176 protein-coding genes, 9 pseudogenes, 3 CRISPR repeat arrays and 1 riboswitch are annotated in these 222,610 nt (G+C 71.7%); of the genes and pseudogenes, 118 read left to right on the top strand and 67 right to left on the bottom strand.

Annotated elements, in window-relative coordinates; genetic code table 11:
• Window positions 1-151 precede the first annotated feature (151 nt).
• Window positions 152-1,798 carry a hypothetical protein gene (locus tag ACIPRD_RS24970; RefSeq protein WP_356400346.1) on the bottom strand — a complete coding sequence of 549 codons (1,647 nt, stop codon included), beginning with the start codon at window positions 1,796-1,798 and terminating at the stop codon, window positions 152-154.
• Between the two features lie 209 nt (window positions 1,799-2,007).
• Window positions 2,008-4,206, bottom strand: a complete 2,199-nt coding sequence (locus ACIPRD_RS24965) for an elongation factor G-like protein EF-G2 (protein WP_401566070.1) — start codon at window positions 4,204-4,206, stop codon at window positions 2,008-2,010.
• A 280-nt stretch (window positions 4,207-4,486) separates the two neighbouring features.
• Here ACIPRD_RS24965 and pgsA point away from each other — a divergent pair, with 280 nt between their 5' ends.
• The 15 genes from pgsA (at window position 4,487) to ACIPRD_RS24890 (ending at window position 20,022) form a co-directional block, all read left to right on the top strand.
• Window positions 4,487-5,158, top strand: coding sequence for a phosphatidylinositol phosphate synthase (gene pgsA / locus ACIPRD_RS24960; RefSeq protein WP_356400350.1), 672 nt, complete (start codon window positions 4,487-4,489; stop codon window positions 5,156-5,158).
• Window positions 5,155-6,063 carry a phosphatidylinositol mannoside acyltransferase gene (locus ACIPRD_RS24955; RefSeq protein ID WP_356400352.1) on the top strand — a complete coding sequence of 303 codons (909 nt, stop codon included), beginning with the start codon at window positions 5,155-5,157 and terminating at the stop codon, window positions 6,061-6,063. Before pgsA ends, ACIPRD_RS24955 begins: the two co-directional genes overlap by 4 nt.
• Window positions 6,060-7,220 (top strand): glycosyltransferase family 4 protein, encoded by a 1,161-nt coding sequence (locus ACIPRD_RS24950; protein WP_401566068.1) that lies wholly within the window; start codon window positions 6,060-6,062, stop codon window positions 7,218-7,220. Before ACIPRD_RS24955 ends, ACIPRD_RS24950 begins: the two co-directional genes overlap by 4 nt.
• Before the next feature lie 136 nt (window positions 7,221-7,356).
• On the top strand, window positions 7,357-7,899 hold the full coding sequence (locus tag ACIPRD_RS24945; RefSeq protein ID WP_401566065.1) for a hypothetical protein: 543 nt from the start codon (window positions 7,357-7,359) through the stop codon (window positions 7,897-7,899).
• A gap of 173 nt (window positions 7,900-8,072) precedes the next feature.
• Window positions 8,073-8,978, top strand: coding sequence for a pyridoxal 5'-phosphate synthase lyase subunit PdxS (gene pdxS / locus ACIPRD_RS24940; protein WP_356400358.1), 906 nt, complete (start codon window positions 8,073-8,075; stop codon window positions 8,976-8,978).
• A gap of 13 nt (window positions 8,979-8,991) precedes the next feature.
• Complete coding sequence (pdxT, locus tag ACIPRD_RS24935) at window positions 8,992-9,594, top strand: pyridoxal 5'-phosphate synthase glutaminase subunit PdxT (protein ID WP_401566062.1); 603 nt, start codon at window positions 8,992-8,994, stop codon at window positions 9,592-9,594.
• Between the two features lie 51 nt (window positions 9,595-9,645).
• Window positions 9,646-10,398, top strand: coding sequence for a YebC/PmpR family DNA-binding transcriptional regulator (locus tag ACIPRD_RS24930; RefSeq protein WP_356400362.1), 753 nt, complete (start codon window positions 9,646-9,648; stop codon window positions 10,396-10,398).
• Window positions 10,399-10,533: 135 nt separating this feature from the next.
• Window positions 10,534-11,100, top strand: coding sequence for a crossover junction endodeoxyribonuclease RuvC (gene ruvC / locus ACIPRD_RS24925; protein ID WP_356400364.1), 567 nt, complete (start codon window positions 10,534-10,536; stop codon window positions 11,098-11,100).
• Window positions 11,097-11,702, top strand: a complete 606-nt coding sequence (gene ruvA / locus ACIPRD_RS24920; RefSeq protein ID WP_401566058.1) for a Holliday junction branch migration protein RuvA — start codon at window positions 11,097-11,099, stop codon at window positions 11,700-11,702. The genes ruvC and ruvA overlap by 4 nt, the downstream gene beginning before the upstream one ends.
• A 28-nt stretch (window positions 11,703-11,730) precedes the next feature.
• Window positions 11,731-12,825 (top strand): Holliday junction branch migration DNA helicase RuvB, encoded by a 1,095-nt coding sequence (gene ruvB, locus ACIPRD_RS24915; RefSeq protein ID WP_356400368.1) that lies wholly within the window; start codon window positions 11,731-11,733, stop codon window positions 12,823-12,825.
• A gap of 166 nt (window positions 12,826-12,991) precedes the next feature.
• Window positions 12,992-13,546, top strand: coding sequence for a preprotein translocase subunit YajC (gene yajC / locus ACIPRD_RS24910; protein WP_356400370.1), 555 nt, complete (start codon window positions 12,992-12,994; stop codon window positions 13,544-13,546).
• 144 nt (window positions 13,547-13,690) lie between these two features.
• Window positions 13,691-15,526 carry a protein translocase subunit SecD gene (gene secD / locus ACIPRD_RS24905; RefSeq protein WP_401566053.1) on the top strand — a complete coding sequence of 612 codons (1,836 nt, stop codon included), beginning with the start codon at window positions 13,691-13,693 and terminating at the stop codon, window positions 15,524-15,526.
• Window positions 15,527-15,530: 4 nt separating this feature from the next.
• A complete protein-coding gene (gene secF / locus ACIPRD_RS24900; RefSeq protein WP_356400374.1) occupies window positions 15,531-16,640 on the top strand; it encodes a protein translocase subunit SecF in 1,110 nt (369 codons plus the stop codon).
• On the top strand, window positions 16,637-17,176 hold the full coding sequence (locus ACIPRD_RS24895) for an adenine phosphoribosyltransferase (RefSeq protein ID WP_356400376.1): 540 nt from the start codon (window positions 16,637-16,639) through the stop codon (window positions 17,174-17,176). Before secF ends, ACIPRD_RS24895 begins: the two co-directional genes overlap by 4 nt.
• Before the next feature lie 335 nt (window positions 17,177-17,511).
• Window positions 17,512-20,022 (top strand): RelA/SpoT family protein, encoded by a 2,511-nt coding sequence (locus ACIPRD_RS24890; RefSeq protein WP_356400377.1) that lies wholly within the window; start codon window positions 17,512-17,514, stop codon window positions 20,020-20,022.
• 112 nt (window positions 20,023-20,134) lie between these two features.
• Here the strand turns inward: ACIPRD_RS24890 and ACIPRD_RS24885 are convergent, their stop codons facing one another.
• Together ACIPRD_RS24885 and ACIPRD_RS24880 are read right to left on the bottom strand one after the other, a co-directional pair.
• Window positions 20,135-21,364 (bottom strand): DUF349 domain-containing protein, encoded by a 1,230-nt coding sequence (locus tag ACIPRD_RS24885; protein ID WP_356400379.1) that lies wholly within the window; start codon window positions 21,362-21,364, stop codon window positions 20,135-20,137.
• A gap of 178 nt (window positions 21,365-21,542) precedes the next feature.
• Entirely contained in the window at window positions 21,543-22,361 is an 819-nt protein-coding gene (locus ACIPRD_RS24880) for a peptidylprolyl isomerase (protein ID WP_356400381.1), read from the bottom strand.
• 179 nt (window positions 22,362-22,540) lie between these two features.
• Here ACIPRD_RS24880 and ACIPRD_RS24875 point away from each other — a divergent pair, with 179 nt between their 5' ends.
• The 19 genes and pseudogenes from ACIPRD_RS24875 to nusB all read left to right on the top strand — a co-directional run bounded on the left by ACIPRD_RS24875 (window position 22,541) and on the right by nusB (window position 41,919).
• Window positions 22,541-23,248: an MBL fold metallo-hydrolase gene (locus ACIPRD_RS24875; protein WP_356400383.1), complete on the top strand. Its 708-nt coding sequence runs from the start codon at window positions 22,541-22,543 to the stop codon at window positions 23,246-23,248.
• A 15-nt stretch (window positions 23,249-23,263) separates the two neighbouring features.
• Window positions 23,264-24,526 carry a histidine--tRNA ligase gene (gene hisS / locus ACIPRD_RS24870; RefSeq protein WP_356400385.1) on the top strand — a complete coding sequence of 421 codons (1,263 nt, stop codon included), beginning with the start codon at window positions 23,264-23,266 and terminating at the stop codon, window positions 24,524-24,526.
• A 249-nt stretch (window positions 24,527-24,775) separates the two neighbouring features.
• Complete coding sequence (locus ACIPRD_RS24865) at window positions 24,776-25,426, top strand: vitamin K epoxide reductase family protein (RefSeq protein ID WP_356400387.1); 651 nt, start codon at window positions 24,776-24,778, stop codon at window positions 25,424-25,426.
• Between the two features lie 91 nt (window positions 25,427-25,517).
• The gene (locus ACIPRD_RS24860) at window positions 25,518-26,873 is read left to right on the top strand and encodes a replication-associated recombination protein A (RefSeq protein WP_356400389.1); all 1,356 of its coding nucleotides are present in this window, start codon (window positions 25,518-25,520) and stop codon (window positions 26,871-26,873) included.
• Between the two features lie 345 nt (window positions 26,874-27,218).
• Window positions 27,219-27,833, top strand: a complete 615-nt coding sequence (gene rpsD, locus ACIPRD_RS24855) for a 30S ribosomal protein S4 (RefSeq protein WP_356400391.1) — start codon at window positions 27,219-27,221, stop codon at window positions 27,831-27,833.
• A gap of 203 nt (window positions 27,834-28,036) precedes the next feature.
• Window positions 28,037-28,483, top strand: a complete 447-nt coding sequence (locus ACIPRD_RS24850; protein WP_356400557.1) for a DUF948 domain-containing protein — start codon at window positions 28,037-28,039, stop codon at window positions 28,481-28,483.
• Window positions 28,484-28,490: 7 nt separating this feature from the next.
• On the top strand, window positions 28,491-28,838 hold the full coding sequence (locus tag ACIPRD_RS24845) for a hypothetical protein (RefSeq protein WP_356400392.1): 348 nt from the start codon (window positions 28,491-28,493) through the stop codon (window positions 28,836-28,838).
• Entirely contained in the window at window positions 28,838-31,510 is a 2,673-nt protein-coding gene (alaS, locus tag ACIPRD_RS24840; protein WP_356400394.1) for an alanine--tRNA ligase, read from the top strand. Before ACIPRD_RS24845 ends, alaS begins: the two co-directional genes overlap by 1 nt.
• Window positions 31,511-31,551: 41 nt before the next feature.
• Entirely contained in the window at window positions 31,552-32,016 is a 465-nt protein-coding gene (ruvX, locus tag ACIPRD_RS24835) for a Holliday junction resolvase RuvX (protein ID WP_356400396.1), read from the top strand.
• A gap of 123 nt (window positions 32,017-32,139) precedes the next feature.
• On the top strand, window positions 32,140-33,972 hold the full coding sequence (gene mltG / locus ACIPRD_RS24830) for an endolytic transglycosylase MltG (protein ID WP_401566043.1): 1,833 nt from the start codon (window positions 32,140-32,142) through the stop codon (window positions 33,970-33,972).
• Window positions 33,973-34,060: 88 nt separating this feature from the next.
• Window positions 34,061-34,900, top strand: a complete 840-nt coding sequence (locus tag ACIPRD_RS24825; protein WP_401566040.1) for a shikimate dehydrogenase — start codon at window positions 34,061-34,063, stop codon at window positions 34,898-34,900.
• A 178-nt stretch (window positions 34,901-35,078) separates the two neighbouring features.
• Window positions 35,079-36,263 (top strand): chorismate synthase, encoded by a 1,185-nt coding sequence (gene aroC / locus ACIPRD_RS24820; RefSeq protein WP_356400402.1) that lies wholly within the window; start codon window positions 35,079-35,081, stop codon window positions 36,261-36,263.
• Window positions 36,260-36,778, top strand: a complete 519-nt coding sequence (locus ACIPRD_RS24815) for a shikimate kinase (protein WP_401566037.1) — start codon at window positions 36,260-36,262, stop codon at window positions 36,776-36,778. Before aroC ends, ACIPRD_RS24815 begins: the two co-directional genes overlap by 4 nt.
• The gene (gene aroB, locus ACIPRD_RS24810) at window positions 36,775-37,866 is read left to right on the top strand and encodes a 3-dehydroquinate synthase (RefSeq protein ID WP_356400406.1); all 1,092 of its coding nucleotides are present in this window, start codon (window positions 36,775-36,777) and stop codon (window positions 37,864-37,866) included. Before ACIPRD_RS24815 ends, aroB begins: the two co-directional genes overlap by 4 nt.
• A gap of 149 nt (window positions 37,867-38,015) precedes the next feature.
• A pseudogene (locus ACIPRD_RS24805) lies at window positions 38,016-38,282 on the top strand (Pro-rich N-terminal domain-containing protein); the annotation flags it as partial.
• Window positions 38,283-38,393: 111 nt separating this feature from the next.
• Window positions 38,394-39,374 (top strand): AAA family ATPase, encoded by a 981-nt coding sequence (locus tag ACIPRD_RS24800; RefSeq protein WP_401566459.1) that lies wholly within the window; start codon window positions 38,394-38,396, stop codon window positions 39,372-39,374.
• 382 nt (window positions 39,375-39,756) lie between these two features.
• Window positions 39,757-40,866 (top strand): aminopeptidase P family protein, encoded by a 1,110-nt coding sequence (locus ACIPRD_RS24795; protein WP_356400408.1) that lies wholly within the window; start codon window positions 39,757-39,759, stop codon window positions 40,864-40,866.
• A 49-nt stretch (window positions 40,867-40,915) separates the two neighbouring features.
• Window positions 40,916-41,482, top strand: coding sequence for an elongation factor P (efp, locus tag ACIPRD_RS24790; RefSeq protein ID WP_356400411.1), 567 nt, complete (start codon window positions 40,916-40,918; stop codon window positions 41,480-41,482).
• A 2-nt stretch (window positions 41,483-41,484) separates the two neighbouring features.
• Complete coding sequence (nusB, locus tag ACIPRD_RS24785) at window positions 41,485-41,919, top strand: transcription antitermination factor NusB (RefSeq protein ID WP_356400413.1); 435 nt, start codon at window positions 41,485-41,487, stop codon at window positions 41,917-41,919.
• Window positions 41,920-42,188: 269 nt separating this feature from the next.
• Here nusB and bldD read toward each other — a convergent pair whose 3' ends face one another.
• Complete coding sequence (bldD, locus tag ACIPRD_RS24780; protein WP_356400414.1) at window positions 42,189-42,692, bottom strand: transcriptional regulator BldD; 504 nt, start codon at window positions 42,690-42,692, stop codon at window positions 42,189-42,191.
• Between the two features lie 285 nt (window positions 42,693-42,977).
• Between bldD and pyrR the strand changes: the two genes are divergently transcribed.
• The 14 genes from pyrR (at window position 42,978) to ACIPRD_RS24710 (ending at window position 59,818) form a co-directional block, all read left to right on the top strand.
• A complete protein-coding gene (pyrR, locus tag ACIPRD_RS24775) occupies window positions 42,978-43,550 on the top strand; it encodes a bifunctional pyr operon transcriptional regulator/uracil phosphoribosyltransferase PyrR (protein ID WP_401566032.1) in 573 nt (190 codons plus the stop codon).
• A gap of 92 nt (window positions 43,551-43,642) precedes the next feature.
• Entirely contained in the window at window positions 43,643-44,623 is a 981-nt protein-coding gene (locus ACIPRD_RS24770) for an aspartate carbamoyltransferase catalytic subunit (RefSeq protein ID WP_356400418.1), read from the top strand.
• 5 nt (window positions 44,624-44,628) lie between these two features.
• On the top strand, window positions 44,629-45,915 hold the full coding sequence (locus ACIPRD_RS24765; RefSeq protein WP_356400420.1) for a dihydroorotase: 1,287 nt from the start codon (window positions 44,629-44,631) through the stop codon (window positions 45,913-45,915).
• Window positions 45,912-46,496, top strand: coding sequence for a hypothetical protein (locus ACIPRD_RS24760; RefSeq protein ID WP_356400422.1), 585 nt, complete (start codon window positions 45,912-45,914; stop codon window positions 46,494-46,496). Before ACIPRD_RS24765 ends, ACIPRD_RS24760 begins: the two co-directional genes overlap by 4 nt.
• Complete coding sequence (gene carA / locus ACIPRD_RS24755) at window positions 46,493-47,635, top strand: glutamine-hydrolyzing carbamoyl-phosphate synthase small subunit (protein ID WP_401566027.1); 1,143 nt, start codon at window positions 46,493-46,495, stop codon at window positions 47,633-47,635. The genes ACIPRD_RS24760 and carA overlap by 4 nt, the downstream gene beginning before the upstream one ends.
• On the top strand, window positions 47,628-50,936 hold the full coding sequence (gene carB, locus ACIPRD_RS24750; protein WP_401566025.1) for a carbamoyl-phosphate synthase large subunit: 3,309 nt from the start codon (window positions 47,628-47,630) through the stop codon (window positions 50,934-50,936). Before carA ends, carB begins: the two co-directional genes overlap by 8 nt.
• A gap of 156 nt (window positions 50,937-51,092) precedes the next feature.
• The gene (locus tag ACIPRD_RS24745) at window positions 51,093-52,199 is read left to right on the top strand and encodes a quinone-dependent dihydroorotate dehydrogenase (protein ID WP_401566023.1); all 1,107 of its coding nucleotides are present in this window, start codon (window positions 51,093-51,095) and stop codon (window positions 52,197-52,199) included.
• Entirely contained in the window at window positions 52,196-53,041 is an 846-nt protein-coding gene (gene pyrF, locus ACIPRD_RS24740; RefSeq protein ID WP_356400431.1) for an orotidine-5'-phosphate decarboxylase, read from the top strand. The genes ACIPRD_RS24745 and pyrF overlap by 4 nt, the downstream gene beginning before the upstream one ends.
• A gap of 299 nt (window positions 53,042-53,340) precedes the next feature.
• Window positions 53,341-53,664, top strand: a complete 324-nt coding sequence (locus tag ACIPRD_RS24735; RefSeq protein ID WP_330456687.1) for an integration host factor — start codon at window positions 53,341-53,343, stop codon at window positions 53,662-53,664.
• Window positions 53,665-53,724: 60 nt separating this feature from the next.
• Window positions 53,725-54,318 (top strand): guanylate kinase, encoded by a 594-nt coding sequence (gene gmk, locus ACIPRD_RS24730; protein ID WP_356400434.1) that lies wholly within the window; start codon window positions 53,725-53,727, stop codon window positions 54,316-54,318.
• 75 nt (window positions 54,319-54,393) lie between these two features.
• Window positions 54,394-54,663 carry a DNA-directed RNA polymerase subunit omega gene (gene rpoZ / locus ACIPRD_RS24725; RefSeq protein ID WP_028803682.1) on the top strand — a complete coding sequence of 90 codons (270 nt, stop codon included), beginning with the start codon at window positions 54,394-54,396 and terminating at the stop codon, window positions 54,661-54,663.
• A gap of 104 nt (window positions 54,664-54,767) precedes the next feature.
• A complete protein-coding gene (coaBC, locus tag ACIPRD_RS24720; RefSeq protein ID WP_356400436.1) occupies window positions 54,768-55,985 on the top strand; it encodes a bifunctional phosphopantothenoylcysteine decarboxylase/phosphopantothenate--cysteine ligase CoaBC in 1,218 nt (405 codons plus the stop codon).
• 262 nt (window positions 55,986-56,247) lie between these two features.
• Window positions 56,248-57,456, top strand: a complete 1,209-nt coding sequence (gene metK, locus ACIPRD_RS24715) for a methionine adenosyltransferase (RefSeq protein WP_356400437.1) — start codon at window positions 56,248-56,250, stop codon at window positions 57,454-57,456.
• Window positions 57,457-57,670: 214 nt separating this feature from the next.
• Window positions 57,671-59,818, top strand: a complete 2,148-nt coding sequence (locus ACIPRD_RS24710; protein WP_401566019.1) for a primosomal protein N' — start codon at window positions 57,671-57,673, stop codon at window positions 59,816-59,818.
• 410 nt (window positions 59,819-60,228) lie between these two features.
• Here the strand turns inward: ACIPRD_RS24710 and ACIPRD_RS24705 are convergent, their stop codons facing one another.
• Window positions 60,229-60,771 (bottom strand): hypothetical protein, encoded by a 543-nt coding sequence (locus ACIPRD_RS24705; protein ID WP_356400441.1) that lies wholly within the window; start codon window positions 60,769-60,771, stop codon window positions 60,229-60,231.
• A 396-nt stretch (window positions 60,772-61,167) separates the two neighbouring features.
• Here ACIPRD_RS24705 and fmt point away from each other — a divergent pair, with 396 nt between their 5' ends.
• From fmt to ACIPRD_RS24640, 13 genes are all read left to right on the top strand, one after another.
• Window positions 61,168-62,100, top strand: coding sequence for a methionyl-tRNA formyltransferase (gene fmt, locus ACIPRD_RS24700; protein ID WP_356400443.1), 933 nt, complete (start codon window positions 61,168-61,170; stop codon window positions 62,098-62,100).
• A gap of 80 nt (window positions 62,101-62,180) precedes the next feature.
• The gene (locus tag ACIPRD_RS24695; protein ID WP_356400445.1) at window positions 62,181-63,599 is read left to right on the top strand and encodes a transcription antitermination factor NusB; all 1,419 of its coding nucleotides are present in this window, start codon (window positions 62,181-62,183) and stop codon (window positions 63,597-63,599) included.
• 176 nt (window positions 63,600-63,775) lie between these two features.
• Window positions 63,776-64,462 carry a ribulose-phosphate 3-epimerase gene (rpe, locus tag ACIPRD_RS24690; RefSeq protein ID WP_356400447.1) on the top strand — a complete coding sequence of 229 codons (687 nt, stop codon included), beginning with the start codon at window positions 63,776-63,778 and terminating at the stop codon, window positions 64,460-64,462.
• A 90-nt stretch (window positions 64,463-64,552) separates the two neighbouring features.
• Entirely contained in the window at window positions 64,553-65,596 is a 1,044-nt protein-coding gene (locus tag ACIPRD_RS24685) for a sugar-binding domain-containing protein (protein WP_356400449.1), read from the top strand.
• A gap of 85 nt (window positions 65,597-65,681) precedes the next feature.
• The gene (locus ACIPRD_RS24680; protein WP_401566014.1) at window positions 65,682-66,212 is read left to right on the top strand and encodes a ribonuclease domain-containing protein; all 531 of its coding nucleotides are present in this window, start codon (window positions 65,682-65,684) and stop codon (window positions 66,210-66,212) included.
• Window positions 66,209-66,577 carry a barstar family protein gene (locus ACIPRD_RS24675; protein ID WP_401566012.1) on the top strand — a complete coding sequence of 123 codons (369 nt, stop codon included), beginning with the start codon at window positions 66,209-66,211 and terminating at the stop codon, window positions 66,575-66,577. The genes ACIPRD_RS24680 and ACIPRD_RS24675 overlap by 4 nt, the downstream gene beginning before the upstream one ends.
• 94 nt (window positions 66,578-66,671) lie before the next feature.
• Window positions 66,672-68,114 (top strand): GuaB1 family IMP dehydrogenase-related protein, encoded by a 1,443-nt coding sequence (locus tag ACIPRD_RS24670; RefSeq protein WP_401566009.1) that lies wholly within the window; start codon window positions 66,672-66,674, stop codon window positions 68,112-68,114.
• Window positions 68,115-68,333: 219 nt separating this feature from the next.
• Window positions 68,334-68,786, top strand: coding sequence for an Lrp/AsnC family transcriptional regulator (locus ACIPRD_RS24665; RefSeq protein WP_401566006.1), 453 nt, complete (start codon window positions 68,334-68,336; stop codon window positions 68,784-68,786).
• A 112-nt stretch (window positions 68,787-68,898) separates the two neighbouring features.
• Window positions 68,899-71,457: a nitrate- and nitrite sensing domain-containing protein gene (locus tag ACIPRD_RS24660; RefSeq protein ID WP_401566004.1), complete on the top strand. Its 2,559-nt coding sequence runs from the start codon at window positions 68,899-68,901 to the stop codon at window positions 71,455-71,457.
• Complete coding sequence (locus tag ACIPRD_RS24655) at window positions 71,447-71,884, top strand: roadblock/LC7 domain-containing protein (RefSeq protein ID WP_356400461.1); 438 nt, start codon at window positions 71,447-71,449, stop codon at window positions 71,882-71,884. The genes ACIPRD_RS24660 and ACIPRD_RS24655 overlap by 11 nt, the downstream gene beginning before the upstream one ends.
• 15 nt (window positions 71,885-71,899) lie before the next feature.
• Complete coding sequence (locus tag ACIPRD_RS24650) at window positions 71,900-72,280, top strand: DUF742 domain-containing protein (protein ID WP_356400463.1); 381 nt, start codon at window positions 71,900-71,902, stop codon at window positions 72,278-72,280.
• A 254-nt stretch (window positions 72,281-72,534) separates the two neighbouring features.
• Complete coding sequence (locus ACIPRD_RS24645; RefSeq protein WP_356400465.1) at window positions 72,535-73,332, top strand: carbon-nitrogen hydrolase family protein; 798 nt, start codon at window positions 72,535-72,537, stop codon at window positions 73,330-73,332.
• A 41-nt stretch (window positions 73,333-73,373) separates the two neighbouring features.
• On the top strand, window positions 73,374-75,086 hold the full coding sequence (locus ACIPRD_RS24640; RefSeq protein ID WP_401566001.1) for a flavin monoamine oxidase family protein: 1,713 nt from the start codon (window positions 73,374-73,376) through the stop codon (window positions 75,084-75,086).
• Window positions 75,087-75,176: 90 nt separating this feature from the next.
• On the opposite strand, the gene ACIPRD_RS24635 is transcribed toward ACIPRD_RS24640, so the two are convergent.
• The 4 genes from ACIPRD_RS24635 to ACIPRD_RS24620 form a co-directional block, all read right to left on the bottom strand.
• Entirely contained in the window at window positions 75,177-76,106 is a 930-nt protein-coding gene (locus ACIPRD_RS24635) for an LLM class F420-dependent oxidoreductase (protein ID WP_356400469.1), read from the bottom strand.
• Window positions 76,107-76,203: 97 nt separating this feature from the next.
• Window positions 76,204-76,890, bottom strand: coding sequence for a DUF5995 family protein (locus ACIPRD_RS24630; protein ID WP_356400471.1), 687 nt, complete (start codon window positions 76,888-76,890; stop codon window positions 76,204-76,206).
• 301 nt (window positions 76,891-77,191) lie between these two features.
• On the bottom strand, window positions 77,192-78,598 hold the full coding sequence (locus ACIPRD_RS24625; protein WP_356400473.1) for a solute carrier family 23 protein: 1,407 nt from the start codon (window positions 78,596-78,598) through the stop codon (window positions 77,192-77,194).
• Window positions 78,599-78,845: 247 nt separating this feature from the next.
• A complete protein-coding gene (locus tag ACIPRD_RS24620; RefSeq protein WP_401565998.1) occupies window positions 78,846-80,051 on the bottom strand; it encodes an MFS transporter in 1,206 nt (401 codons plus the stop codon).
• A 128-nt stretch (window positions 80,052-80,179) separates the two neighbouring features.
• Here ACIPRD_RS24620 and ACIPRD_RS24615 point away from each other — a divergent pair, with 128 nt between their 5' ends.
• The gene (locus ACIPRD_RS24615; protein ID WP_401565996.1) at window positions 80,180-81,538 is read left to right on the top strand and encodes an ROK family transcriptional regulator; all 1,359 of its coding nucleotides are present in this window, start codon (window positions 80,180-80,182) and stop codon (window positions 81,536-81,538) included.
• Window positions 81,539-81,763: 225 nt separating this feature from the next.
• Here the strand turns inward: ACIPRD_RS24615 and ACIPRD_RS24610 are convergent, their stop codons facing one another.
• Window positions 81,764-82,507 carry an SDR family oxidoreductase gene (locus ACIPRD_RS24610; protein WP_401565993.1) on the bottom strand — a complete coding sequence of 248 codons (744 nt, stop codon included), beginning with the start codon at window positions 82,505-82,507 and terminating at the stop codon, window positions 81,764-81,766.
• A gap of 422 nt (window positions 82,508-82,929) precedes the next feature.
• Window positions 82,930-83,060, top strand: a riboswitch (FMN riboswitch).
• Window positions 83,061-83,218: 158 nt separating this feature from the next.
• Between ACIPRD_RS24610 and ACIPRD_RS24605 the strand changes: the two genes are divergently transcribed.
• The 9 genes from ACIPRD_RS24605 to ACIPRD_RS24565 all read left to right on the top strand — a co-directional run bounded on the left by ACIPRD_RS24605 (window position 83,219) and on the right by ACIPRD_RS24565 (window position 90,778).
• A complete protein-coding gene (locus ACIPRD_RS24605; protein WP_356400481.1) occupies window positions 83,219-83,824 on the top strand; it encodes a riboflavin synthase in 606 nt (201 codons plus the stop codon).
• Window positions 83,821-84,462, top strand: a complete 642-nt coding sequence (locus ACIPRD_RS24600) for a nicotinamide mononucleotide transporter family protein (protein ID WP_356400483.1) — start codon at window positions 83,821-83,823, stop codon at window positions 84,460-84,462. The genes ACIPRD_RS24605 and ACIPRD_RS24600 overlap by 4 nt, the downstream gene beginning before the upstream one ends.
• Window positions 84,459-85,850, top strand: coding sequence for a GTP cyclohydrolase II (gene ribA / locus ACIPRD_RS24595; protein WP_401565989.1), 1,392 nt, complete (start codon window positions 84,459-84,461; stop codon window positions 85,848-85,850). The genes ACIPRD_RS24600 and ribA overlap by 4 nt, the downstream gene beginning before the upstream one ends.
• Window positions 85,851-85,899: 49 nt before the next feature.
• On the top strand, window positions 85,900-86,382 hold the full coding sequence (gene ribH / locus ACIPRD_RS24590; protein ID WP_401565986.1) for a 6,7-dimethyl-8-ribityllumazine synthase: 483 nt from the start codon (window positions 85,900-85,902) through the stop codon (window positions 86,380-86,382).
• A gap of 33 nt (window positions 86,383-86,415) precedes the next feature.
• Complete coding sequence (locus tag ACIPRD_RS24585) at window positions 86,416-86,688, top strand: phosphoribosyl-ATP diphosphatase (protein WP_401565984.1); 273 nt, start codon at window positions 86,416-86,418, stop codon at window positions 86,686-86,688.
• A 59-nt stretch (window positions 86,689-86,747) separates the two neighbouring features.
• A complete protein-coding gene (gene hisG / locus ACIPRD_RS24580) occupies window positions 86,748-87,605 on the top strand; it encodes an ATP phosphoribosyltransferase (RefSeq protein ID WP_356400489.1) in 858 nt (285 codons plus the stop codon).
• Window positions 87,606-87,620: 15 nt separating this feature from the next.
• On the top strand, window positions 87,621-88,088 hold the full coding sequence (locus ACIPRD_RS24575; protein WP_356400491.1) for a PH domain-containing protein: 468 nt from the start codon (window positions 87,621-87,623) through the stop codon (window positions 88,086-88,088).
• A 273-nt stretch (window positions 88,089-88,361) separates the two neighbouring features.
• A complete protein-coding gene (locus ACIPRD_RS24570) occupies window positions 88,362-89,696 on the top strand; it encodes a hemolysin family protein (RefSeq protein WP_356400493.1) in 1,335 nt (444 codons plus the stop codon).
• Entirely contained in the window at window positions 89,693-90,778 is a 1,086-nt protein-coding gene (locus tag ACIPRD_RS24565) for a hemolysin family protein (protein WP_356400495.1), read from the top strand. Before ACIPRD_RS24570 ends, ACIPRD_RS24565 begins: the two co-directional genes overlap by 4 nt.
• A 69-nt stretch (window positions 90,779-90,847) precedes the next feature.
• On the opposite strand, the gene ACIPRD_RS24560 is transcribed toward ACIPRD_RS24565, so the two are convergent.
• Both ACIPRD_RS24560 and ACIPRD_RS24555 read right to left on the bottom strand, forming a co-directional pair.
• On the bottom strand, window positions 90,848-92,716 hold the full coding sequence (locus ACIPRD_RS24560) for an AAA family ATPase (protein ID WP_356400497.1): 1,869 nt from the start codon (window positions 92,714-92,716) through the stop codon (window positions 90,848-90,850).
• 433 nt (window positions 92,717-93,149) lie between these two features.
• A complete protein-coding gene (locus ACIPRD_RS24555; protein ID WP_401566456.1) occupies window positions 93,150-93,818 on the bottom strand; it encodes a uridine kinase in 669 nt (222 codons plus the stop codon).
• A 203-nt stretch (window positions 93,819-94,021) separates the two neighbouring features.
• On the opposite strand from ACIPRD_RS24555, the gene ACIPRD_RS24550 reads away from it, so the two are divergent.
• The 3 genes from ACIPRD_RS24550 (at window position 94,022) to ACIPRD_RS24540 (ending at window position 98,252) form a co-directional block, all read left to right on the top strand.
• On the top strand, window positions 94,022-94,978 hold the full coding sequence (locus ACIPRD_RS24550; RefSeq protein ID WP_356400499.1) for a hypothetical protein: 957 nt from the start codon (window positions 94,022-94,024) through the stop codon (window positions 94,976-94,978).
• A 40-nt stretch (window positions 94,979-95,018) separates the two neighbouring features.
• Window positions 95,019-96,560: an amino acid permease gene (locus ACIPRD_RS24545; RefSeq protein ID WP_356400501.1), complete on the top strand. Its 1,542-nt coding sequence runs from the start codon at window positions 95,019-95,021 to the stop codon at window positions 96,558-96,560.
• A gap of 324 nt (window positions 96,561-96,884) precedes the next feature.
• A complete protein-coding gene (locus tag ACIPRD_RS24540) occupies window positions 96,885-98,252 on the top strand; it encodes a peptidase C39 family protein (protein ID WP_401565980.1) in 1,368 nt (455 codons plus the stop codon).
• On the opposite strand, the gene ACIPRD_RS24535 is transcribed toward ACIPRD_RS24540, so the two are convergent.
• Window positions 98,233-99,330: a tyrosine-type recombinase/integrase gene (locus ACIPRD_RS24535; RefSeq protein ID WP_401565978.1), complete on the bottom strand. Its 1,098-nt coding sequence runs from the start codon at window positions 99,328-99,330 to the stop codon at window positions 98,233-98,235. The two genes, ACIPRD_RS24540 and ACIPRD_RS24535, sit on opposite strands and share 20 nt — an antisense overlap.
• A 94-nt stretch (window positions 99,331-99,424) precedes the next feature.
• Between ACIPRD_RS24535 and ACIPRD_RS24530 the strand changes: the two are divergent.
• The 3 genes and pseudogenes from ACIPRD_RS24530 to ACIPRD_RS24520 form a co-directional block, all read left to right on the top strand.
• Window positions 99,425-99,532: pseudogene (locus ACIPRD_RS24530) on the top strand (IS5/IS1182 family transposase); the annotation flags it as partial.
• 65 nt (window positions 99,533-99,597) lie between these two features.
• Window positions 99,598-100,554, top strand: a complete 957-nt coding sequence (locus ACIPRD_RS24525; protein ID WP_401565976.1) for a transposase family protein — start codon at window positions 99,598-99,600, stop codon at window positions 100,552-100,554.
• A gap of 61 nt (window positions 100,555-100,615) precedes the next feature.
• A pseudogene (locus ACIPRD_RS24520) lies at window positions 100,616-100,824 on the top strand (IS5/IS1182 family transposase); the annotation flags it as partial.
• 10 nt (window positions 100,825-100,834) lie between these two features.
• A CRISPR array of direct repeats spans window positions 100,835-102,085; the repeat unit is 29 nt; unit sequence GGGGCCACCCCCGCAGGCGCGGGGACCAC.
• Between the two features lie 100 nt (window positions 102,086-102,185).
• Here the strand turns inward: ACIPRD_RS24520 and cas2e (ACIPRD_RS24515) are convergent.
• The 4 genes and pseudogenes from cas2e (ACIPRD_RS24515) to ACIPRD_RS24500 form a co-directional block, all read right to left on the bottom strand.
• On the bottom strand, window positions 102,186-102,539 hold the full coding sequence (gene cas2e, locus ACIPRD_RS24515; protein WP_401565974.1) for a type I-E CRISPR-associated endoribonuclease Cas2e: 354 nt from the start codon (window positions 102,537-102,539) through the stop codon (window positions 102,186-102,188).
• Window positions 102,536-103,480, bottom strand: coding sequence for a type I-E CRISPR-associated endonuclease Cas1e (gene cas1e / locus ACIPRD_RS24510; protein ID WP_401565971.1), 945 nt, complete (start codon window positions 103,478-103,480; stop codon window positions 102,536-102,538). The genes cas2e (ACIPRD_RS24515) and cas1e (ACIPRD_RS24510) overlap by 4 nt, the downstream gene beginning before the upstream one ends.
• A 4-nt stretch (window positions 103,481-103,484) precedes the next feature.
• A pseudogene (locus tag ACIPRD_RS24505) lies at window positions 103,485-103,877 on the bottom strand (type I-E CRISPR-associated protein Cas6/Cse3/CasE); the annotation flags it as partial.
• Between the two features lie 30 nt (window positions 103,878-103,907).
• Window positions 103,908-104,700, bottom strand: a pseudogene (locus tag ACIPRD_RS24500) (IS5 family transposase); the annotation flags it as partial.
• Between the two features lie 309 nt (window positions 104,701-105,009).
• On the opposite strand from ACIPRD_RS24500, the gene ACIPRD_RS24495 reads away from it, so the two are divergent.
• Complete coding sequence (locus ACIPRD_RS24495; protein ID WP_401565968.1) at window positions 105,010-105,273, top strand: hypothetical protein; 264 nt, start codon at window positions 105,010-105,012, stop codon at window positions 105,271-105,273.
• 348 nt (window positions 105,274-105,621) lie between these two features.
• On the opposite strand, the gene ACIPRD_RS24490 is transcribed toward ACIPRD_RS24495, so the two are convergent.
• From ACIPRD_RS24490 to ACIPRD_RS24475, 4 genes are all read right to left on the bottom strand, one after another.
• Window positions 105,622-105,969, bottom strand: coding sequence for a hypothetical protein (locus ACIPRD_RS24490; RefSeq protein ID WP_401565965.1), 348 nt, complete (start codon window positions 105,967-105,969; stop codon window positions 105,622-105,624).
• A 425-nt stretch (window positions 105,970-106,394) separates the two neighbouring features.
• Entirely contained in the window at window positions 106,395-106,781 is a 387-nt protein-coding gene (locus tag ACIPRD_RS24485) for an excalibur calcium-binding domain-containing protein (protein ID WP_401565964.1), read from the bottom strand.
• Between the two features lie 4 nt (window positions 106,782-106,785).
• A complete protein-coding gene (locus tag ACIPRD_RS24480) occupies window positions 106,786-108,354 on the bottom strand; it encodes a prepilin-type N-terminal cleavage/methylation domain-containing protein (RefSeq protein WP_401565962.1) in 1,569 nt (522 codons plus the stop codon).
• 68 nt (window positions 108,355-108,422) lie between these two features.
• Window positions 108,423-109,067 carry a hypothetical protein gene (locus ACIPRD_RS24475; RefSeq protein ID WP_356411630.1) on the bottom strand — a complete coding sequence of 215 codons (645 nt, stop codon included), beginning with the start codon at window positions 109,065-109,067 and terminating at the stop codon, window positions 108,423-108,425.
• 369 nt (window positions 109,068-109,436) lie between these two features.
• Between ACIPRD_RS24475 and ACIPRD_RS24470 the strand changes: the two genes are divergently transcribed.
• Together ACIPRD_RS24470 and ACIPRD_RS24465 are read left to right on the top strand one after the other, a co-directional pair.
• Window positions 109,437-110,585 carry a hypothetical protein gene (locus tag ACIPRD_RS24470; protein WP_401565959.1) on the top strand — a complete coding sequence of 383 codons (1,149 nt, stop codon included), beginning with the start codon at window positions 109,437-109,439 and terminating at the stop codon, window positions 110,583-110,585.
• Between the two features lie 544 nt (window positions 110,586-111,129).
• Window positions 111,130-113,022, top strand: a complete 1,893-nt coding sequence (locus ACIPRD_RS24465) for an FG-GAP-like repeat-containing protein (protein WP_401565956.1) — start codon at window positions 111,130-111,132, stop codon at window positions 113,020-113,022.
• Window positions 113,023-113,206: 184 nt separating this feature from the next.
• On the opposite strand, the gene ACIPRD_RS24460 is transcribed toward ACIPRD_RS24465, so the two are convergent.
• The 3 genes from ACIPRD_RS24460 to ACIPRD_RS24450 all read right to left on the bottom strand — a co-directional run bounded on the left by ACIPRD_RS24460 (window position 113,207) and on the right by ACIPRD_RS24450 (window position 115,431).
• The gene (locus ACIPRD_RS24460) at window positions 113,207-113,755 is read right to left on the bottom strand and encodes a PadR family transcriptional regulator (RefSeq protein ID WP_356411639.1); all 549 of its coding nucleotides are present in this window, start codon (window positions 113,753-113,755) and stop codon (window positions 113,207-113,209) included.
• Window positions 113,756-113,971: 216 nt separating this feature from the next.
• Window positions 113,972-114,796 carry a prepilin peptidase gene (locus ACIPRD_RS24455; RefSeq protein WP_401565953.1) on the bottom strand — a complete coding sequence of 275 codons (825 nt, stop codon included), beginning with the start codon at window positions 114,794-114,796 and terminating at the stop codon, window positions 113,972-113,974.
• A 251-nt stretch (window positions 114,797-115,047) separates the two neighbouring features.
• Window positions 115,048-115,431: a prepilin-type N-terminal cleavage/methylation domain-containing protein gene (locus ACIPRD_RS24450; protein ID WP_356411646.1), complete on the bottom strand. Its 384-nt coding sequence runs from the start codon at window positions 115,429-115,431 to the stop codon at window positions 115,048-115,050.
• Between the two features lie 519 nt (window positions 115,432-115,950).
• Between ACIPRD_RS24450 and ACIPRD_RS24445 the strand changes: the two genes are divergently transcribed.
• The 6 genes from ACIPRD_RS24445 (at window position 115,951) to ACIPRD_RS24420 (ending at window position 124,806) form a co-directional block, all read left to right on the top strand.
• On the top strand, window positions 115,951-117,567 hold the full coding sequence (locus ACIPRD_RS24445) for a GspE/PulE family protein (RefSeq protein ID WP_356411649.1): 1,617 nt from the start codon (window positions 115,951-115,953) through the stop codon (window positions 117,565-117,567).
• Between the two features lie 73 nt (window positions 117,568-117,640).
• A complete protein-coding gene (locus tag ACIPRD_RS24440; protein ID WP_356411652.1) occupies window positions 117,641-118,852 on the top strand; it encodes a type II secretion system F family protein in 1,212 nt (403 codons plus the stop codon).
• Between the two features lie 20 nt (window positions 118,853-118,872).
• On the top strand, window positions 118,873-119,307 hold the full coding sequence (locus ACIPRD_RS24435) for a type II secretion system protein (protein ID WP_356411655.1): 435 nt from the start codon (window positions 118,873-118,875) through the stop codon (window positions 119,305-119,307).
• Entirely contained in the window at window positions 119,304-119,828 is a 525-nt protein-coding gene (locus ACIPRD_RS24430; RefSeq protein ID WP_401565949.1) for a type II secretion system protein, read from the top strand. Before ACIPRD_RS24435 ends, ACIPRD_RS24430 begins: the two co-directional genes overlap by 4 nt.
• The gene (locus tag ACIPRD_RS24425) at window positions 119,825-123,697 is read left to right on the top strand and encodes a hypothetical protein (protein ID WP_401565947.1); all 3,873 of its coding nucleotides are present in this window, start codon (window positions 119,825-119,827) and stop codon (window positions 123,695-123,697) included. The genes ACIPRD_RS24430 and ACIPRD_RS24425 overlap by 4 nt, the downstream gene beginning before the upstream one ends.
• Window positions 123,694-124,806, top strand: coding sequence for a type IV pilus twitching motility protein PilT (locus tag ACIPRD_RS24420; protein WP_356411664.1), 1,113 nt, complete (start codon window positions 123,694-123,696; stop codon window positions 124,804-124,806). Before ACIPRD_RS24425 ends, ACIPRD_RS24420 begins: the two co-directional genes overlap by 4 nt.
• Window positions 124,807-124,901: 95 nt before the next feature.
• Here the strand turns inward: ACIPRD_RS24420 and ACIPRD_RS24415 are convergent, their stop codons facing one another.
• From ACIPRD_RS24415 to cas3, 17 genes and pseudogenes are all read right to left on the bottom strand, one after another.
• Window positions 124,902-126,266, bottom strand: coding sequence for an NAD(P)/FAD-dependent oxidoreductase (locus tag ACIPRD_RS24415; protein ID WP_401565945.1), 1,365 nt, complete (start codon window positions 126,264-126,266; stop codon window positions 124,902-124,904).
• Between the two features lie 47 nt (window positions 126,267-126,313).
• The gene (locus ACIPRD_RS24410; RefSeq protein ID WP_356411670.1) at window positions 126,314-127,138 is read right to left on the bottom strand and encodes a formate/nitrite transporter family protein; all 825 of its coding nucleotides are present in this window, start codon (window positions 127,136-127,138) and stop codon (window positions 126,314-126,316) included.
• Window positions 127,139-127,502: 364 nt separating this feature from the next.
• Entirely contained in the window at window positions 127,503-128,669 is a 1,167-nt protein-coding gene (locus ACIPRD_RS24405; RefSeq protein WP_401565942.1) for an NAD-dependent formate dehydrogenase, read from the bottom strand.
• A gap of 742 nt (window positions 128,670-129,411) precedes the next feature.
• Window positions 129,412-130,223, bottom strand: a pseudogene (locus ACIPRD_RS24400) (IS5 family transposase).
• 197 nt (window positions 130,224-130,420) lie between these two features.
• A complete protein-coding gene (locus tag ACIPRD_RS24395) occupies window positions 130,421-131,662 on the bottom strand; it encodes an MFS transporter (protein WP_401565940.1) in 1,242 nt (413 codons plus the stop codon).
• Window positions 131,659-133,269, bottom strand: coding sequence for an NUDIX hydrolase (locus tag ACIPRD_RS24390; RefSeq protein WP_401565938.1), 1,611 nt, complete (start codon window positions 133,267-133,269; stop codon window positions 131,659-131,661). The genes ACIPRD_RS24395 and ACIPRD_RS24390 overlap by 4 nt, the downstream gene beginning before the upstream one ends.
• An 83-nt stretch (window positions 133,270-133,352) precedes the next feature.
• Complete coding sequence (gene fxlM / locus ACIPRD_RS24385) at window positions 133,353-135,431, bottom strand: methyltransferase, FxLD system (protein ID WP_401565936.1); 2,079 nt, start codon at window positions 135,429-135,431, stop codon at window positions 133,353-133,355.
• 16 nt (window positions 135,432-135,447) lie between these two features.
• Window positions 135,448-136,716, bottom strand: coding sequence for a lanthionine synthetase C family protein (locus tag ACIPRD_RS24380; RefSeq protein ID WP_401565933.1), 1,269 nt, complete (start codon window positions 136,714-136,716; stop codon window positions 135,448-135,450).
• Window positions 136,713-137,960, bottom strand: a pseudogene (locus ACIPRD_RS24375) (thiopeptide-type bacteriocin biosynthesis protein); the annotation flags it as partial. The pseudogene ACIPRD_RS24375 and the gene ACIPRD_RS24380, both read right to left, overlap by 4 nt.
• A gap of 10 nt (window positions 137,961-137,970) precedes the next feature.
• A CRISPR array of direct repeats spans window positions 137,971-139,524; the repeat unit is 28 nt; unit sequence GAGCAACCCCCGCGGGCGCGGGGACGAC.
• Between the two features lie 44 nt (window positions 139,525-139,568).
• Window positions 139,569-139,892 carry a type I-E CRISPR-associated endoribonuclease Cas2e gene (cas2e, locus tag ACIPRD_RS24370; protein WP_401565931.1) on the bottom strand — a complete coding sequence of 108 codons (324 nt, stop codon included), beginning with the start codon at window positions 139,890-139,892 and terminating at the stop codon, window positions 139,569-139,571.
• Window positions 139,889-140,893, bottom strand: coding sequence for a type I-E CRISPR-associated endonuclease Cas1e (gene cas1e, locus ACIPRD_RS24365; protein WP_401565928.1), 1,005 nt, complete (start codon window positions 140,891-140,893; stop codon window positions 139,889-139,891). The genes cas2e (ACIPRD_RS24370) and cas1e (ACIPRD_RS24365) overlap by 4 nt, the downstream gene beginning before the upstream one ends.
• Window positions 140,886-141,671, bottom strand: a complete 786-nt coding sequence (cas6e, locus tag ACIPRD_RS24360; RefSeq protein WP_401566454.1) for a type I-E CRISPR-associated protein Cas6/Cse3/CasE — start codon at window positions 141,669-141,671, stop codon at window positions 140,886-140,888. Before cas6e ends, cas1e (ACIPRD_RS24365) begins: the two co-directional genes overlap by 8 nt.
• Before the next feature lie 4 nt (window positions 141,672-141,675).
• Window positions 141,676-142,467, bottom strand: a complete 792-nt coding sequence (gene cas5e / locus ACIPRD_RS24355) for a type I-E CRISPR-associated protein Cas5/CasD (protein WP_401565925.1) — start codon at window positions 142,465-142,467, stop codon at window positions 141,676-141,678.
• Complete coding sequence (cas7e, locus tag ACIPRD_RS24350) at window positions 142,464-143,648, bottom strand: type I-E CRISPR-associated protein Cas7/Cse4/CasC (protein ID WP_401565923.1); 1,185 nt, start codon at window positions 143,646-143,648, stop codon at window positions 142,464-142,466. Before cas7e ends, cas5e begins: the two co-directional genes overlap by 4 nt.
• A 149-nt stretch (window positions 143,649-143,797) precedes the next feature.
• Entirely contained in the window at window positions 143,798-145,009 is a 1,212-nt protein-coding gene (gene casB / locus ACIPRD_RS24345; protein WP_401565920.1) for a type I-E CRISPR-associated protein Cse2/CasB, read from the bottom strand.
• Window positions 145,006-146,682: a type I-E CRISPR-associated protein Cse1/CasA gene (gene casA, locus ACIPRD_RS24340; protein WP_401565918.1), complete on the bottom strand. Its 1,677-nt coding sequence runs from the start codon at window positions 146,680-146,682 to the stop codon at window positions 145,006-145,008. The genes casB and casA overlap by 4 nt, the downstream gene beginning before the upstream one ends.
• Before the next feature lie 330 nt (window positions 146,683-147,012).
• Complete coding sequence (gene cas3, locus ACIPRD_RS24335) at window positions 147,013-149,898, bottom strand: CRISPR-associated helicase Cas3' (RefSeq protein ID WP_401565916.1); 2,886 nt, start codon at window positions 149,896-149,898, stop codon at window positions 147,013-147,015.
• A gap of 146 nt (window positions 149,899-150,044) precedes the next feature.
• Window positions 150,045-151,111: a CRISPR direct-repeat array (repeat unit 28 nt; unit sequence GTCGTCCCCGCGCCCGCGGGGGTTGCTC).
• Window positions 151,112-151,665: 554 nt separating this feature from the next.
• On the opposite strand from cas3, the pseudogene ACIPRD_RS24330 reads away from it, so the two are divergent.
• Window positions 151,666-151,812: pseudogene (locus tag ACIPRD_RS24330) on the top strand (peptidase C39 family protein); the annotation flags it as partial.
• A 137-nt stretch (window positions 151,813-151,949) separates the two neighbouring features.
• Here ACIPRD_RS24330 and ACIPRD_RS24325 read toward each other — a convergent pair.
• Window positions 151,950-152,720, bottom strand: a complete 771-nt coding sequence (locus ACIPRD_RS24325) for an SDR family oxidoreductase (protein WP_401565913.1) — start codon at window positions 152,718-152,720, stop codon at window positions 151,950-151,952.
• A 174-nt stretch (window positions 152,721-152,894) separates the two neighbouring features.
• Between ACIPRD_RS24325 and ACIPRD_RS24320 the strand changes: the two genes are divergently transcribed.
• From ACIPRD_RS24320 to ACIPRD_RS24280, 9 genes are all read left to right on the top strand, one after another.
• A complete protein-coding gene (locus ACIPRD_RS24320) occupies window positions 152,895-153,800 on the top strand; it encodes a helix-turn-helix transcriptional regulator (RefSeq protein WP_401565911.1) in 906 nt (301 codons plus the stop codon).
• 380 nt (window positions 153,801-154,180) lie between these two features.
• Window positions 154,181-154,708 carry a YbhB/YbcL family Raf kinase inhibitor-like protein gene (locus tag ACIPRD_RS24315; RefSeq protein ID WP_401565909.1) on the top strand — a complete coding sequence of 176 codons (528 nt, stop codon included), beginning with the start codon at window positions 154,181-154,183 and terminating at the stop codon, window positions 154,706-154,708.
• A 126-nt stretch (window positions 154,709-154,834) separates the two neighbouring features.
• Window positions 154,835-156,211 carry an NADP-dependent succinic semialdehyde dehydrogenase gene (locus tag ACIPRD_RS24310; RefSeq protein WP_401565908.1) on the top strand — a complete coding sequence of 459 codons (1,377 nt, stop codon included), beginning with the start codon at window positions 154,835-154,837 and terminating at the stop codon, window positions 156,209-156,211.
• Between the two features lie 107 nt (window positions 156,212-156,318).
• On the top strand, window positions 156,319-157,104 hold the full coding sequence (locus ACIPRD_RS24305) for an SDR family oxidoreductase (RefSeq protein ID WP_401565906.1): 786 nt from the start codon (window positions 156,319-156,321) through the stop codon (window positions 157,102-157,104).
• 248 nt (window positions 157,105-157,352) lie between these two features.
• On the top strand, window positions 157,353-157,643 hold the full coding sequence (locus ACIPRD_RS24300; protein ID WP_401565903.1) for a chaplin: 291 nt from the start codon (window positions 157,353-157,355) through the stop codon (window positions 157,641-157,643).
• 292 nt (window positions 157,644-157,935) lie between these two features.
• Entirely contained in the window at window positions 157,936-158,706 is a 771-nt protein-coding gene (locus ACIPRD_RS24295) for a GNAT family N-acetyltransferase (protein ID WP_401565900.1), read from the top strand.
• Window positions 158,706-159,575, top strand: coding sequence for a lysophospholipid acyltransferase family protein (locus ACIPRD_RS24290; protein ID WP_401565897.1), 870 nt, complete (start codon window positions 158,706-158,708; stop codon window positions 159,573-159,575). Before ACIPRD_RS24295 ends, ACIPRD_RS24290 begins: the two co-directional genes overlap by 1 nt.
• Before the next feature lie 242 nt (window positions 159,576-159,817).
• On the top strand, window positions 159,818-160,468 hold the full coding sequence (locus tag ACIPRD_RS24285; RefSeq protein ID WP_401565895.1) for a TetR/AcrR family transcriptional regulator: 651 nt from the start codon (window positions 159,818-159,820) through the stop codon (window positions 160,466-160,468).
• A 368-nt stretch (window positions 160,469-160,836) separates the two neighbouring features.
• Entirely contained in the window at window positions 160,837-162,009 is a 1,173-nt protein-coding gene (locus ACIPRD_RS24280; protein ID WP_356400522.1) for an acyl-CoA dehydrogenase family protein, read from the top strand.
• A gap of 429 nt (window positions 162,010-162,438) precedes the next feature.
• On the opposite strand, the gene ACIPRD_RS24275 is transcribed toward ACIPRD_RS24280, so the two are convergent.
• On the bottom strand, window positions 162,439-162,888 hold the full coding sequence (locus tag ACIPRD_RS24275) for a hypothetical protein (RefSeq protein ID WP_401565891.1): 450 nt from the start codon (window positions 162,886-162,888) through the stop codon (window positions 162,439-162,441).
• A 337-nt stretch (window positions 162,889-163,225) separates the two neighbouring features.
• Here ACIPRD_RS24275 and ACIPRD_RS24270 point away from each other — a divergent pair, with 337 nt between their 5' ends.
• The 4 genes from ACIPRD_RS24270 (at window position 163,226) to fxsA (ending at window position 167,405) form a co-directional block, all read left to right on the top strand.
• Window positions 163,226-163,666: an Lrp/AsnC family transcriptional regulator gene (locus ACIPRD_RS24270; protein ID WP_356400525.1), complete on the top strand. Its 441-nt coding sequence runs from the start codon at window positions 163,226-163,228 to the stop codon at window positions 163,664-163,666.
• A 122-nt stretch (window positions 163,667-163,788) separates the two neighbouring features.
• Window positions 163,789-165,402: an amidohydrolase gene (locus ACIPRD_RS24265; RefSeq protein WP_356400527.1), complete on the top strand. Its 1,614-nt coding sequence runs from the start codon at window positions 163,789-163,791 to the stop codon at window positions 165,400-165,402.
• A 549-nt stretch (window positions 165,403-165,951) separates the two neighbouring features.
• The gene (locus ACIPRD_RS24260) at window positions 165,952-166,764 is read left to right on the top strand and encodes a polyprenol monophosphomannose synthase (RefSeq protein ID WP_356400529.1); all 813 of its coding nucleotides are present in this window, start codon (window positions 165,952-165,954) and stop codon (window positions 166,762-166,764) included.
• 65 nt (window positions 166,765-166,829) lie between these two features.
• Complete coding sequence (gene fxsA, locus ACIPRD_RS24255) at window positions 166,830-167,405, top strand: FxsA family membrane protein (protein ID WP_356400531.1); 576 nt, start codon at window positions 166,830-166,832, stop codon at window positions 167,403-167,405.
• A 280-nt stretch (window positions 167,406-167,685) separates the two neighbouring features.
• Here fxsA and ACIPRD_RS24250 read toward each other — a convergent pair whose 3' ends face one another.
• The 4 genes from ACIPRD_RS24250 to ACIPRD_RS24235 form a co-directional block, all read right to left on the bottom strand.
• The gene (locus ACIPRD_RS24250; RefSeq protein WP_009187548.1) at window positions 167,686-168,060 is read right to left on the bottom strand and encodes an RNA polymerase-binding protein RbpA; all 375 of its coding nucleotides are present in this window, start codon (window positions 168,058-168,060) and stop codon (window positions 167,686-167,688) included.
• Window positions 168,061-168,315: 255 nt separating this feature from the next.
• On the bottom strand, window positions 168,316-169,662 hold the full coding sequence (locus ACIPRD_RS24245; RefSeq protein ID WP_401565890.1) for an MFS transporter: 1,347 nt from the start codon (window positions 169,660-169,662) through the stop codon (window positions 168,316-168,318).
• A 62-nt stretch (window positions 169,663-169,724) separates the two neighbouring features.
• Window positions 169,725-170,492 carry a glycerophosphodiester phosphodiesterase gene (locus ACIPRD_RS24240; RefSeq protein WP_356411134.1) on the bottom strand — a complete coding sequence of 256 codons (768 nt, stop codon included), beginning with the start codon at window positions 170,490-170,492 and terminating at the stop codon, window positions 169,725-169,727.
• Window positions 170,493-170,497: 5 nt separating this feature from the next.
• Window positions 170,498-171,151 carry a hypothetical protein gene (locus tag ACIPRD_RS24235; protein WP_356411131.1) on the bottom strand — a complete coding sequence of 218 codons (654 nt, stop codon included), beginning with the start codon at window positions 171,149-171,151 and terminating at the stop codon, window positions 170,498-170,500.
• 101 nt (window positions 171,152-171,252) lie between these two features.
• Between ACIPRD_RS24235 and ACIPRD_RS24230 the strand changes: the two genes are divergently transcribed.
• Window positions 171,253-172,761 (top strand): PLP-dependent aminotransferase family protein, encoded by a 1,509-nt coding sequence (locus ACIPRD_RS24230; RefSeq protein ID WP_356411128.1) that lies wholly within the window; start codon window positions 171,253-171,255, stop codon window positions 172,759-172,761.
• 114 nt (window positions 172,762-172,875) lie between these two features.
• Here ACIPRD_RS24230 and ACIPRD_RS24225 read toward each other — a convergent pair whose 3' ends face one another.
• Both ACIPRD_RS24225 and ACIPRD_RS24220 read right to left on the bottom strand, forming a co-directional pair.
• Window positions 172,876-174,690, bottom strand: coding sequence for a hypothetical protein (locus ACIPRD_RS24225; RefSeq protein WP_401565886.1), 1,815 nt, complete (start codon window positions 174,688-174,690; stop codon window positions 172,876-172,878).
• 37 nt (window positions 174,691-174,727) lie between these two features.
• Entirely contained in the window at window positions 174,728-174,922 is a 195-nt protein-coding gene (locus ACIPRD_RS24220; RefSeq protein WP_100825097.1) for a hypothetical protein, read from the bottom strand.
• Window positions 174,923-175,197: 275 nt separating this feature from the next.
• Between ACIPRD_RS24220 and ACIPRD_RS24215 the strand changes: the two genes are divergently transcribed.
• From ACIPRD_RS24215 to ACIPRD_RS24205, 3 genes and pseudogenes are all read left to right on the top strand, one after another.
• On the top strand, window positions 175,198-175,590 hold the full coding sequence (locus ACIPRD_RS24215; protein ID WP_401565882.1) for an ankyrin repeat domain-containing protein: 393 nt from the start codon (window positions 175,198-175,200) through the stop codon (window positions 175,588-175,590).
• Between the two features lie 322 nt (window positions 175,591-175,912).
• Complete coding sequence (locus ACIPRD_RS24210) at window positions 175,913-177,331, top strand: HEAT repeat domain-containing protein (RefSeq protein ID WP_356411119.1); 1,419 nt, start codon at window positions 175,913-175,915, stop codon at window positions 177,329-177,331.
• Between the two features lie 50 nt (window positions 177,332-177,381).
• Window positions 177,382-177,748, top strand: a pseudogene (locus ACIPRD_RS24205) (hypothetical protein); the annotation flags it as partial.
• On the opposite strand, the gene ACIPRD_RS24200 reads toward ACIPRD_RS24205, so the two are convergent.
• The 5 genes from ACIPRD_RS24200 to ACIPRD_RS24180 form a co-directional block, all read right to left on the bottom strand.
• Window positions 177,649-178,518, bottom strand: coding sequence for a biotin-dependent carboxyltransferase family protein (locus ACIPRD_RS24200; RefSeq protein ID WP_401565879.1), 870 nt, complete (start codon window positions 178,516-178,518; stop codon window positions 177,649-177,651). The pseudogene ACIPRD_RS24205 and the gene ACIPRD_RS24200 sit on opposite strands and share 100 nt — an antisense overlap.
• A gap of 154 nt (window positions 178,519-178,672) precedes the next feature.
• On the bottom strand, window positions 178,673-179,290 hold the full coding sequence (locus tag ACIPRD_RS24195) for an allophanate hydrolase subunit 1 (RefSeq protein ID WP_401565876.1): 618 nt from the start codon (window positions 179,288-179,290) through the stop codon (window positions 178,673-178,675).
• Window positions 179,287-180,045 (bottom strand): LamB/YcsF family protein, encoded by a 759-nt coding sequence (locus tag ACIPRD_RS24190; RefSeq protein WP_401565873.1) that lies wholly within the window; start codon window positions 180,043-180,045, stop codon window positions 179,287-179,289. Before ACIPRD_RS24190 ends, ACIPRD_RS24195 begins: the two co-directional genes overlap by 4 nt.
• 175 nt (window positions 180,046-180,220) lie before the next feature.
• Entirely contained in the window at window positions 180,221-181,060 is an 840-nt protein-coding gene (locus ACIPRD_RS24185; protein ID WP_401565871.1) for a putative hydro-lyase, read from the bottom strand.
• Entirely contained in the window at window positions 181,057-182,376 is a 1,320-nt protein-coding gene (locus tag ACIPRD_RS24180; protein WP_401565870.1) for an MFS transporter, read from the bottom strand. Before ACIPRD_RS24180 ends, ACIPRD_RS24185 begins: the two co-directional genes overlap by 4 nt.
• A gap of 135 nt (window positions 182,377-182,511) precedes the next feature.
• Between ACIPRD_RS24180 and ACIPRD_RS24175 the strand changes: the two genes are divergently transcribed.
• The 4 genes from ACIPRD_RS24175 to ACIPRD_RS24160 all read left to right on the top strand — a co-directional run bounded on the left by ACIPRD_RS24175 (window position 182,512) and on the right by ACIPRD_RS24160 (window position 190,769).
• Entirely contained in the window at window positions 182,512-183,219 is a 708-nt protein-coding gene (locus tag ACIPRD_RS24175; protein WP_401565868.1) for a GntR family transcriptional regulator, read from the top strand.
• 244 nt (window positions 183,220-183,463) lie between these two features.
• On the top strand, window positions 183,464-184,990 hold the full coding sequence (locus ACIPRD_RS24170) for a hypothetical protein (protein WP_401565866.1): 1,527 nt from the start codon (window positions 183,464-183,466) through the stop codon (window positions 184,988-184,990).
• Between the two features lie 109 nt (window positions 184,991-185,099).
• Window positions 185,100-185,978 (top strand): hypothetical protein, encoded by an 879-nt coding sequence (locus tag ACIPRD_RS24165; RefSeq protein WP_356411096.1) that lies wholly within the window; start codon window positions 185,100-185,102, stop codon window positions 185,976-185,978.
• 69 nt (window positions 185,979-186,047) lie between these two features.
• Complete coding sequence (locus ACIPRD_RS24160; protein WP_401565864.1) at window positions 186,048-190,769, top strand: hypothetical protein; 4,722 nt, start codon at window positions 186,048-186,050, stop codon at window positions 190,767-190,769.
• A 66-nt stretch (window positions 190,770-190,835) separates the two neighbouring features.
• On the opposite strand, the gene ACIPRD_RS24155 is transcribed toward ACIPRD_RS24160, so the two are convergent.
• The 7 genes from ACIPRD_RS24155 to ACIPRD_RS24125 all read right to left on the bottom strand — a co-directional run bounded on the left by ACIPRD_RS24155 (window position 190,836) and on the right by ACIPRD_RS24125 (window position 201,845).
• Window positions 190,836-192,464 carry a GMC family oxidoreductase gene (locus ACIPRD_RS24155; RefSeq protein WP_401565861.1) on the bottom strand — a complete coding sequence of 543 codons (1,629 nt, stop codon included), beginning with the start codon at window positions 192,462-192,464 and terminating at the stop codon, window positions 190,836-190,838.
• A 35-nt stretch (window positions 192,465-192,499) separates the two neighbouring features.
• On the bottom strand, window positions 192,500-194,092 hold the full coding sequence (locus tag ACIPRD_RS24150) for an amino acid permease (protein ID WP_356411087.1): 1,593 nt from the start codon (window positions 194,090-194,092) through the stop codon (window positions 192,500-192,502).
• Between the two features lie 118 nt (window positions 194,093-194,210).
• Window positions 194,211-195,677: an aldehyde dehydrogenase family protein gene (locus ACIPRD_RS24145; RefSeq protein ID WP_401565857.1), complete on the bottom strand. Its 1,467-nt coding sequence runs from the start codon at window positions 195,675-195,677 to the stop codon at window positions 194,211-194,213.
• Window positions 195,670-196,872, bottom strand: coding sequence for an aromatic ring-hydroxylating dioxygenase subunit alpha (locus tag ACIPRD_RS24140; protein ID WP_401565855.1), 1,203 nt, complete (start codon window positions 196,870-196,872; stop codon window positions 195,670-195,672). The genes ACIPRD_RS24145 and ACIPRD_RS24140 overlap by 8 nt, the downstream gene beginning before the upstream one ends.
• 42 nt (window positions 196,873-196,914) lie before the next feature.
• Window positions 196,915-198,072 (bottom strand): N-methyl-L-tryptophan oxidase, encoded by a 1,158-nt coding sequence (solA, locus tag ACIPRD_RS24135; protein WP_401565852.1) that lies wholly within the window; start codon window positions 198,070-198,072, stop codon window positions 196,915-196,917.
• Window positions 198,073-198,094: 22 nt separating this feature from the next.
• Window positions 198,095-200,629, bottom strand: coding sequence for an FAD-dependent oxidoreductase (locus ACIPRD_RS24130; RefSeq protein WP_401565850.1), 2,535 nt, complete (start codon window positions 200,627-200,629; stop codon window positions 198,095-198,097).
• Between the two features lie 472 nt (window positions 200,630-201,101).
• Complete coding sequence (locus ACIPRD_RS24125) at window positions 201,102-201,845, bottom strand: IclR family transcriptional regulator (RefSeq protein ID WP_401566451.1); 744 nt, start codon at window positions 201,843-201,845, stop codon at window positions 201,102-201,104.
• Window positions 201,846-202,298: 453 nt separating this feature from the next.
• Here ACIPRD_RS24125 and ACIPRD_RS24120 point away from each other — a divergent pair, with 453 nt between their 5' ends.
• Both ACIPRD_RS24120 and ACIPRD_RS24115 read left to right on the top strand, forming a co-directional pair.
• A complete protein-coding gene (locus ACIPRD_RS24120; protein WP_356411073.1) occupies window positions 202,299-202,622 on the top strand; it encodes a bifunctional 3-phenylpropionate/cinnamic acid dioxygenase ferredoxin subunit in 324 nt (107 codons plus the stop codon).
• A gap of 238 nt (window positions 202,623-202,860) precedes the next feature.
• Complete coding sequence (locus ACIPRD_RS24115; protein WP_401565846.1) at window positions 202,861-204,045, top strand: NAD(P)/FAD-dependent oxidoreductase; 1,185 nt, start codon at window positions 202,861-202,863, stop codon at window positions 204,043-204,045.
• Between the two features lie 191 nt (window positions 204,046-204,236).
• Here the strand turns inward: ACIPRD_RS24115 and ACIPRD_RS24110 are convergent, their stop codons facing one another.
• Entirely contained in the window at window positions 204,237-204,770 is a 534-nt protein-coding gene (locus ACIPRD_RS24110) for a hypothetical protein (protein WP_356411067.1), read from the bottom strand.
• A gap of 421 nt (window positions 204,771-205,191) precedes the next feature.
• Between ACIPRD_RS24110 and ACIPRD_RS24105 the strand changes: the two genes are divergently transcribed.
• Genes ACIPRD_RS24105 through ACIPRD_RS24080 form a run of 6 tightly spaced genes read left to right on the top strand, consistent with a single transcriptional unit; the run spans window position 205,192 to window position 213,757 of the window.
• On the top strand, window positions 205,192-208,101 hold the full coding sequence (locus tag ACIPRD_RS24105) for a nitrate- and nitrite sensing domain-containing protein (protein ID WP_401565843.1): 2,910 nt from the start codon (window positions 205,192-205,194) through the stop codon (window positions 208,099-208,101).
• On the top strand, window positions 208,098-208,532 hold the full coding sequence (locus ACIPRD_RS24100; RefSeq protein ID WP_356411061.1) for a roadblock/LC7 domain-containing protein: 435 nt from the start codon (window positions 208,098-208,100) through the stop codon (window positions 208,530-208,532). The genes ACIPRD_RS24105 and ACIPRD_RS24100 overlap by 4 nt, the downstream gene beginning before the upstream one ends.
• Window positions 208,533-208,541: 9 nt before the next feature.
• Entirely contained in the window at window positions 208,542-208,937 is a 396-nt protein-coding gene (locus ACIPRD_RS24095) for a DUF742 domain-containing protein (protein WP_401565841.1), read from the top strand.
• A gap of 24 nt (window positions 208,938-208,961) precedes the next feature.
• A complete protein-coding gene (locus ACIPRD_RS24090; protein ID WP_401565838.1) occupies window positions 208,962-212,597 on the top strand; it encodes a hydantoinase B/oxoprolinase family protein in 3,636 nt (1,211 codons plus the stop codon).
• Entirely contained in the window at window positions 212,578-213,183 is a 606-nt protein-coding gene (locus ACIPRD_RS24085) for an ATP/GTP-binding protein (RefSeq protein ID WP_356411055.1), read from the top strand. Before ACIPRD_RS24090 ends, ACIPRD_RS24085 begins: the two co-directional genes overlap by 20 nt.
• A gap of 37 nt (window positions 213,184-213,220) precedes the next feature.
• Complete coding sequence (locus ACIPRD_RS24080) at window positions 213,221-213,757, top strand: NUDIX domain-containing protein (RefSeq protein WP_401565834.1); 537 nt, start codon at window positions 213,221-213,223, stop codon at window positions 213,755-213,757.
• Between the two features lie 9 nt (window positions 213,758-213,766).
• On the opposite strand, the gene ACIPRD_RS24075 is transcribed toward ACIPRD_RS24080, so the two are convergent.
• Window positions 213,767-216,130, bottom strand: coding sequence for a glycoside hydrolase family 31 protein (locus tag ACIPRD_RS24075; protein WP_401565832.1), 2,364 nt, complete (start codon window positions 216,128-216,130; stop codon window positions 213,767-213,769).
• A 213-nt stretch (window positions 216,131-216,343) separates the two neighbouring features.
• On the opposite strand from ACIPRD_RS24075, the gene ACIPRD_RS24070 reads away from it, so the two are divergent.
• The gene (locus tag ACIPRD_RS24070) at window positions 216,344-218,311 is read left to right on the top strand and encodes an acetoacetate--CoA ligase (protein ID WP_401565829.1); all 1,968 of its coding nucleotides are present in this window, start codon (window positions 216,344-216,346) and stop codon (window positions 218,309-218,311) included.
• A 31-nt stretch (window positions 218,312-218,342) separates the two neighbouring features.
• On the opposite strand, the gene ACIPRD_RS24065 is transcribed toward ACIPRD_RS24070, so the two are convergent.
• The gene (locus tag ACIPRD_RS24065; RefSeq protein ID WP_401565826.1) at window positions 218,343-218,687 is read right to left on the bottom strand and encodes a hypothetical protein; all 345 of its coding nucleotides are present in this window, start codon (window positions 218,685-218,687) and stop codon (window positions 218,343-218,345) included.
• A gap of 150 nt (window positions 218,688-218,837) precedes the next feature.
• Between ACIPRD_RS24065 and ACIPRD_RS24060 the strand changes: the two genes are divergently transcribed.
• Window positions 218,838-219,731 carry a hypothetical protein gene (locus ACIPRD_RS24060; protein WP_401565825.1) on the top strand — a complete coding sequence of 298 codons (894 nt, stop codon included), beginning with the start codon at window positions 218,838-218,840 and terminating at the stop codon, window positions 219,729-219,731.
• Between the two features lie 95 nt (window positions 219,732-219,826).
• Here the strand turns inward: ACIPRD_RS24060 and ptsP are convergent, their stop codons facing one another.
• Window positions 219,827-221,497 carry a phosphoenolpyruvate--protein phosphotransferase gene (gene ptsP / locus ACIPRD_RS24055; RefSeq protein ID WP_401565822.1) on the bottom strand — a complete coding sequence of 557 codons (1,671 nt, stop codon included), beginning with the start codon at window positions 221,495-221,497 and terminating at the stop codon, window positions 219,827-219,829.
• Window positions 221,498-221,646: 149 nt separating this feature from the next.
• A complete protein-coding gene (locus ACIPRD_RS24050) occupies window positions 221,647-222,096 on the bottom strand; it encodes a PTS glucose transporter subunit IIA (RefSeq protein ID WP_356411034.1) in 450 nt (149 codons plus the stop codon).
• Window positions 222,097-222,610 lie beyond the last annotated feature (514 nt).

The raw sequence follows: 222,610 nt of genomic DNA, 5'->3' as shown, positions 1-222,610 counted from the left end.
CAGCTTGCCCCCCCCTCCCCCACACAACCGCCGCGGGCTTGTTTTAGGCCGGCCCCCCCATTGGGGCGCGGGGGGGGGGGGGGGGGCCCCCCCCCCCCCCCACCCCCGCGCCCGAGCAACCACGCACCCCTCCCACCGAACCGCCGGAGGCTCACGCGTCGTAGACGTCCGCCTTCCGCGGCGCCGGATCCTGCACCGCACCGCTCAGGAACGCCGACCGGTTGCCGAACTTCTCCGTGTCGACGCCGTTCTCCTCGAGAACCTTGATCGCCGAAGCGTGCACCACCCGCAGCACCGGCGTGGCCGCCCGCAGCGCGTCGTCGGCCATGAACCGGTGCCGCCAGGGCTGGTCCGCCCAGGCGTGCCGCAGACCGAACGGCTCGGGCAGCGCGATCGAGCCGCCGAGCCAGTTGAGCGCCGGCGGGTACCAGGTCAGCGGAGCCCGCACCGCCAGCCGCACCACCTCGTCGGTCGGGACCAGCGGCAGCTTGATCGTGCGGTTCTCCCAGGGCTTCAGGGACTTGGCGACCTCCCTGGTCGGCGCCTCGGACTTGGTGGTGAACAGCGGGTTCACCGGCCCCAGCGCGTGTCCCGTCACCTCGATGCGCAGCGTCTCGTGCAGCACCGTCACCGTGATCATCATGGTGAGGATCAGCTGACCGTCCCACAGCGTCCACTGCACGCCGAGGTAGTGCCGGTCACCGCTGCCGAACTGCTGCTTGTTGCAGATGTCCTGTATGGCGTGCGGCTTGACCTGGAAGGCCTCCACCTCCGTGCCCTCCGGACGGGCCACCGCCGAGGCGCCCTCCCCGATGGGCGTGACGATCCAGTGCCGTATCGAGGGCTTCGGGAAGCCGCCGGTGTTCAGCGGACCGCGTTCCAGCATGCGCAGCTTGTCGTGGATGGCGCGGATGACGTCCCAGCTGCGGAACGGGTGGATCTCCCGGGTCGGGTCGGCGGAGACCAGGTCCTCCGCCAGCTGCCAGGAACCCCAGCGGGTCCCCATGCCGAGTATGCCCTTGGGGCCGGCGTAGAAGACGGAGTTGGACTGCTGCTCGGCGCTGAGCCGGGCCAGCGACTGGCGCAGCTGCTCCGCCGCCGTCTCGCCGGGCGCGCGGGGCACGGCCTCGGGGACCTTGGCGCCGACGCTGCTGCCCGAGAGCAGACCGTCCCAGCGCGCCCGCAGATCCTTCGCGGTGCCCTCGCAGATCCGCTTGGCCCAGTACCAGCCCAGCACGGGGGCGATCACCGCGGCGCGCGCGTACCAGGCCCAGAAGCCGGTGAACGGCATCTTCAGCAGGAACAGCGCGGCCAGCACGCCGACCCCGGCGAGCAGCGCGGTGGACACCGCCCCGGCCCGCCTGTCGTCGCGCCTGGCGAGGAAGGTGCGCAGCTGGAAGACGAGCAGCCAGCCGACCAGGCCGGGCAGGAAGATCAGCCCGCACACCACCATGACGGTGGCCAGCTTGTTGTCGCGCTCGCGGCGGATGTTGTTCGCCGCCAGGCAGTGCTCCACGACGACCTGCGGCTCCGCGCCGAAGGACTGGATGAGCGGCTTGCGCCCGGGTGCGAGCATGCGGTCGACGACGGCCCGCGAGAAGGCCTCACCCAGGTTCGGCCGGAACAGGCGGAGCCGGCCGTCCTTGACGGTCGACTGGTGCCATTCGTTGTCGGTCTTCTTGATGTCCCCGTACTCGTTGTCCCGGTAGGCCGCCGAGGCCAGCGCGAACGTGGCCGCCTGGCCCTCGTCGCCGGAGACGGGCACCTGAGGCCCGTCCCACTCCGTTCCGACCGACATTCCCGCCCCCATCGCCGCCGGTGCCGCTCCTCGGGCCTTCCCGACTTCCGCGCTCCGCACACCTGTTGAACAGGCCGAATGTTGAACCGGCCGGATGCCGGCCGGGCTCACCCGTGATCCGGCCCTCAGCGTATCGGCCGGAACTGACACTCCGTCGGCGGACGGCCGAAACCGCCCGCCGACGGGCGAAAGGTGACGCGGACCGGCCCTCAGGGCGTCTCGCCCGCCTGCTCCCGTATGCGGTCGGCGACCTGCGGCGGCATCGGCTCGTGCCGTGCGTACACGCGGTCGAAGCGAGCCGTGCCGTGCGACAGGGAGCGCAGGTCGATCGCGTACCGGCCGATCTCGAACTCGGGCACCTCGGCCCGCACCAGAGTCCGTCCGGAACCGACCTGCTCGGTGCCGAGGACCCGGCCCCGGCGGGACGACAGGTCGCTCATCACGGGACCCACGTAGTCGTCCGCGACCAGCACGCTCACCTCGGCCACCGGCTCCAGCAGATGGATCCGGGTCTCGGCCGCGGCCTCGCGCAGGGCCAGCGCGCCCGCCGTCTGGAAGGCGGCGTCGGAGGAGTCCACCGAGTGCGCCTTGCCGTCCTTCAGCGTGATCCGCACATCGACCAGCGGATAACCGGCCGCCACCCCCTTCGCGGCCTGCGCCCGCACGCCCTTCTCCACGGACGGGATGAACTGACGGGGCACCGCGCCGCCGACCACCTTGTCCACGAACTCGACGCCCGAGCCGCCCGGCAGCGGCTCCACCTCGATCTCGCAGATGGCGTACTGCCCGTGCCCGCCGGACTGCTTCACGTGCCGGCCGCGTCCGGCGGCCTTCGTCGCGAACGTCTCGCGCAGCGAGACCTTGTGCGGCACGACGTCGACCTGGACGCCGTAGCGGCTGCGCAGCCGCTCCAGGGCCACGTCGGCGTGGGCCTCGCCCAGGCACCACAGCACCACCTGGTGGGTGTCCTGGTTCTGCTCCAGCCGCATCGTGGGGTCCTCGGCGACCAGCCGGGACAGCCCCTGGGAGAGCTTGTCCTCGTCCGCCTTGCTGTGCGCCTGGATGGCCAGGGGCAGCAGCGGGTCCGGCATCTGCCAGGGCTCCACCAGCAGCGGGTCGTCCTTCGCCGACAGCGTGTCCCCGGTCTCGGCGCGGCCCAGCTTGGCCACGCTCACCAGATCGCCCGCGACCGCGTGCGTCACCGGACGCTGCTGCTTGCCGAACGTCATCGACAGCGCGCCGACCCGCTCGTCGACGTCGTGGTCCTCGTGCCCGCGGTCGGTCAGACCGTGTCCGGAGACGTGCACGGTGTCGTCGGGACGCAGGGTGCCGGAGAAGACCCGGACCAGCGAGACCCGGCCCACGTAGGGGTCGGAGGAGGTCTTGACGACCTCGGCGACCAGCGGTCCGCCGGTGTCGCACGGCTTCAGCTCGCGCGGCCGGCCGTCGACCGTGGTCACCCCCGGCATCGGATGCTCGAAGGGGGTCGGGAAGCCCCCGGTGACCAGCTCCAGCAGCTCCACCGTGCCGAGTCCCTGCCGGGCGCCCTCGGCGGCCGGCGCCGCCGCCAGCACCGGGAAGAACGCCCCGCGCGCGACGGCCCGTTCGAGATCCTCGGTCAGTGTCCCGACGTCCACCTGCTCGCCGCCGAGATAACGGTCCATGAGGGTCTCGTCCTCGCTCTCGGCGATGATCCCCTCGATGAGCCGGTTGCGGGCCTCCTCGATCCCCGGCAGCTGCTCCTCACCGGGCTCGGACTCCTTGCGCTCCCCGGACGCGTAGTCGAACAGCTTCCCCGTCAGCAGCCCGGTCAGCCCGGTCACGGGGGCGTGCCCGTCGGGGCCCTCCGCGCCGCGCAGCGGCAGGTACAGCGGAAGGACGGCGTCGGGGTCGTCGCCGCCGAACGCCTCCGCGCACACCCGGGTCGTCTCCTCGAAGTCCGCGCGCGCGGACTCCAGGTGCGTCACGACGATCGCGCGGGGCATGCCGACGGCCTTGCACTCGTCCCACACCATCCGCGTCGAGCCGTCCACCCCGTCCGAGGCCGAGACGACGAAGAGGGCCGCGTCCGCCGCCCGCAGACCGGCCCTCAGCTCCCCGACGAAATCGGCGTACCCGGGGGTGTCGAGGAGATTGATCTTCATGCCGTCCCATTCGACCGGGACCAGCGAGAGCTGCACCGAACGCTGCTGCCGGTGCTCGATGTCGTCGTAGTCGGAGACCGTGCCGCCGTCCTCGACGCGGCCCGCCCGGTTCACCGCCCCCGCGGTGAGCGCGAGGGCCTCCACCAGCGTCGTCTTGCCCGATCCGCAGTGGCCGACCAGCACCACATTCCGTACGGACGCGGGGTGGTCGGCCGCCATTGCCCTGCCGGCGGCTCCGGGGTGTGACTGTGATTTGTCGCCCATGATCCTGCCTCCCGTGCACGGTGAGGTCACTGTGGGCGCGGACACGCGGCACCGCGTCACCGGCGGCTCCTGCGACGCCCGCGGTCCTTCGAGCTTTCCACTCCCGTCACGCTGCGTCCATACGACGGACGGCGATCACGGCGGCCGCGCCGGGCGCGCGCGGGCGCCCCCGATCGCCACGGACTGCGGGTGCCCGCCCGCCACGCGCACGCGTGCGTGGCTACGATGGGCCAGCCGGTGGCCACCAGGGTCCGCGGCGACACCGACCGTCGGGAAGGCCATGCTGAACAAGTACGCGCGTGCATTCTTCACGCGTGTCCTCACGCCGTTCGCCACGTTTCTCATCCGCATGGGCGTGAGCCCCGACACGGTCACGCTCATCGGCACGGCCGGCGTCGTCGCGGGCGCGCTGGTCTTCTTCCCCAGGGGCGAGTTCTTCTGGGGCACCATCGTGATCACCCTCTTCGTCTTCTCCGACCTGGTCGACGGCAACATGGCCCGCCAGCTGGGCCGCTCCAGCCGCTGGGGCGCCTTCCTGGACTCCACCCTCGACCGGGTCGCCGACGGCGCGATCTTCGGCGGCTTCGCCCTCTGGTACGCGGGCAACGGCGACGACAACGTCATGTGCGCGGTCTCGATCTTCTGCCTGGCCAGCGGCCAGGTGGTGTCGTACACCAAGGCGCGCGGCGAGTCGATCGGCCTGCCCGTGGCCGTCAACGGCCTCGTCGAACGCGCCGAACGGCTGGTGATCTCCCTGGTCGCCGCCGGCTTCGCCGGCCTGCACAAGTTCGGCGTACCGGGCATCCAGTGGCTGCTCCCGATCGCGCTGTGGATCGTCGCCGTGGGCAGCCTCGTCACGCTGATCCAGCGGGTCGTCACCGTGCGCCGCGAGGCCGCCGAGGCGGACGCGGAGCGGGACCACGCCTCCCGGGGGAGCGGGGCGGCCGGATGAGCAGGGCCGAACGGATCACCGACGCGCTGTACGGCCTGGGCTGGAGCACCGTGAGGAAGCTCCCCGAGCCCGTCGCCGTACGCCTGGGGCGGACCATCGCCGACCTCGCCTGGAAGAGGCGCGGCAACGGCGTCCGGCGCCTGGAGGCCAACTACGCGCGCGTGGTCCCGGACGCGACCCCCGAGCGTCTCGCCGAACTCTCCCGCGCGGGCATGCGCTCCTACCTGCGCTACTGGATGGAGTCCTTCCGGCTCCCGGCCTGGAGCCCCGAGCGGATCAAGGGCGGCTTCGACCCCAAGGGCGAGCACCACCTGGTCGACGGGCTCGCCGCGGGCAGGGGAGTGATACTGGCCCTGCCGCACCTGGCCAACTGGGACCTGGCGGGCGCCTGGGTGACCACCAAGCTGGAGACCCCCTTCACCACGGTCGCCGAGCGGCTGAAGCCCGAGACGCTCTACGACCGCTTCGTCGCCTACCGCGAGGGCCTCGGCATGGAGGTGCTGCCGCACAACGGCGCCTCCGCGTTCGGCACCCTGGCCCGGCGGCTGCGCGACGGCGGCCTGGTCTGCCTGGTCGCCGACCGCGACCTGTCCGCCTCCGGCGTCGAGGTCGACTTCTTCGGCGAGCGGACCCGGATGCCCGCCGGGCCGGCCCTGCTGGCCCAGCAGACCGGCGCCCTGCTGCTCCCGGTCACGCTCTGGTACGACGACTCGCCCGTCATGCAGGGCAAGGTGCACCCTCCGATCGAGGTGCCGGAGTCGGGCAGCCGGGCGGAGAGGACGTCCGTCATGACACAGGCGCTGGCCGACGCCTTCGCCACCGGGATCGCCGACCATCCGGAGGACTGGCACATGCTGCAGCGCCTGTGGCTCGCCGACCTCGATCCGGCGAAGGGACCGTCGTGAGAATCGGGATCGTCTGCCCGTACTCCTGGGACGTGCCCGGGGGCGTGCAGTTCCACATCCGCGACCTGGCCGAGTACTTCACCGGCCTCGGCCACGAGGTCTCCGTCCTCGCACCCGCCGACGACGACACCCCCCTGCCGCCGTACGTCGTCTCGGCCGGCCGCGCGGTCCCGGTGCCCTACAACGGTTCGGTGGCCCGGCTGAACTTCGGGTTCCTGTCCGCCGCGCGGGTGCGCCGCTGGCTGCACGAGGGCGAGTTCGACGTGGTGCACATCCACGAGCCGACCTCGCCGTCGCTCGGCCTGCTCACCTGCTGGGCGGCGCAGGGGCCCATCGTGGCCACCTTCCACACGTCCAACCCGCGTTCGCGTGCGATGATCGCCGCCTACGCGATCCTGCAGGCCGCCCTGGAGAAGATCAGCGCCCGCATCGCCGTCAGCGAGTACGCGCGCCGCACCCTGGTCGAGCACCTGGGCGGCGACGCGGTGGTCATCCCCAACGGCGTCGACGTCGGCTTCTTCGCCGAGGCCGAGCCCAAGGCCGAGTGGCAGGGCGAGACGATCGGCTTCATGGGCCGCATCGACGAGCCCCGCAAGGGCCTGCCGGTGCTCATGCGGGCCCTGCCGGCGATCATGGCGGCCCGGCCAGGAGCCCGGCTGCTGGTCGCGGGCCGGGGCGACGAGGAGGCGGCCGTCGCGGAACTGCCCGCGGAGCTGCGGTCCCGGGTGGAGTTCCTCGGCATGATCAGCGACGAGGACAAGGCGCGCTTCCTGCGCAGCGTCGACCTGTACGTGGCCCCCAACACCGGCGGCGAGAGCTTCGGCATCATCCTCGTCGAGGCCCTGTCGGCGGGCGCTCCCGTCCTCGCCTCCGACCTCGACGCGTTCGTCCAGGTCCTGGACGGCGGCGCGGCCGGGGAGGTGTTCGCCAACGAGGACGCGGACGCGCTGGCCAAGGCCGCCGTACGGCTGCTCGCGGACCCGGAACGGCGCGCCGAGCTGCGCGAACGCGGCAGCGCGCACGTGCGCCGGTTCGACTGGTCGACGGTCGGCGCGGACATCCTGTCGGTGTACGAGACGGTCACCACGGGCACGAGCGCGGTCGCCGCCGACGAGCGGAGCGGACTGCGCGCCCGGTTCGGGCTGGCCCGGGACTGACCCCGCGGGCCCGGTTCGGGCCGGCCCGGGACTGACCTCGCGGGCCCGAGCGGGCGGGTGAGCGGGACCGCGCCGGGAGCGGTCCGCCCGGCAGCGGGATGCGGGCCCACCCGCGGCCCACCGATACCCTTCGCCCGTGACCGCGACACTCATCTGGATCCTCGTCGCCCTCGTGGCGATCGGCCTTTACCTGAGCTGGACGGCCGGGCGGCTGGACCGGCTGCACGTGCGGATGGACGCCGCCCGCGCCGCGCTCGACGCGCAGCTGCTGCGCAGGGCGTCCGTGGCACAGGAACTGGCCACCTCGGGGGTGCTCGACCCGGCCGCCTCGATCGTCCTCTACGAGGCCGCGCACGCCGCCCGCCAGGCCGAGGACGACCACCGGGAGGTCGCGGAGAGCGAGCTGAGCCAGGCCCTGCGCGCGGTCTTCGAGGACCCCCGGCAGGTGGAGGACGTCCGCGCGGCCCCGGGCGGCGAGGAGGCGGCCCGCGAGCTGGCCGAGGCCGTGCGCAGGGTCCCGATGGCCCGCCGCTTCCTCAACGACGCCGTGGGGGCCGCGCGCAGGCTCCGCGAGCACCGCAAGGTGCGCTGGTTCCGGCTCGCCGGCCACGCTCCCTTCCCGCTCGCCTTCGAGATGGACGACGAGCCGCCCGCCGCTCTGGTGAAACGCCTGGAATAGCCCCGCCCACCGTCAGGCCACGCGGAGCCCACGGCGACGCCACGGACACCCCGCACAGGCACCCGGACCGGGCAAAACGATCCACCGGCTTCACATTGGCCCTTGCTGTGGCCTGCACTCTTCCCGTTTCCTCGCTGATGCAGAACTCCTCTTCACCGTCAGTGAGGTCACCCGTGTCCACCAACGAGAACCAGGCTCCCGAGACCGGCACCGCCCGCGTGAAGCGCGGCATGGCCGAGCAGCTCAAGGGCGGCGTGATCATGGACGTCGTCAACGCGGAGCAGGCGAAGATCGCCGAGGACGCGGGCGCCGTCGCCGTCATGGCCCTCGAGCGGGTCCCGGCCGACATCCGCAAGGACGGCGGCGTGGCCCGTATGTCCGACCCGGACATGATCGAGGGCATCATCGACGCCGTCTCGATCCCGGTCATGGCCAAGTCCCGCATCGGCCACTTCGTCGAGGCCCAGGTGCTGCAGTCCCTCGGTGTCGACTACATCGACGAGTCCGAGGTCCTCACCCCGGCCGACGAGATCAACCACTCCGACAAGTGGGCCTTCACCACCCCCTTCGTCTGCGGTGCCACCAACCTGGGCGAGGCCCTGCGCCGCATCGCCGAGGGCGCGGCCATGATCCGCTCCAAGGGCGAGGCCGGCACCGGCAACGTCGTCGAGGCCGTCCGCCACCTGCGCCAGATCAAGAACGAGATCGCCCGCCTGCGCGGCTTCGACAACAACGAGCTGTACGCCGCCGCCAAGGACCTGCGTGCCCCGTACGAGCTCGTCAAGGAGGTCGCCGAGCTGGGCAAGCTCCCCGTGGTCCTCTTCTCCGCCGGTGGCGTCGCCACCCCGGCCGACGCCGCCCTGATGCGCCAGCTCGGCGCCGAGGGCGTCTTCGTCGGCTCCGGCATCTTCAAGTCCGGCGACCCGGCCAAGCGCGCCGCCGCCATCGTGAAGGCCACGACCTTCTTCGACGACCCGAAGATCGTCGCGGACGCGTCCCGCAACCTCGGCGAGGCCATGGTCGGCATCAACTGCGACACCCTCCCCGAGTCCGAGCGCTACGCGAACCGCGGCTGGTAAGGCACTGGAACACATGAACACCCCCGTCATCGGCGTCCTGGCCCTCCAGGGCGACGTACGGGAGCACCTCATCGCCCTGGCCGCGGCGGACGCCGTGGCCAGGCCGGTGCGGCGCCCCGAGGAACTCGCCGAGGTGGACGGTCTCGTCCTGCCCGGCGGGGAGTCCACCACCATCTCCAAGCTGGCCGTCCTCTTCGGAGTGATGGAGCCCCTCCGCGCGCGCGTGCGCGCCGGCATGCCCGTCTACGGCACCTGCGCCGGCATGATCATGCTCGCCGACAAGATCCTCGACCCGCGTTCGGGCCAGGAGACGGTCGGCGGCATCGACATGATCGTGCGCCGCAACGCCTTCGGCCGCCAGAACGAGTCGTTCGAGGCGGGGGTCGACGTGAAGGGCGTCGAGGGCGATCCTGTGGAGGGCGTCTTCATCCGCGCCCCCTGGGTCGAGTCCGTGGGCGCGGACGTCGAGGTCCTCGCCGAACACGGTGGCCACATCGTCGCGGTGCGCCAGGGCAACGCGCTCGCCACGTCCTTCCACCCGGAACTGACCGGCGACCACCGCGTGCACGCATTGTTCGTCGACATGGTGCGCGCCAACCGGGCGCCGGAGGCCTAGTAGGATCTCTGGGGTTCGTACACAGATGGGTAACGCGAAGGAGACAGGCAGATGTCCGGCCACTCTAAATGGGCTACGACGAAGCACAAGAAGGCCGTGATCGACGCCAAGCGCGGCAAGCTCTTCGCGAAGCTGATCAAGAACATCGAGGTCGCGGCCCGCATGGGCGGCGTCGACATCGAGGGCAACCCGACGCTCTACGACGCCATCCAGAAGGCGAAGAAGCAGTCGGTCCCCAACAAGAACATCGACTCCGCGGTCAAGCGCGGCGGCGGCCTCGAGGCCGGCGGCGCCGACTACGAGACGATCATGTACGAGGGTTACGGCCCCAACGGTGTCGCCGTCCTCATCGAGTGCCTCACCGACAACCGCAACCGCGCCGCCTCCGACGTGCGCGTCGCCATGACGCGCAACGGCGGCAACATGGCCGACCCGGGTTCGGTGTCGTACCTGTTCCACCGCAAGGGCGTCATCATCGTCCCCAAGGGCGAGCTGTCCGAGGACGACGTGCTCGGCGCGGTCCTGGACGCCGGCGCCGAGGAGGTCAACGACCTCGGTGAGTCCTTCGAGGTGCTCAGCGAGGCCACCGACCTGGTCGCGGTCCGCACCGCCCTCCAGGAGGCCGGGATCGACTACGACTCCGCCGACTCCAACTTCGTCCCGACCATGCAGGTCGAGCTGGACGAGGAGGGCGCCAAGAAGATCTTCAAGCTGATCGACGCCCTGGAGGACAGCGACGACGTGCAGAACGTCTTCGCCAACTTCGACGTCAGCGACGAGGTCATGGAGAAGGTCGACGCCTGACACCGGGCGCGCTTCGCGGGTCTCACGGGCCGACGGGACATCCCGTCGGCCCGTCGCCTTGCCGGGGGCGGCTGCACCGCGTTGTCAGTGGCACCCGATAGCCTGCGCAAACAGGAGATCGAAGGAGGGGCCGGGGTGCGCGTACTGGGGGTGGACCCGGGGCTGACCCGCTGCGGTGTCGGCGTGGTCGAGGGAGTCGCCGGACGCCCGCTGACCATGATCGGCGTCGGAGTCGTCCGCACGCCCCCCGACGCCGAACTGAGCCACCGCCTGCTCGCCGTCGAGCAGGGCATAGAGCAGTGGCTGGACGAGCACCGGCCCGAATTCGTCGCCGTGGAGCGCGTCTTCAGCCAGCACAACGTGAGCACGGTCATGGGCACCGCCCAGGCGAGCGCCGTCGCCATGCTGTGCGCCGCCCGGCGCGGCATCCCGGTCGCCCTGCACACCCCCAGCGAGGTCAAGGCCGCCGTCACCGGCAGCGGCCGCGCCGACAAGGCCCAGGTCGGGGCCATGGTCACCCGCCTGCTGCGGCTGGCCGCCCCGCCCAAGCCCGCCGACGCGGCGGACGCCCTCGCGCTCGCCATCTGCCACATCTGGCGGGCCCCCGCCCAGAACCGTCTCCAGCAGGCCGTCGCCCTGCACGAGGCCAGGACGCCGGGCCGGCCTACCTCACCGACCTCACGGAAAGGCCGAACGGCATGATCGCCTTCGTCAGCGGCACGGTCGCCGCACTCGCTCCCGACGCGGCGGTCGTCGAGGTCGGCGGCGTCGGGATGTCCGTGCAGTGCACGCCCGACACGCTCTCCACGCTCCGCCTGGGACAGCCCGCCAGGCTGCACACCTCGCTCGTCGTCCGCGAGGACTCCCTCACCCTGTACGGCTTCGCCGACGACGACGCCCGCCAGGTCTTCGTCCTGCTCCAGACCGCGAGCGGGGTGGGCCCCCGCCTCGCCCAGGCCATGCTCGCCGTGCACAGCCCGGACGCCCTGCGCCGCGCGGTCGCCACCGGCGACGAGAAGGCCCTCACCGCCGTGCCCGGCATCGGCAAGAAGGGCGCCCAGAAGCTGCTCCTCGAACTGAAGGACCGCCTCGGCGCCCCCACCGGAGCCCCCGCGGTGGGCGCCCCGGTCACCCAGGGATGGCGCGACCAGCTGCACGCGGCCCTCATCGGCCTCGGCTACGCCGGCCGCGAGGCCGACGAAGCGGTGTCCGCCGTGACCCCCCAGGCCGAGGCCGCGGAGGGCACCCCGCAGGTGGGCGTGCTGCTCAGGGCCGCCCTGCAGACCCTGAACCGAGCCCGCTGACCGGCGCCACCCCGCGAGGAGTACTTCAGTGAACTGGGACGACACGTCCGACACCACCGCCGAGGAGCGGCTCGGCGACGCGGCCGCGGAGCGGCTGGTGGGCCCGGCCGCCGACCGGGAGGACCAGGCCGTCGAGGCCGCCCTGCGCCCCAAGGACCTCGGCGAGTTCATCGGCCAGGAGAAGGTCCGCGAACAGCTCGACCTCGTCCTGCGCGCCGCCCGCGCGCGCGGGGCCACCGCTGACCACGTGCTGCTCTCCGGCGCGCCCGGCCTGGGCAAGACCACCCTGTCGATGATCATCGCGGCCGAGATGGGCGCCCCCATCCGCATCACCTCCGGCCCCGCCATCCAGCACGCCGGCGACCTCGCCGCGATCCTCTCCTCCCTCCAGGAGGGCGAGGTCCTCTTCCTCGACGAGATCCACCGCATGTCCCGGCCCGCCGAGGAGATGCTGTACATGGCGATGGAGGACTTCCGGGTCGACGTCATCGTCGGCAAGGGCCCCGGCGCCACCGCCATCCCGCTGGAGCTGCCCCCGTTCACCCTGGTCGGCGCCACCACGCGGGCGGGCCTGCTGCCGCCGCCGCTGCGCGACCGCTTCGGCTTCACCGCGCACATGGAGTTCTACGAGCCCACCGAGCTGGAGCGGGTCGTGCACCGCTCCGCGAGCCTGCTCGACGTCGGGATCGACTCCGACGGCGCCGCCGAGATCGCCGGCCGGTCCCGGGGCACGCCCCGTATCGCCAACCGCCTGCTGCGCCGCGTGCGCGACTACGCCCAGGTCAAGGCCGACGGCCGGATCACCCGGGAGATCGCCGCGGCCGCCCTCGCCGTCTACGAGGTGGACCCGCGCGGACTCGACCGCCTCGACCGGGGAGTCCTGGAGGCGCTGCTCAAGCTGTTCGGCGGCGGCCCGGTCGGCCTGTCGACGCTGGCCGTCGCCGTGGGCGAGGAACGCGAGACGGTCGAGGAGGTCGCCGAGCCCTTCCTGGTGCGCGAGGGCCTTCTCGCGCGCACCCCGCGCGGCCGTGTGGCCACTCCCGCGGCATGGGCGCATCTCGGCCTCACCCCACCGCGCCCGGCCGGCACGGGAAACGGACAAGCGGACCTGTTCGGGGCGTGACGGCGGGGGATTGGCGGGGGCAGGAACCGAGGTGCCATGCTGAGCGTTGTTCCATGCACGCGGACTCGCTTAGACTCCGCCGATGCCGCCCTTGCGGGCGGCACCCACCCCACCCCCATCCATCAGGCCGCTGTCCGCCGCGGTCGTGCGAAGGAAATCCCGTCCCGTGAATACCTTGACCCTTCTCCCGTTCATCGTGCTCATCGCGGCCATGTTCCTGATGACGCGCTCGGCCAAGAAGAAGCAGCAGCAGGCCAACCAGATGCGGAACGAGATGCAGCCCGGCTCCGGCGTCCGCACGATCGGGGGGATGTACGCGACGGTCAAGGAGATCAACGAGGACACCGTCCTCCTCGACGCCGGCCCCGGTGTCGACCTCCTCTTCGCGAAGAACTCCATCGGTGCCGTCCTGACGGACGACGAGTACAACCGCATCGTCCACGGCGTCGAGCACGACCTGAAGTCCGAGGTCTCCATCGTCCCGGACGACGCCTCCTCCCTGACCGGGACCGACGAGCCCGCCGCTGCCGCCTCCGGCGACAAGGTCGACTTCGCCAAGAAGGACGCCGTCGAGGACGAGCCGGCCGCGGCCACCGAGGCCGTCGAGGACAAGGCCGCCAAGGCCGACGAGCCCGTCAAGGCCGAGGCCGAGGCGACCGAGGCCGCCGCCGCCAAGGCGGACGAAGAGCCGAAGAAGACCGACGGCGACGCCGGCAAGTAGTCACGCCCCGGGGCTCAAGGCGGCGCGGCAGGCCGGCGCCCCGGACGCCCCGGGTGCGTCTGTTTCCCGCACGGGACCCCGACACCATGTCATGGCCGACCGCGCCGACCGGGCGCGAGGCGGCCCGAGAGGGAGTACGAGAAGGTGGCAGCACCTAAGAAGGGCCGGAGCGCAAGCGCTCAGAGCAAGCCAGGGCGCTCGCTGGTCCTCATCCTGATCGCCATCGTGGCGCTCACCGGGGGAATGTTCGCCTCCGGACACACCACTCCGCGTCTCGGCATCGACCTTGCCGGTGGTACGAGCATCACGCTCAAGGCGAAGGCCGACCAGGGGTCGGCGATCAACAAGGCCAACATGGACACCGCGGTCGACATCATGAACCGCCGCGTCAACGGCCTTGGCGTCTCCGAGGCGGAGGTGCAGACCCAGGGGAACGACCACATCATCGTCAACATCCCCAAGGGCACCAACTCCAAGGAGGCCCAGCAGCAGGTCGGCACCACCGCCAAGCTGTACTTCCGCCCGGTCCTCGCCAGCGAGCCCACCGGTGCCGCCGCGGCCCCGTCGCCGAGCACCTCCTCCAGCGCCTCCCCGAACTCCAAGGGCGGCGCCTCCCCGAACCCGTCGGGCAGCGCCTCGACCAGCGGGCAGAAGGCCTCCTCGACCGGCACCGGCTCCCCGACCAGCTCCGCGAGCCCCCAGGGCCGCGCGGTCAGCGACGCGCTGAAGGCCGACACCAAGGCGACGTCCTCCCCGACCCCGGGCGCGACCTCGACGTCCTCCGCCGGTGCCGACGCCAAGTCCTCCGCGACCCCGGCCGCGACCTCGCCGGCCCCCTCCGGTGCCGCCACCGACGGTGACACCGCCAAGCTGCAGGCCCAGTACGCGGCCCTGGACTGCTCCAAGCCCGCCCAGCGCGCGAAGGCCGGCCAGAACGCCAAGCCCGGTGACCCCACCGTGGCCTGCGGCCAGGACGGCAAGATCTGGTCCAAGTACCTGCTCGGCCCGGCCGCCGTGGACGGCACCGAGGTCAAGAAGGCCCAGGCCGTGCTCGACACCCAGGGTGCCGCCGGCTGGCAGGTCCAGATGACCTTCACCTCCGCCGGCTCCAAGAAGTTCGCCGCCATCACTGGCGAGCTCGCGAAGAACCAGCCGCCGCAGAACGAGTTCGGCATCGTCCTCGACGGCAACGTCGTCTCCAGCCCCTACGTGAGCCAGGCGATCGTCGGCGGCCAGGCGGAGATCTCCGGCCGGTTCACGCAGGCCGAGGCCCAGAACCTCGGCAACATGCTGTCCTACGGCGCGCTGCCGCTGTCGTTCAAGGAAGAGACCGTCACCACGGTGACCGCCGCGCTCGGCGGTGAGCAGCTGCACGCCGGTCTGCTCGCCGGCGCCATCGGCCTCGCCCTGGTCGTGATCTACCTGGTGATCTACTACCGCGGTCTGTCCCTCGTGGCCATGGCCTCCCTGCTGGTCTCCGCGGTCCTGACCTACGTGCTCATGGCCCTGCTCGGCCCGGCCATCGGCTTCGCGCTGAACCTGCCGGCCGTCTGCGGCGCCATCGTCGCCATCGGTATCACCGCGGACTCGTTCATCGTGTACTTCGAACGCATCCGGGACGAGATCCGCGAGGGCCGCAGCCTGCGCCCCGCCGTCGAGCGTGCCTGGCCGCGCGCCCGGCGCACCATCCTGGTCTCCGACTTCGTGTCGTTCCTCGCCGCCGCCGTGCTGTTCATCGTCACCGTCGGCAAGGTGCAGGGCTTCGCGTTCACGCTCGGCCTGACCACCGTGCTCGACGTGGTCGTCGTGTTCTTCTTCACGAAGCCGCTCATGTCGCTCCTCGCGCGCCGCAAGTTCTTCGCGAACGGCCACAAGTGGTCCGGGCTCGACCCCAAGGGCCTCGGAGCCAAGCCGCCGCTGCGCCGTACCCGCCGTTCCGCCGGTCCTGCCGCCGGCCCTGTCGACCCGAAGGAGGCGTGAGCGAATGTCGAAACTCGGCAACCTCGGCGCCCGGCTGCACCGCGGCGAGATCAGCTACGACTTCATCGGCAAGCGCAAGATCTGGTACGGCATCTCGATCCTGATCACCATCACGGCCATCGTCGGCCTGGCGGTGCGCGGCCTGAACATGGGCATCGAGTTCCAGGGCGGTGCCGTCTTCACGACGCCGACCCACATGAGCACCTCGGTCGCCCAGGCGGAGGGGTTCGCGAAGGACGCCGCCGGCCACGAGGCGGTCGTGCAGAAGCTCGGCAACGGCAGCCTGCGCATCCAGATCGCGGGCATCGACACCGACAAGTCCGACCAGATCAAGCAGACGCTGGCCAAGGACCTGAACATCGACTCCGAGAAGCTGAACGCCGACCTCGTCGGCCCCAGCTGGGGTGAGCAGATCGCCAGCAAGGCCTGGCAGGGTCTGGCGATCTTCATGGTGCTGGTCGTGATCTACCTGGCCATCGCCTTCGAGTGGCGCATGGCCCTCGCGGCCCTGGTCGCCCTGATCCACGACATCACCATCACGGTCGGCATCTACGCCCTGGTGGGCTTCGAGGTCACCCCCGGTACCGTCATCGGTCTGCTGACGATCCTCGGTTACTCGCTCTACGACACGGTCGTCGTCTTCGACAGCCTCAAGGAGCAGACGAAGGACATCACCAAGCAGACCCGCTTCACCTACAGCGACATCGCCAACCAGTCGATCAACGGCACGCTGGTGCGGTCCATCAACACCACCGTGGTCGCGCTGCTGCCGGTGGCCGGTCTGCTGTTCATCGGCGGCGGCTTCCTCGGCGCCGGCACGCTGAACGACATCTCGCTGTCGCTGTTCGTCGGCCTCGCCGCCGGTGCGTACTCCTCGATCTTCATCGCCACCCCGCTGGTCGCCGACCTCAAGGAGCGCGAGCCCGCGATGAAGGCGCTGCGTAAGCGGGTCATGGCCAAGCGTGCCCAGGCGGGAGCCGGGCCCGACGCCGCCGAGGCCCGGTCCGACGCCGGTGACGAGTACGATGACGCAGCGCCCGCCATGGTGGGCCAGCGCAACCAGCCCGCGACCCGCAACCGGGGCCGCGGCCGATCCACCGGAAAGCGTCGATGACTGACATCCAGGAGCTGCTGCTCAGCCGAATCCGTGACGTCGCGGACTATCCCGAGCCGGGAGTGATGTTCAAGGACATCACCCCGCTGCTCGCGGACCCCTCCGCGTTCACGGCCCTGACCGACACGCTGGCCGAGATCGCCACCAGCACGGGATCGACCAAGGTGGTCGGCCTCGAGGCCAGGGGCTTCATCCTCGGCGCGCCGGTCGCGGTCCGGGCGGGGCTCGGCTTCATCCCCGTCCGCAAGGCGGGCAAGCTCCCCGGTGCCACCCTGCGGCAGGCCTACGACCTGGAGTACGGGTCGGCGGAGATCGAGGTCCACGCCGAGGACCTGACGGCCGGCGACCGCGTCCTGATCGTGGACGACGTGCTCGCCACCGGTGGTACGGCCGAGGCCGCGATCCAGCTGATCAAGCGCGCCGGGGCCGAGGTCTCGGGGCTCGCCGTGCTCATGGAGCTGGGCTTCCTGGGCGGCCGCGGCCGCCTGGAGTCCGCGCTCGACGGGGCTCCGCTGGAGGCGCTGCTCCAGGTCTGAGCGCGCTGACGCGATGTGACGGGCGAAGCGGCCCCCGGCCCGGCCGGAGGCCGCTTCGCCGTTCCCGCACCCGGCCCGCGGACACCCCCCGTCCCTGCCGCAACGTCCCACCACCCACCCGCAAGCCCCGGTTCGCCCCGGGTCCACGCCCGCCACGCCCCCGCTCCACCACGGGTCCACCCCAGGTCCACCTCCAGGAATCCCGTGCGCCGCCCCCGCGTTCCACCGGTAGACGGTCCTCCCGTCCGCCTGGAGGCGAGGACAGGACGCGGGATCGCTACCATGGGGTCTCCGGAGCCTGACCGGGGGACCCGGATCGCGCACGAGGAGTCCTCTTGCCAGACGAGGCCCAGCCACTGACCGCCGCAAAGCCCGAGTCCGCCTCGGCACCCGCGGTGAAGCCCGCGCCGAACGCGTCCGACGCGAAGAACGACAGCCGCGGGACGGTCGAGCACGCCCAGTCCGCGCCCGTCGAGAAGACCGCCGATGCCGCGCGCCCCAAGCCGGCCGCCCCCGTGCGTCCCGCCGCGGGCCAGCCCCGCTCCGGATCCTCCAACCGCGTCCGCGCCCGCCTCGCCCGCCTCGGCGTGCAGCGCGCGAACCCGTACAACCCGGTGCTCGAGCCGCTGCTGCGCATAGTGCGGAGCAACGACCCGAAGATCGAGACCTCGACCCTGCGGCAGATCGAGAAGGCCTACCAGGTCGCGGAGCGCTGGCACCGCGGTCAGAAGCGCAAGAGCGGCGACCCGTACATCACCCACCCGCTCGCGGTGACCACCATCCTCGCCGAGCTCGGCATGGACCCGGCCACCCTCATGGCGGGCCTGCTGCACGACACGGTCGAGGACACCGACTACGGCCTGGACGACCTGCGCCGGGAGTTCGGCGACGTCGTCGCCCTGCTCGTGGACGGCGTCACCAAGCTGGACAAGGTCAAGTTCGGCGAGGCCGCGCAGGCCGAGACCGTGCGCAAGATGGTCGTCGCCATGGCCAAGGACCCCCGCGTCCTGGTCATCAAGCTCGCCGACCGCCTGCACAACATGCGCACCATGCGCTATCTCAAGCGCGAGAAGCAGGAGAAGAAGGCGCGCGAGACCCTGGAGATCTACGCGCCGCTCGCCCACCGCCTGGGCATGAACACCATCAAGTGGGAGCTGGAGGACCTCGCCTTCGCGATCCTCTACCCCAAGATGTACGACGAGATCGTGCGCCTGGTGGCCGAGCGGGCGCCGAAGCGCGACGAGTACCTGGCCATAGTGACCGACGAGGTCCAGGCCGACCTGCGCGCCGCCCGCATCAAGGCGACCGTCACCGGGCGCCCCAAGCACTACTACAGCGTCTACCAGAAGATGATCGTCCGCGGCCGTGACTTCGCGGAGATCTACGACCTGGTGGGCATCCGCGTCCTCGTCGACACGGTCCGCGACTGCTACGCCGCCCTCGGCACGATCCACGCGCGATGGAACCCGGTCCCCGGCCGGTTCAAGGACTACATCGCGATGCCGAAGTTCAACATGTACCAGTCGCTGCACACGACGGTCATCGGCCCCAACGGCAAGCCCGTCGAGCTGCAGATCCGCACCTTCGACATGCACCGCCGGGCCGAGTACGGCATCGCCGCGCACTGGAAGTACAAGCAGGAAGCCGTCGCGGGCGCCTCCAAGATCCGGTCGGACGTCCCCAAGGGCTCCGGCAAGGACAAGGACGCCGTCAACGACATGGCGTGGCTGCGCCAGCTGCTGGACTGGCAGAAGGAGACCGAGGACCCCAGCGAGTTCCTGGAGTCCCTGCGCTTCGACCTCTCCCGCAACGAGGTCTTCGTCTTCACGCCCAAGGGCGACGTCATAGCGCTGCCGGCGGGGGCGACCCCGGTCGACTTCGCCTACGCCGTCCACACCGAGGTCGGCCACCGCACCATAGGAGCACGGGTCAACGGACGCCTCGTGCCGCTGGAGTCGACCCTCGACAACGGCGACCTGGTGGAGGTCTTCACCTCCAAGGCGGACACCGCCGCCCCCTCACGCGACTGGCTCGGCTTCGTCAAGTCGCCGCGGGCCCGCAACAAGATCCGGGCCTGGTTCTCCAAGGAACGCCGCGACGAGGCGATCGAGCAGGGCAAGGACGCCATCGTCCGCGCCATGCGCAAGCAGAACCTGCCCATCCAGCGCATCCTCACCGGCGACTCCCTCGTCACGCTCGCCCACGAGATGCGCTACCCCGACATCTCCGCGCTGTACGCGGCGATCGGCGAGGGACACGTCTCCGCGCCCAACGTCGTGCAGAAGCTCGTCCAGGCCCTCGGCGGCGAGGAGGCCGCGACCGAGGAGATCGACGAGAGCGTCCCGCCGTCGCGCGGCCGCAGCCGCAAGCGCCGCTCCAGCGCCGACCCGGGCGTCGTGGTCAAGGGCGTCGACGACGTGTGGGTCAAGCTGGCCCGCTGCTGCACGCCCGTCCCCGGTGACCCGATCATCGGGTTCGTCACCCGGGGCAGCGGGGTGTCGGTCCACCGCAGCGACTGCGTCAACGTGGAGTCGCTGTCCCGCGAACCCGAGCGCATCCTCGACGTCGAGTGGGCGCCCACCCAGTCCTCCGTCTTCCTGGTCGCCATCCAGGTCGAGGCGCTGGACCGCTCCCGCCTGCTCTCCGACGTCACCCGCGTCCTGTCCGACCAGCACGTCAACATCCTCTCCGCGGCCGTCCAGACCTCCCGCGACCGCGTCGCCACCTCCCGCTTCACCTTCGAGATGGGCGACCCCAAGCACCTCGGCCACGTCCTGAAGGCCGTACGGGGCGTGGAGGGCGTGTACGACGTCTACCGCGTGACCTCGGCCCGCAACCGGTCGTAACGAGCGGCACGCAGGGGCTCCTCGGAAGGGCCCCCGCACACGCCGAAGGGCCCCGTACGGTGCGTACGGGGCCCTTCGGCGCTGCTCGCCGGGAGCGGGGGAGGGGCGGGGATCAGCCGCCGAACTCCTCCAGGCCCTTCAGGGCCTGGTCCAGGAGCGCCTGGCGGCCCTCCAGCTCACGCTCCAGCTTGTCGGCACGGGAGTTGTTGCCCTGGGCGCGCGCCTGCGCGATCTGCGCCCCGAGCTTGTCCACGGCGGCCTGGAGCTGCCCGGTCAGACCCGCGGCACGCGCGCGTGCCTCCGGGTTCGTCCGGCGCCACTCGGCCTCCTCGGCCTCCTGGATGGCCCGCTCGACCGCGTGCATCCGGCCCTCGACCTTGGGACGCGCGTCCCGCGGAACGTGACCGATGGCCTCCCACCGCTCGTTGACCGAACGGAAGGCGGCCCGGGCGCCCTTCAGATCCGTCACCGGGAGGATCTTCTCGGCCTCTCCGGCCAGCTCCTCCTTCAGCTTCAGATTCTCCGCCTGCTCCGCGTCCCGCTCGGCGAACACCGAGCTGCGCGCGGCGAAGAACACGTCCTGGGCGCCGCGGAAGCGGTTCCACAGGTCGTCCTCGTGCTCGCGCTGGGCGCGGCCCGCCGCCTTCCAGTCCGCCATCAGCTCGCGGTACCGGGCGGCCGTCGGACCCCAGTCCGCCGACGCCGACAGCGCCTCGGCCTCGGCGACCAGCCGCTCCTTGATCCGCCGCGCGTCCTCACGCTGCGAGTCCAGCTGCGCGAAGTGCGCCTTGCGGCGCTTGGAGAACGCCGACCGCGCGTGCGAGAACCGGTGCCACAGCTCGTCGTCGGACTTGCGGTCCAGACGCGGCAGACCCTTCCAGGTGTCCACCAGCGCCCGCAGCCGCTCACCGGCCGCCCGCCACTGGTCGGACTGCGCCAGCTGCTCGGCCTCGGTGACCAGGTCCTCCTTGGCCTTGCGGGCCTCGTCGGACTGCTTGGCCCGCTGGACCTTGCGCTCCTCGCGGCGGGTCTCGACCGTCGCCACCAGCTTGTCCAGGCGGGTCCGCAGCGCGGCCAGGTCACCGACCGCGTGGTGCGCGTCCACCTGCTCGCGCAGATGGTCGATGGCGGTCTGGGCGTCCTTCGCCGACAGGTCGGTCGTCTGCACGCGCTTCTCGAGGAGGCCGATCTCGACAACCAGGCCTTCGTACTTGCGCTCGAAGTAGGCAAGCGCCTCCTCGGGGGAGCCGGCCGCCCACGAACCGACGACCTGCTCGCCATCGGCCGTACGCACGTACACGGTCCCCGTCTCGTCGACGCGGCCCCACGGGTCGCTGCTCACAGCGCCTCCTCCACATGATGCCTGCGAGGTGCCTCCCGGCCCCCGGGCATCGTCCACAGTTTCGTCACGGCCAACATAGGCGACCAGCGGGTTACCTGTCCGCATCCAGCACGACCGAAATTCCTCGACCGGTCGTGCCGGAGTGCGGAAAGCCGCTGTCCGCGCCGGGTGAAGGGCGTCAGGACTTCGTGACCGTCGCCTTGTCGATCACGACCGTCGCGTTCGGGGCACCGTCGCCGCCGCCCGTGTTCTCACCCGCGGCGGCGATCTTGTTCAGCACCTTCAGGCCCGCCGCGTCCATCGTGCCGAACGGCGCGTAGTTGGGCGGCAGGGGGCTGTCCTTGTAGACGAGGAAGAACTGGCTGCCACCCGTGTTCGGGCCGGCGTTGGCCATCGCCACCGTGCCCGTCGGGTACGTGTTCCCCTTCAGGCTCTTGTCCTTCAGGTTCTCGTCCGGGAGCTTGTAGCCCGGGTCGCCGCTGCCGGTGGCCGTCGGGTCGCCGCACTGCAGCACGTAGATGCCGTTCGTCGTCAGACGGTGGCACTTGGTGTGGTCGAAATAGCCCTTGTTCGCCAGGAAGTCGAACGAGTTCACCGTGTGCGGGGCCGCCGCCGGCTTCATCGCGACGTCGATGTCGCCGCAGGTCGTGGCGAGCTTCATCGTGTACTTCGCCGACGTGTCGATCGACATCGCCGGCTCCTTCTTCCAGCTCATCTTCTTCACCGAACCCGCGGCCGGCTTGTGGCACGGGTCCGGCGCCTTGGAGGCCGCCGAGGCGCTCGGCGTCACATCCGCGCTGGCGTTCGCCTTCTTGTCGTCATGCTTCAGCACCCCGGTCGTGTACAGCGCGACGCTGCCGATCACGACCACGCCGAGGACCGACGCGATCACGGAGTTGCGCATGTGCGCCTTGCGCCGCGCGCTGGTGCGCCGCTGCTGCTGCCGCAAGAACTTCTCCCGGGCGAGCTGACGCCGCCGCTGCTCCTGGCTGACCACCGGGTTCTCTCCTCATGCGTGTCGTGTGTCGACCGGTACGCGTGCGTTCTTCGTGCCGACAGCCGCTTGTAGCCCCGTACCGTATATGGGTTCGCTGAGGAAACGGCAGCGCCGGTAGGCTCTTGGCCACGGGCCACCCGCCCGCAAGCCCTCCCGTATCGACACAACAGAGGACGATCGTGCTCATTGCCGGGTTCCCCGCAGGTGCCTGGGGGACGAACTGTTACGTCGTCGCCCCCGCCGCCGGTGAGGAGTGCGTGATCATCGACCCGGGCCACCAGGCGGCCCAAGGCGTCGAGGACATGCTGAAGAAGCATCGGCTCAAGCCCGCCGCGGTCGTTCTCACCCATGGTCACATCGACCATGTGGCCTCGGTCGTCCCCGTGTGCGGCGCGCACGACGTGCCGGCCTGGATCCACCCCGAGGACCGCTACATGATGAGCGATCCCGAGAAGGCGCTCGGCCGGTCCATCGGCATGCCGCTGATGGGCGAGCTGACCGTGGGGGAGCCGGACGACGTCCGGGAGCTGACCGACGGCGCGCGACTGGAACTGGCCGGACTGGAGTTCTCCGTCGCGCACGCGCCGGGCCATACCAAGGGGTCGGTGACCTTCGAGATGCCCGAGAACGCCGACATCCCGCCGGTGTTCTTCTCCGGGGATCTGCTGTTCGCCGGCTCCATCGGACGCACCGACCTGCCGGGCGGATCCATGGAGGACATGCTCGGGTCGCTGGCACGCGTGTGCCTGCCGCTCGACGACTCCACCGTGGTCCTGTCCGGCCACGGCCCCCAGACGACCATCGGCCAGGAGCGCGCCACCAACCCCTACATGCGGCAGGTGGCGGCCGGCCAGGGAGCCCCCGGGGCTCCCCGACGAGGAATGTGACGAGAGAGCTTTCCGTTGAGCACCTTCAAGGCCCCCAAGGGCACCTACGACCTGATCCCGCCGGCGTCCGCCACGTACCTCGCGGTGCGTGAGGCGATCGCCGCCCCGCTGCGCAACTCCGGCTACGGCTACATCGAGACCCCCGGCTTCGAGAACGTCGAGCTCTTCGCGCGTGGTGTCGGTGAGTCCACCGACATCGTCACCAAGGAGATGTACGCCTTCGAGACCAAGGGCGGCGACAGGCTCGCCCTGCGTCCCGAGGGCACCGCCTCCGTGCTGCGCGCCGCGCTGGAGGCCAACCTGCACAAGGCGGGCAACCTCCCCGTCAAGCTCTGGTACTCGGGCTCGTACTACCGCTACGAGCGCCCCCAGAAGGGCCGTTACCGCCACTTCTCCCAGGTCGGCGCCGAGGCGATCGGTGCCGAGGACCCGGCGCTGGACGCCGAGCTGATCATCCTGGCCGACCAGGCGTACCGCTCGCTGGGCCTCAGGAACTTCCGCATCCTGCTGAACTCGCTCGGCGACCAGGAGTGCCGTCCGGTGTACCGGGCCGCGCTCCAGGACTTCCTGCGCGGCCTGGACCTGGACGAGGACACGCGCCGCCGTGTCGACATCAACCCGCTGCGGGTCCTCGACGACAAGCGCGAGGCGGTCCAGAAGCAGCTCACCGGCGCGCCCCTGCTGCGCGACTACCTGTGCGACGCCTGCAAGGCGTACCACGAGGAGGTCCGCGAGCTGATCACCGCGGCGGGCGTCGTCTTCGAGGACGACCCGAAGCTGGTCCGCGGCCTGGACTACTACACCCGCACCACCTTCGAGTTCGTCCACGACGGCCTCGGCTCCCAGTCCGCGGTGGGCGGCGGCGGCCGCTACGACGGTCTGTCCGAGATGATCGGCGGCCCCGCGCTGCCCTCGGTCGGCTGGGCCCTCGGCGTCGACCGCACGGTCCTCGCCCTGGAGGCGGAGGGCGTGGAACTGGACATCCCGTCCGCGACCAGTGTCTTCGCCGTCCCGCTCGGCGAGGAGGCCCGGCGCGTGCTGTTCGCCAAGGTCACCGAGCTGCGCAAGGCCGGTGTCGCGGCCGACTTCTCCTTCGGCGGCAAGGGCCTGAAGGGGGCCATGAAGAACGCCAACCGCTCCGGCGCGCGCTTCACGGTCGTCGCCGGTGAGCGCGACCTCGCTGAGGGCGTCGTCCAGCTCAAGGACATGGAGTCCGGCGAGCAGACGCCGGTCGGCGTGGACGAGATCGTCGCGGAGCTGCGCTCGCGGCTCGGCTAGGACCGCTGTGACGAGGAGGGCGCCGGAACACCCCGGCGCCCTCCTCGCCTTTTCCGCCCGGCCCGTCCTCTCGGCCCGGAGAAGCGTCAACGCCCGGGGTGCCGGTTAACTCGCACCGGCGATTTCCGAACGGTCCGGCGCCCGCGCACGTACCTCCTTGTGTCCATCGAACAGCGGACACACGGGCACGTGCGGCACAATGGCCCCTGCCCGAAGCAGGCCCCTTCTCCAGCAGACGGAATCGGCGTGATGAGCAAGACGACAGTCAAAGACGTCTCCACCGAGCCCGGCGACGCGGCCGCAGGGACGCGCTCCGCGGGCGGCAGCCGCGCCTTCGCGCTGCTCCTGCTGATCACCGGCGCCGCCGGCCTGCTCGCCGCGTGGGTCATCACGATCGACAAGTTCAAGCTGCTCGAGGCGAAGGTCGCGGGCAAGACCTTCACCCCCGGCTGCAGCCTCAACCCGGTCGTGTCCTGCGGCAGCGTCATGGAGAGCAAGCAGGCCGCCGCGTTCGGCTTCCCGAACCCGATGCTGGGCCTGGTCTGCTACGGCATCGTCATCTGCGTCGGCATGAGTCTGCTGGCCCGGGCCCGCTTCCCGCGCTGGTACTGGCTGACCTTCAACTTCGGCACCCTGTTCGGTGTGGGCTTCTGCACCTGGCTGCAGTTCCAGTCGCTGTACCGGATCAACGCGCTGTGCCTGTGGTGCTCCCTGGCCTGGGTCGCCACGATCGTCATGTTCTGGTACGTGACGTCGTTCAACGTCCGCAACGGCTTCCTGCCCGCCCCGCGCCCGCTGAAGTCCTTCTTCGGCGAGTTCACCTGGGTCCTGCCGGTCCTGCACGTCGGCATCATCGGCATGCTGATCCTCACCCGCTGGTGGGACTTCTGGACCAGCTGACCGCCGTCCCGCACGGACCGGCGGCGGCCTCCCCGCACCCGCCGGTGCCGCCCGGCCCCGATTGTCAGTGGCGTGACTTAGGGTTTTCAGCGTGGAAGCCGACCTGTTCACCGCCGCTGCCGAAGAGCGCCAGGAGAAGGACCCGACCAGCAGTCCCCTGGCCGCCCGGATGCGCCCGCGCACCCTCGACGAGGTCGTGGGCCAGCAGCACCTGCTGAAGCCGGGCTCCCCCCTGCGCAGACTCGTGGACGAAGGCAGCGGCGGCCCGGCCGGACCCTCCTCGGTGATCCTCTGGGGCCCGCCCGGCACCGGCAAGACCACCCTCGCGCACGTGGTGTCCAAGGCCACCGACCGGCGCTTCGTGGAACTGTCCGCGATCAGCGCGGGCGTCAAGGAGGTCCGCGCGGTCATCGACGGCGCGCGCCGCGCCGCCGGCGGCTTCGGCAAGGAGACCGTCCTCTTCCTCGACGAGATCCACCGCTTCAGCAAGGCCCAGCAGGACTCCCTCCTCCCGGCGGTCGAGAACCGCTGGGTCACGCTGATCGCGGCGACCACCGAGAACCCGTACTTCTCGGTGATCTCCCCCCTGCTCTCCCGTTCCCTGCTCCTCACCCTGGAGCCGCTCGGCGAGGACGACCTGCGCGGTCTGCTGCGCCGCACCCTCGACGACGAGCGCGGCCTGCGCGGCACCCTCACCCTTCCCGAGGACGCCGAGGAGCACCTGCTCAGGATCGCCGGCGGCGACGCCCGCCGTGCCCTGACCGCCCTGGAGGCCGCGGCCGGCGCGGCGCTCGACAAGAGCGAGAAGGAGATCACCCTCCAGACCCTGGAGGAGACGGTCGACCGGGCCGCCGTGAAGTACGACCGCGACGGCGACCAGCACTACGACGTGGCCAGCGCGCTGATCAAGTCCATCCGCGGCTCCGACGTCGACGCGGCCCTGCACTACCTCGCCCGGATGATCGAGGCCGGCGAGGACCCCCGGTTCATCGCCCGCCGCCTGATGATCTCCGCGAGCGAGGACATCGGTGTCGCCGACCCCGGCGCGCTGCCCATAGCCGTCGCGGCCGCCCAGGCCGTCGCGATGATCGGCTTCCCGGAGGCGGCTCTCACCCTCAGCCACGCCACCATCGCCCTCGCGCTCGCCCCCAAGTCCAACTCCGCGACCCGGGCGATCCAGGGAGCCATGGCCGACGTGCGCAAGGGCCACGCCGGACCGGTCCCGGCGCACCTGCGCGACGGGCACTACAAGGGCGCCGAGAAACTGGGCCACGCCAAGGGCTACGTCTACCCGCACGACCAGCCCAACGCGATCGCCGCCCAGCAGTACGCCCCGGACACCCTCAAGGACCGCGAGTACTACACCCCGACCCGCAACGGCGCCGAGGCCCGCTACGCGGACGCCGTCGAGTGGACCAGGAAGCACCTCGGTCGAAAGCGGTCCTGAGCGCCCTGTAGACTGCTCCGAAGTGCTGAGTCCCGTGTCCGGTGCCTTGCAGAAGGAACCGGCTCACCAGAGCGGGACATCCAGCCGGAGCTCCGGCCCGTGAGGACCGGAATCTCCAGGAGCGTCGCGCACCGTCGATCGGTGTCGCGGGCAGCCCACCACCACCCGGGATCCCGGGACCGGCCGGTGGGCCACTCGCGTGCTGCACGTATGTGCCCAGACCAGGGAGCGGCTGCCCACCAGGCCCGGCAACGGACCCGGAGGGTTATTTCCCCGGCTGCGGATGCGACCTCCTCTAACCCTGGTGAAGCCGTATTCGCACAGATAAAACGAGGTGTTTGGTTCATGGCGAACCAGTCCCGCCCCAAGGTCAAGAAGTCGCGTGCCCTCGGCATCGCGCTGACCCCGAAGGCCGTCAAGTACTTCGAGGCCCGCCCCTACCCGCCGGGCGAGCACGGCCGCGGCCGCAAGCAGAACTCGGACTACAAGGTCCGTCTGCTCGAGAAGCAGCGTCTGCGCGCGCAGTACGACGTGTCCGAGCGCCAGCTCGTCCGCGCCTACGAGCGTGCCGCCAAGACGCAGGGCAAGACCGGTGAGGCCCTGGTCGTCGAGCTCGAGCGCCGTCTCGACGCGCTGGTCCTGCGTTCGGGCATCGCCCGCACGATCTACCAGGCCCGCCAGATGGTCGTCCACGGCCACATCCAGGTCAACGGCCAGAAGGTCGACAAGCCGTCCTTCCGTGTCCGTCCGGACGACGTCGTGCAGGTCCGCGACCGCTCCAAGGACAAGACGCTCTTCCAGGTCGCGCGTGAGGGTGGCTTCGCCGCCGACGGTGAGACCCCGCGTTACCTCCAGGTGAACCTCAAGGCCCTGGCGTTCCGCCTGGACCGTGAGCCGAACCGCAAGGAGATCCCGGTGATCTGCGACGAGCAGCTCGTCGTCGAGTACTACGCCCGCTGATCCCAGCCCCGGCGCAGCACCCCTGCCCGCCGTCTCCCCGCCCTCCAGGGCGGGCGAGGCGGCGGGCTTGCGTTTCGTACAATCTCTTCCCGCGACTCCGGCCGGGCCGGCGGTAATCCGGTACGGAGCGCCGGCACCGGCGCGATAGGCTCGGTGCACGACTTTCAGATGCTCAGGCACGTTTCAGGGAGCGGGTGCGCACAGTGTCCGGTGGAGAGGTGGCCGGGATCCTGGTGGCCGTCTTCTGGGCGATCCTGGTCTCGTTCCTCGCCGTCGCTCTGGCGAGGCTGGCCCAGACGCTCAAGGCGACGACCAGGCTCGTGGCGGAGGTGACCGACCAGGCCGTCCCCCTGCTCGCCGACGCCTCCACGGCCGTACGGTCCGCGCAGACCCAGATCGACCGCGTCGACGCGATCGCCACCGACGTCCAGGAGGTCACGTCGAACGCGTCCGCGCTCTCGTCCACCGTCGCCTCCACCTTCGGCGGCCCGCTGGTCAAGGTCGCGGCCTTCGGCTACGGGGTGCGCCAGGCCCTCGGCGGCCGCAAGGAGGACGCCCCCGCGAAGGGGCCGAGGCGTACGGTGATCGTGGGCCGGACGCTGCCGTCCGCACGCCGTGCCAAGCGGAACAACCGCGGAAAGAGGGACTAGGTCAAGGATGTTCCGCCGTACGTTCTGGTTCACCACGGGCGTCGCAGCCGGTGTGTGGGCCACCACCAAGGTCAACCGCAAGCTGAGGCAGCTGACTCCCGAGAGCCTCGCCGCGACCGCGGCCAACAAGGCTCTGGAGACCGGTCAGCGGCTGAAGGACCGGGCCGTCGGCTTCGCGCTCGACGTCCGCGACAACATGGACCGGCGCGAGGCCGAGCTGGAGGAGGCCCTGGGCATCCAGGAGAGCCCCGAGCTCCCGGCGTCCCGGCGGTACGCCGCCATCGAGAACAACCGCAGCACACCGAAGTACATCGAGAACACGACGTACTCGTACAACCGGAATGAGGACCACTGATGGAGTCGGCCGAGATTCGCCGCCGCTGGCTGAGCTTCTTCGAGGAGCGCGGGCACACCGTCGTCCCTTCGGCGTCGCTCATCGCGGACGACCCGACTCTGCTCCTCGTCCCCGCCGGCATGGTGCCCTTCAAGCCCTACTTCCTGGGTGAGGTCAAGCCGCCCTTCGGCCGCGCCACCAGCGTGCAGAAGTGCGTGCGCACGCCCGACATCGAAGAGGTCGGCAAGACCACCCGCCACGGCACGTTCTTCCAGATGTGCGGCAACTTCTCCTTCGGCGACTACTTCAAGGAAGGCGCCGTCAAGTTCGCCTGGGAGCTGCTCACCAGCCCCCAGGACAAGGGCGGTTACGGCCTCGACCCCGAGCGCCTGTGGATCACCGTCTACAAGGACGACGACGAGGCCGAGCGCATCTGGCACGAGGTCGTCGGCGTGCCCAAGGAGCGCATCCAGCGCCTGGGCATGAAGGACAACTACTGGTCCATGGGCGTCCCCGGCCCGTGCGGCCCCTGCTCCGAGATCAACTACGACCGCGGCCCCGAGTTCGGCGTCGAGGGCGGCCCCGCCGTCAACGACGAGCGGTACGTCGAGATCTGGAACCTCGTCTTCATGCAGTACGAGCGAGGCGAGGGCATCGGCAAGGACAACTTCGAGATCCTCGGGGACCTGCCGAGCCAGAACATCGACACGGGCCTCGGCCTGGAGCGCCTCGCCATGATTCTGCAGGGCGTGCAGAACATGTACGAGATCGACACCTCGATGGCCGTCATCAGGAAGGCCACCGAGCTGACCGGCGTCGAGTACGGCGCCGCCCACGAGTCCGACGTCTCGCTGCGCGTGGTCACCGACCACATGCGCACCTCGGTGATGCTCATCGGTGACGGTGTCACCCCGGGCAACGAGGGCCGCGGTTACGTGCTGCGCCGCATCATGCGCCGCGCCATCCGCAACATGCGCCTGCTCGGTGCCACCGGTCCGGTCGTCAAGGACCTGGTCGACACCGTGATCGCGATGATGGGCCAGCAGTATCCCGAGCTCCTCACCGACCGCGAGCGGATCGAGAAGGTCGCCCTGGCCGAGGAGGCCGCCTTCCTCAAGACGCTGAAGGCCGGCACCAACATCCTCGACACCGCCGTCACCGAGACCAAGGCCGCCGGCGGCACGGTCCTCGCCGGCGACAAGGCGTTCCTGCTCCACGACACCTGGGGCTTCCCGATCGACCTCACCCTGGAGATGGCCGCCGAGCAGGGCCTCGCCGTGGACGAGGACGGCTTCCGCCGCCTGATGAAGGAGCAGCGGGAGCGCGCCAAGGCCGACGCCCAGGCCAAGAAGACCGGTCACGCCGACATGGGCGCCTACCGGGAGATCGCCGACCGCGCCGGTGCCACCGACTTCATCGGCTACGCGGACACCGAGGGCGAGACCACGGTCGTCGGCATCCTCGTCGACGGCGTCTCCTCGCCGGCCGCCACCGAGGGCGACGAGGTCGAGATCGTCCTCGACCGCACCCCGTTCTACGCCGAGGGCGGCGGTCAGATCGGCGACACCGGCCGCATCAAGGTGGACACCGGTGCCGTCATCGAGATCCGCGACACCCAGAAGCCGGTCCCGGGCGTCTACGTCCACAAGGGCGTCGTCCAGGTCGGCGAGGTGACGGTCGGCGCCAAGGCCCACGCCGCGGTCGACGGCCTGCGCCGCAAGGCCATCGCCCGCGCTCACTCGGCCACCCACCTGACCCACCAGGCCCTGCGCGACGCCCTCGGCCCGACGGCCGCCCAGGCCGGTTCCGAGAACCAGCCCGGCCGCTTCCGCTTCGACTTCGGTTCCCCGTCCGCCGTCCCGACGGCCGTGATGACCGACGTCGAGCAGAAGATCAACGAGGTGCTCGCGCGCGACCTCGACGTGCACGCCGAGGTCATGCCGATCGCCGAGGCCAAGAAGCAGGGCGCCATCGCCGAGTTCGGCGAGAAGTACGGCGAGCAGGTCCGCGTCGTGACCATCGGCGACTTCTCCAAGGAGCTGTGCGGCGGCACCCACGTGCACAACACCGCCCAGCTGGGTCTGGTGAAGCTGCTCGGCGAGTCCTCCATCGGCTCCGGTGTGCGCCGTATCGAGGCCCTCGTCGGTGTCGACGCGTACAACTTCCTCGCCCGCGAGCACACGGTCGTCAACCAGCTGACCGAGCTGCTCAAGGGCCGCTCGGAGGAGCTTCCGGAGAAGGTCTCCACGATGCTCGGCAAGCTGAAGGACGCCGAGAAGGAGATCGAGAAGTTCCGCGCGGAGAAGGTGCTCCAGGCCGCCGCCGGTCTCGCCGGGTCCGCCAAGGACGTCCGCGGTGTGGCCCTCGTCACCGGTCAGGTCCCGGACGGCACGACCGCCGACGACCTGCGCAAGCTGGTCCTCGACGTGCGCGGCCGCATCCAGGGCGGCCGGGCCGCCGTGGTCGCGCTGTTCACGGTGAACGGCGGCAAGCCGCTCACGGTCATCGCCACCAATGAGGCGGCCCGCGAGCGCGGCCTCAAGGCCGGCGACCTGGTCCGCACGGCCGCCAAGACCCTCGGCGGCGGCGGTGGCGGCAAGCCGGACGTCGCCCAGGGCGGCGGCCAGAACCCGGCCGCCGTGGGCGAGGCCGTCGAGGCCGTCGAGCGCCTGGTCGCCGAGACCGCCAAGTAGGACGAGCAGGTCGAGCAGGACGAGCAGAGAACGGTCAGGAAATGCGTAGAGGACGTCGACTCGCGATCGACGTCGGGGACGCCCGTATCGGGGTCGCCTCGTGCGACCCCGACGGGATCCTCGCCACTCCGGTGGAGACGGTCCCCGGACGTGACATCCCGGCGGCGCACCGCAGACTGCGGCAGCTCGTCGAGGAGTACGAACCGATCGAGGTCGTCGTCGGCCTCCCTCGCTCCCTCAAGGGGGGCGAGGGCCCGGCCGCGGTGAAGGTCCGCGCGTTCGTCCAGGAACTGGCCAAGGGCATCCACCCCGTGCCGGTACGCCTGGTGGACGAGCGGATGACGACCGTGACGGCCAGTCAGGGACTGCGCGCCTCGGGCGTGAAGTCCAAGAAGGGGCGTGCCGTCATCGACCAGGCGGCCGCTGTGATCATCCTTCAGCAGGCACTGGAATCCGAACGGGTGTCAGGCGCAGCACCTGGCGAGGGCGTCGAAGTGGTCATCTGATCGCGATACGGTAACGTTCCGCGCGATGCGTCGGTGTTCGAACAGCCGGGGCACAGCAAAGAGGCGGAACGGAAGCCGGTGCACCGGCCGGGCGACCGCCGGTCTCGCGGCTCTAGGGGATCGATGACTGAGTATGGCCGGGGCCCTGGCTCCGAACCGTGGCATCCGGAGGACCCGTTGTTCGGGGACGGCGGATGGGGAGGACAGCAGGCCCACCAGGGCCCGCAGTCCCCCTACGACGGCCAGCCGCAGCAGCAGTACCCGCAGCAGCCGCAGTACGGCGAGTGGACCCAGGAGCAGCAGCAGTCCGGGTACGGCCAGCAGCCGTACCCGTACGCCGACCAGCAGGGTCAGCCCCAGTTCGACCAGCACGGACAGCAGTACGCCGGCCCTCAGGGCGGTCAGTACCCGCAGGGGGAGCAGTACCCCGGCCCCCAGGGGCAGCAGCAGTTCGACCCGCAGTACGCCGGGCACGCCCCGCAGCAGTTCGACCCGCAGGCCCAGCCGCAGCACCAGGGCGGCTGGGACGCGACCGGCACGCACGGCCATGTGCCCTACGCGGCCGACCCCGGCGACCCCTACGGGCAGCAGCCCGTGGCCTACGGCGCGGAGCAGCCCGACCTCTACGGGACCGAGGACGCCTACCCGCCGCCCGTCCCGCCCGGCCGCAGGACCCCCGAGCCGTCCCCCGGACCCGACCCCGAGACCGGCTGGGACCCGGGTGAGGACGAGGGCGAGAAGGCCTTCTTCACCGGCGGTGACGACGAGGACGCCGACGGGACCGACGCCGGCGGTGACGGCGAGTCCGGGAGCCGTACCCCCCGGGGCGAGCGCCGCACCAAGGGCCGCAAGCCGGCCAAGGGCAGGAAACAGCGCACCGGCTGCGCCTGCATGGTCGTCGTCCTGGTCTTCGGCGGCGGCCTCGCGGGCGTCAGCTACTTCGGCTACCAGTTCTACAAAAATCGTTTCGCCCCGGCGCCGGACTACGCGGGCAGCGGCAACGGCGAGATGGTCCAGGTCGAGATCCCCAAGGGCTACGGCGGCTACGACATCGGCCGCAAGCTGAAGGAACTCGGTGTCGTCGAGAGCGTCGACGCCTTCGTCTCCGCCCAGCAGGCCAACCCCAACGGCAAGACCCTCCAGGACGGCGTCTACACCCTCCAGAAGCACATGTCGGCCGCCAGCGCGGTCGAGCTGATGCTCAGCCCGAAGAGCCACGACAATTTGGTCATCGCCGAGGGCCTGCGTGACGTCAAGATCTACGAGAAGATCGACCAGCGTCTGAAGCTCTCCAAGGGCACCACCGCGGCCGTGGCCAAGAAGGACTGGAAGAAGCTCGGCCTGCCGGGCTGGGCGGCCAACAAGGACGTGTCGGACCCCCTCGAAGGCTTCCTCTTCCCGTCCAGCTACCCGGTGGCCAAGGGCATGAAGCCCGAGGACGTCCTGAAGATGATGGTCGCCCAGGCCGACGAGCGGTACAAGCAGTACGGCCTCGAGAACAAGGCCCAGGCGCTGGGTCTCGACAGCCCGCAGCAGCTGCTCACGCTGGCGAGCCTGGTGCAGGTCGAGGGCAAGTACAAGCGTGACTTCGACAAGGTCGCCCGCGTCATCTACAACCGTCTCAAGCCGGACAACGAGGAGACGGCGGGCCGCCTGGAGTTCGACTCCACGATCAACTACCTGCGGGGCCAGAGCACTCTGGACGTCGGCACGGTCGCCGACCTCCGCAAGATCCACAACCCGTACAACACGTACTGGATCAAGGGACTCCCGCCCGGGCCCATCAGCAACCCGGGTGCCGAAGCCATCGAGTCCGCGCTGAACCCGACCCCGGGTCCCTGGTACTACTTCGTCTCGATCAGCGCGAACGAGACGGCGTTCGCTGTCACGCTCGACGAGCACAACCGCAACGTCGCGAGGTACGAGAAGGCGCGGAAGCAGGCGGCGGGCCAGTGACGGGCCGCCACCCGGCAGACGCCCGACGGGGCGGGACCGAGAGCGCGGCGACCCGCACGGGGGCCGCGATGCACAAGGGACGAGTTCAATGACACAAGGGGCCGCCGAACCCCGCCGGGCCGCCGTGCTCGGTTCGCCCATCGCCCATTCTCTCTCGCCGGTGCTGCACCGGGCCGCCTACGAGGCGCTCGGGCTCACCGGGTGGTCGTACGACCGGTTCGAGGTCGACGAGGCGGCCCTGCCGGGCTTCTTCGCGGACCTCGGTCCTGAGTGGGCGGGGCTGTCGCTGACCATGCCGCTGAAGCGCGCCGTGATCCCGCTGCTGGACGGGATCAGCGAGACGGCGGCCTCCGTGGACGCCGTCAACACGGTGGTGTTCACCGAGGACGGCCGCCGCGTCGGAGACAACACGGACATCCCCGGGATGGTCGCCGCGCTGCGCGAGCACGGCATCGAGGAGATCGGCTCCGCCGCGATCCTCGGCGCCGGCGCCACGGCCTCCTCGGCGCTGGCGGCCCTGGCCCGGATCTGCACCGGCGAGGTCGTCGCCTACGTCCGCAGCGAGGCCCGCGCCGCCGAGATGCGGCAGTGGGGCGAGCGGCTCGACGTCGAGGTACGGATCGCGGACTGGGCGGACGCGGCCGAGGCCCTGCACGCGCCCCTGGTGATCGCCACCACACCCGCGGGCACCACCGACGCCCTCGCCGCCGCCGTGCCCGAGCGCCCGACCACGCTCTTCGACGTGCTCTACGACCCCTGGCCCACCGAACTGGCCGCCCGCTGGTCCATGTTCGGCGGCGCCGTCGTCAGCGGCCTCGACCTCCTGGTCCACCAGGCGGTGCTCCAGGTCGAGCAGATGACCGGACGCTCTCCGGCCCCCCTGGAGGCCATGCGGCACGCGGGGGAGAGGGCTCTCGCGGCGGGCTGAGCGCCGGGGTGCGGGGCCCGCTGAGTGATCTCGCCCTGCGGACCGGGGACCGGAGGTGGTGTCCGGCATGGGAGGATCGGTGGTGGCGGGCCGGAAACGCGCACCCGGTCGGACCGTCGCCGTACGCGAGCAGATGCGTACGGCGGGCAGTACGGGGCGCGAACACGGAGGAGCACCGTTGAGCAGGCTGCGTTGGCTGACCGCGGGGGAGTCCCACGGTCCCGCACTCGTCGCGACCCTGGAGGGGCTGCCCGCCGGCGTGCCGATCACCACGGACATGGTGGCGGACCATCTCGCACGGCGACGGCTCGGTTACGGCCGCGGTGCGCGCATGAAGTTCGAGCGCGACGAGATCACCTTCCTCGGCGGCGTCCGCCACGGCCTCACCCTCGGCTCCCCGGTCGCCGTCATGGTCGGCAACACCGAGTGGCCCAAGTGGGAGCAGGTCATGTCGGCCGACCCGGTCGACCCCGAGATCCTCGACGGCCTCGCCCGCAACGCGCCGCTCACCCGGCCCCGCCCCGGCCACGCCGACCTCGCCGGCATGCAGAAGTACGGCTTCGACGAGGCCCGGCCGATCCTGGAGCGCGCCTCCGCCCGCGAGACCGCCGCGCGCGTGGCGCTCGGCGCGGTCGCCCGGTCGTACCTCAAGGAGACGGCCGGCATCGAGATCGTCTCCCACGTGGTCGAGCTCGCCTCCGCCAAGGCCCCCTACGGCGTCCTCCCGACCCCGGCCGACGTCGAGAAGCTCGACGCCGACCCGGTGCGCTGCCTGGACGCCGACGCGTCCAAGGCGATGGTCGCGGAGATCGACCAGGCCCACAAGGACGGCGACACCCTCGGCGGCGTCGTCGAGGTCCTCGCCTACGGCGTGCCCGTCGGCCTCGGCTCGCACGTGCACTGGGACCGCAGGCTGGACGCCCGCCTGGCCGCCGCCCTCATGGGCATCCAGGCGATCAAGGGCGTCGAGGTCGGCGACGGCTTCGAGCTGGCCCGGGTGCCCGGCTCCAAGGCGCACGACGAGATCCTCACCACCCCCGAGGGCATCAAGCGCGCGACGGGCCGCTCCGGCGGCACCGAAGGCGGCCTGACCACCGGCGAACTGCTGCGCGTCCGCGCCGCGATGAAGCCGATCGCGACCGTTCCGCGCGCCCTGCAGACCATCGACGTCGCCACCGGCGAGGCCGCCCAGGCCCACCACCAGCGCTCCGACGTCTGCGCCGTGCCGGCCGCCGGCATCGTCGCCGAGGCCATGGTCGCGCTCGTCCTCGCGGACGCCGTCGCGGAGAAGTTCGGCGGCGACTCCGTGGAGGAGACCCGCCGCAACGTCCGGTCGTACCTCGACAACCTCACGATCGGATGAGCACGATGCCCGCCGTCGTCCTGGTCGGCCCGATGGGCGTGGGCAAGTCCACGGTCGGACGGCTGCTCGCCGAGCGCCTCGGGACCGGCTACCGCGACACCGACGACGACATCGTCGCCACCGCGGGACGCACCATCGCCGAGATCTTCGTGGACGACGGCGAGGACGCCTTCCGGGCGATGGAGAAGGAAGCGGTGCGCACCGCCCTCGCCGAGCACGCGGGAGTCCTCGCGCTCGGCGGCGGGGCGGTCCTCGACGCGGACACCCGCGCACTGCTCGCCGGGCAGCGGGTGGTCTACCTCTCGATGGACGTCGAGGAGGCCGTCCGGCGCACCGGCCTCAACGTGGCCCGGCCGCTGCTCGCGATCAACCCGCGCAAGCAGTGGCGCGAGCTGATGGAGGCGCGGCGGCACCTGTACGAGGAGGTCGCCACCGCCGTCGTACCGACCGACGGGCTCACCCCCCAAGAGGTCACCCGAGCAGCGCTGGACGCAGTGGAGTTGAAGGAAGCATGAGCGACGCAGTCACCCGGATCCAGGTGGCCGGCACGGCCGGTACCGACCCCTACGAGGTGCTGGTGGGCCGGCAGCTCCTGGGCGAACTGGCCGGGCTGATCGGCGGCCGGGCCAAGCGGGTCGCGGTGATCCACCCCGAGGCGCTGGCCGAGACCGGCGACGCGCTCCGCGCCGACCTGGCCGGACAGGGCTACGAGGCCATCGCCATCCAGGTGCCCAACGCCGAGGAGGCCAAGACCGTCGAGGTCGCCGCCTACTGCTGGAAGGCCCTCGGGCAGTCCGGCTTCACCCGCACCGACGTCGTCGTCGGTGTCGGCGGCGGCGCGACCACGGACCTGGCCGGCTTCGTGGCCGCGACCTGGCTGCGCGGAGTGCGCTGGATCGCCGTCCCCACCACCGTGCTGGCCATGGTGGACGCGGCGGTCGGCGGCAAGACCGGCATCAACACCGCCGAGGGCAAGAACCTGGTCGGCGCCTTCCACCCGCCGGCCGGCGTCCTGTGCGACCTGGCCGCGCTGGACTCCCTCCCGGTCAACGACTACGTCTCCGGTCTCGCCGAGATCATCAAGGCCGGCTTCATCGCCGACCCGGTGATCCTCGACCTGATCGAGGCCGACCCCGAGGCCGCGCGTTCCCCCGAGGGTCCGCACGCCGCCGAGCTGATCGAGCGTTCGATCCGGGTCAAGGCCGACGTCGTCTCCTCGGACCTCAAGGAGTCGGGCCGCCGGGAGATCCTGAACTACGGTCACACGCTCGCCCACGCCATCGAGAAGAACGAGCGCTACAAGTGGCGGCACGGTGCCGCGGTCGCCGTCGGCATGCACTTCGCGGCCGAACTCGGGCGCCTCGCGGGCCGGCTGGACGACGCGACGGCCGACCGCCACCGCACGATCCTGGAAGCGGTCGGGCTGCCGCTGCACTACCGCTACGACCAGTGGCCCAAGCTGGTGGAGAACATGAAGGTCGACAAGAAGTCCCGCGGCGACCTGCTGCGCTTCATCGTCCTCGACGGTCTCGGCAAGCCGACCGTCCTGGAGGGCCCGGACCCGGCCGTCCTGCTCGCCGCCTACGGTGAAGTGGGCCAGTAGGTCCCGTACTGCTCCCTTTGTGCCCGATTCCCTTGCGGGGCCGGGCACTTCGGACCGCCCCCGGTCGTTTCACCAAACGACGGCCGGGGGCGGTACCGTTCGGTAAGGAGCGGGCTCCGCCCCGCTTTCCGGCGCCGAGTGTGTACGAGATGGAGTGGCAACGGATGCAGCACGCAGTGGGGTCTCCGCTGCCGCCGCCCCACCAGCCGGGGCAGGAACCGCAGGCCGGTTGGGCGCCGGCCGCGCACCACCCGGGCCCGCACCCGAGAGGTCCCGAGGCCCCCGCGCCCGCACCTCCGGCACCAGGATCGGCACACGCACCAGGACCGGCGCACGCACCGAGTCAGGGGTACGCAGCAGGACCGGCGCACGCATCGAGTCAGGGGCACGTATCGGGTCCGGCGGCCGCTCAGGGTTCTGCTCCGGCACCGGGCTTCCCCGGACCGGTGACGGGTCCCGGCACACCGGCCGCCCCTGTGCCCCCCGCGGCTTCCACGGCACCCCGGCATCCCGGTGCCCCGCCCGCGATGCCCCAGCCCCCCGCCGCTCCGCCCCGGCAGCACGGCGCGCCTCCGGTCCACCCCGCGTCGCCGCCCGCGCAGCATCCGGCCCCGCAACAGCACCCCGCCGCCCCGCCCGCGCGGCACCCCGCCGCTCCGCAGCATCCCGCGGCGCCATCAGCGCAGCGGCCCGCCGCTCCGCAGCATCCCGCGGCGCCGCCCGCGCAACAGCCGGCTCCGCAGCACCCTGCGGCCCCTCCCGCGCAACAGCAGGCGCCGCACCCTGCCGCCCCGCCCGCGCGGCACCAGCACCCGCAGGCCCCGCACCCGCACACCGCCGCGGCCGGCCAGACCGCGCAGGACGTCACCGGCCATGTGCCGCTGCCCCCGGGAGGGCCCGTCGGCATGCCCGCCGTGCACCCGGCCGCGTCCTCCGCGCCGGATCCGGCGGCCACCACCCTCGCGGTGCTCCTGATCGGCCCGGCGGGCGCGGGCAAGACCAGCGTGGCCAAGTACTGGGCCGACCATCGCCGGGTGCCCACCGCGCACATCAGCCTGGACGACGTGCGCGAGTGGGTCCGCGCGGGCTTCGCCGACCCCCAGTCCGGCTGGAACGACCACTCCGAGGCCCAGTACCGCCTGGCCCGCCGCACCTGCGGCTTCGCCGCCCGGAACTTCCTGGCCAACGGCATCTCGTGCATCCTCGACGACGCCGTCTTCCCGGACCGCCCGGTCGTCGGGCTCGGCGGCTGGAAGCGGCATGTGGGCCCCGGCCTGCTCCCGGTGGTGCTCCTGCCGGGCCTGGACGTCGTCTTGGAGCGCAACGCCGAGCGCAGCGGCAACCGCCGCCTCACCGACGAGGAGGTCGCCCGCATCCACGGCCGCATGGCCGGCTGGTACGGCTCCGGCCTCCCGATCATCGACAACTCCCAGCTGGACGTGCCCGGCACGGCCCGAGTCCTGGACGAGGTCCTGGCCCGAGCGATAGCGAGCCCCCCGAGCTGGTGAACGGACCCCCTGGGCGCCCCTAGGGGTGTCCAGGGGACCCGGACCCTGCGAGGGGCCCCGGCGCCACGTGCTGGGGCAGGGCGCTGGGGCAGGGCGGAGGCCCGCACTGCCGTGGCGCCCTGCCCCACCGGCCATCCCGCCCCACCGGCCGTCCCGCCCCACCGGTCGCTCCTCGCGCGGACGGCACCGAGCCCACCGGTCGCTCCTCGCGCGGACGGCACCGAGCCTGCCGGTCGCCCTTCGCGTGGACGGCACCGAGCCCACCGAGCCGCTCGGCCGGACGAGAGCCGCGAGTCCCGGGAGCGGCCGTCGGCTCACCGCCGCCACCCCACTCGGCCCTACCCAAAAAGCACAACTCGGGCAAAACTCCTACGCTCATCTCATGTCAGAGGTGTACGCGATCCGCCGAGCCCAGCTCAGGGAACGCTGCAACGCGGCCGGAACCGCGGCAGCGCTGATCTCCCGTCCCGCCAACGTGCGCTATCTCGCGGCGGCGGCCCCGCAGGGGGCCGTACTGCTGCTCGGCGGGAGCGAGGACCTGCTGGTGTGCCCAGGCCCGCTGGACGACCGGCCCGCCACCGAGGGCCGCCCCGACGAAGCGCTGAGGCTCCATGTGCTGCCCTCGCCGGGCGCCGACGCCGCGGTCGCCGCGGCCGGCCTCGCCGCGGGACAGGGCGCCGACTCGCTCGCGGTGGAGGAACACCACCTCACGGTCGCCCGCCACCGGGCCGCCGCCGCGGCGGCCCCCACCCTCCGCCTCGCCGACCTCGCGGGCGGCGTCGAGCAGCTCCGGGTGGTGAAGGACGAGGAGGAGATCTCCGCCCTGCGCATCGGCGCCGAGATCGCCGACCAGGCGCTCGGCGAGCTGCTGGAGTCCATCCTGGTCGGCCGCACCGAACGCCATCTCGCGCTGGAGCTGGAGCGTCGCCTGGTCGACCACGGCGCCGACGGCCCCGCCTTCCCGACCTCGGTCGCCACCGGGCCGAACTCCGGCCGGCACGGCCACCGCCCCACCGACCGGCGGGTGGAGGAGGGCGACTTCCTCAGCGTCTGCCTGGGCGCCACCTACCGCGGCTACCGCTGCGAGATCGGCCGTACCTTCGTCATCGGCACCTCTCCGGCCGAGTGGCAGATCGAGCTGTACGACCTCGTCTTCGCCGCCCAACGCGCCGGGCGCGAGGCCCTGGTGCCCGGCGCCGCCTACCGCGACGTGGACCACGCGGCCCGGCATGTGCTGGACTCCGCGGGCTACGCCGAAGCCCTCTCGCCGCTCACCGGACACGGTGTCGGACTCGAAATCGACGAGGACCCGCAGCTCGCCCCCTCGGCCATGGGTAAACTGGACGCTTGCGTGCCGGTCACCGTCGAACCGGGGGTTCACCTCCCGGGACGGGGCGGTGTCAGGATCGATGACACGCTCGTCGTGCGCCCCGAGGCGGACGGCGGACCCGAGCTACTCACCATCACGACCAAGGAGCTGCTCGCCCTCTAGCGAGGTGCGCGCTCCGGGGTCGTACGTCAGTCCAGGAGATTCCGCAACCGTGGCTTCCACGAACGACCTCAAGAACGGCATGGTGCTCAAGCTCGATGGCGGCCAGCTGTGGTCCGTCGTCGAGTTCCAGCACGTCAAGCCCGGCAAGGGCCCTGCCTTCGTGCGCACCAAGCTGAAGAACGTGCTGTCCGGCAAGGTCGTCGACAAGACCTTCAACGCCGGCGTCAAGGTCGAGACGGCCACTGTCGACAAGCGCGACATGCAGTTCTCGTACATGGACGGCGAGTACTTCGTGTTCATGGACATGGACACCTACGACCAGCTGCACATCGACCGGAAGACCGTCGGCGACGCCGCGAACTTCCTGATCGAGGGCTTCACGGCCGTCGTCGCCCAGCACGAGGGCGAGGTGCTCTTCGTCGAGCTGCCGGCCGCCGTCGAGCTGGTCATCGCCGAGACCGAGCCGGGTGTCCAGGGCGACCGCTCCACCGGTGGCACCAAGCCCGCCACCCTGGAGACCGGCCACCAGATCCAGGTCCCGCTCTTCATCACCACCGGTGAGAAGATCAAGGTCGACACCCGCACGAGCGACTACCTCGGCCGGGTGAACAGCTAACCGTGGCCGCCCGCAACACGGCCCGCAAGCGCGCCTTCCAGATCCTCTTCGAGGGCGACCAGCGTGGTGCCGACGTCCTGACGGTCCTCGCGGACTGGGTACGGCTGTCCCGCAGCGACACCCGGCAGCCGCCGGTGAGCGAGTACACGATGCAGCTGGTCGAGGGCTACGCCGAGAAGGCTGCCCGGATCGACGACCTGATCTCGCAGTACGCGGTCGGCTGGACCCTCGACCGGATGCCGGTCGTCGACCGCAACATCCTGCGCCTCGGCGCGTACGAGCTGATCTGGGTCGACGAGACCCCGGACGCCGTCGTGCTGGACGAGATGGTGCAGCTGGCGAAGGAGTTCTCCACGGACGACTCGCCGGCCTTCGTCAACGGCCTCCTGGGCCGTCTGAAGGAACTGAAGCCGTCTCTGCGCCGCGACCAGGCGTAAAGGCACGAGAGGTACGCCGGAGGGCCCACAGCGAGCACGCTGTGGGCCCTCCGGCGCATCGGTGTGCGGCGATGGCCGCCGCTCCGGCCCCTGCCGGCCCGCGAGAGCCTCTGGTGGGACCCGGCCGCCCGTGGGGGCCCCTTCGGTACGCCCGGGCGGCGTGAGGCCGTCCAGCGGGCGCGTACGGGCACGAAAAGGCCGTCGGGGTGGCCGGAACCGCAAAGTTCCGGCCACCCCGACGGCACGTTTCTGCTGAAGCGGAGGAGCGCTCAGCTCTCCTCGTGGGTGGCGACCGCGCGACGCGCGTCCGCGTCCAGGACGCCCCAGCCGATCAGCTGCTCGGTGAGGACCGAGGGGGACTGGTCGTAGATGACGGCGAGGGTGCGCAGGTCGTCCTGGCGGATCGAGAGCACCTTGCCGTTGTAGTCGCCGCGCTGGGACTGGATCGTCGCCGCGTAGCGCTGCAGCGGGCCCGCCTTCTCGGCCGGCACGGTGGCGAGCCGCTCCAGGTCGAGGACGAGCTTCGGCGGCGGCTCGGCGGCCCCGCCCGGCGTGGTGCCCGGCAGCAGCTCCTGCACGGGGACGCCATAGAAATCGGCCAGCTCGGCAAGGCGCTGCACGGTCACGGCGCGGTCGCCGCGCTCGTACGAACCGACCACCACGGCCTTCCAGCGCCCCTGGGACTTCTCCTCGACACCGTGGAGGGAAAGGCCCTGCTGGGTGCGGATGGCCCGGAGCTTGGCCCCGAGCTGTTTGGCGTATTCGCTGGACATATAGCTCCCCGGACACTGTGTCGACGCGGCCGGCTTTGTTTCCCGCCGCGCGGCTGGTAACTCACTGTGAGGTTACGCAGCGTGACTCTCATGCGTCAAGCCGAATGGTCCACACCGACTCTTCCGTGGTAGCGGCGAGCCGTTGCTCCGATCGGGTGATACGGGAGTGGCAGAGGGGTGCAAGGGGGTGGACAGAAGGCCTCCGCGGACCTGGTAACGTGTATGGCGCAAATCCGACGTCCTTTAAAGTCCGTCCCGTGAGGCGGAGAAGGAGGTCCGTTTCGTATGGACACGCACGCTGACCCGTCCGCGTCCGATGCCCGGCCCGTACTCGAGGGTCCCGACATCGCACGCGTCATCACCCGCATCGCCCACGAGATCGTCGAACGCGCCAAGGGCGCCGACGACGTGGTGCTCCTCGGCATTCCGACCCGCGGCGTCTTCCTCGCCCAGCGGCTCGCGGCCAAGCTGGAGCAGATCACCGACCGCAAGGTCCCCGTCGGCTCGCTCGACATCACCATGTACCGCGACGACCTGCGCATGCACCCGCCGCGTGCGCTGGCCCGCACCGATATCCCCGGTGACGGCATCGACGGCCGCCTGGTCGTCCTCGTCGACGACGTGCTCTTCTCCGGCCGCACCATCCGTGCGGCCCTCGACGCCCTGAACGACATCGGGCGCCCCCGCGCGGTCCAGCTCGCGGTCCTCGTCGACCGCGGCCACCGCGAACTGCCCATCCGCGCCGACTACGTCGGCAAGAACCTCCCCACGTCGTTGCGGGAGACGGTCAAGGTCCAGCTCTCCGAGGAGGACGGTCGCGACACCGTGCTGCTCGGTGTGGCGCAGGCCGGCCAGTAGCAGATCCAGGCGCACGGCCGCTTCGGCGTGCCCGCACGCGCCCGGATTCGCCCGGATTCTCCCTCTCTAAACCGCCTTACGGAGCCTGACAGATGCAGCGTCATCTCATCTCGGCCGCCGACCTCACCCGCGACGACGCCGTCCTGATCCTCGACACCGCCGAGGAGATGGCCCGGGTCGCCGACCGGCCGATCAAGAAACTGCCGACCCTGCGCGGCCGCACGATCTGCAACCTCTTCTTCGAGGACTCGACCCGCACCCGGATCTCCTTCGAGGCCGCCGAGAAGCGCCTCTCCGCCGACGTGATCAACTTCGCGGCCAAGGGGTCGAGCGTCTCCAAGGGCGAGTCCCTCAAGGACACCGCCCAGACCCTGGAGGCGATGGGCGTGGACGCCGTCGTCATCCGGCACGGCGCCTCCGGCGCCCCCTACCGGCTCGCCAACTCCGGCTGGATCGACGCCCCCGTCATCAACGCCGGCGACGGCACCCACCAGCACCCCACCCAGGCCCTGCTGGACGCCTTCACCATGCGCCGCCGGCTGCTCGGCCGGGACGCCGGGCTCGGCCGGGACCTCGACGGCAGGCGCATCACGATCGTCGGCGACGTCCTGCACAGCCGGGTGGCCCGCTCGAACGTCGACCTGCTGCACACCCTCGGCGCCGAGGTCACCCTCGTCGCCCCGCCCACCCTGGTGCCGGTCGGCGTGGAGAACTGGCCGTGCCAGATCTCCTACGACCTCGACAGCACCCTGCCGAAGTCCGACGCGGTGATGATGCTCCGCGTCCAGCGCGAGCGCATGAACGCCGCGTTCTTCCCGACCGAGCGCGAGTACTCGCGGCGCTACGGCCTCGACGGCGACCGCATGGCGAAGATGCCGGAGCACGCGATCGTCATGCACCCCGGCCCGATGGTCCGCGGCATGGAGATCACCGCCGAGGTCGCCGACTCCGACCGCTGCACGGTCGTCGAGCAGGTCGCCAACGGCGTCTCCATCCGGATGGCCGTCCTGTACCTGCTGCTGGGCGGCAACGAGCCCGCCCTCACCCACGCCCGCACCGACGAGGAGAAGTAACCCCCATGAGCAAGATCCTGATCCGCGGTGCGAAGATCCTCGGCGGCGAGCCCCAGGACGTCCTGATCGACGGCGAGACCGTCGAAGCGGTCGGCACCGGCCTGTCCGCCGAGGGCGCGGAGATCGTCGAGGCCGACGGCAAGGTGCTGCTGCCCGGCCTGGTCGACCTGCACACCCACCTGCGCGAGCCCGGCCGCGAGGACTCCGAGACCGTCCTCACCGGCACCCGCGCGGCCGCCTCCGGCGGCTTCACCACCGTGTTCGCCATGGCCAACACCTTCCCGGTCGCGGACACCGCGGGCGTGGTCGAGCAGGTCTGGCGGCTCGGCCGCGAGTACGGCTACTGCGACGTGCAGCCCATCGGCGCCGTCACCGTCGGCCTCCAGGGCAAGAACCTCGCCGAGCTCGGCGCCATGCACGACTCGGCCGCCGGTGTCACCGTCTTCTCCGACGACGGCAAGTGCGTCGACGACGCCGTGATCATGCGCCGCGCCCTGGAGTACGTGAAGGCCTTCGACGGCGTCGTCGCCCAGCACGCCCAGGAGCCCCGGCTCACCGAGGGCGCCCAGATGAACGAGGGCGTCGTCTCCGCCGAGCTCGGTCTCGGCGGCTGGCCCGCCGTCGCCGAGGAGTCGGTCATCGCGCGGGACGTGCTGCTCGCCGAGCACGTCGGCTCCCGCCTGCACATCTGCCACGTCTCCACGGCCGGCTCGGTCGAGATCATCCGCTGGGCCAAGTCCCGCGGCATCCAGGTCACCGCCGAGGTGTGCCCGCACCACCTGCTCCTCACCGAGGAGATGGTGCGCACCTACAACCCGGCCTACAAGGTCAACCCGCCGCTGCGCACCGAGCGCGACGTGGCGGCGCTGCGCCAGGGCCTCGCCGACGGCACGATCGACATCGTCGCCACCGACCACGCCCCGCATCCCCACGAGGACAAGGACTGCGAGTGGGCCGCGGCCGCCATGGGCATGGTCGGCCTGGAGACCGCCCTGTCGGTCGTCCAGGAGACCATGGTCGAGACCGGCCTGCTGGACTGGGCCGGCGTCGCCGACCGCATGTCCTTCGCGCCCGCACGGATCGGCCGGGCCACCGGCCAGGGACGGCCCGTCTCGCCGGGTGAGCCCGCCAACCTCACCCTCGTCGACACCGCATACCGTGGTCAGGTGGACCCCGCCGGCTTCGCCTCGCGCAGCCGCAACACCCCCTACGAGGGACGCGCGCTGCCGGGCCGTGTCACCCACACCTGGCTGCGGGGCAAGGCGACGCTCATCGACGGGAAGCTCACGTGACATCTGCAACTCTGCTGGCCACCGCTCTCACCGCCACCCTGGCGGACGAGAAGAAGTCCGCCGCGGTGACCGACTGGGGCGCCCGCGTCGGCTGGCTCGTCGGCCTCGTCCTCTTCGTCGCCCTCGTCTACTGGCTGATGCGCGAGGGCTGGAAGTGGCGGGGCACCCTCCAGGGCGACCTGCCCGAGCTGCCCAGCGCGCCGGAGGAGACCGGCCCGGCGAAACTGAGGCTGAGCGGCCGCTACCACGGCTCCACCACCGCCGGGCAGTGGCTGGACCGCGTCGTGGCCCACGGCCTCGGCACCCGCAGCCGGGCCGAGCTCACCCTGACGGACGCGGGCCTGGAGGTCGTACGCCCCGGAGCGGCCGACTTCTTCGTCCCCGCCGCGGCGCTGCGCGGCGCCCGGCTGGACAAGGGCATCGCCGGCAAGGTCCTCACCGAGGGCGGACTGCTGGTGGTGACCTGGGCGCACGGCGGCAAGGAGCTCGACTCCGGATTCCGCTCCGACCACGCGGCCGAGCACGCCGAGTGGGTCGACACCCTGAACCACATGATCAACGACACGGAAGGCGCACGATGACGACCTCCACCAGGGGAGCCGCCAGGACTCCCGCCGTACTCGTCCTGGAGGACGGCCGCATCTTCCGTGGCCGCGCCTACGGGGCCGTGGGGGAGACCTTCGGCGAGGCCGTGTTCTCCACCGGCATGACCGGCTACCAGGAGACCCTCACCGACCCGTCGTACGACCGGCAGATCGTCGTCGCGACCGCCCCGCAGATCGGCAACACCGGCTGGAACGACGAGGACGACGAGTCGAGCCGCATCTGGGTCTCCGGCTACGTCGTGCGCGACCCCGCGCGCGTGCCGTCCAACTGGCGCTCCAGGCGCTCCCTGGACGACGAGCTCACCGCCCAGAACGTGGTCGGCATCAGCGGGATCGACACCCGCGCCCTCACCCGCCACCTGCGCGAGCGCGGCTCCATGCGCGCCGGCATCTTCTCCGGCGAGGGCATCGCCCCCGAGCCGGAGCTGCTGGAGCGCGTGCAGGCCCAGCCGCAGATGAAGGGCGCGAGCCTCTACGAGGAGGTCGCCACCAAGGAGGCCTACGTCGTCCCCGCGATCGGTGAGAGGAAGTTCACCGTCGCCGCGATCGACCTCGGCATCAAGGGCATGACCCCGCACCGCATGGCCGAGCGCGGCATGGAGGTCCACGTGCTCCCGGCCACCGCCACGGCCGAGGACGTCTACGCCGTGGACCCCGACGGCGTGTTCTTCTCCAACGGCCCCGGCGACCCCGCCACGGCCGACGGCCCGGTCGCGCTGATGACCGCGGTCCTGGAGCGGAAGACCCCGCTGTTCGGCATCTGCTTCGGCAACCAGATCCTCGGCCGCGCACTCGGCTTCGGCACCTACAAGCTGAAGTACGGCCACCGCGGCATCAACCAGCCGGTCCAGGACCGCACCACCGGCAAGGTCGAGGTCACCGCGCACAACCACGGCTTCGCCGTCGACGCGCCGCTCGACAAGGTCAGCGACACGAGGTTCGGCCGCGCCGAGGTCTCCCACGTCTGCCTCAACGACGACGTCGTGGAGGGGCTGCAGCTGCTCGACCAGCCGGCCTTCTCCGTCCAGTACCACCCCGAAGCGGCAGCCGGCCCGCACGACGCCGCCTACCTGTTCGACCGCTTCGCATCCCTGATGGAGGGCCAGCGTGCCTAAGCGCACCGATATCCAGTCCGTCCTGGTCATCGGCTCCGGCCCGATCGTCATCGGCCAGGCCGCCGAGTTCGACTACTCCGGTACCCAGGCGTGCCGCGTCCTCAAGGCCGAGGGCCTGCGCGTCGTCCTGGTGAACTCCAACCCGGCGACGATCATGACCGACCCGGAGATCGCCGACGCCACCTACGTCGAGCCGATCACTCCCGAGTTCGTCGAGAAGATCATCGCCAAGGAGCGCCCCGACGCCCTCCTGCCCACCCTGGGCGGCCAGACCGCCCTGAACACCGCCATCGCGCTGCACGACAACGGCGTGCTGGAGAAGTACGGCGTCGAGCTGATCGGCGCCAAGCCCGAGGCGATCCACAAGGGCGAGGACCGCGACCTGTTCAAGGGCGTCGTGGAGGCCGTGAACGCCAAGACCGGCCACGGCGAGTCCGCCCGCTCGGTCATCTGCCACACCATGGACGACGTCATCGCGGGCGTCGAGACGCTCGGCGGCTACCCGGTCGTCGTCCGCCCGTCCTTCACCATGGGCGGCGCCGGCTCCGGCTTCGCCCACGACGAGGACGAGCTGCGCCGCATCGCCGGACAGGGCCTCACGCTCTCCCCGACCACCGAGGTGCTCCTGGAGGAGTCCATCCTCGGCTGGAAGGAGTACGAGCTGGAGCTGATGCGCGACAGGAACGACAACGTCGTGGTCGTCTGCTCCATCGAGAACTTCGACCCGATGGGCGTCCACACCGGCGACTCCATCACCGTCGCCCCCTCGATGACCCTGACCGACCGCGAGTACCAGCTCCTGCGCGACATCGGCATCGCGATCATCCGCGAGGTCGGCGTCGACACCGGCGGCTGCAACATCCAGTTCGCCGTCAACCCCGAGGACGGCCGGGTCATCGTCATCGAGATGAACCCGCGCGTCTCCCGCTCCTCCGCCCTGGCCTCCAAGGCGACCGGCTTCCCCATCGCCAAGATCGCCGCGAAGCTCGCCGTCGGCTACACCCTCGACGAGATCCCGAACGACATCACGCGGGAGACCCCGGCCTCCTTCGAGCCCACGCTCGACTACGTGGTCGTCAAGGCCCCGCGCTTCGCCTTCGAGAAGTTCCCGCAGGCCGACTCCACGCTGACCACCACCATGAAGTCGGTCGGCGAGGCCATGGCCATCGGCCGCAACTTCACCGAGGCCTTCCAGAAGGCGCTGCGCTCGCTGGAGAAGAAGGGCAGCCAGTTCACCTTCGTCGGCGACCCCGGCGACAAGACCGCCCTCCTCGAAGAGGCCGTACGCCCCACCGACGGCCGCATCAACACCGTCATGCGGGCCATCCGCGCGGGCGCCACGCCCGAGGAGATCTTCGCGTACACGAAGATCGACCCGTGGTTCGTCGACCAGCTCTTCCTGATCAAGGAGGTCGCGGACGAACTGGCCGAGGCCCCCGAGCTCACCGCCGAGCTGATCGCCGAGGCCAAGCGGCACGGCTTCTCCGACGTCCAGATCGGTGAGATCCGGGGCCTGCGCGAGGACGTCGTCCGCGAGGTCCGGCACGCGCTCGGCATCCGCCCGGTCTACAAGACGGTCGACACCTGCGCCGCCGAGTTCGCCGCGAAGACGCCGTACTTCTACTCCTCCTACGACGAGGAGACCGAGGTCGCGCCGCGCGAGAAGCCCGCGGTGATCATCCTGGGCTCCGGCCCGAACCGCATCGGCCAGGGCATCGAGTTCGACTACTCCTGCGTCCACGCCTCCTTCGCGCTGTCCGACGCCGGGTACGAGACCGTGATGGTCAACTGCAACCCCGAGACCGTCTCCACCGACTACGACACCTCCGACCGGCTCTACTTCGAGCCGCTCACGCTGGAGGACGTGCTGGAGATCGTCCACGCGGAGTCGCAGGCCGGTCCGATCGCGGGCGTCATCGTGCAGCTGGGCGGCCAGACCCCGCTCGGCCTCGCGCAGGCCCTCAAGGACAACGGCGTGCCGGTCGTCGGCACCTCGCCCGAGGCCATCCACGCCGCCGAGGACCGCGGCGCCTTCGGCCGCGTCCTCGCCGAGGCGGGGCTGCCGGCCCCCAAGCACGGCACGGCCACGACCTTCGCGGAGGCCAAGGCCATCGCCGACGAGATCGGCTACCCGGTCCTCGTCCGCCCGTCCTACGTCCTCGGCGGCCGCGGCATGGAGATCGTCTACGACGAGACCCGCCTCGCCTCCTACATCGCCGAGTCGACCGAGATCAGCCCCTCCCGGCCGGTCCTCGTCGACCGCTTCCTGGACGACGCCATCGAGATCGACGTCGACGCCCTCTACGACGGCGAGGAGCTCTACCTCGGCGGCGTCATGGAGCACATCGAGGAGGCCGGCATCCACTCCGGCGACTCGGCGTGCGCCCTGCCCCCGATCACCCTCGGCGGCCACGACATCAAGCGCCTGCGCGCCTCCACCGAGGCCATCGCCAAGGGCGTCGGCGTGCGCGGACTGATCAACATCCAGTTCGCGATGGCCGGCGACATCCTCTACGTCCTGGAGGCCAACCCGCGCGCCTCCCGCACGGTCCCCTTCACCTCCAAGGCGACCGCCGTCCCGCTCGCCAAGGCCGCCGCCCGCATCTCGCTCGGCGCGACCATCGCCGAGCTGCGCGAGGAGGGCCTGCTGCCGAGGAACGGCGACGGCGGCGAGATGCCGCTCGACGCGCCGATCTCGGTCAAGGAGGCCGTCATGCCCTGGTCGCGCTTCCGCGACATCCAGGGCCGCGGCGTGGACACGGTCCTCGGCCCGGAGATGCGCTCCACCGGCGAGGTCATGGGCATCGACTCCGTCTTCGGCACCGCCTACGCCAAGTCGCAGGCGGGCGCCTACGGCCCGCTGCCCACCAAGGGCCGCGCGTTCATCTCGGTCGCCAACCGCGACAAGCGCTCGATGATCTTCCCGGCGCGCGAGCTGGTCGCCCACGGCTTCGAGCTGATGGCCACCTCCGGCACCGCCGAGGTCCTCAAGCGCAACGGCATCAACGCCACGGTCGTCCGCAAGCAGTCCGAGGGCCCGGGCCCCGACGGCGAGCGGACCATCGTCCAGCTCATCCACGACGGCGAGGTCGACCTCATCGTCAACACCCCGTACGGCACCGGCGGCCGCCTCGACGGCTACGACATCCGTACGGCGGCCGTGGCCCGCTCGGTCCCCTGCCTCACGACCGTCCAGGCGCTCGCCGCGGCCGTGCAGGGCATCGAGGCCCTCGGCCACGGTGACGTGGGCGTCCGGTCGCTCCAGGAGCACGCCGAACACCTGACGGCATCGCGCGACTAGCGGCCCTGAACAGGGGGACACCGGAAACGGTGTCCCCCTCTTCATGAGCCCCCTCTTCATGAGCCCCCTCTTCATGAGCCCCCGGGGCCATGAGCACCGCCTTCATCAGCCCCTCTTCATGAGCCCCGCCTCCATGAGCGACTGAGGACTTCCGAGATGTACAAGTATTTCTTCCGCCTGGTCTTCCGGCGGATGGACCCCGAGCAGGCACACCACCTGGCCTTCCGCTGGATCCGCCTCGCCGCCCGCGTCCCCGTCCTGCGCACCTTCGCCGCGGCCGTGCTCGCCCCCCGCCACAAGGAACTGCGCACCGAGGCCCTTGGACTGCGCATGCACGGACCGTTCGGCCTCGCCGCCGGCTTCGACAAGAACGCCGTCGCGATCGACGGCATGGCGATGCTCGGCTTCGACCACGTGGAGATCGGCACGGTCACCGGCGAGGCCCAGCCCGGCAACCCGAAGAAGCGGCTGTTCCGGCTCGTCGCCGACCGGGCGCTGATCAACCGCATGGGCTTCAACAACGAGGGCTCCCTCGCCGTCGCGGCCCGCCTCGCCACCCGCGAGCCCGTCTTCAGGACCGTCGTGGGCGTCAACATCGGCAAGACCAAGGCCGTACCCGAGGCCGATGCGGTCGGCGACTACGTGAAGTCCGCCGAGCGCCTGGCGGCGTACGCCGACTACCTGGTCGTCAACGTCTCCTCGCCCAACACGCCCGGTCTGCGCAGCCTCCAGGCCACCGAGGCGCTGCGCCCGCTGCTGACCGCCGTGCGCGAGGCCGCCGACCGCACGGTCGCGAACCGGCACGTGCCCCTCCTGGTGAAGATCGCGCCCGACCTCGCCGACGAGGACGTCGACGCCGTCGCCGACCTGGCCGTGGAACTGGGCCTGGACGGCATCATCGCCACGAACACCACCATCGCCCGCGAGGGCCTCGGCCTGCGCTCCGACGCCGCCCTGGTGAAGGAGACCGGCGGACTGTCCGGCGCCCCCCTCAAGGCGCGCTCCCTGGAGGTGCTGCGCCGCCTCTACGCGCGCGTGGGCGACCGCATCACCCTGGTGGGCGTCGGCGGCATCGAGACCGCCGAGGACGCCTGGCAGCGCATCCTGGCCGGTGCCACGCTGGTACAGGGGTACAGCGCGTTCGTCTACGAGGGCCCCTTCTGGTCCCGCGCGATCCACAAGGGCCTCGCCGCGCGGCTGCGCACCAGCCCGTACGCCACCCTCGCCGACGCGGTCGGCGCCGATGTGAGGAAGACCGCATGACTGTTCTCGACCCCTTCGGCGCCCGGCTGCGCCGCGCCATGGACGAGCGCGGCCCGCTCTGTGTCGGCATCGACCCGCACGCCTCCCTGCTCACCGAGTGGGGCCTGAACGACGACGTGGCCGGCCTGGAGCGCTTCAGCCGCACCGTGGTCGAGGCGGTGGCCGACCGGGTCGCCGTGATGAAGCCGCAGAGCGCCTTCTTCGAGCGGTTCGGCTCGCGCGGCGTCGCCGTCCTGGAGCGGGTGGTCCAGGAGGCGCGCGCGGCCGGCACCCTCGTCGTGATGGACGCCAAGCGCGGCGACATCGGCTCGACCATGGCCGGCTACGCCGAGGCCTTCCTGCACAAGGACGCCCCGCTGTTCTCCGACGCCCTCACCGTCTCGCCCTACCTCGGCTACGGCTCGCTGAGCCCCGCCGTGGCGCTGGCCCGGGAGAGCGGCGCCGGACTGTTCGTGCTGGCCCTGACCTCGAACCCGGAGGGTCCGGAGGTCCAGCACGCGGTGCGGGCCGACGGCCGCACCGTGGGTGCGACCATGCTGGCCCACCTGGCCGCCGAGAACGCCGGCGAGGAGCCGCTCGGCTCCTTCGGCGCGGTCGTCGGCGCCACGGTCGGCGACCTCTCGTCGTACGACCTCGCCATCAACGGCCCGCTCCTCGCGCCCGGCGTCGGCGCGCAGGGGGCGACCCCGGCCGACCTGCCCGAGGTCTTCGGGCCGGCGGTGCGCAACGTGGTCCCGAACGTCAGCCGTGGTGTGCTGCGCCACGGTCCGGACACCGGCGCGCTGCGCACCGCCACGGAGCGCTTCGCGGAGGAGATCAGGACCGTTCTCGCGGCTGTCTGACCCCGCCGGGGCGGGATCGGACACCCCCGTCGGGGCGGCCCGAGTGTGAATACCACCTCAATTCCAGGGCAGTATGCGAGAAATGTACCGCCTGGCTGAGGCTGACCAGGACTTTTCCGCTGTTCTCGCTGACTCCGGCGGACTTGGCCGCTAGTCTCCGAGCAGTGGGGCTCCCTCCCACGCCTTCCAGGCTGTGGGGGAGAGCGGGCAACCGTGTTGTTCGCAGCTCCCCAGGTGTGGGGCGACTAGGTTCCTCACCGGTCCGTATCCGACAGTTCGACATCCGAGGTGACGTAGGCGTGGCTCTTCCGCCCCTTACCCCTGAACAGCGCGCAGCCGCGCTCGAAAAGGCCGCCGCGGCTCGCCGGGAGCGGGCCGAGGTCAAGAATCGACTCAAGCACTCCGGCGCCTCCCTGCACGAGGTCATCAAGCAGGGCCAGGAGAACGACGTCATCGGCAAGATGAAGGTCTCCGCACTGCTCGAGTCCCTGCCGGGCGTGGGCAAGGTCCGCGCCAAGCAGATCATGGAGCGGCTCGGCATCTCCGAGAGCCGCCGTGTGCGTGGTCTCGGCACCAACCAGATCGCTTCCCTGGAGCGTGAGTTCGGCAGCACCGGCTCCTGAGTCCGGGTCTCTCCGGGCCAGGAGTCCCGGGCATACCGGGATTGCTGGAATAATCGCTGCATGGCTGCAACACCCCGGGGGACGACCCCCGTACCCCCGGACGTACGTCCGCGGCTGACCGTGCTCTCCGGCCCCTCCGGGGTCGGCAAGAGCACGGTCGTCGCTCATATGCGCAAGGAACACCCCGACCACTGGCTCTCGGTTTCGGCTACCACCCGCAAGCCGCGCCCCGGTGAGCAGCACGGTGTCCACTACTTCTTCGTCACCGACGAGGAGATGGACAAGCTGATCGCCAACGGCGAGCTGCTGGAGTGGGCCGAGTTCGCCGGCAACCGTTACGGCACGCCCCGCGCCGCCGTCATGGAGCGGCTGGACAACGGCGAGCCCGTCCTGCTGGAGATCGACCTCCAGGGCGCCCGCCAGGTCCGCTCGTCCATGTCCGAGGCCCGGCTCGTGTTCCTGGCCCCTCCCTCCTGGGAGGAGCTGGTGCGCAGGCTGACCGGCCGCGGGACCGAGTCGCCCGAGGTCATCGAGCGCCGGCTGGAAGCGGCCAGGACCGAACTGGCGGCCGAGCCGGAGTTCGACGTGACCCTGGTCAACACCTCCGTCGAGGACGTGGCCCGTGAGCTGCTAGCCTTGATGGACGTTGTGTGATCGTGACCGCCGTCCACCAAACGGTGCCGACCGGTCACATCGACTGAATCTTTCCCACCCATCGGAAGGCAGAGCGTGTCCTCTTCCATCACCGCGCCCGAGGGCATCATCAACCCTCCGATCGACGAGCTCCTCGAGGCCACCGACTCGAAGTACAGCCTCGTGATCTACGCGGCCAAGCGTGCCCGCCAGATCAACGCGTACTACTCGCAGCTCGGTGAGGGTCTCCTCGAGTACGTCGGTCCGCTCGTCGACACCCACGTCCACGAGAAGCCGCTCTCGATCTCCCTGCGTGAGATCAACGCGGGTCTGCTCACGTCCGAGGCCATCGAGGGCCCCGCGTAAGTAGTACGGTCAGATCGCGATTGACTTATCCACAGGCCCGGCAGTCATCCTGCCGGGCCTGTGGTGTGTGATGGTCCCGTACGTTGCCGAGCCGGGGAGAGACGGTGGACAAAGAGACGGCGGAGAAGCCGAGGGTCGTTCTGGGGGTCAGCGGCGGGATCGCCGCCTACAAGGCCTGTGAGCTGCTGAGACGGTTCACGGAGTCGGGCCATGACGTGCGCGTGGTGCCGACCGCCTCCGCGCTGCACTTCGTCGGCGCCGCCACCTGGTCCGCCCTGTCCGGCAACCCGGTCTCCACCGAGGTGTGGGACGCCGTCCACGAGGTCCCGCACGTCCGGATCGGGCAGCACGCCGACCTCGTCGTCGTGGCTCCCGCCACCGCCGACATGCTGGCCAAGGCCGCCCACGGCCTCGCCGACGACCTGCTGACCAACACGCTCCTGACGGCCCGCTGCCCGGTCGTGTTCGCCCCCGCGATGCACACCGAGATGTGGGAGCACCCCGCCACCCAGGAGAACGTGGCCACCCTGCGCCGGCGCGGTGCCGTCGTGGTCGAACCCGCGGTCGGCCGTCTCACCGGCGTCGACACGGGCAAGGGGCGGCTGCCCGACCCCGGCGAGATCTTCGAGGTCTGCCGCCGTGTGCTGGCCCGCGGTGTCACCGAGCCCGACCTCAGGGGGCGCCATGTCGTCGTCTCGGCCGGCGGCACCCGTGAACCGCTCGACCCGGTGCGCTTCCTCGGCAACCGCTCCTCCGGCAAGCAGGGCTACGCCCTCGCGCGCACGGCGGCGGCACGCGGAGCCCGGGTCACCCTGATCGCCGCCAACGCGAGCCTGCCCGACCCGGCCGGCGTCGACGTCGTCCCCGTCGGCACCGCCCTCCAGCTGCGCGAGGCGGTCCTCAAGGCCGCGGCCGACGCCGACGCCGTGGTCATGGCCGCCGCCGTCGCCGACTTCCGCCCCGCCGCGTACGCCGCCGGGAAGATCAAGAAGCAGGACGGCCAGGACCCCGAGCCGATCGTCCTGGTCCGCAACCCCGACGTCCTCGCGGAGCTCTCCGCCGACCGCGCCCGCCCCGGGCAGGTCGTCGTGGGCTTCGCCGCCGAGACCGACGACGTGCTGGCCAACGGCCGCGCCAAGCTCGCCCGCAAGAGGTGCGACCTGCTCGTGGTCAACGAGGTCGGAGAGCGCAAGACCTTCGGTTCGGAGGAGAACGAGGCTCTCGTCCTGGGAGCCGATGGCAGTGAGACCCCTGTGCCGCATGGGCCGAAGGAGGCCCTCGCCGAGACGGTCTGGGACCTCGTGGTCGCACGTCTGGGATGACCTGATTCGGCCGTCCGTGCTGTGATTTCTGCCGCCATTCGACGGTTTTTCACGGCTCATGAGGAGCCCCGGAAGGTCCCGGCGGGGCCCCCGCGCCTTGATTGCGGGGGCCGTGCCGCAGGTCACAGCACCCCCGATAGGTGAGACATGGGGGTCGAACGGCACGTGCGACCGATAAACTGTTCCCGGACGCCGTCGGGCGCAGCTCCCGCGACGTCCGCCAAATGATCAGCCAGCAGCCGCTGCAAACCCAGGGAGCGTTGTGTCCCGTCGCCTGTTCACCTCGGAGTCCGTGACCGAGGGTCACCCCGACAAGATCGCTGACCAGATCAGCGACACCATTCTCGACGCGCTCCTGCGCGAGGACCCGACGTCCCGGGTCGCCGTGGAGACGCTGATCACCACCGGCCTGGTCCACGTGGCCGGCGAGGTCACCACCAAGGCCTACGCGCCTATCGCGCAGCTCGTGCGCGAGAAGATCCTCGAGATCGGTTACGACTCCTCGAAGAAGGGCTTCGACGGCGCCTCCTGCGGCGTGTCGGTGTCCATCGGCGCGCAGTCCCCGGACATCGCGCAGGGCGTCGACACGGCCTACGAGTCCCGTGTCGAGGGTGACGAGGACGAGCTGGACAAGCAGGGTGCCGGCGACCAGGGCCTGATGTTCGGCTACGCGTCCGACGAGACGCCGACGCTGATGCCGCTCCCGGTCTTCCTGGCGCACCGCCTGGCCAAGCGCCTCTCCGAGGTCCGCAAGAACGGCACCATCCCCTACCTGCGCCCCGACGGCAAGACCCAGGTCACCATCGAGTACGACGGCGACAAGGCCGTCCGCCTCGACACGGTCGTCGTCTCCTCGCAGCACGCCTCGGACATCGACCTGGAGTCCCTGCTGGCTCCCGACATCCGCGAGTTCGTCGTCGAGCCCGAGCTGAAGGCGCTCCTCGAGGACGGCATCAAGCTGGACACCGAGGGCTACCGCCTGCTGGTCAACCCGACCGGCCGCTTCGAGATCGGCGGCCCGATGGGCGACGCCGGCCTCACCGGCCGCAAGATCATCATCGACACCTACGGCGGCATGGCTCGCCACGGCGGCGGCGCCTTCTCCGGCAAGGACCCGTCCAAGGTCGACCGCTCGGCCGCCTACGCCATGCGCTGGGTCGCCAAGAACGTCGTGGCGGCGGGCCTGGCCTCCCGCTGCGAGGTCCAGGTCGCCTACGCCATCGGCAAGGCCGAGCCGGTCGGTCTGTTCGTCGAGACCTTCGGCACCAACAAGGTCGAGACCGAGAAGATCGAGAAGGCCATCGACGAGGTCTTCGACCTCCGTCCGGCCGCGATCATCCGCGACCTCGACCTGCTCCGCCCGATCTACGCCCAGACGGCCGCCTACGGCCACTTCGGCCGCGAGCTCCCCGACTTCACCTGGGAGCGCACCGACCGCGTGGACGCCCTGCGCAAGGCCGCGGGCCTGTAGGTCCCGCACGGTTCCGCACACCGGGGCCCGGCTTCCTTTCCGGAGGCCGGGCCCCGGCGCGTTTCCCCGGACACGGACAAGGTTCCCTTCCGGCCCCGACTGCTCCCTTCCCGCCCCTTCCCGGCCTCGTCCGGGCACCGCGCGGCCGGGGCGGACCGGGGGACGGCGTCGGGCGACAGGCCGTATGTCAGTGGCGTTTGGTAAGAATGCAAGCGTGAGCAGCGAGAACGTGTCGGGGGGCGGCGGCGCCGAGGGAGCGCCACCGGAGCAGCTCGCCTTCATCCGGGAGACCGTGCGGGCGGCCGACGTGCCGCGCGCCAAACCCCGGACGTGGCGCGGGTCGGCGCTCGCCAAGGAACTGCCCGTGGCCCGCGTGCTCGTCGACAAGGGCGTGCTGCATCTCGACCGCTACTTCGACTACGCCGTGCCCGAGGAGATGGACGCCGAGGCGCAGCCGGGGGTGCGGGTACGGGTCCGCTTCGGGGCCGGGCGGCACCGGGTGCGGGACGGCCGCCGTGAGGGCGGCGGGCTGATCGACGGGTTTCTCGTCGAGCGCCGGGCCGAGTCCGACTACACCGGGCCGCTGGCCGCGCTCGCGCAGGTCGTGTCCCCCGAGCCGGTCCTCGGCGAGGAGCTTCTCGGGCTCGCACGGGCCGTCGCCGACCGGTACGCGGGCAGCCTCGCCGATGTGCTCCAGCTGGCCGTCCCGCCGCGCAGCGCACGCGCCGAGAAGCGCCCCTCGCCTCCGCCCCTGCCCCCGCCCCCGGCGCCGGACGCCGGCTCCTGGTCGCGGTACGAGCACGGCCCCGCCTTCCTGGAGTCACTGGCCTCCGGAGGCACGCCGAGAGCCGCGTGGAACGCGCTGCCCGGGCCGCTGTGGAGCGAGGAACTGGCCCGTGCCGTCGCCGCCACGCTCGCCTCGGGCCGCGGCGCCCTCGTCGTCGTACCGGACGGCCGGACCGCCGCGCGGGTGGACGCCGCGCTGACCGCCCTGCTGGGCGAGGGGCGGCACGCGCTGCTCACGGCCGACGCGGGGCCCGAGAAGCGTTACGCGCAGTGGCTCGCGGTGAGCCGGGGCTCCGTCCGGGCCGTCGTGGGGACGCGGGCCGCCATGTTCGCGCCCGTGCGCGACCTCGGCCTCGTGGCCATCTGGGACGACGGCGACGACAGCCACAGCGAACCGCACGCCCCCCAGCCGCACGCCCGCGATGTGCTGCTGCTGCGCGCGGCGCTGGACAAGTGCGCCTTCCTGGTCGGCGGCTGGAGCTGCACGGTGGAGGCCGCACAGCTCGTGGAGAGCGGCTGGGCCAGGCCGCTGCCCGCCCCGCGGGAGCAGGTGCGGCGTGCCGCGCCCCTGGTGCGGACCGTGGGCGACCAGGATCTCGCGCGCGACGAGGCCGCCCGTGCCGCCCGGCTGCCCACCCTCGCCTGGCAGGTGGTCCGGGAGGGGCTGAGGAACGGGCCGGTGCTGGTGCAGGTGCCCCGGCGTGGGTACGTGCCGCGTCTGGCGTGCGCCCAGTGCCGGGCGCCCGCCCGGTGCCGGCACTGCGCGGGCCCGCTGCTCGCGCAGGACGCCGGACTGCTGCGGTGCGAGTGGTGCGGGGTCGAGGAGCATTCCTGGCACTGCCCGGACTGCGGCGGCTTCCGGCTCCGCGCCCAGGTCGTGGGGGCACGCCGGACCGCGGAGGAACTGGGCCGGGCCTTTCCCGCGGTCCCCGTGCGCACCTCCGGGCGCGAGCATGTGCTGGACACCGTGCCGGGCGCGCCCGCGCTGATCGTGAGCACACCGGGCGCCGAGCCGGTCGCCGAGGGCGGCTACGCGGCGGCGCTGCTGCTGGACGGCTGGGCCATGCTCGGGCGCCCGGATCTGCGGGCCGGGGAGGACGCGCTGCGCCGGTGGATCGCCGCTGCCGCGCTGGTGCGGCCGCAGGGGGAGGGCGGGACGGTGGCCGTCGTCGCCGAGCCGACGCTGCGGCCCGTGCAGGCACTCGTGCGCTGGGACCCCGTCGGGTTCGCCGTGCGGGAACTGGCCGAGCGCGCCGAGCTGGGGTTCCCGCCCGTGTCGCGGATGGCGGCGGTGTCGGGGACGCCCGGGGCCGTCGCGGAGTTCCTGGCGGCGGTCGAACTGCCGCCGGACGCCGAGGTGCTGGGGCCGGTGCCGCTGCCGCCCACTCTGCCCGGACGGCCGCGCAGGCCCGGGGCGCCCCCGCCGGGGGAGCAGTGGGAACGGGCGCTGGTGCGGGTCCCGCCGGGCAGCGGTGCCACGCTGGCCCGCACGCTGAAGACGGCACAGGCCGCGCGGATGGCCCGGGGGAGCGGAGAACCGGTGCGGGTGCGGATCGATCCACCGGACATCGGATGACGGACGGCCGTCCGGCTCCCGGCGGCTGTCGGACAGCCCGGCGTCCGGCCGGGGTCCGCGCGGCGGCCCGTCCGTCCCGGAAGCCCGTCTGCCCGGCGTCCGGCTGACGCCCGTCCGGCGGCGGCACCGGCGCGGGCGGACGGGCTGGTGACGGCACATCCTTCGTCGGCCGGGGGTGAAGCCCACCGGTGCACCGGCTCCACCCGCACATCGGCCTCCGCCTCGGGCTCCGGCTCGCCTGCCCGCACGGGCCGTGACAGCCGTACGCAAGAGATGGCGATCACGACGCGTGGGGTGGAGACGGCCGGGGCCCCGTACGCGCCGTTCGCCGGAGCCAGGGACGGCCGTACGGCGTGTACGCAACCGGCCGTCGAGTGACTCCGGGAGCGCGGAGCCAGGGCCGGGTGGGGTCAGCCGTTCCGCGGGCCGGGGAAGACCGTCGGGCGGATCTCCTCGCGCAGCGTCGGGCTGCCCGCGGTCGGCTGGGTGGGCATGGAGCGGGCGGCCGGGACGGTCGGCACGGGGGAGAGGCCCGCGTTCGCGTCGAGCGTGCGGGTGCCCGAGGGCTCCGTCGTCCGCTCGGCGGCAGCGGCGGCCTGGGCCGCGGCGCGACGGGCGCCGTAACGGCGGTGCACGGCCTGCTTGGTGACCCCGAGCGCCGAGCCGACCGCGTCCCACGAGAAACCGAGCGAGCGGTCGAAGTCCACGGCCGCGGTGACCAGGGTCTCGACGCTGTCCCGCAGTTCCTGCGCGAGGCGGACCGTGGGCGCGGGGGCCCGACCGTAGACGACGAAGCCCGTCGACGGACCGGAGCGGCGCGGGCGGTAGACGTTGCCCAGCTGGGCGGTGAGCGTGCGCAGTGCGTCCACCTGCCGGCGGACCCGCTCGATGTCCCGCACCAGCAAGTGCAGGCTGGCCCGGGCCTGGGCGTCGTGGGTTGCGTGGTCGGCCATGAACAAGCCTCTCGGACCGGCGTTGAAAGGAATCGGGCCGCGTGAACAGCCCGGTGTGGTCAACTCTTTCTTGACCAACGCGTCTGAGCGCCGCTGGTCACGGGCTGGGGGCGTGCGGGCATATGCGTACGCCGTCGCCCCGCCGCGCACCACCCGTCCTCCCGGACCGGTCCCGCCGTTCCGCGGTGACCGCCCCCGCCGTTCCCCGGTGACCGGCTCCGGTGTTCCACGGTGACCGCCTCCGGACGGTCGTCAGGGGGCGTCCGGAACTCCCCTCCGGGCGGGGCCCGCCCGTGCGCCCGTGGACGGCCGTCCGGCCGTGTCCGGCCGCGTGACCGGGGCCATAGACTGGTGCGTCGCTCCTGCCCACGCCGTCCGAGAGGCTCCGACCCGCTCATGAAGCTCGTCTTCGCCGGTACCCCCGAAGTCGCCGTTCCCGCCCTGGACGCCCTGATCGCCTCGGGGCGGCACGAGGTGGCGGCCGTCGTCACGCGGCCGGACGCGCCGGCCGGACGGGGACGCCGGCTGGTCGCGTCGCCCGTCGCGGAGCGGGCGGAGGAGGCCGGGATCGAGGTGCTGAAGCCGGCCAGGCCGCGCGACCCCGAGTTCCTGGAGCGGCTGAGGGAGATCGCGCCGGACTGCTGCCCCGTCGTCGCCTACGGCGCCCTCCTGCCGAAGGCCGCCCTCGACATCCCCGCCCACGGCTGGGTCAACCTGCACTTCTCGCTGCTGCCCGCCTGGCGCGGCGCGGCGCCCGTGCAGCACTCCATCATGGGCGGCGACGAGATCACCGGTGCCTCCACCTTCCTCATCGAGGAGGGCCTCGACTCCGGCCCCGTCTACGGCACCGTCACCGAGGAGATCCGCTCCACCGACACCAGCGGCGACCTCCTCACCCGGCTGGCGTTCGCCGGTTCCGGGCTGCTCGCCGCGACCATGGACGGCATCGAGGACGGCACCCTGAAGGCCGTTCCGCAGCCCGCCGACGGCATCACCCTCGCGCCGAAGATCACCGTCGAGGACGCCCGGGTGGACTGGGCGACGCCCGCGCTGCGGGTCGACCGGGTCGTGCGCGGCTGCACCCCGGCCCCCGGCGCCTGGACCACCTTCCGGGGCGAGCGGCTCAAGCTCGTCCAGGTCGCGCCCGCGCCCGAGCGCACCGACCTCGCGCCGGGCCGGATGGCCGTCGGCAAGAACAGCGTGCACGTGGGCACCGGCTCCTCCGCCGTCGAACTGCTGTGGGTGCAGGCGCAGGGCAAGAAGCCGATGCGGGCCCCCGACTGGGCGCGCGGCGTGCGGATCGCCGAGGGGGAGACGCTCGGGGGCTGAACCCCGGCAGGTGGCGGCCGGGGCGCGCCGACGTAGTCTGGGAGACGCACACCTTTCTTGACTTCCGGAGCACCTTTTTCGTGAGCGAGCAGTCCCGGCGGCAGCACAAGCCCGCCAAGCCCTACCGACGTCCCCAGCGGGACCCCGTCCGCATCCTCGCCTTCGACGCGCTGCGGGCGGTGGACGAGCGGGACGCGTACGCCAACCTCGTCCTGCCCCCGTTGCTGCGCAAGGCGCGGGAGAACGGCGACTTCGACACGCGGGACGCCGCCCTCGCCACCGAGCTGGTGTACGGCACGCTGCGCCGGCAGGGGACGTACGACGCCGTCATCGCGGCCTGCATCGACCGGCCGCTGCGCGAGGTCGACCCGCCGGTGCTCGACGTGCTGAGCCTCGGCGCGCACCAGCTGCTCGGCACCCGCATCCCGACGCACGCCGCCGTGTCGGCCTCCGTCGAGCTGGCGCGGGTCGTGCTCGGCGACGGGCGGGCCAAGTTCGTCAACGCCGTGCTGCGCAAGGTCGCCCAGCACGACCTCGACGGCTGGCTGGAGAAGGTCGCGCCGCCCTACGACCAGGATCCCGAGGACCATCTCGCCGTCGTGCACTCGCACCCCCGGTGGGTCGTCTCCGCGCTGTGGGACTCCCTGGGCGGCGGCCGTGCCGGCATCGAGGAGCTGCTGGAGGCCGACAACGAGCGTCCCGAGGTCACGCTGGTCGCGCGGCCGGGCCGGGCCACCACGGACGAGCTGCTGCGCGAGGAGGCCGCCGTCGCCGGGCGCTGGTCGCCGTACGCCGTGCGGCTCTCCGAGGGCGGTGAGCCGGGCGCCGTCGAGGCGGTGCGCGAGGGGCGGGCCGGCGTGCAGGACGAGGGCAGCCAGCTGGTCGCCCTCGCGCTCGCGAACGCGCCGCTCGACGGCCCCGACGAGAAGTGGCTCGACGGGTGCGCCGGCCCCGGCGGCAAGGCCGCGCTGCTCGCCGCCCTCGCCGCCGAGCGCGGGGCGACGCTGCTGGCCTCCGAGAAGCAGCCGCACCGGGCCGGCCTGGTGGCGAAGGCGCTGGCGGGCAACCCGGGGCCGTACCAGGTCATCGCGGCCGACGGCACGAGGCCGCCGTGGCGGCCCGGCACCTTCGACCGGGTGCTGATGGACGTGCCCTGCACCGGGCTCGGCGCGCTGCGCCGGCGCCCCGAGGCGCGCTGGCGGCGGCGCCCGGAGGACCTGGACAACTTCGCCCCGCTCCAGCGGGCCCTGCTGCGCACCGCGCTGGACTCGGTGCGGGTCGGCGGCATCGTCGGCTACGCCACCTGCTCCCCGCACCTCGCCGAGACCCGCGCGGTCGTCTCCGACGTCCTCAAGCAGTACCCGGAGGCCGAACTCGTCGACGCCCGGCCGCTGCTGCCCGGTGTCCCCGCGCTCGGCGAGGGGCCGGACGTGCAGTTGTGGCCGCATGTGCACGGCACCGACGCCATGTACCTGGCGCTGATCCGGCGCACCGGCTGACGCGGGGATGGACGCGCCGGGGCCGCCCGGGCGCGGCGCGTCCGTCCGGGGCAGGCGCCGGATCTCCGGGAACTCGTCGTCCACAGCGTTCGGCATACCGGCGTATAAGTATGACGAACGGTCCGGCCTGTGGACCGGCGCGAACATCCGTGCCCCGGACATGGCAGTCTTGGGGCATGGCCGTGCAGATCAACCCCAGCATTCTGTCCGCAGACTTCGCTCGCCTCGCGGACGAGGCGAAGGCGGTCGAGGGCGCCGACTGGCTCCACGTCGACGTCATGGACAACCATTTCGTCCCGAACCTCACGCTCGGCACGCCCGTCGTGGAGTCCCTGGCCCGCGCCACGGACATCCCGCTGGACTGCCACCTGATGATCGAGGACCCCGACCGCTGGGCGCCGCAGTACGTGGAGGCGGGCGCGCAGTCCGTCACCTTCCACGTGGAGGCGGCGGCCGCACCCATCCGGCTGGCCCGGGAGATCCGCGCCAAGGGCGCCCGCGCCTCCATGGCGCTGAAGCCCGCCACGCCGATCGAGGCGTACGAGGACATCCTGCCGGAGCTCGACATGCTGTTGATCATGACGGTCGAGCCGGGCTTCGGCGGGCAGTCGTTCCTGGACACCATGCTGCCGAAGATCCGCCGCACCCGTGAGCTGATCGCCAAGCACGGCCTGCAGATGTGGCTCCAGGTCGACGGCGGTGTCTCGGCGTCCACCATCGAGCGGTGCGCGGAAGCCGGCGCGGACGTCTTCGTCGCCGGATCCGCGGTCTACGGGGCCCAGGACCCCGCCGAGGCGGTACGGGCACTGCGTGCCCAGGCGGAGGCCGCGACCGCCCAGGCGTCCTGGGCATGCGGCCACTGAGCCAAGGCTGCGTGAACGGTTGAGAGAAGGCCGCCCATCGGGGCGGAGCAGTCGCGCCGGATCTGCAAGGATGAACGGCGAATCCAGAGTGTGAACAGCAGTGAGGAGATCGCCGTGTCGGGTATGTCGGCGGGCCGGTCAGCCATGCGGATGGGACCCGCTGAGCTGGTCCAGGCGGCGGCCATGGCCCGCCGCTTCTACCTCGAGGGCAAGTCCAAGATCCAGATCGCGGAGGAGTTCGGCGTAAGCCGCTTCAAGGTGGCCCGGGTCCTGGAGACGGCCCTCGAACGGGATCTCGTGCGTATCGAGATCCGCGTCCCGGCCGAGCTGGACGCCGAGCGCTCCGACGCGCTCCGCGCCCGCTACGGCCTGCGGCACGCCGTCGTGGTCGAATCCCCGGCCGAGGCCGAGGAGACCCCGGACCCCGAGAACCTCGGGGAGGTCGCCGCCGACCTGCTCGGCGAACTCGTCAACGAGGGCGACGTGCTCGGACTGGCCTGGGGCCGGTCCACCATCCACATGGCCGCGGCGCTCGACCGGCTGCCACCGTGCACGGTGGTGCAGCTGACGGGTGTGTACGACGCCGGGACCGCCGAGCGCGGCTCGGTCGAGGCGGTACGCCGTGCCGCCCAGGTGTCGGGCGGCGACGCGCACCCCATCTACGCGCCGATGCTGCTGCCGGACGCGGCCACGGCGGCGGCCCTGCGCAACCAGACCGGGATCGCCCGGGCCTTCGAGTACTTCGACAAGGTCACGGTCGCCTGCGTCTCCATCGGCTCCTGGGAGCCGGGGATCTCGACGGTGCACGACATGCTCAGCGACGAGGAGCGCGCGCACTACGCGTCGCTCGGTGTCGCCGCGGAGATGTCCGCGCACCTCTTCGACGCCGAGGGGCGCCGGGTCGGGCGGGACCTGCAGGAGCGGTGCATCACGGTCAGGGCCGACCAGTTGCGCCGTATCCCCGAGGTCGTCGCCATCGCGGGAGGCCAGCGCAAGGCGCCCGCCATCGACGCGGTGCTGCGTTCGGGCCTGGTCACCAGCCTGGTCACGGACACCTCGGCCGCGGACGCCCTGCTGGCGGGGGGCCCCGCCCCGAAGCCGGCGCTCGGCCGCTCGGACCCGGATGGCGTCTGACCCCGCCGCCGCGCCGGCCCGCCCGGCGCCCGACCGGCGGGTCGTGACCTCGTCCTGACGGGACGGCCGTGGCAGCATCTTCGGCATGCTGCTGCGGTCCGTCCCCCAGGCACACCCGAGGCGTGGCCCCCGTGCCCCGCTGCCACGCCTTCCCCGCGTGTTCGCGGGGCTGGTCCTCGTCCTCGCCGTGCTGCTGGCCGGCTGCTCCGGGGACGGCACGGGCACCGGCACCGGTACGCCCGCCGCCTCCCGCACCGTCTCCGGCCCGGCGCTGTCCACGTCGGCCACGTCCGTCTCCCCGGCTCCTCCGGCCGCATCCGTCCCGTCGTGGTCCCGGGGCATGGCCACCGTCCCCGCCGCCCGCCTTCCGGCGGAGGCCCGGCGGACACTGGCCCTGATCGACCGGGGCGGCCCTTTCCCGTACACCAGGGACGGCATCGTCTTCGGCAACTTCGAGCGGCTGCTGCCACGGCAGGCGCGCGGCTACTACCACGAGTACACGGTCCCGACCCCCGGATCCCGGGACCGCGGGGCGCGGCGGATCGTCACCGGACAGCACGGCGAGATCTACTACACCGATGACCACTACAACTCGTTCCGGGCGGTGCTGAGATGAGCGAAGACCTGACGGGCCGTCTCACCGTCACCCTCGACCTCGACGGCGTCACGGACAAGGCCGGGCTGATGGACCGCACGGCCGCCGCACTGGCGCTGCCCGACTGGTTCGGCCGCAACTGGGACGCGCTGGCCGACTCCCTCTCCGACCACACCCTGTGGCCCGAGGGAGCGGTCGAGCGGGGGCTGCTGATCGTCGTACGGGACTGGCGGGCGCTGGCCGAGGCGGACCCCGGCCAGTGGAGCACGGCCCAGGACGTGTTCGCCGAGGCGGTGGACCGCACCCCCGCGCTCGCGATCGTCCTCGCCCTTGGAGGATCGTCCCAGCCCCCCTCCGGCCACGCTGGACGTTCTGTGGCTGCATGACCCGGCGTCCTCCATGGGAGAATGAAGTACGTGCTCTTTTCCCCCTGGCGCACCCGTCGGGGGGTCACCTCTGATCGACTGGGATGTGCGGCACGTGCGTTTCCTCAATGACATCCAGCCCGCGTACGACCTGACGTACGACGACGTCTTCATGGTGCCGAGCCGCTCCGCGGTGGGCTCCCGTCAGGGCGTGGACCTCGGCTCGCCGGACGGCACGGGTACCACCATCCCGCTCGTCGTCGCCAACATGACCGCGATCGCCGGCCGCCGCATGGCCGAGACGGTCGCCCGGCGCGGCGGCCTGGTGGTCATACCGCAGGACATCCCGATCGACGTGGTCACCGACGTCATCTCCTGGGTCAAGAGCCGCCACCTCGTGCTGGACACCCCGATCGTGCTGGCCCCGCACCAGACCGTCGCCGACGCCCTGGCCCTGCTGTCCAAGCGGGCGCACAACGCCGGTGTCGTCGTCGACGACAAGCAGCGGCCGATCGGTGTCGTCACCGACCAGGACCTGACCGGCGTCGACCGCTTCACCCAGCTCGAAGTGGTCATGTCCAAGGACCTGCTGCTGCTCGACGCGGACATCGACCCGCGCGAGGCCTTCCACACCCTCGACGCGCACAACCGCCGCTACGCCCCGGCCATCGACAAGGACGGCCGGCTCGCCGGCATCCTCACCCGCACCGGCGCCCTGCGCGCCACGCTGTACAGCCCGGCCGTCGACGAGCGGGGTCGGATGCGCGTCGCCGCGGCCGTCGGCATCAACGGCGACGTGGCGGGCAAGGCCAAGCTGCTGCTCGACGCGGGCGTGGACACGCTCGTCATCGACACCGCGCACGGCCACCAGGAGTCGATGATCAACGCGGTCCGGGTGGTCCGCGCCCTCGACCCGCGGGTGCCGATCGTGGCCGGCAACATCGTCTCCGCCGAGGGCGTCAAGGACCTGATCGACGCGGGCGCGGACATCATCAAGGTCGGTGTCGGCCCCGGCGCGATGTGCACCACCCGCATGATGACCGGCGTGGGCCGGCCGCAGTTCTCCGCCGTCCTGGAGTGCGCCGCCGAGGCGAAGAAGCACGGCAAGCACGTGTGGGCCGACGGTGGTGTCCGGCACCCGCGCGACGTGGCGATGGCCCTCGCGGCCGGCGCGTCGAACGTGATGGTCGGCTCCTGGTTCGCGGGTACCTACGAGTCCCCCGGCGACCTCCAGCAGGACGCGAACGGCCGCCTGTACAAGGAGTCGTTCGGCATGGCGTCCGCGCGCGCGGTGCGCAACCGCACCTCCGAGGAGTCCTCCTACGACCGTGCCCGCAAGGCGCTGTTCGAAGAGGGCATCTCCACGTCCCGCATGTTCCTCGACCCGGCCCGCCCGGGCGTCGAGGACCTGATCGACTCGATCATCGCGGGCGTGCGCTCCTCCTGCACCTACGCCGGTGCCGCCTCCCTGGAGGAGTTCGCCGAGAAGGCCATCGTCGGCATCCAGAGCGCGGCCGGCTACGCCGAGGGCAAGCCGCTGCACGCCAGCTGGAGCTGACCCCGGTCCCCTTCCGTACGGCCCCCGCAGCTCCGCGCCCGGAGCCGCGGGGGCCGTACGGCGTCCGGCGCGGCGTTCCGGGCGGACGAGTGATGTCCGGATGCCGGCCGGGCTCGTGTTCTACTCGTACACGGCCGATGCCGTCCCCTCCCGTGACCACCGGGGGAGCGGGGGCGGCCGGGCAGCAAGCGACCGACCCGAAGAAGTGAACCACCCCCTGTGCTGAACGATCTCGACGAACGCATCGTGCACGCCCTCGCCGAGGACGCCCGCCGCTCCTACGCGGACATCGGGCAGCTCGTCGGACTGTCCGCCCCGGCCGTGAAGCGGCGCGTGGACCGGCTGCGCGCGACCGGAGCCATCACCGGATTCACCGTCCGGGTGGACCCGGCGGCGCTCGGCTGGGAGACCGAGGGCTACATCGAGATCTTCTGCCGCAGCAACACCTCCCCCGAGACCATCCAGCGGGGCCTGGAGCGCTACCAGGAGGTCGTGGCCGCGTCCACCGTCACCGGCGACGCGGACGCCATCGCCCAGGTCTTCACCTCCGACATGCGCCACTTCGAGCGGGTGCTGGAGCGCATCGCCGGCGAGCCGTTCGTGGAGCGCACCAAGTCGGTGCTGGTGCTGTCCCCGCTGCTGCGCCGCTTCTCGGCGGGAACCCCCGGCTGAACGACGGCTCCTGACGGGGCAAGGGGTTACCGGCGGTCACCAATTGCATACCGGATGACGATCCCGTAGGTTGTGCCGCACTCTACTGACTGGTAACCCGGGCAGGTGACAGATGCGCTGGCCCGTCGGCCGTCCCACCACCGTCCGCGCGCGGATCGTGGCCCTCGCCCTCGCCCCCGCGGTCGCGCTGATGGCTCTGTGGAGTTTCGCCATGGTGTCGGTCACCTCGGACCTGCGCGCGCTGATCCGGCTCCAGGGGGTGTACGAGGACTTCGGCACGCCCGTGGACACCGCGATCGGGCAGATCCAGATCGAGCGCCGGCTCTCCGCCGCCTACCTCGGCGCCCGCCTCGACACCACCCGGGCGAGCGACCTGCTCCGGCAGCAGCGCCGTACCGACCGTGCCGTCGAGGCGATGCGGCGGGCGGTCCGGGACGGCGGCCGTGACCGGCTCACCGCCCGTCAGCGCCATGTCCTGGACACCGCCGTCGCCGCCGCCGGAAAACTGGAGGGGCTGCGCCAGCAGGTGCTGTCCCGGCGCATCACCTGGGACCGGGCCGTCGCCGGGTACAGCACGCTGATCGAGCCCGGCTCCGACGTGCAGTCCGCGCTCACCGCGCTCCAGGCCGGACAGCTCGCCCGCGAGGCCCAGGTCGTCGTCGAACTGGTCCGGGTACGGGAGTTCGTGTCCCGGGAGGACGCCCTGGTCGCCGGGGCGCGCGCCGCGGGCACCCTGACCGACCGGCAGTACGACGCGCTGACCGCTGCCGTCGAGGACCGGCGCGTCTTCGAGCGGACGTACGTGCCGGACCTGCCCGCCGATTCCCGGCACCTGTTCGAGACCTTCCAGCACGGGGCTCTGCACCGTTCCCTCGAACGGGGCGAGGACGCGCTGCTGCGGGCCGGTCCCGCCGGGGCGGGCGAGGCCGTCTCCGCGGACACCTGGCGTTCGGTGACCGACCGCGCCGTCAAGAAGTACATGCTGCTGTGCACCCGCGCCGCCGAGAACTCCGCCGTGCGCGGCCGCGCCTTCGCCTACGGCGAGCTGACCAGGGCCGCCGTCGTGGGGGCCGCGGGGCTCGCCGCCGTGACCCTGTCGCTGTGGTTCTCGGTGCGCGGCGCCCGGCGCGTCTCGCGCCGCCTGGAGACCCTGCGCGACGCGGCCGACCTGCTCAGCTCCCGTCAGCTGCCGGACGTGATGCGCCGGCTGAGCGACGGCGAGGAGGTCGACGCGCTCGCGGAGGCACCGCCGCTGACCGCCGACGACGTCCACGACGACGAGATCGGTCAGGTCGCCCGCTCCTTCAACACCGCGCGGCTCGCCGCCGTCGAGGCCGCCGTCCGGCAGGCAGGCCTGCGCCGGGGCTTGTTCGCGGTACTGCTCAACATCGCGCGCCGCAACCAGGCGCTCGTGCACCGGCAGCTGAAGCTCGTCGACACCCTGGAACGGCGTACCGAGGACCCGGACGTGCTCCAGCAGCTCTTCCGCGTGGACCATCTCACCACCCGGATGCGCCGGCACGCGGAGAGCCTCATCATCCTCTCCGGATCGGCGCCCGGACGGCGCTGGCGGGGACCGGTGCCCGTCGCGGACGTCGTCGCCTCGGCGGTGAGCGAGATCGAGGACTACGCGCGCGTCGAGGTGCCGCCGATGCCGGACACCGGCGTGGCGGCGGACGCCGTCGCCGACGTCGTCCACCTCCTCGCCGAACTCCTGGAGAACGCCACGGTGTTCTCGCCGCCGCACACCCAGGTCACCTTCCGCACCGGCCGGGCGGGCGGCGGGTTCGTCCTGGAGATCGACGACCGGGGACTCGGTCTCGACGCCGGGCAGCGCGCCGAGGCGCAGCGCACCCTCACCGACCCCGACGCCTTCGACCCCACCCGCCACGACCGGCTCGGCCTCTACGTCGTCGGCCGCCTCGCCGCCCGGCACGGCATCGACGTACGCCTCACGGACTCGCCGTACGGCGGTACGACCGCGGTCGTCCTGCTGCCCGACGGGGTGCTCGCGGAGGTGGAACCGGGCGGTCCGCCGTCCGCCCGGGACGCTTCGCGCGGACGGCGGGAGCGGCGGGGGCAGCGGGACCTGCGGGAGCCGTCGCCGCCGCCCGGGCCGCTGCCGACACCCGAGCCGGTGCCGACGCCCGATCCCGTGCCGGTGCCGGTGCCGCTGCCGGCGCCCGATCCCGAGCCGGCGCCCGTGCGGGGCGACGGGCCGGAGGAGCCCCGGCACGACAGCCCCGGGCCGCAGGCCCCCGCGCTGCCCACCAGGACCCGGCAGGCCTCGCTCGCCCGCCAGTTGCGGGACGACCCGCCGCCCCGGGACGCGGTTCCTGAGCGCGAGGTCGGGGCAGAGGAGATGCGGGCGATCTTCGGCGCCTTCCAGCGCGGCCTGGACCGCGGCCGCAAGGGCCTGCCCGCGCAGGCCGCTCCCGCGCAGGCCGCTTCCGCGCAGGCCGCTTCCGCGCAGGCTGCTTCCGCGCACGACGAGCCCGTGCGGGCCGCTCCCGCGCACGACGGGCCCGTGCGGGAGCTGAGCGGCACCGCTGTCCACGAGCCCGCCGGCCACGCTCCGGCGGCCGCCCGGAACGCGCCCACCGGTCGCGCGTCCGCCGACGCCGACCGCCAGACCGCCCACGAAGGGACGCACACCGACGATGTACGGTGACGACCACAACCCCGAGAACCCCTCCGTGCCCGCCGGGGCGCCCGGTACGGATCTCGGCTGGCTGCTCGACGATCTCGTGGCGCGCACCGACCACGTGCGGCAGGCCGTGCTGCTCACCGCCGACGGCCTCCCGCTGAGCTGCTCGGACGGCATGCGGCGCCGGGACATCGAGCACCTGGCCGCCGTCTGCTCGGGATTCCACGGCCTGGCCCGTTCGGCCGGCGAGCGCTTCGAGGCGGGCGAGGTGCGGCAGACGATGGTCATGCTGGAGGACGCCTACCTCTTCATCACCCCGGCCGGGCAGGGCAGCCGCCTCGCCGTGCTGAGCGAGGCGAGAACCGATGTCGGGCAGCTCGCCCACGAGATGGCCCTGCTGGTCCGCCGCCTCGGCCGCCACCTGGACGCGGCCGCCCGCTCGGCCCCCTGATCCCGGACCCCTCCGGTGAGCGAAGACCACTGGTACGAGGACGAGACCGGGGCGATGGTGCGCCCGTACACCGTGACCCGGGGCCGCACCCGGCCCTCGGGACGGCACACCGTCGACCTGATGTCCTGGGTCACCGCACTGGAGGCGGATCCGGCCGGCACCGGCGTCGACCACGCGCAGGCGGCCCTGCTCGACCGGATCCGCCGCGCCCCGCGCCCGGTGGTCGAGCTGGCCGCGGGCGCCGACCTGCCGCTGACCGTCGTACGCGTCCTCCTCGGCGACCTCGCCGAGGCCGGCCTCGTCCGCATCGACGCGCCCCGCGGCCTCACGGCCACCGGTCCGACGGCCGACCCCGAGCTGCTGCGGGAGATCGTGCACCGCCTCAAGCAGCTGTAGTCCCCGCCCGCACGGCGGTGGCCTGCGGTTTCCCCCGGCAGGCGGTCCATGACGGCCCGGAGACGGGGCCGCCCGCCCGCGCCCCGGGCGTCCCCGGGAGCCAAGATCGGGCGCGCGCAACGAATCGCCGTCCGGGCCCCGGCCCACGCAACGAACCGCACACCGGCGCGCAACGGCTGCTCCTTGTCCGCCCCCGCACGGCGCCCGTACCGTCTTACCGACCCCGAACCCCCGTTCCCCGGTGAGGATCCCGCATGCGCACAGCCCTGCTCCAGAGCTCCGGCCGTCCAGGCTCCGTCGCCCGGAACCTGAAGGTGCTCGACGAGGCCGCGGGCCGGGCCGCCGACGGGGGAGCGCTGCTGCTGGCCGCGCCGGAGATGTTCCTCACCGGCTACGCGATCGGTGACGACGTCGCCCGCCTCGCCGAGCCCGCCGACGGCGACTCGGCCGACGCGGTCGCGGAGATCGCCACGCGGCACGGGCTCGCGATCGCCTACGGCTACCCGGAGCGCGACGGCGACGCCGTCCACAACTCCGCCCAGCTCGTCTCCGCCGACGGCACCCGTCTCGCCAACTACCGCAAGACCCACCTCTTCGGCGGCTTCGAGCGCGACCACTTCACCCCGGGCGGGCAGCAGGTCGTCCAGGCCGAACTGGGCGGCCTGACCGTGGGCCTGGTGATCTGCTACGACGTCGAGTTCCCGGAGATCGTCCGCGCCCACGCCCTGGCCGGCACGGACCTCCTCGTCGTACCGACCGCGAACATGCACCCGTTCGAGTTCGTCGCCGAGTCGATGGTCCCGGTGCGCGCGGTCGAGAACCAGATGTACGTGGCCTACGCCAACCGGGTCGGCCAGGAGGGCGAGTTCGAGTTCTTCGGACTGTCCGCCCTCGCCGGACCCGACGGGGTCGCCCGCGCCCGCGCCGGCCGCACCGAACAACTGGTGTTCGCCGACGCCGATCCGGCCTTCCTGGCCGCGTCCCGCGAGGCCAACCCCTATCTGAAGGACCGCCGCCAGGACCTGTACGGGTCCCCGGTCCGCACCCCCTGAGCCCCACCCCGAGCACTTCCCCCGCAAGGAGTCCGTACCCCATGACGTCCACGGTGCCCAACGCCGTCGAGCACGCCGACGCGCAGCAGCCGCCGATCACCATGTTCGGCCCGGACTTCCCCTACGCCTACGACGACTTCCTCGCCCACCCGGCGGGCCTCGGCCAGATACCGGCGACCGAGCACGGCACCGAGGTCGCGGTCATCGGCGGCGGCCTGTCCGGCATCGTGGCCGCGTACGAGCTCATGAAGATGGGCCTGAAGCCCGTCGTCTACGAGGCCGACCGGATCGGCGGCCGCCTGCGCACGGTCGGCTTCGAGGGCTGCGACCCGTCCCTGACGGCGGAGATGGGCGCGATGCGCTTCCCGCCGTCCTCCACGGCCCTCCAGCACTACATCGACCTGGTCGGTCTCGAGACCACGCCGTTCCCCAACCCGCTCGCCGAGGCGACCCCTTCGACGGTCGTCGACCTCAAGGGCGAGTCGCACTACGCCGAGACGGTCGAGGACCTGCCCCAGGTCTACCGTGACGTCGCCGAGGCCTGGAACAAGTGCCTCGAAGAGGGTGCCGACTTCTCCGACATGAACCGCGCGATGCGGACGCGCGACGTGCCGCGCATCCGCGAGATCTGGGCGAAGCTGGTCGAGAAGCTCGACAACCAGACGTTCTACGGCTTCCTCTGCGAGTCGGAGTCCTTCAAGTCCTTCCGGCACCGGGAGATCTTCGGCCAGGTCGGCTTCGGCACCGGCGGCTGGGACACCGACTTCCCCAACTCCATCCTGGAGATCCTGCGCGTCGTCTACACCGAGGCCGACGACCACCACCGCGGCATCGTCGGCGGCTCCCAGCAGCTGCCGCTGCGCCTGTGGGAGCGCGAGCCGGAGAAGATCGTCCACTGGCCCTACGGCACCTCGCTGAGCAGCCTGCACGTGAACGGCGAGCCCCGCCCGGCCGTGACCCGGCTGCACCGCACCGCGGGCAACCAGATCACCGTGACGGACGCGAACGGCGACATCCGCACCTACCGGGCGGCGATCTTCACCGCCCAGTCCTGGCTGCTGCTCTCCAAGATCGCCTGCGACGACTCGCTCTTCCCGATCGACCACTGGACGGCGATGGAGCGGACCCACTACATGGAGTCCTCCAAGCTGTTCGTGCCCGTCGACCGGCCGTTCTGGCTGGACAAGGCCGTCGACGACGAGGGCAACCCGACCGGCCGGGACGTCATGTCGATGACGCTCACCGACCGCATGACCCGCGGCACCTATCTGCTGGACGACGGGCCCGACAAGCCGGCCGTCATCTGCCTGTCGTACACCTGGTGCGACGACAGCCTGAAGTGGCTGCCGCTCTCCGGGAACGAGCGGATGGAGGTCATGCTGAAGTCGCTCGGCGAGATCTACCCGAAGGTCGACATCAGGAAGCACATCATCGGCAACCCGGTGACCGTCTCCTGGGAGAACGAGCCCTGGTTCATGGGCGCGTTCAAGGCCAACCTGCCCGGCCACTACCGCTACCAGCGCCGCCTGTTCACGCACTTCATGCAGGACCGGCTGCCCGAGGACAAGCGGGGCGTCTTCCTCGCCGGCGACGACATCTCCTGGACGGCGGGCTGGGCCGAGGGCGCGGTCCAGACCGCGCTGAACGCGGTCTGGGGCGTCATGCACCAGTTCGGCGGCGAGACCGACCGGACGAACCCGGGTCCGGGCGACGTCTTCGACGAGATCGCCCCCGTCGAGCTGCCGGAGGACTGACCCGCACCGGCCACCCGCCCCGGCCGCCCCGCCCAGGCGGGCGGCCGGGGCGGGGCGGCCAGGCGGCGGCGGGCCGTCGGGTGGCCGGGGTCAGATCCCGGCCGCCCGCGCCTTCTCGAACACCTCGGCGGCGACGTCCTTGAGTTCCTGCGCGTCCCGCGAGGCGGTCTGGGCATCGAGGAGGAACTCGCCGATGCCGGTGCGCGCGTGCTCCGCCAGGTCCTCGACGATCTGCTCCGCGCTGCCCTGGAAGGGCTTGCGGTCCGTGCCGTCGTAAGGCTTGTCCTGGCGCCGGACCACCACCCGCAGGACCGTCCGGATCGGCTCCGTGCGGCCCCGCTCCTCGGCCAGCTCCCGCAACTGCCGCCACTGGGCGGTGATCTGCTCGATCCCCATGCTTCCCGGCAGCCAGCCGTCGGCGTGGTCCACCAGGCGGCGCCGGGACCGCGCGTTGGACGCGGCCAGCATGATCGGGATCGGCCGTGCGGGCTTCGGCCCGACGGCGGCGGACGCGATCCGGGTGACGACACCGTCGTAGCTGACCGGATCCGGCCCCCACACCGCGCGGCACACCCCGATGACCTCGTCCAGGGCCGCGCCGCGTTCCGCGAACGGGCGGACGCCCGAGGCCGCGTACTCGTCGAGGGACCAGCCCGTGCCGAAGCCCGCGATCACCCGGCCGCCGCTCGCCGCGTCCAGCGTGGCCAGGGACTTGGCGAGCTGGAACGGCACGTGCAGCGGCGCCACCAGCACGCTGGAGCCGAGCTCGGCCCGCTCGGTGACCGCGGCGGCCAGGGCGAGGGTGACCAGCGGGTCGGCCACCGCCCGGTACTCGTCGGGCCAGGGCAGGCCCTCGATGTTGTACAGGCCCTGGGTGGCGGGTTCGGGGAACAGGTCCCGCTCGAACACCCACAGGCTGTCGTAGCCGATCCGTTCGGCGGTGCGCGCCACGTCGGGCACGTCCTTGCCGGGCGCGTACTGCCGCATCTGGGGGAGGCCGAGACCGAGCCGGGTCGCCATACCGCTGCTCCTCTGCGATCGGAAGTCGAAACGTCAACGACTCACGCTCGCAGGGTGGTTCCCCCTCTACGCCGGACGGGGGCGGAATCCGGCCGCGTCAGTCGCGGAGCGGGGTGAGCAGCATCCGGCCCGCGAAGCCGACCGCCGCGTCCAGGCGCTCGGTGAACTCCTCGGCCAGGTTCCCGCAGCGGCGCAGGGCCCACAGGGCGCGGGCCGCCGACCAGGTCGCGTCCCTGGCCCGCTCCAGGCTCCACGAACCCAGCAGGTGGGTGAGCGGGTCGGCGAGCTGGAGCAGATCGGGGCCGGGCATCAGCTCCTCGCGGACGTGTTCCTCCAGCGCGACGAGCAGATCGCCCACACGGTCGAACTCGTCCTCCAGGTCGGCCGGTTCACAGCCCAGGGAACGGCAGCTGTCCACCACGGCGAGTGCCAGGTCGTGCCCGATGTGGGCGTTGATGCCGGCCAGGGCGAACTGCAGCGGCGCCACCCCGGGATGGCGGCGCAGCTGGAACAGGGGCCGCCAGCAGGCGGGCGGCCGGCGGTCCCGGGCGGCGGTGTCGACCGCCGACAGATAGCGCGCGGCGAACCGGACGTCCAGCGTGACCGCCGCTCCCGGATCCGTGAACGCCCCGGCGTCCAGCCGCCGTCCGACCTCCTCGGTGACGGTCAGATAGACGCGGTTGAACACGGCGACCCCGTCCCGTTCCGGCAGCTCGGCATCGAGCGCGCGCATGCGGGACAGGACGGCGTCGAGAGGTGTGGTGAGGTGCTCCGGCTGCGCCATGGGGGAAGGTTCGCAGCCCCGGACCCGCCCGCGCGCCGACCGGCCCGCCGCTTCCCCGGAACGGGGGAACCGGGGCGAGCGGCGCGGGGGCGCGGAGGCGCGGGGAACAGGGCGAGGAGAACGGGGCCAGGGGCGCCAGGAGGCAGGGGGGAGCGGGGCCAGGGGAGCCTGGAGGCAAGGGGCAGCGGGGCCAGGGGAGCGGGGGCCAGGGGGCTGGGCAAACGGCACGGGGCCGGGCCGCCGGGGCATCCGTACAAGGACGCTCCCGGCCGCCCGGCCCCGTGGCCGGATGACTGTCCCGCTACTGCCGCTCGGGCGACGACGTGCCGCCCTCCTCGGAGTCGTCGTACGACGACGTGCCCTCGTCCAGCAGCGGTTCCTGCTGCTTGAGGTGGGCCGGGGCGAAGGCGCGCAGGGCGTGGTAGCCGGTGATGACGACCAGGGTGCCCAGCGCGATGCCGCTCAGGGAGAAGTTGTCGGAGAACTTCATGGTGACGTTGCCGACGCCGATGATGATGCCCGCGGCGGCCGGCACCAGGTTCAGGGGGTTGCGCAGGTCGACCTTGCCGTGCAGCCAGATCTGGGCGCCCAGCAGGCCGATCATGCCGTACAGGATGACGGTGATGCCGCCGAGGACACCGCCCGGGATCGCGGCGACGACCGCGCCGAACTTCGGGCAGACGCCGAAGAGCAGGGCGAAGAAGGCGGCGGCCCAGTACGCGGCCGTGGAGTAGACCCGGGTCGCGGCCATCACGCCGATGTTCTCGGAGTAGGTGGTGTTCGGCGGACCGCCGACCGCGGTCGACAGCACGGAGGCGATGCCGTCCGCCGAGATCGCCGTGCCCAGCTTGTCGTCCAGCGGGTCGCCGGTCATCTCGCCGACCGCCTTGACGTGGCCCGCGTTCTCCGCGACCAGGGCGATCACGACCGGCAGCGCGACGAGGATCGCCGACCAGTGGAAGGCCGGACCGTGGAAGTGGGGCAGACCGATCCAGTCGGCCTTGCCCACGCCGGAGAGGTTCAGCCGCCAGTGGTCGGTGACCTTGCCGCTGCCGTCGTTCGAGTGGATCTTGCCGAAGACCCGGTCGAAGAGCCAGGAGATGCCGTACCCGAACACCAGGCCGAGGAAGATCGCGATGCGCGACCAGAAACCGCGCAGGCAGACGACGGCCAGACCGGTGAAGAGCATGACCAGCAGCGCCGTCCACTGGTCCTGCGGCCAGTAGGTCGAGGCGGTCACCGGAGCCAGGTTGAAACCGATCAGCATGACGACCGCGCCGGTGACGATCGGCGGCATCGCGGCATGGATGATCCGCGCGCCGAAGCGCTGCACCGCGAGCCCGACCAGGAACAGCACGACACCGACCACCAGGATGGCGCCGGTCACGGTCGCGCTGGTGCCGCCCTGCGCGCGGATCACGGCGGCCACGCCCACGAAGGACAGCGAGCAGCCGAGGTAGCTGGGCACCCGGCCGCGCGTGGCGAGCAGGAAGATGACGGTCGCCACGCCCGACATCATGATGGCCAGGTTGGGGTCCAGGCCCATGAGCACGGGGGCGACGAAGGAGGCTCCGAACATCGCCACGACGTGCTGGGCGCCCAGGCCCACCGTGCGTGGCCAGGTGAGCCTCTCGTCGGGGCGTACCACCGCTCCGGGTGCGGGAGTCTTCCCGTCACCGTGCAGCTTCCAGCGCACGCCGAGGTCCATGGTGGGGTTTCGCTTTCTCTGTACATGAAGACGGTCCGCACCATTGTCAGGGGTATCCGACGTCACTTTGTCCGCACGGTCCCCCTGGTGAGCCGCTTTCACGGCCGGTTTCCCCCGCCGCGGCCGCGCGGCGGAGCCCCTTCCGGTGCCGGGTGCGCCCGAGGCGGGTGCGTCCGGCGGCGGGGCCTGCGACGCCGGTGCGTCCGGGTGCGCCCGGCACCGTCCCGGCCGCAGCCGGGACGCGGAGTCAGGCCCGCGGGTCCGGTACGGCCGCGGCCCGCGCACCGGAATCGGCCCGCGCGCCACCCCCCGCGGTACGCAGCACGCCCGCGAACACGGCGAGCCCGCCGGCCAGCACGGTCACCACGCAGAACGAGACCGTCAGACTGGTCGCCTGCGCCACCCCGCCGATCAGGCCGGGCGCGATCAGACCCGAGGTGTACGTGATGGTCGCCACACCCGCGATCGCGAGACTGGGGTTCGGCCCGGCGTGTCCGGCCGCCGCGAAGCACAGCGGGACGACCACGGCGATGCCCAGCCCCATCAGCGCGAAGCCGGTCATGGCCACCGCCGGATGCCCCGCGACGACGACCAGCACGCCGCCCAGCCCGGCCAGCACCCCGCCGGCCCGCACGGTGCGCACCGCGCCGAAGCGGTTCACCACCGCGTCCCCGGCGATCCTGGCCACGGCCATGGTCAGCATGAACCCGGTCGTCGAGGCCGCCGCGAGCCCGGCCGAGGTATCCAGCCGGTCCCGCAGGAACACCGCCGACCAGTCCAGGCTCGCTCCTTCCGCGAACACCGCGCAGAAGCCGACCGCGCCGATCAGCAGCGCCGAACGGGGCGGCGGCGCGAACCGCGGCGGCGGCTCCTCGTCCTCGGCCGGCTGCACGTCGAGCACCCAGGCACAGGCCACCGTGCCGAGCAGGGTGAGCACGGCGGCGGCGAACGCGAAGTGCGTGCGCGCGTCGGCGCCGAGGTGGGCCGCGAGCGTGCCGCCGGCCGAACCGATCAGCGCGCCCGCGCTCCACATGCCGTGCAGCCCGGACATGATCGACCTGCCGAGCCGCTGCTCGATCTCGACACCGAGCGCGTTCATCGCGACGTCCGCCATGCCGGCGGTCGCGCCGTAGACGAACATCGCCAGGCAGAGCGTGTACAGGTTCGGCGCCAGCGAGGGCAGGACCAGGGACAGCGTCCACAGGGCGAGCAGTCCGCGCAGCGCCGTGCGGCTGCCGAAACGGTGGCTGATCCGGCCCGCCAGCGGCATCGCGCAGGAGGCGCCGAACGCCGTGAAGGCCAGTGCGAACCCCAGCCGGCCGGTGCCGAGCGAGGCGTGCTCCCGGACCCAGGGCACGCGGGTCGCGAAGGAGCCGGTCACGGCCCCGTGCACGGCGAACACGGCCGCCACGGCCCACCGTGCGCGCCTCACCTCGTCCCGCGTGCGGCCCATGTCACCCATGTTCCGGTCCCCTCCCGGGAGTTGCCGTGCTGCCCGTGCCGTACCGGGCGTAAATTATCAGGGACCCTGCCTGATAGAAAGAGGACCTGACGGCCGTCCCCTGCTGGAAGAATCCCGCCATGCCCGCATCACCGAGCACCGCCCGGGCCATCAACGACCGGCTCGCCCTGGGACTGCTGCAACAGGAAGGCCCGCTGACGGCGGGGCGGCTGAAGCAGCTGACCGGGCTGTCCCGGCCGACGGTCGCCGACCTCGTCGAACGGCTCACCGCCTCCGGCCTGATCACGGTGGTCGGGGAGTCCGGCGAACAGCGCCGGGGCCCGAACGCCCGGCTGTACGGCATCGTGGCCGACCGGGCCCGGCTCGCCGCGCTCGACGTACGCACCGAGGGGGTGCTCGTGCTCGTGTCCGACCTGGTCGGACGGGTGCTCGCCGAGGTCTCCGTGCCGGTCGGCGACGACCTCGGCACCGGACCGGCCGTCGAGCGGGCGGTGGCGGCGGTGGAGCGGGCGATGGGAGAGGCGGGCACCGCGCCGGCGCCGCCCGAGGGGGGACAGGGGTGGGGGAGTCTGCACACCGTCGGCATCGGAGCCCCCGGCCTCGTCGACCCGGCCACCGGCGACCTCCGTGACTCCGGCGGCCTGCCCCTGTGGCACCGGCGCCTGGCCGCGGCCCTCCAGGAACGGCTGCCACGGGCCCGGGTCACCGTCGAGAACGAGACCAACCTCGCCGCCGTGGCCGAGCAGCGCGAGGGCGCGGCCCGGGACCGCGACACCTTCGTCCTGCTCTGGCTCGGTCATGGCGTCGGCGCCGCCGTCGTCCTCGACGGCCGGCTGCGCCGCGGGGCCTCCGGGGGCACCGGCGAGATCGGCTTCCTGCCGGTACCGGGGACGGTGTCCCTGCCCTCCGCCACGGACTGCGAGGGCGGATTCCACTCGCTGGCCGGCGCGGCCGCGATCGGATCCCTCGCGCGGAGCTGCGGCCTGCCCGCGCCGGGGACGACGGACGGCCCCGGCGCGGCGGAAGTGGTCGCCGGGGCGGTGACAGCGGTGGGGGCCGCCGCCGCGGCGACCGGAGCGGAACCCGGTGTGGCGATGCGTGCGGACTCCGGTGCGACGAAGGGTGCGGACACCCGCGCGGTGACGGCGACGGGATCCGGTGCGGCGACGGCGGCGACCGCGGCGGGGGCCGGGGAGGGCGCCGCACGCTTCCTCGGTGCCCTCGCCGACCGGATCGCCGTCGGGGCCGCCTCCGTCACCGCGATCCTCGACCCCGGGTGCGTGGTGCTCGGCGGAGAGGTCGGACAGGCCGGGGGAGCGCTCCTCGCCGGTCTCGTCGAGGAGCGGCTGCGCCGGATGTCACCGCTGGTCACCGAGGTGCGGGCGAGCACGCTGGGCGGCACCGCCGTCCTGCGCGGCGCCCTCCTGACGGCCCGCGACCGGGCCCAGGACGAGCTGTTCGCTCCGCCCCCGCGCTGAACGCCCCGGGGCCGATCTGCTCTGCCCGATCTCCGCGGGCCCTGTCTTCCCGGTCACCTCGGTCGCCCTGGTCTTCCCGGTGTTCGCGGCCCCGCGGCGACCGGTCTTCCCGGTGTTCGCAGCCCCGTTACGACCGGTCTCTACGGTCCTCGCGGCCCCGCGACGCCCGGCGAGGCACCCCGGCCCCCGGCCTCACCGGAGAGCCCCCGCCGAACGCCCCGGCGCTCAGCTCCCGAACCGCCGCCCCAGGTAGTCCTCGAAGGTCGCCTTCCCCACCGCCCGTCCGGGCGTCAGGTGGCCGCCCGCGCGGAAGGCGCGGTAGGCCCGGCCGGCCAGGGGGACGTTCACCACGGGCCGGCGCCGGCCCGTGGCCCGGACGTACGCCCCGGCCAGGTCGGCCATGGACCGCACCTCGGGTCCACCCATGTCCGGCAGCCGGCCCGCCGGAGCCCCGAGGGCGGCGCCGGCCAGGCGGTCGGCGACCTCGGCCGCCTCCACCGGCTGGTCGGACACCCCGGCGGGGACCGGGATCAGCGGCGCCTTGGCCAGGCCCTGGAACAGGGTGAGGAGCAGATCGTGGAACTGGGTCGCACGGAGCACGGTCCAGCCGATCCCGGAGTTCTCGACCAGTCGCTCGACCGCCAGCTTGGACCGGTAGTAGCCGAACGGCACCCGGTCGACGCCGACGATCGAGATGTACACGAGGTGTTCCACCCCGGCCCGCCGCGCGGCGGCGATCAGATGTTCCGCGGCCCGCTCGTCGCCGCCCCGCGGACTGCTCGCGCAGTGCACCACCGTCCCGGCGCCGGCGAGGGCCGCGTCCAGGGCGGGTCCGCCCTCCCGCAGGTCGACGGCGTGCGGCCGGGCGCTGCGGCTGAGCACCCGGACCTCGTGGCCGTCCGCCTCCAGCCGCTGGGTGACGAGCCGTCCGAGTGTGCCGGTCCCGCCGGTCACCACGATCGTGGTCATGTTGTCTTCCGTCCCTCCGGATCCGGACGCTCCCGGCCGGAAGCGCCCCTCACCTTCGAGACCGTGCGGACCCCCGGAAACGTGACATCCGGAAACGTGACATCCGGAGACGTGACATCCGGAGACGTGAAATCGGGAGACGTGACACCCGGGAACGTGACATGCCGTCGGGCGGCCGCCGGAGATCGGCGGCCCGGCGGCGGGCAAGGGCCGTCGTCACCGCCACCGGGCCCGTCCGCACCCTAAAGGACTAGACCACTAAGGTCAATTAGTCCGGACCACAATCAATCTCCTTCCCCTGTGCGGGAGTTGGCGCAAGCGGTCGCGCAGCGCAAGCCCGGGGGTGCGGACTGTGAGCCACTCCACACCCGCCGCCTGTATGGCCGGACGGCGGGCGTGGCACACTGACCATGTACCAGAAGCAGCGCACTCCGGGGTCGGTGAAAGTCCGAACCGGCGGTTACAGTCCGCGACCCGGTCGCTTCCAGCGGCCGGTTGACCAGGTGAAATTCCTGGACCGACGGTTAAAGTCCGGATGGGAGGCAGTGCGCGGCGGGCGGGCATGCCTTGTGTGCACGCCGCCGTATTCCGGTCCTGTCCGCACGCGGACGGGTCCCTGCGGCGTCGTCCCCGGTATGCGCCGGCCGTTCGATCTGTCGTCATCGACAGGCCCCGGAGTCCGTGCCCGAATGAGGCAGGAGGACCCGGGAAGTGTTCACCGGAATCGTCGAAGAGCTTGGTGAGATCACCGCCGTCGAGACCCTCGACGACGCCTCCCGTTTCCGGCTCCGCGGCCCCGTGGTGACCGCGGGCGCACAGCATGGCGACTCCATCGCCGTGAACGGCGTCTGTCTCACCGTCGTGGAGCACGAGGGCGACGAATTCACCGCCGACGTCATGGCCGAGACGCTGAAGCGCTCCAGCCTGGGCGCCCTCACCGTCGGCTCCCGCGTCAACCTGGAGCGCCCCACCGCCGTGGGCGCGCGCCTCGGCGGCCACATCGTGCAGGGCCACGTCGACGGCACCGGACTGGTGCTGGAGCGCACGCCCTCCGAGAACTGGGAGATCGTCAAGATCTCGCTGCCCGCGGACCTCTCCCGGTATGTCGTGGACAAGGGCTCCATCACCGTCGACGGCATCAGCCTCACGGTCGTCGAGGCGGGCCCCGACCACTTCACGGTCAGCCTCATCCCGACGACCCTCGCCCTGACCACGCTCGGCCACAAGCAGCCCGGCGACCCGGTCAACCTCGAGGTCGACGTCATCGCCAAGTACGTGGAGCGCCTGCTCGCGGCCGGACAGGGGGACCGACGGTGAACACGCTCAACTCCGAGGCGTTCACCCTGTTCGGCCAGCACATCCTCTGGTCGGACATGACCGGCAACATCTTCGGCCTGGCCGCCCTCGCCCTCGGCTGGCGGCGCTCCCTGTGGACCTGGCCGGTCCAGTTCGTCTCCGGCCTCGTCCTCTTCGCCGCCTTCTACGGCCACCTGACCGGCAGCGCCGGCAAGCAGGCGGTCGTCATGGCCGTCGCCGTCTACGGCTTCTGGCAGTGGAACCGCGGCAGGGGCCAGGGCGCCGACGGCCATATCGCGCCCCGGTTCGCCTCCTGGCGCGAGCGGGCCGCGATGCTCGCCGCCGCCGGCGCCGGCACGGTCGCCGTGGCCCTGCTCTTCCAGGCCTACCCGGCGCTGTCCTGGGACCCCTGGCCCGACGCCTACATCTTCGTCGGCACCATCGTCGCGATGTACGCGCAGGCCAAGGGCATGGTCGAGTTCTGGTTCGCCTGGCTGCTCGTCGACGTCGTCGGCGTGCCCCTCAACTTCGCCAACGGCTACGCCTTCTCCGGCTTCGTCTACGTCATCTACGGCGCACTCGTCCTGTGGGGCATGCGCGACTGGTGGCTGCGCTCCCGCAGGGGCTCGCAGCCCGTCCTGGAAGGAGCCCCGGCATGACCTCGGCACCCCCGCTGTACGGCACCGACGCCACCGTCGCGCCCGACGCCACCGACGACCTCGTCACCTTCCGGCTCGACCCGGTCGAGCAGGCCGTCGCCGACATCGCGGCCGGCCGCCCGATCGTCGTCGTGGACGACGAGGACCGGGAGAACGAGGGCGACCTCGTCATCGCCGCCGAGAAGGCGACCCCCGAGATCGTCGCGTTCATGATGACCGAGTGCCGCGGCCTGATCTGCGCCCCCATGGAGGGCGACGAACTCGACCGGCTCCAGCTGCCGCAGATGGTCGCGGACAACACCGAGTCGATGAAGACCGCGTTCACCGTGACCGTGGACGCCTCCGCGGCCCACGGCGTCACCACCGGCATCTCGGCCTCCGACCGCGCCACCACGCTCCGGCTGCTGGCCACCGGCACCGCCGGACCCGCCGACTTCGTCCGCCCCGGCCACATCTTCCCGCTGCGCGCCAGGCCCGGCGGCGTCCTGGTCCGCAACGGCCACACCGAGGCCGCCGTCGACCTCGCCCGGCTCGCCGGCCTGCGGCCGGCCGGCGCCATCGTGGAGATCGCCGGCGAGGACGGGCGCATGCTGCGCCTGCCCGAGCTGATCCCGTTCGCCCGCAAGCACGGCCTGACGATCATCTCCATCGAGGACCTGATCGCCTACCGCCGCGGCAGCGAGCGCACCGTTGGCCAGGGCGGCGAGCCCACCGTCCGCCAGGGCGGTGAGCCCGCGGTCCGTCACGCCGGCGAGCCCGTCGTCCGCCGCGAGGCCGAGACCCGTCTGCCCACCCGCCACGGCACCTTCACCGCCTACGGCTACCGGTCCGCCGCCGACGGCGTCGAGCATGTCGCCCTCGTCCACGGCGAGATCGGCGACGGCGAGGACGTCCTGGTCCGGGTCCACTCCGAATGCCTCACCGGTGACGTCTTCGGCTCGCTGCGCTGCGACTGCGGCCCCCAGCTCGACGCCTCGCTCGCCCGCATCCAGGACGAGGGCCGCGGTGTCGTCGTCTACCTGCGCGGACACGAGGGCCGCGGCATCGGACTGCTGTCCAAGCTGCGCGCCTACGAACTCCAGGAGCAGGGCCACGACACGCTCGACGCCAACCTGGAGCTCGGCCTGCCCGCCGACGCCCGGGACTACGCCGCCGGCGCGCGGATCCTCGCCGACCTCGGCGTCCGCAGCCTGCGCCTGATGACCAACAACCCCGAGAAGACCGAGGCGCTGCTCCGGCACGGCCTCGGCGTCACCGGCCGCGAACCGATGCCCGTCCAGGCCGGCGAGCACAATCTCCGGTACCTGCGCACCAAGCGGGACCGGATGGGGCACGACCTGCCCTGGCTGGACGCGCCGGCCCCCGCGGCCGCAGGCGGCCCGCGGTAGCCGCGCCCACCAGCGGCGAGAAGTACACGAAAGAACACTTAGGAGAGACGTGAGCGGCAAGGGTGCACCGGAACTGTCCGTACGCAACGCGAGCGACCTCAGGGTCGCCGTCATCGCGGCGCAGTGGCACGAGAAGGTGATGGACGGACTGGTGAACGGCGCCCTGCGCGCCCTGCACGAACTGGGCATCGACGAGCCGACCCTCATCCGGGTCCCCGGCACCTTCGAGCTGCCGGTCGCCGCGAAGGTCCTCGCCGCACGGTACGACGCGGTCGTCGCCCTCGGCGTCGTCATCCGCGGTGGCACCCCCCACTTCGACTACGTCTGCCAGGGCGTCACCAACGGCCTCACCCAGGTCGCCGTCGAGACCGGTGTGCCCGTCGGCTTCGGGGTGCTCACCTGCGACAACGAGGAGCAGGCCCTGGACCGCGCCGGCATCGAGGGCTCCACCGAGGACAAGGGCCACGAGGCGGTGACCGCGGCCGTCGCGACCGCGGCCACGCTGCGCTCGGTCTCCGAACCCTGGCACTGAGGCACCGCCGGAGCGCGTAGGGTTAGGACCACCATGTCCAAGAAGACGTTCGAGGAGCTCTTCACCGAGCTCCAGCACAAGGCAGCCACCGGCGATCCCACCACCTCTCGCACCGCGGAACTGGTCGGCAAGGGTGTCCATGCCATCGGCAAGAAGGTCGTCGAAGAGGCCGCCGAGGTCTGGATGGCCGCCGAGTACGAGGGCAAGGAAGCAGCCGCCGAGGAGATCTCGCAGCTGCTCTACCACGTCCAGGTGATGATGGTTGCCCGGGGAATCTCCCTGGACGACGTCTACGCCCACCTCTGAGCCGCACCCCGGCCGAACCACAACCGCACCGACCCGTCACGACGAAGGAAGCCGACCTCATGCTGCGCATCGCCATCCCCAACAAGGGTTCCCTGTCCGGACCTGCGGGGGAGATGCTGCATGAGGCCGGCTACCGGCAGCGCCGTGAGTCCAAGGAACTGCGGGTCGTGGACCCGGTGAACGAGGTCGAGTTCTTCTACCTCCGCCCCCGCGACATCGCGATCTACGTCTCCTCCGGCCGCCTCGACATCGGCATCACCGGCCGCGACCTGCTGGTCGACTCCGGCGCCGAGACCGAGGAGATCCTCCCGCTCGGCTTCGCCCGCTCCACCTTCCGCTTCGCCGCCAAGCCCGGCACCGCGGACAGCGTCGAGGACCTCAAGGGCAGGACGGTCGCCACCTCCTACGAGGGCATCGTCGCGGGCCACCTCGCCGAGCGCGGCGTGGACGCCGCCGTCGTCCACCTCGACGGCGCGGTCGAGACCGCCATCGAGCTGGGCGTCGCCGAGGTCATCGCCGACGTCGTCGAGACCGGCACCTCGCTGCGCAACGCGGGCCTGGAGGTCTTCGGCGAGCCGATCATGACCTCCGAGGCCGTCGTCATCCGCCGCACCGGCCCGCACACCGACGAGGCCACCGAGCCCAAGGTGCAGCAGTTCCTGCGCCGCCTCCAGGGCGTCCTGGTCGCGCGGACGTACGTGATGATGGACTACGACTGCCGGGTCGAGCAGCTGGAGAAGGCCGTCGCCCTCACCCCCGGCCTGGAGTCCCCGACCGTCTCCCCGCTGCACAACGAGGGCTGGGTCGCCGTCCGCGCCATGGTCCCCACCAAGGAGGCCCAGCGGATCATGGACGACCTGTACGAGATCGGCGCCCGCGCCATCCTCACCACGGCCATCCACGCCTGCCGCCTCTGAGGGACCGAGAACACCGTGTCCGACGCTCCTGCCGGCGTTCCCGCCCTCCCCGTCACCTTCCGGCCGGGTCACACCCGGGCCGTCCTGCTCACCGCCGGTGTCGTGATCTTCCTGGTGCTCACCGCGATCTCGACGCTGCTGGAGGACTTCGGCCCGGGGGACCGGTTCACCTTCGTCCTCACCGGGGCACTGATCTTCTGGGTGCTGGCCCAGCTCGCCCGGGTCCGGGTCGTCGCCGACGAGACCGGTGTCACCGTCGTGAACATCGTCAGCAGGCGGCGGCTGGAGTGGGCCGAGATCGTCCGGGTCAATCTCCGTACCGGCGACCCCTGGGTGTTCCTCGACCTCAGCGACGGCACCAGCCTGCCGGCCCTCGGCATCCAGCCGGGCATCGCACGGCAGCGCGCCATCGCCGACGCACGGGCCCTGCGCACTCTCGTGGAGCAGCGGTCCCACAGGGATCCGGAGCCCCGTCAGGGCTGAGCCGGGACAGCCTCCGGGCCCTCTCGGGGTCCGGTTCGGGGCCGGTTCAGGGTTGTCCACCCTGCCGCACCGACCCCGGTCTTGATTAATCTGGTGGCGGAGGCTTTTTTCGTCACGCCCCCACCCCTGGAGCGCCACGCCCGGCGCACAGGGGTTCCTGCTACCCGAGGAGTGACCCTCTCCGGCGATGGACGGATCGTCCTGTAGTACCTGCGCCGCCCCCTGCCGACATACCGCGGACCCGTTCCGCGGCTGTGCGGAGGCGGCGGCATCATGACCGACCCCCTGCTGCTCCTCGGAGCGGCTCTCCTGCTGATCCTCGCCAACGGATTCTTCGTGGCGGCCGAGTTCGGCCTGGTGACGGTCGAGCGCCCGGACGCCGAGAAGGCGGCGGCCGAGGGCGACAAGCGCGCCCGCACGGTCGTGGAGTCGCTGAAGGAACTCTCCTTCCAGCTCTCCGGCACCCAGCTCGGCATCACCATCACCTCCCTGGTCGTCGGCATGCTCGCCGAACCGGCCCTGGCCGATCTGCTGAGCGGCCCCTTCGCCGCGCTCGGCGTCCCCGGGGGCGCCGTCTCCGGTGTCGCCGTGGTCACCGGCATGCTGCTCGCCTCGGCGATCCAGATGGTGATCGGCGAACTCGTGCCCAAGAACTGGGCGGTCTCCAAGCCGCTCCAGGTCGCACGCGTCGTGGCCGGACCGCAGCACCACTTCTCCCGCCTGTTCCGGCCGGTGATCGCCGCGCTGAACACGGTCGCCAACCGGCTGGTGCGCGCCCTCGGCGTCGAACCCGCCGACGAGCTGGCCTCCGCCCGCACCCCGGGCGAACTCGTCTCCCTGGCCCGCCACTCCGCACAGGCCGGCGCCCTGGAGCAGGACACGGCCGACCTGTTCGTCCGCACCCTGTCCCTCGGCGACCTCACCGCGCAGCACGTGATGACCCCTCGCGTGAAGGTCAGCGCCCTTCAGGCCTCGGCCACCGCCGAGGACGTGGTCAACCTCACCCGCGCCACCGGTCTGTCCCGCTTCCCCGTCTACCGGGAGAAGATCGACGAGATCGTCGGCATGGCCCACCTCAAGGACGCGCTCGCGATCCCGGCGCACGAGCGCCTGCGCACCCCCGTGGGCCGCATCGCCCGCAAGGCGCTGCTCGTGCCCGAGACGCTGCCGGTCCAGCCCCTGCTCACCCGGCTGCGCAGCGAGCAGCCCATCGCGGTCGTCGTCGACGAGTACGGCGGCACGGCGGGCGTGGTCACCCTGGAGGACATCGTCGAGGAGCTCGTCGGCGAGGTCCGCGACGAGCACGACCGCCAGGACATGCCCGAACTGGCCTCCGCCCCGCCCGAGGACGGCAGGCCCGCCTGGGACGTGTCCGGCGGCTGCCGCGTGGACGTCCTGCGGCGCATCGGCCTCGACGCGCCCGAGGGGCCGTACGAGACCGTCGCCGGGCTGGTCGCCGACCTGCTCGGCCGGATCCCGGCCCCCGGCGACCGGGCCGAGCTGCCCGGCTGGCGGCTCTCCGTGCGCCAGGTCGGCCACTACCGCGCCGAACGGGTCCGCCTGGTCCGTACGGCCCCGGCCGCGAGTGCCGTGGAGGCCGTGCGATGAGCGTCCTGCAGTTGTTCCTCGCGGCGCTGCTCGTGCTCGCCAACGGATTCTTCGTCGCCGCCGAGTTCGCGCTGGTCTCGGTCCGCCGCAGCCAGATCGAACCGCTCGGCACGGCGCAGGCCCGCCAGGTGCTGTACGGCCTGCAGCGGCTGCCGCAGATGATGGCCGCCGCGCAGTTCGGCGTCACCGTGTGCTCCCTCACGCTGGGCGCGGTCGCCGAACCGACGGTGGCCCGCCTGCTGGAGCCGCTGTTCGAGACGGCCGGCCTTCCCGAGGGGGTGATCCACCCGCTGGGCTATGCGATCGCCCTGGCCGCGGTGGTCTTCTTCCACCTCGTCATCGGCGAGATGGTGCCGAAGAACCTCGCCATGGCCGCGCCCGAGAAGGCCGCGCTGTGGCTCAGCCCCGGCCTGGTGTACTTCGCCCGGGTCTGCGGACCGGTCACCGTGGTCCTCGGCGCCTGCGCCCAGGGCATCCTGCGGCTCTTCCGGGTGGAGCCCAAGGACGAGGTCGAGGCCGTCGTCACCAGCGAGCAGCTCAACCGTCTGCTGGAGGACTCCGGCCAGGCCGGTCTGCTCGCCCCCGAGGAGCAGGAGCGGCTGGAGGACGCCCTGGAGCTGGGATCCCGCCCGGTCACCGACGTCCTGCTCAAGCGTGAGTCGCTGGTGACGGTGCCTCCGTCGGTGACGCCGGGGGAGATCGTCGAGCTGACGGCCCGCACGGGTTACTCCCGCTTCCCGGTCGCCGCGGAGACGGGACCGTTCATGGGGTTCGTCCACGTCAAGGACGTCCTGGACCTCGAGGACTCCGACCGTGCCGTCCCCCAGCGTTTCTGGCGCCCGATGGCCACGCTCCGCGCGGAGCTGCCGCTGGACGACGCGCTGACCGTCATGCGGCGGGCCGCCACCCATCTGGCCCAGGTCGCCGACCCCTTCGGCAAGGTGCTGGGGCTCGTCGCCCTGGAGGACGTCCTGGAGCTGCTCGTGGGCGAGGTCCGCGACCCCGCCCACCGGGACATCCCCGAGCAGACGGTCACCGGAGCCAGGACGAGCGGAGAGCCCGAGGGCGCGATGGCCGGGTAGCGGCCGCGTGCCGCCGTGGCCGGCGCGAAGGCGCCGGTCACGGCCGGGGCGGCCCGGGGCCCGCGGCCGCTACATGGCCGACGGGTCCTGCGGGCCGCGCCCCGACAGCACCTCGCCGTAGGCCTGCATCAGATCGGGCAGGCGCAGCGTGGCGAGGTCGTCCCGGGACAGCGCGCCCGGATACACCGACAGCCGCAGATCCCGGTACGCGCAGCTCTTCTCGTACAGCGTCCGCAGGAAGCGGCCGTTGCCCAGCTCGTCGATCCACCCCTGGTCGACGACGTGCCCGGCGATGGACCGCAGCTCCTCCAGAGCCTCGTCGTCCCACAGATCCCCGTTCTCGGCGGCGAGCACCCTGCCGATCTCGGTGAGCTCCTGCGGCCGGTAGGACGGGAAGTCCACGCGGGTGGTGAAGCGGGAGGAGAGACCGGGGTTGGCGGCCAGCAGCCGGTCCATGCCCTCGGGATAGCCGGCCAGGATCACCACGAGGTGGTCGCGGTTGTCCTCGGCGCGCTTGAGCAGGACCTGCAGCGCCTCGTCACCGTACGCGTCGCCCTTGCCGTACCCGGAGTTGGACAGCGAGTACGCCTCGTCCACGAACAGCACCCCGCCGATCGCGGAGTCGATCAGCTCGTTGGCCTTCACGGCCGTCTGCCCCAGGTACTCGCCGACCAGGTCGGCCCGCTGGGCCTCCACCAGATGGTCGCCGCCGAGCAGCCCGAGGGCGTAGAAGACCCGGCCGAGGATGCGGGCGACCGTGGTCTTCCCGGTGCCCGACGGTCCGGAGAAGACGAAGTGGCGTTTCGGCGGCTGCACCGGCAGCCCCTGACCGGCCCGCAGCCGCGCCATGTTCAGCTGCGCCGACAGCGCCTTGACCTGGCGCTTGACCGGTTCGAGCCCGACCATCCGCTCCAGTTCCGCGAGCGCCTCCTCCAGCAGCCCCGGGTCGGTGGGTCCCGCCGGCAGCGCCGAGGAGGCCGACGGCATCCCGCTCTTGGTGCGCACCGGCGGACCGGCGGCGGAGGGCAGCGGCCCCGTCGGCAGATCCGGTTCCGGCATCCGCAGGTCGCGGCCCTCGGTGCCGAAGAAGGGATCGAGACAGTCGGGTCCGTCCACGGAGTCCTGGCCGGCGCCGGCCAGCGTGATCGCGGCGAAGTCGGCCGGATCGTCGTAGCCGTCCCCCTCGGCGATCGCGGCGAGCCGTGCCGAGGTGTCCATGAAGGCGGGGTCCGCCCGGTGCACCGCCCGGTACAGGGGGAGCGCCGCGGCGCTGCGTCCGGTGCCCTCGTGCGCCCGCGCCAGCCAGTACCGCAGCTCCTTGCGCTGCGGCTGCTCGCTGCGGCATCTCATCAGCGCCGCCGACAGCAGCGGCTCGGCCTGCCCGAACATCTCCAGCCGCACCCGGGCCATGCCGCCGAAGAGACCGGCCTCGATGCCGAGCAGGGTGTCGTCGACCAGTGGGTCGGTGTGCCGGACCAGCTGGTCCCAGTCCTTGACGAGGTAGGACCGGCAGGCGTGCAGGAAGCGGACCTGCGGGTCGGTGTCGACGGGCGGCAGCCCGGCGAGGGCCCGGTCCAGTTCCGGGACGTGCCTGCCGTCCAGCCAGTGCGAGGCGTGCGCCAGCAGCAGGTCCCGGGGGCTCTCCAGCACCGGCTGCACCCACCAGCCCAGCCAGTACCAGGAGTTCAGGGTCCGGCCGTGCCGGGCGCGCTGCTCCCCGAACCGGTCCCGGTGCCGGAACATCCTGAGCAGCGCCGTCGTCGTGTCCACGCGCAGCGCGTGCAGCCCGAGCCAGGCGTCCGCCATCCCCGGGTCGATCCGCGCCGCGGCGCGGAACTCCTCCTCCGCCTGCGGATAGGCGCCCATCGTGTAGGCGTCCACCCCTCGCAGCCAGGCGAGGTCGGCAGGGGCCTCGGGGCCCTGCGTGCCGAAGTCCATCACGTCCCCCACAGAGCGTGCCCCCGTTGGTTCACCACCGAGCGAGCGCCCGACGGCTGCCGCGGTCGAACCGCTGTGCCGCGGACCGGAGTTGCAGGTGCGCGAGGCAGCAGCTCGTAGGTCGCACCGAGGGCATCGTACCCGCGGTACCACCCCGCGCCGAAGGGTGCCGTACCGGTCGTTCCACGAGGTGGGAGCAGACGGGGCGTACCAGCCCCCGGTGACCGAGGGTAAGCGTACGAGTGCGCGAGGGCGCCATGAAGAGGGGGTGAGGGCAGAACGAAGCCCCCGATCACGGGGGAACAACCGGGGGCTTCGCGTCTGCGGGGCGGCTCCGATAGGCCGCACATTCAGAACGTAAGTCCTGTACGGCCGCCGGGTCAAGCAGAGTTGGGGCACTCGGAGAACTTCGGCCGGGAAGGTCTTCACAAGTTCACCACACCGCGGACGAGCCGTCACGGTGAGTGAGGAAGAGGGAGGGAAACGGGCTCGCGGCGGGTCCCGGCAGCACCTCGTACCCCTCTGGTGTCTGCCGTACCAGGAGATCGGCACGGGGGCGTGAGGGGTCGCCGGCGAAGTGCGCGCACTCGGCCCGGACCCACTCCGCCCAGAACGCGCTCTGTTCCGCGCCGTCCCGCGACCGCCCGCGCGCCCAGGACTCCTCCCTGGGCAGCTCCATCCACAGCAGCCGCGCCAGATGGGGCCGCAGGGCCCGGCGGCCCGCGCCGACCCCCTCGATCACGACCACGGGGGCGGGCGGCAGCGGGCGCGGGGGACCGAAGGCGCGGGCCGTCCAGTCGTACGGGGCGTACCGCGCGGTCTCGCCCCGGCCGAGGGGCCCGATCACCTCGGCCAGCAGCCGGCCGGTCCAGGAGAAGAGCTGTTCGTGCCCGGAGATGTCGTCGAGGTGCAGCACCGGCGCGCCCCCGAGCGCCGCGGCCAGCCTGGCGGCGAACGTGGACTTCCCGGAGCCCGCGTGCCCGTCCACGCCGACCAGCCGGACCGGCCCCAGGGACGGGGGGAGTCCGCGCAGGCGGGCGGCGAGGTCGTGAATGGCGATTCCTGAGGTGTGGTGCGGTGTGGGGGAGTTCTCCGGAAACAGTGTAGTAGCGGCCCATACTGGACGGCTCCGCGGGCACGGGAACGCCGCTCCCCGAACCACTGGCTGACCGCCGGTCAATGGAACCGATAAACATTCGGAATCGGCTGACCGATTTGTGAATCTCGGCGTTCCCGCTGTGCCGACCCCTGAGTAAGGTGCCTCCTGCGCAACTGCGATGCGCCGTAAGGGACGGACAGGAGAACATGGCCGCGGGGTTATTCGAAGGGCACTACGTGTGGCATCCGGCGGCCGACGACCGTGTCCTGGCGAACGTATGCGTCGATGTGCGAGCGGGCCGTTATCGATACGCCTGTGAAGCCCTCGCCGAGACGCGCGCCGACTTCGGCCTGCGCTCCCACCGCTCACTGGTCCTGGCGTCCGAGGCGGCCGGCAGCGATCTGGTCGAGCGCTGGCTGTCCGAGGAGCCGTCGCCCGAGGCCGCGCTGATGTGGGCCCGGGTCGCCGTCCAGCGCGCGATGCGGGCCGCCGACTCGCGCGACGAACGCGCCGAGGCGCTGGAGCGGATCGCGCTGACCGCCTGTGAGCGGGCCGCCGAGCTGGCTCCCGAGGACCCGACGCCCTGGGTCGCCAAGCTGACCATGGCCCGGCTGCACCGGCTGCGCGAGCCCGCGCCGAAGGGGCTGCTCACCGCGCCGCCCGGGCCCTGGCGCCTGTTCGCGCACATCCTCTCCCTCGACCCCTGGAACCGGGAGGGGCACCACCGCTTCCTGTCCTTCTTCTTCACCCGTCACGGCGGCTCGGTCAACGCGGCCTGGGACGTGGCCGCGTTCCTCAGCCAGCGGGCGCCGGCCGACTCCGACCTGCGTCTGCTGCCACTGGTGGCCCTGGTGGAGAGCTACAACCCCACCCAGCTGCTCGCCGACCGCGTCTGGGAACAGCCCCAGTGGCGCGCGGCGGCGCTGGCGATCTACCACAACTGGCTGCCCCAGGTGGCCGGCTACCGCTTCACCCCGGTGCTCGACCTTGCCTACCTCGCGCACGCACTGGTCATGGGCCAGCGCGAGTTCGAGGCCCGGGCGGTCTTCGCGGAGATGGGTCCGTACGCCTCGCGCATGCCCTGGAGTGCCTTCGGCGAGCCCGCCGAGCAGCTCTCCCGGGCCCGGCGCGCCTGCGGACTGGCCGTTCCCGGACCCGCCTGACCCCGCACGTGCTCTGTCCCTCCCGGAGAAAGGTAGAACAGTGTCGGAACGGATATCGGCGCCATGGGCGAAGTCCCGTGGGGATGAGGACGCCGTAGTGCTGGACGATGACGCGACTCTGCACGAGATGGGTTATCCGAGAAAACTCACACGCCGATTCAAGGCGTTCGACAATTTCGCGATCTCCTTCACCATCATCAACATTCTCTCAGGAATCTTCTCGTCCTTCGGATACGGAATGAACGCGGGTGGACCCCGCATTCTCGTGTTCGGCTGGATAGGCGTCTCCATCATGGTGCTGTTCATCGGCGCCGCCATGGCGGAAGTCGCGTCCGCCTATCCCACGAGCGGCGCGCTGTATTTCTCCGCGGGCAAACTCGCCAAGCGCCACAAGGGTGCCTGGTCGTGGTTCACCGGCTGGCTGAACTTCGTCGGTCAGATCGGCGGCACGGCCGCCACCGGTTACGCGGCCGCCACCTTCATCCAGGCGTTCGTCGCCCTGCAGTGGACCTCGTACGAGCCGACCGTGCACCAGACGATCCTGATCACCGCCCTGATCATCGTGCTGCAGGGACTCGCCAACACCTACACCGTGCAGCTCGTCGCCCTGCTGAACCGCATTTCCGTGTGGTGGCTGCTGATCGGACTCGTGGTGATCGTGGCCGCACTCATCGTGATGCCCGATCACCATCAGTCGGCGTCCTTCGTGACGCATTTCGAGAACAACACCGGCTTCACGAGCGGCCTTTACGGCGGCATGCTCGGCCTGCTCGTCACCAGTTGGACCTTCACGGGCTTCGACGGCAGCTTCCACATGTCCGAGGAAACGGTCCAGGCCACGGTCAACGCGCCGAAGGGGATCACCCGTTCCATCGGCTATTCGGCGATCACGGGCCTCATCCTGATGCTGGCACTGGTCTACAGCATCAGTGACTACGACAAGGTGGCCGGCTCCTCCGCTCCGCCCGTCCAGATTCTGATCGACGGTCTCGGACTGGGCATGGCCAAGGTGATGCTGCTCATCGTCATCGGCTCGATGCTCTTCTGCGGCCTCGCCAACCTCACCAGCAACACCCGGCAGATCTTCGCCTTCTCCCGGGACGGCGCCATGCCGGGCTCCCGCTGGTGGCACTCGGTCTCCTCGCGCACCCGCACCCCGGTCAAGGCGGTGTGGCTCGCGGTCGCCTGCTCGCTCGCCCTGGTGGTGCCGGGCTGGTGGTCGCACACGGCGTTCACCGCCATCGTCAGTGTCAACGTGGTCGGTCTGTTCCTCGCCTACGCCGTGCCGATCTTCCTGCGGCTGCGGCTCGGGAACGACTTCCAGCCCGGCCCGTGGCACCTGGGCCGCTGGGGCAGGCCCATCGGCTGGGTCGCGGTGATCTGGACGGTGCTCAGCAGCGTCCTGTTCATGCTGCCGCAGGCGTCGCCGATCACCGTCGACTCCTTCAACTACGCGCCGATCGCGCTGGCCGCCGTCGTCCTCGTGGCCACGGTGTGGTGGTTCGCCACCGCCCGCCGCCGTTTCCAGGGCCCGGTCAGCTACGGACGCCCCGACGAGGTCGCGGCGATGGACCTCGTCTGACGGCTCCGGGCCGGTTCCCCGGCCCGTCCCGTCCGGCCCACGGCCCCGGTGCGCGGCGACCCGCCCGCACCGGGGCCGTCCCGTGCGCGGCTGCCCACCGTTCTGTGCCGGGGCCGTCCCGTGTGCGGCTGCCCACCGTTCTGTGCCGGGGGGCCCACGGCCGCCCGCCCCGCGTGTGAGCGCGCGTTCTTTCAGCGGACAAGACCAATATTCATGGCGTGGCATGTGCTGAAGTGCTGGCAGGGGCATGGCAGCTGTTCCATAGTTGGCCCACAACCGCGCAGCGGATCGGTCCCGACCCGGACACCTGGGGGAGTCGCACCCATGAGCCAAGCCCAACAGCCTTCCCGCAGAGCCGTCCTCGCCGCCGCGGTCGCGGCCGCGGTGGTGGGAGGTACGGTCCCCGCGGCCGCCGCCACCGCGAAGGCGCCCGCCGGCGGACACCCCGGCCCGGCCCCGGCCCGGCCCATCGACCACCACTCCTGGACCACGTACCAGGACTGGCGTCGTGGTTCCCGAGAAGGCACGCGGGCCGTCTCCGGCCCCCGCCCCGGCCTGGTGATCGGCGCCGCCGCGGGCCGCACCGACTACACCGACCCGCACACCGGCACCACCGCCGCCTGGGACTACGCCACCTGGACCTCCCCGGTCCACACGCTGGGGGTGCCCGCCACCGAGGTCATCGCCTCCTGGAACGCGCACACCCCCGACGGCACCTGGCTCCAGGTCGAGCTCCAGGGCACCTACACCGACGGCACCGCCACCCCCTGGTACGTGATGGGCCGCTGGGCCGCCGGCGACCAGGACATCAAGCGGACCTCGGTGGACGACCAGAGCGACGGCAAGAGCTCGATCTGGACCGACACCTTCTCCATCGACGACGCGAGCACCGGCCTGCGCCTGGTGTCGTACCGGCTGCGGCTGACGCTGTACCGCAGGCCGGGCACCCACCTCACCCCGACGGTCTGGCGGATCGGCGCGATGGGTTCCGACATCCCGGACCGCTTCACCGTGCCCGCCTCCGCCCCCGGCCTCGCCCGGGAACTGGCCGTCCCGCGCTACTCGCAGGAGATCCACAAGGGCCAGTACCCGCAGTACGACAACGGCGGCGAGGCCTGGTGCAGCCCCACCTCCTCCCAGATGATCATCGAGTACTGGGGCGGCCGGCCCACCCCCGAGCAGCTGTCCTGGGTGGACCCCTCCTACGCCGACCCGCAGGTCGATCACGCGGCCCGGTCCACCTACGACTACCAGTACACGGGCTGCGGCAACTGGCCCTTCAACGCCGCCTACGCCGCCACCTACCCGGGCCTCCAGGGCGTCGTGACCCGGCTGGCCTCGCTCACCGAACTGGAGAGCCTGGTCGCGGCGGGCATCCCGGCCATAACGTCCCAGTCGTTCCTCAAGACCGAGCTGACGGGCGCCGGTTACGGCACCTCCGGCCACCTGATGACGGTGATCGGCTTCACCCCGGACGGCGACGTGATCGCCAACGACCCCGCGTCGCCCAGCGATCCGGAGGTGCGCCGGGTGTACGTCCGGCGCGAGTTCGAGAACATCTGGCTCAGGACCAAGCGATACGACGCAAACGGCCAGGTCAGAAGCGGTACGGGTGGCGTCTGTTACCTCTACTTCCCCGCCAACCCAGCACCAAGTCAGCACCGCGCGCTCGCTAAGGTCGGCGTTCGCTGACCGTGGGTTCGTCGAAGGCCTGCCGGACCACCTCCCGGCACCGGTCGGCGCCATCCTGAGTGACGTGTCCGTAGAGGTCCACGGTCACGCTGATCGTCCGGTGCCCCATCCAGCGGGAGACTTCATGGATGGGGACACCGTTGCTCAGCGTGACAGTGGCCCACTTGTGCCGCAGGTCGTGCGGTGTGTATGCAGGCAGCCCAAGCCGATGAATCGCGCGGTTCCAGGATTTTCGGACGAGGTCCGGGTTCACCATCCCCTCCACGTTGTTCACGATCGGAAGGCGAGGAACGAGGGCGTGGAATGATTCCGGAATCGGAACATCTCGCCACTCCCCTTCTTTTCGGTGCTTCAGTGGGGCGTAGAACGCCTCGTACTTGCCACAAGAACCTTTCGTGCGAATGACCTGTCGACGTACACGAAGAATCCCGTCTTGAATATCTTCGGAGAACACGCCCAGAGCTTCACCGATGCGGAGTCCGGACAGAGCCATCAGCCACACCGCGGGTGAGAGCCTCGGGCCTATCGCGTCAGCGAGGAGGGTAATCTCGGCCCTGGACGGCAGAGCCCTCTCGTCGACGCTCTTCGATGGGGCAGAAGGCAGTTCCGAATTGATTACTGGACTCTCGCGGATGCGGCGGTGACGCGTTGCGTGGGCGAACAGTCCGGACAGTGGGATGCGGCGTGTCTCCATGGTGTTGGGGGAGGCGCCGGCACGCCGCCAGGCAGCGTAGAGCTTCTCTATGTCCTCGGTGGTGACGGCCGCGATTGTCCGACCGCCCAGGTGCGGGATGACGTGGAGACGCATGATCCGCTCGTACGCCTCTGCCGTCGAAGGAGCCACCTCCTTCGCATCGAGCCACTCCTCTGCATACTTGCGCACGGAGATGCGGCCGGCCGCCGGATCGATGTACACGCCCTCCCGCTTGTCATTCTCGACCTTCGTTGCGAAGTCGGTGGCATCTCGCTTGCGTTCGAAGGACTTCTCACGCTGCCGGGCCGAACGTCCCCCGGGTTCGCGGTATCGAACGGTCCATCGCCTACCGCTTCCTGAGCCGTTGTCGATGATCTGCGCCATGTGACATCACCTTTCGCCAGCCTCGCCTGTGACGAGCCTCTTTGCGCGTCGGTGGTGATGTTATGGATTTTGACGGCCGTGCCAAATCGATTCTGAGTCGCTGCTGCCACAGTGGGAGTACACGTTCCGATATCCCCGTCGCAACCAAGTGCCGGACCGGGAAGTGCTGTGCGGGATCTTGTATGTGCTGCACACCGGGATCCAGCGGTGGACTCCATACGGGCCCCTAACGAGCTCGTGCACGGTAGGCGGTGAGGCATCGAGCACGTGATCGTCGATCATGGTCGAGTGGTGGGGAGCGTGAGTCGTGCAGCGATCATCGGCGACCGGAGGATCACGGGCCTGTCGGTCGATGTGATCGCTGAACTTGTCGCTGAGATAGGCCCGTTGTGGCACGAGCGGCACCACGCCAAGCTCGTGTCCAGACCGCGTAAGCGGGCCGTAGGCGCCGGTGCGAAGCACCAGTTGGTGTTCGCCGACCGGCTCCTGGCCACGCTCGTGCATCTCCGCCATGCGGCCACGCACGACGTGTTGGCCTGCTGGTTCGGCGTGGACCGCTCCACCATCACCCGGGCCATCGGCGAGGTGCGGCCACTGCTAGCCGAACGGGGGTGCACTGTCGGCCCGGACGTGCGGCTGCGGACCCTGGCCGAGGTTGTTGACCATCTCGGTGCCAGCGGGACGACCGGGATCATCGATGGCACCGAGATCCGGGTCCGGCGCCCGGCTGTCGGGCGCAAGGACCGGGACAAGTTCATCTCTGGCAAGAGCAAGCAGAACGCCGTCAAAGCCATGGTGGTCACCGACGGGGACGGACGCGTGCTGTTCTGTAGCCCGACCAAGCCCGGTAGCTGTGCGGACATCACCCAGGCCCGTCAGTTGGGGCTGGTCAGGCTCTTGGCCGATGGGCCCGCGGTGGAGATCCTTGCCGATGCCGGCTACCAGGGCCTGGGCGCGCAGACCGGTGGACGGGTAGTGACACCACCGCACCGTAAGTTCAAGAAGAACGCTCCGGACTGGTACGAGGAGATGTACGCGAGGCAACGCAAGGCGCACTCCTCGCGACGCATCCGCGTCGAACACGGCATCGCCCACCTGAAAAACTGGCGAGCACTGGCCCGTCACCTCGGCCGCCGCGAGCACATGAGCGACACCGTCCAAGCCATCGCCGCCCTGCTGTCCCTCCAGCAGACCGTCGACCTGACCTCGGCACGGCAGAGATGAACACCGAGCCCCGTCGAAGTCCGCTACGCCTCACCGCCTACCGTGCACCAGCTCGTTAGTCGGTCGACCGGGGTCGGGCAGGCTCAGACAGTGCTTGATCACCGACGGGCATGGTGCCCCGCTCATCACGCTGTCCTGCGGCAACCGCAATGACGTCACCCAGTTTTTGCCGATACTGATGCAATTCCGCCTTTCCGTGGCCGGACCGGCAGATCTTGCCGTGCCCCGTACTCTCTGTTCGCCGACCGCGGCTACGACGACATCCTGCGCGCGCCTTCGGGGGACCATTCCCGCAGGCGCGGGGACCACCACGGCGATCGAGGGCGGTGTCCGATGATGACGGGACCACCCCCGCAGGCGCGGGGACCACATGAACCCCGCCGAGGGGCCGATCGGGACCGCGGGACCACCCCCGCAGGCGCGGGAACCACGAGAAGGCCACCTGGGACGGCAGGCCCTACGTGGGACCACCCCCGCAGGCGCGGGGACCACGGCAACACCTACGCGCGGCTGGAGGCCGGGCAGGGACCACCCCCGCAGGCGCGGGGACCACCTTCTGCGTCCAGCCGTCCCCCGCACTCGCCCAGGGACCACCCCCGCAGGCGCGGGGACCACGTCAACGCCTCCAGTTCGGCGATCCGATCCCGGGGACCACCCCCGCAGGCGCGGGGACCACCGTCCGGCGCGGACGCGGTCGGCTGGGGCTCGGGGACCACCCCCGCAGGCGCGGGGACCACTACGCGGTTCCGCCGACGACCCTGGCCAAGTTGGGGCCACCCCCGCAGGCGCGGCGCACCACTCATCAAGTGGTGCGCCGAATACAAGATCCAGAGGGCCACCCCCGCAGGCGCGGGGACCACGCGCCGTTCAAGCACGTCGCGCTCACGACGATGGGGCCACCCCCGCAGGCGCGGGGACCACCGGGTCTACCGGTCCGGGCACGGCTGGGGCGAGGGGCCACCCCCGCAGGCGCGGGGACCACATCCTGGAGTTCCAGCGGAACCTGGCGCGCGGGGGGCCACCCCCGCAGGCGCGGGGAGCACCTCGGTGAGGCGCTCAAGAGCATCGCCCCGGTGGGGCCACCCCCGCAGGCGCGGGGACCACGGCACGAAGCGTACGTCGACCTCGACACCACAGGGGCCACCCCCGCAGGCGCGGGGACCACTCGACCTCGGTCAGACCGTCGATGGGGTCCGCGGGGCCACCCCCGCAGGCGCGGGGACCACTGAGCCGAGAAAGCGAGAACGCACATGGCTCGGGGGCCACCCCCGCAGGCGCGGGGACCACGGACAGCTCCGGCGCAAGCACCGAGTGCGGGTGGGGCCACCCCCGCAGGCGCGGGGACCACATGCACCTGCGCAAGCGGGAGGATCACGGCATGGGGCCACCCCCGCAGGCGCGGGGACCACCACCCCGAGCCCGACACCGATTTGACCGGGCTGGGGCCACCCCCGCAGGCGCGGGGACCACATTACCCGCCGACGGCGGTGTCGAAGATGTCCGGGGCCACCCCCGCAGGCGCGGGGACCACAGGCAACGACCTGCGTCTTCTTCCTAGAAGCGCCCCGTTTTTACTCGCTTACCGAAAGTCCGGCTAATGGGACGTACAGGGCGTCGGCTGGTTGTGGCGGTCATCGTCCGAACCTCCGTCGCTTTGCCGCTTTGCTCCAGCCCTGATGCGGCGGTTCGGTCGTGGGGCGGGGAGCTGTCGGGTTTGCGGGTCGGTGGAGGAGTGTGAGGCCTTCGTGGTCGGTGGGGTGCCAGGAATGGTCGTGGGTGCGGAAGGTGAAGCCCTGTTCGTTGTTGGTGTGGTAAGCGAGCAGGGCGCGTCCCTGACTGGAGTATGTACGGACTTCGTCCCAGAGGATGTCGCGGACGCGGGCGGTGGGTGCTCCCAGGAAGACGCCGGGGGAGATTTCCAGAAGCCATCGGGTGAGGAATCCGCGCAGTCCGGCGGGGCAGTTGGTGAGGACGATCACGGTCACCAGATCGGCTCGTCCCCGTAGTTGCGTCCACCTTCCAGCAGGTGGCCACTGTCAGACTGGAGGCCCACACGGTCTGCTTCGGTGGTTGCTGCGGAGTCCTTGTACTGGAGTAGCCGCGTGATGTCGTTGGCGCAGCGATTGAGGAGGTGAGTCTTGTTGATGTGGTCGCGCAGGGCTCTTCGAGTGCGAGTGGGCACGTCGTCCTCACCGGACGCTACGGCGTCGAAGGCAGCAGGGATGGCGATCTCGGTCTTGTACAGGTCGGCGATGTCCAGGACGAAGGAGCGCTCATGTCCGGAGTGGACGAAGCCGAGTCCGGGGGAGCATCCCAGTGCCGCGACGACGGCGTGGGCGACACCGTACAAGCACTGGGCTGCCGCAGTGACGGCCTGGTTGGGGGCGTCGGCCGCTGAGAAGTCGTCCTGATGGTAGTCGCGGCGGCGCCAGGTGACGCCGGTACGGGCTGACTCCTGGCGGTAGCACTCCTTCACGCGACGGCCCTCCATCCGCAGCAGTTCGTCGCGGGTGCGGCCCGAAGGGTCCTCGTCGGGGAAGCGCAGGTGGTACATGGCCCGGGCCACCTCGACACGCGTGCGGCGATTCGCCCACGCGGTGGCCTGTGCCTCAAGCAGTCCCGAGGAACGGGTCAATGCACGGCCGCCGGCGTAGTAGCGCACACCGTGTTCACCCACCCACACCACTGCGGCGCCGCTCTCTCCGAGGAGTGCCATGGCCTGATGGGTCACTCGGGTGCCGGGTCCGAGCAGTAGGGCGCCGATCGTGGCAGATGGGATGTGCGTGACGCCGTCGGCGTCTGTCGCCGTAATGGCGTTGTCCTCGCGGTGGACCGTGCAACGTTCGAGATAGAGGAACGAGATCCGATCGCCTACGCGGGTGAGTTGGCTCGGCGAGGAGAGGCTGCGTTTGCTGACTGAGCTCATGGCCTCACCGCACAGGGGCCAGCGTCATCAGGCCGCAGCCGTAGGCTTTGGTCTTGCCCAGTCCGTGGGTCAGTGTGCGGCGGAAGGCTGTGAGGTCGGTGATCTGAAGCCTGCCGTCGAACGTGACACGTGTGAAGCGTACGTCTGGGGAGGTTTGGCCGCGTCCATCCTTTGACCGTCCCAGGCTGGCCGGGGTAGCGCCTACGCCTGAGCGCTTGCCGAACTGTAGAGGCGCCCGGTCGTGTACGAGCACCTCGTATCTCTCCGCGCCCGTGTCTGCGGCGTCCTTGACCGGCCCCGGTACCACGGCGAATCCCGCCCGTTCAGCGTGCTTGAGCAACCAGCCGATCTGATGGCGACGCGAGACATGAGCGGCGCGTTTGGTCGGTGTCCCGGGGACGTGGTGTGAGTGCCGGTCAGGCACCTGTCGATGCGTGATCAGGCAGCAGGCGAGCCTGAGGAAGGCTTCGTGGATGTCGGCCCGTCGCTCCCAGCGAACGCGGAGGCGTTTGAAGCCCTGAAGCCAGGCGAAGGCGCGCTCGACCACCCACCGGTAGGCGCCCAGACCGCTGCCGTGGAGCGTGCCGCGTCGGGCGATGACAGGGAGGATGCGGCGGGCCCGGACCTGATCGCGGTAGACATCGTGGTCGTAGCCGCGGTCCGCGAAGACCGATTCGGGCTTGCGACGGGGCCGCCCGGACCTGCCTCGGACTGGTGGGACGGCGTCGAGCAGAGGCATGAGCTGGGTGACGTCGTTGCGGTTGCCACCGGTGAGGATGACCGCGAGCGGGGTACCGTGTCCGTCGGTGATCAGGTGGTGCTTGGAGCCCGCCCGTCCCCGGTCGACTGGTGACGGGCCTGTCTGGAGCCCCCTTTTAACGCTCTGACGTGGCTGGAGTCGACGACCGCTCTCGACCAGTCGAGGCGGGCCGCGGCGTGCAGCTCAGCCAGCAGCACCTCATGCAGCCGCTGCCAGACCCCGGCCTCGTTCCAGTCCCGCGTAGCCGACGCCAGCACGTCATACCGGACCCGAAGCCGAGCTCCTGCGGCAGGTGTTCCCACTGAATACCGGTATGCAGTACGAACAGGATCCCGCACAGTACCTGCCGGTCCGGAACCGGCTTGCGGCCCGGGTACCTGAACCGCCTCTCCCGCTTCGGCAGGAGCGGCTCGATCCGCTCCCACAGGTCATCCGACACGATCCACGGCGAAGCCCCCATGGCCCGGACAACTCCGAACCCGCCGAGCGGACACGGGCACCAGACCTGATCCACCTCATTGTGTTAGGCGTTCTAAGTGGCTCTGTTCACCAGTTTCGGTTCTGGCGCAACTTTTGTGAAGCGACGCCGCGCGGGCTCGGCCGCGAGGCTGGCCCACCCCCTGACGTGCCCGTTCTCCGACGTCACCGGACTGATCCGCCGAGCAGCAATGGTTCACCACGGACGTTGAGCCAGAACCCGAGAACCGGGTTCTGGAACACATTCCGTGAGAGTGCTGGACGCGTCTCTTCTGATCGGCAGACTGGAGCGATGCGGATAGAGAGCGTCGTCGAGATCCAGGCAGTCCGGCTCGCCGTGACGGTCGGTGCAATCGTCGTTGCTCCCGTTCTGTTGGTCGCCGGGACTCCGTTGCGGCGCCGCATGCTGCGCCGCTACTACCGCGAGGACGGTCCGGGGCTCGTGAGCAAAGAGGACGGTTGGGTGAGCCTGGGGTACTTGGTCGTCACCAACACGGTTGTTCGAGCCCTCTGCTGGCCGTCGGATTACGCACTCCGACGGCTTCGTCCTGCCTGAGCAGGACGGTCATCGGGCGGCGGTGAGAAGTACCCGTTTCCGGAGGAGCGGGAGCTTGGCGCGGCCGAACATCTGGCGTTTGATCATCTTGATGTGGTTGACCCGGCCTTCGACTGGGCCGGAGTTCCACTGGCTGGTCAGGCCTTGGACGACGGCGTCCCAGTCCTTCTCCAGGCCGGTGGCGAAAGAGTGGAGGTCGGTAGTTCCTCGGCTCGCGCGCTGACGACCCAGTTCTTCAGATGCTGGCCGGTGCGGGTGGAGAGGATCTCGGCGAAGCTGCGGACGAGACGGTGGGCTGTCGTGAGTTCCGGGCAACGCGTGAGGACTCCAGTCAGCTGTTGGTCCTCACTATCCGAGAGCCGGTCGGGGTGACGCATGATCCACCCGGTGACTTGCCGGACTCCTGGCGGCGCGGGCCCGACGACGCGGCACCAGACCCTGGCGCCGGTGTAGCCGGGCGGGGGTCGAGCAGCGGACCGAGTTGAAGCTGATCGTGCGGTCCGAGCCGACCACCCTCTCCTCGTCCAGCGCGAGCGGCTCGACGAGCAGGATGTGCAGCGTGGTGCGTTCGATGTCGAGGCGGTCCGCCGGTATCTGTCCGGTCGCCCGGTGGCGGCGCGTGTTCACCGTGTCGCACCAGACCCGGCAGGCACCCGCGAGCTCCGCGAAGGAGTCGCAGGCAGGCAGCAAGCGCATTCGTGGGGACCAGGTCGGCCTTCGCGATGCAGACCGTGGCCTCCGCGCTGGGGCAAGATCGTGTGGGCCGGCTCGGAGGGGCGCGGGTGACGTCGGAGAGCCCCCAGCCGCAGTGCGGGCCCGCGCTCGTCTGTTCCAGCTGGTTGAACTGTTCGGCACGGACGGGCGCCTGCGGTTCAGCAGGACCCCTGCTGAACCCGGCCTGCGCGCCGTCGGCGGAGAGCCCGAGGACGACGAGCGGAACTGACCGCCCCAGGGCGCGGCGAAGCCCCAGCTGGTGAAATCCACTGAGCCGGGTCTTCGCCGTCTCACGGGCGTCTCACACGCCGTGATCCGGCGGACGTCGGAGGGGGCCGTTCGTGATCGTCCGGACAGGTGGATTCCCCCGCGCCGGCACCGCGCGCACGCGCCACAGCAGACCCTTGCTACGTCGGCGACGGCTTGATCGGCTTGATGATCGGCGCGCCGTCTTTGTCGGTCATGAAGTCGCGGTGGACCGGCTTCTTGTCCGTCGGCGCGGGAAGGCCCGGGCACGCGATGCCGTCGCCGTCCCGGTCGAGTCCGTTCGGGTCGAGTGAGTCAGCTCGCAGCACCGCCTGCGCGTCGGCCTGGGACTTGAACGTGTCGCAGTCGACGACGTGTCCCTTGTGGACATATGGAGCGACGTCGAACGTGTGCTTCGGCGGGCTGTTGCCGCCGCACGCGGTCAGTGTGATCGCCGCGAGCGCGCCGACCGCCGTGACGGAGATACGACGACCCGGCAGCGGCCGGTGATCCAGGCCCTTGGGGGGGTTGCGCGGCTGGTCCGACATGCCTCTAGGCCGTTCCTGTCCGATACACCGCGACCGTTCCGTTCGCCAGATCGACCGCATACACCTTCCCCGTAGTGTTGTTCGCTGCCACCGCGGAGAACTGGCGGGGCGCGCCGACCGGGTCCTGCGGCAGCAGCGTGCCGCCGTCGACCGGCCCGAGACCGCCCGGCGCACTTTGTGCGAAGAAGATCCTGTTGAAGTTTCTCAGCACGGTCAACTGGTGCGCAATGTTCCCCCGGGCAGATGCACCTGCGCAGGCTGGTGCTTGCCCCGTGACCGTCGTCCCGACGATTCGGTCGATGCGGCCCCCATTACCGCTGCAGTTCGATCCACCGTTCAAGTGGACGTACACCGCCCCTGCCGCGGAGCTGTAGACCGCGACTTGGGCCGCGTAAGTCGTTCCCACTGGGTCGGTGATGTCTGTCGAAGTTCCGCCGCTGGGGTTGATCACGATCGTTGTCGCGACGGTTTTCCACTGACCCGACGGATCCGCCGGGTCCGGAACACACTTCCTGGTAAAGAGGTAGACCAGGTTGCGGCCGGGATCGACAGCGACGGTGCCACGAGCGCTGCCCCCAGCGAGGAAGTTCCCGGCGTTGGTGCCGCAGGCTTTCGTTGTCGGAAACTGCGCTATGATCCTGGCGTCGTGGGTCTGCGACGAGATGGCGAAGACACCGATGCCGGCATCGGCGCTCGCTCCGTTGCCGAAATTCGACTTTGCGAAATACACCGTGTGGTGCACAGCGTCAAAGGAAAAATCCATTCCCGTGCTTGTGCTCACGATTCCCCTGGCGGGCAGTGGGATCGGCGTCGCCGACGAACCCCCAGCCGGAATGTAGGCGACCGCCGGGGCGCTCGAGCCGCCGCCGCCGACGTAGACGTCGCCGTTCTCGGGAGAGACGGCCAGGCCATCGACGGTCGTCGTATAGCCGCTGACGCGGGTCACTTGATTGGCACTGGCTGTGTCGATGATCGCGACGCCGCCCGTACCTCCGACATAGACCCGCCCCGTGCCCTGATCGACCGCGATACGGGTCGGGCTCGACACAGCGCTGGAGACATCGACCGGATTACCGATCGGGGTGTCGGTCCTGCCGTCGATCACGGTCACGCTGTTGTTGTCGCTGGCCACGACATACACACGATTGGCCTTCTCGTCGACCGCGACGTCGGTCGCATTCGCGCCCACCGGGATCGCGTCCGCTCCGGACTCCGTCGGCGCGGAGGTGTCATAGAGCGTGAACGACGACTTCTCACCCCGGCCGCACTTGTTCTCCTCGCCGACCGACACCACGTTGTAGACCGGATCGCTCGACAACAGCCCGTCGGCTTTCAGATCATCGGCTGTCCCGTAATGTCCGTGCCGCGCGCAGTAGGACTCTTCCGCTGTCCGTAGCGTGGCCGCGTCCGCGGCGACCGCGCTCTTGCGGCCCTTGTCACCGATCCCCCTGACGGAGAACACCACGATGGCGGCAAGCACGCCGAGGATCACGATTACCACGAGCAACTCGATCAGCGTGAAACCGTCCTGACGTCTGGCACGCAACGAGAACAGCCGGTGATCCGATGTCATGACAGTCGCGGCTTCCTTCGATCGATGGGGCACCTTCGGTCCGAGCACGCGCGCGAGCCCTTGTCGCGTCACGACGTGCCCCGCCGCACGGGCTTGACGTCTTTGGGTTTCGGCAGATCCGGACACGCGATGCCGTTCCCGTCGTCGTCGAGGTGATTCGGGTCGGCCGGCGCGAAACGCAGGACGGCCTGCGCGTCCGCCTGGCTGGCGAAGTCCCGGCAGTCGTAGGCGTCACTGCCGTAACGCAGGAAGTAGCGAGCGTCGAAGGACCGCTCCGGCTGCGGGCACAGCGCGCTGCGAGTGTCGCCGGCGCCGCACTTGAAGTGCTGTGCGCGGCCTGCGACCGGTTTGGTGTCGCGTGGTCCCGGCAATCCGCGACACGCGACGCCGCCCCCGTCATCAAGGTGATTCGGATCGCCGGGGTTGGCCCGCAGCACCGCCTGGGCATCCGCCTGACTGGCGAAGTTGATGCACTCGAAGGAGTCGCCGTGGACGGCGTACTCCTTCGCGTCGAACACCTTGCTGTGCGGGCAGAGCGCGGTGCGCGGGGTGCCCGGCGTGCACCACTCGGGGTCGGACTTCTGGGCCGGAGCGGCCTCATCCGAACCGCCTCGCACAAGGGCCACGACGACCAGCGCCACCGCGACCACCGCGAGAACCAGCACACCCCACCTGATCGCGCGCGAGCGCGGCAGTCTGCTCAACAGTGCCATAACCCGTCTCTGCCCATCGTGCCGACGGCCCCTCCCTCGTGTCCCGCAGCGGGCCGATGGCGTGTCGCCGTTGACCCACTGCAGGCTGGATACGGGCATTACATGCGCGGCGAGCATGGTTGTCAACCGTTGACTACTGGGTTGTTGGGTGAGCACCATCTAGGCATGTGAGGCGCCGTCATGCCGGGAAACCATGCAAATGCCAGGATTTCTCTGGCGTTTGCCTGCTCCTGCCAGCAGGGTGCCTGTGCGGCAGCAGCCGCCAACCGGATCGATGAGGAGCAGCAGATGCAACGAAGGCCCAGACGCACTCGGAGCGCTCCGAGCTCCGGCCGCACCGCGAGACGCCGGATACGGAACGCGTTCGCGGTGGGCGCCCTCGCGACGGCGCTGATCGCCGCCTCGGTACCGACAGTGTTCGCCACGACCAATTCGCAGGTCGGTGTCGCGAACAACATGTATCCCGCGGCGAAGGACATGAAGGCCGCGATCGAGTCGCGTGAGTCGTTCACGGCGTTCACAGCGAATGCCGCATCGCAGATCGGCGGGTTCTGGAACAAGCCGGCGATCGATACGTCGACGATGCGGGGGATCACCTCGGGAAGCCTGCGTCAGCAGCTGAAGAGCGCTGGCCCCTACACCACGTGCGATCCGTCTTCGTCGAACAACTGCGTCAACGGGCCGTTGCGCATCGACGCGTTCCTGTCGGCGGACGAAGCCAACGTGAACGCTGTCATCCCGACCACGGATGGTGGGACGTGCACGGCGAGCGGGAGCATCGAGTGCAACGGCGTGCTCTCGAGCAAGTATCCCGTGGCGATCGGGCACCTGGCGATCTACAGCTGTAGCGGCAGCTGGGCGGGCTCGACTCACGGTGACGACCCCTCCAACGCCGGGAGTCCGCCGCTGGCGTTCGGCGCGGACGCCAATGGCAGCGGCAACGGCAAGCCACAGTCGCCTCGGTGTGACGCCTCGCCGGTCTCCGGTGGCGCGCCCACGACGATATCGGGGGTGGTGAGCTGGCTCGCAACGAGTGGGCACCGGATCGCGGTCGCCGACCCGGCTTCCGCGCCGTTCGGTGCGGCGTCCAAGCAGGCGTTGACACAGAACGGATTCTCCTGGGTTACCAGCGGGGCGGGGCAGAACGTGTTCACCGGAAGCGCGTGCGACAGCGCGGGGACGGCGTGCAAGGTGCGCCTGGAATCAGGGATCAGCCAGGTGCGTGGCGCGGTGACGGCGAATGCCGGCGGGAACACCCAGCTGGGCCTTGTCGCGAAGTCGAACGTCATGCACGTGAGCTGGACATCGAGTTCGCTGAACGGCACCACGGGCAATGATCCCAACACATGGACCGAAGTCAATCCGAGCGCCTACTCCGGCTACGGGGACATCCAGCAGTGGGGCGTCGCCCTGAGTGGCGGCAACACCGGCGCAGCGGCCGCCTGGGACGACCTGTTCAATAGCTGGTGGGACACCGACACCACCATCCAGTCGACCCTCGCCGCCTACGGTTACTAGGCGATCTGGAGCACTAGGCGACGGACCGTCGGCCAGGCACGAACACCGACCGCCGACGGTCCCGGTTCGCCGGTCCTCGTCGGCGGTCCCGCAGTCGCTCGGCGACAGGAGGGCTGAATCAGGCTTCCCGCGGCGAAGCCGACTCCCGCTCGTCTTCTGTACGGAAGATCCACTTGCCCGCGCCTCGCGCACCTGAGCGCGACGGCCTGTTCAACAGCGCCTCAGCACAACACTGTCCATCGTGCCGCAGGCCGGCGGCAGGCCGGACAACCCGCACTGCGTACGCTGCGGAAGTTGCCAACTGGGCGTCGGTTCAAGCCACGCCGTCGGGCCATGGACGCCGGCGGGATCTGTGACCACTGGCACGGGCACTTCGCCGATCGGCGGCCGTACTGCCGAAGTGCGTCACCCACTCTTGTTCATCAGGCCCTGAGGAGGGGCCTCACCCATGAACAGATCTCTACGTCGGCACCTCCACACGGACGGCCGCTCAGTTGCGGTCACACGTGGCCGGTCACACCGAGTCCCGGCGATCGTCTTCGCGGTGGTGACCGTCGTCATAGCCGGCAGCCCGGCCTCTGCGGCCGTCGCCGACACGACCGGCTTCGGTACCGCGGTGAACCTCGACAACAACGGCCGCGGCAGCTCCGCCGTTGCGATCGGCGATCTCAACGACGACGGGATACCGGACCTCGTGACGGCGATCCGCGCCGAGGGCCTCGGCGTGTTCCTCGGCTTGGGCGGCGGCAGCTTCGGCGCTGTGACGAAGTACGCGGCGCCGACCACCTCGTCGAGCGTCATTCTCGGCTCGGCAGTGATCCGCGACGTCAACGGCGACGGCCACATGGACGTCATCAGCCAGGACTCGCGCGGCAACGTCGCTCTGGTCTGGCTCGGCGACGGCTCCGGCGCTCTCGGCGCCGGAACGGCGGTGCAGCTCAACCCGACGCCCGGATGCGACAGCACGGGCGACAACCCGTGTGTCGCGCGCTTTCCGACCGACGTCGCCGTGGGCGACTTCGACGAGGACGGCAAGCCGGATCTCGCGACATCCAACGCGAACACGAACAACGTCTCGGTACTGCCCGGAGGCGGCGACGGCACATTCGGCGCGGCGACGCGGTTCGGACTGGGCGGTGGTAGCAGCCCCCAGGGCGTCGAGGCCGCCGATCTCAACGGTGACGGCCATCTGGATCTCGTCACCTCGAACTCGTCGACCGGCACGCTCTCCGTGCTGCCGGGCGACGGGCACGGAGGCTTCGGCACGGCGTCGAGCGTCTCGGCCGGGGTGGCACTGCCGTCCAAGTTCAAGCTCACCGACGTCGACGAGGACGGCAAGCTGGATGCCGTCGTCGTGGCGCCCGGTTCGCTGGGGCGCGTCGCTGTCCTGCTCGGCGACGGGGCGGGCGGGTTCGGCACCGCGAGCGTCCTGTCGGCGGGCACGAACCTCAGCTCCGTGTCGGTGGCCGACCTGAATGGCGACGGTCACGCCGACCTGGCCGTCGCCAGTGCCGGTTCGGACGAGGTCGTGGTGCTCGAGGGCGACGGCACCGGTACGTTTGGCAGCCCGCTCGCTTTCGGGCTGGGCGGCGGTGACAACCCGCAGGCCATAGTGACAGCCGACCTCGACGGCGACGGTCGTCCCGATGCCGCCACGGCCAACATCAACAGCTCGGCGATGTTCGTCAAAGACGCGTCGGTGCTGCTCAACACGACGAACCGGCCGCCGACGGCCGCGAACGAGTCGTACAGCCACGTCGGGGCGGACACCCCGCTCGTCGTTGGCGCCTCCGGTGTCCTCGGCAACGACACGGACGCCGACGGCGACACGCTGACGGCGTCGGTCGTCACCGGGCCGGCGCACGGCACCCTCACGCTCGACCCGAACGGCTCGTTCAGCTACCAGCCCGCCGGCGCCTACGCCGGAAGCGACAGCTTCACGTACAAGGCGACCGACGGCACGGACGACTCGAACGTCGCGACCGTGACGATCAGCGTCTCGCCCGGCTGTCACGGTCTCGCCGCCACGATCACCGGCAACGGGGTCGTGACCGGCACGAGCGGCGCCGACGTGATCGTGACCGGCAACGGGAACGACAGTGTCAGCGGCAATGGCGGCAACGACACGATCTGCACGTTCGCCGGCAATGATGCCGTGTCAGCCGGCAACGGCGACGACTACATCGACGGCGGTGACGGTCCCGACGCCGTCAGCGGCGGTGACGGCAGCGACGTCGTCCATGGCGGGGCCGGGAACGATGCGCTCTCCGGTGGCTCCGGCGACGACACCGTGGTCGGCGACGCCGACAGCGACACCCTCGCCGGCGGTAGCGGCACGGACGTCTGCGCCGGCGATGCGAACGGCGGCCCGACGCTCCCGGGGACGGATTCGATCGCGTCCGGCGGCTCCTGCGAGACTGTCGTCGAGGTGCCGTAGCCAACGAGCCGTTTCCGGCGGCGGTCCGGGAGATGCTGACGCGCGTCGAGGGCTCGGCGATCGCGATGACGCGATGTCCGAGCCCGTCTCGCGGGCACACGCGCATCGTCGAGCAGTGCGCGTGACACGCGCGCGGCGATGATGTGGACTACCGGGGGGAGGGAGGGCGGCCACGAGCGCGACGTCAGCCGGCCTTGACGGTTCTCCGCGCCGAGTCGACGTCGACGGCGTCGAGAAGGCGGCGCGCGGCGCGGACGTGTTCCAGCCGCCAGGCGTAGATCGCGCTGACAACGTGGTTACCGGCATGCTCCTTGGTGCGCAGCGACTCCTCGATCTCGTCCATGACGACCCGTTGACGCTCCACCAGGCGAGCCGGGCTGGCGCCGCGGCGCTGGAGCAGCAGTAGCTTGCTCGTGAGGTCGGCGCGGATGTCGCGCAGGTGGGCCACGGGTTCGCCGAGCCACCGGCTGACCTCGGTCTTCGCCGAGCGGGTGGCGGCGTAGATCATGCGCTGCGGTCCGCGATCGCTTTCCTCGACTCCGACCGCCGTGATCAGCCCGCGCTCGGCCAGCCGCGTGATCGACCGGTAGACCATGGGGCGCGAGATGTACCAGAACTCACCGATTTCTGTGCCCTTTGCGGTAAGGGCTGCGACGGCGAATCCGTGGCTGGGTCGTTCGGCCACGAGCGCGAGCACAATCCACTCGGCCAGCGGCAGATCAGGTTGTTCCATGGTAACTAGGGTAGGGGGCATCGCTGGTGGGCGCGATGTCGGCCGAGCATGGAGTTCGAAAAGGGCTCAAATGGGACCGGGTCCCGAGAGCGCGGACCGATCGGTCCGGCCGAAGACCGCGCGATACGGCGGTGTCCCCGGGGTTCGCGGCGCTGGAGGCCCGCTGACGGCGTCGCGGGCCCGTTGGTAGCCAGTGGTTGACGTCCGGCCCAGGGATCACAGTCGGTGGCTGATCGCGGCGAGCGGCGGACCCATCGCGTACGGGTCGCCCAGGCTCTCGTACCAGTGCACGACGGGAGCACCGACGAGGAGGGCGGCGATGGCGCCGACGGCGAGGAACAGACCGAACGGGAGGCGGGTACGGCGCGTCGCTCGCCCCGCCGCGATGAGCGTGATGCCCACGAGCAACCCGGCGGCGCTGCCGGCCAGCAGCGCGAGAACGAGGTACCACGGACCGAGCCAGCCCAGCCCGGTGCCGAGCAGGCCGGCCAGGCGCACGTCGCCGAATCCGAGCCACGGCGGCCGCACCCGGTGCAGGGCGAAGAAAGCGGCGAACGCGCCCGCTCCGCATGCCGCGGTCACGCCGAGCCGGTGCCACTGGCCGGTGACCACCGCGGCCACGAGCAGACAAGCAGCGGTGAGCCCGAGGGTCGGGTAGACCAGCCGCCGGGGGAGCAGGAACTGTTCGGCGTCGCAGGCGGCCAGGGCCAGCAGCCCCGAGGTGAAGACCAGTTCGGCCGGGAGTGTCTCCGAGCGGCCGAAGCGCAGTGCCTCGGCGAGGAACAGGATCGCGGTGAGCGCTTCGATCAGCGGGTAGCGCGCGGGGATGGGGGCCCGGCAGGCGCGGCAGCGCCGGCCCAGCAGGAGCCAGGAAACAATGGGGATGTTGTCCCGGGCCGCGATCGGCGTGGCGCATCGCGGGCATGCGGACCGGGGCCGTACGACCGAGCGGCCGTCGGGCACCCGGGAGACGGCGACGTTGAGGAACGACCCCACCGCGAGCCCCAGCAGTCCGATGATCACGACAAGTGCGGGTGGCATGGGTGCCATGGTGCCGTACCGTGCGCGCCGGTCGCTACGGGTGCGTCGCGAGCGGTACGGACCAGCGCTTCAGGCCTCCGTTCCCCTCGCCGCGATCGGCCTCGCCAGCCGCAAGATGACTTGCACGTGCGGTAGTTGGGGGTTGCCGCAGGCCACCGAACGCGGCTCGCCAGGTGGCGCTCGGGAGGCCACCCGGCGAACTCGACCGTCTGGCGACCGGCGGCCCGCGACGCCCTGCGGGGACTCCCGTATCAGGTGCAGGGGTTCGCCTGGCCGCTCGGGAGTGTGGCCTTCGCCGTGATCGTGTACGTGTTGCCGCTCGGAGCGACGTCGTACCAGACGGAAGCACTGGACAGGAAGCCACCGTCCACCAGTTGGGTCATGGTGCCGTACGTGCTGCGGTTGTCGCTCGCGAAGTACGCCTCTTCGGCGGTCTGGACCGTGGACTTGTCGGTCTTGCACGCCGAGCCCTGGCCCTTGTCGTTGATGCCGCGGACGGAGAAGACGACGATGGCGGACAGGATGCCGAGGATCACGATGACCACGAGAAGCTCGATGAGTGTGAAGCCGCCCTCCGTCGTCTCGGTCGGTGCACGTCTTCGCTGGCGCGACTTGCCTTGCGGGTGTGTGAACATCCGTCTCCATCCAGGGCGACCGGTGCAGGCGAAATCGAGCGATAGTAACAGATTGATTAATCAGCAGTAGACTACTCAGCGGGTGCTGCGCTCACAAGAGTTGGCTCCGGTGTTCGCCACGTCGAAGACGCGGATGACAGCGTGGTGGCGTGATGTAGTATGCGGCTGACTAATCAGCAGCTGACAGTGCTGCGGATGCGCTCGCGGCGAATGACCGGCCGTTGTTCTGGATGCGCGAAAGGGGTGGGTTCCTTGGCGAATCGCCGGCTTCTCCGGCGCCGCGCGGCGACAACAGGCCCTGCGGGCGAAGACGGTACCCTGCCCGACGGAACGCGGGACCCGGCGCGGTCTCCGGTCCCGGCGGGCGAACCGGTTCCGGCGGGTGATCCGGTCCCCGCGGAGGCACCGGCACCGGCACGGGCCGCGACGTCCGGCGCGGACCGGTCGTCGGCACCAGGGCAGAAGCGGCCGCGTATCGGGGAACTGCTTGTGGGGCGCGGCCTGTTGACCCCGGCACAGGTGGACGAAGCGCTCCTGCAGCAGTCGGCGTCGGGCAAGCAGCTCGGCGCGCTGCTGGTCGAACTCGGCATGGTCGACGAGCGGGCACTGATCGAGGCCCTGTCGGTTCAACTGGACGTCCCGGTCGCCGACTTACGCCAGAGCGAACCCGATCCCGAGGCGGCCGCCCGGGTGCCGGAGGCGTTGGCCCGCTCGCTGGGCGTCGTCGCGGTGCGGCGGACCGAGGGCACGCTGCTGATCGCGGCGGGCGACCCGGGGGACCCGCGCGTGCTCGACGAGGTCGGCCGGGCCGTCGCGCCGGACCGGGTACGGTTGGCGATCGCGGCCCCCTCGGACATCCGGCGCTCCATCGACAGCACCTACCGGGCGCTGGCCGGTGTCGGCAGCCTGGTCGAAGCCTTCGAGGCGACCGAGACCGGCCGCAACGCCGACTCCGGGGCCAGGGTGGTGAGCGAGGACGCCCCGGTCGTGCACCTGGTCAACCTCATGCTGACCCAGGGACTGCGCGACCGGGCCTCGGACATCCACATCGAACCGCACGCCGACCGGGTGCGGGTCCGGTACCGCATCGACGGCGCGCTGCACGACGTGCTGAGCCTGCCGGAGCGCATGGGCCCGTCTGTGGTCAGCCGGATCAAGATCATGGCCAACATGAACATCGTCGACCGGCGGCGCCCGCAGGACGGGCAGCTCACCACAGCGATCGACGGCAGGCCGGTCGACATCCGGGTCGCCACCAGCCCCACCATCTGGGGTGAGAAGGCGGTGCTGCGGCTGCTCGACAGCAACCGCACACTGCTGCGGCTGGCCGAACTCGGCATGCCCGCCGCGACCTACGAACGGTTCTCCTCCCTGCTGCGCTCCCCCTACGGCATGGTTGCCTGCGGCGGACCGACCGGCAGCGGCAAGACGACCACCCTGTACGCCACGCTCGGCGAACTGAACCAGAGCGAGCGCAACATCACCACCATCGAGGACCCGGTGGAGTACGTCTTCCCGTCGGTCAACCAGATCCAGATCAACGACCAGGCGGGCATCACGTTCGCCACCGGGCTGCGCGCGATCCTCCGGCAGGACCCCGACGTGATCCTGATCGGCGAGATCCGGGACGCCGAGACGGCGCGGATCGCGGTCGAGTCCGCCCTCACCGGCCACTTCGTGCTGTCGTCCATCCACGCCGGCGACGCCTGCTCCGCGCTGCACCGGTTCACCGACATGGGCATCGAGCCGTTCCTGGTCACCTCCACGGTCGCCGGGGTGGTCAGTCAGCGACTGGTGCGGCGGATCTGCGACCAGTGCCGCGAGCCTTACCAGCCGGGCGTGGACGAACTGGCCTTCTTCGCCGAGGCCGGCGGATCGACCGACGCCGGTTTCTGGCAGGGCCGGGGCTGCAACTTCTGCTCCCGGACCGGCTATCAGGAGCGGATCGGCGTCTTCGAACTCCTCGTGATGAGCGACGCGGTCAAGCAGCAGCTCGTCGAGAAGGCGCCGATCGAGAGCCTGCGCAAGGCCGCCCGCGAGCAGCACATGGACAGCCTTCTGGACGGAGGCGTCCGTCTGGTGGAGGAAGGGACCACGACCATCGCCGAGATCATGTCCAGCGTGTACGTGGTCTAGTGCCCGGCCTGGATGCCGCACCCGGACTCTGACGACGCGAACCCCTGACACCGGAAACCAGGAGAGCATCGGCATGGCCACCTTCAAGTACGTCGCGGTCGGCCCGGACGGCAAGCGGGCTACCGGCGTGCTCACGGGCTCCAGTGTCGACGGCGTGACCGACAGCCTGGCCCGGCAGGGCTACGACGTGCGGTCGGTCAAGGCCGCGGGCCGCAACCTGCTGCAGCTCGAACTCACCGCGGAAAAGGTCAACCTGGTCGAACTGAGCAACTTCTCCCGCCAGATGGCCGCCTTCATCAAGGCCGGAGTGCCCATCCTGGACGCCCTGGAGATCATCCGCGCCGAGACCAGGGACAAGAAGCTGGGCAAGGTGCTCGCCGACGTCATGGACTCGCTGCGCTTCGGCGAGAGCTTCGCCGTCGCGATGTCCGCCCACACCAAGGCGCTCCCGCCGTTCTACATCTCCGTCCTCCGCTCGGCGGAGGCGACCGGTGAACTCGACGTGGTGATGGCCCAGTTGGCCCGCTACATCGAGCGCGACGTCGAGGGCCGGCGCAGCATCCGCTCCGCCTTGACCTATCCGAGCCTGGTGATGGGGCTGGCTGTCGCCGTCGTCCTCGTCCTCGTTATCTTCGTGCTGCCCCGTTTCAAGCTGTTCTTCGAGTCCTTCCACGCGCAACTGCCGCTGCCGACGCGGATCCTGCTCGGCTTCACCGACTTCGTCACGGTCTGGTACCCGGTCATCGCCGGTGTGCTCCTCGTGCTCGCCGCGACACTGATCGCCGTTCTGCGGACCGAGCGGGGACGGGTGCTGCGCGACCGCTTCCTGCTGGCGATGCCGGTGGTCGGCGACGTGGTCCGCTTCATGGTCATCGAACGGTTCTGCCGCATCCTCACCTCGATGATCAAGGCCGGCGTGCCCATCCCGGAGGCGCTCGGCCTGGCCGGCGCGGGCGCCAACAACCTGGTGTACGAGCGGTCCATCGAGACGGCCCAGAAGGAGATGCTCGAAGGCGGCGGCATCTCCCGGCCGATCGCCCGCACCAAGCTGTTCCCCGGGGCGGTCACCCAGATGATGCGCGTGGGGGAGGAGACCGGGACCCTCGACGACCAGCTCGAGAACGTGTCGGAGTTCTACGAGAAGGAACTGCAGCACAAACTCAAGCGGATGACCAGCCTGTTCGAGCCGATCGTGGTGATTATGGTCGGGGTCGTCGTGGGGTTCGTGGCCATCGCCCTCGTCTCGGCGATCTATGGCGTCTACAACCAGGTCAACGTCCAGTGACCGGCCCGGACCGACGTCCCATGGCCGGCCCGGCACGCCATCCGCGGCGCCGACGCGGCGAAGAGGGCGAGACCCTGGTCGAAGTGCTCGTCGCGGTGGTGCTCATGGGTGTCGCCTTCGTGGCCATCCTCGGGGGCATCGGCACCGCGATCATCAGCTCGCTCACGCAGGCGAAGGTGACCAGCGCCGACTCGTTCATCCGCAGCGCCGCCGAGAGGGTCGTCAGCGACCCGTACGTGTCCTGTGCCAGTGGTTACGCGACTCCGACGCCGCCGGACGGGTACACCGTGACCGTCGAGATCGAGTACTGGGACGGGGTGGGTGCGTTCGGCCGGCCCTGCCCGGCGGCCGACACCGGAGTGCAGAAGGTGACGCTCACCGTGCACGCGACCGGCCCCCGCCCCGTCAGAGACGCGACGCTCGAAGTGGTCAAGCGGGAGTCGATGCCGTCGTGACGACGCAACGGCCGTCCGGGCGCGCGGAGTCGGGGTTCACCCTGATCGAGTTGCTGGTCACGATCGTCGTCGTGGGCCTCATCGGGACACTGCTGGGCAAGGCGATCATCCTCGGACTGCGGTTCACCGCGGGCACCGAGAAGCGGGTGGCCGCCACCAGCGCGGTGGGCACCCTCGACCGCTACTTCTACGGCGACGTGCAGAGCGCGGACGACGTCACGACCGGCCCCGCGTGCGGCGTTGCCGACGTGATCGTCCACCTGAGCCGGCCCGGCACCGACGTCGTCTACACCTACGACCGGGCGACCGGCGCCCTCGACCGGGTCAAGTGCACGGACGCGGGCGTCGTCACCACGCCGCTGGGCCGGTTCGACAACGCCGCGTCCACCCCTGCGGTGACGCTGAGCTGCGGTGCCGAGATCTCGTGCACCCCGCCCACGGAGGTGACGCTGACCGTGCGGAGCGACCTCGCCGCGCCCCCGACGACCCTCACCGCCGTCCGGCGATCGAGCGCGTCATGACCGGCCGCCCGGATCCGCGCCGCCTGATTCCGCGTCGCCTCGATCCTCGCCACCCGGCCCCGCGCCGCCCGCGCGACGACGAACAGGGCGCGACACTGATCCTCGCGCTGGTCTTCGTCGTCGTCTTCAGCCTGGTCACCGTGTCGGTCCTGGCCTTCGCCGGCACGGGCCTGAAAGCCGCGAGCGTGTACGTCGACCAGGGCAAGCGTGCCTACAGCGCGGACGGTGCCACGCAGCTCGCGATTTCGAACTTCTCGCAGGGCAACCCGTGCGCCGACTACACTGCCCCGCCGATCAACGGCCGCCAGATGATCGTCCACTGTGACCCGCTCAACGCGTCTTCCGTCACCACGCGCGCGACCCAGCCGCAGGACGCGCTGCGCAGCCTGGGCAAGGCGGCGAAGGACGGCATCGACGTGAGCACGCACGGCCTGCGCGTGCAGGGCAGCGTGTTCTCCCACTCGGACATCACCACCGGCGCCGGCGCATCGATGGTGGTGTCGGGCGACGTGTCCGCCGTCGGCGACTGCTCCGGTGCCGTGACCCAGAGCCGGCTGCCCCCGACCCAGCCGCCGTACGCGCACGACTGCGCCGACGACACCCCGCCCGCCCCCGCCGACGAGGTCGTGGGCGCCGACCCGGACTACACCCCGCCCGCCACGGCCGTCCCGGTCCGTCAGACGGTGCCCCCCTGTCCTGAAACCGGCTCCTGGCTGGTGCGGTTGAAGCCCGGCTACTACGACGACGCCCGCGCCCTCACCCGCCTCACCGGTGGCGACTGCCACGACGCCGTCGTGTGGCTGCAACCGGGCTTCTACTACTTCGACTTCACCTTCACCGGCGGCACCGCGCTCTGGACGGTCGACGACCCCACGGTCAGCGTGGTCGGCGGTACGCGGGCAGGCTGGGATCCCGGGGCTCCCGCCCGCCCTGCCGTCCCGGACCCTGGCGGTTGCGACAGAACGCGGCCCGAAGGCGTCGAGGTCATGATGGGCGGCGGCAGCCGGCTCCAGGTGGACCGTGGACACGTCGAACTGTGCGCCCCGGTGGCCCCGGACGCGCAGCAGGTGGCGGTGTACGGGGTCCAGCCACCGAAGCCGTCACACGCGCTGAAACCGACAGTGGTGGTCACGAACACCGGCTTCACCGATCCGGGGCATGCCCTGACCAGCGGCGAACGGCCGACCCTGCCCGGGTGTGCGCGGCCGACGGGCACCGCCGGCTGCACGTCCGACGCCGTCCTCGACCCGACGGGACGTCGCGCGGCCTCGATACGGTTCGCCGGCTTCACCCCGCAGGTGCCCCCCGGCTCGGTCGTCACCGGCGCGACGCTGCGCGTCAGGCACGAGGACGACGGCGATCTGACCGCCCCGGGCGCGGTGACCGTCACCGCCGCCGTCGGCGAGGACACCTGCCGCACCGGCGACCTGCCCCGGCACACGGCGCTCGCCACGGATCCCCCGGTCGACCTGCTGGGCGCGTGCGGGCTCAGCGACCCGGCCCGGATCACCGGCCTGACCGTGACCTACGCCGCCACCCTGGACACCGGCGGCACCACCGCCACGGAACACCTGGACGGCATCTGGCTGGAGGTCGCCTACCGCACACCGACCACGTTCAAGCCGACCGCCGTGACCGCCTCGACCGGATTCACCGCCACCGGCACCACTCCCGGCGACGCTCTGGAGATCGGCGAACAGCCGACAGCGCTGGTGGCCGGCGCCGACCTCACCACGGCGGCCCCGTCCGCGTCGGTCACCCTGGCCGGGTTCGGCCGGCCGCCCTTGCCACCGGGGTCGACGATCGACTCCGCTGTGCTGCGGGTGGCCCACCAGGAGACCGGCGACGCGGCGGCGCCCAGAATCGACGTCACCCCCACGGACGGCGGCGGCAGCTGTACCGGCCTGCCGCTCACCGCGCGGGCCGGCCTGGGCGACGACCGCGTCGACCTGAAGGCCTGCGGCATCACGACCCCCGCCCAGCTGACCGGCCTGACCGCGACCTACCGGGCCCGACTGGACGCGGGCGGCACCACGGGCGCCGATTCCCTGGACGGCATGTGGCTCGAGATCGTCTACGACCCGCCGCCGCCCCGGCCGGCGACGAGCGCGGAGTCGACGACGTTCGTCCCCGCAGCCGACGCCGAGGCGATCGACGGCACCAAGACGGCCCACGCCACACTCGACCCGGTCACCACGCCGACCGCCACCATCGACCTCGGCGGTTACGACACCCCCGCGCCGGCGCCCGGCTCGGTCCTGGACGGGGCCCTGCTGCACGTCGCGCACCGCGACGACCCCGGGACGGCCGGAGGACCGCCGCCGAAGGCCGCGGTCACCCTGACCGGGCCCGGCCTGCCCCGCTCCTGCACCACCGCGCAGAATCTCGCCGAGCACCAGGACTCCCTGGCCACCGACACCGTGGACCTGGTCGCCGCCTGCGGGCTGACCGACCCCGCCCAGCTGACCGGCCTGGTCGTGACCTACACCGCCACCCTCGGCGCCGGCAGCACCACCGCCACCGATCAACTCGACGGCGTCACCCTCGAACTGTCCTACCGCCCCCCGGTCCCGGTCCGGCCCACCGAGGCGATCAGCACCGCGACGCCCACCGCCGCGGCGTTCCTCGACCCGAAGGACGCGCAGGCGATCGACACCACGACCTCGACCGCGACGCTCACCACGGCCACCCCGTCGGCGTCGATCCGGCTCGGCTCGTTCACGATGCCGCCCCTCCCGGCGGGGGCGGTGATCGACAAGGTCGTGCTGCGCGTGTCGCACCAGGACGACGACACCACCCCGGCACCCCCCTCGCCGGCGGAGCCGCCCACGACCGCGCTGACCGTCTCCGGCACCGATACCGCCTGCGACGCGAACCACGCCCTGACCGCCCATGCAGGGGCACTCGGTGTCGACGTGGTCGACCTCGGCGCCTGCGGGGTCAAGACGGCCGACCAGCTGTCCGAGCTCGCCGTCGACTACGCGGCGAGGCTGGCCACGGGCAGCAGCACCGGCGCCGCCGACCATCTCGACGGCGTAGAGTTCGACATCGTCTTCCGGGCCCCGTCCCTCAGGCCCCTGTCCGGCTGCCTCACCACGGACGCCGGTTGCGCGGTGCTGAAATCCACCGACGACGCCGACACTGCCACCCAGCACAGCCGCCTGGTGATCAACGGCACCGTCTACGCGCCGACCGCCGCCGTCGACCTGTCGATGAGTCAGGTCGGCTCACAGGTCGTCACCCGGGGCATCATCGCCCGGGCCATCGATCTCGGCATCAGCCCGGCCGCCGGATACCTCCGCCCGGTGATCGGCATCCCACCGGAGCCGGTGCTGTTCACGGCCTATCCGGCCGTGATCGCGAAACCATCGTCGGTCACCGCGATCACCGGGTTCACGCCCCCGGCTCCTGGCGCGCCCGTCGACGTCACGGATGCCACCCTCCACGGCGGTGGCCATGCCTCCCTCACGCTCGGCGGCTACGACCGGCCGCCACCGGCCACGACCGGACCGCTCGACCACGTCGTCCTGCGGGTCGCCCACCACGACGACGGCGACGTGGAGTCGGTGAAGGTGTCGGTGGATTTCACCGGCAGCACCTGCACCGGCGTCAACTCACTGGAGGTACCGATCCGTCTCGGTGCGAGCGGCCCGGTGACCGACCAGGTCGACCTGGCACCGTGTGGCCTGACCAAAGCCTCCCAGTTGGCCGGGCTGACCGTGACCTGCACCGTCACCGCTGGGAGCGGCGGCGCGACCGAGCACCTCGGCGGCACCCGGATCGACCTGCTGTCCGGCCCGCTGGTCCAGGCCGCCGTGTCCTTCGACGGCCACGCCGCCACCGTCAAGCAGTGGACGGTCCTGCCATGAGCGAGCACACTACCTCGGAGGCCACCATGTCCGGGCCGAGTTCCGCGATCATCGACCACCTGCTCGGCGAGCTGTGGGAGCGGGGCGGCAGCGACCTGTTGCTCACCGCCGGATCGGCGCCGTTCCTCCGCGTCGACGGCGCCTTGCGCCCGGTCGAGGGGGCTGCGCTGACCGAGCCGGAGGTCGATCGCCTGGTGACCGGGGTGCTGGGCGGAGAACTCACCGAGCGGTTCCGCCGGGAGAAGCAGGTCGATTTCGCGTTCAGCTGGGGGGAGAAGGCCCGGTTGCGCGGCAACGCCTTCGTGCAGCGCGGCGCGTCGGCGCTGGCGCTGCGGATCATCCCGTTCGACGTGCCGTCGGCCGAGCAGCTCGGGCTCCCTGCGGCCGTCATCGGGTGGGCGGGCCTGCCGCGCGGGTTCGTGCTGGTCACCGGGCCGACCGGGTCGGGGAAGTCGACAAGCCTGGCGGCGCTCCTCGACCACGTCAACACGCACCGGTCGGTGCACATCCTCACCATCGAGGACCCGATCGAGTACCTGCACCGGCACAAGCGCTCGGCGGTCAACCAGCGCGAGGTCGGTACCGACACCGACTCGTTCCCCGCCGCTCTGCGCTCGGCCCTGCGCGAGGATCCCGACGTGGTACTCCTCGGCGAGATGCGCGACCCGGAGAGCATCTCCGCGGCCCTGACCATCGCCGAGACCGGGCATCTGGTGTTCGCGACCCTGCACACCAACGACACCTCGCAGACGCTGGACCGCATCGTCGACGTGTTTCCCGCCGAGCAACAGCCGCAGATCCGGCTGCAGTTGGCGCACACTCTGGTAGGCATCCTCAACCAGACGCTCATCCCCCGGACCGGCGGGGGCCGGGTGGCCGCCTTCGAGGTGCTGGCGGGCACGTCGGCGATCCGCAACCTGATCCGCGAGGGCAAGACCCGTCAGATCCGCAACATGGTCTCGACCGGCCACCGTGACGGCATGCGGACCCTGGAGACCAGCATCAACGCCCTCGTCGCGGCAGGCACCATCGCCTACGAGGAAGCCGTGCTGCACACGGCCCACCCGGAGGACATCCAGCGGCCCCACGCCCGGGCCGTGCGCGCCTGACCGTCCGGTGGACCCTCCGGGAACGACTCCGCCGAAGTCCCGGACGTACCGTGCGTCGCCTGGGGAGAACCATCCATCACTCCGGTGTCCCCGAATCAGGACAGACTGTTCGTCCGGTCGGCACGGCGCAGCATCGGTACCGGCAGCGTCGCGTCGACGAACGCCTCCCGCGGGTGCGCCAGCTGGGGCAGGCCGACGGTCTCACGCCTGAGGAAGACAGCGAGGGTCCAGTCGAGGAAGACGCGGATCTTGCGGTTCGCGGTCGGCACCCGGCTGCCGTGGTAGAGGCGGTGGAACCACCAGGCGGGCCGCCCCTTGAGCCGGTACTTGCCGAAGAGGATGGCCACGCCCTTGTGCAGGCCGATGCTGGCCACAGCGCCGAGGTTCTTGTGGCGGTACTCCTTCTGCGAACCGCCGCGCAGCCGAGCCAGGATGTTGTCGGCGAGGACGAGGGCCTGGCGTACGGCGTGCTGGGCGTTGGGCGGACACCAAGCGCCCTCGCCCGCCGCGAGGTCGGGGACCTGCGCGTTGTCGCCTGCCGCCCAGACGTGTTCGAAGCCCCGGACCTGGAGGGTGGGGGTGGTGTCGATGTGACCACGGGGGCCGAGCGGGAGGCCGAAGTCGGCGAGGAGCGGGCTCGGCTTGACCCCCGCGGTCCAGACGATCGTGGCGGCAGGCGTCTCGATGCCGTTCTTCAGCATCACGTACTGGTCGACGCAGGAGTCCACCGAAGTGTTCAGGTGCACCTCGATGCCACGCTGTTCCAGTTTCTCCTTCGTCCAGACACCGAGGTCGGGTCCCATCTCGGGCAGGATGCGGTTGGCGGCCTCGACCAGGACGAAGCGCATCTCGTCGCGGCTCACGTCGCGGTAGTTCTCCGCCGCGTCGCGGAGCATGTCCTCGACTTCGCCGATGGCCTCGACGCCGGCGAATCCGCCGCCGACGAAGACGAACGTGAGTGCCTTGCGGCGCTCTTCCGCGTCCGTGGTGGAGGAGGCTCGGTCCAGCTGCCACAGGACGTGGTTGCGCAGACCGATGGCTTCCTCGACGGTCTTCAGCCCGATCGCGTGCTCCGCGAGACCCGGGATGGGGAACGTGCGCGAGACCGAACCGGTGGCGATGACAAGGTGGTCGAAGGCCAGCTCGTATTCGTCGCCGGCCGCTGGCACGACCGTCGCCGTCTTGAGAGCGTGGTCGACGGCGACCACGTGTCCGGTGACGACCTCCGCCCCCTTCAGGGCCGGGCGCAGCGGGGCGACGAGGTTGCGGGCGGCCACGTTGCCTCCGGCCGCTTCGGGCAGAAAGGGCAAGTAGGTCATGTACGAGCGAGCATCGATGACCGTGACCTCGGCCTCCTCCCTGCTCAGCTTCTTGAGCAGGCGCAGCGCGGTGTACAGGCCGACGTATCCGCCGCCGACGATGAGAATCCGAGAGGGCTTGGATGTCCTGGCGTGGGACATGGTGATTTCTTTCTCTGGAAGGTTCGACCGGTGCGGTCGCGAGACGGCTAGGGCTTGGCGGTACCGGTGGTGCCGGCGGCGGTGGAGCGGGTGACGAGGGCGTAGGCGACGCCGACCAGGAGTGCGCCGCCGACCAGGTTGCCCAGACCCACGAAGAGCAGGTCGTGTGCGAAGGCGGCGACCGTCACGCCGGGAACGTGTTCGAACAGGCCGAGCGAGAAGGTCGTCATGTTGGCGACGACGTGCTCGAAGCCGGAGCCGATGAAGGCCAGCAGACACCAGAAGATCAGGGCGATCTTCGCGCCGTCGGAGCGGGTCCGGCTGGCCGTCCAAAGAGCCAGACAGACCAGGAAGTTGCACAGCACACCCCGGAAGAACAGGGCCCCGGCGCTCTCGTGCATCTTCGACCTGAGCATGCCCGTCAACAGCGTGGTTCCAGGAGCGGCCTTGCCGGGAACGGCGACGACGCCCAGTACACCGGCGCGGTGTACGAGCCACGCGAAGACGACCGAGCCGATCAGGTTGCCGACGAAGGAAAGGACGATGACGCCGATCGCGGCAAGGACCGGCACCCGCCGTCGGGCGAGGCCCTGGGTCATCGTCAGCACGTTGCCGGTGCACAGCTCGGATCCGGCGAACACCACAAGGATCAGCGCCACGCCGAAGACCACGCCCTGGATCAGTCTGGTCCACGGGGAGTGCGCCGCGCTGAGCGGACCGGTGACCGTGATCAGCAACACCACGGCCACACCGATGAACGCCCCCGCCAGGGATGCGAGCACCAGAAAGCGCCCAGGGCTCCGGAGTCGGGACGCCTTGCTCTGCGCCGCGACTGCCTGCTGCTCCAGTGCGACATGAAGGGGAATGGGCACGTTGACTCTCTCGGTACTGGGGACCGCCGGGATCGGGCGTCCTGAATGTGTCCGCTCTCGGCGATCCGTGTGCCCTCGCTCCTGGGGACCCCCAAGGAGCCGACGGCCATGACGGGAACCGTCAAGCATTGTGTGCGGGACCGGCTTCACGAAAAGGCCGAAAGCAAGATAGGAGATATTTATGAGAGCGCATTTAATCAGCTCTGTCGGCAGCTCGTCCGAATTTTCCAGCAGAGCTCGTTATTCGCTGCCAGCACGCGTAGTCTGCTCAGGCAGAGTGCTGCACAGTGAAACACCGAGAGGCCGTCCTTCCTGAAGGTTCACCCCCTGGAAAAACGGCCTCTCGATTCAGCGTTTCTCAGTCCTACTTCTTGTCGCCCGCGGTGTAGGAGGCGGCGCCGGTGCCGGCGAGCTTGCCGCCGTCGACGATGAGGTACTCGTCGCGGATCGGGGTGCCGTCCAGGAAGGACTCCAGGATCTCCCGGGTGCCGGCCGCGTAACGGGCCTGCGCGGTCAGGGAGGTGCCGGAGATGTGGGGGGTCATGCCGTTGAACGGCATGGTGCGCCACGGGTGGTCGGCCGGGGCCGGCTGCGGGTACCACACGTCACCGGCGTAACCGCCGAGCTGACCCGACTCCAGGGCGCGCACGACCGCGTCACGGTCCACGATCTGGGCGCGGGCGGTGTTCACGATGTAGGAGCCCTTGCGCATGCTGTTCAGGAGCTTCTCGTCGAACAGGTTGATCGTCTCGGGGTGCAGCGGGGCGTGGATGGAGACCACGTCCACGTTCTTCGCGAGGTCCTGCGCGGTGGCGTGGAAGGTGAGGTTCAGCTCTTCCTCGATCTCGCGGGGCAGGCGGCGCTTGTCGGTGTAGTGGAGCTTGACGTCGAAGGGCTTCAGGCGGCGCAGGACCGCGACACCGATGCGGCCGGCGGCGATGACGCCGACGTCCATGCCCTCGAGGTCGTAGGAGTGGGAGACGCAGTCGGCGATGTTCCAGCCGCCCTCGGAGGCGATCTTGTGCGAGGGCAGGTAGTTGCGGACCAGGGACAGGACCATCATCACCGCGTGCTCGGCGACGCTGATGCTGTTGGAGTAGGTGACCTCGGCGACCGTGATGCCGCGGGCGATCGCGGAGTCCAGGTCGACGTGGTCGGAGCCGATGCCGGCGGTCAGCGCCAGCTTCAGCTTCGGGGCCTTCGCGATCCGCTCCGGGGTGAGGTAGGCGGGCCAGAACGGCTGCGAGATCACCACGTCGGCGTCCGCGAGGTGACGGTCCAGCTCCGAGTCCGGACCCTCCTTGTCGGAGGTGACGACCAGCTCGTGACCGCGGGACTCGAGGAACGCACGCAGACCCAGCTCACCGGAGACGCTGCCCAGCAGCTCACCCGGCGTGAAGTCGATCGCCTTCGGCGACGGCAGGGTCTGGCCACCCGGGTAGCCCTCGATCTTCGGCAGGTCGTTCCGTGCGTACTTCGGCGGGAAGCCCGTCTCGGGGTCCGGGTACAGAACACAGACAATCTTCGCCACGATATTCCTCCAGTCGGAAAACACGGAATCGGCTCCGGAATGTTTTTCCGGTTTCCGCGCTGAAATCCACACTCCACCCGCACCCCTGGCTGCGTCAAAGAAGCAGTCTCGGCCAGTTAATAGGCGGTGCCTATATGTTCAAAATTCAACATCCTGGATCGAGTGTCGTTGCGCGGCCGAGGCGTGACCCGCTACTGGCCTTTGTTCGTCAAGTAAATTGCGAGGAGCTTTAGTTGGGGAACCTGTCGCCGGCTACCTCCGTTCGTGCGCACCCCCTGACGGCTTTGGTGTGGGGAAGTCGCACCTCGGGGTGGACGCGTCCGCAGGGTGAGTCAAGTCACACGGCCCAAAGGGGTTCGTGAGATGCATATGCGAGGGAGTGGGGTAAGAAGTAGCCGCATCTGCGGCATCGAACGGATCAAAACCCATGCAGGTGCGGCATGAGATATGGCGTCACTGGAAGGTGGACGTGGGGTGCCCGGTGCGATCGTGGGTGCGACGTGCGGTGGCGAGTTCGCGGCGCGCACTCCATTACGTTTCCTGATTCGCTCTGAGTTTCTGCCTCGGGTGCGAATTCCGCTCGGCTCCTGAGGACGTCCCGTGCGGGAGGGGGCGGCACCGAACGCGGACGTCGGTGAACCAGTAGCCAGCCGGGATCAGGTCCACGGAGGCACAACCTGCTGCACCCCGAGGACGTGCGGACCCTGTCCAACAGGGTCGCGCCTAGGGAGCGTCTTGTCGATCACGTGTCGAGCCAGATGAGTGTGTTGGCGAGGGTGATCGCGGCCTGGTAGCGGTCGGGGTGTTTGTCGTAGCGGGTGGCGATGCCCCGCCATTGTTTGAGGCGGTGGAAGCAGCGTTCGACGACGTTGCGGCGGCGGTAGGCGGTCTTGTCGAAGCCGCACCGGCGTTCGCCGCGTCGTGCCCGGCCGGCTAGTCGGTCGATCCGTTCGGGGATGGTCGCCTTGATTCCGCGTCTGCGCAGCTAGGCGCGGAACGAGCGGGCCGAGTAGCCCTTGTCGGCCACGACCCGGTCCGGTCGGACCCGTGGCCGTCCGGGCCCGGACCGGGCGACGCGAATCGCGTCGATGACGGCTTCGGCCTGGGTGCAGTCGTTGCGGTTGCCGCCGGTGAGCAGGAAGGCGAGCGGTCTGCCGAGGCCGTTGCATGCGAGGTGGATCTTGGAGGTCAGCCCGCCGCGGGAGCGTCCGAGTCCGCGTTCTTCGAGCCCCCTTTGGCGGCGGCGTGCTGGTGGGCCCGAACGGTCGTGGAGTCGATGGCGACCAGCCAGTCCACCTCCGCCAAGGACTGGGCTGCTGCCAGCAGGCGGTCGAAGGTGCCGTCCGCGGCCCAGCGGGCGAACCGCCCGTGAACGGTCTGCCAGGGGCCGAACCTCTCGGGGAGGTCCCTCCAGGGCAGGCCGGTGCGGAACTTGAACACGATGCCCTCGAGCACCTGGCGGTGATCCCGCCACCGGCCACGAGCCCGGCCCACGGGCGGTAACAACGGCTCGATCACCGTCCACGCGGCGTCAGATATCTCCCCATCCCTCACGACCAGACCAACGATCGGATGATCGGAAAGACGCCCCCTAGGGACTGAACACGGAATTGGTGCCCTACCGCTCGGCGAGAGGCAGGGCACCAATTCCACGTCTGCTGGTGTCCGCCACTGTGGGTTGCGTCGCTGAGGAAGCAGTGGCCTGATCTCCAGCCCCGGGGAGGATGGAGTCTTAGCGGTGGTGGCTTCGGTCAAGGGGTGGCCAGTCGCAGCGCCGGGATCGGGGTGAGGGCCAGCCGGATCGGCGGCAGGATGAGTAGACAGGTGGCGAGAGCCAGGGTGGTGTGCAGGCCCAGTGCGGTGCTGGCGTAGCCCGCGAGGAGGGCAGCGAAGGGACGGAGCCCGAACGCGGTCCACTGGCCGGTTGCTTGCATGCGGCCTTGCATGCCGGGCGTGCAGGCATGCTGGCGCACGGTGCGCTGGGTCAGGCCATGCGTCACCGCGCCGAAGAGTTGCACGAACAGGCCGCAGCCGACCCAGAGTTGTCCGGCGGGCCCCGGGCTGGCGAGGAGGAGCGGCAGCTGGCTGACGGGTGTCAAGGTCAGCGCGCTGATCATGACGGGGCCTGCTCCGTAGCGAGCGGTGAGGCGGGGCGTAACGAGGGAGGCGAGGAACCCTCCGCTTGCCCCGGTGCTCGTGACCACGGCAAACGCCTCAGGTGACCAGTGCAGTTCGCGGATCAGGTACACGACCCAGATCGCGTTGGTACCGGCGAGGACCGTGGAAGTGATCGCATTCGTGGTCACGAGCGGGCCGATGACGGGATGGCCCCAGGTATAGGCGAGGCCAGCCCGGATCTCGCTGCGTAGGTTCGGTTTTGCGGTGGGCGGGCTCGGGGCGCCCTCGGGGCTGCGGATGTGCAGGGTGCACCAGGCGGTGACCAAGTAGGAGACCGCGTCAGCGGCGACCGCGCGGGCAGCTCCGATCACGCCGATCAGCGCGCCGGCGAGGGCTGGACCGCCGATGTCGGCGAGCGTGTTGGCGCTCGCCAGTTTGGCGTTCGCCTCCAGGAGCCGGTGCGGTGGCAGAAGGTGGGGGATATACGAGAGGCTGGCTGCCATGCCCACGACGTGGCAGGAGCCGACCACGAAGGCCGCCACCCACAACTGGATCAGGGACAGCCTGCCGTATGCGGCAGCCAAGGGAATTGATCCCATCGCTGCCGCACAGATCAGGCTCGTCGCCATCATCAGGGGCCGTTTGCGGACGCGGTCACACCACGCTTCCGCAGGCAGCGAGAACAGTAGAGGAGGCGTCTTCTGCACCGCAGCGAGGACGGCGGCCTGCCACGTCGTGGCGTGCAGGCTTACGACCGCGACCAGAGGGATGGCCACTGAGCTGAGCGAGGAGCCCAAGACGTCGCTGGCCTGACCTGTCCAGTAGAGGCGGAAGTCGTGGTGCCGCCACAGGCTCGATTTCGCTGTGGCTGTCACGTGAGGCCGTCCGCCGGGGGCGTGGAGTGAGGTGTGCGGTAGGCGAAGGGCGTGAAGTGCGCTGGGGTGTGGTCGATGGGCAGCTTGGGTCGCCAGGCGGTGAGGATCTGCGCGCTGCATACGAACAAACCGTCGGGCATCTGGTCGAGGGGATACCAGGCCCAGTCGCCGACGCTCTCGTTCGGCTGCGTGGCTGGCTGTCCCCGCCAGTCATGCACCAGGGCGCCCACCGTGACCCGCAGAACACCTTCGACCCGGTCGATGAGCGTTCCCAGGAGGCTGACGTCGTTCGAGTGGGCGATCAGACCAGTCTCCTCGTTGAGTTCGCGGACCACGGCCTCTTCGAAAGACTCCCCGCTCTCGACGGATCCGCCGGGTAATTCGATGGTGCCGTGCCGATGGCGGCCCAGGAGCACGCCTTGGGGCCCGAGGAGGATCGCGCCGACCCCGACAGCAGCGTGCGGCAGGGGAGGTCGGGCGCTACGAGGGCGGCTGGAGATGCGTGCAGGCCGGGCGGAGGCCACGCTCGTACGGATCACCTTGTCGCTGAGCTGGAGGGCGCGGAGTATCTGGGCGGCTTCAGGCGCGGGCAGGTCACCGCTTTCCAGGGCGCAGGCGAGGATGAGGCTGCGGGCAGCCTGAGCCTGCCCGGGGTTCATGAGTTCGGTGAAGCGTGGATCAGTCAGGCATTCGCGGGCGGCGTATCCGTCGCTTGCTGCGGTTGCTCGGTGATGCAGCTGCAGCGCGATGCGGCGGGCTGCGGGACCGTTCGGCTGGTCGAGGAGATCCAGGATGGTCAGGCCGAGTCGGGTGTCGAAGACGGTCGTTCCGTGATCGGGTTTGTGCTGGATGTAGCTTTCCACCAGTTCGGAGAGCTGGTGGTCGACGGGACGGTGTGTCAGTCGGCGGCATAGCACTTCGAGGCCGGAGGTGACGGCGTTCTCCCATGGTTCGCCGGCTGCTGTCTGAGCCACGAGGTCGGCAGCGTGGGCAGGGTCGTTGCTTAGTGCGGCGATGACGGCGACCTGGCGGCCGTCGAGCATTCGCCGCCCGATGCCGTTGTGGTCTTCGATGTGGGCCAGGGCATCGTTCCAGCGGCCCGCGGTGGTCAGGGTGCGGGTGCCGTCGGCCAGGACTACCCGCCATAGCCATGCGCGTACTTCCTGACGGTCGACGTCGCTGACCGTAAGGTCCGCAGGTATGCGAATGCCTTCGAATTGCGTCCCGGTGGCGTCGCTGATGGCCTTGTAGAGGGCGAGCAAGCGGTGCCGCCCGTCATCTTTCTTGCCCGCGCGGATCTGGAGGCGGGCAAGGTTGACCACAGGTTCGAGCGCCCGGATTGCGGTCATCCCGGCAAGAGGCGCGGCGTGGAGGTAGGCGGCGGCGTGCTGGTGGCACCACTCTCGTGCGAGGTCGGGGAGGGCGACGTCGGAGGCGATGAGTGCAGCCTGGTTGTAGACCGCGGATGCCAGGCCCTGGTCCGCTTCCGCGACGGCAGTGTCGGCGAGTTCGGTCAGGGCGTGGACGCGTCGTGACAGGGGCAGGCAGGTGGGGCGGAAGCGGGATACGAGGGGGAAGCGCTGGGCTATGGCGCCGTGCGGGTCCATGTGGTCTCCCCAGAGGCGAATATGCACGGGGCTGCAGCGTGGGGTGCGCGCCGGTAGGCGGCGGGCACCCCACGCTCGGCGGGCTACGGCCAGGTGACGAGAACGCGGTTCAGCGGGGTGTCGAGGAGGAAGATGCCGGGTCGCTCCTCGATCGCGGAGGCGTCGAGGGGGAGGATCTCGAACGTTGCCTCGCTGGCGCGGTAGGTGTGGTCCCAGGTCCGGATGGCGGCAGCGACTGTTGCTGCCAGTTGCTCGCTGCCGGGGCCGTGGCCGATGACGCCGAACTCCCAGAGCTTCTCGCCGTCGGGGGTCTTCTCCTCCAGCGGGCGCCGGGCGAGGTAGGTGAGAGCGCCCTTGTCCACGGTGGCCGTGGATGAGGGGTACGGGTCGTCGGTGAGCACCGTGCCCTTGGCGGTCTTCGGGAACAGCATCCGGAGCAGGCCGGAGGGAAGGGAGCAGGAGACGAACAGTTCCATCCACTCCGGGCTTTCCATGGCCCGGACCTTCATGCCGGTCCACTCCTCGGTCCGCGGCTGCTCCAGGACGCCGGCCAGAGCGTCGGCGTCGATCTGCTGTCCGGCCGGGGCCTGGAGCCGTACGGTGCCGTCCGTGGTGAGAGGGACGACGCGCCGGTCGTCGTCGGCGATGCCGCGCCGTAGCGGCATGAAGGTGTTCATCTGCGAGCCGGACGACACCCACCGGCCTGCGCGGTTCTCGTAGACGATGGAGCGCGAGACGCTGCCCTTGAGTCGCTGGGGAGTGACGAGCCGCCCACCGGGGGCGAGTTGGGCGAGCCAGGCGTGCGGGATGCCGTGCGCGCCGACGGTGGCGATGATCCGGTCGTACGGCGCACCTTCGGCATGACCGAGGGCTCCGTCGCGGGTCACCGCCTCAACGTTGGTGACGCCGGCGGTGGCGAGGTGGGCGCGGGCCCCCTCGACGAGGTCGTCGTCGACGTCGAGGGTGGTGACGTGCCCGTCCTCACCGACCAGGTGGGCGAGGAGGGCGGCGTTGTAGCCGGTGCCGGCGCCGAGTTCGAGGATGCGCTCACCGGCCTGGACCTGGAGCTGGTCCAGCATGAGGGCGACGACGGTGGGCTGGGATGCGCAGGAGATCGAGGTGCCGTCCGTGTCGTACTTGATGTTCACCGGTGCGTCGGCGTAGGCATCGGCGAGCGGTGTTTCAGGAACGAACAGGTGGCGCGGCACGGCGCGCAGAGCGGCCTCGACGGCGGGGGTGCGGGCGTGGCCGTCTGCCCGGATTCGGTCCACCAGAGCGTTGCGGAGCTGTTCGGCTTCGGCCTCGTGCGTGGTGAGCGTGTCGGTCTTCACCGCGCTGACGCTATCGGCCGCGGGGATACGCGCCGCCGATGACGCGGTGTTGTCACTCGATCCCATGACTACCTCTCGTGCGATGTGGGACAGGGTGTGCTGGTCCGACCTGGGCAGACCGGCACGGTTGGCGTGGAAGACGAAGTGGTGCGCGATGACCGCCCGCAGACCGCGGGTCAGTTCGCCCTGGTCAGATAGGTAGGACAGGGCTGAGCCGAGCTGCTCGAACGCGGCGACCCACTCCTCATGGCCGGCGAGCGGCCCGCCGGGGCGGCAGAGACTGCGCGCCTCGACGGACATCAACACCCGCATCGACGGCAGGAGGATCTCGGATCGGTCGAGGGCGGTCTCGCCGGTGCCGGGGCGTAGCGCAGCGATCTTGGCCCAGACGTCCCCCTGCTCGAACCAGTCGAGTTTCGCGGCCCGCATCATGCTGCTCATCAGCAGGACGGCGGTCTCACGGCGGCCCAACCTGCCTGGTGCGGGCTGGTAGGTGAGCAGGTGCCGGCTGTCCTCGTGGAACAGGGTGTGCGCGGCCGTCATGGCGTCCGCGCCGCCGAAGGTGTCTGTCTCCGGTTCGTAGATGCCAGTCGTCCAGGAGCGCGCGATGCCATCCGTGACGAGGTCGTTCAGAAGAGCTTCCAGGGCCGGGTCGGGGTGGTCGGCCAGGTAGCGAAGCGGCCAGGGCTGCTTGTTCATGAACCACCAGCAGGTGGCTAAGTCGGGTTCCGTGGCGAGCAGCGCGGGGCCGAGGCGGTCGGCGATGGCGGCGCGCGCGGTGTCCCGTCCGATGAAGGTGATCGTGTGCTGCTGCCAGTGGTCGGGCGGCATCGGGGTCCTTTCAGGTTCAGGCGATGAGCAGGCAGGCGTCCCAGGAGGTGCTGGGCCTACCGGTGCTTGCGGCGGCGAGTACGCCGAGGGCGGTTCCTGCGGCGCCGTCGAGGAGACCGGACCCGGCGCTGTCGTGCACGAGCGTCATGGCCGCATCCTCGGGCGACCCCCCGGATGGGAGGAGCCTGACGAGCAGGGACGGGATGACCGCGCGAAGCTCGGCGGCGGTATCGGGGGAGGCATCGGAGGCGGTCCGGGCGGCGAGGTGGGCGAGTCCCGTGACGCCGTGGCAGAGCCCGGTGTCGACCGTGGCGCGGAGCTGCGCGGGTTCGGTGAGTGCGCCCACGAGTGCAGCCTCGGCCTGTGCGCGGCGCTCGACGTCGCCGAGCGCGAGCGCCGCGAGCTGCTGGGCACGCGCCAGGCCGGCGGTGCCGTAACACCATGAGGGACGTCGGGGTGCTGTGGCGGCGGGCTGCCCGGTGTGGAGGTCGTCCCGGGTGAGCCAGTACGGCCACGCCGGTCCGAGTGTGGTGCTCGTCTTCCACCGGTCGAGCCAGGCCAGGACGGTGCGCATGGCCTGGTGCTGTCCGGGCACGACGGCACCGGAGCAGGCGGAGAGGCTGAGCAGCGCGAGGATCGAGCCGATTCCGTGGGCCATGCCGTTGTTGCCGTGACCGCCGGGATACCGGTCGTCCGGCCGACCGGAAGGACCGGTGAGCGCCCACCAGCCGGGGAGGACTTCGCCGTCGTGGGTCACGGGTTCGGTAAGGCGGACACAGTAGTCGAGGATCGCCTGCAGAGCTGGGCCGGTCGGGTCTCGGCGGAGGAAGTAGCCGCCGAAGCCGGCCAGGCCCCGGATGGCGTCGAACTCGGCGACCGCCGGGAGCTGCCCGGCGTCGATCCGGTGGTGCGCGGCGTCCAGGCGGCGCCGTACGTCGTCGGACGTCTGCCGGTCCAAGAGGTCGAGATCGCGCTCGTACGCGCCGGGCAGACATTCGGAAGCGCAGGCCAGGACGTGAGCGAGCGCGGGGGCGCCGTAGAAGGGATGGCTGTCGACTCCGCTGGTGAACGGCAAGCGGGTGGCGCCGGTCAGCCAGTCGTGCGCGCGCTGCCAGGGTCCGAGTCCCGCTGCCGCACGCTCGATGTGGAGCAGCGCGATACCGATCGGCCCGAGGGCCAGATGCTGCCGGGCTTCTCCCGAGGACACCATGGCGGGCGCAAGGTCGGGGTGGGCGAGGCGATCCGCGATGCTCGCGGACAGGGCAAGCGCGGGGTGGTCGCTCACCGCGGCCTCGCAGAGCGGGCGTTGAAGGCCAGGGCGGCGGCGCGGGCGAGGTGGAGGCAGACGTCCTCCTCGGGAAAGTTCACGGCGACGTGCCGCACGAAGTGAACGTGCAGGAGAGAGGTCAGCACATCGTCCACGTCGATGCCCTTGGTGTGCGGTCCCGGCAGGTGCTTCCGGTACGCGGCTAACGCGGCAGAGCGGTCGGCCCACGCCGCCACGGTCGCTTCGCCCCCGGCAGCCGCACGAAGTGCTGCCCAGCCCTCACGTGGGTCGGACAGCCGCACGGCTTCTGCGAACTGCGGCCGAGGCACCGGGGCGGGAGCACGGTGGGGAATGTGGTCGATCAGCCAGCGCGCGCCAGCCTCGTAGCCCCCGAGGAACGCGGAGGCGATCACGAAGAAGTGCACTGCCACCAGGGTGCGTTGCTGCGGGCGTCGCGGCTGGGAGAGCTGAGCGACGACGGCGCGGGAGTCCGCCCGGAACACCTCCTCGGCGGCGTCCCATGCAGGTCCGCAGCCCCAGCGGCCCATCTCGCGGTAGGAGGTGAGGTAGCGCAGGTCCGACAGGAGGCCGACGGCACGCAGCTCGTCAGCCCACGTGCTCACCACGCGGGCGGTGGCGGCGAAGTGGTCCGGGTCCGGCAGAGCGATGCGAAGGCGGAGATGCTGGCCGGGGTCGCGGAAGCGGATGAACCACCATAGCGGTGAGCCGAGCCGACGGATCAAGTCGGGCACGTGCCGGGAGAGCACGACGTCCTGGCGGCGCCGGTCCCCGTATAGGGCGGCCAGCAGCACCGAGGAGGCAGCCGGTGTCTGCAGCTGTGCCCGCGAGAGGTTGCGGGCTGTAGTCGGCTGGGGCAGCGCGGGCCACGCAGGGACCCGAGTTGCCCTGAGGGGAATCGCGATGTCGTGGGCGCGACCGCCGTTCCAGCCGTACGCCTCCGGGCCGACCGCCTCGGTCAGTACCACGGAAGGAGTGCGGTCGAGGTGCTGGCGCAGCAGACTACGGTGCGCCGCCTCGTCTAGGTCGAGCGGGAGCGGCCGGTCGTCCTGAACGAGCTGCACGCGCCGGGGCAGTCGCCGACGATCTCGCCACCCGGACAGCGCGACCTCCCACTCGGCACCGGGACGATCCCGGCGCGGCAGATCGGCCGCATCCAGCCGCCAGCGCGCCGGTGCGAGCACGGTGCGGCCGTAGCGCAGTCTCGGCAGGAACGGCATCGCCGCGGCAGCGCCCCAATCGAAGCTGTACGAGGAGCAACCCCCGCGGGCGCGGGGACGACTCACGAAGGCGACGATGCGCGGCAGCACGAACAGAGCAACCCCCGCGGGCGCGGGGACGACTCGGCGGCGCCCTCGCAGGTCACCTGGATGTCGGAGCAACCCCCGCGGCCGCGGGGACGACAACACCCATTCGAAGCGGTGCGCGTGGTGAATGGAGCAACCCCCGCGGGCGCGGGGACGACTTCACGCTTCCCCCTCAGGGCGTCTGGCGGATGGAGCAACCCCCGCGGGCGCGGGGACGACATGAGGGGTCGGGCGGGTGAAATCCCACTGCCGGAGCAACCCCCGCGGGCGCGGGGACGACGACCCACGCGAGACCCACCCACACTGGTGCGGCGAGCAACCCCCGCGGGCGCGGGGACGACCGGACGCGGAGGATGCCGCCGATCTCGAGGCCCGAGCAACCCCCGCGGGCGCGGGGACGACGCGGCTGGCGAGTGTCCTAGTTGCGCACCGTCCGAGCAACCCCCGCGGGCGCGGGGACGACTGAGTACCGAAAATCGCTGCGGCGATGCTCGCCGAGCAACCCCCGCGGGCGCGGGGACGACAACCGGCGGTACCAGAGCCCGGTGTACTGCGCCGAGCAACCCCCGCGGGCGCGGGGACGACGGACAGAAGGGGAATCTGGTCGTCCCCGAGCAGGAGCAACCCCCGCGGGCGCGGGGACGACGAGACCGAGGGCCAGCTGTTCCACCCGCACACCGAGCAACCCCCGCGGGCGCGGGGACGACTGCTCGCACGCGGCGTGCATCTGCGCTACGCGGGAGCAACCCCCGCGGGCGCGGGGACGACCTTCTTCTCCGTGGCAACCTGCGTGCGCAGGAGGAGCAACCCCCGCGGGCGCGGGGACGACCCTGCGTGGCGAGTTCGAGACCTCGCAGAGTCAGAGCAACCCCCGCGGGCGCGGGGACGACGGTAGAGCTGTTCGAGGTAGGACGTCGTCAGGCGAGCAACCCCCGCGGGCGCGGGGACGACGGCAGCTTGCCCGGAAGGGTCGTCGTCGGCGGCGAGCAACCCCCGCGGGCGCGGGGACGACACGTGCATGTCGCCGCCGATGATGTCCACGCCGGAGCAACCCCCGCGGGCGCGGGGACGACGACCCGCAGGTGTCGCTGGAGAACGTGAAGGCCGAGCAACCCCCGCGGGCGCGGGGACGACAGCGGCGGCAGCGGGAAGACCGCCACGATCAACGAGCAACCCCCGCGGGCGCGGGGACGACGGAAGCCGCACGGATCTGGCGGGCAGCCAACCCGAGCAACCCCCGCGGGCGCGGGGACGACGCCACCAGCGCGTCACAGTGGCTGTTCCTCACCGAGCAACCCCCGCGGGCGCGGGGACGACCCCGTACCTCTGGGGCGGGAAGACGCCCGACGGGGAGCAACCCCCGCGGGCGCGGGGACGACCCCATGGCCTTGCGCATGGCCTGCCGGGTGCCGGAGCAACCCCCGCGGGCGCGGGGACGACGTCGTATACAGCACCACTACAACTCCACATGGTGAGCAACCCCCGCGGGCGCGGGGACGACACTTCGTGAGCTGGGGTTTTGTCAGGGCGGTGGGCGGTTTTCATTCACTTGGATTCTGGGCGCCATGGTTCGTTGCCGGTGAGGCGTGGTCGGGCCATGAGGGTGAGGCCGTCGAAGTCGACTGGGGTCCAGCGGTCTTGGCCGGCGGTTCGGACGGTCCAGCCCTGCTCGGTCGGGGCTGGTTCGATCATGATGGCCTGCCCGTCGCGGATGCGCTCGGCGACGAGGGGCCAGAGGCCGTCGCGGATACGGGTGTTGGGGGTTCCGACGTAGATGCCGGGGGCTGCTTCGACGAACCATCGGGTGAGGTGGCCGCGCAAGCCAGGTGGTGCGGAGATCAGGATGACGACGGTTGTTCCCGTGCTCATCCGCTTACCTCTGGCCCTGTATCGCGCGGTTCGTCCGGTTCCGTTGGTATGACGTCAAGGTGGGCTTCCGGGGCGAAGGGGTTGGCCCAGTTGCGGCCGCCACTGACGATGGTGTTGCCCCCGTCCCAGAGACCGTTGAGGTCCTCGTCGGGGAGACTGGCTCCGTCGGGGACGAGGAGGTTCTTGATGTCGGTGACGATGCGGGGGAGGAGTTTGTGTTGGACGACAATGTCGCGGAGCGCTGTGCGGGCGTCCCGCTCGGTGGTGAGGCCCTTGGCGGTGAGGTCGAAGGCGAGCGGAATGGTGAACTCGGCCTTGTAGAGGTCGGCGATGTCCAGGACGAACGAGAGTGCGGAGCCGGTGTGGACGAAGCCGAGGGCCGGGCTGACGCCGAGGCCGGCGATGACGGCGTGGCAGATGCCGTAGAGGGCTGAGTTGGCCGCGGACAGGAGGCGGTTGACGTCGTCCCCCTTCGCGAAGGCGTCCCCGGGTTTGTAGTCACGTTTGGTCCACGGTACGCCGGTGCGTTCGGAGTGATGTGCGTAGAGCTTGCGGACGCGGGTGCCCTCCCGACCGCGGAGTTGTTGGAGAGTCAGCATGGCGGTGGCTTCTCCGGGGAAGCGAAGGTCGTACATGCGGCGGGCCACTGCGACGCGTTCCTTGGGGCGAGTGACGAGCCATGCCTGGCGAAGCTGGAGCTGGGAGCCGCGGGCGGTGCTGAGACCGGAGGCGTACAGGCGGACGCCCTGCTCGCCGACCCAGCACACCGAGGTGGCGGAGTCGGCGAGCAGGGCGACGGCTGCGTGGGTGATGCGGCTGCCGGGTCCGATCAGGAGTACGGCGAGGTAGGCGGCCGGGACGTGGACGATGCGGGCCTTGTTGATCAGGACGATCGCGTTGTCGTCCCGGTCGATGTGGCACCGTTCGACATACAGGCTGGAGACGCGGTCTTGGATGCGGTGGACGTCTTGCGGGCCGGTTCGCCACCAGGGGTCAGCCATGGTGTGCCTGCCGGGGGAGCGGGGCGAGGGTGAGCAGCCCCTGACCGTATCCCTTGGCGGGGCCGATTCCTTCCAGCAGGGTGGCGCGCAGTGCTTCGGGGTTGGTGACGCGCAGCTTTCCCTGGAAGGTGGCGGTGGAGAGGGTGACGTGCGGGCCGTTGGTGCCCTTGCGGAAGCGGAGTGTGTCTCGGGTGGTGATGGACACGGCGGGGGCGGGGAGTGCGATGTCGGTGTCGGTGGTGGTGCCGGTGTCGATGCCAGGTGTCGTAGCGATGGTGGGGATGGTGAAGCCGTGGCGTTCGGCTCGTTGGAGAAGCCACGCGAGTTGATGGGCGGCGGTGCGGTGTGCCACACGCACTCCGCGGCGCTTGTCTCCGGCGTCACTCGCGGTCTTCATACGGTGGGTCTGCTCGTTGCTGGGCTTGCTGGGGTTCTGTGTGTTCTGGACCGGGTTGGCCGTGAGCCGGAAGGCGAACTCTTTGCCGAGAGCGAGGCGTTCCAGCAGAGGGGTGTAGTCGGCGATGAGCGGTTCACCGCCGTCGGCGTCAGGCCAGCCGGCGTCTTCCACGAGGTGGTGCCAGGAGGGGCGGCTCTCGGTGAGGACGAGGACTTCGGCGCGGTGTGCGGTGTTGGTTTCGAGGCGCCAGAGGACTCGTTCGGTGACGGGCTGGACGGCCAGCCCGCTCAGTACGGCGGCGTGCAGCCGGTGGGGGTTGGCGAGCAGGGAGACGGCCTTGCGGCGGCGCGGGTTGAGGGCGATTTTCGACAGGTACGGCAAGGTGTCACCAGCCCAGGAGAGCGAACGGGTCATGGTTGGGATCGGTCGGGGCTGCAGTGCCGTCTGCTGCACTGTCCTGTCCGCGGCCGGTGGGCAGCGTGACCCACAGGTGACGGACGGCGCGTTCGCGGAAGGCGGTGCCGGCTTTCAGGTCGTAGGTGTCAGGCACGTCGGCGATGCGGAGGTCGCCGGCCGGGTCCTCGACGGTGGCTTCCAGCGTCACGGTCGGGCCGCGGTGGTGGTCGCGGTGGTGTGCCGATGCCTGCCAGGGCTCGTTCGACAGCGTGGTCTGCAGGTGGGTGCTGGGGCGCAGGCCGAGGCTGACCGGGCCGGTCGGCGGGCAGGACCGGCGGCCGAGCGAGAGCGGGAAGACTGGTCGACGTAGGGCGCGGTCGAGGTCTTCGAGCAGGGGGGTGGGGCCGTGCAGGGCGGCGGTGAAGACGGCATCCTGCAGGTAGTAGCGCTGCGTGACACCGGTGTACTTGGCCGGGCCGGTCTTCTTCTGCACGCCATTAGCGTCGACTTTGGCGGCCGGAAGGGGGAGACCTCGGTGGTCACTGACCGTGTGGTAATCGCGCAGCAGCGTGCCGGGCTGGTCGACGCGGACGCCGAGTCGTAGGCCGAGCAGGTCGGTCAAGTCGGTCTCACGGGGGCGGCCCTCGGCTGCGGCGAGCATGCCGAGAATGCCGGACTTCGTGGGCTGGGGGCGGGTGTCACGCCGGTTGTAGCGGGAGGGACCGCCCCAGGACTGCAGGGGGGCGGCCAGCCGCAGGACGAGTACGGAGCGGTCGCTCATCGCTTCCCGGCCTCCGCGGCCTCCGCCTTCTGGGCGGGGATCGTCGCATCGGTCAGCCAGGCTCCGACCAGGTCGCCGACTTCGTCGAGCAGGGTGCGGAACGGAAGGGACGGGCCGAAGGTGTCCGGGAGCTTGGAGCTCTCCAGGGCATAGGTCGCCAGGGTCCGCGCGGGTGTGCTGCCCCATGTGGTGCCGACGGAGTGCAGTTCCTCGGCGAGAGCCAGTGCGGATTCGTTGGCCAGCCCCTGGTTGCCGGTGACGGGCTTCTCGAAGGCGGAGACGAGGTTGACGGGCTGATCCGTGCGGACGGTCACCAGGACCAGGTGCGGCAGCGTGCGGTGGGCGAAGGAGTTCTGGTGACCGGTGGGCATCGAACGGGTGAACGCGTCCACGAACCGGACGGCGGCCTCACGGGTGGCCTCGGCGGAGGTGAGGTTCTCGCGGAGCTGGTGCGCGCCCAGGACGGCGTAGCGGTACAGGGTGGAGGAGTTGAACTCCACTGTGCCGATCATGCCCGCACCGCTGTCGTCGGTGTTCTCGTCGTCGACAGCGGTGAAGTAGTCGAACTCGGTCCGCACGGCATGGGTGGACAGCGCGTGGGCGACCTGGACGGCGGCGTCGACGTTCAGCTCCTTCAGGTCGGCGACCATCCGTCCGAAGAGCGCCACCTCGGCCGGGTGGCCGGTGGACAGCGCCGAAACCACGGGAAGCTGCTTGATCTCCTCTCCGAGCTCCTTGTCGGTGAGCGCGGCGAGGTCCGCCGCGCGTCCGTCGAGGAGGGCGATGAGAGCGTCGAGCTGACGCTTGCCGAAAAAGAGGAGGTAGGCGGACTGCTCTTCCTTCTTGGTTGACTTCTTGATGCCCAGCGGCTCCAGCAGGGCAGTGGCCAGCCGGTCGGCCTGGGCGGTGTCGAGTCCCGCACCGCCGTCGCCGGCAGGAGCCGCGAGCCTCTGGGAGAGCAGGGCGGCGATCCGCTTCGTCCGGGTGGCGCGGTCCGCGGGCTCCTCGCCCTTGGCGAACTCGATGCGGGTGGCACGCTTCCACGCCTGCGAGGAGACGCGGGCGCGGCGCGCACCGCCGTAGAGGGCCTGCTTGGGGGTGCCCGAGTCGTCCCGGTTGATGTTGGACGGCGGAAGGCTCTGCAGAATGTGGACCTCGATGAACAGGGTGGGCTTGGCCATGGCGTGGCTCCTTCGAAGGTGAGTACGGGATGACAGGGGGCACGGAAGATCCGCATGGGCGACGTGAGGCCTGCGGCGTGCCGGGGCGGTGGCGGGTGTGAGGCGTGGTGTCGTGCGTGTGGGGAGGCGCGGCTCCGATTTGCTGCTGGTCAGGTCTGCGGGTCCGTGCGGCGGAAGTCGCGGTCCCACGTGCTGCGGAGCCGGGACTGCGCGTCCGGCCGTTTGGGGTCGTCCCAGTGCCGCAGGGCCTTGCGCAGGAGGTCGTAGTCGAGGCCGATGTCCGCCTGCCGCAGCAGAGGAACGAGACTGCGCAGGTGGTGAGTCAGCTCGCCGGTGTCCAGGGAGGTGAGCAGGACACCGAGTCTGCGTTCCAGCGCAGCCCGGTCCGTGTTCTTGTTCCGCGCGAGCAGGAGCCGGCACGCGGTGCCGGGGCTGGCATCGGGCGTATGCATCGACTGCTTCCGGCCCTGTTGGTGCAACCCGAAGAGAGCCAGCGCGGCGTGCTCGGCGATCAGGTCCCGGGTCAGCGCGCCCTTGGCGCGCAGCTCGCTGCCCATCGTCGTGCGGTAGTAGCCCCACATGGCCGGGACCGTTCCGGCCTCCTCGCCCAGACCGGAGCGCAGGGCAGCCAGTTCGGCTCCGGCGTCCGGACGGGCAGGGTCGAAACCGGCCCAGTAGGCAGGCGCCACATCCTTCTCACCGTGCCGGCTCTCTGCGGCGTCGGCGGGGGAGCCAGTGGACTGCAGGCCCCAGGCGCGCAGCACCCGGCCGTGGTGAGGTGTCAGCCAGTCACACAGGTCACGGTGGAGGCGCGTGTAGTCCAGGCCGATCTCCGCCTGCCGCAGCATCGGCACCAGACCGCGAAGATGGTGAACGAGTTCGTCGAGGTCCAGTGCTGTCGCGGCGGCAGCAAGCCGCCGTTGCACGGGAGTGGCTGTCCGTCGTTCCTGCTCGGTGGTAAGGCGCCGGCCTCCGGTCTTCTGGGAATCGGCGGCCTGATGCAGCCACAGCGCCTGGCAGGCCGAGCCCAGGCCGGTGCCGGGGCGGTGGACGGGTTTCGCCGCCCCGTGCTGGTGCAGACCGAAAAGGGTGAGTGCGGCGTGCTCGGCCTGGTAGGAGCGGGGCATGTGCTCCGCGTTCCGGGCGGTGTCGGTGAGTTCCACCCGGTGCAGGTATCGCATGCCGGCCACGGTGCCCGGTTCTCGTCCCAGACCCTCGCGCAGCGCGCGCAGGCCATGTTCGGCCCACGTGGGCAGACCAGCGGCGTTCGACGGGCTACGAGGTGTGGACCAGTTCTCGGTGACCTCCTCCCAGTAGTAGAGGCGGCGGTTCCCTCCGGACACAGCTGTTACGGTGCTCATGCCGTCCCTCCCCGCACTGCCGCGACTTCGCTGACGCGGGTGAGGATCTCGCCGAGCCTGGCGTGGAAGGCGCCGGTGGCCTTGCCGCTGCGGAACACGATCTCCTTGCCGTTGACCTTCTCCGTGCGGCCGATCACGGCCCGGGGCGGTACGGCGGCCAGCAACATGTCCGCCTGCCGTCGCGCTGCTCGGTGCAGCGTGATCTCCCATGCCTCCTGAGCGCGCTCCAGCAGCTCGTCGTCGTCGCCGATGGTCCGCAGCCCGGCCAGCAGACGCCGCATCTTGTCGTCGACCGCGTGGAGGAGGAGCAGCGAGGGCCTCTCGCCCTTGTCCCGCGGGAGCGGGTCCCCGCCACAGGCGCGCCGCAGATCGCTCTGGAGACCGTCCAGGGCTCTGGCCACCCGGTCGGCCTGCTCCACGCACTCCAGGACAGGTGTGCGCAGCCAGTCGTTGTCGGCGAGGAGGGCGGCGACGGGCAGCGGGAGAGTGTCGGCGATCGCGTTCTCCACCACCGCGGACTGATTGCCGTACTCCAGACCACAGGTCTCCACCCCCAGGGCGAAACCCGCGGACAGGTACTTCTCCGCGTGGAGGTCGCTGATCTGGCGCAGCAGCAGGGAGGTGTACGGGCCGTCACCCTCCACCGGGACCGACAGCGCCAGCAGTGCGTTGAGGCCCTGCCATGCCGTGCGGCCCGAGGTGTGGCGCCGGGGCCGGCGGGCCGGCTGGCCCGCCTTCGGCTTGGCGGTGTGGTTCCACGCGGTGTGGAGTTCTTGATCGGGGGTGGCCGTGAGCCTGTCGCCACCGCAGACGACGACCTGTCGTACCCGGGGGCCCTGTTCGGTCTCGGTCGGGATCAGCCTGATCCGGCGGGATTGGAAGGTGAGCAGGTCCAGCAGACCTGAGGCGGGCCGCGTCGACCACTCCGGTCCTGCGGGCGACTTCGCGCCGGACGACGTCGGCCGTTCGTCCCAGGCCCACTGCGGCCGGTCGACCGGGCCCAACCCGTCGTACAGGATCGGTGTGTTCAACAGCAGCGTCTCGTACAGGGTGCGGCCGGTCGGAATGACCACGCCGAGCTGTCCCAGCGGGCCTGTCGGGTTGCCGGTCGTCTTACCGTTCTTCGCCTGTCCGTCGCCCACGGCCCCGGTCTTGATCGCGGCCGTGTCCCAGCAGTGGGCGTGCAACAGCCACAACACGGCCTGGGCGGGCGTCAGATCCAAATGATCGGCCTCGCTCAGCGCACTGAACAACGGAACGTTGTTCCCCGACGCCGCCGACGGAACCAGCAGAGCCGACGTCTTGGTCTCACCGCTGAGGGCCGACAGACCCGCGACCTGCGCGAACGGCCGCTCGGAGAAGAGCCGGAACCGGTCTCCGTAGCGCGGACCGAGATAGTCGGCGAGCTTCTCCTTCTCCTCGCAGGAAAAGCCGCCCTGCCCGAACCGCTGCGCCCACTCCTTGCGCGACCGCGGCACTCCCAGCGCGTCGCACACGACGGGCAACAGCACCTGACGCAACACGGCCGGCAACATCGTCGGCACCGGCAGATCCAGTTGCCGGATCTCGTGCGCGTTGTTCAGCGTCTCCAGCAGGCCCGACTCCCGGCCCTCGCCGCCCAATCCGATGCCGGCCAGCCAGCGTTGCCGGACCAGGTCACCGTCCCATTCCATGACCTTCCCCCTCTGCGCGCCATTGGATCTCCTTACGGAGATCACGAATGGCAGTGCGTAACTCGGTTTCAGGTAAAGCACGTTGTGCAAGTGGCTGCCAGTGACCTCAAGCCTGGAGGCAAGGTTCGACACTTCGCAAGCACTTCTGAAGAGTTCGTGGAGATTTCGCCGACCAGCCCGTCTCGCGGGCGTTCGGCAGGTACCCTGCGCTGGCGTGGCGGCGTCCCCCGCTCCCCGCACCGTTCAGGCGGGGGTGTTCCGGTTCGCCACTTCACGTCGTCCCCGCGACAGCGGGGTGCGAGAACAGACAGGGGACGCCGCCCTTCCTGCTCACTGACGGGCTACCACCAGCCCCAGGGTGTCGTCGTACGAGAGCCGGGAATCGCCCAGCTCGGCGTACCCGTCCTCCAGGACCAACGCGTGGGCGTACCGCAGCCAGGGGTGTGCCGCCCAGCCCGGCAGAGGCTTCAGCAACCGGCCGGCTTCTGACAGCCCGACCGGCAGCCGGACGGAACCGCCCAGCAGCCGATCGACCACGGGGTCGTCCAGGACCTCGCCGTGCACACCGAGCCGCGTCCCGTCCAGAGCGGTGAAACCGCCTGCAACACGGTGCACCACGACGACCTCGACGCCACGATCCCCGTCCCGCACCACGGCATCGAGGTCCTCCTCGGACCCAGCACTGCTGGCCGCGTAATGCAGGCCTTCCAACGTCGGCGCCCCCCACTCGCGGGGCCGCGTCAGAAGGAATCCCTCGGCCCCCGAACGACGCTTCTCCTCCTCCGCCCGCCACCTGTCGAAAGCAGCTGGCTCGTCCCACTCCGCCGGGCAGGCCTCCGCCTCCCCGTATGCACGCGCCACCAGGTCCGGCACATCCGCCGGAACACTCCACGTCCCGATGCTCGCTTGGGCGTCGCCGGGGAGCAAGGGGCCCGCGGCTTCCGTCACCAGGGCCGCCGCGCGCAGCAGCGGCCACTCCCCGTAGATCTTCTTCGATGCGAACAGGAACCGAGGACGCCCCTGGCCGTCGGCGGCCACTCCGGTCACCATGACGCGCGGCGCCGCATGCACCGCAGGCCTGTGCGTCCCGGCATGCCGGTGGAGTCGGCCGATCCGCTGCAGCAGCAGGTCCATCGGGGCGAGATCCGTGATCAGCACGTCCGCATCCACGTCGAACGACTGCTCGGCGAGCTGCGTGGCGACCACCACCATGCGCTCCGGCCGCTCGTCCCCGGCCTCCGGACCCATCAGGCGAATGCATTTCTGTGTCCGCTCTGCCCGGTGAGCCGTACACAGACGCCCATGCAGCAGGTGCAGTTGCCCGTCGAACCCGCCGTCGTGCAACGCCGCATGGACCGCCTGAGCTCGTTCCACCTGATTCAGGACCACCAGAACGACGCCGCCGTCCCGTACCGCCTCCCGCGCGGCCGAGGCGACCTTTGCCCCCTCCTTCTCCGTGTCCGCAAGCCACTCGATCCGGGTCGGCAGCGATTTCCGCCACGACGGGACCGGCGTACGGGAACTCTCCACCACCGGCTCACCAGCGACCGCGAACGCGGTCGTCACGCAGGGATAGCCGACCGGAACCGGCACCGGCTGGTCAACATCCGCCACCCCCAACGCCCCCGACAGGTACGCGTCGACGAACGCCTGCCGCTGTACGGGCGGCAACGTGGCCGACAACAGCACCACCGGCACCCCCGCCTGACCGAGCCACCGCAACGCCTCCAGCAGAAACTGGCGCATGTAGACATCGGCCGCGTGGACCTCGTCCACGATCACGACCTTGCCTGTCAGTCCGGCGAACCGCAGCATCACATGCCGCGTACGCGTGGCCGCATAGAGCAGGTGATCGACGGTGCCCACAGCGAAAGGCGACAACAGCCCACGCTTGCTGCCCAGGAACCAAACTGGCGGCCCGCTACGCTCGGCCTCCGCCCCTGTCGCGCTTCCCCCCGGCCAGCCGAAGTCGTCATCCTCGTCGATCGCTCCGAAGTCCTCCCACACCGTGCTCTCGGACTCACCGGTCCCGCAAGACTGTTCGTCCTCCCAGATCTTCTTCCACTGCTGGTTGAAGCGCCGCTTTCCGTGCAACAGCGCAACCTGCGACTCGAGTTCCGGGTCGAACGAGCGCACCCAGTCCAAGACCTGCTGATACATGGGATCGCTCGTCGCCTGTGTCGGCATCGCCACGAACACACCGTTCAGGCCGAAACGAGCTGCCAGTACCTCGGCCGCAGCCAGAGCGGCCTTCGTCTTGCCCTCACCCATGGGAGCTTCAGCCACGAGCAGCCCCGGCACCGGCATCGACCACGCTCGTGCCACCAACTCCCGCTGCGAAGCACGCGGTGACACCCCCAGACGTCCCACCAGGGGAGCGATCGCAGAACCAGGCAGAGGCAGATCCCCCCACCCTCCCTGAAACCCGAGCTTCTGCCACGCCGACTCCGCCCGCCGGAACGCTTCGGCCGGCGAAACGCCCTTGGCATCGGCCAGTCCCTCGAAACACTTGCTGTCACTGGCGATCCAGTCAGCCATCACGATCAGACCCGACAGCGCCAACTGTTCCGCCTTCCGCAACGACGAAACCGGCCTCACAGCTGCCAGATCGTCGAAGCCGACCGCACGGGTGAACACATCCACCACAGCACGCTGAACCTCGGCCCAGGCCGGCCCACGCCCCACCGCGTCCGGATACGGCGCTGGCAGCCTGCCCACGGAAGGGAAAGCACCGTGATGGCCGGCCACCAACGGCCACACCCACGCCGCGGCCTCGGCGTCGTCCCACTCGTCACGCAGCCGCGGCAGGAGCAGTTCCCCACCCGCCACGTCGTGCCGCCACTTCTTACCCCGCCCGGTCTGCAACCGTCCCCACGTCAGCCCGGCCTCACGGACAGGAACGGCCTCCACCGCGTCCAGCCCCTGGAACGCCGGGCACGCCTTGCCGCAGTCATGGATCCCGCACACCCACATGAACCAGGCCCGGCCTCGCCCTCCAGCGACCCTGTCCAGACGGCGGCGGAACGACGGCGACAGGTACTGATCCCACATCAGACCCGCCACGGCCGCGGTATCCAATAGATGTCCGAGTAGCAAATGAGTCCGCCCGCGATTGCGCGCTGCCGACTTCCCCCACAACCGGGACACCCGCGCTACGGTCTCCTCGGACAACCCCATCGAGCGCATCAACTCCACAACTGACCGCTCGTCCACCATGCCCAACACCCCCTCGAACCGACCTATACAAGCTGGCCGGCACCATAGACGGCGGGTCTGACAATCCAGCCGGAAGGGACCGCACACCCAGGATGCAGGTAAAGGAAAACGGGCGATCTTGGTAGCATCACCGCAGGTCAACAAGTGTCGTCCCCGCGCCCGCGGGGGTTGCTCTCGTCGCATCCCTCCCCAAGCACGACGCCCTTTGTCGTCCCCGCGCCCGCGGGGGTTGCTCATGGGCCTCTTTTCCCGTGGCCGTAGCCAGGCAGTCGTCCCCGCGCCCGCGGGGGTTGCTCCACCACCACCGGCGACGTCCTCGTCCTGTCCCGGTCGTCCCCGCGCCCGCGGGGGTTGCTCGTCGCTAGGCCCGGTGTAGCCGACGTATCCGGACGTCGTCCCCGCGCCCGCGGGGGTTGCTCTGCCTGCGCCATCAGTAGCGCCCTCTCCGGAGTGTCGTCCCCGCGCCCGCGGGGGTTGCTCGAGCCGCTGGATGGCGTTGATGACGCCGACGGTGTCGTCCCCGCGCCCGCGGGGGTTGCTCGACGTCGATCTCCTCGTCCGGCCTGCGCGCCCTGTCGTCCCCGCGCCCGCGGGGGTTGCTCTCGGTCTCTACCCGGAATCGGCTTTTGACGCTGGTCGTCCCCGCGCCCGCGGGGGTTGCTCGAGGCTCAGCGCGGCGGCGAGCGAGCCCGCCACGTCGTCCCCGCGCCCGCGGGGGTTGCTCCAACGACGGCGCCCTGGAGATCCTGGCAGGCGAGTCGTCCCCGCGCCCGCGGGGGTTGCTCCGGCGCGTCCCCGGCCCCGAACGGCCTCGGCTCGTCGTCCCCGCGCCCGCGGGGGTTGCTCGCACGCCGACGACGCCAGCGAGGTCTACGCCGAGTCGTCCCCGCGCCCGCGGGGGTTGCTCTGGATTTCGTACAGGCTCGATGGTTCGGCCCTGGGTCGTCCCCGCGCCCGCGGGGGTTGCTCGCGCTGCGTGATGTGGACGTGGCCGCGGACCTGGTCGTCCCCGCGCCCGCGGGGGTTGCTCTCCATGGATCTGTCTCTCAAGACGGTCTCTTACGTCGTCCCCGCGCCCGCGGGGGTTGCTCGGGGGAGCGTGTCGTCCTGGACGGAGCGCTGCGGTCGTCCCCGCGCCCGCGGGGGTTGCTCGGCTCCGGATGGCCGGCGGCCGGCCATGGGGAGGTCGTCCCCGCGCCTTCACCAGCCAGTCAGATATGCAGAGATGTGCGGTGCGAATGCGAACGAGGCCTGAGGATTAACCGCTGGACGCAGAGCGTCGCTCGAGTAGCCATGCCTCAATTTCATGAGGGGCGAATCGGAGCTGTTGACCGACCCGGAAGCTCGGGATGCCCTCCTTGGCATGGTTGTCGTATATCCAGGAGAGGGGCTTGCAGAGGTAGCGGGCAAGTTCTTTGACATCCCACACAGTACGTCGATCCATTCCTCGTCGATCACGTTGGAGCAGGACGGTAGCTGCAGCATTCGGCCGCACCAAACGGATGAAGTACTCACGGTGCGTGATTGCCACCGTGAGGATGACTCGCTCGGAGCGCTGGTCCCATTGGGTCGCACTCATGCCTGCCTGCCCACAACGAGGTCAGCACCGATCCAGCACGCGGGGCACGAACGGTCCGGAAGGGACGGCACCGGAAGTCAGCACGAAGTCAGCACGAGGCCCCGCGGGACCGACAACTTGAATCGATCCCACGGGGTCTGACCTGCTCATTTGATCTTTTGTGATGGAGCTGCTAGAGCCAGCCGAATCAGTTCGAGAACATCTGGCTGCGCACCAAGCGGTACAACGCCTCCGGCGGGGTCTCCTCGGGCACGGGCGGGGTCTGCTACCTGTACTTCCCGGCGCATCCGACCGCGCGGCAGCGCAAGGCGCTCGCCGCGGTGGGGGTGCACTGAGCGGGCCTGCACTGAGTGGGCGTGCGCTGAGCGGGCGTGCGCTGAGCGTGGGTTCGCCGAAGGCGCCGCGGCGGACTCGTGCGACCGGGGCCCGGATCGGCATCTGGATGCTGGTCCGGGCCCCGGTCCGTGCTTTCTCAGGCGGGCTGGCCGGTGGGCATGATCGTGACCTGCTGGAGGTTGGCGCGGCGGGGCAGCAGCGCGGTGAAGGCGATCGTCTCCGCGATGTCCTCGGCGTGCAGCATCACGTCGTGGGCGCCCGCGAACCACTCCCTGGCACCCGCGTCGGTGATGTGGGTCTCCAGCTCGGTGATGACCATGCCGGGCTCGATCGCGGACACGCGCACGCCCTTCTGGCCGAGTTCGGCGCGGAGCGTCACGGACATGTGCGTGACGAACGCCTTGGTGCCGGAATACACCGCGAACTTCGGGAAGATGTTCTTCGCCGCGATGGACGAGGTGTTGATCAGGTCCGCCGGGCGTCCCTCGGCCGCGGCGGCGAGCAGCTGCGGGGTGAAGGCGCCGATGACGTTCATCAGACCCGAGATGTTGAGGTCGATCTGGTTCTGCCACTGATCCTCGCGCAGCTCCTCGATCGGGGCAGGCAGCATGACGCCGGCGTTGTTGAGCACCAGATCGGCCGTTCCGAGCTCGGCGGCGATGCGGTCGGCGACCGAGTGGACCGCGGCCTTGTCCGTCACATCGAGGGCGATCGCCACGGCGGTGCCCCCGGCCTTCTCGATCTTGGCGGCCAGTTCCGTGAGGCGGTCCTCACGGCGGGCGAGGAGGGCGACCTCGGCGCCCAGGCCGGCCAGGCGCAGCGCGCTGGCCTCGCCGATGCCGCTGGACGCGCCGGCGATGACGGCCACACGGCCGGCGAGCGGGTTGTTCCGGGTGAGCGCAGACATGAGGGTCTTCTCCAGGTGAGTCGATGCGGGGTCGGGGCCTGATCGGCGCCCTGCATCCACTCTCGGTCCACCGCCGGCCAGGATTCGGCCTCCGAGCACGCACTGCTCAACCTGGATCTGACAGGTCCACCTTCCGGTCGGCAGGCTCCCCGGGTGGTCGGCGACACTGGGGAAATGGATCCGAATGTCGAGCTCGGGGCGTTTCTCCGGTCCCGCCGCGCCCGGGTGCGTCCCCAGGACGCGGGTGTCGTGCCGACCGGTACCGCCCGCCGGGTGCCGGGGCTGCGCCGCGAGGAGGTCGCCTACCTGGCGGGGGTGAGTGTCGACTACTACGCCCGTATGGAACAGGGCAGGCAGCAGAACGTCTCCGACGCCGTGCTGGACGCGGTGGCCCGCGCCCTGAACCTGGACGAGGTGGAACATCGGCACTTGCTCGATCTGGCGCGAAGGCAGACCGCTCCGGCCGGCCGTCGCGGGCCGGAGCGCCCCCAGCGGGTGAGGCCAGAGGTCTACCAGATGCTGGATCTGCTGGGCGAGTCCGCGCCCGCAGTGGTCATGGGGCACCGGATGGACGTGCTGGCCACCAACCGACTCGCCCGCATTCTCATCACCGACTTCGACGCTCTGCCTCACCGGGAGCGGAACATGGCCGTGTTCCAGTTCCTCGATCCCGCCGCCCGTGATCTCTACGCCGACTGGGAAGCCGTGGCGACCGACAGCGTGGCCATGCTCCGCCTGTACGCGGGGCGGCATCCGGACGATCCGCTCCTGACGGATCTCATCGGCCGGCTCAGCATCAGGAGTCCGGAGTTCCGTACCTGGTGGGCCACCCATCAGGTACGGGAGAAGACGCATGGCGCCAAGCGGTACCGTCACCCGCTGGTAGGCGAGATCACGGTCGGTTACGAGGTGTTCACCTTCGCAGGAGATCCCGACCAGACTCTGTGTGTGTACACACCAGAACCCGGTGCGTCCACCGATGCGCTTCGCCTGCTGGCCAGCTGGACTGCACCCCCTGCCGCTCCTGCCGCCGTCCGCACGCCGCCCGACGAGGCTCACCCTCGCCCGGACGCGAGCTGATCCCGGAGCGGTGCCGCCGACTGCGCGGGGCTGGGCCTGCCGTTGCGGCGAGCCCGGCGATCCGACCCTTCTCCGCGGCTTTCACGAACAGTGGCTGACGCTCACACGCGGCTCGGCGACGAGTGTCGTGCACTCGACCGGCCGGTTTACCGGGCGCAATGGCTTCTCGGAAATGAATGTGGCGCGATCCGGCAAGGCCGGCATTGCCGACCGGAAGTGCTGATCGTATTCTGGAACGCACACCGACATGTCGGTAGTTGATCAAGAACACCTCCGCCGGGCTCGCTGAATCCGCATCGGGCGGACTCGCGTTCTCTCGCACTCTCGACCAGAGACATGTGCATCGATGACGTCGAGCCCCACGAATTGCAGAGGCCGCCATGATCAAGCCCTATGGCCCGTACGACCACATGCCGCCCCTTCCAGGCTTCACCGTGACCTCGCAGTCCGTGACCGACGGGGCGCCACTCGCGCGCGAGCATGTGAGCGGCATCCTGGGGGCAGGTGGAGAGGATGTCTCCCCGCAGCTGAGTTGGTCGGAATTCCCCGAGGGCACGCGCAGTTTCACGGTCGCCATGTTCGACCCTGACGTGCCCACTGCCTCAGGCTTCTGGCATTGGGCTGTGGCGAACATCCCCGTCTCGGTGACCGATCTCCCTGCCGGTGCGGGAGACGGTCGCGAACTGCCAGGCCGCGCGGTGACGCTGCCGAACGACGCCGGATACAGAAGGTATCTGGGACCGGCCACACCTCCGGGAAACGGCCCGGACCGCTACTTCCTCATCGTGCACGCGGTGGATGTCGAAGAGTTGGAGGTGTCGGAGAGGACGACTCCGGCACTCATGGACTTCCTTCTCTTCACGCACGCGATCGCGCGGGCCAGCATGTTCACCACCTACGAGAGGTGAATTGCCGCTCCATAGAGATGGACAAGGTTTCTGGAATCTCGCTGAAATCTCTTTGGTGTTCAATTCCATAACCGTAGGCATGATCGCGACTTGCCGCTCACGGTGGCCGATCGTAACCTGATCGGCATGGCTATTGAGTCGACGAATCCGGCTACGGGTGAGGTCTTCGAGAGATTCGACGAACTGACGGCCGGGCAACTGGAGGAAAAACTCGCGCGCGCGGCGGCCGCCGCCGAGTCGTACCGGTCGACGAGCGTCGAGGACAGGGCCGGCTGGCTGAGGGCGGCCGCCGATCGCCTGGAGGGCGAGGCGGACACGGTGGCCGCGCTGATCGTGTCGGAGATGGGCAAAACCTTCCGGGCGGCGCAGGCCGAGGTGGCCAAGTGTGTGGCCGGGTTGCGGTTCTACGCCGAGCACGGTCCCGGGTTCCTGCAGGACGCCGAGGGTGACGGTGCGAGCGTCGGGGCGCGGAGTACGTACGTGACGTACCAGCCGATCGGTGTGGTGCTCGCGGTGATGCCCTGGAATCTGCCGCTGTGGCAGGCCATGCGGTTCGCCGCCCCCGCGCTGATGGCCGGCAACGTGGGTCTGCTCAAGCACGCCTCCAACGTGCCGCAATGCGCCCTGTACATGGAACGGCTCTTCCGTGAGGCGGGCTTCCCCGACGACGTCTTCCAGACCCTGCTGATCTCCTCGGGCACGGTGGAGCAGGTGCTGCGGGACGAGCGGGTGGCCGCGGCGACACTGACGGGCAGTGAGCCCGCCGGGCGGTCGGTCGCCGCCATCGCCGGCGACGAGATCAAGAAGGTCGTCCTGGAGCTCGGCGGATCGGACCCCTTCATCGTCATGCCGTCCGCGGACCTCGAACGATCCACGGATGTCGCGGTCACGGCACGCACGCTGAACAACGGACAGTCGTGCATCAACGGCAAACGGTTCTTCGTGCACGAGGACATCGCGGACGCGTTCGTCGAGAAGTTCGTGGCCAAAATGGGGGCGCTGGTGCTGGGCGATCCCATGGACCAGGACACGGACATCGGGCCGCTGGCGACGGAGTCCGGGCGGCAGGACGTCGAGGACTACGTCGCGGACGCCGTCGGCAAGGGGGCGACCGTGCTGGTCGGTGGCGAACGGCCGGACCGGCCGGGTTGGTACTACCCGCCCACGGTCCTGACGGACATCACACCGGAGATGAGGATGTACCACGAGGAGGTGTTCGGCCCCGTGGCGCAGGTGTTCGTCGTGGCGTCCCTGGAGGAGGCCCTGCGGGAGGCCAACGGCCATCCCTACGGGCTCGGTTCGAACCTGTGGAGCGAGGACGAGTCGGAACGCGCGACGTTCGTACGGGATGTCCAGTCCGGCATGGCCTTCATCAACGGCCACACCACCAGCTACCCGGAGATCCCCTTCGGTGGGACCAAGCGCAGCGGGTACGGCCGGGAACTGTCCGATCTCGGCATGCGCGAATTCATGAACGTCAAGACGGTCTGGATCGGCGAGTGATCAGGAGACAGGGACGCGTCCAGCACCGGTGACTGATCACCGGCACATTTCCGCGGGTGCGGAATCCGATGCGGAATCCACCGGCGCTCTACTTGAGAAGGTGAACCATGACTGCTCAAGGCGTCAACTCGGCCGGCTCGCTGAGCGGCCGTGTCGCGGTCGTCACCGGAGCTTCCAGCGGGATCGGCGAGGCCACTGCTGAACGCCTCGCGGAGATGGGCGCTCGCGTCGCGGTCCTCGCTCGCCGCTCCCAGCGGCTCGACAGTCTCGTCGGCCGGGTCGAGGAGGCCGGCGGGCAGGCCATGGCCATCGCTCTGGACGTGACCGACGCCGCGGCTGTCCAAGACGCGGCGGACCGTGTGGCGAACCATTTCGGTGACGTCGACGTTCTCGTCAACAACGCGGGCGTGATGCTCCCCGCTCCGATCGAGGAGCGTGCGGTCGATCAGTGGCAGCAGCAGGTGGACCTCAACATCACTGGACTGATGAACGTCATCGGCGCCTTCACCTCGCAGCTCGTCAAGGCTGCGCAGGAGCGCGGTGTCGCCGATCTCATCAACATGTCATCGATCGCCGCTCAGAACATCTTCCCGAACTTCGCCGTGTACTCCGGAACGAAAGCCTTCGTCACCCACCTGTCCAGACATCTGCGCGTCGAGCTCGGGCCCAAGAACGTGCGCGTGGCGGCTCTGGAGCCCGGGATCGTCGGCACCGAGCTGCAAAGCCACGTAACCGATGAAGGCACGCTGCAGTGGCTCGCTGACTCCAAGGAGGGCGGCATGGAGTGGCTCACCCCGCAGGACATCGCTGATGTCGTCGGATTCCTTGCCGCTCTTCCCCCACGCGTCAATCTCCAGCAAGTCACCATCATGCCGACAGCGCAGCCCAGCTGACTCAGACGCCGAGGCAGTGGCCCTCGCGTTCGGTGAGGCGAACCAGCCCTCGCCACGCGGGCCGGGGGAGGGCCGGCCCAGGGCGGTAAGAGCTGTCGGGCAAGGCAGGTCGGCGCGAGCCTTCTCCAGAAGTACCCCGAAAGAATGAAAAGCCCTGCTCTCTGCATCCAATTGTCTTGTACATCCGTTGACCGGGGGAGATGGCCGGTTCTGGCCGGTATGTACACCGACGCACAAGGGGAAAGTTGATGTCTCACATTGCGAAGGCGGTCGTGGTCGCCCTGGGTGCCGGCGCCGTGGTGGTGGGCGGGGCCGGCCTGGCGCTGGCCGACGCGGGTGCCCAGGGCGCCGCGGCCGGTTCGCCCGGCGTGCTGTCCGGCAACGTGATCCAGGTTCCGGTCAACATCCCGGTCAACCTGTGCGGGAACAGCGTCGACGTGATCGGCCTGCTCAACCCGGCCTTCGGCAACACCTGCGCCAACCTCGGCGAGCAGACGCCGCCCACGGCGACCCCCGGATACGACACTCCGCAGAGCTGACGTACGCAGAAGGGCTCCCGGGCCTGACGTCGACCTCGCTCACCCCCGGGCTCCTGCGTCATTGATCAGGTCCGCCGCTCGCGCCGTCCGGCTCGGCCATGGCGTCGTCGCGTCCCCCCGCCCCGTCTCCGTACCCCGGCGGGGGGACGACCCGCGCGTCGTTCAACGACCGCACACCCGTTCACCCCACACCTGTCACGCGCACGCCAACCGGCATCGGAAGAACAGGACCGGCGGCCCGGAACCCCGGTCCGCCCGGCCGCCGATCCGGCCCGTGACCATGGGGAGATCCATGAACGGCGTCACCACCCTCGACCGTCCACCGCGGACCCCGGCACCCGTCCGCTACACCGTCACCCTCGCCCGCGACGAGGACGATGTCCGCGCCGCACAGCGACTGCGGCACGAGGTCTTCGCGGGGGAGATGGGCGCCCTCCTCGCCACCCCGCATCCCGGCCTCGACATCGACCCGTTCGACGCCCACTGCGACCACCTCCTCGTCCGCGAGACGGTCACCGGCCAGGTCGTCGGCACCTATCGGCTGTTGCCCCCGGAGCGGGCCGAGGCCGCCGGACGCCTCTACTCGGAGGGCGAGTTCGACCTCGGCGCGTTCGACCCGATCCGGTCCCGGCTCGTCGAGGTCGGCCGCTCGTGCGTCCACCCCGACCACCGCGACGGCGCCGTCATCAGCCTGATCTGGGCCGGCATAGCCCGTTACATGACCGACCGCGGCCACGAGTGGCTGACCGGCTGCTGTTCCGTGCCGCTCGCCGACGGCGGCACCCTGGCCACCGCCACCTGGCACCGGGTCCGCGACAAGCACCTCGCGCCCAAGGAGTTCCGGGTACGGCCCCTGCTGCCCTGGATCCCCGGCGAACGGGTCCCCGTCGGGCACACCGCGCTCCCACCCCTGCTGCGCGGCTACCTCCGGCTCGGTGCCCGGGTGTGCGGAGAACCCGCCCACGACCCGGACTTCGGCGTCGTCGACCTCTGCGTGCTGCTGTCGATGCGCCGGGTCGACCCGCGCTATCTGCGGCACTTCCTCGCCCTCGTACCCGGCTGATGAGCGGCTGGCTGCCCACCGCGCCCTGCACCCCCGGCGCGTGTGTGGAACCGGCCGGGGCGCCGGTGGCCCTGCCCCGCGCCGTCCTGCGCGTCGCCGCGGTGACGGCCCTGCTGCTGGTGGGTATCACGCTCTGCCCGCTCGCCCGGGGGAGCGCGCGCCGGGGCGGGCGGATACCGGCCCAGTGGGTCGCGCGCTGGAGCCGGCGCGTGGTGCGGGCCGCCGGGGTCGGGACACGGATCACCGGCGCGCCCGCACCGGACGGCGGACTGCTGATCGTCGCCAACCACGTCTCGTGGCTCGACATCGCGCTGCTCGCCGCCGTACGCCCGGCCCGGATGCTCGCCAAGGCCGAGATCGGGCGCTGGCCGGTGGCCGGGGCGCTGGCCGCGCGGGGCGGCACGCTGTTCATCGAGCGCGACCGGCCGCGCGCGCTGCCCGCGGCGGTGGCGGCCGTCGCCCGCGCCCTGCGCTCCGGCGCGGCCGTCGCCGCCTTCCCCGAGGGCAGCACCTGGTGCGGGCGCGCCCACGGGCCGTTCCACCGCGCCGTGTTCCAGGCCGCGCTGGACGCCGGCGTGCCCGTGCTGCCGGTCCGGCTCCGCTACCGGCAGCACGGGGCGGGACCGAGCACCGCGGCGGCGTTCGTCGGCGAGGACACCCTCGCCGCCTCCCTGTGGCGGGTGGCTCGCACGCGTGGCCTGGTGGCCGAGGTCGACGTCCTGCCGGTGATACCGGTCGGCGCCCACCCCGACCGCCGCTCCCTCGCCCGCGCGGCCCGGCCGCTCGCCACGGAACCCGCTCGGGCCCACGCGGCCCTGGTGGCACCGCGCCCCGTCGGGGAGGGCCGGGACACGGCCGGAGCCGGATAGGCCGGCCCCGGGCATGACCGGTCCGGGACGGGTGCGCGTCCCGGACCGGTCCCCCCCGTCGATCGGATACGGCGCCCGGATCGCAGCGCGGCGGCGCGGCGTCGGCCCGGACCGTGTCGTCGGCCCGGGGCGCAACGTCGCCGCGGACCCTGCCGCCGCTTCCGGCCGCCCCATTGCCCGGTCCGCGTGCTCTGGCATACTGCCGCTGTCCGCCGACTCCCAGACCAGGGTCGAAATTGACTATGCGTCAGCAGAGTGCCACCGTCACCCCGCGGGTGCGCGGCACCGAGCGTTCCGCGGCCCGCCGCGCCGAACTCATCGCCATCGGGCGGAGGTTGTTCGCGGACACGTCCTACGACGCTCTCTCCATGGACGACATCGCACGGCAGGCGCATGTCGCCAAGGGGCTGATCTACTACTACTTCCAGTCCAAGCGCGGCTACTACCTGGCGATCATCCAGGACTCCGTCGCCGATCTCGTCACCTCCGCGGCGAGCGGCCTCGACCTGCCCTCCGTGGACCGGGTCCACCGCACGATCGACGGCTACCTCCGCTTCGCCGAGCACCACCAGGCCGCCTACCGCACCATCATCGGCGGCGGCGTCGGCTTCGACACCGAGGTGCAGGCCATCCGGGACGGGGTGCGCGAGGCGATCGTCGCGACCATTGCCGAAGGGGCGTACGGCCGCACGGACATCGCCCCGCTGGCCCGGATGGGCCTGATCGCCTGGGTGTGCAGCGTCGAGGGGGCCACCCTCGACTGGATCGCCCGCCCTGGGCTCTCCCGGGAGACCATGCGCGAGTTGCTGGTGAAGACCCTCGGAGGGGCCCTGCGCGCCATCGAGGAGCTGGACCCCGGCCACCCGGCTCCGCCGCCCGCCCGCCGCGACTGACGGCGCCCCGCCCGCCCAGCCCGCCGAACGCTCCATCGCAGCCCAGCCCGGCCGGCCCGCCGTACGCTCCACCGCGGCCCCGGCCACCCCTCCGGGCCTGCTCGCCGCGTCCGCGACGGCGGCCGCCCCCGCTCCGCCGCGGGCCCTGTTCCCGGGCGCCCGGACGGCGTCGGCTGGAATCTTCGAGTGAGCGGTCGTTAACTGGTGACGTGAGGTCCCCCATCGGGCATACTCACCGCACAGAGCCGCTGGTCAGCAGCTTCCGCGATCCGGAAGCCGGACCCTTAGGCGGAACCGGAACGATCAGGCGGAGCCGCCCGACCAAGGCGTGTGCCCGCCGACGCCCGAACAGGGAGGAGAGCGACGCCATGTCCGACCGCGACCCGCAGCCGGTGGAGCGTCAACTGCCCACGGAAGAGGCGAGGGATCTGCTCGCACTCGTCCGTGAGATCGCACAGCGCGAGATAGCGCCGAAGGCGGCCGAGGAGGAGGACGCCGGACGCTTCCCGCGCGAGGTCTTCACCCTGCTCTCGGAGTCGGGCCTGCTGGGCCTGCCGTACGACGCCGAGTACGGCGGCGGCGAGCAGCCCTACGAGGTCTATCTCCAGGTGCTGGAGGAACTCGCCGCGGCCCGCCTCACCGTCGGCCTCGGGGTCAGCGTGCACACGCTCGCCTCCTACGCGCTCGCCACGCACGGCACCAAGCAGCAGCAGGTCGAGCACCTGCCCGCCATGCTCGGCGGCGGTCTGCTCGGCGCCTACTGCCTCTCCGAACCCTCCTCCGGCTCGGACGCGGCCTCCCTGCGCACCAAGGCCGTCCGGGACGGCGGCCACTGGGTGCTCAGCGGCACGAAGGCCTGGATCACGCACGGCGGCATCGCCGACTTCTACACCGTGATGGCCCGCACCGGCGAGGACGGCCCGCGCGGGATCACCGCCTTCCTGGTCCCCGGCGACGCCGAGGGCCTGAGCAGCGCGGCCCCCGAGAAGAAGATGGGGATGAAGGGCAGCCCGACCGCCCAGGTCCACTTCGACGAGGTGCGCGTCGCCGACGAGCGGCGCATCGGCGAGGAGGGGCAGGGATTCTCCATCGCGCTGTCCGCCCTCGACTCCGGCCGGCTCGGCATCGCCGCGTGCGCGATCGGCGTGGCCCAGGCGGCGCTGGACGAGGCGGTCCGCTACGCCACCGAGCGCCGCCAGTTCGGCCACCCGATCGCCGACTTCCAGGGCCTGCGCTTCATGATCGCCGACATGGCCACCCAGATCGAGGCGGGCCGGGCGCTCTACCTCGCCGCCGCCCGGCTCCGTGACGCGGGCCTGCCGTTCTCCAAGCAGGCCGCCATGGCCAAGCTGCACTGCACCGACACGGCCATGCGGGTCACCACGGACGCCGTGCAGATCCTCGGCGGCTACGGCTACACCGCCGACTTCCCCGCCGAGCGCTACATGCGCGAGGCGAAGGTGCTCCAGATCGTCGAGGGCACGAACCAGATCCAGCGGATGGTCATCGCCCGTCACGTGGCGGGACCGGAGGGTCGCTGAACTGTCCCCTGAGGACCGTCGGGGCCGCCAGCCTGATCCACTCCGGGTCGTGGCGGCCCGGCAGGGTGCGGCCCCGGTCGGCCCAGGCACGCATCAGTTCGCGGTAGATGGGCGGGTCCTGCGGCGGCGGAACCGATTCTGCGGGCCGGGGTACGAAGATGCGGCGCTGACGCCCGGGGGCCGTGTACGTGGGGGTCATGCCTGCGCAACGCCTGTCCGGCCGCGCAGGTCACCGCCCGGTGGAATCGAGCGTGAGTCCACGTGCGTCCGCTTCCGTGTCCCACCGCCCGCGGGGACGGCAGGTCCGCCGTCGGCGACGCCGCCTGAGAGTCGGCGGGACGGGCCGGAGCGGGAGCGGCCCGGCCGCTCCCGGATGTGCCGTGTGCCGGCGGTGCGCCCGGGCGGAGCCGGGCGGTCGTCCGGGGAGGGTCAGGCGGCGGCCTGGCCGCGCATCACCGGTACGCGCATCGGGCGCGAGCCCGGGCCGCCGACGTGCGAGAAGGGCTGCGTACGCCAGTCCAGGCCCTGGGGGAGCGTCAGCAGCAGCGCGGTGTCCTGCTCCTGCGGGGTGAAGGACTCGTCCGCGGGACGGGCCTCGGCGGCCGTGCGGCCGGTGCCCGGGCAGACCGTGAGCCCGAACGGGTTCCACGGCGACGCGCACAGCGCGTGCTCAGGCAGGGCCTCCTCGTCCGTCAGCAGCGCGATGGGCTGCGCGCAGTCCGGGCAGATCACCCGGTACATCTCGAAGGTGTCGTAGGCGTCGTCGCCGTCGAGCCCGTCCGCCTCGTAGGCGTCGGGTTCGACGCCCTCCGGCTCGGGTTCGACGACCGACTGGGGCCGCTTGGACACGGAACGACCAGGGCGCTTGACACTCTGCATGGGATTCTCCCCCTAAGGCTGGGCCGTGAAGGCACTGCGGCCTCGACCACAGCAAGCACTTCCCGTCCGGTCTCCGCGGTAACCACGAGAGCATCACGGAGCGCGTCCGGATGATGTGGCGTTCGTCACATGCCCTGCGCAGGTGCCCGGTGCGCCGGATTTTGTCCACCCTCCTGTGCGATGGAATCCAGAGGCCGCGGAGAGGCCGGAGGCGGGCGGGAGCGGCGGGCACGCCGCGCGGGGGAGGCCGGAGAGCCGGACGGAGGTGCCCGCGGGGCCGATGACCTGCGTCGCTCGGGTACCCGAGGGGATCGGGGGCCCTGTAGGTTTTGGCGGCATGGAGGAGCTGGACCGACAAATCGTGCAGCTGCTCGTCACCGACGGGCGGATGAGCTACACAGACCTGGGCAAGGCCACCGGCCTGTCCACCTCGGCCGTGCACCAGCGGGTGCGCCGGCTCGAACAGCGGGGTGTCATCCGCGGCTACGCCGCGGTCGTGGACCCGGAGGCCGTCGGGCTGCCGCTCACCGCCTTCATCTCGGTGAAACCCTTCGACCCCAGCGCCCCCGACGACATCGCGGAGCGGCTCGCCGACGTCCCCGAGATCGAGGCCTGCCACAGCGTCGCCGGTGACGAGAACTACATCCTCAAGGTGCGGGTCGCCACGCCGCACGAACTGGAGGAACTGCTCGCCCGGCTGCGGACCCTGGCCGGGGTGTCCACCAGGACCACGGTCGTGCTGTCCACGCCGTACGAGGCCCGCCCGCCGAGGATCTGAACCGGGCCGCCCGCCGATGATCTGAACCGGGCCGCCCCGGCCCGCCCGCCGTCACCCGCGCGCGGGCCGGGGCGCACGCCCCGGTGCCCGGTGCTCCCCTGGAGCGCGAGAGACTGTGGGGCATGAGTGAGCAGTCCGCCGACCCCAAGACCGTCCTCCTGCGCCGAGGAGAGGTCCACAGCCCCGCCGATCCCTTCGCCACCGCGATGGTGGTGGAGCGCGGCCAGGTCGCCTGGGTCGGCTCCGAGGGAGCCGCGGACGCCTTCGCCGACGGCGTGGACGAGGTGGTCGACCTCGACGGCGCCCTGGTCACCCCGGCCTTCACCGACGCCCATGTGCACACCACCGCGACGGGCCTCGCGCTGACCGGACTCGACCTGTCCGGCGCGCCCTCCCTGGAGGCGGCCCTCGCCCTCGTCCGCGACTTCGCCGCGGCCCGCCCTGACGACCGGGTCCTGCTGGGGCACGGCTGGGACGCCGCACGCTGGCCCGGAGGCCGCCCGCCGGCCCGCGCGGAACTCGACGCGGCCACCGGCGGCCGCCCCCTGTACCTGTCCCGCGTCGACGTCCATTCCGCGGTCGTCACCACCGCCCTGCTGGACCTGGTCCGCGAGGACCTGCCCCGGGGCGACGCGCCGCTCACCGGCGACGCCCACCACGCCGTGCGCCGGACCGCGCTCGCCGCCGTCACCCCGGCCCAGCGCGCCGAGGCCCAGCGCGCCGCCCTCACCCGCGCCGCCTCCCTCGGCATCGGATCCGTGCACGAGTGCGGCGGACCGCAGATCTCCTCCGAGGACGACTTCACCGGCCTGCTCCGGATCGCCGCCGGGCACCCCGGACCGCGCGTCGTGGGCTACTGGGCGGAGCAGGGCGACGCGGGCGTGGAGAGGGCCCTGGCGCTCGGCGCGGCCGGCGCCGCCGGTGACCTCTTCGCCGACGGGGCCCTCGGCTCGCACACCGCCTGCCTGCACCGGCCGTACACCGACGCCGCGCACACCGGCACCGCGTACCTGGACGCCGACGCGATCGCAGCCCATGTCGTCGCCTGCACCGAGGCGGGCATCCAGGCGGGGTTCCACGCCATCGGCGACGCCGCCGTGACAGCCGTCGTGGACGGCGTGCGCGCCGCCGCCGAGAAGACCGGCCTCGCGCGGGTCCGTGCTGCCCGGCACCGCGTCGAGCACGCCGAGATGCTCACCCCCGCGACCGTCGCCGCCTTCGCCGAGCTGGGCCTGATCGCCTCCGTGCAGCCCGCCTTCGACGCGCTGTGGGGCGGCGAGGACGGCATGTACGCCGACCGGCTCGGCGCCGAACGGGCCCGCACCCTCAACCCCTTCGCCGCCCTGCTGCGCGCCGGCGTGCCCCTGGCCTTCGGCTCGGACAGCCCGGTCACCCCGCTCGACCCCTGGGGCACCGTGCGCGCCGCCGCCTTCCACCGCACGCCGGAGCACCGGGTGTCGGTGCGCGCCGCGTTCACCGCGCACACGCGCGGCGGCTGGCGCGCCATCGGCCGTGACGACGCGGGCGTCCTGGTGCCCGGTGCGCCCGCCGACTACGCCGTCTGGCGCACCGAGGAGCTCGTCGTCCAGGCCCCCGACGACCGGGTCGCCCGGTGGTCCACCGACCCCCGCTCGGGCACGCCCGGTCTGCCGGATCTGACCCCGGGCCGCGAGCTGCCGGTCTGTCTGCGCACGGTGGTCGGCGGACGGACGGTGTTCGTACGGCCGGGCGAGTGATCTCCGGAGCCGGCCGGGAGCGGCCCGTCGGGCGCCGCAGTGTCGCCCGACCTGCGCATCCTCCGCACCCGCCGCTACAGGTCCGGTGTTCGGCCAGGTCAGAGGGCTGTTGACAGCCGACGGCAGGGGGCCGGTAGGTTCGTTCGAGTCCACCACCGGACGCCCGACCGGGGAACGTTCGCGCACTCGTCGCAGCCGCCGCTGGGTCAGGGACGGTGTGCCGCCGCACAGGCGCACCGTCACTGGGAGCCAGGCTCAGCGCCCGCGCCGACGAGGGAACGTTCCGGCCGGTCGGCTGGGTGTGACCCGGGTGGGGCCCGGACGCTCAGTAGACAACGGCTTCAGGTCGACCCGCAGCCGGCGGGTCCCAGGTCGGCCCGAAGGGCGCCGGGCCCCCATCCGCCGCGCGGACACCGTGCCCGGACAGGCCTGAACGGGCATTCTTACCCCGCTCTTGGGGAATCGACACCACCTCGCGCACGTGCCGTCACGTCCCCCGAGGACATGGCCACTATGGTGGACGCCTGCGCACGACATGAAGGGGCAGCAGTGAACGACGGCGACGGGACCCTCGCGGCCAAGGCCCAGGGCAGACAGTTCGGCCCGCTCGGCACGACCTTGGTGATCATCCCGACCTACAACGAGGCCGAGAACATCAAGAGCATCGTCGGCCGGGTGCGCCGCGCGGTCCCCGACGCGCACGTGCTGGTCGCGGACGACAACAGCCCCGACGGCACCGGCAAGCTCGCCGACGAACTCGCCGCCGCGGACGACCACGTCCAGGTGCTGCACCGCAAGGGCAAGGAGGGCCTCGGCGCCGCCTACCTCGCGGGCTTCCGCTGGGGCATGGAGCACGGCTACGGCGTCCTGGTCGAGATGGACGCGGACGGCTCCCACCAGCCCGAGGAGCTGCCCCGCCTGCTGACCGCCCTCAAGGGTGCCGACCTCGTGCTCGGATCCCGCTGGGTGCCCGGCGGCCGGGTGGTGAACTGGCCCAAGTCCCGCGAGTTCATCTCCCGCGGCGGCAGCCTCTACTCCCGCCTCGCCCTGGACCTGCCGCTGCGCGACATCACCGGTGGCTACCGCGCCTTCCGCCGCGAGACCCTGGAGGGGCTGGGCCTGGAAGAGGTCGCCTCGCAGGGCTACTGCTTCCAGGTCGACCTGGCCCGGCGCGCGGTCAAGTCCGGCCACCACGTCGTCGAGGTCCCCATCACCTTCGTCGAGCGCGAGCTCGGCGACTCCAAGATGAGCAAGGACATCCTCGTGGAGGCGCTGTGGCGGGTCACCGCCTGGGGCGTCGGCGAACGTGTCGGCAGGATCAAGGGCAGGACCGGCGGCCGGGCCAAGGCCGCCCGCCCCTGACCCGCGCGGAATGCGCTGATCGACCCCTTATCCCGCGCTGAGCCACGCCCAGGCACACTGGGAGCATGACGACTGGCGTTCCCACCTCCGCGCAGACCGACCGGCCCCGGCGATCCCGGCTGCGCAGGTATCTGCCGCTGGGTGTCGCCGCCTGGGTGGCGCTGGAGATATGGCTGCTCGTCCTGGTCGCCGACGCGGCGGGCGGCCTCGCCGTGTTCCTGCTGCTGGTGGCGGGCCTCGTCGCCGGTTCGGTGGTCATCAAGCGCGCCGGCCGGCGGGCCTTCCAGAGCTTGAACGAGACGCTGCGCAGCGGCGGCGTCCCGTCCCCGGGCGGCAGCGGCGCGGGCGGGAACGGCCTGACGATGCTCGCCGGCCTGCTGCTGATGATCCCCGGCCTGGTCTCCGACGCCGCAGGTCTGCTCCTGCTGCTTGCCCCGGTGCAGAAGGCCGTGGGCCGTCTCACCCAGCGCGCCCTGGACAGGAGGCTCGGCCGCTCCGCGCCGGGAAGCCTCGGGGACGCCTTCCAGCAGGCCCGTATGCACCGCCCGGACGGCAAGGTGGTGCAGGGCGAGGTCATCAGGGACGACCGGAGCGGACAGGGCGGCGCCTCTCGGGAGCAGCGCCCTCCGCTGACCGGCTGAACCACTCGCCCACGTCGGCCCGCCCAAGCGCCCGCCCAGGCCGGGCGGGCCCGCTCGTGGGCATGCGCGGCCGGGCCCCGGACGCAACAGGACCGCGGGCGCCCCCCCACCCGGGGGTGTGGGGGGCCCGCGGGGCGGGGTTTCCCGCGGGGCGGCCCCGGGGGCCGGCTGGCGGGCCGGGCCCGGGCACCAAACGGGCCGGCGGGCGCCCGACACCCGGTGGTGGGGGGGCGCCCGCGGTCCTGTCTTACGCGCTGCGCTCCGCAGGGTCCCTGGGGACCTAAGCGGACTTGCGGCTGTCCCGGGGGTGTACCGCGATGTTCATCGCTCCCGAACGCAGAACCGCCAGGCGCTCCTCGAGGACCTCTTCGAGTTCCTCGCGGGTGCGCCGCTCCATCAGCATGTCCCAGTGGGTACGCGCGGGCTTGGCCTTCTTCTCTTCCGGGCCGTCGCCGTCCACGAGGAGTGCCGGGGCCCCGCAGACCTTGCACTCCCACTCCGGCGGAATTTCCGCCTCGACCGAGAAGGGCATCTCGAAACGATGCCCCTTCTCGCATGCGTACTCCACGGCCTGGCGCGGAGCCAGGTCGATGCCGCGGTCCGTCTCGTAGCTGGTCACTACGAGGCGCGTACCGCGAAGAGCTCGCTCACTCATGAATCGTGCCTCCCGGGCTTGTCGCCCACAGGACAGGTGTCGCTGTCGTCGTCATCCGGTCAACGTCCGGTCGGCGGTAAAGATTCCCGTTGTGGGTCATGCGTCGCCGTCGTAGCCGCCCCTTGTTCTACCCACAGGCGCCCGGTTTGTCACATCTGCTAGCAGATGTCACCCGGCGTTTCGCCATCTTTGACGCGCAGTAACGGTACGCCTGGCAGGCCAAACGCGTACACTACCGCCCTTTCGTGTTGAACGCTAAATCCTCTCCGGAACCGGATTCCCCGCCTCGGCTATCGCACGCCGGACCGGGACCCGGGCGAGCAGGACGAAGCCGACCACGAAGAAGACCACCAGCGAGATGATCGCGGAGCGGTAGCTTCCGGTCAGCTGGTAGGTGACCCCGAACAGCAGCGGTCCGAGCCAGCTCATCCCGCGGTCGCTCATCTCGTACGCCGAGAAGTACTCGGCCTCCTTGCCCGGCGGCACCAGGTGCGAGAACAGCGACCTGGACAGGGCCTGGCTGCCGCCGAGGACCAGGCCGATCCCGGCGGCCAGCACGAAGAACCACACCGGGACCCCGGCGGGCAGGAAGTACCCGGCCCCCAGGGTGACCGTCCACGCCACCAGCGAGCCGAGGATCGTGCGCCGGGCGCCGTACGTCCGCGCCAGCCGCCCCATCGCCAGCGCCCCGGCGACGGCCAGCACCTGCACCAGCAGCACCGCGCCGATCAGCGTCGACTGGCCGAGTCCGAGCTCCTCGGAGCCGTAGACCGAGGCCTGGGAGATCACCGTCTGGATGCCGTCGTTGTAGATCAGGTACGCGAGCAGGAAGGCGAGGGTCAGCGGATAGCGGCGCATGTCCCGGACGGTCGCCGCCAGCTGCCTGAGGCCCGGCGCCACGGTGCCCTCCCCGGAGGCGGGGCGGTCGCGCAGCCGCCGCAGCGGCACCAGCGTGAAGGCGCCCCACCACAGTCCGGCCGACGCCAGGCAGATCCGGACGGCCGCCGTCTGCGAGAGCCCGAAGGAGTCGTGCGCCGAGTACAGCACCAGGTTCGCGACGAGCACGAGGGAGCCGGCCGCGTAGCCGAAGGCCCAGCCGCGCGAGGAGACCGCGTCGCGCTCCTCCGGCCCGGCGATCTGCGGCAGGTAGGAGTTGTACAGCATCATCCCCACGGACTGCGCGGCGTTGGCCACGACGAGCAGCGCCCCGCCGAGCAGGTACCGGTCGCCGTCCAGGAAGAACATGCCCGTCGTCGCCGCGGCGCCGGTGTAGGCGGCTGCGGCGAGCAGCGGCTTCTTGCGGCCCGTACGGTCGGCCGCGCCGCCCGCCAGGGGCATCACCACGACCGCGACGATCACCGACAGGGACACCGTGTACGCGAAGAAGGAACCCGCGCGGACCGGGACGCCGAGCGGATGGACGTAGCCGCCGGCGTCGGCGGCGTGCCGGGCGACCGCGGTCAGATACGGACCGAGGAACACGGTCAGCACGGTCGTCGAGTAGACCGAGCACGCCCAGTCGTAGAAGTACCAGCCGCGCTGTTCGCGCCGCCGCACCGCGGCCTCGTCGGCCACCTCCGCCCGGACGGTCCCCGTCTCCACCCCGCGCCCTCGCTTTTCCGCCGCAGTGCCGCGCCGGGCCGGGGCACGCGGTCCGCGGGCCTTCAGGCCCAGACGCCGCGGTCCTCCATGACCTCGCGCAACGTGTCGATGTGATCGGTCATGATGCCATCGACGCCCAGGTCCAGGAGGCGGTGCATCCGATCCGCCTCGTTGACCGTCCACACGTGCACCTGGAGCCCGCGCGCGTGGGCCGCGCGGACGAAGCGGCGGTCGACCACGTGGACGCCCGACTGCGCCTCGGGCACCTGCGCGGCGACGGCGGACCGGCGCACGGCGGCCGGCAGCCCCCACGAGCGCAGCCGCAGCCCGACCACCCCGCGCGTACCGAAGGACGTGGCCAGGCGCGGGCCGCCCAGCCGCTGTGCCCGCAGCACCCGTGCCTCCGAGAACGAGCCCACGCAGACCCGGTCCCAGGCGTCCCTGTCCTCGATCAGCTCCAGCAGGGGCCGCAGGGCGGGCTCCGCCTTGATGTCGACGTTCCAGCGCGCGCCGGGGAAGGTGTCCAGGAGCTCCTCGAAGAGCGGCACGGGTTCCAGGCCGCCCACGCGCGCCCGGCGGACCTCCTCCCACGGCAGCTCGGCGATCCGGCCGGCCCCGTCGGTGACCCGGTCCAGCGTCGCGTCGTGGAAGGCGACCAGCCTGCCGTCCGCCGTCGCGTGCACGTCGGTCTCCATGTACCGGTAGCCCGCCTCCACCGCGCGCCGGAACTGCGCCACGGTGTTCTCCAGCCCGTCGGCTGCGCCGCCCCGGTGGGCGAACGGGATCGGGCCGGGGTGGTCGAGATACGGGTGGCGGAGGGGAGGCGTCACGGTGGTCACTGTCGAAGTATCACCCTTTCGGGTGCACCCCCGGCAACGACCGTGCTGCCCTTGGACGTCGTCCGGACGGCGAACACCCGGAGGAACAGCTGCGCCAGCGGTCCGATGCACAGCGCGTAGAGCAGGGTGCCGGCGCCGATGCTGCCGCCCAGGGCGAATCCGCTTGCCACGACGAGGAGTTCGAGGGTCGTGCGGATCAGCCGGATCGAGCGGCCGGTGCGCCGGTGCAGCCCCGTCATCAGCCCGTCGCGGGGGCCCGGACCGAAGTCGGCCGCGATGTAGAGGCCGGTCGCCGCGCCGTTCAGCACGATGCCGGCCACCAGCAGCGGGATCCGCACGGCGAGGCTGTGCACCTGGGGGAGCACGGCGAGCATGCCGTCCAGGGCGAGGCCGATGACGAAGACGTTGGAGACCGTCCCGAGCCCCGGCCGCTGCCGCAGCGGGATCCACAGCAGCAGCACCGCGGCGCCGACGATGATCAGGACCGTGCCGATGCTCAGGCCGGTGAGCTTCGCGAGTCCCTGGTGCAGCACGTTCCAGGGCTCCAGGCCCAGGTCCGCCTCGACGAGCAGCGCGGAACTCACGCCGTAGAGCGTGAGACCGGCGTACAGCTGGAACAACCGTCGTCCGAGACGGCTGGGAGTGGACACGGTGTACCCCCTGGGTGGTGACAGTGGACTGACTCGTGACACTCTGTGGCTCGGTACGAAACGGCATCCATGGCCAATTCGAGGAAGGTGGACTGATCTTCGTGGCACATTGGACCTCGGCGGTGGGCCCCGCGCAGCTCGCCCGGCTCCTCAACTCCCAGCAGGAGCGGCCCGCGGGCCCCGGTACCCGCCGTCCGCCCGCCTACCGTGCCCTCGCCGACGGCATCCGGCTCCTCGTCCTCGAAGGACGCGTCCCCGTGGCCGCCCGGCTGCCCGCCGAGCGCGAGCTGGCACTCGCCCTCTCCGTCAGCCGCACCACCGTCGCCGCCGCCTACGAGGCGCTGCGTTCCGAGGGCTTCCTGGAGTCACGGCGCGGAGCGGGGAGCTGGACGGCCGTCCCGGCCGGCAACCCGCTGCCCGCGCGCGGCCTCGAACCCCTTCCGCCCGAGTCGCTCGGCTCGGTGATCGACCTCGGTTGCGCCTCCCTCACCGCCCCCGAGCCGTGGCTCACCCGGGCCGTGCAGGGCGCGCTGGAGGAACTGCCGCCGTACGCCCACACCCACGGCGACTACCCGGCCGGACTGCCCACCCTGCGCGCGATGATCGCCGAGCGCTACACCGCCCGCGGGATCCCCACCATGCCGGAACAGATCATGGTGACGACCGGGGCCATGGGCGCCATCGACGCGATCTGCCATCTCTTCGCGGGCCGCGGCGAACGCATCGCCGTCGAGTCCCCGTCCTACGCCAACATCCTCCAGCTGATGCGGGAGGCCGGCGCGCGGCTCGTCCCCGTCGCGATGGCCGAGGGCCTCTCGGGCTGGGACCTGGACCGCTGGCGCCAGGTCCTGCGCGAGGCCGCGCCCCGGCTCGCCTACGTCGTCGCCGACTTCCACAACCCGACCGGCGCGCTGGCCGACGAGGACCAGCGGCGCCGACTGGTGGACGCGGCCCGCTCCGCCGGGACCGTCCTCGTCGCCGACGAGACGATGAGCGAGCTGTGGCTCGACGACGGCTTCGCGCGGGGCGGCATGCCCCGCCCGGTGTGCGGCTTCGACCCGGCCGGCTCGACCGTCATCACCGTCGGCTCGGCGAGCAAGGCGTTCTGGGCGGGTATGCGCATCGGCTGGGTGCGCGCCGCTCCGGACGTCATCCGCAGCCTGGTCTCCGCGCGGGCCTACGCCGACCTCGGCACCCCCGTCGTCGAGCAGCTGGCCGTGAACTGGCTGTTCGCCACCGGCGGCTGGGAGCAGGCCGTGGAGCTGCGCCGCGCCCAGGCCCGGGAGAACCGCGACGCGCTGGTGGCCGCGGTGCGGCGTGAGCTGCCCGACTGGGAGTTCGAGGTTCCCGGCGGCGGGCTGACCCTGTGGGTCCGCGCGGGCGGCCTCTCCGGGTCCCGGATCGCGGAGGCGGGCGAACGGGTGGGCGTCCGGGTCCCGTCGGGTCCGCGCTTCGGCGTCGACGGCGCCTTCGAGGGGTACCTGCGCCTCCCGTTCACCGTCGGGGGAGCGGTCGCGCAGGAGGCCGCGGCCCGGCTGGCGGCGGCGGCCCGCCTGGTGGAGACGGGGGCGACGGGCGCCGCGGAGGCGCCGCGCACGTTCGTCGCGTAGGCCCCCGGCGCCCGCACTCGCCGGGCCCGCGTCCGCGGTGCCCGGCCGGTGAGGGGCGGTCATGGCGAAGGGGCCCGCCTTCACACAGGCGCGGGCCCCTTCGTCCGTGGTCCTTCAGGCGGTCTCGGCGGCCACGGCCTTCGCTGTCACCGGAGCCACCACCGTGACCGTCTCGACGGCCTCGGCCGACCCGGCGGACCCGGCGGCCACGGCCTCCATGACTCCCACGGTCTCCGTGACCTCCACAGTCTCCGTGAGCTCCAAGGCCACCGTGACCTCGTCGGACTCCGTGGTCGCCGTGGTCGCCGTGGTCTCCGCGGGCTCCCGGGCCTCCGGGGCCTTCACCATGTCGACGGGCCCGGCGGTCCTGGCCGCGTGCCCCGTCAGGGCCGCTGCCTCGTCCGCGGGGGTCGTCCTCGCCGGCAGCAGCGCCAGCACCGCCTGCCGGTCGGCGTCGCCGGTGGCGTCGTCGTACGGGTCGGGTGTGGACGGCACCTGCAGCCGGTGCACCGGTCCGGAGCCCAGCCGGGCGTAGCCGCGGCCCACGGGGACCTGGGCCGGCGGACTGGAGTGCGGAGCCATGCCCAGCACGGCCTCGACCTGCTGAGGCACCGCGGGTCCGAGCACCACACGCGCCCGGGTGTGCTGCCGCACCGCCTCGCTCAGCGTCTCGGCGCCGTCGAACTGCTCCGCCACCACCACGGTGACGTTCGCCGCGCGGCCGTGCCGGAGGGGGACCTGCAGCAGGGCCTGCGGGTCGGTGCGGTGGTCGGCCTCGGCGAGGTGGGTGAAGACCGTGGGACGGTCCAGGAGGATCCACAGCGGTCGCCTGGTGTCCTCCGGAGGGGCGTCGCCCGCCTGCCGGGCCCGGTTGACGGAGACGAGCCGCCGCTCGGTCTCGTGCGCGGCCCACTCCAGGCTCGTCACCGCCCCGGCCGGGGCGCACTCCACGCCCAGTACGCCGTCGCGGCCGGTCAGGCACGCGTACTCGCCGGTGCCGCCGCCGTCGACGATCAGGACATCGCCGTGCTGGAGCGCCTGGAGGGCGATCGACCGCAGCAGCGTGGAGGTGCCGCTGCCCGGCTGGCCGAGGACCAGCAGGTGCGGTTCGGTGGAGCGGGCGCCGGTACGCCAGACGACCGGCGGGACGTCGCGCCGCTCCGTCCCGTAGGAGAGGGGGAGCGTGCGCTGGACCTCACTGGGATCGGTGAAGCCGAGGACGGTCTCGCCCGGCGCGGTGACGAAGCGCTGGGCCGCGATGTCGGTGGGAAGCGGGGCGAGGGCGGTCACCGTGAGCTGGTTGCCCTCCTCCTCCCACGCGAAGTGGTACTCGCGGCCGCGCCCGGCCTTGGCGGTGAGCAACTGCTCCACGCGCGTGCGGGCCTCGGGGTCGCCGTCGGGGAAATAGGCGGGGTAGCGGATCACGGCGTGACCGACGTGCCCCGTGTCGTCGAACTCGTGGGAGGCGAAGACCTTCTCCCACTCGCCGCCGTGCGCGTACAGCGGCGCGGGGTCGTCGGCGATGGCGAAGCAGGGCACCAGGGCCTCGTACAGGGACTGGAGCCGCTTGGTCTGCGACTCGTCGGGGCCCTGCGGTGCCGGCGGGGTGCGGTCACGGCCCTGCCAGGCCGCCGCCGCCATCACGGAGATGGCGGCCAGCAGGGGTCCGTACGGCATGAGCACCACCACCAGGACCACGGAGGCCGCCAGGAACATCAGCGGCCCACGCTTGTCCTTGGGTGTCTCGGCCCACTTGCGCCGCCCGGCCGTGGCCAGCCGGCGCAGTCCGCGCGAGATGGTGATCAGCGGGTGGAGGACGTCGGTGGCGCTGTCCGCCGCCGTCCGGGCCAACTCCCGGCTCCGGGCGATCTGCGTCCGGGCGATCTGCGCGCTGTCCTTGCTCAGAATGCGGGGGAGAGGCCGGGCCACTGCTGTCTCCTGTTGGTGCGTGCGGGCGGGACGGGGGTCAGAACTTGATGCCGCCGAGGAGGCTCGCCAGACTCTCGCCGCCTGCCTTGATGCTGGGGGCGATGGCCGTGCTGGCGAGGTAGAAGCCGAAGAGAGCCGAGATGCAGGCGTGGGAGCCCTTGAGTCCGTCCTTGCGGAAGAAAAGAAAGACGATGATTCCGAGCAGGACGACGCCGGACATGGAGAGGATCATTTGAGGCCTCCTGGTGTCGAGGGGGGACAGTCACCGTGAGTACTTCCAGGATCACAGGATGTATCCATACGATAAAAGGTGCAAGTAGGTGAATTTCGGCGTTTTCCTCCCCGGTGCGAGGTCGCCGGCGGGCCGGTGGAGCGGAGGGGGGAGCGGCTTCCCGTGCCCGGCCCGGCGTGCAGTGATCTTCACCTCGGGCACATCCGGTCATGCGAGGCACGAGCCAGTACCCTTGCGATTCACCTGAACGGTTGTAGCGAGAGGCGGTCCGGCCGATGAGTGAAGCCCCCGACCCCGAGGTCGTGGAGCTGGCGACCAAGATCTTCGATCTGGCCCGGCAGGGGCGGACCGAGGCGCTCGTGGCGTACGTCGACGCGGGTGTGCCGGCCGGCCTCACCAACGACCGCGGTGACTGCCTGGTGATGCTCGCCGCCTACCACGGCCACGCCGGGACCGTCCGCGAGCTGCTCGCCCGCGGCGCCGGGCCCGACCAGATCAACGACCGTGGCCAGACCCCGCTCGCCGGCGCCGTGTTCAAGGGCGAGACCGAGGTGATCAAGGCCCTCCTGGAGGGCGGCGCCGATCCCGCCGCGGGCACCCCGTCGGCCGTGGACACGGCGCGCATGTTCGGCAGGACGGAACTCCTGGAACTGTTCGGCGCACGCTGATCCGGCGTTCCGGAACGGGAACCGACCGGGCACCGGCCAGGTGCCCCAGGCAAAACGGGGGAGGCGGTAAAGAGCCGCCGGAAATACGGTCGCGGCAGCACAAACCGCGGGTCATCATGACGACGTGATTCACGGACGCGATGGCTGGGCAGGTGTTGCCGCACCGCGCGGGCCGTGACGCGGTCCGCATGGGCCACCGACGAGAGGCAGAGAGAGATGGTCTACAGCAAGCAAGAGACGGCGGGCGCCCCGACGTTGTGTCACGCGGCCAGGTAGTGCGTGTTCTCCGGTTGCGTCGACGCTTGATGTGAGGCTGTTTCCTATGTTCGATCCGGTCATAGCGCCCAGCGGTACGCTGCTCGGGCTGCTCCAGCGCGGTCGCGGCGACGGCACGCTGCACGCGCTCACCGCGCCGCGCGCCGAAGCGCTCGCGGCACTGGACCACTGCGTGCTCCACGACCCCCGCCACGACTGGCAGGTCGAGAACCGCTCCCTCTACTACGCCCGGCTCTACCTCGACCTCAACGGCGAGCTGGACGCCATCGAGGCACACCTCTTCGACGCCGCGGACATCCTCGACGCCGAGGAGTCCCGCACCGGCCTCGCCCTGGCCGTCCTCGGGCACCTCGCCTCCTACGGCAGGCTCGACGCGCTCGCGCTGCTGCGCCGGTACGCCGCCCACGGCTCCAACTGGGCGTGGGCCCTGGACGAGCTGGCGCTGCGGGACGACGACGCGGGCCTGCGCGCCCTCGCGGCCCCCGTCCTCGCCCGGTTCTCCGCCGATCCGCAGGGCGAGGCCGAGCTGGCCGCCGCCGTGCGCGACGCCTTCGAGCCGCGGCCCTGGCGCCTGTGGGCCGAGGACGCCCGCGAATCGGTCGCCACGCGCGTGCGTGCCGCCCAGGAGACCGGTTCCTTCGACCGCTGGCAGCGGCAGATGCGGCCCTCCGGACCGCGCCCCGGCTGGAGCGTCGGCGCCGTCTTCGAATGGGCCCAGCAGGGCATCGACCGCGGTGCCGCCCTGCACGTCCCGGCCGCCCGGTGCCTGGCCGCCGTGGCCGGTCCCGAGGACCGCCCGGAGATCCTGCGCGCCGCGCGCGGCGGCACCGAGGGCGCCCGCTGCACCGCCCTGCGCTACCTCGCCGACGCGGGGGATCCCGACGCTCTCGGGCTGATCGAGAGCGCGGTCGGCGACGGGTCCGCCCCCGTGGTCGAGGCCGCCGTCGACGCCTTCGAGCGGATGCGGTCCGTCGGCGCCGTGGACCGCGCCCGCGCCTGGGCCCAGCGCCCCGACGCGCTCGGTGCCGCCGCCGCGCGCATGCTGGCCTGCCGCGGCGGAGCCAAGGACAGCGACCTCGTCCTCGGCGCCCTGCGCGAGGCCGTACGCGGTGACGGCCCCGACGCGGCGACCCTGTGGACCCTCGTCGACGGCGCCGGCCGCCTCGGCATCGTCTGCGCCGCCCCCGTACTGCGCCACATCTACCGCGAGACGGCCTCCTCCCACCTCCGCGGCCGCGCCGCCCGCGCCCTCGCCGCCACCGATCCGTCCTTCGCCGCCGGCTTCGCCGTCGAGTGCCTGTGGGACTGCGAGGAGACCACGCGCGAACTCGCCGCGCGGCACGCCGAGACCGGTGACGCCCGCGTCGTCGAGCGGCTCCGCCGCCTCGCGGCGGACCCGGCCGAGGAGGACGAGGTGCAGACGGCGGTCCGCAGCCGCTTCGGGCCGGACGCCCAAGCCCTGTGACCCCGGCACCGGGCAGCCGGCGGACACGCCGCCGTGCTGCCCGGAGGGGCCCCGCGCCGGGCCGGGCGGCCGGACTGCTGTGGCCGGCCACGGTCGGCCACCGCCTGGGTGGCCCGGCGGTGCACCGACCTGCTGCCCCAGCTGCTGCGGCTCGCCGCCGGTGAACTGCGCCACGAGGCGCGGGGCACCACCGGCCGCCTCGACCTGAGCGCCTCGGCCGCGGTCGCCGAGGCGCCGGCCGCCCTCGCGCCGCCGGAGGAGGAGCGGCCCGGCCGACCCCTCGTACGGCCGGGCCCTCCCGCGACGGGAGCCGAGGCTCAGCGGCGCCGTACGGCGACGAACCGGACGCAGGTGCCCGGGACCGCCTGCGCCGCGGCGGGGAGGTCGGCCGCCCGGACCACGGCGATCACCGGGTAGCCCCCGGTGGTCGGGTGGTCGGCGAGGAAGACCACCGGACGCCCGTCCGGGGGCACCTGCACCGCGCCGAGGACCATGCCCTCACTGGGGAGTTCGCCGGTCACCGCACGCTCCAGCGCGGGTCCCTCGGTGCGCAGGCCGATGCGGTTGCTCGCCGGGGACACCCGGTACGCGCGCGTGGTGAGGTCGTCGAGCGCCCGTGCCGTGAACCAGTCGGCGCGCGGACCCGGCGTGACCCGCAGCACGAGTTCGGCCGGCGGGCGCGGCTGCGGGGCGGCGTCCACGCGCGCGGGGGGACCGGCCGGGACACCGAGCGGCAGGACCGTGCCGTCGGTGAGCGGGGCCGGACCGAGCCCGGACAGCAGGTCCGTGGCGCGGCTGCCGAGCACCGGTTCCACGGCGACACCGCCGGAGACGGCCACATAGGCGCGTACTCCGGCCACCGCCCGTCCCACGTCCAGCAGTTCACCGGCGGCCACCCGGACCGGGGCGCCCCAGGGCGCCGGGCGGCCGTCCACCGTGACGGCGCACGGCGCGCCGCCCACCGCCACGGTGACGGCCGAACGCGGGCGCAGCGCACAGCCGTCGAGCGTGGTCTCCAGGACGGCCGCGTCCGGCCCGTTGCCGGCCAGCCGGTTGACGAGCGCCGCCGCGGGCGGGTCGAGCGCCCCGGAGCGGGGCACGCCCAGATGCGCGTACCCGGGCCGTCCCCGGTCCTGCACGGTGGTCAGCGCCCCGGCCCGCACCACGACGAGCGCACGGTCGTTCATACGGCCTCCGCGGACATGCCGGGTACGCGCGGTGGTGCCGGGCGAGGTCCGGGCCGGCCGGTCTCCAGGAGCCCCTCACGGGTCCGGGCCGCCGTCATGCGTCCACCACCGGTCCGGGCCGCTGTCATGCGTCCTCCACCGGTACGAACCGCCGTCATGCGTCCTCCACCGGTACGAACCGCACGCGCGTGCCGGGTGACAGCAGCGCGGCGGGCTCGCGGGCGTGGTCCCACAGCACGGCGTCCGTCGTGCCGATGAGCTGCCAGCCGCCGGGCGAGGACCGCGGGTACACCCCGGTGTACGGCCCGGCCAGCGCCACCGCGCCCGCCGGGACCGCCGTGCGCGGAGTGGCCCGGCGGGGGAGGCCGTAGCGGGCGGGCAGCCCGGTGAGGTAGCCGAAGCCGGGCGCGAACCCGCAGAAGGCCACCGTGAACGCGGTGCCGGCGTGGATCCGGGCCACCTCGCGCTCGGCCACCCCCCAGTGCGCGGCGACCTCGGCGAGGTCCGGACCGTCGTAGCGCACGGGCAGTTCGACGGACGCACGCGCGCGCGGGGGAGCGGACGGCACCCCGGAGGCGGTCAGTTCGGCCGCCCGGCGGACCGGGTCGTCCAGACCGTCGAGCAGGACCGTGCGCGCCGCCGGGACGATCTCGCGTACGGTCAGCGAACCCTCCGCGCGGCGGCGCAGCAGCTCGGCGTGCAGGGCCTGCGCCTCCTCGCCCGAGGCGACCTCCACGAGCAGCGCGTCCTCGCCGACCGGCAGCGCCCTCACGCGAAGGCCTCCACACGCACCCCCGCCGCCACCAGCCGCTCACGCACCCGGCGCGCCAGGTCCACCGCGCCGGGCGTGTCGCCGTGCAGGCAGAGCGAGCGCGCCCGCACCCGGATACGCCTTCCGGAGTGCGCGGTGACCTCGCCGGAGCGCGCGAGGCTCTCCGAGCGCTCCACGACGGCGTCCGGGTCGGTCACCACGGCACCGTCGCCGCCGCGCGGCACCAGCGTGCCCTCGTCGGTGTAGGCACGGTCGGCGAAGGCCTCCGTGACGGCCGGCAGCCCGGCCTGCCCCGCCAGCTCCAGCAGGCGCGATCCGGGCAGGCCCAGCACCGGCAGTGTGGCGTCGGCGAGGCGCACGCCCTCGATCACCGCGCGAGCCTGCTCCTCGTCCCGCACGACCCGGTTGTACAGCGCGCCGTGCGGCTTGACGTACGCCACGCGCGCGCCCGCCGCCCGCGCGAACACCTCCAGCGCGCCGATTTGGTAGGCGGTCTCGGCCGCCAGCTCGGACGGCGGCACGTCCATCGCGCGCCGCCCGAACCCGGCGAGGTCGCGGTAGGAGACCTGCGCGCCGATCGTCACCCCGCGCGCGGCGGCCATTTCGCACACGCGGCGCATGGTGGCCGCGTCCCCGGCGTGGAAGCCGCAGGCCACGTTGGCGCTGGTGACGACGGACAGCAGCTGTTCGTCGTCGGTCAGCCGCCAGCGTCCGAAGCCCTCGCCGAGGTCGGCGTTCAGATCGATCGCTGTCATGGTCTCTTCCGTCTCTCCGGTCGTCGTACGGCGCGTGCGAATGCCGTGTCCGGTGCGCCGTGTGCCGTGTGCCGTGTGCCGTGTGCCGTGTGCCGTGTGCCGAGTGCTGAGCGCCGTGCGCCGAGTCCGTCGGCCGGCCGGTCCGGGCGCGGGGGCGCGGACCGGCCGGCCGGGGTCAGGCGGCGTCCGTGACGCGGTACTGCTCGTCGCGGGCGTCGGTCAGGAACATGTGGCCCGGTGCGTGGGTGATCGCGAACGGCGGCCGGGAGGCCGTCACCGCCGCCTGCGGGGTCACCCCGCAGGCCCAGAACACCGGGATGTCGTCGGGCGCCGCCGTCACCGGGTCCCCGAAGTCGGGGCGGCCGAGGTCCGCTATGCCGAGGCCCGCGGGATCGCCGCAGTACACCGGCCCGCCGTGCACGGCCGGCAGCAGACTGCTCTCCCGGATCGCGGTGCTCAGGTGCTCCGGCGGCACCGGCCGCATGGAGACCACCATCGGCCCGCTCAGCCGGCCCGCCGGACGGCACTGCCGGTCCGTCACGTACATCGGTACGTTGCGGCCCTGCTCGACGTGCCGGATGGGGACGCCCGCCGCGGCCAGCGCCCACTCGAAGGTGAAGCTGCAGCCGAGCAGGAACGACACCAGGTCGTCCCGCCAGTACGCCCGTACGTCCGTCGGCTCCTCGACGAGTTCGCCGTCCCGCCACACCCGGTAGCGCGGCAGATCGGTGCGCAGGTCGGCGCCGTCCGCGAGCACGGTCGTGGCCGATCCCGCGTCCGTGACGTCCAGCACCGGGCAGGGCTTGGGATTGCGCTGGCAGAACAGCAGCATGTCGTACGCCCAGTCGGCCGGCACCGAGATCAGGTTGGCCTGGGTGTGGCCCGCGGCCACGCCCGCCGTGGGGCCGGCCAGGCCGTCCCGGAAGCGGGCCCGGGCGGCTCCCGGGTGCCACGCGCGCGCGTGCTCGTCGACGAGGGTCACGGGACGGTCCCCGGTACGGCCGTGCGGTGTCATGCCAGTTCCTTCCCGCGCGTCTCGGGCAGCCCGAGCAGGGCGAGCGCCGCGATGCCGTAGCCGGCCGCGCCGAAGACCAGCGCGCCGCCCACGCCCCAGCTGTCGGCCAGGAAGCCCACCAGGGTCGGGAAGACCGCGCCGACCGCGCGGCCCGTGTTGTAGGCGAAGCCCTGCCCGGTGCCGCGCACCTCGGCCGGGTACAGCTCGCTCAGGTACGAGCCGAAGCCGCTGAAGATGGCCGACATGCAGAAACCGAGCGGGAACCCCAGTACCAGCAGCAGGGTGCCGGCGCCGTGCGGGATGTTCGCGTACGCCAGGACGCAGACCGCCGAAAGCAGCGCGAACAGCCAGATGTTGCGCCGCCGGCCGAGCACGTCGGTGAGATGGCCGCCGGTCAGATAGCCGAGGAAGGCCCCCGAGATCAGGAAGGTCAGATAGCCGCCGGTGCCGACCACCGACAGGCCGCGCTCGGTCTTCAGATAGGTCGGGACCCAGGTCGCCAGCGTGTAGTAGCCGCCCTGCACGCCGGTCGAGAGCAGGCACGCGAAGAGCGTCGTGCGCAGCAGCCCGGGAGCGCCCTCCTTGCCCGGCCGGAAGATCGCCGCGAACGAGCCGCGCCGGGGGCTCTGTTCCCGCGCCGCCGTCGCCGCCGGGGCGTCGTGCACCCGGCGCCGCACCCACACCACCAGGAGCGCGGGCAGCGCCCCGGTCCAGAACATGATCCGCCAGGCCAGGTCCTCGCCCGCGAAGGAGAAGACCAGCGTGTAGACGACCGCCGCCAGCGCCCAGCCGGCCGCCCACGAACTCTGGACCGCCCCGAGGGTACGGCCGCGGTGCCGCGCGCTCGCGTACTCGGCGACCAGGACCGCCCCGACCGCCCACTCTCCGCCGAAGCCCAGCCCCTGCAGCGCCCGGAAGACCAGCAGCGTCTCGTAGTTCGGCGCGAACCCGCAGGCCACGGTGAAGACCGCGTAGACGACCACGGTGAGCATCAGCGCCCGCACCCGTCCCACGCGGTCCGCGATCACGCCCGCCACCGCGCCGCCGATCGCGGAGACCACCAGCGTGACGGTCGTGAACAGCCCGGTCTGGCCGCTGTCCAGGCCGAAGTACGCCGCGAGCGCCACCATGCTCAGCGGCAGGGTGAAGTAGTCGTAGGAATCCAGGGCGTACCCGCCGAAGGCGCCGCCGAACGCGCGCCTGCCCTGCGGGCCGAGGGCGCGGAACCAGCCGAACGCGCCGTCCTCGGCGCTCTGTTCGCCGCGTGCCGCCCGCAGGTCGGGCGTCACCGGCTGGGACGGGGGAGTCGTGCTCATGGGCACCTCGCAGAGAGGGGACGGAGAGTCTGAGCAGTGCGGACGTCGTGCCGTGCGGAGCACCGTAGAGGATCGTTCAACGATCCTTCAATACCCCTGTTGTTTCGTTCCCCGGCGTGCGATTCAATTCCGGGCATGGCAGAACAGCTGTCCGGACTGGCCGACGACCGGGTCCTCCTGGGGCGTACCAGCACCGCCGAACGCGTCTCCGACATCCTCAGAAGCCGCATCGCCGAGGGCTACTTCCCGCCAGGCACCCGCCTGTCGGAGGACAGCATCGGCGGCGCCCTCGGGGTGTCGCGGAACACACTGCGCGAGGCGTTCCGGCTGCTCACCCATGAGCGGCTGCTGGTCCACGAACTCAACCGGGGCGTCTTCGTCCGGGTGCTCACCGTCGAGGACGTCGAGGACATCTACCGCACCCGGACCCTGGTCGAGTGCGCCGTCGTACGGGGCCTCGGCGAGCCCCCGTACGCGCTCGACGGCCTCGCCGCGGCCGTCGCCGAAGGGCAGCTGGCCGCGCACGAGAACGACTGGAAATCGCTGGGCACGGCGAACATCCACTTCCACCGGGAACTCGTCGCCCTGGCCGGCAGCGAGCGCACCGACGAACTGATGCGCAGCGTCTTCGCCGAACTGCGCCTCGCCTTCCACGTCGTCGACGAGCCGCGCCGGCTGCACGAGCCCTACCTCCTGCGCAACCGCCAGATCCTCCAGGCCCTCCAGGCCGGGGACCGGCGCGAGGCGGAGCGGCTGCTGGAGACCTACCTCACGGACTCCCTGGAGCGGGTCGTGGAGGTCTACCGGCGGCGGGTGGGCGAGGACGGCCCCGGAACGGACTGACAACGGCGAACGGCGCACGGCGCACGGCGGACGGTTCACCGGCGCACGGCGCACGGCGCACGGCGCACGGCGCACGGCGCACCGGCGCACCGGCGCACGGCGAACCGGCCTCCGGGCCGCGGGCCCGGTTCAGCCGGTTCAGCCGGTTCTCCCGGCGTTCACGGGCGATTCTCGTGCCGTCGTGACGGTCGTCGCTTCTGGGCCGTTTGGGCCGATGTCTGATCGAGGACCTAATCTGTGCACCGTGACTTCGCCTGCATCGACGGACCGTGTTCCGCCCCAGCTCAGCGCGGCGCCGCGCCCCGCACCGGGCCCGGCCGCCGACGAGGGACTGGCGCGGCGGCTGCGCGCGCTCGCCTGCACCGCGCCGCTGCACGACCTGGACGCGCGCAAGGCCAACCTGACCGGCGAGTACTCCGTGTACGGCATGGCCGAGGTGGCGCTCGCCGCCATCGACCTGGTCACCCTCAACATGGACTTCGACACGGGCGCCGACCACGAGCAGATCGTCGCCCGGCTGGTCCCGCGCATCGCGGCCCAGGCCCCGCACCGGCCCGCGTCCGAGCACGAGCGCGTGGCCCGCTGGGTCGTGGAGAACCTGATCAACGTCGGCAGCGTGGACCGCGGCTTCCGCGCGGTCTACGGCACCTTCGCGCCGGATGGCACCTACGTCCGCCGCGACTACGACTTCAAGCTGATCGAAGAGGTCCCCGGCCCCGGCGGCACCGTCTACCTGCGCACCACCGACGAGGCGGTCAACGTCCTGGTCGGCGCCCTGGACACCGACGTCACCAGCGCCCAGATCGCGGCCGAGGTCAAGCTCGAGGTCCTGATCAACAGGGGCCGGCTCGCCGACGCCCAGCTCGCCGCCGAACAGGCCCGCTACCGGACCGTGCAGTACGCCGAGACCCTGCGCCGGGCCCTGGACGCCACCCGCCGCAACGTCCGCGCGGTCGACTGGCTCAACGCGGTGCCCGACATGATCGCCGAGGCCCTGGACCACGTGGCCGAGCGCTACCGCCACGAGAACGCGATCCTCACCAACATCCGCAAGGCCCGCGACGAGACCGAGGAGCCCGAGCACAAGCGGCGCGCCGCCGAACTCGTCGACATCGTCAAGGACTGCATCCGGCGCCACACCCAGCTCCAGTCACGGCTGCTGGAGGCGGGCCCGCTCTTCCGCGCCGAACAGGACCGCCAGGCCTTCGCCACGCCGGTCACCACCTCCGGGATGGACCTCTACGGCCATCTCGTCGCACCGGTGCTGCCGTTGCCCCTGGAGCACGCCACCCGGGTCACGGACGCGTTCTTCGCGCACGGCACCGGCCTGCGCACCCCGGTGTCCGTCCGCGTGGCCGACCTCGTGGACATCCTGCTGACCCCGCCGGTGGAACGCGAGCACCTGGGCGCGGAGATGCCCGAGCCCGACCTCATCGCCACCCCCGACGACAGCAGGTTCAGCGAGGAGCAGCTGGCCGCGGCCATGGAGCTGCTGGACCTGCCCGCCGACGCGCCGCGCCGGCTGTCCGGGCTGCTCGCCGAGGCACGCGGCCAGGACCCCGAGCTGCCGTACCTCGTCGCCCTGCTCGCGGTGCACGCGGCCAGCCCCGCCGTCGGCACCGCCTACCGCCAGGGCGAGGAGAAGCTGCTCTTCGCCGTGGACGACGGGACGGAGCTGCGCGACCCCGAGTTCGGCGGCGCCGACCTGATCGTGGGCACCGCCCTGCTGGACGCGGCGGGCATGGCCGCGGACCGGACGGAGGCCGCGTGACGGCTGTGCAGGCAGACGCGCGCGGATCCGCCGCGGCCGCGCGCGCGAATCCCCGCGTCCCCGGGCGGGCCGCATCTTTCCCCGGTTCCCACTACAAGGAGTTGTGTCCGTGAGCGAGCACGTCGAGTGGAGCGAGGCGGAGACCCCCGCCCCGCCGGCGGCCACCGCCGTCACCCCCGCCGACGCCGCCGACGCGGCGCGGCTCGTCGCCTTCGGCCTCCAGCCCAAGCTGCAGCCCGCCCGCGACCAGGAGTACACCGAGCTGCTGCGCCGCTACCGCGACGACCCGGCGTTCGCACGCCTCGCCGACGCCGTCGCCACCGGCCTCGGACTCGTCGTGCTGGAGGTCTCCCCGCGCGCGGGCATGGCCGTCACGGCCGCCGAGGACTCGGTGTTCGCCGTCCGCATGGGCGACTACGCGCGGCGCACCGCCGCCGACTCCGGCGACCGCTTCCTGCACGGCCTCGCCCACCTCGCCGTCGCCGCGCTGGCGTTCCCGCGCCCCGAGGACCTGGCCGACGACTCCTACATCGGGCGGGTCAGCGTCAACGGCGTCGACGCCTTCGTGCGCCAGGCCTGCCGCCGGCTGGAGGAGCGCGCGGAGGAACTGGGCGAGAACACCGACCCGGCCACCGACGCGCCCGGCCTGGAGGCCGCCTGGCGGATCTGGGCCAGGCGCAGCGCCACCGGCGCCACCAAGGACGCCCGCCGGCCCGCCGCCTCCACCACGGGCATCGTGGCCAAGGCGCTCGCGTTCCTCACCGACTCGGGCTTCCTGCAGCGCACCGGCGACGACAGCGGCGGCACCTACCGCACCACCGCCCGCTACCAGCTCCAGGTGCGCGACACCGCCGGCACCGCCGCGATGGCCGAGCTGCTGGAGCTGGGCGTCGTACCCGTCACCGACGGCACGGCCAGCCTGCTGCCCTCCGAGGACACCGACGACCTGGAACTGGTCGCCGACGCGGGACTGCCGTTCCACTCCTGACGCCTCCCACCAGCCCCGCAACCACCCGAACCACCGCACCTTTCCGAAGACTTAACGCGAGAGTCCGCCATGTACGAGCTGTCCCGGGTCCGCCTCTACTCCATCGGGCCCGCCGGTGCGCGCTATGCCGACACCGTGCTTGACCTGCGGGGCGTGGGCGCACCCGTGCCCGATCCGGCACCCATGCAGGCGGAGTTCTTCGCGGAGGAGCCGGTCGGCCCGCCGCGCCGCCCCGCCCCCGCGGGCGTGCTGTTCCTGGAGAACGGAGGCGGCAAGTCCGTCCTCCTCAAGCTGATCTTCTCGGTCATGCTGCCCGGCCACCGCAACACCCTCGGCGGCGCCAGCTCCGGCGTGCTGCGCAAGTTCCTGCTCGCCGACGACTGCGGACACGTCGCGCTGGAATGGCAGCACGTGCTGACCGGCGAGTGCGTGGTCGTCGGCAAGGTCAGCGAGTGGCGCGGGCGCCAGGTCTCCAACGACCCGCGCAAGTTCGCCGAGGCCTGGTACTCCTTCCGCCCCGGACCCGGTCTGAGCCTGGACAACCTCCCCGTCGCCGAGTCCACCGCCGTACGGCCCGTCGCCGAGGGCGCCTCCGGCGCACAGGGCCGCCGCCGCACCATGAAGGGCTTCCGCGACGCCCTCACCGAGGCGGGCAAGGCCTACCCGCACCTGGAGGCGCACTGGGAGGAGACCCACGAGCGCTGGACCGACCACCTCGGCGAACTCGGCCTCGACCCCGAACTCTTCCGCTACCAGCGCGAGATGAACGCCGACGAGGGCGAGGCGGCCGGCCTCTTCGCCGTCAAGAAGGACTCCGACTTCACCGACCTGCTGCTGCGCGCGGTCACCGACACCCGCGACACCGACGGCCTCGCCGACCTCGTCAGCGGGTTCGGCAACAAGCTGGGCCGGCGCGCCGAGCTGATCGCCGAACGGGACTTCACCGCCAACTCCGTCGACCTGCTCGGCCGGATCGTCGAGGCCGCCGAATCGCGCTCCCGCGCACGTGAGGTCCACGCGGGCGCCGAACGCCGTACCCGCACGCTGGCCCGTCGGCTGTCCGCCCGGGCGGTGCGCGAGCGGGTCCGGGCCACCGACCTCGCCCAGCGGGTCACGGCCGCCGCCTACGCCGTCACCCACTCCGAGGGCGCCCGGGAACGCAGCTCCCTGATCGCCGCCGAACTCGCCTACCGGCACGCCTCCCTGGCGCTGACCGCCGCCGAGAAGTCCGCCGCCGCGCAGAAGCGCGAGCTGGCCGACGCACGCACCCTGCACTCCGCCTGGCAGGCCGCCGAGGCCGCCCTGCGCCACCGCGCCGCCGCCGACCGCGTCTCCCGCGTGTCCGCCGCGATCCAGGAGGCCGAACGGGACGCCGCCCCGGCCCTCGCCGCCCGCGCCAAGGCCGCCGTGGACCTCGTACGGGCCCTGCACGCCGCCGCCTCGGGCGCCGAGGCCCTCGCCAACGAGGAGGAGGAGCGCTCCGCGGCCCTCCAGGAGGCCGGCGACGCCGCCCACCGCGACGCCACCGGCGCCGCCACCGAGGCGCAGCGCGCCCGCAGCGAGGCCGGGCATCTGCGCCAGCGCCTCACCGAGGTCGAGCAGGAGACGGCCGAGGCCGTGCGCGCCGGCTGGATCGACGACGGCGGCCCCGACGCCGACCCGGCACGCGCCGCGCTCGCCGCCAGCGACGCCGAGAAGACCACCGTGGCCGCCTGGGACACCGCCCGCGAGGCCGCTCGCCGGGCCACCGAGCACGCCCGCGAGGCGGCCGCCGCCGAGTCCCGCGCCGAGCTGACCGCGGCCCGCGCGGCGGACGCCGCCACCGCGGCCGTACGCGCCCACGACGCCGAGGAGCGCCTCGCCGAGGCCCTGGCCGCCGAGGAGCGGCTCGCCGAACTCCTCAGCCTGCCCGGCGCGCCCGCGGCCGCCCGCGCCGGTGTGCCCGCCCCCAGGTCCGCGGAGGCCTCCGCCGCGGCCGCGCGCGAGGACGACCCCGCCGACGGCACCTCCGCCGACGACATCTCCGCGGACGGCGCCTCCGCCGACGGCACCCCCGCCCCCGGAGACGGCCCGCTCACCTCCGCGGAGCTCGACCGCTTCGCCGACGAGCTGCGCTCCCTGCTGGACGACGCCGTGTCGGCCGCCGAACGCAGCCTCTTCGACCTGCGCACCGCCGCCGCCGACGACGCCCGCATCCTCGGCGCCCTCGGCGACGGCGGACTGCTGCCGCCCGGACCGGACGTGCTGGCCACCGTGGAGTTCCTCGGCGAGCACGGCATCCCCGCCCAGCCCGGCTGGCGCTACCTCGCCCAGTCCGTCGACCCCGCCGACCACGCGCGCGTGCTCTCCGCGCGCCCCGAACTGGTCGACGGCGTCATCATCACCGACCCCGACACGCACACCCGTGCCCGCGAGGCCCTCGGCGCCGCCGCCCTGCTGCCGCGCTCCACCGTGGCCGTCGGCACGGCCGCCGCGCTCCTCGCCCCCGCCCCGGCGTCCGGCTCGGTCGCCACCGACGTCTTCCTCGTACCGCCGAACCCGGCCATGCACGACGAACACGCGGCCGACGAGGAGCGGCAGGCCCTGCGCGCGCGGGCCACCGCCCGCGACGAGGAGATCCGCGCGCTCGCCGCCCGGCTCGGCAAGGACCGCGAACTGGCCGCCCGCCTCGGCTCCTGGCGCACCGCCTGCCCGGCCGGCCGGCTCGCCGAACTCGCCGCCGCCGCCGAGGAGGCCCGCGCGTTCGCGGAGGAGACCGAGGCCGAACTCGCCGAGACCCGCGCCGTGCGCGCCGAGGCCGAGGAGGCCGCCGCCGAGGCCACCCAGGTCCGCGACGAGCGCCAGGAGGCCGCGCAGAAGGCGCGCCGCGCCGCCGACGCCCTCGCCGGACTGGCCTACCGGCTGCGCGAGCGCGCCGGCTGGCAGGCCCGCCTGCGCGAACTCGCCGACGAGGCCACCGAGTCGGAGGCCCGCGCCCAGACCTGCCTGGACCGCGCCCGCGCCGCCGACGAGGACCGCCGCGCCACCCAGCGCGCCGCCGACGACGCCCGCCGCACCGCCCGCGCCCTGCGCGCCGAGCGCTCCGAGATCGCCGGCGCCCCCGACGACGTACCGGAGCACGGCGCGGACGCGGACGCCCCCAGGGTGTCCCTGCCCGCGCTCCGCGAGGCCTACCGGGCCGCCTCCCAGGTGTACGAGAAGGTCGGCGTCGGCGCCGACCTGCGCGCCGAACAGGCCCGGGCGGAGAGCGACGAGAGCGCGGCCCGCGCCGAGCTGGACCGGCTGAGCAACAAGGTCCGCACGCGCGCCGAGCAGCTGCTGGAGTCACCCGACGGCTCCGACGGACCCTCCCGGCAGGCGGCCGCGGCCCGCGCCGAGGAGCTGGTGCAGCTCCTGGAGACCCGCATGTCCACCGCGAGCGAGCAGCTGGGCCGGCTGCGCGGCGAGGCCGAACGGCACGCACCCGAGGACGGCGAGGAGCACACCGGGCTGCCCGCGGAACTCCAGCCCCGCGACGCCGACCACGCCCAGGCCCTGCTGCGCACCGCCACCGCCGAACTCGGCACCCGCACCGCGGCCCTCGGCGAGGCCCGCGACGCGCACGCCGATCTGCTGGCCGCCCACCGGGCCGCCGAGGAGGCGGCCGGCGGCTTCGACGAGATCGCCGCGATGCTCCGCGACCTGCTGCGCGAGCCCGCCGCCGAGGAGGAGCAGGAGGAGGCGGAGCCGTACGAGGGCAGCCCGGAGGAGGCCCGGCAGGCCGCCGCCGAGGCCCGCCGCTCGCTGCGCGGCTGCGCCGCCGACCTGTCCGCCGCCGAGGGCGCCGTGCGCGAGGCGAGCGACGTCCTCGTCCGGCACGCCAACTCCACCCGCTACGAGCAGGTGCGCACCCCCGCCCGGCAGCAGATCCGCGAACTGCCCGCCTCCGCGCTCCCCGAGCACGCCCAGAAGTGGGCCGACGCCTTCGCGCCGCGCCTGCGGGTCCTCACCGACGAACTGGCGCAGCTGGAGCGCAACCGCGAGTCGATCGTCGACCGGCTGCGCGGGCTCGTCGAGTCGGCGCTGGCCACCCTGCGCTCCGCGCAGCGGCTGTCCCGGCTGCCCGAGGGGCTCGGCGAGTGGTCCGGGCAGGAGTTCCTGCGCATCCGCTTCGAGGAGCCCGACCAGGCGACCCTGACCGAACGCCTCGGCGAGGTCATCGACGAGGCGACCCGGGCCGCCGTGAAGAAGAACTCCGACCTGCGGCGCGACGGCATGTCCCTGCTCCTGCGCGGCGTCGCGGCCGCGTTGCAGCCCAAGGGCATCGCCGTGGAGATCCTCAAGCCCGACGCCGTGCTGCGGGCCGAACGCGTCCCCGTCGGGCAGATGGGCGACGTCTTCTCCGGCGGGCAGCTGCTCACCGCCGCCATCGCCCTGTACTGCACGATGGCCGCCCTGCGCTCCAACGACCGCGGACGCGACAAGCACCGGCACGCCGGCACGCTGTTCCTGGACAACCCCATCGGCCGCGCCAACGCGACCTACCTCCTGGAACTCCAGCGGGCCGTGTCCGACGCCCTCGGCGTACAGCTGCTGTACACCACCGGCCTGTTCGACACGACCGCGCTCGCCGAGTTCCCGCTGGTCATCCGGCTGCGCAACGACGCCGACCTCCGGGCCGGCCTCAAGTACATCAGCGTGGAGGAACACCTGCGGCCCGGACTGCCGCAGCCGCCCCGGTCCGGCGAGGCGGTGCACAGCGAGATCACGGCGACACGGATGTTCAGGAAGCCGGCTCCGGCCGACGCCTGACCGGCGGCCCGGCCGTCGGCCCACCGGCCTTCGGCTCACCGCCCGGCGGTCCACCGGTCCGGGCGGTCAGGCGTCCTCCTTGATCATGTCGGCGCACTTCTCGCCGATCACCATGGTCGTGATGCACGGGTTGACGGCGATCAGGTCGGGCATGACCGACCCGTCGGCCACCCGCAGCCCCTCGACCCCCTTGACCCGCAGCCGCGCGTCGAGCGGGGCCGAGGGGTCGCCGTCGGCGCCCATCCGCACCGTGCAGGACGGGTGGTAGACGGTGTTGTGCGTCCTGCGGATGTACTCCAGGAGCTCGTCGTCGGTGCGCACGTCCGGCCCCGGGGCCAGCTCCGCCCCCGCCCAGCCGCTCAGCGCGGGCTGCGCGGCGATGCGGCGCGCGAGCCGCAGCCCGTACGTCATCACCCGCACGTCGTGCTCGTGGGTGAAGTACCGGGGATCCACCCTCGGCTTGTCCCGGTGGTCCCGCGTCCGCAGCCGTACCGTGCCGCGCGACTTCGCCTTCGTCACGTTGGGCGTCAGACAGAACGCGTTCTCCGAGGTCGGATAGCCCCACCGCACGGTGTTCATGTCGAACGGCACGCTGCCGTAGTGGAACATCAGGTCCGGCCGGTCCAGGCCGGGCTCGGTGTCGTAGAAGACGCCCGCCTCCCACCACTGGCTGGACGTGGTGGTCATCGGCTGCCGCGCCTCCCACATGATCACGCCCTCGGGGTGGTCCTGGAGGTTCTCGCCGACGCCCGGCGTGTCCACGGCGACCTCGACGCCGACCTCGCGCAGATGCCCGGCCGGGCCGATCCCCGACAGCATCAGCAGCTTCGGGGAGTCGATCGACCCGCAGGACACGATCACCTCCCGCCGGGCCCGTACGGTACGGGTGTGCACCAGGTCCGGATCCAGGTACTCGGCGCCCACGCACCGGCGCCCCTCCAGCACCAGCCGCTTCGCCCGCACCCCGGTGCGCACGTCCAGGTTCGGCCGCCTGCCCAGCACCGGGTGCAGATAGGCCACCGACGAGGACTGGCGGATGTTGTCCTCGTCGGAGTTGATCTGGAACCAGCCCGCCCCGCGCACCACCGTGCGCCCGGTGTTGAACGCCGCCCTCGGTATCCCGGCCTGCGCGCAGGCCTCCAGCAGGGCCGTGCCGCACGGGTCCTCGTCCTTGAGCGTGCGCAGCCGCACCGGGCCCGAGCGGCCGTGGTGGTCGCCCGGCGCGTCGTTGTTCTCCACCCGGCGGTACAGCGGGAACAGGTCGGCGGCGCCCCAGCCGGTGCAGCCCCGGGCCGCCCAGTCGTCCAGGTCCTCCGCCGGCGCCCAGAAGGCGATGCAGGAGTTGTGCGAGGAACAGCCGCCCAGCACCCTCGCGCGCGCGTGCCGCAGGAAGCTGTTCCCGCCGGCCTGCGGCTCGACCGGGTAGTCCCAGTCGTAGCCGGACTCCAGCAGGCCCATCCAGCGCTCCAGCCTGAGCACGTCCTCGTCGCCGACGTCGCTCGGGCCCGCCTCCAGGACGCACACCGTCACGGACGGGTCCTCGGACAGCCGCGCCGCCACGACGTTGCCCGCGGTGCCGCCGCCGACGACGACGTAGTCGAACTCGCCGCAGAGGGCGGACGCGGCGGACGCCTGGGATACGGCGGACACCGCGGACGCGGTCTCGGTGTCCGCCGCGGTTTCGTCGTTGAGCATGAGCAGTTCCCTCCTGGGAGCGGGGAGAGCCGGGATCAGTCGGCGGCCGGGGCGGCGAGGGGAGCGGCCGGGCCGGCCGCCCCGGTCTCCAGGCGGTGCTCGGCGAGCACCCCGGTCCGGTGACGCTGGACGAACCAGTAGTAGGCGAACCCGCCGCCCGCGATGACGGCCACGAACAGCACCGCGCCCCAGCGCAGATACCAGTGGTACGGCGCGCTCGCGTTGTACACGGAGGAGCGGGGCCAGATCAGGTTGACCGTCATGACCGCGCCCCACACCACCGCGACGAGGTTGACGGGCAGTCCCCAGCGGCCCAGCGAGAACCTGCCGTCGCCCGCCGGCCGCCAGGCGCCGCGCAGCCGAGCCACCAGCATGGGGGCCGTGACGCCCAGGTAGGCGAGGTAGATCATGACGATGCCGATGCTGGTGACGACCGTGAAGATCTGCGGCTGGCGGATGTTGACCACGAGGATCGCGAGCGCCAGCACACCGATGACCACGGCCGGCAGCACGGGGGTCCGGAAGCGCGGGCTGACCCGGGCCACCAGCGAGGAGGCGGGCAGGTTGTTGTCCCGGGCCATCGCGAACGCCAGCCGGATCGCCGCCGTGTGCACGGCCAGCGCGCACACCGTCACCGCGATCAGCACGCACCACAGCATCGCCTTGCCGGCCGTCGGGCCGAGGACGTCGAGCACGATGAACTGGAGGCCGTCCGTGGAGAGCTTGTCGCCCTTGAGGGTGGAGACGCTCATCAGCCCCAGCAGCAGCACCAGTCCGCCCAGCACGAACGAGGCGACGATCGCGCGCACGATGGCGCGCGGGGCGTTGCGGGAGGGGTCCAGGGACTCCTCACCGAGGGAGGCCGCCGTGTCGAAGCCGTACATGACGTACGCCGACGCCAGCGACGCCACCAGGAAGGCACCCAGATACCCCGCGCCGTGACCCGATCCGGTGTTGTTCGTCTGCAGGACGACCTGAGGACCACGGGTGATGTGGACGGCGAACAGGACGATCAACACCACAGTGGCGATCAGCTCGATGAACACGCCGGCCGTGTTGATCGTCGCCATGAGCTTGACGCCGAAAGCGTTGACCAGCGTGGTGAACAGGATCAGTACGGTCGCCAGGACGACCGCGTTGGTCGCCACGTCGTACTTGCCGGTGCCGTCCCCGACGAACTGGAAGAAGGAGGAGATCTGCGGCAGCGTCAGCTGGTAGGCCAGCGCGACCGCCGCGATGGACACGATGGACGCGATCAGCATCATCCACCCGGCCAGCCAGCCCAGATGTGGATTGCCGATCTTCTTCGACCAGTTGTAGACCGAACCCGCCACCGGATAGCGGGCCGCCAGCTCGGCGAAACACAGGGCCACCGCGAACTGGCCGGCGAACACCAGCGGCCAGGACCACCAGTAGGCGGGGCCGCCGCTGCCGTAACCGAAGTAGAACAGCTGGAAGGTGCCGGTGAGGATCGAGATGTAGCTGATCCCGGCGGCGAAGGTGTGGAAATTGCCGAGGGTGCGCTTGAGTTCGGGCCGGTAGCCGAACTCGGCGAGCTCGGCGTCGTCGTGCGGACCGCTCGGCCGGTCCGGCCGCCGGGGGCCTGGTGTGTGCTCGGTGGCTGTCATGAGCTGACTCCTCGTGGGCCGGGGAAGGGTGGGCCTGAAAAGGGAAGAGGGAGGCTCGTGCGGGTGCGGGTGCGGGTGCGGGTGCGGGTGCGGTCGGGGAGCGGGGGCCGGAACCGGGTCAGTCGAACCAGCCCTGGGGCGCCGGCGCGGTGTTGCGCCAGATGTGCTTCGTCTCGCGGTACTCGGCGAGACCCGAGGGCCCGAGTTCGCGGCCCGTACCGGACTGCTTGCAACCGCCCCACTCGGCCTGCGGCACATAGGGGTGGTAGTCGTTGATCCACACGGTGCCGAGCCGCAGCCGGGCCGCGACACGGGCCGCCCTGCCCTCGTCCCGCGTCCACACGGCGCCGGCGAGCCCGTACACGGTGTCGTTCGCCAGCCGGACCGCCTCCTCCTCGGAGGTGAACCGCTCGACGGTCAGCACCGGCCCGAAGGACTCCTCCCGGACCACCGACATGCCGCTCACGCACTCGTCCAGGACCGTCGGCGGATAGTAGAAACCCCCGTCGTGGTCCGGTCCTTCGGGCCGGGCGCCGCCGCAGCGCAGCACCGCGCCCTCCGCCAGCCCCCGCGCGACGTACGCCTCGACCTTCGCCCGGTGCGCCGCCGAGATCAGCGGCCCGGCCTGCGCCCGCTCGTCGAACGGGCCGCCGAGCCGGATCCGCCCCGCCCGCGCCACGAGCTCGTCCACGAACCGGTCGTGCAGGCTGTCCTCGACCAGCAGCCGGGCCCCGGCCGAGCACACCTGCCCCGAGTGCAGGAACACGGCGGTCAGGGCCATGTCGAGAGCCGCGTCGAGACCGGCGTCCGCGAAGACGATGTTCGGGTTCTTGCCGCCGAGTTCCAGGGCGACCTTCTTCACCGTGCCGGCCGCGGCCGCCATCAGCCGGCGCCCCGTCTCCAGGCCGCCGGTGAAGGAGACCAGGTCGACGTCCGGATGCTCGCCGAGCGGTGCTCCCGCCTCCGGGCCGGCGCCCAGCACGAGATTGGCCACGCCCGGCGGCAGCCCCGCCTCCTCCAGCAGCCGGACCAGCCGTACCGCGGTGTGCGGGGTCAGCTCGCTCGGCTTCAGGACGAAGGTGTCGCCCGCCGCGAGGGCCGGCGCGACCTTCCACGCGGCCTGCAGCAGCGGGTAGTTCCAGGGCGTGATCAGGGCACAGACACCGGCCGGTTCGTGCATCACCCTGCTGTCCACGTCCGCCCGGCCGGTGTCGATCACCCGTCCGGTGTCGTCGGCGGCCAGCCGCCCGAAGTAGCGGAAGCAGTTCACCACGTCGTCGACGTCGTAGGCGCTCTCCACCAGCCGCTTGCCCGTGTCCAGGGACTCGGCGCGGGCCAGGGCGTCCTTGTCACGGGCCAGCAGGTCCGCCACCCGCAGCAGCAGGTCGCCCCGTTCCCGCGGGTCGGTGTGCGGCCACGGGCCGGCGTCGAAGGCGCGGCGGGCGGCGGCCACCGCCTCCGCTGTGTCCTTGCCGCCGCCCTCGTCCACCACGCCGACCAGCGAGCCGTCGGCCGGGCAGCGGATCTCACGGGTGCGTCCGTCCAGAGCGCCGCGCCACCGTCCGTCGATGAACAGGTCAGGCATCGCCGTCCCCCAGCCTCTCCCGGAGCCACTCGTGGAAGATCCCGATGTGGTGCTCGTTCGGGACCAGCACACCGCCGTCGCGGTACGCGCGCGAGGACATCGCCGGCTGGACGCGCTCGCAGGCGTCGAAGTCCTGGACGTTGACGCGGTGGAACAGCTCCACGGACTTCGAGACGTCCGCCCCCGAGGCCACCACCCCGGGCGCGTACAGCCAGTCGCACTCCACCACCGTGCGGTCCTCGGCCAGCGGGAACATGCGGTGCAGGATGACGTGGTCCGGTACGAGGTTGACGAACACGGCCGGCTTGACGGTGATGGCGTAGTAGCGGCGGTCCTGCTCGGCGCTCACCTCGGGGAGCTTCGCGAAGCCCGCGCTGCCGTCGACCGTGAAGCCCTCGATCCCCTCACCGAACTCCGCGCCGTGCCCGACGTAGTACTGGGCCGCGTACCCGTCCGCGAACTCGGGCAGCACCTCGGTGAGTTCGGGGTGGATGGTCGCGCAGTGGTAGCACTCCATGAAGTTCTCGACGAGGAGCTTCCAGTTGGCCTTCACGTCGTAGGTGACGCGCCTTCCCAGGGCCAGCTCCGCCGTGCCGTAGTGCTCGACGGCGGCCGCGTCGCCGAGCCGTTCGACGGCCGCGCGCATCACCGTGTCCTCGAACGAGGGCGGTTCGGCGGCGAGGCACACCCAGGCGTAGCCGAGCCATTCGCGCAGGGCCACCTTGATCAACCCGTACGCGTCCCGGTCGACGTCGGGCATCTTGATCAAGTTGGGTGCCGCGATCAACCTGCCGTCGAGGTCGTACGTCCACGCGTGGTACGGGCACTGCAGACTGCGGCGCACCTCGCCCGGACCCTCGGTGCACAGCCGGGCCCCGCGGTGCCGGCACACGTTGAGGAACGCGCGCAGTCCGCCGTCGCGGCCGCGTACGACGACGACGCTCTCACGGCCCACCTGGACCGTGCGGAACGCCCCGGGGCGGCCCAGGTCGGCGGCGCGCACGGCGCAGAACCACATCGACTCGAAGATCTTCTCCTGCTCCTGCCGGAAGACGTCCGGGTCCGTGTAGTACCGGCCGGGCAGCGTGGCGATCAGGCTGGGGGAGAGGGGGTTCGCGGGGGCCTCCGGCGGCGCGGGAGGCGCTGAGGGGGCGGCCGTGGAAGGGGTGTCGGGGGAGACCGGGAACGTCGTCACGGGCGTGCTCCTGGTTCGGTGGTGTGCGCCTCGCGGGGCGCTTCAGCGGGCGGGCGCGGAGGTCAGGCGGGCGGGGTCGAACAGGCCGATGGGGTGCGCGGTGGCACCCGTGAGAGCGAGATCGGCCAGGATCTCGCCGACGACGGGCACGAACTTGAAGCCGTGCCCGGAGAACCCGCAGGCCACGGTCACCGACTCGGGGTGCGCGGGGTGCCGTGCGATCACGAAGTGCTCGTCGGCGGTGTTCGAGTACATGCACGTGGCGGCCTTGAGGAAGGTGCCGGGCAGATCCGGGATGCAGCGCGACAACCGGTCCGCCATGGCCCGGATCTCGTGCGGGTGGACGGTCCGGTCGATGGTCTCCGGGGTGGTGACCTGGCCCTTGCGGAAGAAGGCGGCCTTGGCGCCCCCCGCCGGTCCGTCGATGGCCGGGAAGCCGTACACCTGGACGCCCCCGGCGTCCTCCCAGATGTAGACCGGGTGACGGCGCGGCTCGAACCGCTCCGTCCCGCCCCGCGGCTGGAACCAGTACATGATCTGCCGCTCGATCGTGAACGGCACCCCGAGGCCGGTGAGCAGCCGCGGGGCCCACGCGCCGGGGCAGATCACCAGCTGCCCGGCCGTGTACGTGTCCTCGGCGGTGTGCACCCGCACCCCGTCCCGGTACGGCTCCCAGCGCACCATCGGCTCCTCGAAGCGCAGTTCGGCGCCCTGTCGCGTGGCCAGCTGGAGGTGGGCGGCGACCATGTTCTCCGGGCGGACCAGGCCCGCCTTCTCCTCGTACAGGGCGACCTCGTCGTCGCGGGGAGCGAGGGTCGGGAAGCGGCGCCGGATCTCCTTCGCGTCCAGCATCTCGTGCGGCAGGTCCCACTCGGTCGCCGAGCGCAGGGACCCGGCGACGGTCCGGGAGCCGGGCGGCCCGACCATGACCCCGCCGGACAGGACGGCGACGTCCCGCCCGGTGGCCCGCTCCAGGTCCTCGTACAGCTCGTAGGCGCGCAGCAGCAGCGGCACGTACGCGGGGTCCTCGAAGTACGACTGCCGGGTGATGCGCGAACCGCCGTGGCTGGAGCCGTGGTGGTGCACCGGTCCGAACTTCTCCAGGCCGAGGACCCGGACGCCGCGCGCGGACAGATGGTGGGCGGCGGCGCTGCCCATGCCGCCGAGCCCGATGACGATCACGTCGTAGGTGGGGGACACGATACGGACCTCCTGGGGTGGATCACCGGCGGATGCGGGTCATCTCCGGGTCGAACAGCGGCTCCTCGGCCACCGTCGCGGGGACCTTCTCGCCGAAGTACTCGATGTGCACGCCGGTGCCCGGGGCGAGACCGGCCGGCAGCCAGGCGTAGGCGACGCACCGGCCCAGCGTGTAGCCGTACGACGCGCTGGTCACGTGTCCGGCCGGGGCGCCGTCGACGAGGACCGGCTCCTTGCCGAGCACCACGGACACCGGGTCGTCCAGGAGGAGCGGGGTGAGCCGGCGGACCGGCGCGGGCAGGCCGAGCAGCGCCTCCCGGCCGGTGAACTCCGGCTTGTCCATGCGGACCGCGAAGCCGAGGCCGGCCTCGAACGGCGTGTGCTCGGCGGTCATGTCGGTGCCCCAGGCGCGGTACCCCTTCTCCAGCCGCAGGGAGTTGAAGGCGGACCGGCCGGCGGCGACCGCGCCGAGGTCCCGTCCCGCCTCCCACAGCGTGTCCCAGAGGCGGAGCCCCAGGTCGGCGGTGGTGTACAGCTCCCAGCCGAGCTCGCCCACGTAGCTCAGACGCATCGCCGTCACCGGCACGTGCCCGACGTGGGTCCGCTTCGCCCGGAAGTAGCCGAAGCCCTCGTGGGAGAAGTCGTCCCCCGTCAGCGGCTGGACGAGGGCACGGGCGAGAGGTCCCCAGACGCCGACGCAGCAGGTCCCGGAGGTGATGTCCCGGATGTGGACGTCGGCGGGCGCGTGGCGGAGCAGCCGGTCGAGGTCGGCGGGGGAGTTGGCGCCCACCTGGAAGTCGTCGGGGCCGAGGCGCGCCACCGTGAGGTCGGAGCAGACGCCTCCGGATTCGTCCAGGAGCAGGGTGTAGGTGACCGCGCCGGGCTTCCTGCGCAGGTTGTTGGTGGTCATGCGGTCGAGGAAGGCGAGGGCGCCGGGGCCGGTCACCTCCAGACGGCGCAGCGGGGTCATGTCGTACAGCGCGACCCTCTCGCGTGTCGCCTTCGCCTCGGCGGCGGCGACCGGGGACCAGTAACGCGCCGACCAGGCGTCCCGCCGGGGGAGAGCGAGGGTCTCGGCGAGCGGCGCGTTCGCCTCGTACCAGTGCGGCCGCTCCCAGCCGCCGCCCTCCAGGAAGAACGCGCCGAGCTCCGACTGCCGGGCGTGGAACGGGCTGACGCGCAGCGGCCGCGGCCGCTCCATCGGCTGCAGGGGGTGCAGCACGTCGTACACCTCGGCGAACTGCTGGGCCCCGCGCTCACGCACGTACGACGGGGAGCGCTGTGCCTCCTCGAACCGTGTCAGGTCGCACTCGTGCACGTCCGCCGACGGCCGTCCGTCGGTCATCCACTCGGCGACCGCCCTGGCCACGCCCGCGGAGTGGGTGACCCAGACCGCCTCGGCCAGCCAGAATCCGCGCAGCCGCCGGGCCTCCCCGAGCAGGGGCATCCCGTCGGGGGTGAAGGAGAAGACCCCGTTGAAGCCCGTCTCGATCTCCGTGCCGCCCAGGGCGGGCAGCAGCCGCAGGCAGTCCCGCCAGCTCGGCGCCCAGTCCCCGGGAGTGAAGGGGCGCGAGGACGGCATCTCCAGGTCCCGGGCGCGCGCCTCGTCGTACGCCGGGACCTCGAACGGGTCCACCGGCAGCGGCCGGTGCGCGTAGGAGCCGATGCCGATGCGGTCGTGGTGCTCGCGGAAGTACAGGTCCCGGTCCTGGAAGCGGAGGATGGGCCGCGTCGCCTCCGCCTCGGCACCGGCCAGTTCGGGAAGCGGCCGCGTCCTCGCGTACTGGTGCGCGAGAGGCTGCAGCGGTACGTCGATCCCCGCCATGCGGCCGATCACCGGGCCCCAGAATCCCGCCGCGGAGACCACGTGGTCGGCCGGGAAGGTGCCCCGGTCGGTGACGACGCCGGTGACGTGTCCGCCCCGCTGTTCGATCCCGGTGACGGTGTGCCGTTCCAGGAAGCGGGCGCCGCGGGCGGTGGCGCGGTCCGCCTGGGCACGGGCGGCGAGGAGGGCGCGGGCCAGCCCGTCCTCGGGGGTGTGGAAGCCGCCGAGGACGACCGACTCGTCCAGCAGGGGCCAGAGTTCCTTGCAGCGGGCCGGGCCGACGACCTCTCCGCGGATGCCCCAGGAGGCGGCGTAGCCGGCCCGCCGGTGCAGGTCGGCGAGGCGTTCGGGGGTGGTGGCCAGTTCCAGGCCGCCGACCTGCTGGAAGCAGGGGACCCCGTCGGCATCGAGGGAGGAGAACTTCTCGACGGTGTAGGTGGCGAACTCCGCGAGGGTCTTCGAGGGGCTGGTCCGGAAGACGAGCCCGGGCGCGTGGGAGGTGGAGCCGCCGGGCGCGGGCAGCGGTCCCTGTTCGAGGACGGTGACGTCGGTCCATCCGCGGGCGGTCAGCTCGTCGGCGAGGGAACAGCCGACGATGCCGGCGCCGATGACGACGACACGGGGGGTGTCTGCGGAGGCGCGGTGACCGTTCCCGGGGGGACGGGGGCGGGCTTCGGGGGTGCCCGAGCGGTTTTCGGGTGTGCCGGGGTGGCTTTCCGGTGTGCTGGACATGCCCCTCCTTGTGCGGGCGGGGATGGCAACGGGTCGGGGGAAGCGGCGGATCACGGGGTCATGGGGCGCGGCCTGCGGCGGGACGGTCGCACGGGAGGGCGTGAGGGCGTGAGGGCGTGAGGCCAGGCGTGTCTGCGGGGAGGAGGGGTGGTGGCTCCTCTGCTGTTGCGCATTGCACGATGGGTTGCGTGATGGGGAACATACTGAGAAGGCCCTCAGGGAGCCGTCAAGAGGCGCGCGTTAACCCTTGGCAAAGGGAACCCGCGGCACGAAACCCGCCGGACACACGGCGGCGCGGTACCGGGATCCCGGTACCGCGCCGTGCTCGCAGCGCCGCTCCCTGCCGCTCCGTGCCGCCGCTCCGGGAGCGTGATTCCCCGCCGTTGCGGGTGCCGGGTGCCGGGTGCCGGGTGCGTGGGTGCGTGGGTGCCGTGGCCGGTGGCCGCTGCGGGTGCCGTGATCCGCCGTCGGGTCAGAAGCCGTACCCCATACGGCGGGACAGTTCGGCCCCCGCCGCCACCGTCCGCTTCGCCATCTCCGGCAGCCGGTCCGCGTTGAGCCGGTACACCGGCCCGGAGACGCTGATCGAGGCGATGACCTTGCCGTCGTGCGACCGCACCGGCGCGGCCACGGCCGCGAGACCGAGCTCCAGCTCCTCGATCGTCACGCCGTACCCCTGCTCGATCACCGCCTCCAGCTCGGCCCGCAGCATCGAGGGACCCGTGATCGTGCGGTCCGTGAAACGCGGCAGCGGCCGTGCGAGCAGCCCCTCGCGCAGCGTCGGGGGCATGTGCGCGAGCAGCACCTTGCCGCTGGAGGTGGCGTGCAGGGGGGTGCGCCTGCCCAGCCAGTTCTGCGCGGTCACCGAGGCGGTGCCGCGGGCCTGCATGATGTTGACCGCCGCGTCGTCGTCGAGCACGGCGATGTTGACCGTCTCGCCCAGTTCGTCCGCCACCTCGCGGCAGACCGGGACGCCCTCCTGGGAGATGTCCAGCCGCACGGCCGCGGCCCCCGCCAGGCGCAGCACGCCGGCTCCCAGGTAGTACTTGCCGCGGTCCTTGGCCTGGGCCACCAGGCCGCGGTTCTCCAGGACACCGAGCAGCCTGAACGCCGTGGACTTGTGCACGTCCAGTTCCTCGGCGATCTCGGTGACGCCCACCTCGCCGTGCCGCGCGAGGATCTCCAGCACGCTCACCGCGCGGTCCACCGACTGCACCGCGCCCGCCGCTCCCCGGCCGTTGCGCCTGTCCTGGGTCCCCGGTTCCGCCCCGGTCTGCTCGCCGCGGTCGGACCGCCTCTGCGTGCGGGTCATGGCTCGACTCCCACCACTGGCGGCCCTGTTCGGGCCGCATCCGCGGGAAGCCCTTGACGCGACAGCCGTCCCGCGCGGATTCTGTTGCGCACAGCGCTGGATCGTGCGCCATGCGAAACATCATGTTATCGAAGCGTCCGGATCCCGGAAGGGTGCAGACGGCACGTGGATCCCCCAGGGGGTCTCTCCGGCCTCCGCGCCCTCCGCACGTCCCGCACCACCGTTCCGCGACTTCCCGTCACCGCTCGGCGTCACCCGGACCCGAAGAGGTCCGCGCGCCCGCGTCTGCCGCCTGCATCCCTACCGCCTGCATCGAGCAGGTCCGGGACCGAGCGTTCCGGACCGAGAGGGGGGCCCGTGATTCCCGTCTGCCGCCTCGAAGACCTCCCCGCGGGGGAGTCCGTCCGTGTCGGGACCACACCGCCGGTCGCCGTGTTCCGCACGGAGGACGGCGAGTTGTACGCCATCGACGACACCTGCACCCACCAGGACGCGTCCCTCTCCGAGGGCTGGGTCGAGGGCTGTCAGGTCGAGTGCCCGCTGCACGCGGCCTCCTTCGACCTGCGCACGGGCGAAGCGGTCTGTCTCCCCGCCCGGCGTGCCGTCCGCACCCACCGCGTCACCGTCGACGAGGGTGTCGTCCACGTCCACCTCACCGCGGAGGAGGACACGGCCGCGTGAACACCTCCGCCGCCCGGCACCCGGTCTCTCCCGCGCCGGTGTCACCGGTACAGGCCGCACCGCCGGCGGCCTCTCGCCCGACGCCCCCGCTCAGCGCCTCGCCCCCTCGGACAGGCCCGGCCCACCTGATCGGCCCGGCCCACCTGATCGGCCCGGCCACCCGACTCCGCCCTGCGGACCCCGTCCGCCCCACAGGCCGCATCGACCCCGCCCCGCCTCACACGAGGAGCCGTGCCGTATGAGGACCGTGACCGTCGTCGGTGCCTCCCTGTCCGGTGTGTACGCCGCCCGCGCACTGCGCGCCCAGGGGTTCGACGGGCGGCTGGTCGTCGTCGGCGAGGAACCCCACCGTCCCTACGACCGCCCTCCTCTCTCCAAGGACTTCCTCACCGAGGACGCCGACGAGGACCGCCTCGCCCTCACCGGCCCGGAAGAGAGCGCCGGACTCGACGCCGAGTGGCTGCTCGGCGTACGTGCCCGCGGACTCGACGCCCGCGGCCGCGCGGTGCTCCTGGACGACGGCCGCGCGCTGTCCACCGACGGCGTGGTGATCGCCACCGGCGCCGCGGCCCGGAGGCTCCCCGGCGCCCGCCCCGCGGGGGTGCACACCCTGCGCACCCTGGACGACGCGCGCGCCCTGCGTGCCGGTCTCGTCGCCGGACCGCGCCGGGTCGTCGTCATCGGGGGAGGCTTCATCGGCGCCGAGACCGCTTCCTCGTGCGCGGCGCTCGGCCATGCGGTCACGGTCGTGGAAGCCGCACCGCTGCCGATGCTGCCGCAACTCGGGGCGGAGATGGCCGCCGTGTGCGCCGCGCTGCACCGCCGTGGCGGTGTGGACCTGGTCACCGGCACCGGCGTGACCGGCCTGCGGGGCGCGACCGCCGTCACCGGGGTCGGCCTCGCCGACGGCCGCACCCTGCCGGCCGACATCGTGATCGTCGGCATCGGCACCGTCCCGAACACCGCCTGGCTGGCGGGTTCGCCGCTCGACCTGCACGACGGGGTGCTCTGCGACGACGGCTGTGCGACCGCGCTGCCCCAGGTGGTCGCCGTCGGTGACGTCGCGCGTGTCGGCGGCACCCGTGCCGAGCACTGGACCTCCGCCACGGAGCAGCCCCGGGTCGCCGTGGCCAATCTGCTCGCGGGCCGCACGGTGGAGACCGTCCGCGCCGTGCCCTACTTCTGGTCCGACCAGTACGGCTCCCGCATCCAGTTCGCGGGGCGGCGCCGTGCCGGCGACACCGTCCGCGTCGTGGACGGCGGCACCGGCGACGACGGCCCCGGGACCAGCGGCTTCCTCGCCCGCTACGAGCGGGACGGACGGACGGTCGCCGTTCTCGCGGTGGACCGCCCCCGCCTCTTCACACGCGCCCGGCGTGAACTCGCCCGGGAGCGGAACGCGGTGGCCCCGGTCGTCCCCTGAGCGCGAGCACCGCCTCGCGGGGCCGGCCGTGCCGACTCTGCCTTGCGGCCGCTGCCGCGGACGTGCCGGGCGGTGTGCCCGGCCGTCCCGACGTCATACGACCTCTGCCCGGCTCCGCCTCTAGGTCACGCGACAGCCATCCGGCGTTGTCCCGAGGCCGCGTGCGGGGCCGTCACCCGGCCGTCCCGGTCTCACGAGTGCGACAGCTGCCCGGCGCCGCCCCGCCCGCGTATCCGCTTCTCGTCGCGCTGCGCGGCCCGCTCCCGCCGCCGGGCCGTACGACGCTCGCGGCGCAGTGAACGTGCCGTGCTGCTCGGCTCGGAGACCACGCCGTACCGCTGGCGCCACACCTGGCGGGTGACCCACACGTCGACCGCCGACCAGGTGGCCACCACCGTCGCCGCCACGCTGCCGATCATCATCGGGAACGCCAGCCACGACCCGGCCATGGCGCACAGGAAGGCCACCATGGCCGCGATCAGCGTCACCGAGCCGATCAGAACCGCCCGCACCGCGGCCGTACGCACAGGATCCGGCAGCCGGTACCGCCGCGCGGGCTCCTCCACCCACAGCTGCCGGTACGACTGCTGCTGCGGGACGCCGTGGAACTCCCCGGCGTCCGCGCGCACCGCGGTGCCGCGATCGGACCGTCCCTCGTGCTCCCCTCGTGCCGCCGAGTGCTCCGTCACGCTGTTCTCGGGCGCCTCTCGGCGTTCCGTGCCCATCACCGTGTCACTCCCCACCGCCGGCAGACCGCTCACTTCCGGTGTCCGAAGACTCCGGCTCCCCAGTGGCTGCCCGGCTTGCGCTCAATTACGCCGCTGAGGTGCGGGATACGGCACCTGTGGCCGATTCCGCCCCCATCTCCCATCGAGTAGGACGCACGGAGTGCCGCCAAGATTCCCGAACTCCGAAAAATTCCGGCCAACGAGTTGTCCATACTTCTTCGTAGGTTCTCCCCGCAGCCGCACAACTGGCGGCGGCAATCTCCCGCAATGCCCGGACAACTGGTCATCTCCCATGGCCGATACGGAAGTTCACCTTCCGGACAGGTCTTCGAGTTACGTCCGAGGCGGTAGTAGGCTCGCGCCGTTTGTTGACGGACACGCGCACCCCCGGCCGGCGGGGGTCGAGCTGGGGGAGGCCATGCGCTTTCGCGGGAAGTCGATCCGCCGGAAGATCGTGGCGCTGCTTCTCGTGCCGCTGTTGTCGCTGGCCGCCATCTGGGGCTTCGCCACGGTGCTCACGGGGCGCGACGCCGCCAGGCTCCTCCACGTCTCCGATGTCGTCCAGAACATCGGCTATCCCACCGAGGACACGGTCCGCGATCTGCAGCAGGAGCGCCGCCAGGCCCTCGTGTACCTCGCCGACCCACGGGCCGCCGACGCGCTCTCCGCGCTGCGCCGCACCCGCACCGCCACCGACCGCGCCGTCACGAGGATCCGGCAGAACGCCCGGGACCACAGCGTCGTCGACAGCATGGGACCGGACGACAGGGAGCGCCTGACCACCGTCCTCGACGCCTTCGAGGGCGTCGAGTCCCTGCGCGGCAGCGTCGAGAAGCGCACCGTCAGCCGTGAACAGGCCTATGACCTCTACAACCGGCTCGTCGACCCGTGCTTCTCCCTGCTCGCGGCCCTCGACAACATCGACGACGTCCAGATGAACACCCAGGCGGCCGCCCTGGTGAACGTGATCCGCGCCCGTGAACTCCTCGCCCGCGAGGACGCCCTGCTCGGCTCCTCGCTCGTGGTGGGCCGGTTCACCACCGACGAGATCCGGACCGTCTCCGACCTCGTCGCCCAGCGCACCCTGCTGTACGACATCAATCTGCCGCTGCTGCCCTCGGCCGAGCGGGACCGCTACGAGCGCTTCTGGGCCGACGCCGCCACCACCCCGCTCCGCGCCGCCGAACAGTCCGTCGTCGACTCCGGACCGGGAACCCCGCGCCGCGTCACCGCCGAGGGCTGGGACTCCGACGCGGCGGGCGTCCTGCGTGAACTCGGCAAGCTCGACGACCAGGCCGGCGACCGGTTCCAGGACCGGGTGCGGCCCGTGGCCGTCGGCGTCATCGCGCAGGCCGCGGTCGCCGGCGTCCTCGGCCTCGTCGCCCTCCTGTTCTCCCTCGTGGTCTCCGTACGCGTCGGCCGCGCTCTCGTCCGCGACCTGCGGCAGTTGCGCCTGGACGCCCACGAGGCGTCCGGGGTGCGGCTGCCCGGGGTGATGCGCCGCCTGTCCGCCGGCGAGCAGGTGGACATCGAGACCGAGGCACCCCGGCTGGAGTACGACAAGAACGAGATCGGTGAGGTCGGCCGGGCCCTCAACACCCTCCAGCGGGCCGCAGTCGAGGCCGCCGTCAAGCAGGCCGAACTGCGGTCCGGCGTCTCCGAGGTCTTCGTCAACCTCGCCCGCCGCAGCCAGGTGCTGCTGCACAAGCAGCTCACCCTGCTGGACACCATGGAGCGCAGGACCGAGGACACCGACGAGCTCGCCGACCTCTTCCGCCTCGACCACCTCACCACCCGGATGCGCCGGCACGCCGAGGGCCTGGTGATCCTCTCCGGCGCCGCGCCGTCGCGGCAGTGGCGCCGCCCCGTGCAGCTGATGGACGTCGTCCGCGCCTCCGTCGCCGAGGTCGAGGACTACGAGCGGGTCGAGGTGCGGCGCCTGCCCCGCACCGCCGTCATCGGACCGGCCGTCGCCGACCTCACCCACCTGGTGGCCGAACTCCTGGAGAACGCCACCGTGTTCTCACCCCCGCACACCGCCGTCCAGGTCATCGGTGAGAACGTCGCCAACGGCTTCACCCTGGAGATCCACGACCGCGGGCTCGGCATGACGGCCGAGGCCCTGCTCGACGCCAACCTCCGGCTCGCCGAGACCCCCGAGTTCGAGCTCTCCGACACCGACAGGCTCGGCCTGTTCGTCGTCAGCCGCCTCGCCCGGCGGCAGAACGTCCGCGTCTCCCTCCAGCCGTCGCCCTACGGCGGCACGACCGCCATCGTCTTCATCCCCGACGCGCTGCTGACCGACGACGTCCCGGACACCAACGGTGTCGGCTTCCGCCTCGACCGGGTCCGCGCCCCGAAGGAGTCCGACCCGCGGGCGGGCCGCGCCGCCGGCCGTTCACCGGCCCTGCCGCAGGCACCCGGCCTGACCACCTCCCTGCTCGACGGACCCGTCGAACTGGAGTCCCCCCTCGGCCTCGGCGGCATCGAGGAGTTCCCCGGCGCCCTGCCGGACGAGGAGAGCGAACGCGGACTGTTCCTCCCCCGGCGCTCCCTCGCCCCCGCCGACGACCACGACACGCCCCGGAGCCCCGAACAGGCCCGCCGCCCGGCCGGCCGGCGCCACGACGACGAGGACTCCGGCCGCCCCGCGGGCGGACTCGTCCCCCTGCCCCGCCGGCAGGCGCCCAAGCTGGTCAGCTCACACGGCAGGCCCGTCACCGACCAGCGCACCCGGCGCGGAACCCCTGACGGGAAGACCGCCGAGAGCCCGCTCCCGGCCGACACCGAAGGACTGGCTCCGCTGCCCGCCCGCCGACGCGGTGACACCGGCCGGGCAAGCATCGGACCCGCCCACCGCACGGACGAGACCCCGAAGACCCCTGCCGCCCGCGCGCACCGGACCGCCGCGGACTCCGGCAGCGCCCGGGCCACCGAGACCGCGGAGACCGCGGAGCCCACGGGGAGCCCGGCCCTGCCCCGGCGCACCCGCACCACCACCACGACCGCCGAAGCCGACGGCAGCGACGGAACCCCGCCCACCGGCGGCGGAACCCCGCCCGCAGGCGAAGCGTCCCCGGAGCCCGGACCGGGCCTCGGGCCGCTGCCCCGGCGGGTACGACAGGCCAGCCTCGCCCCGCAGCTCAAGCAGCAGCCGGCGCGACGCCCCGAACCCGCGGACCGGACCGCCGATCGCGACGCCGACGAGGTCCGCAGCCGTATGGCCTCGCTCCAGCGCGGCTGGCAGCGCGGCCGCGAGGAGAACGCCACGGGCGACCGAGCCCGCAATGGCACAGCACAAGGAACCAATAAGGGGGACGGTCGATGACCGCACCAAAGGCGACCGACCACACGGACACCAAGAAGCTGGAACTGAACTGGCTCCTCGACGAACTCGTCGAGCGGGTGGCCAGCATCCGCAAGGCCGTCGTGCTCTCCGGCGACGGCCTTGCCACCGGCCTGTCCAAGGACCTGACCCGGGAGGACAGCGAGCACCTGGCCGCGGTCGCGTCCGGCTTCCACAGCCTCGCCAAGGGCGTCGGCCGCCACTTCGAGGCGGGCAGCGTCCGGCAGACCGTCGTGGAGCTCGACGACGCCTTCCTGTTCGTCACCGCGGCGGGTGACGGCAGCTGCCTCGCGGTCCTCTCGGACGCCGACTCCGACGTCGGGCAGGTCGCCTACGAGATGACGCTCCTGGTGAAGCGGGTCGGTGTGCACCTGGGCGCCGCGCCGCGCACCGATCTCTCCGCGGGCGGGTAGTGCGACGGCATGAGCGGCGACGGTCAGGCAGACAGCCACTGGTTCGACGACGAGGCAGGACCGGTCGTCCGGCCGTACGCCATGACCCGTGGCCGCACCACGGGTCCCGGCCAGCACCGGCTTGACCTGATCGCGGTCGTCGCCACGGAGCCCGACGCCGGCGACCCGGAGGCGGACCCGACGCTGGGCCCGGAACACGTGCACATCGTCGGGCTCTGCCGCGCGGAACCGCAGTCCGTCGCGGAGATCGCCGCGGAACTCGACCTGCCCGTCGGGGTGGTCCGCGTCCTCGTCGGCGACCTCGAGCACGCGGAACTCGTCCATGTGACGCGTCCCGTACCCCCGGCGGAGCTGCCGGACGAGAGTATTCTGCGCGACGTGATCAACGGCCTTCGGGCGCTGTGACCGGCGCGGAAGCGGAGCAATGACGTGACTGGCTGGCAGTTCTGGGTCGACCGGGGCGGGACGTTCACCGACATCGTCGCGCGCCGCCCGGACGGCAGCCTGCTCACGCACAAGCTGCTCTCGGACAGCCCCGCGTACGCCGACGCGGCCGTCGCCGGCGTCACCGGACTCCTCGCGGACTCCCGGGAGCCCGTCGACGCCGTCCGCATGGGCACCACGGTCGCCACCAACGCGCTGCTGGAACGGGACGGGGCGCGCACCCTCCTGGTGGTCACCCGCGGCTTCCGTGACGCCCTGCGGATCGCCTACCAGAACCGCCCCCGCATCTTCGCCCGCCACATCGAACTGCCCGAGCCGCTGTACGAGCGCGTGGCCGAGGTCGACGAGCGCATCGCCGCCGACGGCACCGTGCTGCGCGCTCCCGACCTGGCCGCGCTCGAAGGTCCCCTGCGGCAGGCCTACGACGACGGGATCCGCGCGGTCGCCGTCGTCTGCCTGCACAGCCACCTCCATCCCGCGCACGAACGCGCCGTCGGTGACCTCGCCGAGCGTGTCGGCTTCCCGCAGATCTCGCTGTCCAGCGAGGTCAGCCCCCTGATGAAACTCGTCCCGCGTGGCGACACCGCCGTCGTCGACGCCTATCTGTCGCCCGTGCTGCGCCGGTACGTGCGCCAGGTCGCCGACGAACTGCACGACGTGCGGCTGATGTTCATGCAGTCCAACGGCGGCCTGACCGAGGCCGGGCGGTTCCGCGGCAAGGACGCCGTCCTCTCCGGACCGGCCGGCGGCATCGTCGGCATGGCCCGCATGTCGCAGCGCGCCGGTCTCGACCGTGTCATCGGCTTCGACATGGGCGGCACCTCCACCGACGTCTCCCACTTCGCCGGCGCCTACGAGCGGGTCTTCACCACCCGGATCGCCGGTGTCCGCCTGCGCGCGCCCATGCTGGACATCCACACCGTCGCGGCGGGCGGCGGCTCGGTCCTGCACTTCGACGGCTCCCGCTACCGCGTCGGACCCGACTCCGCCGGAGCCGACCCCGGTCCGGCCTGCTACCGCGCGGGCGGCCCGCTCACCGTCACCGACGCCAACGTCATGCTCGGCCGGATCCAGCCCGGCCACTTCCCCGCGGTGTTCGGACCCGGCGGCGACCAGCCCCTGGACGGCGCGCTCGTCCGCGACCGGTTCACCGCCCTCGCCCGCGAGATCCGCGACCGGACCGGTGACGACCGCACCCCGGAACAGGTGGCCGAGGGATACCTGCGGATCGCCGTCGCCGACATCGCCAACGCCGTGAAACGGATCTCCGTCCAGCAGGGTCACGACGTCACCCGCTACGCCCTCACCACCTTCGGCGGCGCGGGCGGCCAGCACGCGTGCCGGGTCGCCGACTCGCTCGGCATCCGCACCGTCCTCGTACCCCCCATGGCCGGAGTCCTCTCCGCGCTGGGCATCGGCCTCGCCGACACCACCGCGATGCGCGAACAGTCCGCCGAGGTCCCCCTGGAGCCCTCCGCCATGCGCGGTCTGCGCGAGACGGCCGACGGCCTGGAGGAGGCCGCCCGCGCCGAACTCCTCGCCGAGGGCGTCCCCCCGGACCGCGTCGAGGCCGTCCGCCGCGCCCAACTGCGTTACGACGGAACCGACACCGCGCTCACCGTCGAGCTGACGGAACCCGACGCGATGAAGCGCGCCTTCGAGGAACGTCACCGCGCCACCTTCTCCTTCACCCTGGACCGCCCGGTCGTCGTCGAAGCCCTCTCCGTGGAAGCCACCGGCATCACCGCACCCCCCGACCTCTCCGCCCTCGCCCCCTACCAGGGCCGCCCCGCCGCTCCCGGCACCGTCCGCCTGTACAGCGGCGGTGCCTGGCGCGACGCACCCCTCCACCGCCGCGAGGCCCTGCCCCCCGGCGACACCGTCACCGGCCCGGCGGTCATCGCCGAGGCCGGCGCCACCACCGTCGTCGACGACGGCTGGCGGGCCGCGGCGACCGACGAGGGGCATCTGCTCATGGAACGCACCACGGTCACGGAGAGTTCCGAAGCCGGTACGGAAGTCGACCCCGTCCTGCTCGAGGTCTTCAACAACCTCTTCATGTCGATCGCCGAGCAGATGGGCGCCCGGCTGGAGTCCACCGCCCAGTCCGTCAACATCAAGGAGCGCCTGGACTTCTCCTGCGCCCTGTTCGACCCGGACGGGAACCTGGTGGCCAACGCCCCCCACATCCCCGTCCACCTGGGCTCCATGGGCACCAGCGTCAAGGAGGTCATCCGCCGCCGCGGCACCTCGATGCGCCCCGGCGACACCTACGCCGTGAACGACCCGTACCACGGCGGCACCCACCTGCCCGACGTCACCGTGATCACCCCCGTGTTCGGCACCGGCCCCGCCGCCGGCACGGAGAGTGAGCCCCGGATCCTCTTCCACGTCGCCTCACGCGGCCACCACGCCGAGATCGGCGGCATCGCCCCCGGCTCCATGCCCGCCCACAGCCGCACCATCGACGAGGAGGGCGTCCTCTTCGACAACTGGCTGCTCACCGAGAACGGTCGGTTCCGCGAGGAGGAGACCCGCCGTCTGCTCACCGAGGCCCCGTACCCCTCCCGCAACGTCCGCACCAACCTCGCCGACCTGCGCGCCCAGATCGCCGCCAACCGCAAGGGCGCCGACGAAGTGGGCCGCATGATCGAGGAGTTCGGCCTCGACGTCGTCCAGGCGTACATGCGGCACGTGCAGGACAACGCGGAGGAGGCGGTGCGCCGCGTCATCGACTCCCTGGACGACGGGGAGTACGCCTACGAGACCGACGCGGGCGCGGTCATCCGGGTCGCCGTGCGCGTCGACCGGGCGGCACGCCGCGCGCGCGTCGACTTCACCGGAACCTCCGCCCAGCTCGGCACCAACTTCAACGCACCCTTCTCGGTGGTGAACGCGGCCGTCCTGTACGTCTTCCGGACCCTCGTCGACGACGACATCCCGCTCAACGACGGCTGCCTGCGCCCCCTGGACATCGTCGTACCGTCCGGCTCGATGCTCGCCCCCGAGCCGCCCGCCGCCGTCGTCGCCGGCAACGTCGAGACCTCCCAGGCCGTCACCGGAGCCCTGTACGCCGCGCTGGGCGTCCAGGCCGAGGGTTCCGGGACCATGAACAACGTCACCTTCGGCAACGAACGCCACCAGTACTACGAGACCGTCGCCTCCGGATCCGGAGCGGGCGACGGCTTCGACGGCGCCGACGCCGTGCAGACCCACATGACCAACTCGCGGCTCACCGATCCCGAGATCCTGGAGTGGCGGCTGCCCGTCAGGGTCGAGGAGTTCGCGATCCGGCGGGGCAGCGGCGGCGCCGGACGCACACGGGGCGGCGACGGCGCCGTACGCCGTCTCCGCTTCCTGGAACCCATGACCGTCTCCACGCTCTCCCAGCACCGCCGCGTGCCGCCCTACGGCATGGCGGGCGGCGAACCCGGCGCACTCGGTGCCAACCGGGTGGAGCGGGCCGACGGAACGGTCACCGAACTCGGCGGGAGCGGCACGGCCGACGTCGCTCCCGGAGATGTACTCGTCATCGAAACCCCCGGTGGCGGCGGCTACGGCCCGCCGTCCCCCGGCCCACACCGAGCAGGAGAACAGAGCGATGGTCTTCGAGCGATCTGAGCGCGGCAAGCCCCCGGTCGAGCCCGTCACGCTCAAGATCCTGGTGGCCGGCGGCTTCGGCGTGGGCAAGACGACCCTCGTCGGCGCGGTCAGCGAGATCAGGCCGCTGCGCACCGAGGAGCTGCTGACCGAGGCAGGACGCCCGGTCGACGACGTCAGCGGTGTGGAGGGCAAGAACACCACCACCGTGGCCATGGACTTCGGCCGGATCACCCTGCGCGAGGGTCTCGTCCTGTACCTGTTCGGCACGCCCGGCCAGGAACGCTTCTGGTTCATGTGGGACGAGCTGTCCGAGGGCGCGCTCGGCGCCGTCGTCCTCGCCGACACCCGCCGCCTGGAGGACTGCTTCGCCGCCATCGACTACTTCGAGCGGCGCTCCATACCCTTCGTCGTCGGCGTCAACTGCTTCGAGGGCGCCGCGCGCTACCCGGTCGACACGGTCCGCAAGGCCCTCGACCTGGACGAGGACGTGCCACTGCTGCTGTGCGACGCCCGGGACCGGGAGTCGGTCAAGGAGGTCCTCATCGGCGTCGTCCGGCACGCGATGGAGTACGCGGCCGAGCGCCGCCAGGCCGTGACGACCTGACCGACCGCCCCGTCCCTCCATCGGATACAGTCCGCGCGTGTCCGACATTCAGCAGACAACTCCCAACTCCGGCCCTGGCAGCCACTGTTCGAGCTGCGGCACGCCCTACGGGCCGGACGTCTCCGGCTGGCCGCGCACCTGCCCGTCCTGCGGGGCCGCCGCCTACCGCAATCCGCTGCCCGTCGCGGTCGCGCTGCAGCCGGTGTACGACAGCCGGGGCACCGCCCTGGTCGTCATCACCCGGACCGTCGCCCCCGCGCGCGGCGGCGTCGCGCTGCCCGGCGGCTACGTCGACGACCGCGAGGACTGGCGGCACGCGGCCGTGCGCGAACTGTGGGAGGAGACGCGCATCGAGGCGGCCGCCCGCGACGTCCGCCTCGCCGACGCGCTGAGCTCCCCCGACGGGCATCTGCTGCTCTTCGGACTCCTGCCGGAACGCCCGGCCGAGAGCCTGCCGCCGTCCGCCGCGACGGACGAGACCGAGGGCTGGCACCTGCTCCGCCGGCCCGAGGAACTCGCCTTCCCGCTGCACACCGTGGCAGCGCGCGCCTTCTTCGAGGGACGCTACGTCTGAGCCGCTCGCTCAGCCGAGGCCCCGTATCCGCACCGGCCGGGACGGCTCACCCGTGCCCCCGCCCTCCCGCTCCCGGGTGACCACCACCTCCGCGCCCTGCCGGCGGACGGTGTAGCGCTCGATCTCCGGTTCGCCACGGCCGTCGGCCGGTTCCAGGACCACCAGCCCGCCCCCGGTCCGTCCCCGGGCCGGGGCCCACACCTCCAGTTCGGTCCCGCCGTCCGCACCGCGCACCGGCAGCACGGAACCCGCGCGCGCGAGCACCGGGATCCGCGACAGCGGCGCGTCGGCCAGAATCTGCGCCGGCCCCTCGTACGCCCGCCCGGTCGCCGTGTCGTACCAGCGGCCCCGGGGCAGCCGCACCGCCCGCCGGTCGGCCCCCGGGTCCAGCACCGGCGCCACCAGCAGGCTGTCGCCGAGCAGGAACGCGTCCCCGCAGTCGCGCAGCGCGCGGTCCTCCGGCGCCCCCCACCACAGCGGCCGTACATAGGGCGCGCCGGTGCGCCGGGCCAGATGCGCCAGCGAGACGAAGTACGGCAGCAGCCGCCTGCGTTCGAGCACCGCCGCGCGCGCGTGCTCCAGCACCCGCGGACCGAACTCCCAGGGCTCCCGGTGCCCGGACCGCACGCCCGCGTGCGTGCGGAACAGCGGCAGATAGGCGCCGAGCTGGAACCACCGCAGATAGAGCTCCGGGGACGGACTCCCGTCGCGGCCTCCTATGTCCGGGCCCGAGTACGGCACCCCGCACAGCGAGAGCCCCAGCACCAGCGACAGCGACGCCCGCAGCCCCGGCCAGCCGGACGCCACGTCCCCCGACCAGGTACCCCCGTAACGCTGCATGCCCGCCCAGCCGGACCGCGAGAGCACGAACGGCCGCTCCTCCGGCGACAGCTCGCGCAGCCCCTCGCCGGCGGCCCGCGCCATGCAGAGGGCGTACACGTTGTGCGCCTCACGGTGGTCGCCGCCGCGGCCCTCCAGATCGTGCCGGGCCGAACGCGGCAGCGTCGTCTCACCGAACGCCGTGAACGACGTCGGCTCGTCCATCTCGTGCCGGAAGCCCGCGAAGCCCTGCTCCAGCCGCTCCCGGTAGAGACCGCCCCACCACGCACGCACCCGCGCGTGCGTGAAGTCCGGGAAGACCGACTCGCCGGCCCACGCCTCCCCGCGCACGGTCCTGCCCGAGGCGTCCCGCACGAAGGCGTCCACGGCCGAACCGCCGTCGTACACCGCGTCACCCGGCACCGCCCGCACCGCCGGACCGACGGCCGACACCAGCCGGATGCCGTCCTGGCGCAGCTCCTCGGCGAGCCCCGGCAGTTTCGGGAAGCGGTCCTGGTCGACCGTGAACGCCTGGCCGTCCTGGTGATGGCCGACGTCCAGGTGGACGGCGTCCAGCGGCACACCGCGCTCCTTGTACCCCTCGACGAGACGCCGCACCTCCTGCTCGTCGCCGAGATCCCACCGCGCGTGCTGATGGCCCAGAGCCCAGGCCGGCGGCAGCGCCGGCGCCCCCGTCAGCGACGCCCACGTGTGCAGCACGCGCGCGGGGGTACCGACCATCACCCAGCCGCGCAGCGGACCGCCGTCCATCCGCAGTTCGGAGCGGCCCGGCCGGTCGTGCCCCGAGCCGGCGCCCTCCTCACCCTCCCGCAGGACGACCGTGCCGTCCCACGTGCTGTCGTGGAACACCAGATGCGCCGCGGCGTCGGCCACCACCAGCTGGACCGGCATCGTCAGGTACAGCGGATCGTCGCCCGGACCGAACGCGCGGCCCGGGTCGGTGTTCCACAGCCGGTACGTGCCGTCCCGCAGCCGCGGCCCGGACGCGCGGGCGCCCAGCCCGAAGAAGCGGGCGTCCGCCGCCACCTCGGACCGCTGCATCCACCGCGCCGGACCCCCGCCGTCCGCCTCCCACCAGCGCGGCGGCAGATCCCGCCGCAGCATCACCCCGCCGGGGGTGCACACCTGCACCTCCCCGTGCCGGGAGACGACGACGGTCGCCCGCTCCGACACGACCCGCCAGCCGCCGTCCTTGTCCGGCTCCAGCACCGCCCGCAGGTCCGGCTCGGGAGACTTTCCGGCCAGCGCGTACGACGGCTGCGGCGCCGCCCCGTCCCAGCCCCGGAACACGGCCCCGTTGACCGCGACGGTGATCCGCAGCTCGGAGCGCGCGAACCGGATCACCCCGCCCCCGGGCCCCGGCTCCGCGCCCACCACCTGCCCCGGGATCCGTGCCCGTTCCGTGCCCCGCGGCGGCAGCCCGGCGGCGTCGATGCGCCTTCTGCGCCACGCGGACCGCACGGTGCGCAACCCCTGGGCCGCCCGCCCCGAACCGACCCCACTCACCGAACGCACCAGGTCACGACCGTCCATGCTGTTCACCCTGCCACTCGACGCCCCACGCGCGTGTGTCGTTCAACTGCCGTTCACCGTGCCGCGACCACATCGGCGCGCCGCTCAGTGTGTGGGGCGAACCCTGGTGCAGAAGTCGATCACATGGCATCGTCCCTGTCAGCCGCGTCACGCGCACACCCCAGCCCGTGCGCGGACCGACGCACACGACGCGCACAGCCCGGGAGCCGCCCCATGTCGCACGCGAACCCCCAGCCGCTCTGGCAGCCCGACCCCGAGCGGATCGCCCAGGCCCGCATCACCGAGTTCCAGGCGTGGGCCGCCGAGTGCCACGGCGCGCCGGCCGAAGGGGGCTATCCCGCCCTGCACCGGTGGTCCGTCGACGAGATGGAGACGTTCTGGAAGGCCGTCACGGAGTTCTTCGGCGTGCGCTTCTCGGCGCCCTGCACGCGTGTGCTCGGCGACCGCTCGATGCCCGGCGCCCAGTGGTTCCCCGGTGCCACCCTCAACTACGCCGAGCACGCCCTGCGGGCCGCCGCCGACCGCGCGGACGAACCCGCCCTGCTGTACGTCGACGAGACCCACGAACCACGCCCGGTGAGCTGGGCCGAACTGCGCCGCCAGGTCGGCTCGCTGGCCGCGGAACTGCGCGCCCTCGGCGTGCGCCCCGGCGACCGCGTCAGCGGCTACCTCCCGAACATCCCGGAGGCCGTCGTCGCCCTGCTGGCCACGGCCGCCGTGGGCGCCGTGTGGACCTCCTGCGCCCCCGACTTCGGCGCCCGCAGCGTCCTCGACCGCTTCCAGCAGGTCGAACCCGTCGTCCTGTTCACCGTCGACGGCTACCGCTACGGCGGCAAGGAGCACGACCGCCGCGAGACCGTCGCCGAACTGCGCCGCGAACTGCCCAGCCTGCGCGCCGTCGTCCACATCCCGCTCCTCGGCACCGAGGCGCCCGACGGCGCACTCGAATGGCGGGCGCTCACGGCGGCCGACACCGAGCCCGTCTTCGAGCAGGTCCCGTTCGAACACCCGTTGTGGGTGCTGTACTCGTCCGGTACGACCGGGCTGCCCAAGGCCCTCGTGCAGTCCCAGGGCGGCATCCTCGTCGAGCACCTCAAGCAGCTCGGCCTGCACTGCGACCTCGGGCCCGAGGACCGTTTCTTCTGGTACACCTCGACCGGCTGGATGATGTGGAACTTCCTCGTCTCCGGCCTGCTCACCGGAACGACGGTCGTCCTGTACGACGGCAGCCCCGGCTACCCCGACACCGGCGCCCAGTGGCGGGTCGCCGAACGCACCGGCGCCACCCTGTACGGCACCTCGGCCGCCTATGTGATGGCCTGCCGCAAGGCCGGCGTCCACCCCTCGCGCGACTTCGACCTGTCCCGGATCGGGTGCGTCGCCACCACCGGCTCCCCCCTGCCGCCCGACGGGTTCCGCTGGCTGCACGACGAGGTCCGCGAGGACCTGTGGATCGCCTCCGTCAGCGGGGGCACCGACGTCTGCTCCTGCTTCGCGGGAGCCGTGCCGACCCTCCCGGTGTACACCGGTGAGCTCCAGGCGGCCGGCCTCGGCACCGACCTGCAGTCCTGGGACCCGGCCGGCGCCCCCTTGGTCGACGAGGTGGGCGAGCTGGTCGTCACCAACCCCATGCCCTCGATGCCGATCCGCTTCTGGAACGACCCCGACGGCAGCCGTTACCGCGACAGCTACTTCGACACCTACCCCGGGGTGTGGCGGCACGGCGACTGGATCACGGTCACCTCACGGGGTTCCGTGATCATCCACGGCCGTTCGGACTCCACTCTCAACCGGCAGGGCGTCCGCATGGGATCCGCCGACATCTACGAGGTCGTCGAGCGGCTGCCCGAGATCAAGGAGTCCCTCGTCATCGGTATCGAGCAGCCGGACGGCGGCTACTGGATGCCCCTCTTCGTCCACCTGGCGCCCGGTGCCGTCCTCGACGCGGAACTCCAGGACCGGATCAAGGCGGCCATCCGGCAACAGCTCTCGCCCCGCCATGTGCCCGACGAGATCATCGAGGTCCCCGGCGTCCCGCACACCCTCACCGGCAAGCGCATCGAGGTCCCGGTCAAGCGCCTCCTCCAGGGAACCGCCCTGGAGAAGGCCGTCAACCCCGGGTCGATCGACGACCTCGGCCTGCTGGGCTTCTACGAGGAACTGGCCCGCAAGCGCGCCTGACACGAAGGGACACCACACGAAGGGACACCCCCTAGCCCCCGTAGGCGGCCTCGGACTCACCGAGCACGGCGGCGAAGTCCGGGGCCGGCCGCTCGGCCCCGGACTTCGCCAGACCCGCGGACGAGATCCGGACCCCCGGTCCCGAGGCCGGCCGGAACCGCGCCCCGGCGGCCACCCACCAGCCGTACGACCGCAGCCCGTTCACCACCGCGGACGCGTCGCGCACCGGCACCCACAGGTTCATCCCGCACGCCCCGTGCGAGGCGATGTTCCGCACGGCCGGCTCCCGCCGCAGCGCCGTACGACGGTCCGCGCACTCCTCACGCACACGTGCCACCAGCGCACGCGTGCCCTCGTCCGTCAGCAGGGCGAGCACCGTCTCCTGCAGCAGCCCTCTTCGGCACCACCATCGCCCTGACCTGCGGAATCCAGCACCGCCTCGTCCGTGAACGCCTCCAGCGGACCCCGTTGTCAGTGCCGCCGGTTACGGTGAGTGAGCACTGATCGACCGCGCATAGGGGGAAACATGGCGCACACCGACCAGCGGGCCATGCGACGCGTCCTGCGTCGCGAAATCGCCGGCACCATCGGCCTGCTCACCGACGAACACGACTTCCACGCCATGCGGCAGTACCGCAGCTTCACCTTCGACGACCACCTCACCTACCTCCAGCAGATCGAGACCCTGCTCAAGTCCCGCGCCGCACAGGGCAGCCACACCACGCTCGCCCTCTTCGACCCCCAGAGTTACGCCGCCTACTGCGCGCACACCGGACTCGATCCCGAGGCCCCGGCCAGCCGCAGCCGCTTCACCGCGGAACTCGCCGCCGACGGCCCCACCGTCCCCTACGACGGCCGGCCCCTCACCGCACTCCTGCCCGCCCTCGTCGACGAAGCCGTACGACAGGCCACCTGGGAGTACGCCACCACCCTCCTGACCCGCCTCGGCCCCTGCCCCACCTGCGGCGAGGACATCGGGCGCGCCGCCTTCGTCCGCGCCGCCGACCTCCTGGTCCGCATCCTCGACACCGCCCCGCCCGGCGACCGGCACCTCGTGTGCAGCGTCGCCGGACCACCCGAATCACTCGTCACCGTCCTGCACGCCGACCAGGACACCGCCGACGGGATCGAACTGGACGAGGCCGAAGCACTCGAATTCACCAGCGTCCTCGCCCTCGGCCTCGCCACCCGCAGCCCCGGCGGCCTCGTCATGCGCACCAGCACCCCCGGCGCCCGCGACCGTGTCCACGGCTGGCGGCTGCGCGCCGGCGGACTCGAACCCCTCACCGCCGCCGAGGTCTTCGACGCCTACTGCACCGACGTCGACTCGGGCGAGCCCATCCCGCCCGAGTCAGGAGTCGACTACTGCGTACCCCCCGACCTGGGCGAGGAGACAGCCGGCCACGGACACCGCCACTGAAAGCACCAGGGGCGTCCCACCCGTGAGCGGGACGCCCCTCGATCCCTGCGCGAGCCGTCCTTCCGGTACCGGTCCGGCTCGGCAGCACACCCCCGCTACTTCCCGGAGAGCACCGCCCGTGCCGCGGCACGCGCCTCCTCGGCGCTGTCCGCCGCACGCGCGGCCGCGGCGGCCCGCTCGCACTGCGCCAGCGTGTACCGCGCCAGCGCCGCCCGCACATACGGGATCGACGCCGAGCCCATGGACAAGGAGGTGACCCCCAGACCCGTCAGCACACAGGCCAGCAGCGGATCGGCCGCCGCCTCACCGCACACCCCGCAACTCCCGCCGCCGTCCCGCGCCGCCTCGGCGGACAGCGCGACCAGGTCGAGCAGCGCGGGCTGCCACGGATCCTGGAACCGCGACACCGCACCCACCTGCCGGTCCGCGGCGAACGTGTACTGAGCGAGGTCGTTCGTCCCCAGCGACAGGAACTCGACCTCCCGCAGCACCGACCGTGCCCGCAGCGCGGCGGACGGGATCTCCACCATCGCCCCGACCTTCGCCCGCAGCCCCGCCGCACGGCACGCCTGCGCGAACGCCCTGGCGTCCGCCCGGTCCGCGACCATGGGCGCCATGACCTCGAGACGGACGGACAGCCCCTCGGCCGCCCGCGCCAGCGCCGCCAACTGCGTCCGCAGGATCTCGGGGTGGCCGATCAGGGACCGCAGACCCCGCACGCCCAGCGCCGGGTTCGGCTCATCGCCGGGGGTGAGGAACGCCAGCGGCTTGTCCGCACCCGCGTCCAGCACCCTCACCACGACACGGCCCTCGGGGAACGCCTCCAGCACCTGCCGGTAGGCCTCCGCCTGCTTCTCCTCGGACGGCGCGTGCTCACTGTCGTCCAGGAACAGGAACTCGGTGCGGAACAGACCGACACCCTCGGCCCCGGCCTCCACGGCGGCCGCTACGTCCGTCGGACCACCGACGTTCGCCAGCAGCGGCACCAGATAGCCGTCGGCCGTGCTCCCCGGCCCGGCGGACCCGGCCACCGCTGCCCTGCGCTCGGCGTCGGCGGCCGCCAGTCGCTCCTTCGTCTCCTCGGCGGGGTCGACGAAGACATCACCGGTGCCGCCGTCGACGGCGATCACCGCACCCTCGGCCAGCGTGGCCGCGTCCGGCAGTGCCACGACCGCCGGCACGCCCAGCGCCCGCGCCAGGATCGCGCTGTGGCTGGTCGGCCCGCCTTCCTCGGTCACGAACCCCAGCACCAGGGAGGGATCGAGCAGCGCCGTGTCGGCGGGCGCCAGATCCCGGGCCACGAGCACATACGGCTTGTCGCTGTCCGGAAGACCCGGCATCGGGACACCCATCAGCCGCGCGACGATCCGGTCGCGCACGTCGTCGAGGTCCGCCACCCGGCCGGCGAGGTATTCCCCCGCTCCCGCCAGCAGTTCGCGGTAGGAGGCGAAAGCGTCGTACACGGCCCGCGCCGCCGCGACACCGCCGGCGACGCGCCGCTCCACGTCGGCCATCAGCTCGGGGTCCTGGGCCATCATGGCCTGCGCCTCCAGCACGGCCTGGGCGTCGCCCCCGGCCAGCCCGCCGCGCGTGGTGAGGTCGGCGGCCACGGCGTCCACGGCCTGGCGTGCCCGCCCCCGCTCCCGCTCCGCGTCCTGCGCCGGTATCCGCCCGGTCGGCGGTTCGAGCACCGCCGTCCCCATGCGCCTGACCTCGCCGATCGCGACACCGTGGCTCACCCCGACGCCTCGCAGCGTTGTCTCCATCTCACCCGTCCCCGATAGTGCGGCGGGCCGGCCGCCGCGATGGTTGTCTCCTGCTCCGGTACTTACCCGCGCCGCACACCTCGACGGCTCCCGTCACCTACGGCACCCGCACGGTCCGCCTACGACGGCCGCCCCCTCCGTCCCACGGGTCAGTCCCACGAGAAGAGGCTGTCGCCCGCCTTCACGTCGCCGCTGTCGCGGAGCGCGGAGAGAGAGGACGCCGTGGCCTCCAGCGCCACCACGGGGCAGACGGCGGACTTGCCGGCCGCCTCGACGGCGGCGGGGTTCCAGCGCACGATGCCCTGTCCGCGCGCGACCCTGTCGCCCTTGCTGACGAGCAGCTCGAAGCCCTCGCCGTTGAGCTGGACCGTGTCGATACCGAGGTGGATGAGGACGCCGCGGCCGTTCTCGTCCACCACCACGAAGGCGTGCGGGTGGAGGGAGACGATGACTCCGTCCACCGGCGCCACCGCCTCGCAGATCTCGCGCACGGGGTCGATCGCGGTGCCCGGGCCGACCATGGCTCCGGAGAAGACGGGATCCGGCACGGCGGCCAGCCCTACGGCACGTCCGGCAAGAGGGGACGTCACGGTGGTCATGGGAAAGCCTCCCAAGGTGTGGAGCTGCACACGAGCCGTCACTGCCTGTCCCGGACGGCGCACTGATCAGCAGCGTATGCCAGTGCCGGATGAAGTGGCGGTTCCATCGGCAACCCGTCGGCCTCCGTGCCGGACCAAAAAATCTTGACTGCGAGGGTTGACGGGGGTCCGGCCGATCCGTAGTGTTCTCTGTCTGCCCCGGAGCCGAACGGTTCTGTGGTGGCACCTCCGCTGCGAAAGCAGCACCCCAACCACCAGCACGATCTCCCGACCGGGATGTCATTCGGCGCGCCCGAATGTGATCTCGACGGAGCACGGCGGCCCCGATTAGGAACTGCCGGAAGGATCCGCTAAGGTTTGGGACGTCGGAACGGCCGAAGGGCCGGGAAGACAAACCCCCCTGACTGGGAATCAGACGCAAAAACGATCTGATAGAGTCGGAAACGCAAGACCGAAGGGAAGCGCCCGGAGGAAAGCCCGAGAGGGTGAGTACAAAGGAAGCGTCCGTTCCTTG

This window comes from Streptomyces sp. NPDC090108 (assembly GCF_044747185.1).
GTDB lineage: Bacteria > Actinomycetota > Actinomycetes > Streptomycetales > Streptomycetaceae > Streptomyces.
Note: the sequence above shows the minus strand (reverse complement) of the source record. Positions and strands in the feature narration are given on the sequence as shown.

Excerpts from the sequence above, each read along its gene's own strand:
- ACIPRD_RS24970 (WP_356400346.1), bottom strand. The coding sequence starts at position 1,798 with ATGTCGGTCGGAACGGAGTGGGACGGGCCTCAGGTGCCCGTCTCCGGC.
- ACIPRD_RS24965 (WP_401566070.1), bottom strand. The coding sequence starts at position 4,206 with ATGGGCGACAAATCACAGTCACACCCCGGAGCCGCCGGCAGGGCAATG.
- pgsA (WP_356400350.1), top strand. The coding sequence starts at position 4,487 with ATGCTGAACAAGTACGCGCGTGCATTCTTCACGCGTGTCCTCACGCCG.
- ACIPRD_RS24955 (WP_356400352.1), top strand. The coding sequence starts at position 5,155 with ATGAGCAGGGCCGAACGGATCACCGACGCGCTGTACGGCCTGGGCTGG.
- pdxT (WP_401566062.1), top strand. The coding sequence starts at position 8,992 with ATGAACACCCCCGTCATCGGCGTCCTGGCCCTCCAGGGCGACGTACGG.
- ACIPRD_RS24930 (WP_356400362.1), top strand. The coding sequence starts at position 9,646 with ATGTCCGGCCACTCTAAATGGGCTACGACGAAGCACAAGAAGGCCGTG.
- ruvA (WP_401566058.1), top strand. The coding sequence starts at position 11,097 with ATGATCGCCTTCGTCAGCGGCACGGTCGCCGCACTCGCTCCCGACGCG.
- secF (WP_356400374.1), top strand. The coding sequence starts at position 15,531 with ATGTCGAAACTCGGCAACCTCGGCGCCCGGCTGCACCGCGGCGAGATC.
- ACIPRD_RS24895 (WP_356400376.1), top strand. The coding sequence starts at position 16,637 with ATGACTGACATCCAGGAGCTGCTGCTCAGCCGAATCCGTGACGTCGCG.
- ACIPRD_RS24865 (WP_356400387.1), top strand. The coding sequence starts at position 24,776 with ATGAGCAAGACGACAGTCAAAGACGTCTCCACCGAGCCCGGCGACGCG.
- rpsD (WP_356400391.1), top strand. The coding sequence starts at position 27,219 with ATGGCGAACCAGTCCCGCCCCAAGGTCAAGAAGTCGCGTGCCCTCGGC.
- ACIPRD_RS24845 (WP_356400392.1), top strand. The coding sequence starts at position 28,491 with ATGTTCCGCCGTACGTTCTGGTTCACCACGGGCGTCGCAGCCGGTGTG.
- alaS (WP_356400394.1), top strand. The coding sequence starts at position 28,838 with ATGGAGTCGGCCGAGATTCGCCGCCGCTGGCTGAGCTTCTTCGAGGAG.
- ruvX (WP_356400396.1), top strand. The coding sequence starts at position 31,552 with ATGCGTAGAGGACGTCGACTCGCGATCGACGTCGGGGACGCCCGTATC.
- mltG (WP_401566043.1), top strand. The coding sequence starts at position 32,140 with ATGACTGAGTATGGCCGGGGCCCTGGCTCCGAACCGTGGCATCCGGAG.
- ACIPRD_RS24825 (WP_401566040.1), top strand. The coding sequence starts at position 34,061 with ATGACACAAGGGGCCGCCGAACCCCGCCGGGCCGCCGTGCTCGGTTCG.
- ACIPRD_RS24815 (WP_401566037.1), top strand. The coding sequence starts at position 36,260 with ATGAGCACGATGCCCGCCGTCGTCCTGGTCGGCCCGATGGGCGTGGGC.
- aroB (WP_356400406.1), top strand. The coding sequence starts at position 36,775 with ATGAGCGACGCAGTCACCCGGATCCAGGTGGCCGGCACGGCCGGTACC.
- ACIPRD_RS24800 (WP_401566459.1), top strand. The coding sequence starts at position 38,394 with ATGCCCCAGCCCCCCGCCGCTCCGCCCCGGCAGCACGGCGCGCCTCCG.
- ACIPRD_RS24795 (WP_356400408.1), top strand. The coding sequence starts at position 39,757 with ATGTCAGAGGTGTACGCGATCCGCCGAGCCCAGCTCAGGGAACGCTGC.
- bldD (WP_356400414.1), bottom strand. The coding sequence starts at position 42,692 with ATGTCCAGCGAATACGCCAAACAGCTCGGGGCCAAGCTCCGGGCCATC.
- pyrR (WP_401566032.1), top strand. The coding sequence starts at position 42,978 with ATGGACACGCACGCTGACCCGTCCGCGTCCGATGCCCGGCCCGTACTC.
- ACIPRD_RS24770 (WP_356400418.1), top strand. The coding sequence starts at position 43,643 with ATGCAGCGTCATCTCATCTCGGCCGCCGACCTCACCCGCGACGACGCC.
- ACIPRD_RS24765 (WP_356400420.1), top strand. The coding sequence starts at position 44,629 with ATGAGCAAGATCCTGATCCGCGGTGCGAAGATCCTCGGCGGCGAGCCC.
- carA (WP_401566027.1), top strand. The coding sequence starts at position 46,493 with ATGACGACCTCCACCAGGGGAGCCGCCAGGACTCCCGCCGTACTCGTC.
- ACIPRD_RS24745 (WP_401566023.1), top strand. The coding sequence starts at position 51,093 with ATGTACAAGTATTTCTTCCGCCTGGTCTTCCGGCGGATGGACCCCGAG.
- pyrF (WP_356400431.1), top strand. The coding sequence starts at position 52,196 with ATGACTGTTCTCGACCCCTTCGGCGCCCGGCTGCGCCGCGCCATGGAC.
- gmk (WP_356400434.1), top strand. The coding sequence starts at position 53,725 with ATGGCTGCAACACCCCGGGGGACGACCCCCGTACCCCCGGACGTACGT.
- ACIPRD_RS24705 (WP_356400441.1), bottom strand. The coding sequence starts at position 60,771 with ATGGCCGACCACGCAACCCACGACGCCCAGGCCCGGGCCAGCCTGCAC.
- fmt (WP_356400443.1), top strand. The coding sequence starts at position 61,168 with ATGAAGCTCGTCTTCGCCGGTACCCCCGAAGTCGCCGTTCCCGCCCTG.
- rpe (WP_356400447.1), top strand. The coding sequence starts at position 63,776 with ATGGCCGTGCAGATCAACCCCAGCATTCTGTCCGCAGACTTCGCTCGC.
- ACIPRD_RS24680 (WP_401566014.1), top strand. The coding sequence starts at position 65,682 with ATGCTGCTGCGGTCCGTCCCCCAGGCACACCCGAGGCGTGGCCCCCGT.
- ACIPRD_RS24675 (WP_401566012.1), top strand. The coding sequence starts at position 66,209 with ATGAGCGAAGACCTGACGGGCCGTCTCACCGTCACCCTCGACCTCGAC.
- ACIPRD_RS24660 (WP_401566004.1), top strand. The coding sequence starts at position 68,899 with ATGCGCTGGCCCGTCGGCCGTCCCACCACCGTCCGCGCGCGGATCGTG.
- ACIPRD_RS24655 (WP_356400461.1), top strand. The coding sequence starts at position 71,447 with ATGTACGGTGACGACCACAACCCCGAGAACCCCTCCGTGCCCGCCGGG.
- ACIPRD_RS24645 (WP_356400465.1), top strand. The coding sequence starts at position 72,535 with ATGCGCACAGCCCTGCTCCAGAGCTCCGGCCGTCCAGGCTCCGTCGCC.
- ACIPRD_RS24640 (WP_401566001.1), top strand. The coding sequence starts at position 73,374 with ATGACGTCCACGGTGCCCAACGCCGTCGAGCACGCCGACGCGCAGCAG.
- ACIPRD_RS24635 (WP_356400469.1), bottom strand. The coding sequence starts at position 76,106 with ATGGCGACCCGGCTCGGTCTCGGCCTCCCCCAGATGCGGCAGTACGCG.
- ACIPRD_RS24630 (WP_356400471.1), bottom strand. The coding sequence starts at position 76,890 with ATGGCGCAGCCGGAGCACCTCACCACACCTCTCGACGCCGTCCTGTCC.
- ACIPRD_RS24625 (WP_356400473.1), bottom strand. The coding sequence starts at position 78,598 with ATGGACCTCGGCGTGCGCTGGAAGCTGCACGGTGACGGGAAGACTCCC.
- ACIPRD_RS24620 (WP_401565998.1), bottom strand. The coding sequence starts at position 80,051 with ATGGGCCGCACGCGGGACGAGGTGAGGCGCGCACGGTGGGCCGTGGCG.
- ACIPRD_RS24615 (WP_401565996.1), top strand. The coding sequence starts at position 80,180 with ATGCCCGCATCACCGAGCACCGCCCGGGCCATCAACGACCGGCTCGCC.
- ACIPRD_RS24610 (WP_401565993.1), bottom strand. The coding sequence starts at position 82,507 with ATGACCACGATCGTGGTGACCGGCGGGACCGGCACACTCGGACGGCTC.
- ribA (WP_401565989.1), top strand. The coding sequence starts at position 84,459 with ATGACCTCGGCACCCCCGCTGTACGGCACCGACGCCACCGTCGCGCCC.
- ACIPRD_RS24585 (WP_401565984.1), top strand. The coding sequence starts at position 86,416 with ATGTCCAAGAAGACGTTCGAGGAGCTCTTCACCGAGCTCCAGCACAAG.
- hisG (WP_356400489.1), top strand. The coding sequence starts at position 86,748 with ATGCTGCGCATCGCCATCCCCAACAAGGGTTCCCTGTCCGGACCTGCG.
- ACIPRD_RS24570 (WP_356400493.1), top strand. The coding sequence starts at position 88,362 with ATGACCGACCCCCTGCTGCTCCTCGGAGCGGCTCTCCTGCTGATCCTC.
- ACIPRD_RS24565 (WP_356400495.1), top strand. The coding sequence starts at position 89,693 with ATGAGCGTCCTGCAGTTGTTCCTCGCGGCGCTGCTCGTGCTCGCCAAC.
- ACIPRD_RS24560 (WP_356400497.1), bottom strand. The coding sequence starts at position 92,716 with ATGGACTTCGGCACGCAGGGCCCCGAGGCCCCTGCCGACCTCGCCTGG.
- ACIPRD_RS24550 (WP_356400499.1), top strand. The coding sequence starts at position 94,022 with ATGGCCGCGGGGTTATTCGAAGGGCACTACGTGTGGCATCCGGCGGCC.
- ACIPRD_RS24540 (WP_401565980.1), top strand. The coding sequence starts at position 96,885 with ATGAGCCAAGCCCAACAGCCTTCCCGCAGAGCCGTCCTCGCCGCCGCG.
- ACIPRD_RS24535 (WP_401565978.1), bottom strand. The coding sequence starts at position 99,330 with ATGGCGCAGATCATCGACAACGGCTCAGGAAGCGGTAGGCGATGGACC.
- cas1e (WP_401565971.1), bottom strand. The coding sequence starts at position 103,480 with ATGAGCTCAGTCAGCAAACGCAGCCTCTCCTCGCCGAGCCAACTCACC.
- ACIPRD_RS24495 (WP_401565968.1), top strand. The coding sequence starts at position 105,010 with ATGCGGATAGAGAGCGTCGTCGAGATCCAGGCAGTCCGGCTCGCCGTG.
- ACIPRD_RS24490 (WP_401565965.1), bottom strand. The coding sequence starts at position 105,969 with ATGCGCTTGCTGCCTGCCTGCGACTCCTTCGCGGAGCTCGCGGGTGCC.
- ACIPRD_RS24485 (WP_401565964.1), bottom strand. The coding sequence starts at position 106,781 with ATGTCGGACCAGCCGCGCAACCCCCCCAAGGGCCTGGATCACCGGCCG.
- ACIPRD_RS24480 (WP_401565962.1), bottom strand. The coding sequence starts at position 108,354 with ATGACATCGGATCACCGGCTGTTCTCGTTGCGTGCCAGACGTCAGGAC.
- ACIPRD_RS24475 (WP_356411630.1), bottom strand. The coding sequence starts at position 109,067 with ATGGCACTGTTGAGCAGACTGCCGCGCTCGCGCGCGATCAGGTGGGGT.
- ACIPRD_RS24460 (WP_356411639.1), bottom strand. The coding sequence starts at position 113,755 with ATGGAACAACCTGATCTGCCGCTGGCCGAGTGGATTGTGCTCGCGCTC.
- ACIPRD_RS24455 (WP_401565953.1), bottom strand. The coding sequence starts at position 114,796 with ATGCCACCCGCACTTGTCGTGATCATCGGACTGCTGGGGCTCGCGGTG.
- ACIPRD_RS24450 (WP_356411646.1), bottom strand. The coding sequence starts at position 115,431 with ATGTTCACACACCCGCAAGGCAAGTCGCGCCAGCGAAGACGTGCACCG.
- ACIPRD_RS24440 (WP_356411652.1), top strand. The coding sequence starts at position 117,641 with ATGGCCACCTTCAAGTACGTCGCGGTCGGCCCGGACGGCAAGCGGGCT.
- ACIPRD_RS24435 (WP_356411655.1), top strand. The coding sequence starts at position 118,873 with ATGGCCGGCCCGGCACGCCATCCGCGGCGCCGACGCGGCGAAGAGGGC.
- ACIPRD_RS24425 (WP_401565947.1), top strand. The coding sequence starts at position 119,825 with ATGACCGGCCGCCCGGATCCGCGCCGCCTGATTCCGCGTCGCCTCGAT.
- ACIPRD_RS24420 (WP_356411664.1), top strand. The coding sequence starts at position 123,694 with ATGAGCGAGCACACTACCTCGGAGGCCACCATGTCCGGGCCGAGTTCC.
- ACIPRD_RS24415 (WP_401565945.1), bottom strand. The coding sequence starts at position 126,266 with ATGTCCCACGCCAGGACATCCAAGCCCTCTCGGATTCTCATCGTCGGC.
- ACIPRD_RS24390 (WP_401565938.1), bottom strand. The coding sequence starts at position 133,269 with ATGGACCCGCACGGCGCCATAGCCCAGCGCTTCCCCCTCGTATCCCGC.
- fxlM (WP_401565936.1), bottom strand. The coding sequence starts at position 135,431 with ATGCCGCCCGACCACTGGCAGCAGCACACGATCACCTTCATCGGACGG.
- cas2e (WP_401565931.1), bottom strand. The coding sequence starts at position 139,892 with ATGAGCACGGGAACAACCGTCGTCATCCTGATCTCCGCACCACCTGGC.
- cas1e (WP_401565928.1), bottom strand. The coding sequence starts at position 140,893 with ATGGCTGACCCCTGGTGGCGAACCGGCCCGCAAGACGTCCACCGCATC.
- cas5e (WP_401565925.1), bottom strand. The coding sequence starts at position 142,467 with ATGAGCGACCGCTCCGTACTCGTCCTGCGGCTGGCCGCCCCCCTGCAG.
- cas7e (WP_401565923.1), bottom strand. The coding sequence starts at position 143,648 with ATGGCCAAGCCCACCCTGTTCATCGAGGTCCACATTCTGCAGAGCCTT.
- casB (WP_401565920.1), bottom strand. The coding sequence starts at position 145,009 with ATGAGCACCGTAACAGCTGTGTCCGGAGGGAACCGCCGCCTCTACTAC.
- casA (WP_401565918.1), bottom strand. The coding sequence starts at position 146,682 with ATGGAATGGGACGGTGACCTGGTCCGGCAACGCTGGCTGGCCGGCATC.
- cas3 (WP_401565916.1), bottom strand. The coding sequence starts at position 149,898 with ATGGTGGACGAGCGGTCAGTTGTGGAGTTGATGCGCTCGATGGGGTTG.
- ACIPRD_RS24325 (WP_401565913.1), bottom strand. The coding sequence starts at position 152,720 with ATGTCTGCGCTCACCCGGAACAACCCGCTCGCCGGCCGTGTGGCCGTC.
- ACIPRD_RS24320 (WP_401565911.1), top strand. The coding sequence starts at position 152,895 with ATGGATCCGAATGTCGAGCTCGGGGCGTTTCTCCGGTCCCGCCGCGCC.
- ACIPRD_RS24315 (WP_401565909.1), top strand. The coding sequence starts at position 154,181 with ATGATCAAGCCCTATGGCCCGTACGACCACATGCCGCCCCTTCCAGGC.
- ACIPRD_RS24310 (WP_401565908.1), top strand. The coding sequence starts at position 154,835 with ATGGCTATTGAGTCGACGAATCCGGCTACGGGTGAGGTCTTCGAGAGA.
- ACIPRD_RS24305 (WP_401565906.1), top strand. The coding sequence starts at position 156,319 with ATGACTGCTCAAGGCGTCAACTCGGCCGGCTCGCTGAGCGGCCGTGTC.
- ACIPRD_RS24300 (WP_401565903.1), top strand. The coding sequence starts at position 157,353 with ATGTCTCACATTGCGAAGGCGGTCGTGGTCGCCCTGGGTGCCGGCGCC.
- ACIPRD_RS24295 (WP_401565900.1), top strand. The coding sequence starts at position 157,936 with ATGAACGGCGTCACCACCCTCGACCGTCCACCGCGGACCCCGGCACCC.
- ACIPRD_RS24290 (WP_401565897.1), top strand. The coding sequence starts at position 158,706 with ATGAGCGGCTGGCTGCCCACCGCGCCCTGCACCCCCGGCGCGTGTGTG.
- ACIPRD_RS24285 (WP_401565895.1), top strand. The coding sequence starts at position 159,818 with ATGCGTCAGCAGAGTGCCACCGTCACCCCGCGGGTGCGCGGCACCGAG.
- ACIPRD_RS24280 (WP_356400522.1), top strand. The coding sequence starts at position 160,837 with ATGTCCGACCGCGACCCGCAGCCGGTGGAGCGTCAACTGCCCACGGAA.
- ACIPRD_RS24275 (WP_401565891.1), bottom strand. The coding sequence starts at position 162,888 with ATGCAGAGTGTCAAGCGCCCTGGTCGTTCCGTGTCCAAGCGGCCCCAG.
- ACIPRD_RS24270 (WP_356400525.1), top strand. The coding sequence starts at position 163,226 with ATGGAGGAGCTGGACCGACAAATCGTGCAGCTGCTCGTCACCGACGGG.
- ACIPRD_RS24265 (WP_356400527.1), top strand. The coding sequence starts at position 163,789 with ATGAGTGAGCAGTCCGCCGACCCCAAGACCGTCCTCCTGCGCCGAGGA.
- fxsA (WP_356400531.1), top strand. The coding sequence starts at position 166,830 with ATGACGACTGGCGTTCCCACCTCCGCGCAGACCGACCGGCCCCGGCGA.
- ACIPRD_RS24250 (WP_009187548.1), bottom strand. The coding sequence starts at position 168,060 with ATGAGTGAGCGAGCTCTTCGCGGTACGCGCCTCGTAGTGACCAGCTAC.
- ACIPRD_RS24220 (WP_100825097.1), bottom strand. The coding sequence starts at position 174,922 with ATGATCCTCTCCATGTCCGGCGTCGTCCTGCTCGGAATCATCGTCTTT.
- ACIPRD_RS24215 (WP_401565882.1), top strand. The coding sequence starts at position 175,198 with ATGAGTGAAGCCCCCGACCCCGAGGTCGTGGAGCTGGCGACCAAGATC.
- ACIPRD_RS24210 (WP_356411119.1), top strand. The coding sequence starts at position 175,913 with ATGTTCGATCCGGTCATAGCGCCCAGCGGTACGCTGCTCGGGCTGCTC.
- ACIPRD_RS24200 (WP_401565879.1), bottom strand. The coding sequence starts at position 178,518 with ATGAACGACCGTGCGCTCGTCGTGGTGCGGGCCGGGGCGCTGACCACC.
- ACIPRD_RS24190 (WP_401565873.1), bottom strand. The coding sequence starts at position 180,045 with ATGACAGCGATCGATCTGAACGCCGACCTCGGCGAGGGCTTCGGACGC.
- ACIPRD_RS24185 (WP_401565871.1), bottom strand. The coding sequence starts at position 181,060 with ATGACACCGCACGGCCGTACCGGGGACCGTCCCGTGACCCTCGTCGAC.
- ACIPRD_RS24180 (WP_401565870.1), bottom strand. The coding sequence starts at position 182,376 with ATGAGCACGACTCCCCCGTCCCAGCCGGTGACGCCCGACCTGCGGGCG.
- ACIPRD_RS24175 (WP_401565868.1), top strand. The coding sequence starts at position 182,512 with ATGGCAGAACAGCTGTCCGGACTGGCCGACGACCGGGTCCTCCTGGGG.
- ACIPRD_RS24160 (WP_401565864.1), top strand. The coding sequence starts at position 186,048 with ATGTACGAGCTGTCCCGGGTCCGCCTCTACTCCATCGGGCCCGCCGGT.
- ACIPRD_RS24155 (WP_401565861.1), bottom strand. The coding sequence starts at position 192,464 with ATGCTCAACGACGAAACCGCGGCGGACACCGAGACCGCGTCCGCGGTG.
- ACIPRD_RS24150 (WP_356411087.1), bottom strand. The coding sequence starts at position 194,092 with ATGACAGCCACCGAGCACACACCAGGCCCCCGGCGGCCGGACCGGCCG.
- ACIPRD_RS24145 (WP_401565857.1), bottom strand. The coding sequence starts at position 195,677 with ATGCCTGACCTGTTCATCGACGGACGGTGGCGCGGCGCTCTGGACGGA.
- ACIPRD_RS24130 (WP_401565850.1), bottom strand. The coding sequence starts at position 200,629 with ATGTCCAGCACACCGGAAAGCCACCCCGGCACACCCGAAAACCGCTCG.
- ACIPRD_RS24115 (WP_401565846.1), top strand. The coding sequence starts at position 202,861 with ATGAGGACCGTGACCGTCGTCGGTGCCTCCCTGTCCGGTGTGTACGCC.
- ACIPRD_RS24110 (WP_356411067.1), bottom strand. The coding sequence starts at position 204,770 with ATGGGCACGGAACGCCGAGAGGCGCCCGAGAACAGCGTGACGGAGCAC.
- ACIPRD_RS24105 (WP_401565843.1), top strand. The coding sequence starts at position 205,192 with ATGCGCTTTCGCGGGAAGTCGATCCGCCGGAAGATCGTGGCGCTGCTT.
- ACIPRD_RS24100 (WP_356411061.1), top strand. The coding sequence starts at position 208,098 with ATGACCGCACCAAAGGCGACCGACCACACGGACACCAAGAAGCTGGAA.
- ACIPRD_RS24095 (WP_401565841.1), top strand. The coding sequence starts at position 208,542 with ATGAGCGGCGACGGTCAGGCAGACAGCCACTGGTTCGACGACGAGGCA.
- ACIPRD_RS24085 (WP_356411055.1), top strand. The coding sequence starts at position 212,578 with ATGGTCTTCGAGCGATCTGAGCGCGGCAAGCCCCCGGTCGAGCCCGTC.
- ACIPRD_RS24075 (WP_401565832.1), bottom strand. The coding sequence starts at position 216,130 with ATGGACGGTCGTGACCTGGTGCGTTCGGTGAGTGGGGTCGGTTCGGGG.
- ACIPRD_RS24070 (WP_401565829.1), top strand. The coding sequence starts at position 216,344 with ATGTCGCACGCGAACCCCCAGCCGCTCTGGCAGCCCGACCCCGAGCGG.
- ACIPRD_RS24060 (WP_401565825.1), top strand. The coding sequence starts at position 218,838 with ATGGCGCACACCGACCAGCGGGCCATGCGACGCGTCCTGCGTCGCGAA.
- ptsP (WP_401565822.1), bottom strand. The coding sequence starts at position 221,497 with ATGGAGACAACGCTGCGAGGCGTCGGGGTGAGCCACGGTGTCGCGATC.
- ACIPRD_RS24050 (WP_356411034.1), bottom strand. The coding sequence starts at position 222,096 with ATGACCACCGTGACGTCCCCTCTTGCCGGACGTGCCGTAGGGCTGGCC.